The organism is Bacillus daqingensis (genome assembly GCF_042654445.1).
Taxonomy (GTDB): domain Bacteria; phylum Bacillota; class Bacilli; order Bacillales; family Salisediminibacteriaceae; genus Alkalicoccus; species Alkalicoccus luteus.
Window position 1 is genome coordinate 54416 of the sequence record NZ_JBHSGK010000003.1, and the last position, 220089, is coordinate 274504.

Annotated in this window: 251 protein-coding genes, 1 tRNA gene, 2 pseudogenes, 1 riboswitch and 1 other annotated feature (2 of these 256 only partly in view); of the genes and pseudogenes, 190 read left to right on the forward strand and 64 right to left on the reverse strand. The window is 47.4% G+C overall.

Annotated features, from left to right (window positions below; translation table 11 throughout):
• The 4 genes from ACFO4L_RS01370 to ACFO4L_RS01385 all read left to right on the forward strand — a co-directional run.
• Nucleotides 1-109: the final stretch of a hypothetical protein gene (locus ACFO4L_RS01370; RefSeq protein WP_377907849.1), read on the forward strand. It extends 242 nt beyond the left edge of the window; only the last 109 of its 351 coding nucleotides appear in the window; its start codon lies off the left edge, out of view; it ends in the stop codon at nt 107-109.
• Nucleotides 110-128: 19 nt separating this feature from the next.
• Nucleotides 129-515, forward strand: coding sequence for a hypothetical protein (locus ACFO4L_RS01375; RefSeq protein ID WP_377907850.1), 387 nt, complete (start codon nt 129-131; stop codon nt 513-515).
• Nucleotides 516-536: 21 nt separating this feature from the next.
• On the forward strand, nt 537-998 hold the full coding sequence (locus tag ACFO4L_RS01380; protein ID WP_377907851.1) for an ASCH domain-containing protein: 462 nt from the start codon (nt 537-539) through the stop codon (nt 996-998).
• A 184-nt stretch (nt 999-1182) separates the two neighbouring features.
• A complete protein-coding gene (locus ACFO4L_RS01385) occupies nt 1183-1365 on the forward strand; it encodes a DUF2207 domain-containing protein (RefSeq protein WP_168006107.1) in 183 nt (60 codons plus the stop codon).
• 44 nt (nt 1366-1409) lie between these two features.
• Here the strand turns inward: ACFO4L_RS01385 and ACFO4L_RS01390 are convergent, their stop codons facing one another.
• Entirely contained in the window at nt 1410-1625 is a 216-nt protein-coding gene (locus ACFO4L_RS01390; protein WP_377907852.1) for a hypothetical protein, read from the reverse strand.
• A gap of 75 nt (nt 1626-1700) precedes the next feature.
• Nucleotides 1701-3146 (reverse strand): N-acetylglucosamine-specific PTS transporter subunit IIBC, encoded by a 1446-nt coding sequence (nagE, locus tag ACFO4L_RS01395; RefSeq protein WP_377907853.1) that lies wholly within the window; start codon nt 3144-3146, stop codon nt 1701-1703.
• A 165-nt stretch (nt 3147-3311) separates the two neighbouring features.
• Here nagE and ACFO4L_RS01400 point away from each other — a divergent pair, with 165 nt between their 5' ends.
• From ACFO4L_RS01400 to ACFO4L_RS01430, 7 genes are all read left to right on the forward strand, one after another.
• A complete protein-coding gene (locus tag ACFO4L_RS01400; protein ID WP_377908550.1) occupies nt 3312-4148 on the forward strand; it encodes a MurR/RpiR family transcriptional regulator in 837 nt (278 codons plus the stop codon).
• Between the two features lie 13 nt (nt 4149-4161).
• Complete coding sequence (locus tag ACFO4L_RS01405; RefSeq protein WP_377907854.1) at nt 4162-5544, forward strand: YjiH family protein; 1383 nt, start codon at nt 4162-4164, stop codon at nt 5542-5544.
• 12 nt (nt 5545-5556) lie between these two features.
• Nucleotides 5557-6648 carry an amidohydrolase gene (locus ACFO4L_RS01410; RefSeq protein WP_377907855.1) on the forward strand — a complete coding sequence of 364 codons (1092 nt, stop codon included), beginning with the start codon at nt 5557-5559 and terminating at the stop codon, nt 6646-6648.
• A complete protein-coding gene (locus tag ACFO4L_RS01415; protein ID WP_377907856.1) occupies nt 6645-7424 on the forward strand; it encodes a GNAT family N-acetyltransferase in 780 nt (259 codons plus the stop codon). The genes ACFO4L_RS01410 and ACFO4L_RS01415 overlap by 4 nt, the downstream gene beginning before the upstream one ends.
• Before the next feature lies 1 nt (nt 7425).
• A complete protein-coding gene (gene menC, locus ACFO4L_RS01420) occupies nt 7426-8538 on the forward strand; it encodes an o-succinylbenzoate synthase (RefSeq protein WP_377907857.1) in 1113 nt (370 codons plus the stop codon).
• A 134-nt stretch (nt 8539-8672) separates the two neighbouring features.
• Nucleotides 8673-8975: a hypothetical protein gene (locus tag ACFO4L_RS01425; RefSeq protein WP_168006121.1), complete on the forward strand. Its 303-nt coding sequence runs from the start codon at nt 8673-8675 to the stop codon at nt 8973-8975.
• Between the two features lie 309 nt (nt 8976-9284).
• Nucleotides 9285-10787, forward strand: a complete 1503-nt coding sequence (locus ACFO4L_RS01430) for a UDP-N-acetylmuramoyl-L-alanyl-D-glutamate--2,6-diaminopimelate ligase (RefSeq protein WP_377907858.1) — start codon at nt 9285-9287, stop codon at nt 10785-10787.
• A gap of 91 nt (nt 10788-10878) precedes the next feature.
• Here ACFO4L_RS01430 and ACFO4L_RS01435 read toward each other — a convergent pair whose 3' ends face one another.
• The 4 genes from ACFO4L_RS01435 to ACFO4L_RS01450 form a co-directional block, all read right to left on the reverse strand.
• Nucleotides 10879-11757, reverse strand: a complete 879-nt coding sequence (locus ACFO4L_RS01435) for a hypothetical protein (RefSeq protein WP_377907859.1) — start codon at nt 11755-11757, stop codon at nt 10879-10881.
• A gap of 137 nt (nt 11758-11894) precedes the next feature.
• Nucleotides 11895-12188, reverse strand: a complete 294-nt coding sequence (locus ACFO4L_RS01440) for a hypothetical protein (RefSeq protein ID WP_377907860.1) — start codon at nt 12186-12188, stop codon at nt 11895-11897.
• Nucleotides 12185-12406, reverse strand: a complete 222-nt coding sequence (locus tag ACFO4L_RS01445) for a hypothetical protein (RefSeq protein ID WP_377907861.1) — start codon at nt 12404-12406, stop codon at nt 12185-12187. Before ACFO4L_RS01445 ends, ACFO4L_RS01440 begins: the two co-directional genes overlap by 4 nt.
• A 19-nt stretch (nt 12407-12425) precedes the next feature.
• The gene (locus ACFO4L_RS01450) at nt 12426-12881 is read right to left on the reverse strand and encodes a hypothetical protein (RefSeq protein WP_377907862.1); all 456 of its coding nucleotides are present in this window, start codon (nt 12879-12881) and stop codon (nt 12426-12428) included.
• A 104-nt stretch (nt 12882-12985) separates the two neighbouring features.
• Here ACFO4L_RS01450 and ACFO4L_RS01455 point away from each other — a divergent pair, with 104 nt between their 5' ends.
• Nucleotides 12986-13282 carry a hypothetical protein gene (locus ACFO4L_RS01455; RefSeq protein WP_377907863.1) on the forward strand — a complete coding sequence of 99 codons (297 nt, stop codon included), beginning with the start codon at nt 12986-12988 and terminating at the stop codon, nt 13280-13282.
• A 453-nt stretch (nt 13283-13735) separates the two neighbouring features.
• On the opposite strand, the gene ACFO4L_RS01460 is transcribed toward ACFO4L_RS01455, so the two are convergent.
• Both ACFO4L_RS01460 and ACFO4L_RS01465 read right to left on the reverse strand, forming a co-directional pair.
• The gene (locus tag ACFO4L_RS01460; RefSeq protein ID WP_377907864.1) at nt 13736-14248 is read right to left on the reverse strand and encodes a hypothetical protein; all 513 of its coding nucleotides are present in this window, start codon (nt 14246-14248) and stop codon (nt 13736-13738) included.
• A 101-nt stretch (nt 14249-14349) separates the two neighbouring features.
• Nucleotides 14350-14724, reverse strand: coding sequence for a hypothetical protein (locus ACFO4L_RS01465; RefSeq protein WP_377907865.1), 375 nt, complete (start codon nt 14722-14724; stop codon nt 14350-14352).
• A 157-nt stretch (nt 14725-14881) separates the two neighbouring features.
• On the opposite strand from ACFO4L_RS01465, the gene ACFO4L_RS01470 reads away from it, so the two are divergent.
• A complete protein-coding gene (locus ACFO4L_RS01470) occupies nt 14882-15976 on the forward strand; it encodes an MBL fold metallo-hydrolase (protein WP_377907866.1) in 1095 nt (364 codons plus the stop codon).
• Nucleotides 15977-15991: 15 nt separating this feature from the next.
• On the opposite strand, the gene ACFO4L_RS01475 is transcribed toward ACFO4L_RS01470, so the two are convergent.
• The gene (locus tag ACFO4L_RS01475) at nt 15992-16213 is read right to left on the reverse strand and encodes a hypothetical protein (RefSeq protein WP_168006135.1); all 222 of its coding nucleotides are present in this window, start codon (nt 16211-16213) and stop codon (nt 15992-15994) included.
• Between the two features lie 57 nt (nt 16214-16270).
• A complete protein-coding gene (locus tag ACFO4L_RS01480; protein WP_377907867.1) occupies nt 16271-16900 on the reverse strand; it encodes a hypothetical protein in 630 nt (209 codons plus the stop codon).
• A 229-nt stretch (nt 16901-17129) separates the two neighbouring features.
• Between ACFO4L_RS01480 and ACFO4L_RS01485 the strand changes: the two genes are divergently transcribed.
• The 8 genes from ACFO4L_RS01485 to ACFO4L_RS01520 all read left to right on the forward strand — a co-directional run bounded on the left by ACFO4L_RS01485 (nt 17130) and on the right by ACFO4L_RS01520 (nt 23149).
• A complete protein-coding gene (locus ACFO4L_RS01485) occupies nt 17130-17666 on the forward strand; it encodes a hypothetical protein (protein WP_377907868.1) in 537 nt (178 codons plus the stop codon).
• A gap of 240 nt (nt 17667-17906) precedes the next feature.
• A complete protein-coding gene (locus tag ACFO4L_RS01490) occupies nt 17907-18929 on the forward strand; it encodes an ArsR/SmtB family transcription factor (RefSeq protein WP_377907869.1) in 1023 nt (340 codons plus the stop codon).
• Between the two features lie 17 nt (nt 18930-18946).
• Nucleotides 18947-20164: an MFS transporter gene (locus ACFO4L_RS01495; protein WP_377907870.1), complete on the forward strand. Its 1218-nt coding sequence runs from the start codon at nt 18947-18949 to the stop codon at nt 20162-20164.
• Between the two features lie 183 nt (nt 20165-20347).
• On the forward strand, nt 20348-20587 hold the full coding sequence (locus ACFO4L_RS01500) for a hypothetical protein (protein ID WP_377907871.1): 240 nt from the start codon (nt 20348-20350) through the stop codon (nt 20585-20587).
• Nucleotides 20588-20632: 45 nt separating this feature from the next.
• The gene (locus tag ACFO4L_RS01505; protein WP_377907872.1) at nt 20633-20755 is read left to right on the forward strand and encodes a hypothetical protein; all 123 of its coding nucleotides are present in this window, start codon (nt 20633-20635) and stop codon (nt 20753-20755) included.
• A 15-nt stretch (nt 20756-20770) separates the two neighbouring features.
• Entirely contained in the window at nt 20771-21937 is a 1167-nt protein-coding gene (gene chrA / locus ACFO4L_RS01510; protein WP_377907873.1) for a chromate efflux transporter, read from the forward strand.
• 82 nt (nt 21938-22019) lie between these two features.
• Nucleotides 22020-22382, forward strand: coding sequence for a nuclear transport factor 2 family protein (locus tag ACFO4L_RS01515; RefSeq protein WP_377907874.1), 363 nt, complete (start codon nt 22020-22022; stop codon nt 22380-22382).
• 14 nt (nt 22383-22396) lie between these two features.
• Nucleotides 22397-23149, forward strand: coding sequence for a phosphotransferase (locus ACFO4L_RS01520; protein WP_377907875.1), 753 nt, complete (start codon nt 22397-22399; stop codon nt 23147-23149).
• Nucleotides 23150-23933: 784 nt separating this feature from the next.
• Here ACFO4L_RS01520 and ACFO4L_RS01525 read toward each other — a convergent pair.
• The 3 genes from ACFO4L_RS01525 to ACFO4L_RS01535 all read right to left on the reverse strand — a co-directional run bounded on the left by ACFO4L_RS01525 (nt 23934) and on the right by ACFO4L_RS01535 (nt 26686).
• Nucleotides 23934-25652 (reverse strand): ABC transporter ATP-binding protein, encoded by a 1719-nt coding sequence (locus ACFO4L_RS01525; protein WP_377907876.1) that lies wholly within the window; start codon nt 25650-25652, stop codon nt 23934-23936.
• Between the two features lie 95 nt (nt 25653-25747).
• Nucleotides 25748-26542: a class I SAM-dependent methyltransferase gene (locus tag ACFO4L_RS01530; protein WP_377907877.1), complete on the reverse strand. Its 795-nt coding sequence runs from the start codon at nt 26540-26542 to the stop codon at nt 25748-25750.
• A 12-nt stretch (nt 26543-26554) separates the two neighbouring features.
• The gene (locus tag ACFO4L_RS01535) at nt 26555-26686 is read right to left on the reverse strand and encodes a hypothetical protein (RefSeq protein WP_377907878.1); all 132 of its coding nucleotides are present in this window, start codon (nt 26684-26686) and stop codon (nt 26555-26557) included.
• 169 nt (nt 26687-26855) lie between these two features.
• Between ACFO4L_RS01535 and ACFO4L_RS01540 the strand changes: the two genes are divergently transcribed.
• From ACFO4L_RS01540 to ACFO4L_RS01555, 4 genes are read left to right on the forward strand one after another with little or no spacing between them, the layout of a single operon-like run.
• Nucleotides 26856-27284 (forward strand): MarR family winged helix-turn-helix transcriptional regulator, encoded by a 429-nt coding sequence (locus tag ACFO4L_RS01540; RefSeq protein WP_377907879.1) that lies wholly within the window; start codon nt 26856-26858, stop codon nt 27282-27284.
• Nucleotides 27285-27342: 58 nt separating this feature from the next.
• Nucleotides 27343-27912 carry an NADPH-dependent FMN reductase gene (locus ACFO4L_RS01545; RefSeq protein ID WP_377907880.1) on the forward strand — a complete coding sequence of 190 codons (570 nt, stop codon included), beginning with the start codon at nt 27343-27345 and terminating at the stop codon, nt 27910-27912.
• The gene (locus ACFO4L_RS01550) at nt 27909-28853 is read left to right on the forward strand and encodes a ring-cleaving dioxygenase (RefSeq protein WP_377907881.1); all 945 of its coding nucleotides are present in this window, start codon (nt 27909-27911) and stop codon (nt 28851-28853) included. The genes ACFO4L_RS01545 and ACFO4L_RS01550 overlap by 4 nt, the downstream gene beginning before the upstream one ends.
• The gene (locus ACFO4L_RS01555) at nt 28850-29452 is read left to right on the forward strand and encodes an alpha/beta hydrolase (RefSeq protein WP_377907882.1); all 603 of its coding nucleotides are present in this window, start codon (nt 28850-28852) and stop codon (nt 29450-29452) included. The genes ACFO4L_RS01550 and ACFO4L_RS01555 overlap by 4 nt, the downstream gene beginning before the upstream one ends.
• A 44-nt stretch (nt 29453-29496) precedes the next feature.
• On the opposite strand, the gene ACFO4L_RS01560 is transcribed toward ACFO4L_RS01555, so the two are convergent.
• Entirely contained in the window at nt 29497-31107 is a 1611-nt protein-coding gene (locus ACFO4L_RS01560; protein ID WP_377907883.1) for a glutathione ABC transporter substrate-binding protein, read from the reverse strand.
• Nucleotides 31108-31302: 195 nt separating this feature from the next.
• Here ACFO4L_RS01560 and ACFO4L_RS01565 point away from each other — a divergent pair, with 195 nt between their 5' ends.
• From ACFO4L_RS01565 to ACFO4L_RS01590, 6 genes are all read left to right on the forward strand, one after another.
• Nucleotides 31303-31725 carry a pyridoxamine 5'-phosphate oxidase family protein gene (locus ACFO4L_RS01565; protein ID WP_377907884.1) on the forward strand — a complete coding sequence of 141 codons (423 nt, stop codon included), beginning with the start codon at nt 31303-31305 and terminating at the stop codon, nt 31723-31725.
• 728 nt (nt 31726-32453) lie between these two features.
• A complete protein-coding gene (locus ACFO4L_RS01570) occupies nt 32454-32933 on the forward strand; it encodes a GNAT family N-acetyltransferase (RefSeq protein WP_377907885.1) in 480 nt (159 codons plus the stop codon).
• Nucleotides 32934-32992: 59 nt separating this feature from the next.
• Entirely contained in the window at nt 32993-33898 is a 906-nt protein-coding gene (locus ACFO4L_RS01575; RefSeq protein ID WP_377907886.1) for a phosphotransferase, read from the forward strand.
• A gap of 137 nt (nt 33899-34035) precedes the next feature.
• On the forward strand, nt 34036-34638 hold the full coding sequence (locus tag ACFO4L_RS01580) for a CHRD domain-containing protein (protein ID WP_377907887.1): 603 nt from the start codon (nt 34036-34038) through the stop codon (nt 34636-34638).
• A gap of 167 nt (nt 34639-34805) precedes the next feature.
• Complete coding sequence (locus tag ACFO4L_RS01585) at nt 34806-35372, forward strand: DUF4256 domain-containing protein (protein ID WP_377907888.1); 567 nt, start codon at nt 34806-34808, stop codon at nt 35370-35372.
• 319 nt (nt 35373-35691) lie between these two features.
• Nucleotides 35692-35823, forward strand: coding sequence for a hypothetical protein (locus ACFO4L_RS01590; RefSeq protein ID WP_377907889.1), 132 nt, complete (start codon nt 35692-35694; stop codon nt 35821-35823).
• Between the two features lie 31 nt (nt 35824-35854).
• On the opposite strand, the gene ACFO4L_RS01595 is transcribed toward ACFO4L_RS01590, so the two are convergent.
• The 3 genes from ACFO4L_RS01595 to ACFO4L_RS01605 are packed head-to-tail and all read right to left on the reverse strand — an operon-like array spanning nt 35855 to nt 38107.
• A complete protein-coding gene (locus ACFO4L_RS01595; protein WP_377907890.1) occupies nt 35855-37171 on the reverse strand; it encodes a hypothetical protein in 1317 nt (438 codons plus the stop codon).
• Nucleotides 37168-37575 (reverse strand): helix-turn-helix transcriptional regulator, encoded by a 408-nt coding sequence (locus ACFO4L_RS01600; RefSeq protein WP_377907891.1) that lies wholly within the window; start codon nt 37573-37575, stop codon nt 37168-37170. Before ACFO4L_RS01600 ends, ACFO4L_RS01595 begins: the two co-directional genes overlap by 4 nt.
• Entirely contained in the window at nt 37565-38107 is a 543-nt protein-coding gene (locus tag ACFO4L_RS01605) for a sigma-70 family RNA polymerase sigma factor (protein WP_377907892.1), read from the reverse strand. The genes ACFO4L_RS01600 and ACFO4L_RS01605 overlap by 11 nt, the downstream gene beginning before the upstream one ends.
• Nucleotides 38108-38325: 218 nt before the next feature.
• On the opposite strand from ACFO4L_RS01605, the gene ACFO4L_RS01610 reads away from it, so the two are divergent.
• From ACFO4L_RS01610 to modB, 11 genes are all read left to right on the forward strand, one after another.
• Nucleotides 38326-38703 (forward strand): GntR family transcriptional regulator, encoded by a 378-nt coding sequence (locus ACFO4L_RS01610; RefSeq protein ID WP_377907893.1) that lies wholly within the window; start codon nt 38326-38328, stop codon nt 38701-38703.
• Nucleotides 38700-39578, forward strand: coding sequence for an ATP-binding cassette domain-containing protein (locus ACFO4L_RS01615; RefSeq protein ID WP_377907894.1), 879 nt, complete (start codon nt 38700-38702; stop codon nt 39576-39578). Before ACFO4L_RS01610 ends, ACFO4L_RS01615 begins: the two co-directional genes overlap by 4 nt.
• Nucleotides 39575-40288, forward strand: coding sequence for a hypothetical protein (locus tag ACFO4L_RS01620; protein WP_377907895.1), 714 nt, complete (start codon nt 39575-39577; stop codon nt 40286-40288). The genes ACFO4L_RS01615 and ACFO4L_RS01620 overlap by 4 nt, the downstream gene beginning before the upstream one ends.
• Before the next feature lie 222 nt (nt 40289-40510).
• Entirely contained in the window at nt 40511-41326 is an 816-nt protein-coding gene (locus tag ACFO4L_RS01625; protein ID WP_377907896.1) for a GGDEF domain-containing protein, read from the forward strand.
• 171 nt (nt 41327-41497) lie between these two features.
• Nucleotides 41498-41725 (forward strand): hypothetical protein, encoded by a 228-nt coding sequence (locus ACFO4L_RS01630; RefSeq protein ID WP_377907897.1) that lies wholly within the window; start codon nt 41498-41500, stop codon nt 41723-41725.
• 13 nt (nt 41726-41738) lie between these two features.
• The gene (locus ACFO4L_RS01635; RefSeq protein ID WP_377907898.1) at nt 41739-42242 is read left to right on the forward strand and encodes a hypothetical protein; all 504 of its coding nucleotides are present in this window, start codon (nt 41739-41741) and stop codon (nt 42240-42242) included.
• A 128-nt stretch (nt 42243-42370) separates the two neighbouring features.
• Entirely contained in the window at nt 42371-42826 is a 456-nt protein-coding gene (locus tag ACFO4L_RS01640) for a MarR family winged helix-turn-helix transcriptional regulator (RefSeq protein ID WP_377907899.1), read from the forward strand.
• 324 nt (nt 42827-43150) lie between these two features.
• A complete protein-coding gene (wrbA, locus tag ACFO4L_RS01645) occupies nt 43151-43813 on the forward strand; it encodes an NAD(P)H:quinone oxidoreductase (protein ID WP_377907900.1) in 663 nt (220 codons plus the stop codon).
• Between the two features lie 511 nt (nt 43814-44324).
• The gene (locus ACFO4L_RS01650; RefSeq protein WP_377907901.1) at nt 44325-47387 is read left to right on the forward strand and encodes a YhgE/Pip family protein; all 3063 of its coding nucleotides are present in this window, start codon (nt 44325-44327) and stop codon (nt 47385-47387) included.
• 92 nt (nt 47388-47479) lie between these two features.
• Nucleotides 47480-48220 carry a molybdate ABC transporter substrate-binding protein gene (modA, locus tag ACFO4L_RS01655; RefSeq protein ID WP_377907902.1) on the forward strand — a complete coding sequence of 247 codons (741 nt, stop codon included), beginning with the start codon at nt 47480-47482 and terminating at the stop codon, nt 48218-48220.
• Nucleotides 48217-48870: a molybdate ABC transporter permease subunit gene (gene modB / locus ACFO4L_RS01660; protein WP_377907903.1), complete on the forward strand. Its 654-nt coding sequence runs from the start codon at nt 48217-48219 to the stop codon at nt 48868-48870. The genes modA and modB overlap by 4 nt, the downstream gene beginning before the upstream one ends.
• A 161-nt stretch (nt 48871-49031) precedes the next feature.
• Here modB and ACFO4L_RS01665 read toward each other — a convergent pair whose 3' ends face one another.
• Entirely contained in the window at nt 49032-49256 is a 225-nt protein-coding gene (locus tag ACFO4L_RS01665; RefSeq protein WP_377907904.1) for a hypothetical protein, read from the reverse strand.
• A 91-nt stretch (nt 49257-49347) separates the two neighbouring features.
• Between ACFO4L_RS01665 and ACFO4L_RS01670 the strand changes: the two genes are divergently transcribed.
• From ACFO4L_RS01670 to ACFO4L_RS01685, 4 genes are all read left to right on the forward strand, one after another.
• Complete coding sequence (locus ACFO4L_RS01670; protein WP_377907905.1) at nt 49348-49545, forward strand: hypothetical protein; 198 nt, start codon at nt 49348-49350, stop codon at nt 49543-49545.
• 3 nt (nt 49546-49548) lie between these two features.
• Nucleotides 49549-50577, forward strand: coding sequence for a CdaR family transcriptional regulator (locus ACFO4L_RS01675; protein WP_377907907.1), 1029 nt, complete (start codon nt 49549-49551; stop codon nt 50575-50577).
• 182 nt (nt 50578-50759) lie between these two features.
• A complete protein-coding gene (locus ACFO4L_RS01680; protein WP_377907909.1) occupies nt 50760-52019 on the forward strand; it encodes a GntP family permease in 1260 nt (419 codons plus the stop codon).
• Between the two features lie 26 nt (nt 52020-52045).
• Nucleotides 52046-53182 (forward strand): glycerate kinase, encoded by a 1137-nt coding sequence (locus ACFO4L_RS01685; RefSeq protein WP_377907910.1) that lies wholly within the window; start codon nt 52046-52048, stop codon nt 53180-53182.
• A 47-nt stretch (nt 53183-53229) separates the two neighbouring features.
• Here ACFO4L_RS01685 and ACFO4L_RS01690 read toward each other — a convergent pair whose 3' ends face one another.
• Nucleotides 53230-53505 carry a hypothetical protein gene (locus ACFO4L_RS01690; RefSeq protein ID WP_377907911.1) on the reverse strand — a complete coding sequence of 92 codons (276 nt, stop codon included), beginning with the start codon at nt 53503-53505 and terminating at the stop codon, nt 53230-53232.
• Between the two features lie 78 nt (nt 53506-53583).
• Nucleotides 53584-53862 (reverse strand): DUF4190 domain-containing protein, encoded by a 279-nt coding sequence (locus ACFO4L_RS01695; RefSeq protein ID WP_377907912.1) that lies wholly within the window; start codon nt 53860-53862, stop codon nt 53584-53586.
• Between the two features lie 155 nt (nt 53863-54017).
• Between ACFO4L_RS01695 and ACFO4L_RS01700 the strand changes: the two genes are divergently transcribed.
• The 3 genes from ACFO4L_RS01700 to ACFO4L_RS01710 all read left to right on the forward strand — a co-directional run bounded on the left by ACFO4L_RS01700 (nt 54018) and on the right by ACFO4L_RS01710 (nt 55689).
• Nucleotides 54018-54563: a cysteine hydrolase family protein gene (locus ACFO4L_RS01700; RefSeq protein ID WP_377907913.1), complete on the forward strand. Its 546-nt coding sequence runs from the start codon at nt 54018-54020 to the stop codon at nt 54561-54563.
• 80 nt (nt 54564-54643) lie between these two features.
• The gene (locus ACFO4L_RS01705) at nt 54644-55495 is read left to right on the forward strand and encodes an STAS domain-containing protein (RefSeq protein ID WP_377908551.1); all 852 of its coding nucleotides are present in this window, start codon (nt 54644-54646) and stop codon (nt 55493-55495) included.
• The gene (locus ACFO4L_RS01710; protein WP_377907915.1) at nt 55492-55689 is read left to right on the forward strand and encodes a hypothetical protein; all 198 of its coding nucleotides are present in this window, start codon (nt 55492-55494) and stop codon (nt 55687-55689) included. The genes ACFO4L_RS01705 and ACFO4L_RS01710 overlap by 4 nt, the downstream gene beginning before the upstream one ends.
• 701 nt (nt 55690-56390) lie before the next feature.
• Here ACFO4L_RS01710 and ACFO4L_RS01715 read toward each other — a convergent pair.
• Nucleotides 56391-57092 (reverse strand): C40 family peptidase, encoded by a 702-nt coding sequence (locus ACFO4L_RS01715; RefSeq protein ID WP_377907917.1) that lies wholly within the window; start codon nt 57090-57092, stop codon nt 56391-56393.
• 156 nt (nt 57093-57248) lie between these two features.
• Nucleotides 57249-57380, reverse strand: a complete 132-nt coding sequence (locus ACFO4L_RS01720) for a hypothetical protein (RefSeq protein ID WP_377907918.1) — start codon at nt 57378-57380, stop codon at nt 57249-57251.
• 142 nt (nt 57381-57522) lie between these two features.
• Between ACFO4L_RS01720 and ACFO4L_RS01725 the strand changes: the two genes are divergently transcribed.
• The gene (locus ACFO4L_RS01725; protein ID WP_377907919.1) at nt 57523-57897 is read left to right on the forward strand and encodes a DUF1801 domain-containing protein; all 375 of its coding nucleotides are present in this window, start codon (nt 57523-57525) and stop codon (nt 57895-57897) included.
• A 607-nt stretch (nt 57898-58504) separates the two neighbouring features.
• Here the strand turns inward: ACFO4L_RS01725 and ACFO4L_RS01730 are convergent.
• Nucleotides 58505-58792 carry a YggT family protein gene (locus tag ACFO4L_RS01730; RefSeq protein ID WP_377907920.1) on the reverse strand — a complete coding sequence of 96 codons (288 nt, stop codon included), beginning with the start codon at nt 58790-58792 and terminating at the stop codon, nt 58505-58507.
• A gap of 501 nt (nt 58793-59293) precedes the next feature.
• Between ACFO4L_RS01730 and ACFO4L_RS01735 the strand changes: the two genes are divergently transcribed.
• Nucleotides 59294-60487: an MFS transporter gene (locus ACFO4L_RS01735; RefSeq protein ID WP_377907921.1), complete on the forward strand. Its 1194-nt coding sequence runs from the start codon at nt 59294-59296 to the stop codon at nt 60485-60487.
• A 37-nt stretch (nt 60488-60524) separates the two neighbouring features.
• Here the strand turns inward: ACFO4L_RS01735 and ACFO4L_RS01740 are convergent, their stop codons facing one another.
• On the reverse strand, nt 60525-60821 hold the full coding sequence (locus ACFO4L_RS01740) for a hypothetical protein (protein WP_377907923.1): 297 nt from the start codon (nt 60819-60821) through the stop codon (nt 60525-60527).
• Between the two features lie 115 nt (nt 60822-60936).
• Nucleotides 60937-61176, reverse strand: coding sequence for a hypothetical protein (locus ACFO4L_RS01745; protein WP_377907924.1), 240 nt, complete (start codon nt 61174-61176; stop codon nt 60937-60939).
• 112 nt (nt 61177-61288) lie between these two features.
• On the opposite strand from ACFO4L_RS01745, the gene ACFO4L_RS01750 reads away from it, so the two are divergent.
• The 3 genes from ACFO4L_RS01750 to ACFO4L_RS01760 all read left to right on the forward strand — a co-directional run bounded on the left by ACFO4L_RS01750 (nt 61289) and on the right by ACFO4L_RS01760 (nt 62628).
• A complete protein-coding gene (locus ACFO4L_RS01750; protein ID WP_377907925.1) occupies nt 61289-61462 on the forward strand; it encodes a hypothetical protein in 174 nt (57 codons plus the stop codon).
• 75 nt (nt 61463-61537) lie between these two features.
• Complete coding sequence (locus tag ACFO4L_RS01755; protein ID WP_377907926.1) at nt 61538-62131, forward strand: CHRD domain-containing protein; 594 nt, start codon at nt 61538-61540, stop codon at nt 62129-62131.
• A gap of 134 nt (nt 62132-62265) precedes the next feature.
• Nucleotides 62266-62628 carry a hypothetical protein gene (locus tag ACFO4L_RS01760; protein WP_377907927.1) on the forward strand — a complete coding sequence of 121 codons (363 nt, stop codon included), beginning with the start codon at nt 62266-62268 and terminating at the stop codon, nt 62626-62628.
• Here ACFO4L_RS01760 and ACFO4L_RS01765 read toward each other — a convergent pair.
• A complete protein-coding gene (locus ACFO4L_RS01765) occupies nt 62625-62873 on the reverse strand; it encodes a hypothetical protein (RefSeq protein WP_377907928.1) in 249 nt (82 codons plus the stop codon). The two genes, ACFO4L_RS01760 and ACFO4L_RS01765, sit on opposite strands and share 4 nt — an antisense overlap.
• A gap of 125 nt (nt 62874-62998) precedes the next feature.
• Between ACFO4L_RS01765 and ACFO4L_RS01770 the strand changes: the two genes are divergently transcribed.
• The 3 genes from ACFO4L_RS01770 to ACFO4L_RS01780 are packed head-to-tail and all read left to right on the forward strand — an operon-like array spanning nt 62999 to nt 65376.
• Complete coding sequence (locus ACFO4L_RS01770; RefSeq protein ID WP_377907929.1) at nt 62999-63559, forward strand: RNA polymerase sigma factor; 561 nt, start codon at nt 62999-63001, stop codon at nt 63557-63559.
• Nucleotides 63549-64964 (forward strand): hypothetical protein, encoded by a 1416-nt coding sequence (locus tag ACFO4L_RS01775; protein ID WP_377907930.1) that lies wholly within the window; start codon nt 63549-63551, stop codon nt 64962-64964. The genes ACFO4L_RS01770 and ACFO4L_RS01775 overlap by 11 nt, the downstream gene beginning before the upstream one ends.
• Nucleotides 64965-64968: 4 nt before the next feature.
• Nucleotides 64969-65376, forward strand: coding sequence for a GNAT family N-acetyltransferase (locus ACFO4L_RS01780; RefSeq protein ID WP_377907931.1), 408 nt, complete (start codon nt 64969-64971; stop codon nt 65374-65376).
• A 55-nt stretch (nt 65377-65431) separates the two neighbouring features.
• Here ACFO4L_RS01780 and ACFO4L_RS01785 read toward each other — a convergent pair whose 3' ends face one another.
• A complete protein-coding gene (locus tag ACFO4L_RS01785; RefSeq protein WP_377907932.1) occupies nt 65432-65569 on the reverse strand; it encodes a hypothetical protein in 138 nt (45 codons plus the stop codon).
• A gap of 15 nt (nt 65570-65584) precedes the next feature.
• Nucleotides 65585-66859: a helix-turn-helix domain-containing protein gene (locus tag ACFO4L_RS01790; protein WP_377907933.1), complete on the reverse strand. Its 1275-nt coding sequence runs from the start codon at nt 66857-66859 to the stop codon at nt 65585-65587.
• Nucleotides 66860-67315: 456 nt separating this feature from the next.
• On the opposite strand from ACFO4L_RS01790, the gene ACFO4L_RS01795 reads away from it, so the two are divergent.
• Nucleotides 67316-67963, forward strand: coding sequence for a response regulator transcription factor (locus tag ACFO4L_RS01795; RefSeq protein ID WP_377907934.1), 648 nt, complete (start codon nt 67316-67318; stop codon nt 67961-67963).
• 172 nt (nt 67964-68135) lie between these two features.
• Entirely contained in the window at nt 68136-69674 is a 1539-nt protein-coding gene (locus tag ACFO4L_RS01800) for a S41 family peptidase (protein WP_377907935.1), read from the forward strand.
• 44 nt (nt 69675-69718) lie between these two features.
• On the opposite strand, the gene ACFO4L_RS01805 is transcribed toward ACFO4L_RS01800, so the two are convergent.
• Nucleotides 69719-70738, reverse strand: coding sequence for a GGDEF domain-containing protein (locus tag ACFO4L_RS01805; RefSeq protein WP_377907936.1), 1020 nt, complete (start codon nt 70736-70738; stop codon nt 69719-69721).
• Nucleotides 70739-70903: 165 nt separating this feature from the next.
• On the opposite strand from ACFO4L_RS01805, the gene ACFO4L_RS01810 reads away from it, so the two are divergent.
• Nucleotides 70904-71251: a DUF805 domain-containing protein gene (locus tag ACFO4L_RS01810; RefSeq protein WP_377907937.1), complete on the forward strand. Its 348-nt coding sequence runs from the start codon at nt 70904-70906 to the stop codon at nt 71249-71251.
• Here ACFO4L_RS01810 and ACFO4L_RS01815 read toward each other — a convergent pair.
• Nucleotides 71248-71607, reverse strand: coding sequence for a hypothetical protein (locus ACFO4L_RS01815; RefSeq protein ID WP_377907938.1), 360 nt, complete (start codon nt 71605-71607; stop codon nt 71248-71250). The two genes, ACFO4L_RS01810 and ACFO4L_RS01815, sit on opposite strands and share 4 nt — an antisense overlap.
• 111 nt (nt 71608-71718) lie before the next feature.
• Between ACFO4L_RS01815 and ACFO4L_RS01820 the strand changes: the two genes are divergently transcribed.
• The 4 genes from ACFO4L_RS01820 to ACFO4L_RS01835 all read left to right on the forward strand — a co-directional run bounded on the left by ACFO4L_RS01820 (nt 71719) and on the right by ACFO4L_RS01835 (nt 75165).
• Entirely contained in the window at nt 71719-72801 is a 1083-nt protein-coding gene (locus ACFO4L_RS01820) for an acetamidase/formamidase family protein (protein ID WP_377907939.1), read from the forward strand.
• A gap of 96 nt (nt 72802-72897) precedes the next feature.
• On the forward strand, nt 72898-73182 hold the full coding sequence (locus ACFO4L_RS01825) for a hypothetical protein (protein ID WP_377907940.1): 285 nt from the start codon (nt 72898-72900) through the stop codon (nt 73180-73182).
• Nucleotides 73183-73450: 268 nt separating this feature from the next.
• On the forward strand, nt 73451-74392 hold the full coding sequence (locus tag ACFO4L_RS01830; RefSeq protein WP_377907941.1) for an ATP-binding cassette domain-containing protein: 942 nt from the start codon (nt 73451-73453) through the stop codon (nt 74390-74392).
• On the forward strand, nt 74389-75165 hold the full coding sequence (locus ACFO4L_RS01835; protein ID WP_377907942.1) for an ABC transporter permease: 777 nt from the start codon (nt 74389-74391) through the stop codon (nt 75163-75165). Before ACFO4L_RS01830 ends, ACFO4L_RS01835 begins: the two co-directional genes overlap by 4 nt.
• 9 nt (nt 75166-75174) lie before the next feature.
• On the opposite strand, the gene ACFO4L_RS01840 is transcribed toward ACFO4L_RS01835, so the two are convergent.
• Nucleotides 75175-75792, reverse strand: a complete 618-nt coding sequence (locus tag ACFO4L_RS01840; RefSeq protein WP_377907943.1) for a hypothetical protein — start codon at nt 75790-75792, stop codon at nt 75175-75177.
• A gap of 63 nt (nt 75793-75855) precedes the next feature.
• Complete coding sequence (locus tag ACFO4L_RS01845; RefSeq protein ID WP_377907944.1) at nt 75856-76308, reverse strand: GNAT family N-acetyltransferase; 453 nt, start codon at nt 76306-76308, stop codon at nt 75856-75858.
• Nucleotides 76309-76461: 153 nt separating this feature from the next.
• Here ACFO4L_RS01845 and ctaG point away from each other — a divergent pair, with 153 nt between their 5' ends.
• The 16 genes from ctaG (at nt 76462) to ACFO4L_RS01925 (ending at nt 88213) form a co-directional block, all read left to right on the forward strand.
• Nucleotides 76462-77379, forward strand: a complete 918-nt coding sequence (ctaG, locus tag ACFO4L_RS01850; protein ID WP_377907945.1) for a cytochrome c oxidase assembly factor CtaG — start codon at nt 76462-76464, stop codon at nt 77377-77379.
• A gap of 13 nt (nt 77380-77392) precedes the next feature.
• Entirely contained in the window at nt 77393-78013 is a 621-nt protein-coding gene (locus tag ACFO4L_RS01855) for an SCO family protein (protein WP_377907946.1), read from the forward strand.
• A gap of 263 nt (nt 78014-78276) precedes the next feature.
• Nucleotides 78277-79551 (forward strand): molybdopterin molybdotransferase MoeA, encoded by a 1275-nt coding sequence (locus ACFO4L_RS01860; RefSeq protein ID WP_377907947.1) that lies wholly within the window; start codon nt 78277-78279, stop codon nt 79549-79551.
• Nucleotides 79548-80018 carry a molybdopterin-guanine dinucleotide biosynthesis protein B gene (gene mobB, locus ACFO4L_RS01865; protein WP_377907948.1) on the forward strand — a complete coding sequence of 157 codons (471 nt, stop codon included), beginning with the start codon at nt 79548-79550 and terminating at the stop codon, nt 80016-80018. The genes ACFO4L_RS01860 and mobB overlap by 4 nt, the downstream gene beginning before the upstream one ends.
• A complete protein-coding gene (locus tag ACFO4L_RS01870) occupies nt 79994-80461 on the forward strand; it encodes a molybdenum cofactor biosynthesis protein MoaE (RefSeq protein ID WP_377907949.1) in 468 nt (155 codons plus the stop codon). The genes mobB and ACFO4L_RS01870 overlap by 25 nt, the downstream gene beginning before the upstream one ends.
• Nucleotides 80458-80694, forward strand: a complete 237-nt coding sequence (gene moaD / locus ACFO4L_RS01875) for a molybdopterin converting factor subunit 1 (RefSeq protein WP_377907950.1) — start codon at nt 80458-80460, stop codon at nt 80692-80694. The genes ACFO4L_RS01870 and moaD overlap by 4 nt, the downstream gene beginning before the upstream one ends.
• Before the next feature lie 15 nt (nt 80695-80709).
• Nucleotides 80710-81006 (forward strand): HesB/YadR/YfhF family protein, encoded by a 297-nt coding sequence (locus tag ACFO4L_RS01880; protein ID WP_377907951.1) that lies wholly within the window; start codon nt 80710-80712, stop codon nt 81004-81006.
• Nucleotides 81003-81194 carry a hypothetical protein gene (locus ACFO4L_RS01885; protein WP_377907952.1) on the forward strand — a complete coding sequence of 64 codons (192 nt, stop codon included), beginning with the start codon at nt 81003-81005 and terminating at the stop codon, nt 81192-81194. Before ACFO4L_RS01880 ends, ACFO4L_RS01885 begins: the two co-directional genes overlap by 4 nt.
• Before the next feature lie 45 nt (nt 81195-81239).
• On the forward strand, nt 81240-82199 hold the full coding sequence (locus tag ACFO4L_RS01890) for a BMP family ABC transporter substrate-binding protein (protein WP_377907953.1): 960 nt from the start codon (nt 81240-81242) through the stop codon (nt 82197-82199).
• Nucleotides 82200-82202: 3 nt separating this feature from the next.
• Nucleotides 82203-82757 carry a DinB family protein gene (locus ACFO4L_RS01895; protein WP_377907954.1) on the forward strand — a complete coding sequence of 185 codons (555 nt, stop codon included), beginning with the start codon at nt 82203-82205 and terminating at the stop codon, nt 82755-82757.
• A gap of 69 nt (nt 82758-82826) precedes the next feature.
• The gene (locus ACFO4L_RS01900; RefSeq protein ID WP_377907955.1) at nt 82827-83159 is read left to right on the forward strand and encodes a hypothetical protein; all 333 of its coding nucleotides are present in this window, start codon (nt 82827-82829) and stop codon (nt 83157-83159) included.
• Between the two features lie 141 nt (nt 83160-83300).
• Entirely contained in the window at nt 83301-84233 is a 933-nt protein-coding gene (locus ACFO4L_RS01905; protein WP_377907956.1) for a beta-ketoacyl-ACP synthase III, read from the forward strand.
• 20 nt (nt 84234-84253) lie between these two features.
• Nucleotides 84254-85492, forward strand: coding sequence for a beta-ketoacyl-ACP synthase II (fabF, locus tag ACFO4L_RS01910; protein WP_377907957.1), 1239 nt, complete (start codon nt 84254-84256; stop codon nt 85490-85492).
• 204 nt (nt 85493-85696) lie between these two features.
• Nucleotides 85697-86530, forward strand: coding sequence for a cell wall-active antibiotics response protein LiaF (gene liaF, locus ACFO4L_RS01915; RefSeq protein ID WP_377907958.1), 834 nt, complete (start codon nt 85697-85699; stop codon nt 86528-86530).
• Nucleotides 86523-87563, forward strand: a complete 1041-nt coding sequence (locus ACFO4L_RS01920; protein WP_377907959.1) for a sensor histidine kinase — start codon at nt 86523-86525, stop codon at nt 87561-87563. Before liaF ends, ACFO4L_RS01920 begins: the two co-directional genes overlap by 8 nt.
• Nucleotides 87560-88213, forward strand: a complete 654-nt coding sequence (locus ACFO4L_RS01925; RefSeq protein WP_377907960.1) for a response regulator transcription factor — start codon at nt 87560-87562, stop codon at nt 88211-88213. Before ACFO4L_RS01920 ends, ACFO4L_RS01925 begins: the two co-directional genes overlap by 4 nt.
• A 189-nt stretch (nt 88214-88402) precedes the next feature.
• Here ACFO4L_RS01925 and trpS read toward each other — a convergent pair whose 3' ends face one another.
• Nucleotides 88403-89398 carry a tryptophan--tRNA ligase gene (gene trpS, locus ACFO4L_RS01930; RefSeq protein ID WP_377907961.1) on the reverse strand — a complete coding sequence of 332 codons (996 nt, stop codon included), beginning with the start codon at nt 89396-89398 and terminating at the stop codon, nt 88403-88405.
• Between the two features lie 59 nt (nt 89399-89457).
• Nucleotides 89458-89710, reverse strand: a binding site (T-box leader).
• Nucleotides 89711-89892: 182 nt separating this feature from the next.
• On the opposite strand from trpS, the gene ACFO4L_RS01935 reads away from it, so the two are divergent.
• Nucleotides 89893-91077 (forward strand): dicarboxylate/amino acid:cation symporter, encoded by a 1185-nt coding sequence (locus ACFO4L_RS01935; RefSeq protein WP_377907962.1) that lies wholly within the window; start codon nt 89893-89895, stop codon nt 91075-91077.
• Between the two features lie 60 nt (nt 91078-91137).
• On the opposite strand, the gene ACFO4L_RS01940 is transcribed toward ACFO4L_RS01935, so the two are convergent.
• On the reverse strand, nt 91138-92130 hold the full coding sequence (locus tag ACFO4L_RS01940; protein WP_377907963.1) for a sodium:calcium antiporter: 993 nt from the start codon (nt 92128-92130) through the stop codon (nt 91138-91140).
• A gap of 213 nt (nt 92131-92343) precedes the next feature.
• The gene (locus ACFO4L_RS01945; RefSeq protein WP_377907964.1) at nt 92344-92880 is read right to left on the reverse strand and encodes an HD domain-containing protein; all 537 of its coding nucleotides are present in this window, start codon (nt 92878-92880) and stop codon (nt 92344-92346) included.
• 206 nt (nt 92881-93086) lie between these two features.
• On the opposite strand from ACFO4L_RS01945, the gene ACFO4L_RS01950 reads away from it, so the two are divergent.
• The 7 genes from ACFO4L_RS01950 to pepF all read left to right on the forward strand — a co-directional run bounded on the left by ACFO4L_RS01950 (nt 93087) and on the right by pepF (nt 100389).
• Entirely contained in the window at nt 93087-94460 is a 1374-nt protein-coding gene (locus tag ACFO4L_RS01950) for a putative glycoside hydrolase (protein ID WP_377907965.1), read from the forward strand.
• A gap of 236 nt (nt 94461-94696) precedes the next feature.
• Complete coding sequence (locus ACFO4L_RS01955) at nt 94697-95278, forward strand: GNAT family N-acetyltransferase (protein WP_377907966.1); 582 nt, start codon at nt 94697-94699, stop codon at nt 95276-95278.
• A gap of 56 nt (nt 95279-95334) precedes the next feature.
• Entirely contained in the window at nt 95335-95469 is a 135-nt protein-coding gene (locus tag ACFO4L_RS01960; RefSeq protein WP_377907967.1) for a hypothetical protein, read from the forward strand.
• 478 nt (nt 95470-95947) lie between these two features.
• Nucleotides 95948-96349, forward strand: coding sequence for a transcriptional regulator SpxA (gene spxA, locus ACFO4L_RS01965; RefSeq protein ID WP_377907968.1), 402 nt, complete (start codon nt 95948-95950; stop codon nt 96347-96349).
• A 257-nt stretch (nt 96350-96606) separates the two neighbouring features.
• Nucleotides 96607-97254, forward strand: a complete 648-nt coding sequence (mecA, locus tag ACFO4L_RS01970) for an adaptor protein MecA (RefSeq protein WP_377907969.1) — start codon at nt 96607-96609, stop codon at nt 97252-97254.
• Nucleotides 97223-98515, forward strand: coding sequence for a competence protein CoiA (locus tag ACFO4L_RS01975; protein ID WP_377908552.1), 1293 nt, complete (start codon nt 97223-97225; stop codon nt 98513-98515). The genes mecA and ACFO4L_RS01975 overlap by 32 nt, the downstream gene beginning before the upstream one ends.
• A 65-nt stretch (nt 98516-98580) precedes the next feature.
• Complete coding sequence (gene pepF / locus ACFO4L_RS01980) at nt 98581-100389, forward strand: oligoendopeptidase F (protein ID WP_377907970.1); 1809 nt, start codon at nt 98581-98583, stop codon at nt 100387-100389.
• A 153-nt stretch (nt 100390-100542) separates the two neighbouring features.
• Here pepF and ACFO4L_RS01985 read toward each other — a convergent pair whose 3' ends face one another.
• The 4 genes from ACFO4L_RS01985 to ACFO4L_RS02000 all read right to left on the reverse strand — a co-directional run bounded on the left by ACFO4L_RS01985 (nt 100543) and on the right by ACFO4L_RS02000 (nt 103288).
• Nucleotides 100543-101475: a ClpXP adapter SpxH family protein gene (locus ACFO4L_RS01985; protein ID WP_377907971.1), complete on the reverse strand. Its 933-nt coding sequence runs from the start codon at nt 101473-101475 to the stop codon at nt 100543-100545.
• Complete coding sequence (locus tag ACFO4L_RS01990; RefSeq protein ID WP_377907972.1) at nt 101472-101873, reverse strand: globin domain-containing protein; 402 nt, start codon at nt 101871-101873, stop codon at nt 101472-101474. Before ACFO4L_RS01990 ends, ACFO4L_RS01985 begins: the two co-directional genes overlap by 4 nt.
• A gap of 201 nt (nt 101874-102074) precedes the next feature.
• A complete protein-coding gene (locus ACFO4L_RS01995) occupies nt 102075-102689 on the reverse strand; it encodes a lytic transglycosylase domain-containing protein (RefSeq protein WP_377907973.1) in 615 nt (204 codons plus the stop codon).
• A 23-nt stretch (nt 102690-102712) separates the two neighbouring features.
• Complete coding sequence (locus ACFO4L_RS02000) at nt 102713-103288, reverse strand: CYTH domain-containing protein (protein WP_377907974.1); 576 nt, start codon at nt 103286-103288, stop codon at nt 102713-102715.
• Nucleotides 103289-103450: 162 nt separating this feature from the next.
• Here ACFO4L_RS02000 and ACFO4L_RS02005 point away from each other — a divergent pair, with 162 nt between their 5' ends.
• The 4 genes from ACFO4L_RS02005 to ACFO4L_RS02020 are packed head-to-tail and all read left to right on the forward strand — an operon-like array spanning nt 103451 to nt 106149.
• Entirely contained in the window at nt 103451-103828 is a 378-nt protein-coding gene (locus ACFO4L_RS02005) for a UPF0738 family protein (protein ID WP_377907975.1), read from the forward strand.
• Nucleotides 103829-103833: 5 nt separating this feature from the next.
• A complete protein-coding gene (gene yjbM / locus ACFO4L_RS02010; RefSeq protein WP_377907976.1) occupies nt 103834-104472 on the forward strand; it encodes a GTP diphosphokinase in 639 nt (212 codons plus the stop codon).
• Between the two features lie 16 nt (nt 104473-104488).
• The gene (locus tag ACFO4L_RS02015; RefSeq protein ID WP_377907977.1) at nt 104489-105277 is read left to right on the forward strand and encodes an NAD kinase; all 789 of its coding nucleotides are present in this window, start codon (nt 104489-104491) and stop codon (nt 105275-105277) included.
• A complete protein-coding gene (locus ACFO4L_RS02020; protein ID WP_377907978.1) occupies nt 105277-106149 on the forward strand; it encodes an RluA family pseudouridine synthase in 873 nt (290 codons plus the stop codon). The genes ACFO4L_RS02015 and ACFO4L_RS02020 overlap by 1 nt, the downstream gene beginning before the upstream one ends.
• Here the strand turns inward: ACFO4L_RS02020 and prpE are convergent.
• Nucleotides 106142-106876, reverse strand: a complete 735-nt coding sequence (gene prpE, locus ACFO4L_RS02025) for a bis(5'-nucleosyl)-tetraphosphatase PrpE (protein ID WP_377907979.1) — start codon at nt 106874-106876, stop codon at nt 106142-106144. The two genes, ACFO4L_RS02020 and prpE, sit on opposite strands and share 8 nt — an antisense overlap.
• A 120-nt stretch (nt 106877-106996) precedes the next feature.
• Between prpE and fabI the strand changes: the two genes are divergently transcribed.
• A complete protein-coding gene (gene fabI / locus ACFO4L_RS02030; protein ID WP_377907980.1) occupies nt 106997-107773 on the forward strand; it encodes an enoyl-ACP reductase FabI in 777 nt (258 codons plus the stop codon).
• An 885-nt stretch (nt 107774-108658) separates the two neighbouring features.
• Nucleotides 108659-108976 (forward strand): hypothetical protein, encoded by a 318-nt coding sequence (locus tag ACFO4L_RS02035; RefSeq protein ID WP_377907981.1) that lies wholly within the window; start codon nt 108659-108661, stop codon nt 108974-108976.
• 64 nt (nt 108977-109040) lie between these two features.
• Here the strand turns inward: ACFO4L_RS02035 and ACFO4L_RS02040 are convergent, their stop codons facing one another.
• Entirely contained in the window at nt 109041-110417 is a 1377-nt protein-coding gene (locus ACFO4L_RS02040) for an MFS transporter (protein ID WP_377907982.1), read from the reverse strand.
• Between the two features lie 176 nt (nt 110418-110593).
• Here ACFO4L_RS02040 and ACFO4L_RS02045 point away from each other — a divergent pair, with 176 nt between their 5' ends.
• Together ACFO4L_RS02045 and ACFO4L_RS02050 are read left to right on the forward strand one after the other, a co-directional pair.
• On the forward strand, nt 110594-111145 hold the full coding sequence (locus ACFO4L_RS02045; protein ID WP_377907983.1) for an NADPH-dependent FMN reductase: 552 nt from the start codon (nt 110594-110596) through the stop codon (nt 111143-111145).
• Between the two features lie 77 nt (nt 111146-111222).
• Nucleotides 111223-111465, forward strand: coding sequence for a hypothetical protein (locus tag ACFO4L_RS02050; RefSeq protein WP_377907984.1), 243 nt, complete (start codon nt 111223-111225; stop codon nt 111463-111465).
• Here ACFO4L_RS02050 and ACFO4L_RS02055 read toward each other — a convergent pair.
• On the reverse strand, nt 111453-111578 hold the full coding sequence (locus ACFO4L_RS02055; RefSeq protein ID WP_377907985.1) for a hypothetical protein: 126 nt from the start codon (nt 111576-111578) through the stop codon (nt 111453-111455). The genes ACFO4L_RS02050 and ACFO4L_RS02055 overlap by 13 nt on opposite strands.
• A 208-nt stretch (nt 111579-111786) precedes the next feature.
• Between ACFO4L_RS02055 and ACFO4L_RS02060 the strand changes: the two genes are divergently transcribed.
• From ACFO4L_RS02060 to ACFO4L_RS02090, 7 genes are all read left to right on the forward strand, one after another.
• Nucleotides 111787-112095 carry a hypothetical protein gene (locus ACFO4L_RS02060; protein ID WP_377907986.1) on the forward strand — a complete coding sequence of 103 codons (309 nt, stop codon included), beginning with the start codon at nt 111787-111789 and terminating at the stop codon, nt 112093-112095.
• Entirely contained in the window at nt 112092-113054 is a 963-nt protein-coding gene (phnD, locus tag ACFO4L_RS02065; protein ID WP_377907987.1) for a phosphate/phosphite/phosphonate ABC transporter substrate-binding protein, read from the forward strand. Before ACFO4L_RS02060 ends, phnD begins: the two co-directional genes overlap by 4 nt.
• A 13-nt stretch (nt 113055-113067) precedes the next feature.
• Entirely contained in the window at nt 113068-113829 is a 762-nt protein-coding gene (gene phnE, locus ACFO4L_RS02070; RefSeq protein ID WP_377907988.1) for a phosphonate ABC transporter, permease protein PhnE, read from the forward strand.
• Nucleotides 113830-113843: 14 nt separating this feature from the next.
• Nucleotides 113844-114578: a phosphonate ABC transporter ATP-binding protein gene (phnC, locus tag ACFO4L_RS02075; RefSeq protein ID WP_377907989.1), complete on the forward strand. Its 735-nt coding sequence runs from the start codon at nt 113844-113846 to the stop codon at nt 114576-114578.
• A gap of 282 nt (nt 114579-114860) precedes the next feature.
• A complete protein-coding gene (locus ACFO4L_RS02080) occupies nt 114861-116375 on the forward strand; it encodes an HD domain-containing phosphohydrolase (RefSeq protein ID WP_377907990.1) in 1515 nt (504 codons plus the stop codon).
• Between the two features lie 62 nt (nt 116376-116437).
• Entirely contained in the window at nt 116438-118708 is a 2271-nt protein-coding gene (locus tag ACFO4L_RS02085) for a putative bifunctional diguanylate cyclase/phosphodiesterase (RefSeq protein WP_377907991.1), read from the forward strand.
• Nucleotides 118674-119174 (forward strand): GNAT family N-acetyltransferase, encoded by a 501-nt coding sequence (locus ACFO4L_RS02090; protein ID WP_377907992.1) that lies wholly within the window; start codon nt 118674-118676, stop codon nt 119172-119174. The genes ACFO4L_RS02085 and ACFO4L_RS02090 overlap by 35 nt, the downstream gene beginning before the upstream one ends.
• A 97-nt stretch (nt 119175-119271) precedes the next feature.
• On the opposite strand, the gene ACFO4L_RS02095 is transcribed toward ACFO4L_RS02090, so the two are convergent.
• Both ACFO4L_RS02095 and rarD read right to left on the reverse strand, forming a co-directional pair.
• The gene (locus ACFO4L_RS02095; RefSeq protein ID WP_377907993.1) at nt 119272-119613 is read right to left on the reverse strand and encodes a DUF4870 domain-containing protein; all 342 of its coding nucleotides are present in this window, start codon (nt 119611-119613) and stop codon (nt 119272-119274) included.
• A gap of 33 nt (nt 119614-119646) precedes the next feature.
• Entirely contained in the window at nt 119647-120543 is an 897-nt protein-coding gene (gene rarD / locus ACFO4L_RS02100) for an EamA family transporter RarD (RefSeq protein ID WP_377907994.1), read from the reverse strand.
• A gap of 171 nt (nt 120544-120714) precedes the next feature.
• Between rarD and ACFO4L_RS02105 the strand changes: the two genes are divergently transcribed.
• From ACFO4L_RS02105 to ACFO4L_RS02180, 16 genes are all read left to right on the forward strand, one after another.
• The gene (locus tag ACFO4L_RS02105; protein WP_377907995.1) at nt 120715-121692 is read left to right on the forward strand and encodes a zinc-binding dehydrogenase; all 978 of its coding nucleotides are present in this window, start codon (nt 120715-120717) and stop codon (nt 121690-121692) included.
• Between the two features lie 263 nt (nt 121693-121955).
• A complete protein-coding gene (locus tag ACFO4L_RS02110) occupies nt 121956-123653 on the forward strand; it encodes a SulP family inorganic anion transporter (protein ID WP_377907996.1) in 1698 nt (565 codons plus the stop codon).
• A gap of 60 nt (nt 123654-123713) precedes the next feature.
• Nucleotides 123714-124100, forward strand: a complete 387-nt coding sequence (locus tag ACFO4L_RS02115) for a DUF302 domain-containing protein (RefSeq protein WP_377907997.1) — start codon at nt 123714-123716, stop codon at nt 124098-124100.
• 17 nt (nt 124101-124117) lie between these two features.
• On the forward strand, nt 124118-124378 hold the full coding sequence (locus ACFO4L_RS02120; RefSeq protein ID WP_168008925.1) for a metal-sensitive transcriptional regulator: 261 nt from the start codon (nt 124118-124120) through the stop codon (nt 124376-124378).
• Nucleotides 124379-124547: 169 nt separating this feature from the next.
• On the forward strand, nt 124548-125027 hold the full coding sequence (locus tag ACFO4L_RS02125; protein ID WP_377907998.1) for a DsrE/DsrF/DrsH-like family protein: 480 nt from the start codon (nt 124548-124550) through the stop codon (nt 125025-125027).
• Between the two features lie 22 nt (nt 125028-125049).
• Entirely contained in the window at nt 125050-125352 is a 303-nt protein-coding gene (locus tag ACFO4L_RS02130) for a rhodanese-like domain-containing protein (protein ID WP_377907999.1), read from the forward strand.
• Nucleotides 125353-125364: 12 nt separating this feature from the next.
• Nucleotides 125365-125928 (forward strand): sulfurtransferase TusA family protein, encoded by a 564-nt coding sequence (locus ACFO4L_RS02135; protein ID WP_377908000.1) that lies wholly within the window; start codon nt 125365-125367, stop codon nt 125926-125928.
• A 23-nt stretch (nt 125929-125951) separates the two neighbouring features.
• Nucleotides 125952-127082, forward strand: coding sequence for an MBL fold metallo-hydrolase (locus ACFO4L_RS02140; protein ID WP_377908001.1), 1131 nt, complete (start codon nt 125952-125954; stop codon nt 127080-127082).
• Between the two features lie 18 nt (nt 127083-127100).
• Nucleotides 127101-127328 (forward strand): sulfurtransferase TusA family protein, encoded by a 228-nt coding sequence (locus ACFO4L_RS02145; RefSeq protein ID WP_377908553.1) that lies wholly within the window; start codon nt 127101-127103, stop codon nt 127326-127328.
• A 177-nt stretch (nt 127329-127505) separates the two neighbouring features.
• The gene (locus ACFO4L_RS02150) at nt 127506-128042 is read left to right on the forward strand and encodes a hypothetical protein (protein ID WP_377908002.1); all 537 of its coding nucleotides are present in this window, start codon (nt 127506-127508) and stop codon (nt 128040-128042) included.
• A gap of 12 nt (nt 128043-128054) precedes the next feature.
• Nucleotides 128055-128543 carry a metallophosphoesterase family protein gene (locus ACFO4L_RS02155; protein ID WP_377908003.1) on the forward strand — a complete coding sequence of 163 codons (489 nt, stop codon included), beginning with the start codon at nt 128055-128057 and terminating at the stop codon, nt 128541-128543.
• A gap of 60 nt (nt 128544-128603) precedes the next feature.
• A riboswitch (PreQ1 riboswitch) is annotated at nt 128604-128648 on the forward strand.
• 117 nt (nt 128649-128765) lie between these two features.
• A complete protein-coding gene (queC, locus tag ACFO4L_RS02160) occupies nt 128766-129422 on the forward strand; it encodes a 7-cyano-7-deazaguanine synthase QueC (RefSeq protein ID WP_377908004.1) in 657 nt (218 codons plus the stop codon).
• A gap of 4 nt (nt 129423-129426) precedes the next feature.
• Complete coding sequence (queD, locus tag ACFO4L_RS02165; RefSeq protein ID WP_377908005.1) at nt 129427-129900, forward strand: 6-carboxytetrahydropterin synthase QueD; 474 nt, start codon at nt 129427-129429, stop codon at nt 129898-129900.
• The gene (queE, locus tag ACFO4L_RS02170) at nt 129893-130633 is read left to right on the forward strand and encodes a 7-carboxy-7-deazaguanine synthase QueE (RefSeq protein ID WP_377908006.1); all 741 of its coding nucleotides are present in this window, start codon (nt 129893-129895) and stop codon (nt 130631-130633) included. The genes queD and queE overlap by 8 nt, the downstream gene beginning before the upstream one ends.
• Before the next feature lie 90 nt (nt 130634-130723).
• Nucleotides 130724-131695, forward strand: coding sequence for an oxygen-dependent tRNA uridine(34) hydroxylase TrhO (gene trhO, locus ACFO4L_RS02175; protein WP_377908007.1), 972 nt, complete (start codon nt 130724-130726; stop codon nt 131693-131695).
• A gap of 243 nt (nt 131696-131938) precedes the next feature.
• Entirely contained in the window at nt 131939-132496 is a 558-nt protein-coding gene (locus tag ACFO4L_RS02180) for a DUF2179 domain-containing protein (RefSeq protein ID WP_377908008.1), read from the forward strand.
• A gap of 530 nt (nt 132497-133026) precedes the next feature.
• Here ACFO4L_RS02180 and ACFO4L_RS02185 read toward each other — a convergent pair.
• Complete coding sequence (locus ACFO4L_RS02185) at nt 133027-134100, reverse strand: DUF3900 domain-containing protein (protein ID WP_377908009.1); 1074 nt, start codon at nt 134098-134100, stop codon at nt 133027-133029.
• A 310-nt stretch (nt 134101-134410) separates the two neighbouring features.
• Between ACFO4L_RS02185 and ACFO4L_RS02190 the strand changes: the two genes are divergently transcribed.
• The 3 genes and pseudogenes from ACFO4L_RS02190 (at nt 134411) to ACFO4L_RS02200 (ending at nt 139111) form a co-directional block, all read left to right on the forward strand.
• Nucleotides 134411-136063, forward strand: a complete 1653-nt coding sequence (locus ACFO4L_RS02190; RefSeq protein WP_377908010.1) for a glutathione ABC transporter substrate-binding protein — start codon at nt 134411-134413, stop codon at nt 136061-136063.
• A 246-nt stretch (nt 136064-136309) separates the two neighbouring features.
• Nucleotides 136310-136855 (forward strand): annotated as a pseudogene (locus tag ACFO4L_RS02195) (peptide-methionine (S)-S-oxide reductase); the annotation flags it as partial.
• Nucleotides 136856-136915: 60 nt separating this feature from the next.
• Nucleotides 136916-139111 carry a hypothetical protein gene (locus ACFO4L_RS02200; protein ID WP_377908011.1) on the forward strand — a complete coding sequence of 732 codons (2196 nt, stop codon included), beginning with the start codon at nt 136916-136918 and terminating at the stop codon, nt 139109-139111.
• Between the two features lie 221 nt (nt 139112-139332).
• On the opposite strand, the gene ACFO4L_RS02205 is transcribed toward ACFO4L_RS02200, so the two are convergent.
• From ACFO4L_RS02205 to ACFO4L_RS02215, 3 genes are read right to left on the reverse strand one after another with little or no spacing between them, the layout of a single operon-like run.
• Nucleotides 139333-140061, reverse strand: coding sequence for a hypothetical protein (locus ACFO4L_RS02205; protein ID WP_377908012.1), 729 nt, complete (start codon nt 140059-140061; stop codon nt 139333-139335).
• 30 nt (nt 140062-140091) lie between these two features.
• Nucleotides 140092-140580, reverse strand: a complete 489-nt coding sequence (locus tag ACFO4L_RS02210; RefSeq protein WP_377908013.1) for a DUF456 domain-containing protein — start codon at nt 140578-140580, stop codon at nt 140092-140094.
• 12 nt (nt 140581-140592) lie between these two features.
• Nucleotides 140593-140892, reverse strand: a complete 300-nt coding sequence (locus ACFO4L_RS02215) for a hypothetical protein (protein ID WP_377908014.1) — start codon at nt 140890-140892, stop codon at nt 140593-140595.
• A 111-nt stretch (nt 140893-141003) separates the two neighbouring features.
• On the opposite strand from ACFO4L_RS02215, the gene ACFO4L_RS02220 reads away from it, so the two are divergent.
• The 4 genes from ACFO4L_RS02220 to ACFO4L_RS02235 all read left to right on the forward strand — a co-directional run bounded on the left by ACFO4L_RS02220 (nt 141004) and on the right by ACFO4L_RS02235 (nt 145723).
• Nucleotides 141004-142008: a zinc-binding dehydrogenase gene (locus ACFO4L_RS02220; RefSeq protein WP_377908015.1), complete on the forward strand. Its 1005-nt coding sequence runs from the start codon at nt 141004-141006 to the stop codon at nt 142006-142008.
• On the forward strand, nt 142005-143786 hold the full coding sequence (locus ACFO4L_RS02225; protein ID WP_377908016.1) for a prolyl oligopeptidase family serine peptidase: 1782 nt from the start codon (nt 142005-142007) through the stop codon (nt 143784-143786). The genes ACFO4L_RS02220 and ACFO4L_RS02225 overlap by 4 nt, the downstream gene beginning before the upstream one ends.
• Before the next feature lie 1057 nt (nt 143787-144843).
• Nucleotides 144844-145551, forward strand: coding sequence for a tyrosine-protein kinase family protein (locus ACFO4L_RS02230; protein WP_377908017.1), 708 nt, complete (start codon nt 144844-144846; stop codon nt 145549-145551).
• A gap of 10 nt (nt 145552-145561) precedes the next feature.
• Entirely contained in the window at nt 145562-145723 is a 162-nt protein-coding gene (locus ACFO4L_RS02235) for a hypothetical protein (protein WP_377908018.1), read from the forward strand.
• A gap of 72 nt (nt 145724-145795) precedes the next feature.
• Here the strand turns inward: ACFO4L_RS02235 and ACFO4L_RS02240 are convergent, their stop codons facing one another.
• The 3 genes from ACFO4L_RS02240 to ACFO4L_RS02250 form a co-directional block, all read right to left on the reverse strand.
• The gene (locus ACFO4L_RS02240; RefSeq protein WP_377908019.1) at nt 145796-146758 is read right to left on the reverse strand and encodes an acetamidase/formamidase family protein; all 963 of its coding nucleotides are present in this window, start codon (nt 146756-146758) and stop codon (nt 145796-145798) included.
• Nucleotides 146759-146824: 66 nt separating this feature from the next.
• The gene (locus ACFO4L_RS02245) at nt 146825-147145 is read right to left on the reverse strand and encodes a YolD-like family protein (protein WP_377908020.1); all 321 of its coding nucleotides are present in this window, start codon (nt 147143-147145) and stop codon (nt 146825-146827) included.
• On the reverse strand, nt 147142-148368 hold the full coding sequence (locus tag ACFO4L_RS02250; protein ID WP_377908021.1) for a DNA polymerase IV: 1227 nt from the start codon (nt 148366-148368) through the stop codon (nt 147142-147144). The genes ACFO4L_RS02245 and ACFO4L_RS02250 overlap by 4 nt, the downstream gene beginning before the upstream one ends.
• A 365-nt stretch (nt 148369-148733) precedes the next feature.
• On the opposite strand from ACFO4L_RS02250, the gene ACFO4L_RS02255 reads away from it, so the two are divergent.
• Entirely contained in the window at nt 148734-150044 is a 1311-nt protein-coding gene (locus ACFO4L_RS02255; RefSeq protein WP_377908023.1) for an anaerobic C4-dicarboxylate transporter family protein, read from the forward strand.
• A 70-nt stretch (nt 150045-150114) separates the two neighbouring features.
• On the opposite strand, the gene ACFO4L_RS02260 is transcribed toward ACFO4L_RS02255, so the two are convergent.
• Nucleotides 150115-150423, reverse strand: coding sequence for a hypothetical protein (locus tag ACFO4L_RS02260; protein ID WP_168008866.1), 309 nt, complete (start codon nt 150421-150423; stop codon nt 150115-150117).
• 291 nt (nt 150424-150714) lie between these two features.
• On the opposite strand from ACFO4L_RS02260, the gene ACFO4L_RS02265 reads away from it, so the two are divergent.
• The 39 genes from ACFO4L_RS02265 (at nt 150715) to ACFO4L_RS02455 (ending at nt 187023) form a co-directional block, all read left to right on the forward strand.
• Nucleotides 150715-151632, forward strand: coding sequence for an aldo/keto reductase (locus ACFO4L_RS02265; RefSeq protein ID WP_377908024.1), 918 nt, complete (start codon nt 150715-150717; stop codon nt 151630-151632).
• Nucleotides 151633-151647: 15 nt separating this feature from the next.
• Nucleotides 151648-152535 carry a DMT family transporter gene (locus tag ACFO4L_RS02270; protein WP_377908554.1) on the forward strand — a complete coding sequence of 296 codons (888 nt, stop codon included), beginning with the start codon at nt 151648-151650 and terminating at the stop codon, nt 152533-152535.
• 169 nt (nt 152536-152704) lie between these two features.
• Nucleotides 152705-152905, forward strand: coding sequence for a cold-shock protein (locus ACFO4L_RS02275; RefSeq protein ID WP_377908025.1), 201 nt, complete (start codon nt 152705-152707; stop codon nt 152903-152905).
• Between the two features lie 169 nt (nt 152906-153074).
• On the forward strand, nt 153075-153275 hold the full coding sequence (locus ACFO4L_RS02280; RefSeq protein WP_168008858.1) for a cold-shock protein: 201 nt from the start codon (nt 153075-153077) through the stop codon (nt 153273-153275).
• Nucleotides 153276-153700: 425 nt separating this feature from the next.
• On the forward strand, nt 153701-154420 hold the full coding sequence (locus ACFO4L_RS02285; RefSeq protein WP_377908027.1) for a YveK family protein: 720 nt from the start codon (nt 153701-153703) through the stop codon (nt 154418-154420).
• On the forward strand, nt 154410-155069 hold the full coding sequence (locus ACFO4L_RS02290) for a CpsD/CapB family tyrosine-protein kinase (protein WP_377908028.1): 660 nt from the start codon (nt 154410-154412) through the stop codon (nt 155067-155069). Before ACFO4L_RS02285 ends, ACFO4L_RS02290 begins: the two co-directional genes overlap by 11 nt.
• A gap of 224 nt (nt 155070-155293) precedes the next feature.
• Entirely contained in the window at nt 155294-157096 is a 1803-nt protein-coding gene (locus tag ACFO4L_RS02295; protein ID WP_377908029.1) for a polysaccharide biosynthesis protein, read from the forward strand.
• A gap of 16 nt (nt 157097-157112) precedes the next feature.
• Nucleotides 157113-158000, forward strand: coding sequence for a UTP--glucose-1-phosphate uridylyltransferase GalU (gene galU, locus ACFO4L_RS02300; protein ID WP_377908030.1), 888 nt, complete (start codon nt 157113-157115; stop codon nt 157998-158000).
• Nucleotides 157997-159082, forward strand: a complete 1086-nt coding sequence (locus ACFO4L_RS02305) for a glycosyltransferase family 4 protein (RefSeq protein WP_377908031.1) — start codon at nt 157997-157999, stop codon at nt 159080-159082. The genes galU and ACFO4L_RS02305 overlap by 4 nt, the downstream gene beginning before the upstream one ends.
• Complete coding sequence (locus ACFO4L_RS02310) at nt 159079-160224, forward strand: glycosyltransferase family 1 protein (RefSeq protein WP_377908032.1); 1146 nt, start codon at nt 159079-159081, stop codon at nt 160222-160224. The genes ACFO4L_RS02305 and ACFO4L_RS02310 overlap by 4 nt, the downstream gene beginning before the upstream one ends.
• Complete coding sequence (locus tag ACFO4L_RS02315; RefSeq protein ID WP_377908033.1) at nt 160193-161062, forward strand: glycosyltransferase family A protein; 870 nt, start codon at nt 160193-160195, stop codon at nt 161060-161062. The genes ACFO4L_RS02310 and ACFO4L_RS02315 overlap by 32 nt, the downstream gene beginning before the upstream one ends.
• A gap of 15 nt (nt 161063-161077) precedes the next feature.
• On the forward strand, nt 161078-162169 hold the full coding sequence (locus ACFO4L_RS02320; protein WP_377908034.1) for an EpsG family protein: 1092 nt from the start codon (nt 161078-161080) through the stop codon (nt 162167-162169).
• 1 nt (nt 162170) lies between these two features.
• Complete coding sequence (locus ACFO4L_RS02325; RefSeq protein WP_377908035.1) at nt 162171-162830, forward strand: acetyltransferase; 660 nt, start codon at nt 162171-162173, stop codon at nt 162828-162830.
• Nucleotides 162811-163968, forward strand: coding sequence for an aminotransferase class I/II-fold pyridoxal phosphate-dependent enzyme (locus tag ACFO4L_RS02330; RefSeq protein WP_377908036.1), 1158 nt, complete (start codon nt 162811-162813; stop codon nt 163966-163968). The genes ACFO4L_RS02325 and ACFO4L_RS02330 overlap by 20 nt, the downstream gene beginning before the upstream one ends.
• Before the next feature lie 25 nt (nt 163969-163993).
• A complete protein-coding gene (locus ACFO4L_RS02335) occupies nt 163994-164344 on the forward strand; it encodes a helix-turn-helix domain-containing protein (protein ID WP_377908037.1) in 351 nt (116 codons plus the stop codon).
• The gene (locus ACFO4L_RS02340) at nt 164341-165474 is read left to right on the forward strand and encodes an SAF domain-containing protein (RefSeq protein ID WP_377908038.1); all 1134 of its coding nucleotides are present in this window, start codon (nt 164341-164343) and stop codon (nt 165472-165474) included. The genes ACFO4L_RS02335 and ACFO4L_RS02340 overlap by 4 nt, the downstream gene beginning before the upstream one ends.
• A gap of 60 nt (nt 165475-165534) precedes the next feature.
• The gene (locus ACFO4L_RS02345) at nt 165535-166581 is read left to right on the forward strand and encodes a glycosyltransferase (protein WP_377908039.1); all 1047 of its coding nucleotides are present in this window, start codon (nt 165535-165537) and stop codon (nt 166579-166581) included.
• Nucleotides 166550-167743, forward strand: a complete 1194-nt coding sequence (locus tag ACFO4L_RS02350; RefSeq protein ID WP_377908040.1) for a glycosyltransferase — start codon at nt 166550-166552, stop codon at nt 167741-167743. Before ACFO4L_RS02345 ends, ACFO4L_RS02350 begins: the two co-directional genes overlap by 32 nt.
• A 2-nt stretch (nt 167744-167745) precedes the next feature.
• On the forward strand, nt 167746-168768 hold the full coding sequence (locus ACFO4L_RS02355; protein ID WP_377908041.1) for a glycosyltransferase family 2 protein: 1023 nt from the start codon (nt 167746-167748) through the stop codon (nt 168766-168768).
• Nucleotides 168769-168784: 16 nt separating this feature from the next.
• Nucleotides 168785-170002 (forward strand): glycosyltransferase, encoded by a 1218-nt coding sequence (locus tag ACFO4L_RS02360; RefSeq protein ID WP_377908042.1) that lies wholly within the window; start codon nt 168785-168787, stop codon nt 170000-170002.
• On the forward strand, nt 169971-171107 hold the full coding sequence (locus ACFO4L_RS02365) for a glycosyltransferase (protein ID WP_377908043.1): 1137 nt from the start codon (nt 169971-169973) through the stop codon (nt 171105-171107). The genes ACFO4L_RS02360 and ACFO4L_RS02365 overlap by 32 nt, the downstream gene beginning before the upstream one ends.
• Nucleotides 171108-171129: 22 nt before the next feature.
• Nucleotides 171130-172881: an ABC transporter ATP-binding protein gene (locus tag ACFO4L_RS02370; RefSeq protein WP_377908044.1), complete on the forward strand. Its 1752-nt coding sequence runs from the start codon at nt 171130-171132 to the stop codon at nt 172879-172881.
• A 16-nt stretch (nt 172882-172897) separates the two neighbouring features.
• Nucleotides 172898-173875: a glycosyltransferase family 2 protein gene (locus tag ACFO4L_RS02375; RefSeq protein WP_377908045.1), complete on the forward strand. Its 978-nt coding sequence runs from the start codon at nt 172898-172900 to the stop codon at nt 173873-173875.
• Entirely contained in the window at nt 173872-174912 is a 1041-nt protein-coding gene (gene galE / locus ACFO4L_RS02380; protein ID WP_377908046.1) for a UDP-glucose 4-epimerase GalE, read from the forward strand. Before ACFO4L_RS02375 ends, galE begins: the two co-directional genes overlap by 4 nt.
• Complete coding sequence (gene rfbA / locus ACFO4L_RS02385) at nt 174909-175808, forward strand: glucose-1-phosphate thymidylyltransferase RfbA (protein ID WP_377908047.1); 900 nt, start codon at nt 174909-174911, stop codon at nt 175806-175808. The genes galE and rfbA overlap by 4 nt, the downstream gene beginning before the upstream one ends.
• Before the next feature lie 14 nt (nt 175809-175822).
• Nucleotides 175823-176794, forward strand: coding sequence for a dTDP-glucose 4,6-dehydratase (gene rfbB / locus ACFO4L_RS02390; RefSeq protein WP_377908048.1), 972 nt, complete (start codon nt 175823-175825; stop codon nt 176792-176794).
• A complete protein-coding gene (gene rfbC / locus ACFO4L_RS02395; RefSeq protein ID WP_377908049.1) occupies nt 176791-177372 on the forward strand; it encodes a dTDP-4-dehydrorhamnose 3,5-epimerase in 582 nt (193 codons plus the stop codon). Before rfbB ends, rfbC begins: the two co-directional genes overlap by 4 nt.
• On the forward strand, nt 177353-177946 hold the full coding sequence (locus tag ACFO4L_RS02400; RefSeq protein ID WP_377908050.1) for a sugar transferase: 594 nt from the start codon (nt 177353-177355) through the stop codon (nt 177944-177946). Before rfbC ends, ACFO4L_RS02400 begins: the two co-directional genes overlap by 20 nt.
• 21 nt (nt 177947-177967) lie before the next feature.
• Entirely contained in the window at nt 177968-178900 is a 933-nt protein-coding gene (locus tag ACFO4L_RS02405) for a metallophosphoesterase (RefSeq protein WP_377908051.1), read from the forward strand.
• A gap of 1 nt (nt 178901) precedes the next feature.
• Nucleotides 178902-179870 carry a glycosyltransferase family 2 protein gene (locus ACFO4L_RS02410; protein WP_377908052.1) on the forward strand — a complete coding sequence of 323 codons (969 nt, stop codon included), beginning with the start codon at nt 178902-178904 and terminating at the stop codon, nt 179868-179870.
• A gap of 128 nt (nt 179871-179998) precedes the next feature.
• Nucleotides 179999-180145, forward strand: a complete 147-nt coding sequence (locus ACFO4L_RS02415; protein WP_377908053.1) for a hypothetical protein — start codon at nt 179999-180001, stop codon at nt 180143-180145.
• A 133-nt stretch (nt 180146-180278) separates the two neighbouring features.
• Complete coding sequence (gene aldA / locus ACFO4L_RS02420) at nt 180279-181727, forward strand: aldehyde dehydrogenase (protein ID WP_377908054.1); 1449 nt, start codon at nt 180279-180281, stop codon at nt 181725-181727.
• Nucleotides 181728-181829: 102 nt separating this feature from the next.
• Entirely contained in the window at nt 181830-182963 is a 1134-nt protein-coding gene (locus ACFO4L_RS02425; RefSeq protein ID WP_377908055.1) for a DEAD/DEAH box helicase, read from the forward strand.
• 1 nt (nt 182964) lies between these two features.
• Entirely contained in the window at nt 182965-183498 is a 534-nt protein-coding gene (locus ACFO4L_RS02430; protein WP_377908056.1) for a GNAT family N-acetyltransferase, read from the forward strand.
• A 163-nt stretch (nt 183499-183661) separates the two neighbouring features.
• Entirely contained in the window at nt 183662-185203 is a 1542-nt protein-coding gene (locus ACFO4L_RS02435; protein ID WP_377908058.1) for a sensor domain-containing diguanylate cyclase, read from the forward strand.
• Between the two features lie 13 nt (nt 185204-185216).
• Nucleotides 185217-185549, forward strand: a complete 333-nt coding sequence (locus ACFO4L_RS02440) for a hypothetical protein (protein ID WP_377908059.1) — start codon at nt 185217-185219, stop codon at nt 185547-185549.
• Nucleotides 185550-185722: 173 nt separating this feature from the next.
• The gene (locus ACFO4L_RS02445; RefSeq protein ID WP_377908060.1) at nt 185723-185875 is read left to right on the forward strand and encodes a BH0509 family protein; all 153 of its coding nucleotides are present in this window, start codon (nt 185723-185725) and stop codon (nt 185873-185875) included.
• A gap of 117 nt (nt 185876-185992) precedes the next feature.
• Nucleotides 185993-186358, forward strand: a complete 366-nt coding sequence (locus ACFO4L_RS02450) for a CidA/LrgA family protein (RefSeq protein WP_377908061.1) — start codon at nt 185993-185995, stop codon at nt 186356-186358.
• On the forward strand, nt 186355-187023 hold the full coding sequence (locus tag ACFO4L_RS02455; RefSeq protein ID WP_377908062.1) for an LrgB family protein: 669 nt from the start codon (nt 186355-186357) through the stop codon (nt 187021-187023). The genes ACFO4L_RS02450 and ACFO4L_RS02455 overlap by 4 nt, the downstream gene beginning before the upstream one ends.
• A gap of 166 nt (nt 187024-187189) precedes the next feature.
• On the opposite strand, the gene ACFO4L_RS02460 is transcribed toward ACFO4L_RS02455, so the two are convergent.
• Together ACFO4L_RS02460 and ACFO4L_RS02465 are read right to left on the reverse strand one after the other, a co-directional pair.
• The gene (locus tag ACFO4L_RS02460) at nt 187190-187624 is read right to left on the reverse strand and encodes a GNAT family N-acetyltransferase (protein ID WP_377908063.1); all 435 of its coding nucleotides are present in this window, start codon (nt 187622-187624) and stop codon (nt 187190-187192) included.
• Entirely contained in the window at nt 187621-188136 is a 516-nt protein-coding gene (locus tag ACFO4L_RS02465) for a YjcG family protein (RefSeq protein WP_377908064.1), read from the reverse strand. Before ACFO4L_RS02465 ends, ACFO4L_RS02460 begins: the two co-directional genes overlap by 4 nt.
• A gap of 163 nt (nt 188137-188299) precedes the next feature.
• On the opposite strand from ACFO4L_RS02465, the gene ACFO4L_RS02470 reads away from it, so the two are divergent.
• The 3 genes from ACFO4L_RS02470 (at nt 188300) to ACFO4L_RS02480 (ending at nt 189333) form a co-directional block, all read left to right on the forward strand.
• Nucleotides 188300-188857 carry a phosphatidylglycerophosphatase A family protein gene (locus ACFO4L_RS02470; RefSeq protein ID WP_377908065.1) on the forward strand — a complete coding sequence of 186 codons (558 nt, stop codon included), beginning with the start codon at nt 188300-188302 and terminating at the stop codon, nt 188855-188857.
• 173 nt (nt 188858-189030) lie between these two features.
• Entirely contained in the window at nt 189031-189204 is a 174-nt protein-coding gene (locus tag ACFO4L_RS02475) for a hypothetical protein (protein ID WP_377908066.1), read from the forward strand.
• Nucleotides 189205-189258: 54 nt separating this feature from the next.
• Nucleotides 189259-189333 (forward strand) — tRNA-Val (locus tag ACFO4L_RS02480).
• 349 nt (nt 189334-189682) lie between these two features.
• Here the strand turns inward: ACFO4L_RS02480 and nfsA are convergent.
• The gene (gene nfsA / locus ACFO4L_RS02485) at nt 189683-190429 is read right to left on the reverse strand and encodes an oxygen-insensitive NADPH nitroreductase (protein WP_377908067.1); all 747 of its coding nucleotides are present in this window, start codon (nt 190427-190429) and stop codon (nt 189683-189685) included.
• Nucleotides 190430-190797: 368 nt separating this feature from the next.
• On the reverse strand, nt 190798-191457 hold the full coding sequence (locus tag ACFO4L_RS02490) for a potassium channel family protein (protein ID WP_377908068.1): 660 nt from the start codon (nt 191455-191457) through the stop codon (nt 190798-190800).
• Between the two features lie 150 nt (nt 191458-191607).
• Between ACFO4L_RS02490 and ACFO4L_RS02495 the strand changes: the two genes are divergently transcribed.
• The 4 genes from ACFO4L_RS02495 (at nt 191608) to ACFO4L_RS02510 (ending at nt 195692) form a co-directional block, all read left to right on the forward strand.
• Nucleotides 191608-192717, forward strand: a complete 1110-nt coding sequence (locus ACFO4L_RS02495; RefSeq protein WP_377908069.1) for a mechanosensitive ion channel family protein — start codon at nt 191608-191610, stop codon at nt 192715-192717.
• 28 nt (nt 192718-192745) lie between these two features.
• A complete protein-coding gene (locus ACFO4L_RS02500) occupies nt 192746-193774 on the forward strand; it encodes an HD-GYP domain-containing protein (RefSeq protein WP_377908070.1) in 1029 nt (342 codons plus the stop codon).
• Nucleotides 193775-193852: 78 nt separating this feature from the next.
• Nucleotides 193853-194566 (forward strand): 2,3,4,5-tetrahydropyridine-2,6-dicarboxylate N-acetyltransferase, encoded by a 714-nt coding sequence (gene dapD, locus ACFO4L_RS02505; protein ID WP_377908071.1) that lies wholly within the window; start codon nt 193853-193855, stop codon nt 194564-194566.
• A gap of 1 nt (nt 194567) precedes the next feature.
• Nucleotides 194568-195692 (forward strand): N-acetyldiaminopimelate deacetylase, encoded by a 1125-nt coding sequence (locus ACFO4L_RS02510; protein WP_377908072.1) that lies wholly within the window; start codon nt 194568-194570, stop codon nt 195690-195692.
• Nucleotides 195693-195753: 61 nt separating this feature from the next.
• Here the strand turns inward: ACFO4L_RS02510 and ACFO4L_RS02515 are convergent, their stop codons facing one another.
• Complete coding sequence (locus ACFO4L_RS02515; RefSeq protein ID WP_377908073.1) at nt 195754-196602, reverse strand: mechanosensitive ion channel family protein; 849 nt, start codon at nt 196600-196602, stop codon at nt 195754-195756.
• 261 nt (nt 196603-196863) lie between these two features.
• Between ACFO4L_RS02515 and ACFO4L_RS02520 the strand changes: the two genes are divergently transcribed.
• Nucleotides 196864-197535, forward strand: a complete 672-nt coding sequence (locus tag ACFO4L_RS02520; RefSeq protein ID WP_377908074.1) for a potassium channel family protein — start codon at nt 196864-196866, stop codon at nt 197533-197535.
• Here the strand turns inward: ACFO4L_RS02520 and ACFO4L_RS02525 are convergent.
• Together ACFO4L_RS02525 and ACFO4L_RS02530 are read right to left on the reverse strand one after the other, a co-directional pair.
• A pseudogene (locus tag ACFO4L_RS02525) lies at nt 197492-198008 on the reverse strand (transposase); the annotation flags it as partial. The gene ACFO4L_RS02520 and the pseudogene ACFO4L_RS02525 overlap by 44 nt on opposite strands.
• A 254-nt stretch (nt 198009-198262) precedes the next feature.
• Nucleotides 198263-198901: a recombinase family protein gene (locus ACFO4L_RS02530; protein ID WP_017186743.1), complete on the reverse strand. Its 639-nt coding sequence runs from the start codon at nt 198899-198901 to the stop codon at nt 198263-198265.
• A gap of 328 nt (nt 198902-199229) precedes the next feature.
• On the opposite strand from ACFO4L_RS02530, the gene ACFO4L_RS02535 reads away from it, so the two are divergent.
• The 4 genes from ACFO4L_RS02535 (at nt 199230) to ACFO4L_RS02550 (ending at nt 202946) form a co-directional block, all read left to right on the forward strand.
• Nucleotides 199230-199454, forward strand: a complete 225-nt coding sequence (locus ACFO4L_RS02535; RefSeq protein WP_017186742.1) for a TlpA family protein disulfide reductase — start codon at nt 199230-199232, stop codon at nt 199452-199454.
• A 243-nt stretch (nt 199455-199697) separates the two neighbouring features.
• Nucleotides 199698-200078 carry an ArsR/SmtB family transcription factor gene (locus ACFO4L_RS02540; RefSeq protein WP_377908075.1) on the forward strand — a complete coding sequence of 127 codons (381 nt, stop codon included), beginning with the start codon at nt 199698-199700 and terminating at the stop codon, nt 200076-200078.
• 2 nt (nt 200079-200080) lie between these two features.
• Nucleotides 200081-202246 (forward strand): heavy metal translocating P-type ATPase, encoded by a 2166-nt coding sequence (locus ACFO4L_RS02545; RefSeq protein ID WP_377908076.1) that lies wholly within the window; start codon nt 200081-200083, stop codon nt 202244-202246.
• A gap of 88 nt (nt 202247-202334) precedes the next feature.
• Nucleotides 202335-202946 (forward strand): CadD family cadmium resistance transporter, encoded by a 612-nt coding sequence (locus tag ACFO4L_RS02550; protein WP_377908077.1) that lies wholly within the window; start codon nt 202335-202337, stop codon nt 202944-202946.
• Between the two features lie 524 nt (nt 202947-203470).
• Here ACFO4L_RS02550 and rnjA read toward each other — a convergent pair.
• The 3 genes from rnjA to def all read right to left on the reverse strand — a co-directional run bounded on the left by rnjA (nt 203471) and on the right by def (nt 206252).
• Nucleotides 203471-205135: a ribonuclease J1 gene (gene rnjA, locus ACFO4L_RS02555; protein WP_377908078.1), complete on the reverse strand. Its 1665-nt coding sequence runs from the start codon at nt 205133-205135 to the stop codon at nt 203471-203473.
• Nucleotides 205132-205350, reverse strand: a complete 219-nt coding sequence (locus ACFO4L_RS02560; protein ID WP_377908079.1) for a DNA-dependent RNA polymerase subunit epsilon — start codon at nt 205348-205350, stop codon at nt 205132-205134. Before ACFO4L_RS02560 ends, rnjA begins: the two co-directional genes overlap by 4 nt.
• A 320-nt stretch (nt 205351-205670) precedes the next feature.
• Nucleotides 205671-206252, reverse strand: coding sequence for a peptide deformylase (gene def / locus ACFO4L_RS02565; protein WP_377908080.1), 582 nt, complete (start codon nt 206250-206252; stop codon nt 205671-205673).
• Between the two features lie 380 nt (nt 206253-206632).
• On the opposite strand from def, the gene ACFO4L_RS02570 reads away from it, so the two are divergent.
• The 9 genes from ACFO4L_RS02570 to ACFO4L_RS02610 all read left to right on the forward strand — a co-directional run bounded on the left by ACFO4L_RS02570 (nt 206633) and on the right by ACFO4L_RS02610 (nt 215908).
• On the forward strand, nt 206633-207283 hold the full coding sequence (locus ACFO4L_RS02570) for a YkyA family protein (protein WP_377908081.1): 651 nt from the start codon (nt 206633-206635) through the stop codon (nt 207281-207283).
• 384 nt (nt 207284-207667) lie between these two features.
• Entirely contained in the window at nt 207668-208759 is a 1092-nt protein-coding gene (pdhA, locus tag ACFO4L_RS02575; protein WP_377908082.1) for a pyruvate dehydrogenase (acetyl-transferring) E1 component subunit alpha, read from the forward strand.
• 3 nt (nt 208760-208762) lie between these two features.
• Nucleotides 208763-209740 carry an alpha-ketoacid dehydrogenase subunit beta gene (locus ACFO4L_RS02580; protein ID WP_377908083.1) on the forward strand — a complete coding sequence of 326 codons (978 nt, stop codon included), beginning with the start codon at nt 208763-208765 and terminating at the stop codon, nt 209738-209740.
• 105 nt (nt 209741-209845) lie between these two features.
• Nucleotides 209846-211159, forward strand: a complete 1314-nt coding sequence (locus tag ACFO4L_RS02585) for a dihydrolipoamide acetyltransferase family protein (RefSeq protein ID WP_377908084.1) — start codon at nt 209846-209848, stop codon at nt 211157-211159.
• Between the two features lie 3 nt (nt 211160-211162).
• Nucleotides 211163-212575: a dihydrolipoyl dehydrogenase gene (lpdA, locus tag ACFO4L_RS02590; RefSeq protein ID WP_168009377.1), complete on the forward strand. Its 1413-nt coding sequence runs from the start codon at nt 211163-211165 to the stop codon at nt 212573-212575.
• A gap of 230 nt (nt 212576-212805) precedes the next feature.
• Nucleotides 212806-213714 (forward strand): polysaccharide deacetylase family protein, encoded by a 909-nt coding sequence (locus tag ACFO4L_RS02595; RefSeq protein WP_377908085.1) that lies wholly within the window; start codon nt 212806-212808, stop codon nt 213712-213714.
• Between the two features lie 12 nt (nt 213715-213726).
• Nucleotides 213727-214848 (forward strand): M23 family metallopeptidase, encoded by a 1122-nt coding sequence (locus tag ACFO4L_RS02600; RefSeq protein ID WP_377908086.1) that lies wholly within the window; start codon nt 213727-213729, stop codon nt 214846-214848.
• Between the two features lie 195 nt (nt 214849-215043).
• A complete protein-coding gene (locus tag ACFO4L_RS02605; RefSeq protein ID WP_377908088.1) occupies nt 215044-215484 on the forward strand; it encodes a hypothetical protein in 441 nt (146 codons plus the stop codon).
• Nucleotides 215485-215599: 115 nt separating this feature from the next.
• Nucleotides 215600-215908 (forward strand): SAV0927 family protein, encoded by a 309-nt coding sequence (locus ACFO4L_RS02610; protein WP_377908089.1) that lies wholly within the window; start codon nt 215600-215602, stop codon nt 215906-215908.
• A gap of 55 nt (nt 215909-215963) precedes the next feature.
• Here ACFO4L_RS02610 and ACFO4L_RS02615 read toward each other — a convergent pair whose 3' ends face one another.
• On the reverse strand, nt 215964-217445 hold the full coding sequence (locus tag ACFO4L_RS02615) for an aminotransferase class I/II-fold pyridoxal phosphate-dependent enzyme (RefSeq protein WP_377908091.1): 1482 nt from the start codon (nt 217443-217445) through the stop codon (nt 215964-215966).
• Between the two features lie 96 nt (nt 217446-217541).
• Here ACFO4L_RS02615 and ACFO4L_RS02620 point away from each other — a divergent pair, with 96 nt between their 5' ends.
• Complete coding sequence (locus ACFO4L_RS02620) at nt 217542-217820, forward strand: UPF0223 family protein (protein WP_377908092.1); 279 nt, start codon at nt 217542-217544, stop codon at nt 217818-217820.
• A gap of 181 nt (nt 217821-218001) precedes the next feature.
• Here ACFO4L_RS02620 and ACFO4L_RS02625 read toward each other — a convergent pair whose 3' ends face one another.
• Entirely contained in the window at nt 218002-218646 is a 645-nt protein-coding gene (locus ACFO4L_RS02625) for a YktB family protein (protein WP_377908093.1), read from the reverse strand.
• Nucleotides 218647-218946: 300 nt separating this feature from the next.
• Here ACFO4L_RS02625 and ACFO4L_RS02630 point away from each other — a divergent pair, with 300 nt between their 5' ends.
• Nucleotides 218947-219135, forward strand: coding sequence for a hypothetical protein (locus ACFO4L_RS02630; RefSeq protein WP_168009393.1), 189 nt, complete (start codon nt 218947-218949; stop codon nt 219133-219135).
• 197 nt (nt 219136-219332) lie between these two features.
• A protein-coding gene (locus ACFO4L_RS02635) for an inositol monophosphatase family protein (protein WP_377908094.1) crosses the window boundary here: on the forward strand, nt 219333-220089 show its 5' portion. The gene runs 14 nt beyond the window's last position; the window shows 757 of its 771 coding nt (coding positions 1-757); it begins with the start codon at nt 219333-219335; its stop codon lies off the right edge, out of view.

Sequence of the window (220089 nt, forward strand, 5' to 3'; positions counted from 1 at the left end):
TTCTAAATTTGCTGAGAAGCCGGATGTGGTCTGGTATTCAAAACGAATAGCAGCTCTGGCGGTGGTGCTCGTGACAGGCTGGTTCCTGTTATTGGCTTTTATCTGGTGACGTTTGAGGAGGCTTACACATGATTTGGGTCATTTTTTTCATTGCGACTGCACTGTTGTTCATTTCGCTGTGGGGACTGCGCAAGTGGTTAGGGCTTGAGCGGCACGAGGTGAATCAGGATTGGGGAAGGGGCTTTAAGACACTCCGTGTTGGCATTACACTCGCTGGCATTGCGGCAATCCTGATCCGGGCTGGTTTAGGAGAGGTGCAGCTGATTGCAGGGCCAGCTGCCGAGATTTCACTGATAGCCGTCACCATGATCATGCTGCAGCAGCTCGTTCAGCTGGTCTATGACGTACGTTTTGCAGAAGACAAACGAGTGAAGCACTATTCGGCAGGAGTCAGTATGCTGCTCTTTCTGTATATACTAGGGATGGTAAGTGTGATAGTTCTGTTTACTACATAACTGATAAAGGATGTGTCGATCATGAAAGAAGCGTTAGTAGAGGCATTTTGGGAGCGGGCTAGACAAGCAAAGGGAATTAAGGCGGACAGTTATTACGAAGCCTTTTCGTTCGGAGGGGCCTCGGCGGATGAACTGGCGCGGCTCGTATTGGATCAGGAGAAAACTGCTACCTGTTCGGCGCTGCCGTTATACGAAATCGAGCAGCAGCCGCTTCCGGAGCCGGGGGCCTACAGCATCGTTCTCGCTGAAAACGGCTCTCCGCTCGCCGTCATTGAAACGACAAGAGTGTCGATTATGAAAATGGAGGACGTGCCGGAGGATTTTGCGCTTGCAGAAGGAGAAGGCGGGTACAAAAAATGGTGGGCTGATCACGAAGCCTTTTTCAAAGAGGAGCTTGGTAAGTACGGTCTGCGCTTTGATCCATCGTTAAAGCTCGTCTGTGAGCGGTTTCTGCTTGTTTACACAGAAGGACCGGCGCTGTAATGGACTGGCTTGGAAGCATTGCTGCCACGATGCTGTTTTTTCTAACAGGTACGACGCTCGTTGCGTTTATCACCGTGCAGATTCTGAAGCGAAAGAAGTAGCGCAGCAGCATAGAACAGGAGAAAGATGGGTATAGAATAGGGAAGCAACCCTATTCTGAAAAGAAGGTGATGAGATGCGGATCATGCAGCCAGTTAAACATCAGCTGATTGATATTATTCTGTTTTTTATCGCTGCCGTGCTCGTATTTGGCATTCTTTTTGATATGGCCGGTTTTGGAATCGGCACAGTCGGTCTGATTATCGTTTCCATTATCACCGCTGTCGTCATCGTGTATGGCAAGGCAGCATTAGGAAAAGAGGCATAACGTGAAGCAGCTTCGGTTTCGAACCGGAGCTGCTTTTTATTGTCTCATGTTGGAGCAGGATCTTCTTCGGTTCCGATTCTCTTTTCAACATGATCAAGTCGCCTTGATATTGCTTCCAGCTGCTCCGCGCGTTTTTGCTCCAGCTCCAGCCGCTTTTTTGTCTGCTTGTTCATGTTGTTGATGAACACAAGCAGAACGATGAGCATCGCTAGCGGAAGAATAAGAATGAACAGGGCTGAAAACTGATAAATCAGATCCATATCATCACCTCCTCAACGCCTCCAGTATAGCAGACATAGGGAAGAGGCTGGGAAGCCCCAGCCTCTTACAAGTATTTACTGTTCCTTTTCCACCTGCTTGCGGACTTCTTCTTCAGTAAATTGTACGCTTGGACCGATAATAACGTGAATGCTGTGCTTGCCGACGATATTCGTACCGGGAACCCCGGTGCGCCGAATCGCATCTTCATCAACAGCGTCCATATCGTGAACCTCCAGTCGCAGCCTGGTGGCGCAGCTGTCGATCGAAGCAATATTTGCAGCTCCGCCAAGACCGGCAATGATACGGGCGCTTTGAGCGGAAAGCTCGCTGTCTGCGTCTTCCTCTCCGGCGCTTGTCTCCTCCGTTCCGGTTTCCTCCTGGCGACCGGGTGTCTTCAAATCAAACTTAATAATTAAAAAGCGGAACAAAAAGTAGTAAATGGCTGCAAAAACGAGACCCTGAACGATCAGCATATACGGCTGCTGCGCAAGAGGCATAACGAAGCCGAGCACAAAGTCGACTAAGCCTGCGCTGAAACCGAAGCCTGCCATCCACTCAAACGATGCTGCAATAAAAAGGGACAGTCCGGTTAACGCAGCATGCACGACGAACAGAAGAGGAGCAAGAAACATAAACGAAAATTCAAGCGGCTCTGTGACACCGGTAAAGAAGGACGCGATTCCAGCTGCAAGGAGCAGGGCGGCTGCCTGTTTTCGCTGCGCTGTTTTAGCAGTGTGGTACATGGCGAGCGCAGCAGCTGGAAGTCCAAACATCATAATCGGGAAAAAGCCGGCCATGTAGCGTCCTGTCACCCCTGGTTCCCCTTCACTGGACCAGTAATTTCCGATATCATTGATCCCCGCGAGATCAAACCAGAACACCTGATTCAAGGCATGATGCAGTCCGGTTGGGATAAGCAGACGGTTGAAAAACCCGTAAAGACCGGCGCCTGCAGGACCAAGTCCGCTGATCGCCGTTCCGAACGTGACGAGCCCGTTGTAAACAACCGGCCACAGAAAGAAGAAAATACCTGCGAGCCCGACGGATGCAGCAGCTGTTAAAATCGGGACGAGCCGTTTGCCGCTGAAAAAGGCAAGTGCATCAGGCAGCTTCACGTGGCTGAAGCGGTTGTAAAGCGCTGCAGCGACAAGACCGACAATGATGCCGATAAAGACGTTGTCAATACCGGAATAGGCAAGCGGAGCATCATCTTCGGCTACTCCCATCATGCCAGCCACGTTTTCACTGCTTAAAAGCTGTGTAATAACGAGAAAACCAACGAGCCCGCTAAGTGCTGCAGCCCCATCTTTCTCTCGGGACATACCGATCGCAACACCGACCGCAAACAAGATCGCAATGTTATCGAGAATCGATGTGCCGGCGTTAATAATAAACTGGCCGATCACGCTGTCTTCGTTTACGGCCGTGATCCAGTTACCGATTCCGGCGAGGATCGCAGCCGCTGGCAGTACGGCAACAGGCAGCATGAGTGAACGCCCGATTGCTTGAATATACTTCATAAAGATGGTTCCTCCTCCTATACATAATGAAGCGATTTCATACAAACAGAATAGCATTTATTCATATAGATGTCTAGACCACTAGATAAATTAAATCTTCTAAATTTTTGTTGTTTTTGCAGGATATCCTGCATTATACTGTGAAGAAGCAGGAAAAACTTCGTGATGAAATGGGAGGTGGACGAGCTGTCCTTAAAGGATTTGCTGCATGAACGGTATAACAGCTTTTCACGCGGTCAAAAGAAGGTGGCCGGTTTTTTTCTGACGCACGCGTCTGAAGCAGCAATGCTCACGGCCGGGCAAATCGGTGAACGAACGGACGTTAGTGAAACAACCGTCATTCGCTTCTCGCATGCGCTCGGATACCGAGGCTTCAGTGAGCTTCAGGAAGCGTGGCGCGCAGAATGGCTTGGCGTGCAGGAACATGGACCGGTGTATGCGGCAGAAAGCATACCTGCCAAGGAAATCCGCATGCTGGAAGGTATCGATACAGAAGCGCTGGAACCGCTTCTCACAAAGTGGAGCCGCAGTCTGCTTCAGGCTGAGCGAGTTGTGATTGCAGGCTTCGATGGTACATATGCAGCGGCTTACTGGCTTGCTTTCTCGCTTCGCGGGTTTCGAAAGCGCATACATCTCATCGGACCGGAAACGATCCAGCCGGAGGATATTCTTGATATGGATAAGAGCACGTGCGTCGTGCTGCTATCCTTCCCGCGCTATCACTATCAGTCAAAAGCAGTCGCAGAAGCCGCCAGCGGTAGGGCAGGGGAGCTGCTCGTTATGACGGATCATGCATCGAGTCCGCCAGCCGCCTCAGCTGACAGCGTCTGGACAGCATCCGTTGCTGACGGCGGTGATTACCGCTCTGCCGCCTACACCATTACGCTTTTGGAAATGCTGCTGGAAAAAGTCGAGCACCATGCAGACGAACTCGGTCAAGCTGCACCGCGCCGAAAAGAATTAGAAAAACTGTACGCTGCAAGCAGACGTTATTTAGAATAGAGGAGGCCTTACAATGAGTTCACTGCCGAATATCAACCAGGAATTTTCACCAAAACCGAAGCCGACACGAAAAGACATCTTATCCTTTATCCTGCCGTCTATACTGGGTATCCTCCTGTTTATTGTGCCGATCCCGCAGGATGACAGCATAACGATCCCGATCGCGTTTATGGCAGGGTTCATTAACGGAGCGCTCGGCGATGCAATCCCATTTATCATCATTGCTGTTATGGCCGTTTCTGTAATCTTGACGATCGGCGCTCAGCTTCTGAAGCCAGCGTTTGTGCTGGAACGAGACAGCCTGCGTTCGCTGCTGCTCGTTAAACCAGTATGGACCGTCATCCGCGCAGCAGGGCTGCTGTTTGCGGTGATGGTCGTATTCGGATTCGGAGCGGAAGCAGTTTACTCAGAAGATACCGGCGGACTGCTCATGTACGACCTGCTGCCGATTTTACTGACAACGTTTTTACTTGCTGGCTTTTTACTGCCACTGCTATTAAACTTCGGGATGCTCGAATTTATCGGCGTGCTGCTCATGAAGGTCATGCAGCCGCTTTTCCGGGTGCCGGGTCGAAGCTCGCTCGACTGCCTGACGTCATGGGTTGGCGACGGAACAATCGGCGTGCTCCTGACAACGAAACAGTATGAGAGCGGCTACTATACAAAGCGGGAAGCTGCTGTAGTAGCGACAACGTTTTCGGTTGTCTCCATCACATTTACGATCGTCATCATCGATTACATGGAACTGATGCATATGTTCCCGCAGTATTACTTGACGATCACGATCGCGGGTCTGCTTGCTGCTGTCATTATGCCGCGTATCCCGCCGCTCTCGCGTAAAGCGGACACAGCATATGAAGGCCAGGAAATCAAAGGGGACGTCGAAGTTCCCGCTGGTACATCCCTAGTGAAAGCCGGGTTCAGCGAAGCAGTGGCGAAGGCGCGCTCCAGCCGCAGTCCAAAGCTGTTTGTCCGGACCGGACTGCAGAACGTGCTCGACATGTGGATCGGTGTGCTGCCGGTTGTGATGGCAATTGGAACAGTCGCGCTCATCACGGCTGAATTCACGCCTTTCTTTTCAATTCTCGGACGTCCGTTTGAACCATTGCTTGCGTTGATGCAGGTACCGGAAGCAGAAGCTGCTGCTCAAACGATGGTCGTAGGGTTTGCGGATATGTTCCTGCCGGCGATTATCGGAAGCGGCATTGAAAGTGACATGACCCGCTTTATCATCGCCTGTGTGTCCGTTACCCAGCTCGTATATCTGTCAGAGATGGGTGGACTGCTGCTCGGCTCCAAGCTGCCGGTTAAATTCCGTGATCTCGTGTTCATCTTTATTCTGCGCACGTTGATCACGCTTCCGATCGTCGTGCTGATGGCCCATCTGATTTTTTAGGAGGAATGTTTCATGGATACGATCCTGCAAACGTATGAGGAGCTGCACAGGCTTGCAGAGCCCTCCTGGCAGGAGGAAAAAACGTCACGCTACTTGCAGCAGCGTCTAAAGGAAGCCGGCTTTTCATTGACAACGTTTGAAGGACACCACGGATTTTTTGCGGAAATAAAAGGGGAGACAGAGGACGTGCTGATGCTGCGGGCCGATATGGATGCTCTACCATATGAAATTGAGGACGGTACGGTTTACCGGCACACGTGCGGGCACGATGCGCACAGCTCCATCGTGCTCCATACAGCACTGAACCTGAAAGATACGCTTCCAAAGCATACGCTCCGCTTTCTATTTCAGCCGGCTGAAGAAACGGCAGCAGGCGCACTGCAGATGATTCGGGATGGTGTGTTGGACCGAGTTGTTTTCCTGGCAGGGCTGCACGTCAGACCGTTGTCCGAGCTGGCAGCAGAAGAAGCGTCTGCCGGCATCCGGCACGGAGCGACAATCGCTGTTAAAGGTCGTGTCACCGGTGAAGCGGCCCATGCTGCTAGAGCCTCAACCGGGATCAATGCGCTTTACGCCGCCGGACGGCTCATGCGTAAACTGGAAACCTTTTCAATAGACGGTCAATCGGCAGTGATGACAAAGCTGAAAGCCGGAACGAGTGTCAATACGGTTCCGGATGAAGCGGTGTTTGAGCTTGATTTACGTGCACCCGACAATGAAGCAATGGAGCGTATATGGGAGAAGATGCAACAGGCAGCGGACGACGTAGAAGCAGAAACAGGCTCCCGCTTCGCTCTTGAGGCAGCGGAGCATGCACCGGCGGCTGTAATTGATTCACGAGCAGCAAACTGCGCCAGGCGGGCGATTGCCGGTGTTTGTCACGTGGCTGACGTGCTGAAAACGCCAGGGGCAGAAGATTTTCATCATTATACGAATGTGAAAGAAGCACCGGCTGCCGTTATGGTCGGACTTGGCTCAGGATTAACGCCGGGGCTGCACCATCCGGATATGACATTTGATCTCAGAGCACTGCCAAAAGGCGTGGAAATCATGACGGCGCTGCTCGCGGAAGCGGATCTGGTCGACTGGAGGGACGAAGCGTGAAGCACGTAACAATCAGAGAACTAACGACAACAGCCGAACTAGAAGAGGTGTTTGAGCTGGAAGCATTCATCTGGAACCGGGATGACGCCGTGCCGCCTAACCAGACGATCACATCCGTTAAAAACGGCGGTTTCGTGCTCGGTATGTTTGATGAACGCCGGCTGATCGGATTTCAGTACAGCTTTCCGGGCTTTAACGGCACAGAGGTGTATCTTTGCTCGCATACGCTCGTTGTTCATCCCGATTATCAGAAACAGGGTCTCGGTGAACAGTTAAAGCAGGCGCAGCGAACGCTTGCTGAAGCGAAAGGGTATCAAACGATCCAGTGGACGTACGATCCACTGGAGTCCGTCAACGCGAAACTGAACCTGCATAAACTCGACGCGACAAGCAGGGAGTATATCGTGAACGCATACGGAGAGCTGCACGACGCAATTAACACCGGCATGCCGACAGACCGGCTTGTCGTTTCCTGGTCATCCAGACCGGTAAAAAAGCAGCCAGTTTCGATCGAGGATGCTGAGACAGTGTATCCGATTGAAGAACGAAACGGCGTGCCTGTTCCGGGTACGGTCCGGTATACGGAGGCTGACGTCCTGCTTGTTCCTGTCCCGTCATCTATTCAACAAATCAAACAGCTCAGTCATGAGGCCGCATTAACGTGGCGGCTCGTTCAGCGTTCCGTGCTGCCGCCGTTATTTGCTAATGGATATTCTATTGTGGATTATCTGCCTTATGGGAGCCACTATGCGTACGTTGTAACAAAGGAGCGTTAAGATGAAGATTAAAGAAGTGATCATCAGAGAATTAGTCATGAAGCTGAAGCATCCATTTACGACCAGCGTCGGAACAGAAACCGAGAAAGCTTTTCTGCTTGCAGAAGTCCGAACGGATAAAGGTGTTTCCGGCTGGGGCGAAGGTGTATCCATTGCGGAACCAATTTATAACGAAGAAACAATTTCGACAAACTGGGCCGTATTACGCGAGCAGCTTTTGCCGACGCTGTTTCAGACGACCATTCGTCATCCTGATGATGCCGCTCGGGCCTTCCAGTATGTTCGCAGAAACTATAATGCGAAAGCGCTGTTGGACGGTGCGATTTGGGATGCCTATGCCAAAGAAGCCGAAAAGCCGCTTTATGAGGTGCTTGGCGGAGAAAAACGTCCGGTTGATGTCGGCATCAGCATTGGCATCAAGCCATCGATGGGGGATGTGCTTGATACAATTACAAAAGCAGTCGAGGAAGGCTATAAGCGGATAAAAGTGAAGGTCAAGCCAGGCTGGGACATTGAACTGCTGAAGCTGATCAGGGAGCAGTTTCCTGATATTTCGCTCATGGCCGATGCAAACTGCGCCTATGCGCTAGCTGACATCGATCATTTGCGACGCTTCGACGATTTTCAGCTGATGATGATCGAGCAGCCTCTCGCAGAGGATGACATCATTGACCATGCCCGGCTGCAACGGGAATTACATACGCCAATCTGTCTTGATGAAAGCCTCCACAGCGACGAGGATGTGCGAAAAGCGCTGGAACTCGACAGCTGCCGCATCGTTAATATGAAGATCGGACGTGTAGGGGGATTGTCCGAAGCACGACGAATTCATACCAGATGCAAGCAGGCAGACGTACCGCTTTGGTGCGGCGGCATGCTGGAGGCTGGCATCGGTCGTGCGCACAATGTAGCTCTGACGACGCTTCCCGGATTTACACTGCCAGGGGACACGGCCCCGTCGTCTCACTATTGGGAACAGGATATTATTCAGCCCGAGGTCAAGATGTTCGCGGGTCAGATTATGCTTCCAGAGGAGCCGGGCATTGGCTTCGAGCCGGATATGGACCGCATTCATGCGCTGACTGTTCGTTCTCAAACGTTTGTAAGTCGATAGCGGCCGGACCCTGAGACCGACAGCTGCACCAATCCCATGCAGACTTATCAAAAGCTGACTGGAAAAATGAGGATTGGATTTTTCCTCCCATTTTCTGCTAAGCTTATAGCAGAAGAAATGTGGGAGGGGATCGGATGAAGGGATTGCTGGAGCTGGTCCGAGTCATCTGCATCATGCTTGCAGCAGGTGCAGCTGCCTGGTGGATTGTGCTTGAACCGCTCTACAGCGTAAACAGCCAGGTGCAAAATTGGAGCTGGATCGGGGCAATGGCCGTTTTTGTATTTATTTTTGTGCTGTACCGGAACCGTTGGCAGTTTTCCGGCTGGTATACGGGACCCGGGAGAGAAAAGCTTTCACGCCCGATTACGACAGCACTCGTTGCTATTGCAGGAGTCATGATCATCATTCCATTTTTATCGTTGCTCGTCAGTAGTTGAAAGAGCCGCAGGGACACTGATCCCTGCGGCTCTTCATACATAGTACAACCAATCATTATATTAAGATAATGGGTTCATTTTCATGCATTCTGCCGCTCAATTGCGTATAATAAACAACACTATGCGTCCTGATAACCTTTACTTCTTACCTTTTCGGTATGATGTGCGTGCGAGGTCAGCGACTACATGCTTTTCAACGTTCGTGCGCTTATGAACGACCTGCAAAAGTGTTGACGATTGTCCCAGTTTTATGCGTAATTTAGCGGGGTAAAGGAATAGAGACTATTTTTATGTGATTGGAGCTGCATCATGAATCTTTACCCGATTTTACATCATCAGATTATTACACAAACGGGCCCTGAGCCGAATGGTATTACTCATATCTCCTATGATTCCCGAACAATCGGGAATCAGGGCTGTTTCATCTGCATTCGCGGAGAACAGTCGGATGGGCATCGTTTCATTGATATGGCTGTTAACCAGGGAGCTGTTCAGGTCATCGGGGACGATGAAGAAGCGCTGCATGAACACGCGCTTCGGCATCCTCATGTTCAGTTTATTCTCGTTCAAGAACCAAAAAAGGCAATGGCGTTGTATGCAGCCCATTTGGAAGAGGATCCGCACCATGAGCTGTCGCTTATCGGCGTCACTGGCACACAGGGCAAAACGACGATCACCGCCTACGTACGCTCCTTGTTAAATCGTTCTGGAATCAAAACCGGTTCCATCGGCACGGCAGGTGTATGGGATCACGAAAAACCACTTCCGCTGCCGAAAAGCACCCCTACCACACCGGAATCAGCCGATTTATTTGATTATTTGTCGAGGATGCGCCAGAAGCAGATTACGTCGGTTGTGATGGAGGCGACCTCAATCGGACTCGACCAGGACAGGCTTCATGGTCTCCATTTTGATGTTGCCGTCCATTCCAACCTGTCGCCGGAGCATCTGGATTATCATGAAACGTTCGAGGCCTATAAACAAGCAAAGCTGAGGCTGTTCGATCATGCGGAAACGGCCGTCGTAAACGTGGACGATGATGGTATGAGCCAGGATATACTGGATGCATTTACTGGCCCCGTCTGGACATACGGGATGAACCGTGAGGCGGATGTGAAGGCAGAAAACCTTCGCTACACGAAGCAGGGAAGCCACCTTGATTTAATTGTGGATGGCGTTTCTCACGATGTCTTTCTGCCGGTATTTGGTCTTCACAACGTATACAATGCGATAGCAGCTATTACAGTGTGTCTTGCTAAGGGGCTCGGGCTTCGACATTTACTTACACGACTCTCCAGCTTGGAAGGGCCGCCCGGCAGACTCCAGCTCATCCCGGAAGTATCAGACCGGCTGATGCTGTTTGACTTTGCCCATACCCCGCAGACGCTCACTAATTTATTTCACACGATTAAACCGCTTCGCTATAAACGTCTGATTGTGATGGTCACTGGCATCGGGATACGTGAAAAATCGCTGCGTGCTCCGATTGCGGAAGCAGTAGAGGGGAGAGCAGATGAGATCGTCGTTACAGCTGATCATCCCGGGAACGAAACAGCGGAAGCGGTAGTGGCCGATGTGATGGCGGGATTCCGATCGACGAAGAATGTCCATCCTGTCGCGTATCGCGGCGAGGCCATTCAAAAAGCGATGAGTCTTTCTTCAGAAGGCGACCTTGTTCTCATTACGGGAATTTGTATGGAGGATTTTCGGATCATTAACGGTGAGAAACAGCCGTATTACGATTATGATTACGTTCGTGACTTTCTCTGTAAGCATCCATGTTTGAAATCCAAAGTTGCTTCAGCAAACTGATCGATCATGAAGGCCTCAGCAATGTGTTGAGGCCTTTCGTATGCAGTAAACGATCGAAAAATGCCGTTCCGGTGAGCGGAACGGCAGATGTTTACTGATTCAGCATGTGAATGGTTGCAAGCAATTCTCCAATAATTTGCCCTTTGAATGGATCCGGCGCGCTGACGCCGTCCGGGTTGATCCACTCGTAGCGGTCCTTTTCGCTGCTGAAGCTGAAGCCGGCATCCTCTAGAAATGCTGCAAGTGCTTCTGGAAAAGCGTCGCTGCCAGTGAACGTACGGTAGTAATCCGTCAGCGAAACATAGAGTTCCACGTCGTCCGGACTGGAAGAGATGACGAGCAGATCATCCGGCTCCTGAATAATCCACTGGCCTTTGGAAAAAATACCAACCTGAGCTCCTTTGAGGCCGGAAATGCCGTCGAGGTTAATACCGAATACGTAATTAATCAGCTGGCGGATCTCAGCACCACTTAAGGAATCGTTGTAATGCCGAATCACCCGGTCCATGACGTGGTTTTTCTTCATATTCATAATCGCAGCATCCTGACTGACATCATCTGCCTGCAGGCCGAGCGACTGTCGAACCGCTTCCATCACGAATGGATCATAGCGGTCAAGCGTATTTCCATACCCGAGCCTGGATACGAGTGAAATATCCACATCAAAGACGAGCTGTACAGCTTCTCTGGCATCCTGACCTTTTATCCGATTGTTCGTCTGCCTCATATATCGATCCATCACTTCCACCTGAGACATGGTGCGGATCGACTCATCCTGACTCAGATCGTGTTTCGTTAACCCGAGTGACTCGCGCACAGCACGCATCACTTTTTTATCATACATTGGTTCTGCATCCTCCACTGAAGCGGTATCGAAATCTGCCTGATCTTCTGCAGCCGATGCCGGAACTAACCCGAGGAAACATAGTGCGGTAATAAAAACGATAACCATCATTAGACGTGCCTGCATAAAACCCCTCCTATGAATCGTGATCAACACTTCCTTAGTATACCGTATAAAGGAAATAAAAGGGGGAGAGATAAGAGGAAGCGCCTATAGCTTGAAATCCTGTTCCTTAAGGACCGGACTTTCGAGAATAAGCGCGGTCATCCCTTCGTCGGAGATCGTTTCATGACGCTCACCTGTGGTCCAAAACGCAGCATCGCCTGATTTACCGAAGAAAAGCGGGAGTTAGAGCCGCATACTTCAGCCGAGCCGGAGCATATGATCATCAGCTGAGGGACACGTGCTTCATGCATGGCGATCGTACCTTCAGGAGGAAGGTGAACCACTGAAACCGCCGCTTCCCCTTCGAAGCGGGTGACAAGCTGATTGACAAAGTCCGATCCATCATCGCTGATGCGCCGGCCATCTTTAGCTTGAAAGGAGAAGATCTTCATGCTTTTTCTCCATCCGTCCATTTGCCAACAACGAAGTAAATGAGCATGACGATCACGGGTATAAACGGCGCGAACAAAAAGAGATCAAGGGAGAGAAACAAAGCGAGAAACAGGGCGCTGCCGCCGCCTAACGCAAAGAACGGCCTGCTCTTACGCAGGCCGATTCCAAAATACCAGGCGCCGATGACAGCAGCGAGTGTTAAAAACAAGGTGTACATAGGCAGTCTCCTTTTTGGGTTAAGAACGGGAGCCGAAGGTCAGGCCATACCGTCTCGATTCAAGTTTGCGAAAGCTGGTGACGAGGAAGCAGCCAGCGAAAAGACCAGAAATCATGCCAACCTCAATCGACAGCAGCGTTGTCGTAAATGCTCCGGAAGTCGGCGTTAAAAACGTCGGACCGGCAAAATAAAGTGCCGGGAAAAAGATGATGTACAACAGCGGAAGACCGACAAACACGAATAAATCCCAGTCGAACTTCCAGCTGCCGGACTGACGGAACCGCCACAATAAAACAGGAAATCCCAGTACAAGCCCGAGCGGTATGTAGTAAAGCGGGAAAAAGAACGTTGGCGTCGGGTTACCAGTAACCGCCGCATTTTCGCGGATCGAGTATGTAAAATCAACCGTCAGAATAAACAAGCTGTAGAGCACGAAGGCATACGCAAGAAAACCGACGGAGCGCGAAACAGACATACAAATCGCCTCCTTTTCTGAAAAATCTGATCATGAATGGTACCATTGTAACATAGAGAAATCACGCTTGCCGTAAGACTTTTCTTTTAGAAGGAGGAGATACAGTGCTTGCACTCGGTGCCTTTTTCATCGTAGCAATGATAATGGCGGCCGCAGCAAACCTGGCTGCGACAAGAGTAGTAAAAAAGCGTGGGATCGATGAGGACGGGATTGCAGGAAAGCTCACCCTCTATTTTTTACTCGGGCTTCCGTTAGTATGGATGGAGTACTTTCCGCTGCCAATTGGCATGCTGATTTTCTTTATCATCAACCCGCAGCAAAACGCCAGCTTGAAACGGAGCTTTGCGCTGTCAGGCATGGTGCTGTCTCTTATCAGCGGCATCTTTGGATTCATTTTTTAGTCGGGACGGTTAGCAAATACGGGAAAACGAGCCTTTAGGGGCTCGTTTTTAATTGGTAAGGACGCAGCGGTCATCGTATGATGAGACCGCTTTTTTTACGCGTCTTTATGTTGCATGGAGTACGTATTACGACGTTTCATTCGTTACATTGACCTGTTGCGTGGCTTCAGTCCCATTTAGTCACGGCAAAGCTTTTAACCTGTGTAAAGGTAGAATGGTCCGGCGCTAAGCAGTATAAGGCCTTCGTTTAGCTATTGCTTGTCTGCACCGCTCCACGCTAAAAAAAAACGGGCACAGGCCCGTTTTACTCATGCGTACTGTAACTGCAAATGCATTTCCAGCTATTCGGAGCGCTTTTTTGCTTTGCGGTCTTTGTCAAAGAAATACAAAAAGCCTGCTGAAGCAGCCATTCCGAGAACGATGATAACGGCCTGCATCCTATCTCCCCTTTCCCTATCCGAGGTGAAACGCGGACCAAAAGGCCATGGCAAGGCCGGCGCACAGCCCGGGGTCCATATATTCCGGACACTCGGCTTCGATCGTATACGTGGGATTCAGTAAAAATCCGCTCCGCTTTGTTTCTCCAATTTTCTCGCCATTGTAGCAGATGTCACCGGATCCATTCCAGGCAGCAACGATAGAAACAGCGGGAAGATGTCTGCCGTGCAGCTCAACCCGGTATTTCTCTTTAGCGCTGTACACGCTCACGACTCTTGCAATGGCGCGCTTATCCTTCGAAATGCGCCATGAATGACCGCGTCGCACCGAAAACGACTCCTGAAAAAATTCATAGCTCGTATCCGTCGACTTCACGAGAAAATTAACATCGTATCGTGGGTTAACCGAAGGCCGTGTTTCGTTGCGGTGAAACCAACGATGAATGCGGGCGCGCTGGCCGTTTTCAAGTTCAACGGCGATCGGTTTTGTTGATGAGCCAATGAGCGGCCGGTCCATGACGATCCTCATCTCTTCCAGTCCTTTCTGTGTCTGCTGCTGTATCAAATTCTGGGAATTGTCAGTTTCTTCTACGGAAAGGAAGAAGAAGTGGTTTCACGATTTTGAAAAAATCATATTCTGGTGATGCTGAACAATAGCGCCGCGACGATAATCACCGTATCACAGAGTGTCAGCGCAGCAATCCTGGGGCGGCCGCTTTTGTTGATGTCCATGTACATTTGCACGGCTGCATCGATCATGACGGCAACGACGAGAGCGCCGAGTGCATAAACAAGAAAGGCTTCATTCCATATACCAGCAGCAAAAACGAAAGCCAAAAGGATGTATAAAGCTGCAGACACGTATTTCCATTTTTGATGCACGGAATCGTAAGGAGAGCTGAAAAAGCCGTTATCGGCGTCCTCAATCCGGAAGAGCTTCTTCACGATCTGACGGATCACGATCCAAATGCCGACGATCGCTGCAAGAATAAACAATAAGAACATAGTGATCCGCTCCTGTTTTTCTATTCCTTTCCCAGCAGGGTTTTTCGCTAAACGCGGAGGCTTTCCTTCAACGTGTGTAAATCCACTTCGCTTGCGGAAGTGATTGATTTCCAGCTAAGATAAGACTAATCCTGACTGCAGAAAGGAACATCCGCTTATGCTGAGAAAAACACTTACAGTAGGTTTAGCAGCTGCCACCGCTGCAGCAATTGCGATTAATATGCACCCTGGATTCGGCCAGGCTCCTGGAAAAGCACACCGCGATTCCTTTAAGGACGCTCCGAATCTTCATAACGGCAGGTTCCATAACAAGCGTGCGTCAGCCGTTTCCGTAAACCCTTGCGATCTGTACACGATGACACGAGACCTGTTTCGCGACCGGGATGTGCGAAGCCCGTTTGCACCGCTGGCGGTTCAGACGCCAGAATGGGATAAGGAGGAGAGCGTGACGTGGTTCGGTCATTCCTCCTACTACGTGCATATCGATGACATCCGCCTTCTGGTCGATCCGATGTTTGGTCCCGCTGCGGCACCGCTGCCGGGAACCGGAAGCAAGCGGTTTACAGGGGACTTGCTGTCGATGATTCCGTCGATGCCGGATATCGATGCCGTCCTGATTACACATGACCACTACGATCATCTGGACTATCCGACGATTCAGGCGCTGCTTCCAAGAGTGAAGCGGTTTATTGTGCCTCTCGGTGTTGCGTCACATCTTGTTCGCTGGGGCGTGAGCCAGGAACGGATTCAAGAACTGAACTGGTGGGAAGAAACCTATGTAAAGGACGTGCAGGTCGCCCTCACGCCTTCGCATCACTTTTCAGGCAGAACGATGGCTGCACGGGACCGCACGCTTTGGGGCGGCTGGGTGATCGCCGGCAGTGAGAGCCGACTTTATATCAGCGGAGACGGCGGCTACGGGAGTCATTTCAGAGAGATCGGGGATGTCTATGGCCCATTCGATTTGGCTGTCATGGAAGGAGGCCAGTACGACAGCCGCTGGGAAGGTGTGCATATGACACCGGAAGAAGCGGTTCAGGCGTTTGAAGACGTACGAGGCCGCAGCATGATGCTCTCCCATTGGGCTGGGTTTACGCTTTCCTTCCACAGCTGGGAAGAGCCGGCTGAACGGGCGCTGGCAGAAGCAGAGCGCAAGGATGTCAACCTGCTGACTCCGCATATCGGAGAGACCACGGCCTGGCACGCTCCCGCTCCGCAGACAAACTGGTGGAGACGGCCGGCTTATCAATAAGAACGAGAAAAGGCTTCAGGAGCTTTTATCCTGAAGCCTTTTTGATTCGTTTTTCATGTTAACATTGCGAATGATTCCATACACAATCAGCCCGGAAAACAAGAGCGCGAGAAGTGCAAAGACAATGCCGTAGCCGGTTTCCTGAGCTGAAAACTGCTCGACTGCCAAGCGCACCATCGCGATAACACTAATCCCGAGCGACACGAGAATCAATGGGTGAATGCTTGCTTTTTCCATCCTATCAGTCCTTTTCGTAAACGTGTGAATCAGGCGGGTACCGGTCATCTGTTTCAGTCACCCGTCTGTAGCACCGTAAGCAGCCTTCTCGCGAAGGTCATCCGGGCTCATCGTAAGAGACCATCCGTCGGCGACAAAAAAAGCCACTTCAATGTCCCCATAGAGAAAGTGGATCTTCCACCTGCCTTCATTCGAAAAAACGAGGTTTCCTTCTTCATCAATCATGGCAGCCCCGGTCATGGATTCCCATTCCTGAGCGGTGATGCCGGAGCTTTCAAATACAAGGTTTTGGATCACTGCGTTGTCGGGATCTATGTCTGCTTGATCATCTTCTATCCAAATATCAAAGGCGACGTTGGCTGCAACGGATTCGCTGTTGGAATCAGACTCGTCTCGTGAGCTGAACGTAATAGGCTCCGCTTCGACGAGAGCCTCTTCCTCGTGTGTTTCAGAAAACCGTTCCGTTCCTTGCAGGGAATCATGTTCCAGCGAGTTACCGATATCCTGAAACAGCTGTTCCACCTGGTCATGATTTAAGGAAGGAGGATCTTCGCGCTCCGGATCACGTTCGACCGTAAGGACCTCGAGACCATGCTCTTCTCCCATTTCAACGACGTCTTCCTCGGTTGGTTCTGAGCACGCAGCCAGGAAAAGGGAGGCCGGTATAAGTAAAATCCGTTTTTTCATGTGACGCTCCTTTCATCCACATTCCATTATTGTGAACGACCTGTCCGATGTGTAACAACGGGCGGTCAGCGGGTAAGAGAGTAGCACCGGCTCGATGATAAAACGTGCGGCCGTAAAGAAACTGTTCCTCCATTGTACATGAAATGGAAAGAGATTTCCTTTATTTTGTTTGACATATGATGGGAAGTTTGGAAAACTTAAAGCAGAGGAGCACAGAAAGGATGGCATCATGGGAAAGAAACTTATCACCGGGATCCTTCTGCTGATGATTGCAATTCTTGCTGTAGCAGCCGTCGTGAATATGCTGCCGGGAAGAGGAGCTTCTCCGGAAGAAGCGTTTTACGACTTTTCGGAGGAAGAGGGCTTTCAGTCACCGGATCTTGTGTACCAGGAATGGAAATTTGATGGGACGGCTATTTACGCCTATCGGAAAAACGACATGCCGAATCTTGCGGTCTTCACCGAGGGTCTGCTCGGCTGGAGGATCGAAGGAACGCGGGAAAATATTCCGTCACATACAGTCGCTGTCCCGATGCAGGTAGGAGACAGTGAGCTGCTGTACGGCCGGATTCCATTGGATACAGAGCCGGCGCCAGCGGCAGTCCATATTGGTTCGGACATCGTGCAGCTTGATGATCGTGCGCGGGAGACCGGCGTTTGGATTGCGGAGCGCCCGGAACGTCACGGCTTATTTATGGATCTGCAGGTAGTCGACACGGAAGAAGAGGTACTGATTGAAGAGGAAATACGATTAGATATGTTTTAATGGCTGCTGGATACGATAACTATCGCCCTCGACCTTTTTGCGGAGTAAAGCACTCGTTTTATGTTGGGTTAACACTGGTTCATAGTCCCCTTGCTAAAGCCGGCTTCGCGCAGCGGCTTTTTTAGTTGACCTTACATTCGATGCACATCGAAATGAACATTTGACATACGTGAATATTTGTAGTTTAATATGAATTAAATAATACATTCGATAAAAATCGAACAAGAGAGGTGAAGCCAAATGGAGCTGAAAGTACACGTGTCAGAAGCGGTTGATTTAACAGGCTTTATGTATGTCATTCATAATAGCGGCAGAAAAGAAGATGAAGAGCTGGTTGAAAGGATGCTCAAACATGATCCGGCAGAGCAAAAGCTGGATCAGATTCGGCAGCGGCTTTCAGCAGCGGAGCACGAGCGGCTGGAGGTGTTTATGAATGAAGACAGCGCGATTGTCCCGGCACTGCTGCCAATTTTGCTGGAGGGGGAGCCGGAGCTTTCGGCAAGTGCGTTCAGCGAAAAGCTGCGGAAGCTGGATAACAACGTCATCCGCAGCAGCATGTTCAGCCGTGCCTTCACGGACACCACGTATGATGGAACGGATATCGATCAGGGCAAACGGCTCGTCGAGCAGCTTGCTGTTCCGGCGAAAGAAAAATGGAAGCTGTTTTACTACCTGGACCGGCCTGAAGCCTTAAAAGACGAGCTTGCTGCGCTTATAGATGAAATGTACGCCACCTATTACGAGCCGATTCGTGAGGAAGCACTCGCTGCAGCGGCTGCGTACCGTGCGGAGCTGCTTGAGCAGCCGAACGATCCGGAGCACCCCGTTAGACGGCTCGTAGCTGACTATGTGGATGTAGATAACGTGGACGTCATCCACGTGTATCCATCCTTTTCGCTGAATATCGGCTTTATGCTGGCGGATGTGTCTAAAGAGCGCACGGTGCATTTCAGCATCGGCATTCAGCGGTTTTCTCTGATGGAATCGAAGCTGAACGAAGAGGAGCTGTTCGGTCTGCTGAAGGTGCTGACGGATGAGCGGCGGTTCCGGTTGCTGCGCCTGTTGAAAAAGCGCCCGCACTACGGCTATGAGCTGGCGGAAGCGCTCGGTGTGTCGAACTCGACGATTTCTCACCATCTGGCCATTTTACTAAGTCATCAGTTCGTCACATCAGACCGGGCAGAAAACAGGGTGTACTACAAAGTAAACGCTGATGAAATAAAGCGCGTCATGGCTCAGGTGGAACGTATGTTTGCTCAATAAAGAGGAGGAGAACGGCGATGGAACAGAAAAGCCTCTGGCGCAATCGTGCCTTTATCCTGTACTTTTTAACATTTCTGGCGTCTGGATTAAGCGTGTCGTTTTTTCTGTTTGCGGTGAACTGGTACGTCGTCGACTCACTCGGACTGGAAGCGATGCTCGGTCTCGTCTTTTTTGCAAGCTCCGTGCCGCGCCTGGTGTTTATGCTGATCGGCGGGGCGCTTGCAGACCGTGTGAATCGTGCGGTGATCATGCTCGTTTCAGACTTAACAAAGGCCATTCTGCTGATTGGCATCATTGTCCTGCTCGTCTTTCAGCTCGTGAACATCTGGGTGCTGATCGTGCTCGCTCTTTTGTTCGGATTGCTGGATGCGTTTTTCTGGCCCGCAAGTCAGACCGTGCTGCCTGGAATTGTTGGTAAAAAGCAGTTAACGCGAGCAAACTCCGTTGTTCAGCTGACGAACAACGCGACGTTAATAGCCGGTCCAATGCTCGCTGGCTTTCTGATCGGATTCGGCAGTTATGAGCTGATGTTTTTCGTTGTTTCCATTATGCTGTTTGCAGCAGCTGCGATCGATTGGAGACTGAAGCGGGACATCGATGTACCTGAGGAATCGAATCGAGAAGAATCTGTGCTGCATGCTATAAAAAGTGGATTCAGCTACATGCGAAGCCGGCCTTTTCTGCTGACGCTCATGATGACGTCCGTCTTCTTAAATCTGCTCTTAGTCGGACCGTTTGTGATGGGACTGCCAATTTACGCGAACCTGATTTTAGGTGGGGACGAGCTGACCTACAGCTACTTAAACGCCACGAGCGGAGCCGGTATGCTTGCTGGGGCGCTGCTCGTCGGGGTGCTGAACATTCAGCGAAAGCGCGGGTTGGTAGCACTGTCTGGTATCCTGCTGCTGGCACTTGCATTCTTAGGCTTAGGACTGGCTCCTGATCTGCTGTGGAGTCTTGTCTTTATTGCTTTCGTCGGCATGCTGATTTCGGTAATCGATATACCGCTCATCTCTGCCATTCAGGCGAATACGCCCGATGACTACCTTGGCCGTGTCATGAGCATGCTTACGTTTGCAGCACTGGGGCTGGTGCCGGTCAGTTATTTACTGACATCGCTGCTGCTTTCTGCAGGTCTGGCAATTGATACGATTATGATCGGCGGGGCCATTCTGATGGGCGTACAGGCTCTGGTCGTCATCACGTTCGCCAAATCGATTCACAGCATCGATTAATTCGTGCTCCAGCCCTGTAAAAGCTGTCTCCATTTACATTGGGAGGCAGCTTTTTTGGATTGACAACCTCCTGCAGGTAAAAAAAGCTTCCACATACCAAATTGTTAACCGTTTTTTACAAAAACGTTCATTCTCCCATGATAAACTGGATAAAGTACAACTATGCGTCAGGAGGCAGAAGGCATGAATGCAGAAGAACTTATGACCAGTTTAACGATGTGTGCTGCACCGGAAGCACCTAAGAAAATCGAGCAGTTGCGTCCGGAAGTCGTAATCGATTTGCGAGCGGAAGCCCCCGTAACGGAGGAATCCGTTTCGTTCTCACTTGCAAACGGTGGTCCGACTGATCCACAGGAGCTGAAGCGGGCTATTAAATATACCGCTGAAGTACTGCAAAATGGAAACCGCGCGGTGCTTCACTGACAGGGTGGAAAGAGCCGCACCGGGAGTGTAGCAGCGGGAGTACTAATGGAAACGGGAGCAGCAAATTCGGTGGATGAAGCGCAGCGGACTATCCTTCGCTATAGGCCTGAGGCGGTTATCCAGGAGGAAGCACTGGCTGTTCTCCGCAAACTGTATGAACCAACGTAGAAGGGATGTTACATAGTGAAAACGTGGCTTGAGATATTTCTCGTATCGCTGCGGCTCGGACTGACCTCCTTCGGGGGACCGGTCGCACACTTAGGTTATTTTAAAGAAGAATATGTGAACCGCAGAAAGTGGCTCACGGATAAACAATATGCCGATCTCGTCGCATTGTGCCAGTTCCTGCCCGGACCGGCCTCGAGCCAAGTAGGGATAGGCATCGGGATGGCACGAGGCGGAACGCTGGGGGGATTCATCTCCTTCATTGGGTTCACAACGCCATCCGTACTGCTGTTAATGGCGGTTGCCGTCGGCTTTCAGCAGCAGGGACTGATCGATCTTGGCATCATTGACGGCTTAAAAATCGTTGCCGTCGCCGTCGTCGCTCATGCCTTGTTAGGAATGGGCAGAAATCTGGCCCCCGACAGCCAGCGCGCCTCGATTGCGGTGCTTGGGTTTGTGGCTGTTCTGCTCGTTCCTGCTGTCTGGATTCAGGTGGCGGTGATTGTTGCTGCCGGTCTGATCGGCTGGTGGCTGTACCGCGATCAGGATTTACCAAAGGCTGAAACGCTGCCATTGAAGCTCTCGGGTAAATTTTCCGCGATCTGCCTGTCTTTATTTGCTGGTCTGCTGGCGCTGCTGCCGATTTTGCGCGCAGCAACGGACAGCCTGCACATTCAGCTCGCCGACAGCTTTTACCGGGCCGGAGCGCTCGTATTTGGCGGTGGACACGTTGTCCTTCCGCTGCTCGAGCGTGAAGTCGTACCGACCGGTTTAATTTCAGAAAGTGACTTTTTGGCAGGGTACGGCGCAGCTCAGGCCGTTCCCGGTCCATTGTTCACCTTTGCGAGTTATCTCGGCATGGTGATTGACGGAGCGCCGGGGGCTCTGACGGCAACGATCGCGATCTTCACTCCAGCTTTTCTGCTTCTGCTTGGCGTGCTGCCGCTTTGGCTGAAGGTGCAGCAGGCGCCCGGCATGCGTGCAGCTGCAGCCGGCATTAATGCAGCTGTCGTCGGTATCCTGGCTGCAGCCCTTTACAGCCCGGTCTTCACATCAGCGATCGAAAACGGAAGCGATCTCGCATTTGCAGCCGTGTTGTTCATGCTGCTCGTCTACTGGAAGCGGCCGGCCTGGCTGATTGTCATCATCGGGATCTTCGGCGGTTTGTTGTTTTACGGAGTATAAGCTACATCTGAACAACTATGACATAGGCTATACGGGCTTAAGAGGAAGAACCTCAGCCAGCACCTGATTGGAGGAGTCTGTAATGAGTGATCAGTTAAGCGCACACATTCGCGAGCTCGAGGAAACCCATATCCGGCCTGACGTCAGGCGTGATATAAAACAGCTTGGCGAGCTGCTTGCCGATTCCTTTATCGAAATAGGCAGCTCTGGCCGAAAGTACGGAAAACGAGAGGTATTGGAAAGCGGGGTGCACGTAACCGAGATGACGATGCATGACTATCAGGTGCGAACGCTTGCGGAGAATACCGTACTCGCCGTTTATTACCTCGTGGATCATACCCAGCAAAAACAGACGTACCGAAGTTCGATTTGGAGTAAAATCGATGGACGCTGGCAGCTCGCCTTTCATCAGGGTACGCCGTCAGCCAGCCATAAAGCTGATTGAAGGAGGAGGGCGACATGGATTCTCACAGAGAAGAACCGTTAACTGGCGGTAATGTGTCGGCCGTCGTCCGGATCGGGCACACGGTGCGCAGAAGCCTTCGCAGCGGAAGCCGTGATGTGCACCGGCTCCTGCTGCACCTGGAACGGAAGCAGGTGCCGTTTACACCTCGCTTTTTAGGAATCGACGATCAGAACAGGGAAATGCTGACCTACATAGAAGGTGTTGCGGCGGACTATCCGGGAGCTTCGTGGATGTGGCGGGATGAGGCGCTTATCCGGATCGCCGGCATGCTCCGCCAGTATCATGATGCTGTGAGCGACTTTCCGCTTGAAGGCAATTGGGAAACGATGCCGCTGTCACCAGATGAGCCGGATATCATTTGTCACCGTGATTTTGCCTTCTACAACCTGATTTTTCAGGATCAGCAGCCGGCAGGCGTGATTGATTTTGATATGGCGGGTCCTGGTACAGCGATGTGGGATGCTTCGTATACGGCCTATACGTGCGTGCCGCTCGGCAGCAGAAGCAGGACACATAATAATGATGAACGAATCCGGAGGCTCGACCTCTTTTTTGAAGGCTACGGTGCTCCTAAACCGGCTGATGTTACCGATATCCTTGTGCGGCGTCTGGAAAGTCTGTGTGCGACCATCGAAGCAAAGGCAGCTGCCGGTGAAACTGCGTTCCAGCGCATGAAGAAAGAAGGCCATATCGATTATTATCAACAGGAAATACGTATCGTGCGAGCCCAATTGCAGCGCGCGTAGGCAATGCGGAAGCACACAGCATTCTGGAACGTATGCAGCTATCCCTGTAAAATCGCTCGTGAAATCATGAATATTCGCTTCCTTAACGAGAGCCATGAGCGGGAAACGTTTAAGCCGACCGGACTGAAACAGCTGTAACGAAAACACGATCTTTTATGCAGCCAATGTTCGCCGCAGTAGGATCAATCGCAGGCGAAGCATATCAACCTGAAAAAGTCTTTCAACTTACATGTTTATTCGTTTGATTGTATTTTCCTTCTGCTTACCTAGCCTGCCGTGGGCTGGCCTTCAGCTATTTCTCGGGGTGACTCCTGTATGAAGGGAAGAAAGGCACGGGATGATGGCGTAGTAGGATGGCGCGGCTTCCAAGGGCATGCCGGACACATCGGGGAAACGGCTCTGATTCATGGAGAACTACGTCACGACAGAGGCGACTGCTTTTTTTCCATTTATCATGAATTCGATGAAGGATTGGCATCCCCACTTAACATCGAAACGTTTCATGGAGAAGTTCTATCTTGTATGGAACCTGATCGTGCGTTCATAACCAGCACATGAAACGCACTGCCAGCTGCCGGCATCGAAGGATCTCGACTCCGGGAGGATCAGAACGAGGCGAAGATCCAGCGCTTCCGACAGCAGGAGGGAAAGCCGAGCCCGTTCCCTCCGGAAAGCGAGTGTCCGCAGATATAGGCAGATGCCATCTTATTCACCTAAAATGACTTTATCAACACGCTGAAAAAGACAGCAGTCCCGAAGCGGGATGCTGTCTTTTTTCTCATGCTTATACAAACACCGTCTGTACGTCATGCAGGCGTGCGTAGTGACCGCCGCGCTTGAGCAGCTCACTGTGGCTGCCTTCTTCTTCAATCCCGTTTTCTGTAACAACAACGATGCGGTCGGCGTGGCGGATCGTTGCCAGCCGGTGCGCAATGATCAGCGTCGTCCGTCCTTCTGCAAGTTCGGTGAGTGAGCGTTGAATCGATGCCTCTGTTTCTGTATCCAGAGCAGACGTCGCCTCATCCAAAATGAGAATCGGCGGATTTTTCAAAAACATGCGTGCAATGGAGAGGCGCTGCTTTTGACCGCCTGAGAGCTTCACGCCCCGTTCACCGACGACCGTATCAAGACCGTCTGGAAGTTCGGTGATAAAGCTTTCCAGCTCGGCACGACGCGCCGCCTCTAAAATCGCTGCATCGTCAGCTTCCAAGTTTCCGTAGCGGATGTTTTCCCGGAGCGTGCCGGAGAACATAAAGACATCCTGCTGGACGATGCCGATCTGCCGGCGCAGAGAAGCGAGCTTCATGTCACGGATATCGATGCCGTCAACGGTGATGCTGCCATCCTGAATTTCATAGAAGCGCGGCAGTAGGCTGCACAGTGTCGTTTTACCGGCGCCGGAGGGCCCGACAAAGGCTACGGTTTCCCCGGCCCGAATGGAGAGATCGATGCCGTCCAGCACCGGTAGGGCTTCGGTATAGCCGAAGCGGACTCCTTCATAGGCAATATCGCCGTGAACGACCTCCACCGTTTTCGCGTCGGGCTTATCTGCTATATCCGGGGTCGTATCAAGGATGGCGAGAAAGCGCTTGAATCCGGAATAGCCCTTCGGATAACTCTCGATAATCGCATTGATTTTTTCGATCGGGCGGAAAAAGACGTTCGTCAGCAGGATGAAAGCCATGAAGTCGCCGATCGATAATGTGCCTTGAACGATAAAATAAGCGCCGCAGAGCAGAACAAACAGCGTCATCACCCGCATCATCATGTAGCTGAGCGAGTTGTTGATCCCCATAATACGGTACGACCAGATTTTTGCTTCTTTAAACTTCAGGTTGTCCTTTTGGAACAGACGCCGTTCATGCTTTTCGTTGGCAAACGCCTGCACGAGGCGAATTCCGCCGATCGTATCCTCCACGCGCGCGTTAAAATCAGCCATGCGCACAAACATAGACTTCATCGCCTGTGCCATCTTCCGGTTGCAGTATACGACGATAAAGACGAGCAGCGGCACGACGAAGAATGTGAGCAGCGCGAGCTCTACATTAATATAGAGCATGACCGCAAAGGAGCCGATCAGCGTCATGAACGCAATGAATAAATCCTCCGGACCGTGGTGCGCAACTTCGCCAATTTCAAACAGATCGTTCGTCAGATTGGAGAGCAGGTGTCCGGTCTTATTGTTGTCGTGATAGGTAAACGACAGCCTCTGTACGTGCTCAAACAGCTCGGCACGCATGTCGGTTTCAATATTAATCCCGAGCCGGTGCCCCCAATAGGTGACGACGTAATGGGCGCCTGAGTTGAATATGTAAATGACGAACAGCGCAGCGCTTGCCCAGATAATAAGCGTCAGGTTGCCGGTCGGCAGGAGTGAGTCCACTACGTAGTTGACAATCAATGGAAACGCAAGCTCGAGCAGTGCCACAAATACAGCACAGATAAATGTCACCGTAAACAGCTTTCGGTACGGTTTATAATAACGGATAAACCGTTTTAACATAAAAGATCCCTCCAGTCATCGGTCTTTATCATACCAGATAAGTGAAGGGAATCCTATACTAATTGAAAATGATTATCATTTAAAGTGCCGGGCTGCTAGGTCGCTTGCTTGCGCAGAATGGCAATGCTGCACGTATGTGGGATACTGTGTACCGCTGCAGGATGCTCGCTCACGAGCATTTCAGCAAGCTCCTCCATCACTTTTCTGCGAACCTCTTCCTCCTGAGACACGAGCCAGGAGATGGAACTGAGTCGTCCGCACCACTCGGTGTTTGTAAACGAAACGCTGTAGTCAAGAGAATAAAGCTCTTTTAGCGCTAGCTGATGCGACTGCCATTCTTCAAACCATTCAACCGGGAAGCCAAGAATCCGCTGTGCGGATTCTGCTTTGGCACCAGCGGGGACGACAGAGCCTTCTGGAAGACGCTCTTTTAAAAACGTAATCGTCTTGTCGACAATGTCAGTTCCTGTCTGAAAGCCAGCGTCCATGACGAGCAGGTGACCATTCGGTTGGAGCACACGGCTGATTTCCTGCAGTGCTTTTTCGCGATCAAACCAGTGCCAGGCCCGCATAACTGTAATCATATCTGCATAGTCATCTGCAGCAGGCAGCTCTTCTGCAGATCCGGAAGCATAAAAGAGGCTCGTTCCGGATTGACGCTGCATCTTTTCCGCTTCATTCAGGAGCTCCGCTGAAGGCTCAACGCCTGTTACGACCGCCCCTTCCCGGGCAAGGGCCCGGCTGAGCACACCCGTTCCGGCTCCGATGTCCACCGTTACGGCGTTGTGAAAGGAAACGCCTCGCTGTTTTAAACTGGAAAAAAGGTCACTTGGCAGATCGTTGCGGTATTTCCCGTAGGCGGATGCTTCTTTTCCAAAGTGCATATACATTACGATACCCTCCTAATTCTCCAAAAGCTTTCCGGCGATAAGACCCAGCAGAAAGTTCGTGACGAGATAAACTCCGGCCCCTCCAAGAAGGAAGGTAACAATCGCTGCTGTGATTCCAAACGACACGGCCTGTGAAGACATCATGAATACCCTCCATCGCTGTCTAGCATTGCTACCAGTATAACCCAATCTGCTTCATTTTCATACGAACTAAAAACTTACATAAAGTAAGTTGACAACAAATAATAAGCGTGATAAGATTATCTCATATTCAAGATAATTTAATTCGAGATAAAAGACTGGAGGGATGGCGATGGAGCCTGCTGCCTGTTTGAAAGCAGTTGCTGTGCTTATCAAAGCACATGATTCGGTACACTCGTGTATTAAGCGCGATGCAGCGAAGGCCGGACTGAATCCAACAGAGTTTTCGGTGATGGAACTACTGCTGCATAAAGGCGCACTGCCAACGCAGGAGATTGGCAGGCGAGTGCTCATTTCAAGCGGAAGTATCACGTACGTTGTCGATAAGCTGGAAGCAAAACAGCTCGTCAGGCGCTCCCCATGCCCGACAGACAGGCGGATCACGTACACCGAGCTGACAGAAAACGGACGTGCATTAATCGATAAAGCGTTCTCCCGGCATCGAGAAAACGTGGAAAGCTTATTTGCTGAAGTGGAGTCCGAGCAGCTGGAGTCGATGATCAGCACATTAAAGCAAATTGGTCGAAAAGCAGAAGAGTAGTATTTTTTTAACCAATTATCTCGAATTCGAGACAAAACCCTTGAGGAGGAATATAATTATGGAAAAGCGTAAAATCGGCATTATTTTAGGATCAACGAGAGAGGGACGTGTCAGCCCGCAAGTAGGGGAATGGGTAAAGGCAATTGGAGACGAAAGAGGCGATGCAGAATACACGATTCTGGATCTTGCTGACTATAAGCTTCCGCTGCTTGGCGAACCGGGCGGAGATGCATCCGGAGCGGCAAACTGGGCAGCAGACGTGGCGGCTCAGGACGGATTCGTATTTATCGTGCAGGAGTACAATCACTCTATCAGCGGCGCATTAAAGAACGCCATGGATTATTTGAAATCAGAGTGGAACAACAAAGCAGCTGGCATCGTTTCGTATGGTGCGGCAGGAGGTGCAAGAGCTGCGGAGCATTTGCGCGGGATTCTCGGAGAGCTGATGGTTGCAGACGTAAGAGCTCATCCGACGCTGTCATTGTTCACTGATTTTGAAAACGGCTCTGTATTTAAGCCGGCAGACGTGCAGCGGAAAACGGTCGGCCAAATGCTCGATCAGGTAAACGACTGGTCAGAAGCAATGCGCTCTGTCCGAAACAAAAAGGAAGAGGTGAAGCAGACATGAGAACACAGGGAATCCATCATATTACGGCTATTGTGGGGCACCCGCAGGAGAACGCAGACTTTTATGCCGGCGTTCTCGGGCTCAGGCTCGTTAAAAAAACGGTTAACTTTGATGATCCAGGTACCTACCACCTGTATTTCGGCAATAAGACAGGAGAACCGGGTACGATCATCACCTTTTTTCCTTGGGCGAATGCCTTCCCTGGTAAAATCGGGAGCGGACAGGTCGGGGTCACCACTTACGTCGTACCGGAAGGCGCTCTTGCTTTTTGGGAAAACAGACTGACGAATCTGAACGTACACGTACAAAAAGAAGTACGGTTTGGCGAGACGTTTCTTGCGTTTGAAGATCCGCATGGTCTTCAGCTGGAAATCGTGGCAAGAGACCGAGGCAGCAAAAGCGACTGGGAGACGGAAAATATTTCGTCCAATGAAGCGATCAAAGGCTTTGGTGGTGCGATTCTGCTTTCCTCCCGGCCTGAGCAAACAGGAAAGCTGCTGACAGAAGGCATGGGTCTGCAGCTCATCGGACAGGACGGCGACTATATTCGCTACGAAGCGCCAGCTGAGCTCGGAAATATCATTGATATTAAACAAACGCCGGTCGGAAGCGGCGAAATGGGCGTCGGCATGGTCCATCATATCGCCTGGCGTGCTGCGGACGACGCCGAGCAGATCGAATGGCAGGAGCACATCCGCAACCTCGGCTACGGTGTAACCGACGTGCGCGACCGTCAGTACTTTAACGCAATTTACTTCCGGGAGCGTGGACATCTCTTGTTTGAGATTGCAACCGATCCACCAGGATTTATGCGAGATGAGCCAATCGAAGCGCTCGGGGAAGAGCTGAAGCTGCCGGAGCAGTTCGAAGCGCAGCGTAAAAAAATTGAGCAGCATGTGCTGCCGTTTACAGTACCTATTCAGAAGAGAGAAAAAGCATGAAGCATATCTATCAGCAAGGTCATGAGGACAAGCCGGTTTTATTAATGCTGCACGGAACAGGAGGGACAGAGCACGATTTACTCTCGGTTGCCTCCATGATTGATAAAGAAGCTTCCGTGTTAAGCGTCCGCGGCAACGTATCAGAAAACGGGATGACACGGTATTTCAAACGTCACGCACCGGGCATTCTTGACCAGGAGGACCTCGCCTACCGCACCGATGAACTTTTTGAATTCATTAAGCAGGCAGCGGACGATTATGGATTCGATCCTTCCCGCGTGGTCGCCGTCGGGTACTCAAACGGAGCGAATATTGCCGCTAATCTGCTTCTGAAAATCAAAGGCAGCCTCGCTGGTGCGATCCTGTACCATCCGATGATTCCAAACAAGGATGCTGTGGTGCCTGATCTCTCCAACGTGCCCGTTTTTATCGGCGCCGGGATCAACGATCAGATGGTGCCGATGGATGAAACGGAAAAGCTACGGGATATATTGCAGGAAAACGGTGCCGAGGTCTCCATGAAGGTGGAAACGAACGGCCATCAGCTGACCGGCACGGAAATTGACGCTTCGAGAGAGTGGTACGAGCAATCATTTTAACGAAAAACGACGCCCGGGGGAACATGCCCCAGGGCGTCGTTTTTTTATTCAGATCGTGTAACGGGGAACATATCGTACAGACTGCTTGGATGAATCACAACGTTTTCCACGTCTTCCTGCAGGCCGGCGAGGTGTTCGATGTGATAAAGCGGCACGAGCGGCAGGTCATCCATAATGAGCTCCTGTGCGTCGAAATAAAGCTGCTCGCGCTCCGTTTCATCGCTTTCCTGACGGGCAGCTTCCAACAGGTCATCGACTTCGCTGTTCTCATAAAACGTACGGTTTCCGGAAACGCCGCGGCTCTCCGAATGGAATACCGGATACAATCCATAATCGGCATCACCGGTCACGGTGCCCCAGGAGCTGATAAACATCGGTGCGTCTCCATCATTCAGGTGATCGCGGTGAACGCCTGATTCCATCGAGATGATGTCTACAGTGATTCCAATCGGAGCGAGCTGTGCCTGAATTATTTCCGCAGCGTCCTGCCAGGCACGGGAGTCATCGACCCACAGCTCTGTCTCAAAGCCTTCGTCAAATCCGGCTTCTGCCAGCAGATCCTGAGCTGTTTCCATGTCCTGTTCAATTTGTTCCAGCTGATCGGATGCTCCAAATACTATAGGGGCAAGCGGTCCTTTAGCGGGCTGGGCTGTTCCGTTCATCACCGAATTGACAATGTCCTCTTTATTCACTGCAAGCGCGATTGCTTCACGTACAAGCGGATCGTCGAACGGCTCTTCCTCGGTCTGAAATCCTAAGTAGGCAAGTGATGCACTCTCATAGCGGGCGACCTTTGTATCTTCATTGTCTTCGACTCGCTGCACATCGTTTGGATTTAAGTGTCCGATGATCTGTGCAGAGTCCGTTTCCAGCTGACCAACGCGGGTTAAATCCTCCGGTACAATTTCAAACGTCAGCGTTTCTGCCCCGGGTTTCCCGTTCCAATAGTTCTCATTTTGGACCAGTTCATACGAAGAACCAGGCTCCTGCTCTGCCAGAACATAAAAACCGGTCCCGATTGGATTTTCGTTCACAACGCTTCCAGGATCCGCGCCTTCTTCTATGGCAGCGTAGTCTTCTTCAATGACAAGCGGACTGATCTGCTGGCCGGCAGGATGAGCGAAGTGGGTACGGAGCGGCGCAAATGGATACTCCGTATGAATAAGCAGGGAATAGTCATCAACGAGCTCTACTTCTTCGATCATGTCAAACATGAATGCAACGGGGGAGGCTAGGTCCGGATCTAGCATCCGCTCAATGTTCAGCTTTACCGATTCTGCGTTCAGTTCGGAACCGTCATGAAATTCAATTCCCTCCTGAAGCACCACTTCCCACGTCGTATCATCCACCTGTTCAAACGATTCTGCGAGACTCATCTCCAGCTCCAGGTTTTCATCTGTCGATACCAACGTATCGTAAATCGTCCGTTTCACGTTCAGCGACGGATGATCATTTCCGAAATGCGGATCAAGCGAGCTTACGTCCGAGGCCATATTAATCACAAGCGCGTCCGGATCGGCTTGCTCCTCATTCGAAGCATCAGCTCCGCTCGCTTCGGTATTCTCAGAAGTCTCGTCCGTATTGTTAACAGGCTCTCCTTCACCTGCGCACGCCCCAAGCAGCACCAGCGCGCTAAGTCCAATTACCTTTTTCATCATCATCTCTCCTCTCATCTGTTTACTAGAATATCGCTTAATCTATATAAAGTAAATAGATTTTGTCGGGATTAAAAAAGTCAGAAAATTGAAGGTGCTTTACTTGGATAATATGAAGTTTGGATGGTTTACCTTAATTGAAAAACAGGAATGAGTGCTTTAGCAGGTAAACTATTGGAAAAGGGGTTTTTGCACATGAACCAGGATCAGCTTAAACAACGCATAGCAGAAATTATGGATGAGAATAAAACAGGCGTTTTGTCCACGGTGGAAAATCACCAGCCGTACGCTCGCTACATGACGTTTGTATATAAGGATATGACGCTTTACACGCCGACAAACAAAGAAACGTATAAAACCGAGGAAATTGAGAAGAACAAAAACGTGCACGTCCTGCTTGGCTATCAGGGAGAAGGCTTCGGTGATGAGTACGTCGAGGTCACCGGGAATGCGGAGATTCGCGATGATAAAAACCTGATTGAAGAGCTGTGGTTTGAAGATCTTGATAACTGGTTTGAAGGGAAAGATGATCCGAAGCTGATTTTCCTCGAAATAAAGCCGGAGCGCGTCCGTCTGATGAACGGCAAGGGAGACCCTCCGCAAACGCTGGACCTGTAAATTGCATATGAATCAAAATCTGTACGGAGAAAGGGGTATGCCCCTTTCTCCGTTCAGGCTGTTGAAAAAGTCTTTCAACTTACATATTTGTTCGTTTGATTGTATTTCCCCTCCGCTTACCGAGCCTGCCGTGGGCTGGCCTTCAGCTATTTCTCAGGGCGACCCCTGAGAAAGGATCTTCAGACTGCGCTGATCCCACGGGCGTCCCCGCCGGACACATCGGGGAAACGGCTCTGATTCATGGAGAACAACGTCACGACAGGCAGGTGCGACCGCTTTTTTTAACCTTTTATACGGAATTGTAGGAAGAATTGGCATCCCTATTCAACATCGAAACGTCGTATAGGGAAGGTTCTATCCGTATGGAAGCCGATCGTGCAGGCCTAACCACACATATGAACCGTACTGCCAGCTGCCGACGTCGAAGGAGCTCGACTCCTGGAGGATCAGAACGAGGCGAAGATCCGGCGGACGGAAGAAGGAAGCGGTTAGCTGAGCCCGTTCCCTCCGGAAAGCGAGTGTCCGCAGATACAGGCAGATGCAACGTTATTCACTTAAAATGACTTTATGAACACTCTGTATGGAGAAAGGGGAATGCCCCTTTCTCCGTTTTTTATCATGCCGGCTGCAATTACCTTCCTCTGCAGCTGTTTTCATGAGTTCGGTCTCATTTGATCGGGCTTTTTTGATAGGATAAAGACAGGCATTCAGCATGAAGGAGGGTTTCGATGAACGGTGAACTTGTATTAAAACGATTGACGCCGGACTCAGAAAGCGTGGCCAGTCTCCGTGCGCTGAACCGGCTCTACGCAGAAGCATTTGACGAGCATGACATGTATTTGGCTAAGCCGCCGTCAGAAGCTTATTTGCTGCGGCAGCTTCGTAAGGAAGACACGCTCGTATGCGCAGCGTGTATAGAAGAAAAAGTTGTAGCGGGTTTAACAGCATATGTGATGCACAAGCTGGAGCGTGAAACGTGTGAAGTGTACATTTATGATCTGGCCGTTGATGCAGCTTACCGCAGGAGAAAGATCGCAACAAAGCTTCTGCAATATGTGGTCGAGGAGGCAAAACAACTCGGGGCTTCCGCCGTATTTATCCAGGCTGACGAAGGCGATGCGCCGGCAGTGGCGCTTTACGACAAGCTGGGGGAACGGGAAGTGGCGTATCACTATGATATTTTCGTAAAGCAGGAACCAGGTTCCTGACAACAATAGTCATGCTTATCCCTCATACAGGAAAGAAACAGCAGAGCAGGAGGAACAAAATGACGATACCGGAAACAGTGAAAGCAGTATTTGGGAACGATTACCTCGTTACATCAGTCACGCCGGTGAGAGGCGGCACGCAAAAAACCGTTCACCGTATCACCTGTTCAAATGGGTTTATGTTTTTACACTATGCGTGGGATGACGACAAGAATCTGTTTCAGGAAGAAATGGAAACAAGTAAGCACCTCTTCAGCATCGATAGCTTTTTGGACAATGGTAAACAGATTCGCTCTGCCGGTATAGCTGTGCCAGACATTTACTATGCTTCAAACGAAACACGAACGGCGTTTGTCGAATGTATAACAGGACCGGATTTTCAGAGAGAACTGGAACGTGGCACGGAAGCGGATAAAAAGAAAGTTTCGGCGGAAGCCGTTGACGTAGCAATGGCCCTGCACGAACTGACCCGGAAATCGTGGGGAACTGTTCGCTCTCCCGAAGCTGGAAGCTGTATCGAGCCTCATGAAAAAGAAGCATACACTAACCTGCAGTTTATCTCTTCAAAAAGGAAGCTTCCTCTTAGCGCGCTGCACTCTCGTCTCAGCCTGCTGGCTGCGGATATCGAACCTCGGAATAACTATGCGTTTGTACACGGAGAGCTCGGTCCGAATCATTTGCTTCGCTCTTCATCAGGCGAGCCCGTGCTGATTGATATCGAAGGAGCCCGCTATTACGACAGGGAATACGAGCTGTCCTTCATGTCTTTTCGATACCCGTATTGGGAAACACCAGCTACCTGCGATCAAAACAGATTTCACTATTATTTGTTCGGACATCACTTGTCTCTGGCTGCTGGTGCGATTAAGCTTCAGGAGCGTGGATATGAGGACCAGAACTTCGCTCGCACACTCGAAGCGTTTCATCTGAAGCGCCTGCAGCACTTTCCACTTCTTCCACAATGACAGGCTGAAAAGGAAAGATATTGGTAAATAAAGCGTAATATGGATACCTCTTCCTCTGAAAGCGTTTCATTTTTCTGAAAATGGAAATAGAAGAAGCAGCCGGCTTTATGCGGCAAATTGGAAGAGGAGTGAAGAAAATGAAAAAAGCATTGATCGTCTCTACTGCTTCAGTTGTCGCGTTTGTCGGGTTTACCGGAGCTGTTTCGGCAGCGCATGAAGGCCAGTCGTTCATGGGGGAGCTGACTCCTGAGCAGGAAGTTCAGGACGTAGACAGTGATGCTAGCGGCCACATCCATGTTGATGTCAGCGAGGACGGAGACTCTCTCTACTTTGAAGTAGAAGCGTCCGGATTAACAGACACACTGGCGGGGCATTTACATAGCGGCCCGGCTGGAGAAGATGGTCCAGTAGAATTGTTCCTCTTTGAAAACGATGAGCCGATGGATTACGATGGTGAAATCGCTTCAGGTACACTTACTGAAGATGATCTTGTCGGCGATCTCAGCTGGGAAGAATTTTCGATGGAGCTGGTAGCCGGAAATATTTATGCAAACCTTCATACGGAAACATTCCCGGATGGTGAAATCCGCGGTCAGCTGGAAATGGCCGAGGAAGGCGACGAAATGCCGGATACAGCGACTAACGGTCTGCTTTACACCATGCTCGGGCTGTCAGCAGCTGCCGGAGGCGGTATGCTTCTTGCAGGGCGCAGAAAAAAAGCGGGAAGTGAAAAAGCCTGACAGGTTGCAGAAGATAAAACCCTCGAGATGCGTCTCGGGGTTTTTCCACGTCAAAAGGCGTATGACTTTCATCGTCGTGTAAGAGAAGCAATCTAGGGTATACGCCTTTTTATGAAAACAGTGTATACTAAATGTGACACATATCGACACGACTGGAGGAAATGCAAATGGCTGATTACACGTCGAAGCTAACAGAAGAGGCACGCTCTGTACTGTTGGAAAAACTGAAGCAGCGGTTTGAAGAAAACATGCATCGGCATGAAGGATTGAAATGGGAAGGTATTCAACAGAAGCTCGAACTGGATCCGCAGAAATGCTTTGCGCTTTCGGAAATGGAGCGAACCGGCGGAGAGCCGGACGTTCTTTGCTACGTACCGGAACGCAGCACGTATTTATTCATGGACTTTGTCGCGGAAAGCCCGAAAGGACGCCGCAGCGTCTGCTATGACAGGGAAGCCTTGGAGTCCAGAAAAAAATACAAGCCGGAAACCAGTGCCGTCGATCTTGTCCGCGAAATGGGCGTGACGCTGCTGACGGAAAATCAGTACCGGCAGCTGCAGGAAAAAGAGCACGTCGATCAGAAAACATCCAGCTGGCTGGACACGCCGGCAGATATCCGCAGCAGAGGCGGAGCGCTTTTTGGGGACCGCCGTTACGGCCATGTGTTCACCTACCACAATGGGGCAGACTCTTACTACGCTGCACGAGGCTTCCGCACTGCATTAGAAGTGTAGAATTGTTTGTCATTATTTTCTAAAGGGTACATGAAGAAAAACCACACCCAAGCAGATCCTTCCCATACTGCCGCGTCCCCAACAACTGTCTGCTGGAGAGGAGAGGTGCAGCATGAAAGGGAAGCCCGTGTTCTTTTACGTAGTCGTCTTTTTTATCGGTCTCATCGTCGGCCTGCTTCTCATCGGCCCGCTGATTCCCTGGTAGCCTTCACAATGTTACACAGGAAATAGGTCCTCAGCGTCTGTTTATAACAGGCGCTTTGTTGTTTACTAGACGAAACAGCACTTTCCCATTTTAACGGGAGAGGAGGAGAAAATCGTGGGTAAAAAACGAACGGAAGAGGAAGAAACGGTCAGAGAAGCATTTGCTGGTCTTTTTGGCGGCTTCGGCCTCATGATCGTGGTCTTTCTTATCGTCCATTTTGTCATCGGTTTTCCAGCGTTTCAATAAGCAGCGAAAGAAGAAGCTTTGGAGTAATTATTTACTCGGAAGCTTCTTTTAATTGCCTCTCATTGAATAGAACAAACCGCTGCCGATGTATATTAATGACAATGCCGAACAGTGCAGCATAATAGATTTGCATGGAGGAACCTGGAGTAATAAAAGGCATTGGTAGAAAAGTGGCTGCGACTAGACCTGAACTTGTTAAAAGGTTCCAAAGAATAGGGAAAACAAGCAGAAAGACAGCACCCCAGCCAATTATTCTCAAAGGATAGTATGTAACAGCGTTAATATTCCAAAGTAGTTTACTCACAATCAACAGCAAGAGCATGCAAGTAAATAGTGCAAATAGAATTCCGCCATAATGTATAACAAATAAAAATGTATAGTCAAAGGGAAGTAAATAAAATGTATCACTGTTGATTCCTGCGTGCGAATTACCAGCTATCCATTTCGCTTGAGATAAAATGGTCGGGATATATTGAGCGTGATACGTATCACTCCCCCAAGTAAAAATCCCATTCAAACGTTCTGCTGCATAGCCATAGTTAGAAGAAAAATAGAATACGATTATCATCACTGGCAGCCAAGTAGTTGAAAACAAGGTTAATCGATAACGGATATTTTTTAGGGTGAACATAGTTCCTGCAGTTGTAAGCAATAAAAATAGTCCTGCTAAAATCAAATTAGGCAGAATTAAAAAAGAACTAATAGTCATCCACACCATTGTTATATATAGGAAAAGAGTTCGTTTACTAGCGTGTCTTATACTGGAAAGCAGGCCAGACCAACCTAATAGAAATAAAAGTGATAGTGCAGCAGGCACGTTTAGATAAAAAATATCAAAGACAGATAAGAAGACAAGAGAACCGGAATTTGAAATACCTTTTACAGTTGCAAACATGCCTATGATCAGTGCAGCTAGGATAAAGAGAGACCAGTATCGTAGCAATTTTTGGATGGGAACTAAGATCGTTACTATTATTGTCAACAAAACTAGTCCGTACAAGTCTGCCTGCATTACCAGCATGTAATAGGCAGGATATGCAGAGTCCCATGACTCGACAAAATAAGCAATTACAAGTCCAATTCCTAATAATATGACAATTAAACTGATAAGCAACCAATCCGTTTTTGGGCGATGAATCTTATTTAAGCTTTTTCCAGTGCGGACCGGACTGCCCATTTGACATACTGCCTTTTCAATAGATGCGGATTCGGAAAACCCGCGCAGCTTGTATGTCTTGATAAGCGCATGTAAATGAGCTTCCAATTCAGCACGAATACCAACATGCGCATCTTTAAAATCAATATGATTTAACACAGAGTCAATGTAGGTGCGAATCTGATCATTCATAGATGTATCCTTACTAATTGTTTGACCTGATTGTGTACACTTCGGCTTTTTTCTTTTAACTTAGCTGCCGTTCTTCTGCCTCTAAAAGTTAATTGATAACGTCGTGTTTCTTCGTCCCATTGCCCCTCAATCCATCCTTTTTCTTCGAGTAAATGAAGAAGTGTGTAAATATCTGCTTCGTTATGATGAAAATGACTGTGAGAATCGCTTAATAAGGCAGAAGAGATCGTGAAGCCATCCTTTGCTTCCTGTTCAAGCGAATAAAGAATTGCAGTGATACTGGATGTTTGAAAATCCGCCCATTCCATCGCCTGTTTTTCCTTAATAGCTGATTGTACAGAACGTTTTCTCTCAGTCGAAAAAGAAAGTCGGTTAAGATACGATTGCTGCAGCTTATTTTTCATAATAATATCCCCCTGTTAATCCTCTTAATCGTTCCCTTGCCTTTTTTAATCGAGACTTAATTGTATTTGCGTTTCCATTCGTTAACTCAGCAATTTGCTTTACCGTTAATTCCTCATAATAGTGAAAGTAAACGGCCTCCCTTAATGGTATAGGCAGCTTCATAACAGCTGATGCCAGCGCATTTGATTCTTCTCTGCTAATGATATCGTCTTCTAAAGGCTTAGTCTGGCCAGGAAGAAGCTTATCAAACAAGGCAACTTTTCTGAAGTGCCAGCTCCGCACGTGATCTTTGCAATGATTTATGGCAATTTTAAATAACCACGTTTTGAGCGAAGCTTGCTGATTGAATGTCGGTAGCTTTTCATAACATTTTATGAATATTTCCTGCGTTAAGTCTTCTGCAGCTGCAGCATTATTTGTATATGTAAAGCTCAGACGCACGATGGCATCCCCATATTCATTCATCAGCTCCTCAATGATTAATGAGCGGTCTACCGGTAAGGTTATATCAATTGCATCCGAAGATTCCATTTTTTTTCACCTCCTCTATAGTGTAGACGAAGCCAGCTCAAATTTGGTTGATAGATGGAACTTATTTGTTGGAGATAAACCAGTAATCATTCCAAGAGTGTTCGGGTAGTCAATCATGTTCCTCAGCATGAAAGCTCTTATAGACAGCGCAGCAGCTTTGATATATACTTATATACATAACTATATAACCTTATAGGTTAACAGAGGCGGTGGCATGTATGAGTGGATCGCTGGATGATTCCAGGCCGATTTTTTTGCAAATTAAGGAACGGCTCGCGGATCAAATTGTAAATCAACAGCTTAAGGAGCATGACCAGGTTCCATCGACGAATAAGCTGGTCCAGTTTTATCGAGTGAACCATTTGACGGTCGCAAAAGGAGTCAATCAGCTGGTAGAAGAAGGCATACTTTATAAGAAAAGAGGGGTTGGCATGTTTGTCGAGGAAGGGGCAAGAAGCAGGCTGCTGCAGCAGCGAAAGCAGGCATTTCAGGATGCGTTCATTGAACCGATGATCAAAGAAGCAGATATGCTCGGTTTATCGGAGCAGGAATTGCTCGAACTGATTCGACAGGGATGGGGAGGTGGTGCACGATGACCCTCCTGCAAGCAGAAAATCTTCACGTGTCATTTAAAAACGAGGAAGTGCTGCATGATATTAGCTTTACCATGAAGCAGGGAAACATTTACGGCCTGATCGGCCGGAACGGTGCTGGGAAAACGACGCTGCTGTCTGTGCTTGCGTCCTATCGTCAAGCTGACAGCGGCAAGGTTCTCATTAACGGCAGGGAACCGTTTGAAAACGAAGCGCTGATGCCGAAAGTAGCCTTTCTTTATGAAACGGATTATTCGGATGAAACGGAAACCGGACTCGTCCTGCTGAAGCTGGCGGCCAGGTATCAAGAACAGTTCGACTTGGAGTATGCAACAAAGCTCGCTGCGAAATTGGAGCTGCCGCTTGATAAACCGGTACACAAGCTCTCAACTGGTAAGCAGGCAGCTCTGAACGTGACGCTAGGACTCGCTTCAAGAGCGCCGGTGACAATTTTTGATGAAGTATACAGCGGTATGGATGCCCCGACGCGGGATACGTTTTATAAAGAACTGCTTGATGAGCAGGAGCGGCATCCGCGGATTATCATTCTGTCGACGCACCTCGTGTCAGAGATGGATTACTTGTTCGATCACGTGCTGATGATCCACGAAGGCAGAATGCTGTTGGATGAACCGGTAGATGCCCTATTGGAGCGCGGGTTTTCCGTGACTGGTGATCATCAGCGGGTGGAGGCGTTTGCTGCAGGCCGCAATGTGATCAGCGAACAGCGGCTCGGCGGAACCAAATCGGTGATGATTTTTGAAGAGCTGACTGCAGCGGATACAGCGAGAGCCTATGAGGACAGCCTGGATATCGGACAGGTGGCGCTGCAGGATCTGTTTATTCAGTTGACCGGCAAAGGAGGACAAGCATCATGAAAGCACAGTGGAAGAAAGCAGCCCGTGATCTAAGCATCATGCAGGGAACGTGGGCGGCCTGGCTTTTAGGAGTCGTTTTGATTGGATATATCGGAGCACACATCATGCTGAGGATACCGGCGTTTGCAGGCTTTATTAATGAAACGGGATTGATCACGTTCGGCTTTCATGAACTTGTCTGGAATGCCATGAATATCTTCATGCTCGTCATTGGAATCATGTCCTGCTACGCCTTTCTCGAGATGTTTGTCGGCTTCGGGGTGACGAGAAGGAGCTATTACAAAGCGTCGATTACGTCCGCGCTGCTCCTGGTCGCATTCGTGAATACAGCTGGCTTTGCAGTAAGTCCGCTTCTGTCCGTCCTGCTTGGTTTTGGAGGACCGTTCAGCTGGGGAATGGAAGCAGCGCTGCTTCCCGCATACATGCTGACGGCGTTTATTTACTATTTAGCCGGATGGATCATCAGCGTCGGATTTTACCGCTGGCAGCTGAGTGGCGGGTTTGCCTCTATCGCCATAGCTCTCGTAATTCTGACCGTAACGGACCGGTTTTGGAACTTGGACAAGCCAGTGCCATTTCTATCCGCCTTTTTCGATTTGAATCTGGCGCAGGGGGCATGGCTTGCAGCAGCAGTCAGTCTGCTTTTTGGGGCAGCCGCACTAACAGGCATCCGAAAAGCAGTCTATAATATACCGGTAAAGGTAAAGTGAAACGACATGTAAAAGCGTCCTGCTGGCAGGACGCTTTTTATTTATAGGAAAAAAGACTTAATATAGACGAAGTATTTCTGCCAATAATTAGTTTAACAATTACGATAGCGGGTAAAACTAGTACATAAGCGTTATAAAAAGATGATACAAAAGTTTTGCGGTCGTGTATATGGTACGTTATACTAATGACATCAGCGAATAGAGAGACGGCTGGAAAGGAACATGCATATGCGATTCCAAAGCTATGTTACAAAACTGTTTACTGCTTATATGCTGCTTGGTGTTGCAGTTGGTATTGTGTTTTCCATCGTCGTACCGGCGATCATTCCCATTCCAACGGAGTCACGAACGTTTTTTACCGGATTTGCTGTTTCAGCAGGTGTGCTGCTCGGACTGCTGAACTTTCTCGTAGCACGGCAGTTTATCATCGGATGCACCTCGATGTTTCAACAAGTACTGGACCGTGTGCGAAATGGTGATTATCAAGCACGTTCCCAGTACTCAGGAACGGATGTCGTCCGCACGATGTCCGACGCGCTGAACCGGACGATTGCCTCACTCGAACAAAAAGATTACAGTATGCTGCACGACAGGCTTACAGGACTGCCGAACCGGGAAGCGCTCGACAGAATGTTCGCAGAAAAAGCAGAAAAAAGGAAACTGTTTTTTATTGATCTCGATCAGTTCAAAAAAGTGAACGATACTTACGGACATGCGGCCGGCGATCAGCTGCTGCAGGAGATTGGCAGACGGCTGCAGCAGCTGGACCGGTCCATCGCCACTAGATCCTTCCGGTACGGCGGTGACGAATTCATCTTAATCTCAGATGAGCAGATGAGCGAAGAAAGGCTGAACGAGCAGCTGACACAGACGTTATCTGCACCGTTCTTTATCGGTGAACATCCGTATCAGCTCAGCTGGAGCTTAGGCTCCCATTCCTTTAACGGAAGTTTAAGCAGCTATTCCTCGATACTGGAAATAGCAGATCAGCGGATGTACGAAGCAAAGCAGGCACGTGCAGAATCTACCATCAGCTGACCGACCTGTCTTTAACGACAGGTTTTTTGATGTGGTAAACAGCGGTGCTGCATACGTCATTCTGCGGTATACTGAAGCTGATTCGTCCGCACAGCTGCTTAGAAAAATACCACATTTTCTCACGATGGAAGATGACTTCCATATGTTACGCTTAAGTCAGGAGGGGCATGGATGCAGTTTCGTACAATAATTTCAATTGCAACAGGCTTGTTTCTGCTGATCTATATTGTTATGGACGTTCCATTTACGGCAGGATACTTTGTGCTTGCCTTATTGTTTACTTTACTAGCCGCAGCACCTGCTCAGGAGGGAGGCCGGCAGCTTCCTTACGTTCGCTGGCTCTTCGGATTTTTTGCTGCCGTCTGGCTGATGCTCGGGATCTTGAACGTCATGGGATAGAGGAGGAAAAAACATGAAAACAGCTGCTGGAGCTATCGGCATTGTCTTGCTGGCAGGGTGTGCGCTTCAGGAAGAAAACCAGATGCAGGCTTACGCAGAAGACACAGGAGAAAGCGTTTACGTGCTCGAATCCGACTTATTTGAGAAGGCTTCGATGGAAGTCCACCCCGGAAGCATATCAGAGACATACGAAGAGGTGGACGGGGAGCGGAAGTTGGATCTGCAGCACGGGTACGGCGACTTGATGGCTGATCATTTCCGCATGTACCTGGAAGACGGCATAGACGTGTATGCCGATTCACCAGAACTCTCGATCGTAGAAAAAGGATCGCTGATCGGCCGCTATTATGTTAATCATGCTGATGGGCATCATTCGTATCATTTCATCGATAAACAGATGATGGCTGACTTGACGGAGGAAAACAAAGGGACACGTATAGCGGTATCCCATATGGAGGAAGACGAATTCTGGGAGCTTGTGTCAAGCCTGGAGCAAGCAGATTGGACGACGGAGTAGCAGCTGCTGCGGATCATCGCATGCAGCTGTTTTTATCGAACATAATGCCAGCAGCTGGGGCAGGTCGTTGACGAGAGGTCGGCAACAGGATATACTTACCTCGAATTCGAGATAAAGGAATGATCACCATGACGAAGCAGAATGACCGAATTGAGGAAGAACTGTCGCTCAAGCTGTTTGTCGTCCTGACAAGAGCGAATCAGTCTCTAAAAAAGAAAGTAGAGGAAGATATTAAGCGCCACGGGCTCAACACGACAGAGTTTGCCGTTCTGGAACTGCTGTATAACAAAGGCGAGCAGCCGATTCAGAAAATCGGAGACAAAGTCCTGATTGCAAGCAGCAGCATCACGTACGTTGTGGATAAGCTCGAACAAAAAAAGCTCCTGCTGCGCAAGCCGTGTCCAACAGACCGGCGGGTCACCTTTGCTGTTCTTACCGAAACAGGTACAGAATTGATGGGCCGCATCTTTCCAAAGCATCGGGAAGCTATTGATGATATTTGCAGCAGCCTGGAGCGGCAGGAGAAAGAACAGCTGATTGACCTGCTAAAGAAGATTGGCCACAGTGCAGAAGCATACAGTTGAACCGGCAGCGGAGCATTTTTGTTCCCGCTGCTTTTTTTAGGTTTAACAATCTGTTTCCAGTGGTAGAAGTAATAGTGTTGCTATAAAAACACCCCTCGCTATATTTTTTAAAGTTATTTAAAAATTTTTAGAGAAATATCTTGAATTCGGAATATATCTGATGATATGATAAAACTCGTAAGCAGACATGTACATCACGCAAGGGAGGGGTCAGCTGAAAGCCGGCCTGCAGCAACAGTGACTGCCGGCGGATCTTTTGCACGTTACATCTCGAATTAGAGAAGTATGAAAGTGAAGCATCAGGCGTCAGGAAGGATGAAGAGCATGGGGTTAATGGATAAACTATTTGGAAAATCAAAGGAGATGGATGACATGGAAAACGTAAAAGTAGCAGTTGTTTATTATAGTATGGGTGGTACGAACTACCAGCTTGCACAGTGGGCAAAAGAAGGAGCAGAAAGTGCAGGAGCAGAAGTAAAGCTGCTTAAAGTAAAGGAGCTGGCTCCGGAAGAAGTTATTAAGCAGAACGAAGGCTGGCAGCAGCACGTTGATGAAACCCAGCACGTTCCGGAAGCGTCTAACGACGATCTCGAGTGGGCAGATGCCATCATTTTCAGTGCACCGACCCGTTTCGGTAACGTTCCTTCACAGATGAAGCAGTTTCTCGATACAACTGGTCCGCTTTGGGGACAGGGCAAGCTCGTCAACAAAGTAGTCAGTGCAATGACTTCTGCACAAAATCCGCACGGCGGACAAGAGTCCACACTGCTTAACTTGTACACTACTATGCACCACTGGGGAGCGATTATCGCATCACCAGGGTATTCCGATCCTGTACAGTTCGCATCCGGCGGTAACCCATACGGTATCAGCGTGACAGTCGGCCAGGACGGCAAGATGGCTGACGACGTAGCAGACGGCGTCAAATACCAGGCAAAGCGTACGGTCCAAGTTGCAGGCTGGGTAAAAGCAGGCATGAACAGCTAAGCAATAGTACCAATAAAAACCCCTTCCGCTTTTTATCATGCGGAAGGGGTTTTTACTGCTTCCAGAGAAAAGCATTTTTATGCCGAATGCTTGTAGATCATTGCCATGTAATAATGATGAAGCAGTTGGCAGCTTCTAAGCGTCGATTACAGCTCTGATCTGTCGCATCTTCACGTTACATAACAGATTATTAACCGTCCAGGTTAAGTAAAAAAACAAGTGTACCTAAGTATCCGAGTCCGCTTAAAATGTATACGGCAGTCATGCGAGACTCCTCCTTTCGTGCTGAGTTTCTGAGAGAACTATTCCCGGAAGTTATTTTCATAAAACGTTTTACGAGGTTACAAGCTGATTACATCCTTGTTTCTGAACGATAAACGCAGCAAATTAATACTGTGAAAAAACAAAGAGCGTGATAAAGTTCACAAATTCGTCACGTCAAAACTGAATCACATCGCACGCAACTTCCGTATAATGAATCATCATTCATTTAAAAACGGGAGGATCAGCCATGCAGCATGCGAAGCAAATTATCAAACAAGATTTAAAAAACATTAAACGAGTGCCCCTGGTCGGCATCTTGCTAGTCGGACTGGCAGTGCTGCCGGCTCTATACGCCTGGTTTAATTTAGGCGCTGCCTGGGACCCTTATTCGAATACTAGTGAAGTGTCGATCGCCGTCGTGAACGAGGATGAGGGGGCAGAGTTTGAAGGTGAGTCTGTACATATTGGAGATGAACTAGTTGAGGAACTGCAAACGAACGACGAACTGGACTGGCAGTTCATGTCCCGGCAGGAGGCACATGATCAGGTGCGCCGGGGTGACGTTTATGCGAGTGTTTATTTGGATCCGCCTTTCTCAGAAGAAACCATCCGCTTAGTGGAGGAAGGGGATACGAATGCGGCGGTGCGCTATGAGGTGAACGAGAAGATCAATGCGATTGCCCCGACTATGACGGAAACGGGGGCCACAACCATTACCCAGCAGATTAACGACAGCTTTGTCGAGGCTTCTTCTGCAGCGCTGTTAGAGGAGTTTGATCGTCTCGGCCTCAGACTGGAAGATGAGCTTCCGACGATGAGAACGATGGCAGACACCGTCTATGAGATGGAAGCAGCACTGCCCGAGCTTCAAGAGCTGACCGATCTTCTCGTCCAGATTGACGATGGCTGGGAGGATATTGACGGAATGGCAGAGAGGTTTCTCGAGCTTGAACACAGGGGGAGTGACGTAGAGCAGGCATTCTCACAGCTTTATCACTTGGAGGACCAGCTTCCGCGCATGTATGAGGCTGCTGATACGGCAGAAGAAGTGGAAGAGATGCTCCCGCAGCTGGAGCGCGTCATTCACTCGATGGAACGAATCAATGACAGGTTTCCACAGGCAGAAGCAGAGCTGCAAGGCATATCAGATAATCTGAGCGGTGTGGAGGCGGTGATTGCAAGCGGAAACGCAGTCGTGCCGGAGATTGAAGCGGAGCTTGCTTCTGCAGAGGCAGCGCTTGGAGAGCTGGAGGAACGGGCGCACCTGCTGGAGCAGCAGGCAGAGCTGGGGCGTCAAACCTCGGTGACAATTCTTTCGGGCGTGAGCGAGCTGCTGGAACAGTCGTTGGAATCGGCCGCGGCTGCAGAGGAGCAGCTTGATGCCCTGCAGGCAATCGAACTGGACGTGCTTCCGGATGAAGCTGCCGCTTTAGCCAAAGAAGCAGTGGAGCTGCTTGAAGAGGTGCAGGCGGCTGGGGAGTGGACAGAGGAGAAACTGGAGCAGGCGGACAGTCTGCTGGCAGACATAGATGACGCTTCCCTGCCGAAACCGGAGCTGGATTCTGACCTTTCGGGTAATACACTCACGGAGAGTCTTAATGAACTAGAAGCAGCAATGGAGCAGGCAGCTGAAAGCCTGCGAACCGTCGAAGCAGATCGTGAAAATGCTGTACTGACTGCGCTGGCCGAAGAAGCAGAGCAAGCGCTGGCTTCGTTTCAGGAGAAACGAGCAGCGCTGCCTCCTGAGGCAGCGCTGGAAGAAGCCGTCATGGGAGCGGTTGATGCGCTGGAGCAGCAGGCACTAGAGCTTATACACGTGCCGCAGCAAGCGCTTCGTGACTTTGTGCAGTCAGTCGAGACGGCTTCGGCTGCTGAGATTGTGCAGCTAGCCGATGAAGTAGAATTCATTCTGACAGACTCGATACGCTGGATAGAAGAAACCGATGCCGCATCAGTCGAGCCGCTAGAAAAGGCGCAGGCTTCGTTGGGGAACATTCAGCAGGCAGGTGATGATGCGGCAGAGCGGGCAAATGACGAACTGGACCGGATTCAGCAAGCAGAGCGCTATGTAGCAGAAGAGGCGCCTGACCAAATCGCCGCTGCTTTTGCGTCTGTTCGGGAAACGCTTGATCAGGAAGACCGTTTTCGTGAAGCAGAAACGTATTTAGATCAGGCAGTGGTCGGACTGGCTACAGCTGAGGACGTAGTCGAAACGGCAAGGATCGCAGTAAACACGGGTAAGGATGAGCTTCCTGCTGTTGCTGACAGCTGGGCTGAAGCGACGGAATCTGCCGGTGAGGCATATCCGGATATCGAACAGGCAGTCAGCTCCTTTTCCTCCTTTTTATCGGTGCAGCTTCCGGTTGCCGAAGAACGGATTGATCGGATGATCCGGTTTGCAGAAGAAGACTGGCCGAAGGTGGAGGATGGATATGCCCATGCAGCTGCTCTTTTAGAGACAAACATGCCAAAGGTTGAAGAAACGATCGGCGAAGCGGCCTCGATGGCAAAAGAAGATTTTCCTGAGGCAGAGGCAGGACTGGTGGAAGCAGCGGACCGTATGCGGGCGTTAGAAGATAACGAAACCGTACAGGAGATGATTGACGCTCTCCGAAATGATCTGTATGAACAGGCAGAGCTTTTGGCAAATCCAGTAGCGATGGAGGAAGAGAGCCTTTTTCCGATTCCGAATTATGGATCCGCAAATGCACCGTTCTACACAGCACTAAGCCTCTGGGTAGGAGCGCTGCTGCTCGTGAATCTGGTCAGCACGAATTTGCACGGACCTGACCGCCGACCTGAATATACGGAGCGTGATATTTATTTGGGGCGCATGGGAATCTTCCTTATAATAGCGGTCATGCAAGGGCTCGTCGTCAGCATCGGCAACATGGCGATCCTTGGTATGTACAGCGCACACAGCCTCTGGTTCACGGTGTTTTCCGTCGTCATCGCTGTGATTTTCATGCTAATGGTTTATACACTGGCCTCCATTCTCGGAAACATCGGGAAAGCGTTGGCCATCGTCCTGCTCGTGCTCCAGCTTTCCGGGGGAGGCGGCACCTTTCCTATTGAAGTCACGCCTTCCTTCTTTCAGACGATCCATCCATTTCTGCCGTTCACGTATGCGATTGATCTGCTGCGGGAGGCAGTGGGAGGCATTGTCTGGTCCGCAGCAGGGTTCAGCCTGACGATTCTCGCTGGCTGCGGTATGGTCACGATTGTCATTGGTCTGCTGCTGAAGCCTAAGCTTGCAGCGAGGATCCAGGCAACCGCAGATAAATCGAAAGCGAGCAGACTGATCGAATAATGACGCTGGTGTTGCGCCAGCGGGCGAACAGTTCCACTGACGGGTATTTTCCGGTAGAATAACGGGAGATAAGAAAATTGGAAGGTGGAGCTATGAGACATACTTTGGCATGGGGAGCGGTTCTGCTGCTTGCCGGCTGCGGGGAGGAGCAGGAGGAAATTCACGTAGCGGCAGCCTCCGGGCTGTATCACGTACTGACTGACATCGGAGCTTCCTATGAAGCGGAAACGGGCACTGCTGTCGTTTTCAGTTTTGGAGCGACCGGCCAGCTGACGCAGCAGATCGAGCAGGGAGCAGCTTTTGAGCTGTTTCTTGCAGGTGAGGAGGAATACGTAACGAGACTGGAGCAGGGGGGCTTTGTTTCAGAGGGGACGGGCATCGCCGAAGGGGTGGTGACACTCGTGTCTGGGACCGAATCAGCACCCTACGAATCGGTACATACGCTTTTAGAGGAAGATCTGCGCACGGCGATTCCGAATCCTGAGCATGCGCCCTATGGCAGAGCAGCGCATGATGTGCTGCAGGCTGAAGGGATCTGGGAAGAGCTGAGCGATTCCTTTATTTACGCCAACGATGTGCGCACCTCGCTCCAATACGTGGAAAGCGGAGAAGTCGATGCTGGATTTGCGGCGCTCAGCCTGATGCAGGACAGCGAGCTGCCGTATATCGAGCTTGATACAGCGCTGCATGAGCCAATTATCCAGACGGCAGCCATTCCCGTGCAATCCGGGAAGCAGGAGGAAGCCGGCCAGTTTCTCGACTACCTGCAGTCGGCTGAGGTGCAAGCCGTCTTTCAAGCTTACGGATTTAAGCCTGGAGAGAATGCTTCATGACGGGGCCGCTGCTCTTATCGCTCCAAGTCGCAGCGGCAGCCACCGCTTTGGCTTTTGCAGCCGGAGTACTGCTCGCCTGGTGGTTCGCTGTCCGTCAGACGAAGCTGACCGAGCTTGTTTCGCTGTTGATCACGCTGCCGCTCGTGCTTCCGCCGACGGTGTTAGGCTACTATTTGCTCGTACTGCTCGGCCGCAACAGCTGGATTGGACAAACGTTTGAAGCCTTGGTCGGTTCGCCGATCGTGTTCACGTGGTATGCAGCTGTCGCAGCTGCAGCCGTTGCGGCACTGCCGCTGATTGTCCGCCCGATGCAGCAGGCATTTGAATCGGTGAACCGGAACAGTCTGGAAGCCGCGATGCTTGATGGAGCAGGACGGTGGCAGCTGTTTCGTCATATTATGGTCCCGCTTTCCTACCGCGGCATGCTGGCAGGGCTCGTGCTTGGCTTCGCACGAGCGATGGGAGAATTCGGTGCAACGCTGATGGTTGCCGGCAATATTCCCGGCAGAACACAGACGCTGTCGATAGCTGTATATGACGCGGTGCAGGCCAACCGCATGCAGGAAGCCCACCTGATGGTACTCGTGCTGAGCGCTGTAACAATTGCGGTCCTGTTTATGACGACCGTCGTGCTCAAAAAGCGGGTGTAGCAACGATCGAAAAAAGCCGGCATCAGCCGGCTTCTGGCGCTTTAACGTCGGCGCCGGACGAGATAAATACTGAGAATAATAAGTCCGATGAATCCCGCGATAATGAGGGGACCGCTTAATACAAACGTAGACAATCAGCGTCTCCTCCTTTCAGGCAAAAGCTAATCCTGTTTGTTTTTCGTGCCGGGGAATAAGTGCCAAAACTTAACGATCATAAATAAACATGCACCGATCACGGAAAAACCGATATTTTGCACGACGTTAACCGGCTGGTTAAAAATGAGCAAGTCAAGCACCACAAGTGCTGTAAAGAATAGTACGGATAAATAAACGAAATACGCTGCAGGCTGACTGGATAGCCGCTTCATCATCATCGCTCCATTCATTAAAGATGGTACTGCTTCTATGATAAGCATTTCAATCGTAAAGGTAAAGATTTATTCCGTAATGATTCCGATTGTAGAAAGGGGAACCGCAATGACAGACATAGTGATGATTATCGCTGCAAGTGCCGGAGGCCTGCTGCTTTTTTATAAAACAATCGAGCTTGCTGTAAAAAAAGGGATTGAGCGCTCCAACATCGGTCGCTACATACAAAAGGGTAAAGGTTTTGAGCCGATTGAAAGCAAAGGTACCGATTTTGCAGAGGAAGAAAATCAGCATAGGGGAGACTAAGCGATGATTACATCGGAAACGGCACAGCAGATCGTGGCACGGACGATGGAAATTCTGCCTTACAATATTAATGTTATCAGGCCGGATGGAACCATTATCGGCTCTGGAAATGCCTCCCGGATCGGGACGGTGCACGAGGCGGCGAGAGTAGTCCGCGAAAAAGGAACGGTAGTCGAGATTACGAAGGAAGAGGAAGGGCTTTGGGAAGGAGCGGTGCAGGGAATCAATCTGCCGGCTTTTCAAAATGGAGCGCTTGCTGCTGTGATCGGGATCACCGGTCCGCCGGACGATGTCCGCAGCTTCGGCAGGCTTGTCGTCATGACAGCAGAAATGATGATGGAGCAGGCTGTGCTGCTGCGTGAGATCCAGGTCGACGAACGCATGCGTGAAGAAGCGGCTTTGCAGCTGCTTGATGCTGAACAATCATCCGAACGTCTGGCTGAGAGACTGCAGCGGCTGAATATCTCAATGGACGGCCCGCGCACCGTCATCTGCTTCACCGATCCGGAGCCTGAGCACGTGAAGCAGACGGTTCAGCCAATTCTCTATAAAGATGAGCTGTTCTGTGTTCGTCAGGGCAGGCTCCTCGTTATCGCGAGGGCCGGTTCAGAACGGGAAATTCATGTTCGATTCCGCTCGGTTTCCGGCTTTCAGGCAGCGGCTGGACCTCCTGTTTCCGTGCACGATCTGCCGCAGGCTGCCGAGCTTGCCTTGGCTGCAGCCTCACTGCCGAACCAGCACGAATCGTTTTTACTTTACCGAGACGTAGATTTGGAAGTGCTGTTATACAAAAGCGGTAAAATGGACAAAGGGGTCCCGCCGTGGCCGCTTGACGAAGAGCTTACAGAAACACTTTCGGCTTATGTGGCGCAAAACGGCCGTCTCCAGGATACGGCAGCTGTCCTGCACATCCACCGCAATACGCTTCAATACCGGCTCGGACGCATCCGGGAAAAAAGCGGGCGTGATCCCAGGAAGTTAAAAGAGCTGTTATATTTGTACGCTGATATGCTGCGGACTCGCAGCAATTAAATCGGTTTATCCCCCGACCAACGGATGGCGGGGGTATTTTTAATAACCTTTTGTAGACAAATATACTAAAAGACCAATAAAGTTTCTTTATTTCTCATTTATTTTAGTCAAATGAACAATGACAGCGTTTTCGCAACCGCTTACAATTAGTCGTAGACTGATAACGAAGGAGTGGAAGCGCGATGCCAGTTACTGCATTAGGAGCAATAATCGGATTGGTGCTTGCGATCGTTTTAATACTTAGGAAGGTTCCGCCCGTTTACGCACTCGTAGCCGGAGCGCTCGTCGGGGGACTGACTGGCGGAGCAGGATTGGGACAGACGGTTGATTTAATGATATCTGGTGCAGAAGGCATCATACCAGCTGTGCTGCGCATACTTGCAGCCGGGATTCTTGCAGGTGTTCTGATCGAGTCAGGGGCAGCGGCATCGATCGCAAAAGCGGTCGTTCAAAAGCTTGGTGAGAAAAAAGCGCTGCTTGCGCTGATTTTAGCGACAATGGCACTCACAGCTGTCGGCGTCTTTGTCGACATCGCAGTCATTACAGTAGCCTCTATTGCACTCGTCATTGCACATAAAGCTCAGCTCTCCAAAACGGCTGTTCTTCTCGCAATGGTCGGCGGTGGTAAGGCAGGGAATATTATGTCGCCGAACCCGAACACGATCGCCGTATCAGAGGCGTTCGATGTACCACTGACGTCCGTGATGGCAGCAGGAATTATTCCAGCCATCTTCGGTGTGTTTGTGACGTATTTAATTGCTAAACGATTGAAACATAAGGGCACGTATGTAAACTTTGAAGACATCAAAGAGGGCGAAGACAAAGTGCTTCCGCCTGTGGGGCTAGCAGTTGTTGCACCGGCAGTCGCGATCCTTCTGCTCGTGCTGCGTCCAGTTGCAGGAATTGAAATTGACCCGATGCTTGCACTGCCTGCCGGCGGTCTGGCTGGTGCCATTGCGATGGGGAAAGCACGTGAGATTAACTCCTTTATCGTAACCGGCCTCAGCAAAATGTCGGCAGTTGCGGTTCTGCTGCTCGGTACCGGCGCGATCGCCGGGATCATATCAAACTCCGGTCTTCAGTACGTATTGATCTCCGGTATTGAGACACTTGGTCTGCCAAGCTATGCGCTTGCGCCGGTATCCGGCATTTTCATGTCCGGTGCTACGGCCTCAACGACAGCGGGATCTGTTGTCGCTGCGGAAGTATTCAGCGGAACGCTATTGGAGCTTGGAGTCTCGGGTCTGGCTGCAGCCGCCATGCTGCACGCCGGTGCGACCGTACTGGACCATATGCCGCACGGAAGCTTTTTCCATGCGACGGCAGGAAGTGTGCTGATGTCGATTCAGGAACGCTTAAAGCTGATCCCGTATGAGTCTCTTGTCGGTCTTACGCTCGCCGCTGTATCGACATTAATTTTCGGGGTGTTCTCCCTGTTTTAAACTGATGATTGGAAGGAGCATGGTTCATGAATATTGTCATAGCATCTGATTCATATAAAGGCTCGCTCAGCTCCCTGGAAGCTGGTGAAGCTTGCAAAGAGGGCATTCTGCGCGTTATGCCGGACGCAAACGTTACAGTGAAACCGATGGCAGATGGAGGGGAAGGGACGGTAACTGCGTTAGTTGATGCAGTTGGCGGAAGCTGGATGCAGCAGACCGTTCACAATCCCTTTGGGGAAAAAACCGACGCCTCCTATGCCGTTTCTGCTGACGGAAAAACAGCTGTTATGGAAATGGCGGAAGCATCCGGAATTCATTACTCAGCCTGCGGTCCCCAAGACGTGCTGCACGCCTCAACGTATGGCACAGGTGAACTGATTCTCGATGCGCTTGATCTCGGAGTACGGGAATTTATTATCGGCATCGGCGGAAGTGCGACAAATGACGCAGGCACCGGCATGCTGCGCGCACTCGGCGCCTCTTTTCGTAATCAGGAAGGTGAAGAGCTTCCTGAAGGCGGAGCGGCACTAGCCGATCTCGCCGCGATTGAACTGGAAGGCTTGGATGACAGGCTGAAGGAGTGCCGTTTCCGCATCGCCTGCGACGTGGAGAATCCATTGACAGGACCAGATGGCGCCTCCGCCATATACGGCCCGCAAAAAGGGGCCGGGGAAGAGGAAGTAGCGGTGCTGGATCGAGCGTTGAAGCAGTTTGCCGAAGTCGCACAAAAAACGCTCGGGATGGATTTGGATCGTCCTGCAGGAGCAGGGGCAGCAGGCGGACTAGGGGCAGCCTTTCTTGGATTTTTACCTAGCAGCCTGGAAAAAGGAGCCGTCATCGTAGCAGACGTTACGGATCTTGCAGAGAGCCTGCAGCAAGCTGATCTCGTCATTACCGGAGAAGGCGGTATTAATCATCAAACCGTCTACGGTAAAACGCCCATTCACGTCGCGAAGCTGGCGAAAGAACAGCGTACCGACGTGCCGGTCATCGCGCTCTGCGGATGCGTCGAGCCTGGCTATGAAACGGTTTTTAACGCCGGCATCGATGCTGTCTTCAGTACCGTGGATAAAGCTGCTGAGCTGGAGGAGCTGCAGGAGCATGCTGCCGAAAATGTAGCCCGTACAGCCGAAAACATCGCACGGCTTATGAAATTTTGTTAACATAAAAAAGCTCCGCTGCAGCACTGCCGCAGCGGAGTTTATCATGATTAATAAGTGATGGAGCTTGACATAACAGCTCCGAGCAGCATAACGGTCAGTACGATGGCAGATGCACCGCAGACAACTCCTGCAACGGCTGTTCCGGCTCCTTTTTGTGTAAGGTCCCGGGCTTCTTTGCGTCCGGTTAATCCTAGAAAAATAGACAATGTCCCTAATGTCAGCGCGACGACCGGCATAAAAAACATCAACAGGGAGAAGACACCGAGATAAATCGACATCAGCGCTTTGCTGTTCATTGATTGACGAAGTTCGATTGTATTCATATGAGACCTCCTCTTTCAACCGGGACGTTTCCCTTATTATACATGAGGCATCTTTGCCGATAAACGAATCTGCTCTGCTTAAACCGGGAGCTGTCCGCTGAAGAAAAAGAAAGCAAGAACAGCCATCGCTGCAGGAATGAGAAGACCAATGATCCCGCAGATGATCCCCGCTAGCGCAAGACCGCTGCCTTTCTCCAAGTTTGCCCGTGTTTCCCGTCTGCCGATAAAACCGAGGACAATTCCCAGCAGCGCAAAAGTAATGCCGCCGATCGGTAGCAGAAACAAAACGATCGATAAAATGCCGAAAATCAGTGCCATCAGTGCGCGGCTGTTCGTCTGCTGCTCTTCCAACTCCATATAAACTTCCCCCGTATCTGTAGCAACTGCTAAACATACAATGGTTTATTCAGCAGCCGCTTCTCTTTATCCACCTTATTCCCGCAAGCTTCAGGTGTGAAACAGACAGAAAAGAGGAAAAGGCGTTTTACAGCAGAAATCAAGGAGGGATCAACATGCAGGCATTGATGCTAGTTGACGTTCAGCGTGCGTTTCATGACGAATCCTGGGGAAAGCGGAATAATGAGCACGCCGAGGATAATATGCGTACCTTGCTCGCCGTATGGAGAGAGGCATCTCGACCGGTGATTCATATCCATCATACTTCTGAAAACCCGGACTCGCTATTTTACTCAGAGGGTGAAGGGGTAAAGGTGCAGGAAGGGCTGGAGCCGCAGGTAAATGAAGCCGTATTTCGAAAAACAGTCAACAGCGCCTTTATCGGTACAGAGCTGGAAGAATGGCTGCGCTCTAAAGGCATTTCCACTATCGTTGTTGCCGGTTTGACGACTCAGCACTGCATTTCCACAACAGTCAGAATGAGCGGCAATCTCGGGTTTCACACGTATGTCGTAGCGGATGCAACCGCGGCATTTGAGCTCCGCGGTGCGGACGGGACACTGATAGACCCTCATACGATCCATACCGTGTCACTTGCAACGCTGCACAATGAGTTTGGGCGCGTCGTGACAACGGAAGAATTGCTGACGACAGCCTTCTAAATGGATGATTTGCCTTTTCTTTCTTATAGACTCTATAATGGGTAAAGACCAGGAAGAGATGAGGGATCAGCGTGACCGTAATGAACAATTTGACGCAGGGGGAGTTTTCTTCTCTTCATGTTGTCTCACAGCGTGTGTTCAAGCTGATAGCACAGGAGCTGGACATGAACTCTGTCTATATCGTAAAGAAAAACGGCGATCAGATGCATGTATTCAGCGTCTATAATCGGGATGTTGAGATCGTTCCGGAGGGATTCCAAGTTCCTTACCAGGAAGCATACTGCTCGCACGTTCTTTCAAGCGGCAGCGGAGATTTTCAAGCAGGTGATTTGAGGGGCAACGAGTCAACTAGAGAAATGGATATAACAGAAGAGCTCGACGCACGAGGATTTCTCGGCGTCCCGCTTTGTAATCGCTCGGGAGAGGTGTTCGGCACTCTATGTGCGTTAGATAAAGAAGAAAAGTATTTTTCAAATAAAGATATTTCGTACTTAAAAGCGATGGCTGAGCTGCTATCCCATATCATTGAACTCGATGAAACAAAGGTGAACCTGTCATACTTGAACCTGCCTGTTATACCGATCACAGAAGGCGTCGCGGTTTTACCTGTCCAGGGCATTATTGATGAAAAACGCGCAGAAAAGCTCATGGAGGAAATGCTTAAGGAAACCGCAGAACGGCAGCTTGATTACGTGATTCTTGATTTGTCAGGATTAGTAACGATAAACGAGCAGTTCCCGGATGTCCTGATTCGCTTAATTCAGGCTGTTAATCTGATGGGCGCAGGTACGGTCCTAACTGGCATCAGTCCGCAGACGGCGATGCATCAACGGGATAATGACATGCTGAAGGATACGCAAGCTGCTCCCAATTTAGAGGCTGCTTTAAAGATGGCGGGCTTATATATTTCGAAAGAGGCGGATCAAGCGTGACGGATTCAGCGAAATACAAAAGCTGGTGTGCACTGATGACAGCGTCGATTCCCATTGCTATCCTTGCCGGACTGGACAGCTGGATTCACATGGTTTTCCGCGGCGGTGAAGCTGACTGGCAGCTTGGCGTTTTGCCAGTCTTTTTCGGCGTAGGAGCTTTCAGCTGCTTACAGGCGATGCTCATTAAACGGTAATGTCTGCAATAAAGAGGCCTGCGATCACAAGGATCGCAGGCTCAGAGTGTCGGTAACGTATTTTTAAGTGAATAACCTTACACCTGCCTGTATCTGCGGACCCTCGCTTTCAGGAGGGAACGGGCTCAGCTAACCGCTTCCTTCTTCCGTCGGAAGCGCTGGATCTTCGCCTCGTTCTGATCCTCTCGGAGTCGAGGTCCTCCGATGTCGGCAGCTGATAGCATGTTTCACGTGCTTGAAACTGCACGATCGGCTTCCGTACAGATAGAACCTTCCCGATGAGACGTTTCGATATCAAATAGAGATGTACGTCCTTCATCGATTTCATAATAAACGTAAAAAAGCCGTCGCTTCTGCCTATTATGACGTTGTTCTCCAACCAGCAGAGCCACTTTTCCGATGTGTCCGGCGGAGGCGCAACAAGCAGTTTGAAGATACCGTGCCGTTCAGATCTGTGAACGGCATTAACGATCGAGCGGAGCCGGACTGGCTCTTGAAGGCTTCTCGTGAGAAGCCTGTTTCCGAGTGAAGCCGCGCCATTCTAATGCGCCAGCCTCCTGTGCCGTTCTTCCGTTCGTACGGGAAATAGCTGAAGGCCAGCCCACGGCAGACTCAGCAAGCAGAAGGGAAAAAGTTGAAAGACTTTTTCAACAGCCTGGGCCTGCGATCACAAGGATCGCAGGCCTCTTTATCGTGATGGACTACATGCTTTTGGCACCTAGATACCGCTGCTTCCAATAGCTGTTATCCATGCTCGTGACGGTTACGCCGGTGGAGGCGCCGGAATGCAGAAATTTATTATTCCCGAGATAAATGCCTGCATGGGAAGGCCCGGTGCGGGTTTCAAAAAAGACAAGATCGCCTTTTTGCGGCTTATCAACGCGCGTTCCGGCATCCCACATTTGAGCGACTGTACGTGGAAGGTTTTTTCCGTTTTCTTTGAAGGCGTATTGGATAAATCCGCTGCAGTCAAATCCGGAAGGTGTATCACCGCCCCAGACGTAGCGTGTGCCCATATGTGATTTGCCTGAAGCGATTACCCGCTCAGCAAAGCTTCCGTCCGCGCTCTCCCGAACAGATGCTGTCTCTGTTTGAGGGGCAGAGGCCGTTGATTTAGAGCTCGATCCCGCTTGAAACAATCCGAGGGAGCCAAGTGTTTTAGGACCTGCTGTGCCGAAGAAATTTCCATTTGCATGCGAGATGCCTGCAGACTGCTGATATTTCTGGACGGCTCGCTTTGTAATCGGACCAAAAATACCGTCCACATTGGAGCGCTTGTTGTAACCTTTATCCGCCAAGAGCTGCTGCAGTTCCTTAACGAAATCACTGCGGTCACCGTAGGAAGTGGAACGAATCGCTGTCTGAGGCGGAGTCATTGGTCCGCCGGAGGAAATAATCGTCATGCTCGTACGCCCTTTCATCCGCTGCAAAACGGTCTTTTCCATTTTATCGGCATGACTGCCGTATCTATGCAGCCAAAACGAAAAAATGAGCCGTATAGACTAGTAAAGCAACGAAACCGACTGGATCGTCCAGTCGGTGTGGTGAGCCAGTAATCGCTATTGATGAAGAACAGAGATGAGCGCCTTTATAAATTCAATTCCCTGGAAAAATAAAATGCTTATTCCTGCAGCGCCTGCCAGTGCGATCATCGCCTGTCTGACTAACATCATAACGTGAACGGTTGCCATCTTCACCATCTCCTTTTTTTTGATCTTACTCCTTTTACAAAGAAAAACCAGCGGAAAATTGTGAGAGACAATGGATAATATTGGGGGAAGCGCTTACGACTGTGATAGAATGAAAGAACCTACAAAAAGGGGGCCTCCCGATATGAAATTGGAAGCAGAAAGCCCGGAAGAATATGTGAATAAGCTGCCTGATGACTGGAGACGGGATCAGCTTCTGGCAGTCAGGGAAAAAATGCTGGCCCACAAAGCAGTTAAAGAAGAAATCGAGCACGGTATGCTCATGTACCGTATTGGCATGACGCGCCTGTTCCATGTTGGTGTTCAGAAGGCATATGTGAGCGTTTATGCTGGATGTATCGAAAAAGTTGATCCTGAGAAAAAGTTGTTGGAGGACTTCTCGGTAGGCAAGAGCTGTATTCGAATCAGCCGCGCCATAGACCTCGAGGATACAGGATTGCCACAATTTATAGCCGCTGCCGTAGCAAAAGCCAGACGCGGAGAAGACGTCGGCTGTTAATAAAACACGCTGCTTCCAATGTGGAAGCAGCGTGTCAGGCTGTTGAAAAAGTCTTTCAACTTACATATTTGTTCGTTTGATTGTATTTCCCCTCCGCTTACCAGCGGAAGCTTGCCATGGGCTGGCCTTCAGCTATTTCTCAGGGCGACCCCTGAGAAAGGATCTTCAGACTGCGCTGATCCCACGGGCGTCCCCGCCGGACACATCGGGGAAACGGCTCTGGTTCGTGGAGAACAACGTCACGACAGGCAGGTGCGACCGCTTTTTTTACCTTTTATACGGAATTGTAGGAAGAATTGGCATCCCTGTTCAACATCGAAACGTCGCATAGGGAAGGTTCAATCTGTATGGAAGCCTATCGTGCAGGCCTAACCACACATATGAACCGTACTGCCAGCTGCCGACGTCGAAGGAACTCGACTCCTGGAGGATCAGAACGAGGCGAAGATCCAGCGCTTCGGACAGCAGGAGGGAGCGGTTAGCTGAGCCCGTTCCCTCCGGAAAGCGAGTGTCCGCAGATGCAGGCAGGTGCAACGTTATTCACTTAAAATGACTTTATCCACACTTTGAAACACGCTGCTTCCAATGTGGAAGCAGCGTGTTTTCCTTAAATACCAAGCGTATTCAAAATCGTTGCAAGTCCGCTGAGCGCCAGCATTTGTATAAAGCGGAAAGCAATCAGGGCGAAAATGACGCTGATGTCAATCATGCCAAGTGGCGGAATGATTTTTCGGAACACTTCCACGTACGGATTAACGATCTTATGCACGAATTCCCCTACAACATTCTCTCCGAGCGCCGGTACCCAGGACATAATAACGTAATAGAAAATAGCGATATAATAGGCAGTAAACGCATATTGGAAAATATCATAGATGGTTTGACCTATTCCCATGGTGTTCATCCTCTCATCTGTTTTTCTTTCTTCCTCAGAAAGGAAGGTTTCTCCCCACTCCTATGGTATCAGAACATCGCTTAAAATGCTTCCGCAGCGTTCGAAATATCAATGAACTTTTTTCGTTATGAACCAGCACAGAAGGCCCGACACAAGCACGTAGAGAAAAAACTAAAAACTACTTTACAAATCCTTCCTGTTATCGTAAGATCTTCTGTACATGCTGAGAACGGATCAACAGGCGGCCCCCATTTTTACAGAGAGCTTTCCATTTGCTGAGAGGAAAGAAAACAGGACCGTTGAATCAACTCCGGGAGCAGCGCACAGGATTCTAAAAGGGATGATTGTGCGCCGGCAGCCGCCGTTATCAGGCTACGGTATATCCGGGAGAAAACCGGCGTACTGGATAAGGTTTTTCAGGCGACTGAAAAATAAAAAATTGAGGTGGCACCGCGGAGAAGATCCGCCCTCTGTTCCGTAAAGGAAGGGAGGGCTTTTTTTATGTCTGTTCAAGCAAAGCTATTAACCGTAACAAGTCTTTCATCAGTTGGAAGCTGGACCTCGTTTATTGCCGTTAATCTGTATGTACTGATGGAAACATCCTCCGCCTTTGCGGTCGCACTGCTGTATATTGTCCGGCCGATTGCGGGCATGGCGGCGAGTCTGCCGGCAGGAGCTCTGGCGGACAGGATGCCGTCGCGTAGCCTGCTTGCCAAATTAGATATGTTTCAGGTTGTCGCTCTAATCCTGCTTTTTGCAGGTATCATGCAGGGAACTGCACTGTATGTGATTTATCTGCTCGTCTTTCTCTCCAGTGCGATTCAGGCCGCGTATGATCCGGTTGGCGCTTCTGCCGTGGTGCGTTATGTACCGGTCTCAGAACTTCAGCGTTATCATGCGATTCGTGCGGTTTTTGATTCAGGTGCCTTTGTGATTGGGCCCGCGGCTGCAGGAGGGTTTGCCGCAGCAGGATGGACCGAAGGAGCGATTCTCGCACACTCTCTACTTATGGCCGTCTCTTTTCTGCTGACATGCCTCTTGCCGGCTGGAAATGTTCCCGGTGCTGCTGAAAGAACGCAATCGTCCGCAAAAGCCAGAGCACTTAGGTTCACAGTGGTCATCAGTCTTTTTTATACGCTGTTTATCGTGATGCAGACAGTGACCGATTCGCTCGAAGCTGCTTTTTCTATTGCCGTTATTGGGTTAAGTGAAGCAGAGTACGGCGTTCTCGTAGGCTCTGCGGGGATCGGTCTCTTCGCCGGGTCCGTCTGCAATAAAATCTGGGGTATCCGCCTCACGCCGCTTCAGCAGTTTTTAAGCGGTGCGCTTGGTGTATCAGCAGGATATCTCCTGTATGCCGTTCCGGCGGCCCCAGCGTCGTCATTGGCTGGATTCATCGTCATCGGTTTTTTTACAGCTCCTGCAGGCTCCGGTTATCACGCCTTTTACCAAGCTCGCATCGATGCGGCCTGGACAGGTCGTTTCCGTGCAAAGTGGAAGGCGGTTGAGTCAATATCCGCGCTCACATTAACTGCTGCAGCTGGACTTTCAGCTGATTTGTGGTCGGTGCATGCAGCTGTAATGCTGCCAGTGGCTCTGATGGTCCTCTTTATGATGGCAGCGTGCGCCTTTACGTATTTGTGCAAAGATACCGATCAGGATAGCCGCCCACTATCAAAACAGTCTTCCGCATAAAAAAGCCGCCACAATTGGGCGGCTTCGTACATAACGGTTACGCGGTCCTGACAAACCGGGAATACGCATAGGAGGCGGATGCTGCAACCAGGTAAACTCCTGTGACCAGTGCTGCAATCGAAACGAGTGCAAGCGGAAACGTCGTAAATGAGTAAATCACAACGTCAACTGCATACACCTCATTGCAGGCAGCGGTATCCGGTGTAAACACAAAATGATTCCTGCAGTCCGGCATGACAGCCAGCTGATTTGCAAAGAAAAAGCTGAAGAATGCTGTCGGCAGAAACAGCAGAAAAGCAGAGAGAAATAGTGGGAAGCTCCGCAGGAAAAACATAGCAGCACCTCATTTCATTAAAGTAGGTTCTACTATCTTCATTCCCCAAGCCTTTCCAAAAAAACATGCAAGTTTACTGAAAATAGAAAAAAAGCAGAGGCAGGGATAATTGAATTTAAAACGGCAGCAAAATGCGGACCAGTACGGCGAACGAAACTAGTGCCAGCACCGTGAGCAGCCATCCGAAAAAGGAGGCGCGGTCCCGCTTCAGTTTCGTGTACGCATACAGTCCGCTAAATAAGAAGAGAATAAAAAAGTAGACGCTGTCCGGTAAGTAAAACGGTGTCAGCATGCTGAGCAGCACTAGTATAATCATGATTCCTGCCAGTATCGTTACGATGCGATCCAGTGTCATCACCTGCTTTACTGATCTGAGTTGAGTCCCTGTTTCCGATCATATCACAACGTTGAAGCCAGGTGTTTCTGATAATTAAAAAATGATAGTATATGGAATTGGAGGTGGGTAGATGGAATGGATTAACGCGCTTTATCAGCTGGCCGCTTTTTTGGTAGTAGCATTGCTCCTGATCGTGCCCGTGGTTGCGCTCATTCAGTTGGTTACATGGCGAAAGAAATTTGCCGCTCAGCTGGATCGCATCGAACAGGAGCTGGCACAAATAAAAAAAAGTGGAAAAAAGTGATCCAAATGGAAAACGCCTTCGTTTACTTAAGCAGGGAAGCTTGCTTCTCAACTTTTAAACAGGAGGCGTTATAGAATGAAAAAAGGATTACTTATGTCGACAGCCGCATTGTTTGCTTTTGGTGCTGCAGCAGGTTCAGCATCGGCTGCGCACGAGGGACGCACGTTTACAGCAGATTTGACACCTGAAGCAGAGACGATGGAGGTTGACAGCAATGCGGAAGGATCGGCTGTAGTCAATGTCAGTGAAGACGGGGAATCACTTGACTTCAGCCTGAGCGCTTATGAGCTGGAAGGTGCAGTCGCAGGGCACTTGCACAGCGGACCTGAAGGAGAAGACGGTCCGGTGGAATTATTCCTGTTTGAAAATGACGAGGCAATGGATTACGATGGAGAGATCGCTTCCGGAACGCTTACTGAGGATGATCTTGTCGGTGACTTGTCTTGGGAAGAGTTTTCGATGGCGCTTGTAGCAGGAGATATTTACGTGAACGTGCACACCGAAGCATTTCCGGATGGTGAAATTCGCGGACAGCTGATGGATGAGGAAGAAGGAGATATGATGGCTGATACTGCAGGCTCCGGCCCTCTTTATGCCATGATCGGTCTCCTGACCGCTGCAGCTGGCGGCGGCCTGATGCTCAGCCGTCGTAAAAAAGCAGAAGCGTAATGACAGACAGCTCCGGCTATTTCAGCCGGAGCTTTTTTTATTTCTTCTGATGCACAAGCAGCGAAAACGTGCGAAAATAGGAGGAGAATGAGGGGAGAGTATGAACCGATTTTCACCTGAAGGAGGAACGTAAGATGGGAACCATTCTGCTTCTGTTTGTTGTTTATATGCTGCTGAGCTTCGTCGTTATCTATCCATTCATCCTGCTCAGGAAGCGCTGGTATCTTTTTATTCCAAGCTTTATGGCTGTCATTGCCGCCTCCATTTTTTACATCACGGGCCGAACGAGACGGCTGGCATTGGAAGCGGACCGGGAAGCGGCGAGCTCTGTCGCAGATGCTGCTCCTCTCAGCAACGTCTACATGGTGACAGAGGAAATGTATGCGCTGCTTATCCTGCCTTTTATCGTCACGACTGCTGTAGCGGCAGGGCTCGTACTGGTGTTCAGCAAACGGCGGCCTCCAGAAGCACCGCCGGAAAAGCACCCGCAGTTTTAAGGAGCAGGAAGCATGCCAATCAGCGTTACCGCGGACACGAATCCGATCACGGCCAGGGTAAGCCAGGCTAAATCCCGCATAAGCTGTGAGCGGGACCATTTCGTATAGCAGAACAGGCCCGCTGCTGCTGTGGCAAGCGTAAGCAGGACACGCTCATGCTGAATGGCACTGCCCGCCTGTTCCAGAATCAGCGTGAGGACGAAAGCGGCTGAAAGCCACGTGCCAAGTATCCAAAGCAGTCGCACGTAAACCACCGCCTTTACTATTTGCTGAACGCATCATACCATATTCAACTAATTTGCGCCCGGAGCGGACCTGTCTGCCTCCGGGTTTCGTCTGTATACATAAAGAAACTTTAGGGGGAGAAGCGATGACAGATGAGGAACTGGTCCAGCGGATTTTGCAGGGGGAACAGGATGCGCTGGAGAACCTGCATGAACGACATGCCGATGGATTATATCGATACATATATGCAAAAACAACTAACCGCATGGACGCAGAGGAGCTGCTCCAGGACGTCTTTTTCAAAGCAGCGAAGCACTTGCCGTCGTTTCAGGGAAAAGCATCGTTTAAAACATGGCTGTACCGGATTGCCCGCAACGCACTGACAGATTACTACAGGTCGCGTACCGTAAAGCATCGTGCGGTACCGACAGAAGCGCAAGTGCTGGAAGCGGCCTCCGGGTTTGCTGACAGTCCGGAGGAAACAGTCGTTCAGCAAAGCACTGTTGCTGACATCGCCGAGCTGATAAACGGACTGCCAGCAGACTATCAGGAAGTCCTGCATCTGCGGCTGATGGAAGATTTCTCAACGAAAGAGACTGCCGCGGTCATGGGAAAATCAATGCTCTCTGTGAAAGCATTGTACCGTCGAGCCAAAAAGAAGCTTGCAGCAGAGCTAAAAGAAGGAGGAGAAGCGCATGGATCATAAACTGCGACAGGCAATGAAAGAGCGCCAGCCAGACCTTCGTGATGAAGCAAAAAAGCAAAGTCTGCAGGCATTTAAAGCAGGTACCGTAGAAGCGGAAGCCACTGCCAAACCGTCCCGTTTTCTTACCGGTGCGGTCTTCACAGGAGCGGTTGCCGCTGTAAGCATAACGGCTGTATTACTGCTTCCGGTCATCGACCTTCAGCCCGCTCCCGTTGATACGAATGACGAGCAGGAAATGCCCGTACCGGATGAAAATTCAGAAACAAAGGATGATGATCAGGAGCCATTGCCGTATGATGGACCGCCGGTGGATCTATCCTTAATTGGAGAAAATGACGCGATGCTCGGGAGCATATTTAATCGCGGGATTGATCGAAGAGATACGGAAAGCTATTCAGTAGACATGGAGGGAGGGAATGATCTTTTATTCTCCCTGCCAGACGAAGAGCCTTTTCAGGTCGAGAAGGCAGGACCGCTTACCAAGCTTACGCATGAAGTAGACGGCGGCAAACTGGAATTACTCGTGATTCATCCCGACGCGGATCAAGCGGAAGCAGAAGAGCAGAAGCAGGAGATGCTCTCCTTTCGCTACTCCGAGTCAACTTCCTATACCCTTTCTCAAGTGTTAAGAAAGCTTCATGATGAAGATGTCCGCTCGCCTCATGCAGGTATTATCCCGATTGAAGAGGAAGAGGCATCGTTTTACAGCTTTATCAGCGAAACAGACAACGAATTTATCGATATTGTGGAGACAGAGCTCTATGGACATGACATTTTTCTTAAGGCGGTGTATGAACTAGACCAGCCGGAACTCAGAAAAAATACCTGGTACACGCTCATGTTTTTTGGTTTTAATGATGTGGGATTCGTGATTCCAGGATCAGAAGGAGCAGTTCATCCTGATATAGACAGGCCTGAATCGGTGGACATGGCTAGGCGGTCAGGGGCATCCGACTATCAGGAGCAGACTTTTCGTTTAATGGCCAGTGAAGAACTTGGTATTTCCACTTATATTCCGGAAGATGCTGAGTATGAACTGTTCTCGCATGAATCGATGACGGAAAAGAGAATCACGTTACCTGCTCAATCCGAATACAGCTTCCTCTCGCTGATAAAACTGAATGAGAATTTTCCTGAGAACGATCCCACTGCCATTCTGGAAGAAACGTTTCCAGTAGAAGAAGAACATCGTGAAGCGTTGGAGGTGGATGATGGCAAAAGTTTTTCTTATTATAGTGAAGCTTCTGAAGGGAACTATCACGCATACTTTTTACTGCACGAATTGGACGGAGAAAAATATATGACGCTGTCTTATTCTGACTACGAAGATTACAACGGAGGAATTTTTTTCAGTCTTGCCGAAATAATCACAGACCAGTCAGAATTAATTCCCGAGCAGGAGTGATGAAATGGAACAGCAGATGATCAGCTACGAAACGAATGGAAGCATTCACCCGGAAGAAATGGCGGACGTGTTCCGCTCTTCCGGCATTCGCCGTCCGGTAAACGATTTAGAGAGAATAAAGCGGATGCTGGAAGAAGCACAGCTTACGGTAACCGCAAGAGCCGAGGGAGAATTGGTGGGGATTGCGAGGTGCTTAACCGATTTTTCCTATGCCTGCTACTTGTCTGACCTCGCCGTAAAGAAGGAGCATCAAAGCAACGGAATAGGGAAAGAACTGATCGAACACGTCAAACAAGCCATTGGTCCCCAAACCGCATTGATCCTCTTATCCGCTCCCGAAGCCATGGACTATTATCCAAAAGCAGGATTTGAGAAGGTAGAAAACGGATTTATTGTGAAGAGGGAATTTTGATTCAAACTAATTAAAAAAGCCAAGCCCTTTTTAATGGACTTGGCTAAAATATATTTTAGAAATTAGGGTGTTGAACCATCGTAGAAAATTCATCTTGATTTTGATTTAATTCAATAGCAGATGCAGGCATTGCGGTGAAAATTAGAGCGAATGAAACCACCAAACCTAGGATTAGTTTATTCCCTTTTCTCATAACGTGTTCACCTCCTTAAAATAATTCAATATCAGAATACAAGTCTAGAGCTTTTTTATAATATTGGCTGCTCATTTTATATTTAAACATTTTTTCGTGAGCTTCCCCAACTTGCAGATAGCAATCGATTAAAGATTTAGTGTTATTTTTTTCTTTAAAGAATGGAATGGCGGTTTGTTCAATATACTCAATGATTTGTGATGGATCTTCTCCTAGCTTTCTTCTTAGCATTTCCATTTGAATTTTCACGCCAGTTAAGGGAGGTGATAATCTTTCTAAGTCTTGATCGATAACTTCAATTGCTTTTACATTATTCTCGAGTTTTAAGTATTCTTTTGCAATAAATAATATTGTATTGAAGTAACGATCTGTTTTGTCGTAATAGTGCTCAAAGCTTTTATTATAGTATTTTATAGCGATATTAGAATCGCCCTTTACCGAGTATAAATATCCTATATTATGATAAGTAATGAAAGAAATTTCTTCTAATTGCATCTCGGTGGATAGTTCTAAAACTTTCTCATATATAGTTAAAGCTTGTGAAAATTGCTTTAATCGCGTGTAACTAATACCTAAAAGAAGGAAACTATCAATGACACGTTCTTGCTCTAAATTTTCCTGGAAAATACTGAGTGCTTCTTTAGCATAATAAAGGGTGAGAGATGAAGATCCTAATAAACTATATGAAAGAGCAATATGATAAAACAAGAATTCGTCTACCATTTTCATAGATTTAGCGTGTGATAAAGCATGTTCCATTAACTTAATACCTTCTACTAACTTGTAATTCATGGATTCAAATAATCCGGAGAAATAGAGATAATAAAAATACTGAATATCACTCAACGTTTTGCTTAGTTCATCTAGTTTTTCTTTGGTTTTAGCGGCTTCATCCATTTTCCATACATACATTTCATAACGAAATTGAATCAATAAAAAATCGGCATTAACACTTAATAAAGGATGCTCATTGGCATAAGTAGATATAGTATCCCACTGTTTCTCAGCCGTTTTCATTCGTTTGTTATTGATGCTCTTGTAAAGCTTCTGGATCGTGCGGACAGAGTCTGCCTGGACGCGCCGGAAGTAATCATAATCGACATCCAGGCGTTCCAGCAGCAGCTCTACTGTTTCAGGATTAGGGTTAGTCAGCTTATTATTCTCCAGCTTGCTTAAATAAGGAATGGAACAAATACCAGATGCAAGTTCTTCCTGAGTCACCGATGTTTGAATCCGGCGTGAGGCTACCATGCGTCCAATATCCTGGTCCATATTTATGTCTATTCTCATTTTAGTATAATCCTCCCCCATACTCCATTGAGAAAATAGGTCCTTAAGCTTCGATCATACACGCTTTATTTCCTCAAAGTTGAGAAATATACCTGTGAAGACGGCATATGCTCTTCTACTATACTACGTTACTCTAAATGTTCGTTCGAGTCGACTGCTTTTCTGCCGGATTTTTCTGCCTTTTTTATAGATAATACCAGTATTTTTCTGGGATTATCAGGGATTATCACGCTATGACATTCATTTTACTGAACAAAACTCCGTATATGTTCAATTTAATGGATATTGCTGGCGTTTCATTTCCTGTTTCTCAAAAAGGTTGAAAAAGGGTGCTTTAAAAAGACCTATCTGAATGAAATCTTCCCGTGACTTTCTCAATACCGGAAACCCGCAGGATACGGTACATTTAAACATACAGACAGGCGTTTCTATTTCGCCGCAGGAGGAGGATGTATCATGATTGAAACGGTTTCCCCAATAAAGGTGACGTATTTGCAGTCCGTTCACGAAGACAGACAGGTTCATGTATGCCAGCAAGTGGTAACGCCAGTACTTGAACAGCTCGCAAGACCGGTTCACGTTATTTATCTGCTTCATCCATCCGGCTTAACGGAAGAGGAACGTGACGTGCTCAAGGCGGGCTACCCAGGCGAACAAAAAATGATTATCTTGACCTCTCCGGTTAGTCCGGATCAGATTTTAGATATGCAGACGTACGCACCGATTGTGGTTTCGGCAAAATATGCCATGTCGTTTCCGTCAGCTATGCGTGAAGCGGTAAAGAATCATCTTCCTCACGTTGAGCCGGATATTTCCTCGCTGCTTGCGGTGCGGATCAGTAATCTGAAAGAAAAGAAAAAGCGCCTCAGCCGGATTGAGCTGAACGGTGCGGATATCCGCGATAGCTTTAAACCACAGGAGATTGAAGTGCTGCAGGCGATTTTAGATGGAAGTGATACGAAGCAGATCAGCGAAGATTTGTATAAAGCGCATTCCACCGTGAATACCACGCTCAGCAAGATCTACCGAAAAATGAATGTTACCTGCCGAACGGCAGTTATAACAGAGTGCATCAAACGCGGATGGGTTCTTTCCGTCCGCTGAATATGCACAGCACGGCCTGCCCCCCGGCCGTGCTTTTTTGATGTTCAATATAAATTTCTGTACATGCTTCTAATTAGCAATTTTTTACAGATGAACTTACATAGAAAGTGCTGGGCGGATGCTTTCACAGAATGGTAAACTTATGTCAGGGTAAAGAGGAGGTGGGGGCGACGTGATAAAAAGGATTACAGGGGTGCTGGTGCTGCTTTTGGCTGGCTGTGCTGATGAAGCGGAGCCGCTGCCAGAGCCGGAAAATGTCCAGACTAAGCTTCCCTTTCTAAAAGAAGCTGAGAGCCCTCTCCTTGATTCGTTAAAGCCGTCCGGGTCATTCAATGAAACGGATGCAGAGAAGATCGAACGGTTTCATTCTGAAAGGCCGGAACAGCCCGATCCAGATATCAGTACATATGCTCCCGGATTTTCATCTTCTGCTATTGAAGAACTGGATGAAGACGGCCGGGAAGCGCTCATTCCGACGTTCGAGTATCTGGTGCAAATGACGCCGGATGAAATGGAAGCGGATGCTGAAGCGTTTTTGCAGGCGTTCCGTTATGGATATGCGCCATTTGATTTTTACGGAGAGGAAGTGTTTCTCGATTCCCATGATCAGCTGCTTGAATGGATTTCCGAGGCAGATGAGGAAACTCCGCGGCAGGAATTCGCGCAGGAGCTGCGGGAGAGCTATGCGTTTATAACGGATCAGCACGTGATGGTGGACGGTCGAAATCTTCAAGGGAGGCCCTACGTATTTCATTACGCGGACATGCTCGTTTATGAGGAGAACGGTCGGTACCTGACAGAGGATGGAGAGAGACTGCTTCGCATTAATGGGGAAAATCCGAGCAACTATTTGGTTCCCTCCTTAGATTCTGATGGAGAGATTGTTTATATACCTGGCGATTATGGAGAAGAAGAGGCGAGGTGGATGTTTGAATCTACTGAGCGGACGTGGTCTGAAGAATTAAAGACCCCGTCTGATGCAGAAATTGTCAATCGGGACGGATACATCACGGAATGGCGTGAGGCAACCTGGCTAGCTCGAATTGACACGCTGTTCGTAGCAGAAAATGATCCCGTTTCCTTTGACGACAGACTGGACCGGATTATCGATTTAGACGAAGCAGAGGCCGCAGTAATCGATATCCGTTCCAATCGAGGCGGGCATACCCGCTTCGCGGTAGAGTGGGCGCAGGAGCTGCTCGGGGGCTACCTGCACAGTATCGACTCCTTTCACCTTGTCACGAATACACTCTACAGTTTAGTTGGACCGCAGCGACAGTTTTGGGCAGATCAGGGCTATGACTGGGAAGGGTTGTACCGGGCATTCGATCACTATGAGTTTCCAAGAGACCCAACCGTACATATGGACAGCGGGAGCTTTGAAAAACCAGACAGTGATACGCCGGTCTATGTGCTGATCGATGAACGTACCGGTTCCGCAGCGGAATGGATGTTGTCGGTGATGACCGATGCAGATAACGTGACGTTGGTTGGCACCCCTTCACACGGTAATTTTATGAGCGAAGCAGGAATGCAGGCGGAGCTGCCTCATTCGCGTATCCAATTTAATCTGCCGTCTTCCATGAACGTGCACCCGGCTCTGTTCGGAAGGGAAGGTATAGGAATTGAACCGGACATCTGGGTGCTGCCGGGCGATGAACTTGATTTTACGCTCGCGTTGACGGATCGTCTGCACGGAACTACCGAATAAAAAGAGCGCCTGCATCGCATGCGGCGCTCGTCAACCAAATCAAGTCAGCTGGAGGATTTTTCAGATGCATAGTTTTCGAGGCGCTCTTTTCCAAGTGCTTTGCCGTGATACAGCGCACGGTCGCTTGCTCTCAGTGTTTCGTATACACTGGTCAATAAAGGAGATGCTCCGCCTGTAAAGGAAAGCGGCAGGTCAGGTGATTTACTGCGGAACTGAACGAGCAGCTTCTGAAATAAGGGCTCAACTTCTTCTTTTTCTGTATCAGGCAGGTAAATCAAAAATTCTTCACCGCCCCAGCGGGCAGCCTTTGCGCCGGCGGGCAGGCCAGAGCGGAATACGCCTGCTGCCATAATGAGAACTTTATCGCCGACATCATGACCGTACGTATCATTTATCCGCTTAAAGTCATCCATATCAAGCAGTAGCACCATGCCGTTCCGTCCCCGCTCTACCTCGTCCTCGAGCACCGCCGTCATTTTGCGGCGGTTCAGGAGGCCGGTCAGCTCATCGTGGATGGACTGATCGTGCAGCTCATCCAAAATGTCATCGTTCGTTGCTTTAAACAGGTAGAAAACGAACGTCACGATGATCAGGACCCCGAACAGATTAATAGCGCCAAGCACCCGCTGGGAGAGCTCAGGAAGCAGAGCGGTATACTCAGGCGTGATAAAATAAACGAATAAAAACTGAAGCATGATAACACTGATTAACAGCACCATCTGAGATTTTTTTAAGATAAGCAGAGCGAGAATCGGAAAAATAAACAAATAATAGAAAAAACCGACCGACCATCCGAGTAAAAAAGAACCATACAAAACGTGCAGGGACGTCTGAGAAAACATGATCAAAAACGTGGTCAGCGGACGTTTCATCATATTGAAAAAAAACATCGTCGTCAGAAGCGCCAGGCTTAGTGCGTTCAGAACAATCAAGGACGGAACGGTGTAAATAATAAATACGAATATCATAATAAAATGTGTGACCCATGCGCTGAAGATAATTTGGGTGAAATCGTGCTGGATCAGCAGCTGATGATGTTTAGGAGCTTCTTTTACAAAAGGCACAAGACCCCTCCTGACGGATAAGGAATGGAAACCAGCTGAATCATTCTTCGGTTTATATCATACTATAGAATGAATTTAGGTACAATGGGTTCAGGACTTTTATTAATTTATTGCCAGTTGAACCATAAAATTAGGCTTAAAGACTTACGTTACAGGAGGTTAAAAATGTACTGGTATGCACACGTTTTATCCCGTTACGCGGATTTCAGGGGCCGTGCCCGCCGCAAAGAGTACTGGATGTTTACGCTCATTAATATCTTGATCATGCTCGCGCTCGTTATTGTACAGGAAGCAGCTGATATCGCGCCGCTGCTTACCGGACTGTACTCGATTGCGGTCGTGGTACCGGCTTTGGCAGTAGGAGTCAGAAGAATGCATGATACAGGAAGAAGCGGCTGGTTTGTGCTCGTCAGCTTTGTCCCGGTACTAGGCGTTTTCTTATTTGCAATCTTCGCAGCACTTGACTCAGAAGCGGGTCCAAACGATTATGGGTCAAATCCAAAGTCAGCTTAAAAGCCGGAAATGTCGCTGAAAAACGTCGTTTCGTCCGCCTCCAAAAGCTCGATTGCATGAATGTTATCCATGGAAATCCGGTAAACAGAAGATATTTTCCCATCATCGGCTGGTGTTAAATGCAGAAGGAGAAGATCGTCTTCAAGAGTTGTCTCCATTTGCACGGGGACCGGTCGATCTTTTGTGATCACATAGCCGGCTTCCTCCGTGTGGTACAAATAGATTCCAGGCTCCTGAAGCGTTTGTATGTATGCATGCACCGCTTCAGGCTCCGAGCCTGCGGTCACTTCTTCAGCTTCGGCCTGCGGACTGCAGGCGGCCAGCAGGAGCAAACTTATCAGTAAACGGTTCCTCATTTGATAGCATACTCCTCTTTTTCTCTTATCATAGCACGTCTTCCCGGGTTTACCGAATCCTTTTTACAGGAAAAAGAGACATATCGTACCTAAAAAGGAGTGTGACTCATATTGCGTTATTCCCCATTCAAATCATCGTTAGCCTCATCTATAAAAGACGCTTCGATCCATTCGCTCGAAGCAACACCCGACACGGTGCACTGGGGGCACTGGGATCGATCGCTTCGCCCGTCGCTTACTGTTAAATCTGGTGACTTTGTCTATGTAGAGACTGTCACGCATCATGCGGGAGATGCCCCGGACGTGATGATGGATGACGGCATCCGGGCGATCTATGAAGCGATCCCGGAAGCAGAACGGGAGCCGGGTCCCCATTTGCTGACGGGCCCCATTTATGTAAAAGGCGCTGAACCGGGAGACATTCTGGAAGTGCAGATTCTCGATATGGAGCCGCGTAATCCATATGGCTCTAATTTATCTGCACCGTGGGGCTATCTTTTTAATGAAGTGGAAATGCATGAGCAGGAACGGGTAACCATTTACAAAATGGATGACAAAGGCCAATGGCTGACGCCGGCGTTCGGGTATCAGTATCCAGGCTCTTATAACGTCAACGGCCGTATCCTGCAGCCGAATGAAGTGACGCGGGAAGAAACGATGACGCATATGCAGGTCCCGGCCAGAATTCATATGGGCACGATGGGCACTGCTCCTGCGCAGGATGGTAAGTTCAGTACGATTCCACCTGGCCATTTTGGCGGTAACGTGGACAATTGGCGGATTGGAGCTGATACGACGATGTATTACCCGGTCTTTAATGACGGTGCACTGCTTTCTCTCGGGGATGCCCACCTAGCTCAGGGAGACAGTGAGCTGGACGGAACGGGAGTGGAAGCTTCCGTTAATGCTCTGCTCCGCGTTACGGTTCGCAAGGACTTTTCATTTACGCAGCCAATTTTGGAGACGGACGAACACTGGATCATTCACGCGTTCCATGAAAATTTGGAAGAAGCGGCCAGACAGGCATCGCTTGCGGCCATTGATTTTCTTGAAAAATACTATAACAAAAGCAGGCGCGAAGCCTATTCGTTCCTTGCTGTGGCCGGCGATCTCCAAATTACACAAGTCGTTAACGAAAATAAAGGCATGCATATGTCGATTCCGAAAGAGGCGTTTCTTCCGGAAAAAAGTTAGTTTCCATATGCAGGAAGAATAAGCAGAAAGTCACGTGTGCAGGTTACCGGCATATGCTATTCTTATGTAAACGCATACATAAGGAGGCTGACCGCTGTGCTGCCGTATTTAACGCTGATTCTGTTTGTTGCTGCTGCTGTCTGGTTCGTGATTGGTGGAGCCAAGGAAAATCGACGAACCCGTGCGTTTCGAGCCGGAATGTTTATCATTCTCGTGTACGCTGCGCAGGGAGGTATGTATTACGTCGTTCACGGAACGCTTGCTTCCTACCAGGTCGTTGGGACAGCCGCCGGTCTTGTAACTGCATCGCTATCGCTGATGCTGCCAAAAGCCGGAGCTCGTCCAGTATCCACTCATTTTCCACCAGGACGAATGAAGTAAAAAAGGAACCGTTTCCTCTGCTGGAGGAGCGGTTCTTTTTTGTGCTTTTAAAGCAGAAAGGACTTGGCATAAGAATCACTTCAGTACCAGACGGCTTGACGAAGGCAGGAATGGCGAGCTTGCACGTATCGCTATTTAAGGCATTATCCAGTTTGAAGCCCGCAAAAGACTTTAGTAAATCGCCAGCTCATATTTTCAAGGACTTTCCAGCCTCCATTCGGGGTATAGACTGGCAAGTACGAATCAAGAGAGAAAGGCGGAGCTGCAGATGACGAAAGGAACGATTGTAGTCGACCAACTGGTCAAAACGTATAAAGATAAATTTACAGCAGTAGATAATGTATCGTTTACTGTTAACAAGGGAGAATGCTTTGCTTTTCTCGGCCCGAATGGCGCCGGAAAATCGACAACGGTTAAAATCTTAACGACTCTCTCCAGGCTCAGTTCAGGAATCGTTACGATCAGTGGTATTGATGTCGATCGGGAACCGGAAAAGGTGCGCTGGGAAATCGGTGTGGTACTTCAGGATACCGGGCTTGATTCCAACCTGACTGCAAGAGAGCTTCTGGAGCTTCAGGGGAGAATCTTTCACTTAAGCCGAAAAGAAGCAGCTGCCAGAGCCGAAGAGCTGCTCGCTGTCGTCGGACTGACGGAAGAAGCAGACCGCACATCCAAAAAGTTTTCCGGGGGCATGAAAAGAAGACTCGATTTGGCGATGACGCTCGTGCATCGGCCGGGGATCTTATTTTTGGACGAGCCGACAACCGGACTCGATCCGCTTAACAGAAAAAGCATTTGGGAGGAAATACGGCGGCTTAATCAGGAAGAGGGGACGACCGTTTTTTTAACCACTCAATATTTAGAAGAGGCAGATGAACTTGCAGATCAAATTCAAATCATCAGCGGAGGGAAAATTGTCGCGGGAGGGACCCCGGCAGAATTGAAGCAGTCTATTGGAAAAGACGTCATTTCCATGCAGTTTGCCACGTCGGAGGAAGCGGTAAAGGCACGGGATATACTAAATGGGCGTGATGTTTTTGTGAAGGAAAATGACATTCGTGTCACAGAAGAAAAAGCCTCTGCTGCACTGCCCGGAATTCTGCGGCAGCTGCAGAAGCACGGTTTGGAACCGGCAGGCTTGTCTGTCGCAGAGCCTACGCTTGATGATGTCTTTATTCAGGTCACCGGCAGCGTGGAGGGATCGGCATGAAGGCGTTTGTTATCCATACTTATGAGCTGACAAAACGAAGCATTATCGTGCTGCTCCGCAATCCGCTGACGATTTTACCAAACTTGTTTATTTCCGTTTTCTTTCTGTTTGTTTATACAGGAGGCTTGAGCGGGATCGCACAGCTTCCTCAGTTTGAAGGAGCCGACTATCTGTCCTTTATTTTACCGGTATCGATCGTGTCCGCGGCAATAGGCGGAGCGGGCGGTGCCGGACAGGAGCTCGTTCGAGATCTCGAATCCGGCTATTTCGCCAGGCTGCTGCAGACTCCAGTAACCCGCCTGGCGATAGTGCTCGGACCGATTATAGCCGGCATGCTCCAGCTGCTCGTTCAGACGAGTTTGATCCTCGGGCTTGCGTTTCTGCTCGGGCTTCGGGTTGAAGCGGGGGCTGCAGGTGTCCTCGTTCTGCTGCTGTTTGCCGTTGGCTGGGGTCTGGCCTTCGCCGGCTACTCCGTTACTGTTGCACTGAAAGCGAAAAACGCTCAGGCTGCTCAAGCCGGAACGTTGATCTTTTTTCCGCTGTTGTTTTTAAGTACGACATTTGTACCGCTTGAGCTTATTGAAGCCAGCTGGCTGCGGACGGCTGCAGTAATCAACCCGACAACTTATCTGCTTGAAGGTATGCGGTCGGTTCTCATAGACGGCTGGGTGTGGCAGCCGCTTGTCACCGGCTTCCTCGTTGTCGGGGCTGCGTGCGTATTGACGATCAGTCTATCTGTTATCAGCGCGAAACGGGCGTTCAGCAGAGAATAAGCAGCACGGTCAATCGCTTGTACCGCGGTTGACCGTTTCTGTTTCAAATGTCTTTTTATGATAATAAAGGCCATCCTTAATTTTTACGAGCTGCAGATCAGGCTTCTCATTAAAAAATTCCAGGTTTTCCTTAGTAATAATAACGCCATGTTTCGGTGTTGAGCTTTCTGATTTCTCGAAATCATCGATCCGTGCTTCAAACGCCTGGTACTTAAACATAATCAGCAGCAGCGGATTAAAATAATACATATTCGTCTGCAGGGAGAGAATGAACAACAGGGCGAAGATTGTTAAAAAGGTAACAGTATCGGTGATGGAAGCGAATGATACATCGATGATCGGAAGGAAAAACGACACCAGATAAGCGGTGAAAAGAGAGTTTTTCAGCGGCTGGACGCTCGAAACCCGGCTCGTCGCCTCAGGACGGGTCGTATTATCATCGTGCTTGTATAACCCGTGGTACGCATGGGTAATCGAGGAAACGGCAATGACCGTGACGACGCCAAAAAGGATCAGAAGCGTCGTTACCGACAAATTCTGATCCTCATAGAGGCGCAGGGAGGCGATATAAAATATAGGGGAGTACGAGCTTAAGAAGATGGTCAGTTTCAAGAGCTGCTGGTTCATTGGCATCTGCATCCTTTCAGGTGTATCTGCCTCAGCTATTCCCGCTTTCAGGTTTGGTATAACCTAAAGTGTCCGGCCGTACCTTTTACTGACGATATCATAGAAGCCGAGAGAGTTATAAAGGCGCTTCGTCGCTTCATTGTTCATGCCCGTTTCCAGTTCAATCCCTTTGAAATTTTCTGCTTCGGCCCACTGCAGCACCCGCAGCAGCAGCTTTCGAGCGATCCCCTGCTGCCGGTCTGCTTTGCGGACGTATAAATCGTTCAACCATATGTAATAACCGCCTTTGTCGAGACCCACTCCTTTATTTAAAAAGGCACAGCCGACAAACTCATCCTTGCGAACGGCGACGAAAAATTCCGAGGCACACTCCTGCCGGAGCGCGGTGCGAACCGTTTGTTCAAGATCTTCTAATGCAGGAGGATCGCTTAATTGCTCCATCTGCTCCATCATTAACGCGGAAATTCGTGAAATCTCATCATCGGTCCCTGGCTTTTGGACGTGGTAAATCTTCATAGGCTGTCTGCTCCTTTTTAATGAAAGATCTGTTCATGCAATCGTCAATAAACGTGCAGGAAGGTGGTAGGATTTGCATGGAAATCGTGTTATAACTATACTATGCGCAAAACGCGCGCGACTACGAGCTACATCATGAGGAGACTGGATTTTATGGAACAATTCTTTTCAACCTTTACCTTCCGGACAATCTGGACACCGGAGCTGATCGTGGTGCTCGGCCTCATCAGCGCAGTCTACTTCCTTATCATAACAAAATACAGGCACCGCTTTCCAGATGCTGCGCCGGTTTCCAGAAAGCGCATTGCCTACTTCCATCTCGGCTTGTTCGGCATTTACTTAGGATTTGGCGGTCCGCTGTACGTGCTCGGTCACATTATGCTCAGCATGCACATGATTTCCATGGCTATCGTATATTTGATAGCACCGCCGCTTTTGCTGCTCGGCATCCCGGATTGGTTTTTCGAGCGTTTCCGGCAGATGAAGCCGGTGCGAAACATCTTTTTTATTATTGGGTTTCCACTGCTTGGATTGCTGCTCTTCAATGCTGCGTTTTCGATCTACCATATTCCGGCCGTGTTTGACTTTTTACTGACGAACGAAGGAGCGCATAACAGTTATCAGCTCGGAATGCTCGCTCTGGCAGTGCTGATGTGGTGGCACATTATTCCACGTATCACGACTGCGTACAATTTGTCAGAGTTAAAACGAATCGGCTACATGTTTGTATCCGGCGTATTGTTCACTCCGGCGTGCGCGCTCATCATTTTTGCCGGCCAGCCGCTTTATGCTACATACACTGACCCTGCGGTATGGTCTACTGCCATTGCCTACTGTCTGCCTCCAGGCGCAGATATTCCGTTTGAAGTGATGAGCGGTGAACAGTCGCTTACGTTCCTGTCTCCGACCAACGATCAGCAGTTCGGCGGTGCGATGATGAAAATCATCCAGGAGCTCGTTTATGGCGTAGCCATCGGCTATTCGTTCCGGCTCTGGCAGAAGCGGGACAAAGAAGAAACGTCTCAAGAACAGTTCGAAGAGTATGAAATGTACCAGCCAAATGCAAACTAAAGGACGGATCGATGTGATCAAACAATTATCAATGCTCCTCGGTATCACCCTGCTTGCCGGCTGCAGCTTTCTCTATGAAGATGCAAGCGAATCAGCACAGGGGGAAGCGGTGATCGATACAACGGCTGCTGATGAGCCGTGGATGACCGGGGATTTCGAAGCAGTAAATCAGCACGGAGACGAGGTATCTTCTGCGGATCTTGAAGGAGAATGGTGGCTTGCTAAAACGATTTTCACCCGCTGTCCAACCGTCTGTAATGTGATGAGTCCTAACATGGCAGAGCTGCAGCAGGAAATGGAAGAAGCCGGGGTGGATGCGCGGATTGTTTCCTTTACCGTTGATCCGGAGTTTGACACGCCTGAACAGCTTGAGTCATACGGGGAGTCCTATGGTGCCGATTTTGATAACTGGGATTTTGTAACGGGCTACGAACGGGAGGATATTCAAACCTTCGCGCTTGATTCCTTTAAAGCTCAAGTACAGGAAATTCCGGAGCAAAATGATATTATGCACCCAACCCGTTTTTTCTTCGTTAATCCGGAAGGACAGGTTGTGCGGATGTACGCAGGTGAAGACAGCTTCGATGCGGAGGTAACGGTAGAAGATATGCAAACGGTGATGAACGAAAATTAACCGGTTTGCTGCCCTTGATCCAGCAGGTTTAAAGGCTTCAGCCAATTACATGAGGTCGTCTCAACCGAGGCGGCCTCTTTTTGATCTTTTGAGAAAGAAAAGGCTTTTTTATCTGGCTGGGGTGATGAGACCGGCTGCTTTGAGTCGCTTTATCAGGACTCTCCTGTAATAAATGCCGGTTATTTTGGGTCTATCTTCAGATTTAGTGCTGAGCCATACAGCACCGTGCATTTTCTGCTAAACTAGTAACAGGAGGGATACATATGGTGCAACCACGTAAACCAATATCCGTTTCAGAGGCTGTCAGCCGTGTGATGCAGCTGCCGGTTCATACATATACAGAGACCGTCCCGCTTGAGCAGGCAGGCGGTCGTATTTTAGCTGCAGACGTTCACGCTGATGCAGACGTGCCGCCATTTGATCGGTCGCCGCTCGACGGATTTGCCGTCCGGGCAGCCGATACAAAAGAAGCCTCCCGCGAGAATCCGGTTCATCTCCGGGTACTGGAGACGGTCGGCGCCGGACATACGGCAACAGTTAAGCCGGAAGCCGGGGAGTGCATCCGGGTTATGACAGGAACGATGATGCCCGAGGGAACCGACGCGATCATCATGTTCGAGCTCACGAAAGAATTAGAAAACGGAGCACTCATTGAAATCACCCGAGCGTTTCACCCTCAGGATAATGTCGTTATTCAAGGAGAGGAAATGAAGCGTGACAGCGTGGTGCTCGAAAAAGGGGAACGGATCCATGCAGGTGCGGTTGCCGGACTGGCGACCTTTGGCTGTGCGGAAGTCGAAACAGCAAGGCCGGTAAAAGTAGGCGTTTACGCTACCGGCACGGAGCTACTGGAGCCCGGTGAAGCCCTTGAGCCAGGGAAGATCCGCAACAGCAATGCGCCGATGGTCCTTCAGCAGCTGCGCGAAGCAGGTGCAGAGCCGGTTTATTACGGTCAGCTGCCGGATGAGTTTGAGCTTTGCTATGAGAAAGTAGCCGATGCGCTTCAACACGTCGATGCGCTGATTACAACGGGCGGTGTTTCCGTAGGTGACTTTGATTTCCTCCCGGCCATTTATGAAAAGCTCGGAGCCGAAGTGCTGTTTAACAAAATTGCGATGCGGCCAGGCAGTGTCACTACAGTTGCCGCGATTGACGGCAAACCGCTTTTCGGGTTGTCCGGTAATCCGTCTGCGTGCTTCGTCGGATTTGAACTGTACGCAGGTCCATGGATTCGCCAGGCGCATGGCGATACGCATCCTTACCTGCAGCCGGCACCTGCTGTGCTTGGCAGCGACTTCCCGAAACCAAATCCATTTACGAGGTTTGTACGCGGCATTGTCCGATTTAACGAGTCCGGGATGGTGGCAGTACCTGCCGGGCTTGATAAATCACAGGTTGTCACATCACTTGCCCGCTCGAATGCTCTCATTGTTCTGCCGGGAGGAACGCGGGGCTATCAGAAAGGCGATGCTGTTGATGTGCTGATGCTGCGCGGCGATGGCAGTGACACCTTTTCGGAGCCGGTGAAGGAGCGATGAGAGTCGTTCAGGTGATCGGTTTCTCCAATAGTGGAAAAACGACGCTGACGAAGGCGCTTACGGAACACTTTTCCGTGCAGGGGATAGCAGTTGCGGCAGTGAAACACCACGGAACCGGCGGCAGGCTGGTCCCGGATGATACGTCGGACACTGGCCTTTTTCGACAAGCCGGAGCAAAAGCCGACATGCTCGTTTCCCAGGAAGAAACCATCTGGAACATCCGGCAGGCTCTATCCATCGAACAAATTGTGCACGTGCACAAAGTGATTGGAACCGAGCTGCTAATAATAGAAGGGTTTAAACAAGGCCCTTATCCCAAACTGGTGCTGCATGCAGAGGAAGCACTGCCTGCACTCGAGAATGCGGTCCTACACGTCGGTAAACAGGGAAGCCGGACGCTTGAGGAGGCACTTCGTGAAATAGATCAGATAGGAGAGATCTTATGGAGCAAAAGCGCTATCGTGTAACAGAAGAGCCGCTTGACAGTACTGCGATTATCCAGCGCGTGACCGATAAAAATGCCGGAGCGGTTACCGTCTTTATAGGCACGGTGCGGGAGATGACGAAAGGAAAACGGACTCTGTCATTAACCTACGAAGCCTACGTTCCGATGGCAGAGAAAAAGCTCGCGCAAATCGGAGCTGAAATTGAAGAAAAATGGCCGCGTACGATCATTGCGATAGAGCATCGGATTGGAGCGCTAGCCATAAGCGACGCTGCTGTTGTCATTGCCGTTTCCTCGCCGCACCGGGATGCTTCGTTTAAAGGAAGCCGCTATGCGATTGAACGAATCAAGGAAATAGTGCCAATTTGGAAAAAAGAACACTGGGATGATGGGTCATCCTGGATCGGCGATCAGCTGGAAACGACCGCTTACGATGAGGGTGCACCGAAGGAGGGAGAGACATGATTACTATACTGCTGTTTGCCGGTATGAAAGAAGCCGCAGGAACAGATAAATTGACAATGGACAGAGAGCAAGTCTCGGTAGCAGAGGTCCGGCAGTTTGTTAAGGAAACCTATCCAGCTATTCCCGGCACCGAGCGGGCGATGGCGGCCGTGAATGAAGAATTTGTTCCGGATCAGGAACTGATTCGCGATGGGGATACCATAGCATTTATTCCACCGGTTTCAGGTGGATAAAGGAGGAATCAAGAGATGAACATGTACATCTCGAACGAAGCAGCTGCTTACATGAAGGAGGATCTGCAGGCCGAGTCAGGTGAGAGCGTGCGCTTTTTTGTCAGGTATGGGGGCTGCGGAAATATTCAGACAGGCTTCTCTTTAGGGGTTGCGAAAGAAGACCCAGTGGAGCCTGCCACATTCATTGAGTCAGCAGGAGTCCGCTTTTACGTAGAAGAGCAGGACAACTGGTATTTTGACGGACTTCCGTTTTATATCGAATGGAGCCGTTCCCGTCAGGAAATCACATTTCGCCATGGAGAAACCGTATGAAGCGAAAGCTGATCATTGGGGTGGCCGTCTTCTCCATTTCGGCACTTGTGATATATTTAATATTGGATATTTTAACAGAAGTTCCAGTTGAAGTAGCAGTGATGACTGCACTTGCAGGCGGATTTTTGCTGGAATGGAGCTATTTTCAACTGAAAGGCTCCGCCTCTGCCGATGAGCAGAACCGATAGGCAGCCCACGGCTGCCGCTGAATACGTATGGGGGAGATGGCACGTGTGAAACAATTAGTCTTTGTCACGCTGCTTCTCATCACGACCGCCTGTGCATCGGCGGAAGAGCGGGACAGAATGGAAGTCGGCCTGCTCCTGACCCACCCGATTGAGGAGCAGGAGTGGAACCGGCAGGGATATGAAGGTGTTCTGCAGCTTCAAAGCGACTATGATGCTGAGGTTCATGTGATGGAAGGCATTACGAATTTTGAAGAAACCGCGGAGGCGGTCGAACAGCTGGCGGATGAAGGAGTAAATCTGTTATTTGGACATGGCTCCATTTACTCGGACATGTTTTTGCAGCTAAATAACGACTATGAGGATATTCATTTCATCAGCTTTAACGAAAGCGCCTCTGCAGAAAATGTTTCAAGTATGCACTTCGAAGGGTATGCTATGGGATACTTCGCCGGAATGCTGGCCGCTGAACAGTCCGTAAGCGGACATATTGCTGTTATCGGTGCGTTTCCCTATCAGCCGGAGGTTCAGGCCTTCGCGGAAGGTGCCCGCTGGCATGATCCGGATATTCAAGTGTCTGCACGTATGACAGAGAGCTGGATCGATGATCATGCTGCGGTGCACTATTTAGATGAGCTGGCTGATGAGCATGCAGATGTGTTTTATACAGCGGGTGACGGCTTTTCCGAAGCAGCAATTGAACGCGCCGCTGACCGAGGGGTGCATGTCATTGGCTATGTCACCGACCAGTCATCTGTAAGTCAGGAGACGGTGTTAACAAGTACGCTGCAGCACGTGGAAGAGCTTTACCTGACAGCAGCAGACCGGTTTTTAAACGGCACTTTGGAGCCGGGACGGCATTCGTTTGATTTCGCCGATGGAGCTATTTCCTTCGCCCCGTTTGGACCGGCAGTAGAAGAGGAAACGAAAGAGTGGATCAACGAAATGGTTCAAAGTTATGCAGAGGATGGAAAGCTCCCGCATGAGAGCGAACAAGAGGAGGAATAGTCTATGAAGGAATACACGCTTGCCCCTGTTTCAGCCAGAGAATCGATGCATCTGCTTGGAGGCGTCATCCAAACGCGTGAAAAACTGTTAGAGTTAATCGCAGAGCTGAATGAAGAAGATATGCACCATCATGTATCTGACTTTCCAAGTATCGCAGGCTATGCCCTTCACCTTGCACAAATCGAGTGGTGGTGGAATCAGGCCGTGCTGCGTGGAACAGGCGTAACAGACGAAGACCGCGAACGGTTCCTTTTTAAAGAAGAACAGACTATTCACTGCCCGGATCATATTGAGAAGAGCTTTCTGCTTGCAAGACTTGGTGAAGCTCGTATTCAAACGCGTGAGTATTATTATGCGCTGTCTGACCAGGAGTTCAGGCGTGCAGACAAGCAGCCTGCCGGAGGAAAAACAGATGAGGCGTACTCACCTGAGTGGGTGCTCTGGCACCTGCTGCACCATGAAAGCTACCACATTGGTCAAATGTATATGCTGCGCCGCTGGATTAACGGCCAACGGGAAAAGTGGGATCATTTTAACACGCCGTACCTGTCTTTATAATCAAGGCTGAAGGCCTTGAGGAAAGAGCAGCACCGGCTTTACATGAATTGCGTGAAAGGATGAGCTACGTTGGCAGAGAACAGACAAGCGATGGAAAAACTGGCCCGCCGTGTCACCGATGGCTATGAGGCGGTCCATGAGAAGAATTATGCAAGAGCGAGACAGCTGCTGGAGCCGCTCGTCCCGATGCTGCACAATGAATCGAAACCGAACGTGAAGCTGCTTGCCTACACGGCCATTGCTCAAATTGGGGATCGCCAGGTTGAAGCCTTTTTGGAAACCTACGAACAGCTCAAGGCACAGACTCCCGGCGATGAACGTGAACAAGCTCTCGTCACACGGGTGGATGACATGTTTACCGTGCTAATGGAGTCAGTCGCTGAGGAAGAAAACAACAATTAACTAACGAATCTTTTTTTTGAATCAGCCCTGTGACGGCTGATTCTTTTTTTGGACGTCCGCCTGGTTTGAAATCAGCTTGCATTTTTCTTAGTACTAGGTCATAATTATAGATATAACAACCAGCATAGAGGAGGAAGCGGCATGCGCGTAGGAATATGGGGTATGGGTACGTACGTCCCCGAGCATGTGATTACAAATAAAGAGCTTGAACAGCGGATCGACACATCAGATGAATGGATCCGCACACGAACCGGTATTAAGGAACGCCGCATCGCGTCAGATGATGTAGATACCTCCCATATGAGCATGTATGCAGCTCAAGAAGCGTTAGATAACGCAGGAATTACAGGTGCTGATCTGGATATGATTATCGTTGCGACCGTCACGCCGGATCGCTCGTTCCCTTCCGTATCGAGCATGCTGCAGCATCAGCTCGGAGCAAATCGAGCGGCAGCAATGGACGTCAGTGCTGCATGCGCCGGTTACATTTACGGGCTCGTGACGGGCAAGCAGTTTATCGAAACCGGCACCTACAAGCACGTTCTGGTGATCGGAACAGAAAAACTGTCTAAAGTTGTGGACTGGACAGACCGCAACACGGCCGTGCTTTTCGGTGATGGCTCTGGAGCCACTGTGCTTGGACCTGTGTCAGAAGATAAAGGCATTTTATCATTTGAACTCGGTTCTGACGGATCAGGAGGCGAGCACATCAGCATGCAGGATCATCTGTTCATGAACGGCAGAGAAGTGTTTAAATTCGCTGTCCGGCAAATGGGAGAGTCCTGCATTCAAGCGGTCGAATCGGCCGGGCTTACGAAGGAGGATGTTGATTTTCTCGTGCCTCATCAGGCGAATATCCGCATCATGGAATCGGCTCGTCAGCGACTCGATCTACCGGAGGAGAAAATGTCTAAAACGGTGGACCGGTATGGCAATACCTCTTCCGCATCCGTTCCACTTTCGTTAAAATATGAACTGGACCAGGGCAATATAAAAGATGGAGACCTCGTCGTACTAGTCGGTTTTGGGGCCGGCCTTGTATGGGGTTCCGTCGCAATCAGATGGGGAAAATAAGGTAAAGGAGCGACACAGCTATGTCGAAACAACGAGTAGTTATTACAGGAATTGGTGCTTTGACACCGCTTGGAAACAGCGCTGCAGAATCGTGGGACGGCATTCGTAACGGCCGTTCAGGTATTGATACATTTAACCGTTATGAAGAAGCAAACTTTCCAGCTAAAGTGGCAGGAGAAGTAAAGGACTTCGATCCAGGTTCGTTTATGGATCCAAAAGGCGCCCGCAAAATGGATCGGTTTACGCAGTTTGCTGTAGCGGGAGCACGCATGGCCGTCGAAGATGCAGGCCTTGCTATTCACGAAGGCAACGCCGGCCGGATCGGCGTATGGATTGGTTCAGGCATCGGCGGGATGGAAACGTATGAGAAACAGTTCCGTCTCTATGAAAAGCGCGGATACCGGCGGGTTTCCCCGTTCTTTGTACCAATGCTTATCCCGGATATGGCATCCGGACAAGTGTCCATTGAACTTGGAGCAAAAGGTATTAATTCCTGCTCGGTCACTGCATGTGCGTCCGGCGCCAATTCGATTGGAGACGCTTACCGGGTGATTGAGCGTGGCGATGCTGATGCTATGATCACCGGCGGAGCAGAAGCACCGCTTACGGAAATGTCCTTCGCAGGATTTTCGTCGGCACGTGCGCTCTCGACGAACCCGGACCCAGGCTCGGCCAGCCGTCCATTTGACAAGGACCGGGATGGATTTGTCATGGCGGAAGGGACAGGTATTCTCATTTTGGAATCACTGGAATCCGCGCAGGCACGCGGTGCTCATATTTATGCAGAAATTATTGGGTATGGTGCAACGGGGGATGCGTATCACGTAACAGCTCCAGCTCCGCAGGGGGAAGGGGCCGGCCGCGCGATGCAGCAGGCGCTCGACCAGGCCGGCGTAAAACCGGAGCAGATTGATTATATCAATGCGCACGGAACGAGCACAGAGTATAACGATAAATATGAAACCGAAGCGGTCAAAGGTGTATTTGGCGACCATGCCTATAAACTTGCGATGAGCTCCACCAAATCGATGACAGGCCATCTGCTCGGGGCAGCCGGAGCTGTAGAAGCGATCTTTTCGGTGAAAGCGATCGAAGAAAGCATTCTGCCGCCTACGATCAACTGTGAAAATCAGGATGAAGCGTGCGACCTTGACATCGTTTCAGGCGCTGCCAGAAGCGGCGAGCTGGAGTACGTTATGAGTAACTCGCTCGGCTTCGGGGGACACAACGTTTCACTATTGTTCAAAAAATACAGCTGATGTTAACAAGGGAAGTCTCTGATATAGAGGCTTCTTTTTTTCTGCTTTGGAGCGCTTTCTAGATTAAAAGCTGCAAGGAAACGGGAGCGAACAAGGTTTCTCGGTCTGAAGACGGAGAAAGAAACCGCCGTCAGGTGATAGGCATGACGCCTGCTGTCGCTTATAATGTAAGTATTAGGAAATCATTGATAGGGGATGAAGACGATGAGAAAAACGGTCGGACTGCTCCTGCTTGCGGCAGGTGCCGTATTTTTAGCGGTTAACAGCGGATGGATCACGCTTGGTGTGGATCGAATTTTCTTTTTCGGCGCAGCGGTGGTCCTTGCGCTGCTCGGGCTGAAATGGACGGGAGAGGGCTTTTTCGCGATGATCCGCTCTTTTAAAAGGGACAGGCGTCATATCGGACTGCTTCTTTTTGGTCTGTGGACCATTTCTGCAGCAGCTGCAGTCGGATACAACCAGTATGCACCAGGCAGCTACAGCATTCAGGATGTGTGGAATTGGACGTGGCCGCTGTTCTTATTTTATGCCGGATTTAAATTGTTTTTTGACCGGGACACGACGCCAGTTGTAAAGTGGGAGCCCGGACAAGAACCAGGAGAAAAGCCTAAGAAGAAAAAGAAGAAAAAAGCAGAAGGGCCCTTCGGTTCGTTCGATGGATTTTCAGGTGGCGCTGAGAAAACCGCGCTTGGTGATATGTCGATCGGTCGTCAGCCGTGGGAGCCCGCGGACAGACGGCTGCAAATGGGAGTAGGCAGTGTGGAAATAGATTTCTCCAAAGCCATTTTGCATGAAGGCGATAACGTGATGCACATCAGCTGCGGTGTTGGAAGTGTGGAAATTCAAGTGCCAGAAGGGATGGCCATTTCCGTGCGCGGAGCCGTAAAGTTGGGGGAGATAACGATTTTCCATGATTCTCAAGCAGGGTCCGGTCGGACAGTCTCATTCGTAAGCGAAGGCTTTCAAGAGGCAGAGAGGCGGCTTATGCTCCACGTTGCAGTCGGACTTGGTGATCTGGAGGTGATTCAGGTTGGCTGAAGTCGAACAGAAACGAAAGCCATCCGGACTGCTTTGGTCCGCTCTCCAGGTACAGCTTAAGGCGGCTGCGGCCGGCACACTGCTATTTACGAGCATGATGCTGCTGATTGGCATTGAGATGGACCTGCTGCCGATCGTCCTCGCTGCAGGAATGGCCTTTATTCTGCCGGCAGCATTTTTTCACTATCAGCAGGTTCGAACGGAGAAAAGAAGAATGCTTCAGTATTTAGCAGCGGTAAAGCAGCGACGACGAGGAGCGAAAAATACCTTTCCTGAAACAGAGGGCGATGAACTTGGCAGACTGATGCAGGAGGTAACAGATATGATTGAGGATGATGAGCAGCAGGTAGCCTCGTTAAAAAGGGTGCTGGATGAAAATGCATCGCTTCTCGAAGAGCGGGAACGGGGAGCCGGCCAGGAAGAAAGGCGCCGGCTCGCGAGAGAGCTTCATGATTCGGTCAGTCAGCAGCTGTTCGCTGTTTCGATGTCAATGAGTGCAATGCCGAAGCTTATCGAACAGGCGCCGAAAAAAGCCGCTTACGTGGCCAGACAGGTCACAGCGATGGTTCAGGAATCCCAGCAGGAGCTAAGAGCGCTGATCATGCAGCTCCGACCGGTCACACTGGACGGAAAGCCGTTAAAAGAGGCGGTTGATCAGCTGTTTCAGGAGCTTGATGCCAAACATGAACGAATTACCTTTCAGGCCGATACGTCTGGGATTCCAGAGTGCTCAAAAGGAGTGGAAGAACACATTTTCCGCGTGCTCCAGGAAGGGATATCCAACGCGTTAAGACACGGGAAACCAGAACACGTGAAGCTTAGTGCAGCTGCTGGTTCAGCGAAAACGATGATTGTATTAACCGACGATGGCAGCGGGTTCGACCCGGAAGCTGTAAAATCAACCAGCTACGGGCTGATGACGATGAAGGAACGTATGGTGGAGTTGGGAGGCCATATGACAATTATATCAAGGCCGGGTAAAGGAACGCGTTTGGAATTCCGCCTGCCGGTTGAGAGGAGTGCAGTGATGTGACGATTCGATTATTGCTTGTAGATGACCATGATATGGTGAGGCTCGGTCTTTCCACATACTTATCGATGGAAGAGGGTCTTGAGGTTGCAGGGGAAGCGAGAAACGGAAAAGAAGCACTTGCACAGGTAAAGGCACTTGAGCCTGACGTCGTTCTCATGGATCTGCAAATGGAAACGATGAACGGGATTGAGGCTACTGCTGAACTGCAAAAGCTTCATCGCCCGCCTAAAGTAATCGTTTTGACGAGCTTTTTAGACGATGAGATGCTTTACCCGGTGCTCGAAGCAGGAGCGTTCAGCTATTTATTGAAAACGTCAACGGCAGAGGAAATAGCAGCAGCAGTCCGCAGTGCAGGAAAGGGGGAAGCCGTTTTTACGTCATCCGTGACATCACGGATGGTGGAAGGGATGCGGCGCCGTTCAAAGGCGAAGCACAATGAGCTGACGAAGAGGGAGATGGAAGTGCTGCTTGAGCTCGGACGCGGCAAAACGAATCAGGAGATGTCTCAATCGCTTTTTATAGGCATCAAAACAGTAAAAACCCACGTCAGTCATATTTTACAGAAGCTGGAGCTGGAAGACCGCACACAGGCCGCAATCTACGTGCATGAGCAGCGCCTGCTCGACCACGCAGAGAAAGCCGGAAACTAGCAGTATAGGAAACAGGCCAGCTGAATTACTCAGCTGGCCTGTTTCAACTTCCTGATGAAAAGGCTGAAGAGCAGGATTTTTCGAGCCTGCCTTCCTTGCTATTTCAGGTAAAACACAGCTTGTTACGGCATGGCTCTGCTCGGAACCCTGTGAGGTCTCGTTCTGTTAAGAAGCATCGTGAGGGATTATTCAGGATCTGCGGCCTCGGCCCAGTCCCATAGCGCGCTCTGCTTTTGCAAGCATCTTCTTTGCAGCACGATCAGCCTGATCGGCTCCTTGATCTAAAATGGCATCCAGTTCCTCGGAAGCCATCAGCTCCTCATACCGTTTTTGAATCGGTTCCAGCACGGATACAACAGCCTCCGCTACATCTTCCTTGAATGGCCCGTACTCTGAATCACGGTAGCGTTCCGTCAATGATTCGACCGATTCTCCTGAGCATAGCGAGTAAATTGTCAGCAGGTTGGTCACCCCAGGTTTGTTTTCCGCATCGGCGTAAACTCCTCCCTCAGAATCGGTAACCGCGCTGCGCATTTTCTTGCGGATGGTTTCCGGATCATCCAGCATTGAAATATAGCTTTTCGGCTTAGGGTTCGACTTGCTCATTTTTTTTGTCGGATCGTTCAGGCTCATAATGCGGGCGCCAACCTTCGGGATGCGCACTTCCGGAATCGTAAAAATATCATTATAGCGCGTGTTGAAACGGTGAGCCAGATCACGGGTCAGTTCCAAGTGCTGCTTTTGATCTTCACCGACAGGGACGATGTCCGTGCCGTAAAGTAATATATCTGCGGCCATCAGCGGTGGATACGTCAAAAGTGCAGAAGAAACGGCCTCTTTCCCATCAGATTTATCTTTGAACTGCGTCATTCGTTCCAGCTCGCCGATATAGGCAATGCATTGCATCATCCAGCCCAGTTGAGCATGCGCCGGCACCTCTGACTGAATAAAGAGCGTCGACTTGTCTTGAGAAATTCCAGAAGCTAAGTAGAGGGCAGCCAGGCTGCGAATATTCCTTTTAAGTTCATTTTTCTTTTGAGGTACGGTAATGGCATGCTGGTCCACGATGCAGAAATAGCAGTGGTAGTCATCCTGCATATCCACAAAATTTTTCATCGCGCCTAAATAATTCCCCAGTGTTAAGGTGCCACTTGGCTGAATACCTGAAAAAATCGTTTTTGTCATCGAATCTTCCTTCCCTGTTTCGTTTAGTAAGACACCAAAAAGGCCCACTCATCCCTAAAAACAGGGACGAATGGACCGCGATACCACCCTTATGATCAGCTACTTCACAGGAGCTGTCTCTCAAGCCTTCTTCGCATCAAGCGGAAAAGGTTCTCCTTGATATCGGGGGAGAAGCCCGGGAGCGCCTACTGGGGTAGCGTTCAGCGTCCGGCTCGAAAGTCCATTCACATCAGCTTCGTCTCCTGCTTTCACCATACGCAGGCTCTCTGGGCACGAAGGGCCGATGCTACTTCTCTTTCTCATCGCCTTTTGGTTATCTGTTATTCAGTATATAAAAGCATACGACGCGTTGCAAGGCTTTATATGCCGATTATAAACCGAACATTCCGACTATTAAGCAAACCGTTGCAATCGTGATCGGTTATTGGCACTATAGAACCTGTGAGAGATACATTTGTTTATGACACAGAGACAGTACGGGGGAGGAAAACAGTATGAAGCTGATTTTGAAACTGCTTATCGGTATCGCAGCGGGGGTAGTGGTCGGTCTGTCCGGAATCGACTGGCTCATCCGGTCACTTGTGACGTTCACTGGTATGTTTGGAGAGTGGATTAACTTTGTTATCCCGCTGATCATTCTCTTCTTTATCGGATCCGGGATTGCAAGCATTGGAAAAGGTTCTTCTAAGCTCGTTGGCGCAACCGTAGGAACGGCTTATCTATCTACGATTACGGCAGGGATCATGGCATTTTTTGTCGCTGTAGCCATCATGCCGTTTGTAACGAGCGAGCGGCAGCCGCCGGAGGAGGGGGCTGCGCCTGAAGCATTTTTCAGCTTTGAGCTTACACCGTTCATGGATATCCTGACAGCGCTGGTGCTCGCCTTTATTTTTGGTATTGCGATAGCGGCGCTTAAACTGGATGGTTTGAAGACGGTTTTTGACGAAGGAAAATCGGTTATTGAGAAAGTGATTTACATCGCAATTATTCCGGTTCTTCCGTTTTACATTGCCGGGATATTTGCAGATATGGCAGCAGAGGGCACGGTGCTTGAAACACTGCAAGTGTTTGGAATCGTGCTTGCGGTTGCGATTGCGACACACTGGATTTGGATTACCCTTCAGTATACCGCCGCCGGGGTGGCAACAGGCCAGAATCCCTTTACTCTTATCAAAACCATGCTGCCGGCATACGTGACAGCGCTTGGTACAATGAGCTCCGCGGCGACCATTCCGGTGACACTCCGGCAGACGAAGCAGAATCGCGTTAGTGAAGCGGTGGCAAACTTCAGCATTCCGCTCAGCGCCACGATTCATCTTTCCGGCAGTGTGATCACGATCGTCAGCTGTGCGGTCGCAGTCATGGCTGTCCTGGATGGTTATACGGTTCCAGGCTTTCTGACCATGCTGCCAGTCATCCTCGCACTTGGTGTTATTATGGTGGCAGCCCCGGGTGTCCCTGGAGGTGCGATCTTTGCAGCGCTCGGTGTATTGACTACCATGCTCGGCTTCTCAGAAGCAGCGATGGGAATGATGATCGCCCTGTATTTTGCGCAGGACAGCTTTGGAACTGGAGCAAACGTTACAGGTGACGGGGCTATTGCTGTATTAATGGATAAAGTAGCAGAAAGGCAGTCTCCCGAAGCTCCTCAAATGGAGGCTCAGCGAAAAGCAGAATAGCGTCATAAACTTTAAAAAGCCGCCGGTCCTCTCTTAGGCCGGCGGCTTTACGCTGATTCGTTAACTAAAGCTGAATATCGCGTAGCTGCTTAGAAAATAAACTAAGATGACGAGCATGGAAGGCAGGCTGTAAACAGCAGCCGGTTTTTTCCTGTTAACCATCATTACCGCACCGATGACGACTGCGTTCAAGATCAGAACACCCGCAGCAGCTGCGAGAACGGCGGGAGAGACGATGCTCAAAACCGGGCCGCCGCGGTAAACGGCATCAATGATAATTAAAATCAGCATATTAAAGACGTTAGACCCTAGTATGTTTCCAAGCGCCATGCTGTGATTGGCAAGCTGTATCGCAACGATCACGGTGACAAGCTCCGGCAGTGACGTAGCGCCTGCAATGAGAAAAGCACCGACAAAGCTCGAACTGATGCCGGTAGCCTGTGCGATCAAATCGCCGGTTACGGACAGTGCGGATCCAGCGGCTAATATGATGACTGCCGCAACAGCAAAGCCGCGCTTCGCATGACGAAGGGAAATAGCATTATGCTGCGGCTCCGGTTCGTCTGCTGACAGCGGTGTTAAGTTGCTTCCTGCCCGTGAAATAACAATCATTCCGCCGGCATATAAAAAGGCGAGCAGCAGCATTTCAACGCCAATGCCTAAAACACTGAATCCTATTGGGAAGACCATCACTGCAGCCATCGAAGCGGTCATGACAATACTTAGAACGGCAGTTGACAAATGAGAGGAATCCGCTGCCTGCAGAATTCGCTTTCGCCGGTAAACTAAATCGACGGCTGCGAGGATAAACAAATTAAATAAATTAGAGCCGAAAACGTTGCTGACAGCAATATCCGGATTGTTGACAACAATTGCTGTAATACTGGTGGTCACTTCAGGAAGGGAAGTAGCTCCGGCAAGAAGGAGCACCCCAGCCATCATTCCTCCCAATTTCGTTCGTTCCCCAATGACATCTGCATACGTGGAGAGCTTCACGGCTGTGATGACCGTGATAATGGCAGCTGCGATAAACAGGATATAGATCATGAACATTCCCTCGCTTTCTAAAATGAGAGCGGGTGGGCATAAAAAAAGAGACCTTTTTACACAGCACACCCGCTGTATAAAAAGGTCTCGCGTACGCCGTTTGAGCGCTCTGCAGACCGAGTGCCGCGGCACTGTCATGACGATCTGCAGACCTGTTGGTCGCTACTCCCCTTCTTAATTAAAGGAATCATAGCACGAAAAGAAAAAAACCGCAACGGATTAATTCGCTGCAGTTGCCTGTTCCGATAAGGAAGAAGATTGAAGCAGTATATCGAGCTGCCGCAGCCGGTGCGAAGCTTCGCGGTCACTGATGTGGCGGTAATGGTGAAGCCCACCGGGTTCTTCATCAGCTTCATCAGCAGCAGCAACTACTTCCTGAAGCGGCTCCCTGCGGATCGATTGCTCCGGTAAAAACGAATCCGTGTGTAATAGAACGGCAAGTGAAATCCGCTTTGCGTCACCAGGGTCTTCGCCAAGCTCAATTAAAATACGGTGCGCGCGCTCAGCACCTTTAATCGCGTGAATATCATTGCGGCGGTATAGCTCGTAATCCCATTCGCCGTCCCGGTACCACGTATAATGGCCGATATCATGGAGAAAAGCAGCCTTTACAGCAAGCGCTGTATTAGTTCCGTATTCCGGTGCCAGACGGTATGCATGATAAGCACATGCCACCGCATGAGCGAGTCCGGAACGTTTCACGTATTTTTGAACATCGGGATGAGAGAATAAATCTAGCAGTGTTACACGGCTCATCTTACATCGCCTCCTTTAAAAGGGTATTTTTACAATAGTACGGAATACGCACAGAAAAGTCAATAAGTCTGTTTATACATTTGCGGAATGGTTCCATCAGCATGAATTTTCAGGAATTGCAGATAAATCATTGGTTGAAGCGGGAATTCATAGTATAATTTACCAAGCACATACAAATATAATGGAAGAAAGCGGGTTTTACATATATGAAACACTGGAAATTGTACGCGGCCGGAGCCGCCCTTGCAGCAGGCGGATTCTCAGGACAGGCTTTGGCAGAAGAAGAAAACAGTGAAATGCTCACAGCGCATGCGCATAATGGTAAAACGATCGTACTAGCAGAACGGCAATGGCCTGACCGTGTGGCGCGATATACATTTGATTCAGGCTACCACTTCGATTATCCGGATGCCGTACGCGGTATTTTTGTTACAGGTCACATTGCAGGCCACCCAACGAGGTTCGACGAGCTGATAGAGCTCGTAAATGAAACAGATTTAAACTCAATGGTCATCGACGTGAAGGAGGACGACGGCTACATTACCTTCGAGCCCGAGGAAGGCAATCCCTACGTCGATATCTCTCAGCCAATGATCGGTGATCCGGAAGAAATGATGGAGAAGCTCGAGGAGAACGAGATTTATCCGATTGCGAGAATCGTTGTCTTTAAGGATTCCCAGCTGGCTGATGCCCAGCCGGAGCTGTCCTTTATCGAAAACGGGAACGTGTGGGCCAATCCCCGCGGAGATAAATTTGTAAATCCTTTCTTGGAGGAAGTGTGGGACTATAACTTGGAAGTAGCGCGCATGGCCGCTGAAATGGGCTTCCAGGAAATTCAATTTGACTACGTCCGTTTCCCTGAAGGGTTTGAAACAAGAGATGAGAACCTCGAATATGATACTGGCAACTACACAGATCGTCCAGAAGATGATAATATCGGCGCCCGTGTCGATGCCGTCTCTGACTTCGTCGAGTATGCCTATGAAGAGCTGCAGGAGTACGATGTAGACGTTTCTGTCGATATTTTCGGCTACACGGTAACAGTTGAAAATGCACCTGGCATCGGTCAGAACTTCTCCCGAATTGCAGAAAACGTTGATATTATTTCTTCTATGCCGTATCCAAGCCATTGGCAGCAGGGGGATTTTGGGTTTGATGAAGGCCACCCGGATCTGTACCCGTACGAGCTGATGAACCGATATTCTCAGGCAGAAAATGAAGTGATGTCCAACCTGGAAGATCCGCCCGTATCCCGTCCGTGGCTGCAGGATTTCACCGCCTCTTATTTAGGGTCCGGGAACTATCTGAATTACGGCAAAGATGAAGTTGAAGCGCAGATTCAGGCGATTTATGATAATGAAATTTACGAGTTCCTGCTCTGGAACGCAGGCAACCGCTATTCAGAAGGGGTGGATTATCTGCTCGGACTTGATCCAGAGGATTTAAACCAAGGTGAGTTAGATGAAGAAGCTCAAGAGGACTACGAAGAAGACAGTGAAGCACCTGATGAAGGAGTCGATGAGGAAGACGATGACTGGGATGTAGAGGAAGATGAAGATCTCGGTGATGAAAACGAATAACGTTCACTAGTTTGCCCGCCGCTCAGTTTATTTGCTGAGCGGCTTTTTTATGAAGCATAAATGCGCGTTCGTTTGAACGGAATCGAGGCAGGAATCCGAGGCTCAGAATAGAAAGCTGTACGAAACAGCCTGTCAAAGCGAATTGTGAGGGGAGAATCCGCTTATCTGCCCTTTCCGTTCAAGGAAAACCGTTATATAATAAGATGAGAAAGTGAAACAGCCGAAGGAGGGGTTTCATGCACTGGTACGAAAAACTGAACAAATACTTTCCCGACGAAGAAATGAAATCTAGAGAACACATGGAACTGCTTCTGAAAGAGAAACAAGATATTTATAAGAAAAGTGAAGATGAGTATCACGTCATGATGTATGTAGAAATGGAAGATTTTACGTTCATCGATTATTTGTTTGTGTCTAAAAAGGCAAGAGGAAAAGGGATTGGCAAGAAGCTGCTCGACGATTTAAAACAACGCAGCAAGCCAATCATTTTAGAAGTTGAGCCTGTTGACTATGACGATACGGATACTGAAAAGCGTCAGCGGTTTTACCGGCGCGAAGGCTTTCAGCATGCGAAATCAATCGGTTATTCAAGGCGCTCGCTCGCGACCGGTGAAGTGAATACAATGGAAATCCTGTATTGGACGCCGGAAAATGAATCTGAAGAAAGCATCTACAACAAAATGAAGCATACGTATGAAAACATTCATACGTATAAGGATGTCGAGCTGTATGGAGAACCTTACGAAGAAGTAGACAAGGCACTCGTCTACCGGGAAATAAATAAGGAAGAAGGAAGCGGTGAAGAACCGGCCTCCTGATTTCTGAAGCATATAGCACACTGACCGCTGTCATAACACGGGAAGGAGTGTGGATCATGAAGGGAAACAAATCCCGTCGCAAAAGCAGGAAAAAGCTTCTTTGGAGAGATCTTCTTAAACGTAAACTGGAAGAAGTAAATAAAATTCCAAAGAAGCAGCCTGTCTCCCAATCCAGGCCGCTTGCTTCCTGATTGGGGACCGAGAAGAACCGGCAAATGCCGGTTCTTTTTCTATTGAATGAGGGTAGTGAAACTTTTCTATGCTTTAATCGTATTCTAATGAAGAGAATCCTGTTTTGATCATTTTTGACATTTATCTAATTGATAACGTTTTTTCGTAACTGAAAATGTGATAGAATGAGCGTAATGATTGATTGTACAATCATGTATGAGCTTAACCTTCTGGGACCGCCAGCTAGTAATAGCTCGCTCTGCTCCTGCTGTGAGGCAGAGCGCCATTCACATAAATTTGTTTATAAAAAGTAGTTTAACCATTGAACAAAAAGGTTATTAGACATATGTGAGCTTATAATCAAGCTTTTGTAAGGATTTTGTACAAGTTTTTTAGAAGGCATTGATAATTTGTAAGCAATGTTGTATAATAATAATTATAATTAAGCGATCGATGGTAGTGGTATACATTATTTCTTGTGAAAGGGGATTCAGCCGTATGGTCACGCTATTTACATCACCGAGCTGCACGTCCTGCCGAAAGGCTAAAGCATGGTTGGAAGAGCACGATATCCCATTTGAAGAAAGAAATATATTCTCAGAGCCTCTGTCGGTTGAAGAGGTGAAACAGGTTGTTCGAATGACGGAGGACGGCACTGATGAAATAATCTCGACACGTTCTAAAGTTTTTCAAGAGCTTGATGTTGAAATGGATGCTATGCCGCTTCAAGAACTGTTCCAGCTGATCAGCGATCATCCTGGCTTACTTCGACGACCGATTATCCTTGATGAAAAACGAATTCAAGTTGGGTATAACGAAGCGGAAATTCGACGCTTTCTTCCTAGAAAGGTTCGTACATTCCAGCTTCAAGAAGCAACGAAGCGCCTCGTAAACGAATAACTTTCAGAGAGTGATGCTGCTGATGCGCATCACTTTTTTCCTTATTTACGCAACGACAGCCGGAAAACGGGATAAGTTGGAATTTTCTGATAAATAGTTTGAAAAAAACGAGCAGAGTTATTTCATTTCCCGTCTTTATCATCTAGAATAGGAGTAAGCAGATCATGATTGACACTTGCAGGATTCGGGAATAGAATGTTAAGTTAATATAACCCAAAGACATCGTCAGCGTATTCTCGCGAAAGGGTGAGACTTTTATGGAAATAGAACGCATTAATGATACGACTATTAAGTTTTATATTACGTATCACGATATTGAGCGTCGTGGATTCGATAAAGAGGAGATCTGGTATAGCCGTGAACGCGGCGAAGAGCTTTTCTTTGAAATGATGAACGAAGTAAGCGATCAGGAGAAATTTGAAATGAACGGCCCGCTATGGGTTCAGGTTCATGCATTAGATAAAGGACTTGAAGTAATTGTAACACGCGGCCAAATTAATGATGGAAACGTAAAGCTCGAAATTCCGGTTGAAGATGAAGGGGAGGACAGCGTGGATAAAAATATTGTCGATATGCTTGATCAGCAGTTTGCTAATGATGAAGCCAATGAAATTGCCAAAGACCATTCGCTTAACGTCGTCGTCGGCTTCAGAGATTTCGAGGATGTTATTTCGTTAAGTAAAGTATTTGATGATGACATTTCAACAAGTCTTTATCATTTTGAGAATACGTACTTCATTTATGTATCAATCGACGAATCGTATTCGGACGATGAACAGGACAACATGCTTAGCCGCATTCTCGAGTACGGTTATGAATCAGACACAACGATCCACCGCATTCATGAATACGGAAATCGTATTGCTGATCAAAATGCGCTCAGCGTCATTCGCGGCCAATTTTAATTTTAATCAAAAGGCAGAGGACATTGTTCCTCTGCTTTTTTGTTTCCGTGATTTGAACGTACGTTCCCCATTGTGGTATACTTACAAAAATTGGAGAGAGGTGAACGTTCTGTATACTGCCAGGTGCTCAGATCGCTCTTTAATACACAGTCTGACCGCATCAAAGCTTACGAATAAAAGTGCCTATCGGTGCCCGGACTGTGATCAACCTGTCCTCTTAAAGACTGGCTCAAAGGTCCGTCCTCATTTCGCTCATATCCGCAGCTGCCGCGCAAGCGGGGAGAGCCGCTGGCACCGTGCTGCAAAAACAAAGCTGTTTGAGCTGTTCTCAGATCAGCAGCTGTTTGTTGCTTTGGAGTATTATCTGCCGTCAGCGGGCAGAAGGGCAGATGTGTATGTGGCATCTGCGGGAAAAACCTACGTGTTTGAATGTCAGTCTTCTGCCATTTCACAGAAAGAGATGACAGAAAGGAAGCTTGACTACGAACGAGCTGGAGCAGAGTTAATTTGGATTCTCATGCCGGAAAACGTGAAAACAGGCGTGCAGCGGCAGGCCGTATCTGTGGTAAAACGCGGCGCGTTGTGTCATGCAGCATCCTTTCATTACTGGACGCTCTGTCCGCAAACCGGTCAACTGTTCTGCTATGGAGGCTGTGCGTCGATCAGCCGTGCCCGATGGACTGTGGATGTTACGTCGTTTCGTATCTATAACCAGTCTCCAGAATGGTTTTTAATGACTCGAGCCACCACCGATAACGGGGAATTTAACAGAGCTTTACGAAGCAGCTGGAGCAAAAACGCTATTTCCCATCGCATGACACGATTTAAGCAGACCGATCCGCCCGCCGTTCTGCTCCGCGAACTGATGGCTGTCTTTCAGCTTCCACCTCACGCCTATCCAGCACTGGCGAGAGTTCCTTTCCCGGGGAGTGGTGCGTTATCGATTCCGCCTGAAGTCTGGCAGTCGCTGCTGCACGTAAAGCTGCTGCGAAACGAGGGAGTATCGGTAAGGCTGACAGGTGCTTGTGAGCTTATACTGCTGAAGTGTCACAGCTTTTTGCAGCCGATGGATCGATTTCATATTCGGTCGATTGTCCTTGTTTACTTCAGCTATTTGGCCGATTGGGGTGTTTTGACGCAGCGATATCCAGGGGTTTTTACGGTCAAGCATCCGATTACCTTTAACAAAACAACCGAACAGCTTTTTATGGATGACAGCTACGTCGCCCAGCAAAGTTCTTTCGTGTACAAAAATAATTGATAATTAGTACTATTCATATTACGATGGAAGAAGTACACAGATTGATAATTGGAGGGTACATATTCATGAGTAAAACGGAATTGCCGGTACGCAGTGAAATACCGAAAGAACGCACGTGGGATCTGGAAGACATTTTTGCAAGTGATGACGAATGGGAAGCAGAGTTTGAGCAGTTGAAGCAGGAGCTGCCTCAAGTAGCCTCTTATCAAGGAAAACTCGCCGAATCCGGCAGCCTGCTGTACGAGGCACTGCAGACAGAGGATACGCTTTCCATCAGACTAGGAAAGCTCTTTGTATATGCGCGGATGCGCTACGATGAAGACACGACGAATGCGCATTATCAGGGACTGAATGAAAAAGCACGTCAGCTGCTCGTGCAGTTTGGACAGCAGTCTTCGTATGTGACGCCTGAGATTCTCGCAATGCCAGAGGAAAAACTGAAGCAGTTCCTGCAGGAAGAGCCGGAACTGCAGCTTTATGAACACGCGTTGGAGCGGCTTAACAAAAAGCGGCCGCACGTCCTTTCTGAGAAGGAAGAAGCATTGATGGCACGGTTCAGTGATGTATCTGGTGCATCTTCCAATACGTTCAGCATGCTGAACAATGCGGATCTGCGTTTTCCAGAGGTAGAAGACGAGGATGGCAACATGGTTGAAGTAACGCAGGGGCGTTTTGTCGGAATGCTGCAGAGCCAGGACCGCAGAGTGAGACGGGATGCGTTTCAGGCGATGTACAGCACCTATAAAAAGTTTCATCATACATTTGCCAGTACGCTCAGCGGAGAAGTAAAGAAGCACCTGCTTTCCGCCGATGTGCGAAACTATGAGAGTGCAAGACAGGCTGCTCTGTCAGCGAACCACATTCCGGAAGTCGTATATGATCAGCTTGTAGATACGATCAATAAAAACCTTCCGCTGCTACACCGTTATGTAGCAGTCAGAAAGAAAGTGCTGAAGCTTGAAGAAATGCATATGTACGACCTTTATACGCCAATGATTCAGGATGTTGATTTCTCTGTTTCCTATGACGAAGCCAAAGAGCTGATGGTTAACGGACTTGGAGCAATGGGTGAGGAGTATCAGGAAATAGTAAAAGATGGACTTTCAAATCGCTGGGTCGATGTGGAAGAGAATAAAGGCAAGCGGAGCGGTGCTTATTCCTCAGGCACGTTTGGCACAAAGCCATATATTCTCATGAACTGGCAAAACGACATTAACAACTTGTTTACTCTCGCACACGAATTTGGTCATTCTGTGCACAGCTACTATACGAGGGAGCACCAGCCTTATCCGTATGCTAATTATTCGATTTTCGTTGCAGAGGTTGCTTCTACAACGAATGAAGCACTGCTGAATCGATATTTGCTTGATCGAGAAACGGATACTCGTCGCAGGCTTTACTTGTTGAATAACTTTTTAGAAGGGTTCCGAGCAACCGTATTCCGTCAGACGATGTTTGCAGAATTTGAACAGCTGATTCACGAAAAAGCAGAAGCAGGGACGCCGCTTACAGCAGATCTTTTAAACACGTTGTATTATGACTTGAACATAAAGTATTTCGGCGATGAGCTCGTGATTGATGAAGATATCGCATTTGAATGGCAGCGTATTCCTCATTTCTACATGAATTTCTACGTCTATCAGTATGCGACCGGGTATAGTGCTGCAACAGCACTCGCTCAGCAGATTCTCGATGAAGGAGAGCCTGCAGTGAAGCGATTTACCGATTTCCTGAAAGCTGGTAATTCAGATTATCCGATCGAGGTGCTGAAGCATGCTGGAGTAGATATGACCTCCGCAGAACCGATCCAGCAGGCACTGAACGTATTTGAATCAGTTCTCGATGAATTTGAAGAGCAACTGAAGTCGCTTTAATGAGTGGCTAGTTATACGGACACCCCAGCCGCCTTGAGACTATGCAGGGCGGCCGCTCCGTCTCAAAAATATGGAGAAGAATACAGGCATGCAATGAAGAAGAGAGCGGTTCCTCGCGCAGGAACCGCTCTCTTTTTCAAACAGTTGAATCCGTCACGTTGATGACGCCAATGAACGCCAGATGGATCCGTGTTTTGTTGGAATTTCTTCTACTATTTGCTGCAGCTGCAGTTTTTTCATTTCGCGGTGTGCTTCTTCCAGTTTCATATCATAGACAACCGCAATTTCTTTAGTCGCAACCAGCGAGTAAAAGGATACAAATTCTTCAAGCGGAATCGGCGGGCATTTCTCAAGTTTCTGTGCGGACATTTCCCGGAGCAGTTCTTCATAAATCTCGTACCGGTACGCACCTTCAACCTTCAGGCCGGGCTCATCGACATCTTCATTAAAAAAGACGATCGTAGGAGTAGAACGGATATCCATTTCTTCCGCCGTCTTCCGGTCATTGTCGAGTGCTTTCTTGGTCGTGTCGGAATGAAGGTCACGAACAAATTCGTCTACGTCCATTCCGGAAACACGCATCGCGCAATTAATGAGTACTTGCTGATCAGCGATGTTTTCTTTATGAAGAAACAATGCTTCACGGACTCTCCTTAAATACTTGGCACCAATTACTTTTCCCTGCAGGCCGGCAGCCTTAATGGCAGCCATAGCATCATATGGAGCAGGTGCGGGATTCTCATACCACACGTCTCCGTCACACGGCATGCCGGTGCGGCAGCCTGTTTCATTATAAGCCTGCGCCATTTCTTTCATAAGAGACCGGTGCTTGGACCCGCAGGACGAGTGAAGCGGCTCCAGATTATTGGCAAGCACCAGATTAAGCTTTAAATACCTGCCGTATTCCATTTTCAGCTTTTTTATAGCCGGCTCAAGCGCCCAGCATTCCGGGCAGAGCGGATCGATAAATACATACACTTCCATGTCGGCAGCTGCACTGCCGTTTTCATAAATGGAGGAAAGCTCCTGTGGGCAGCATTGTCCCGATTCTTCCTCACATACGTAAGTCCGGTTCTTTGTTGTCATGAATGATCCCCCCTGGATGAAGCATCCACTGTGTTCACCATATGGCGGGCGGTCTGCTGGAGCCGTTCAAATAGATAAGAGCGCAGAGGCTCTTCGACGTCAGCTTCAACCAGCGCCTGTCCCATGCAGGAAAGCCAAGCATCTGCACGCTCAGGTGTAATGACAAATGGCATGTGTCTGGCTCTCAGCATCGGATGTCCATGCTCTTCTGTATAAAGAGCGGGACCGCCAAAAAACTGTGTCAGAAACTGCTTTTGCTTCCGGCGTGTTTCTGTGAGGTCATCCGGAAAAATATCTTTCAAATCCGGATGCTCAGCAACATGACCATAAAATATATCGATAAGGCGGTGAAGGCGTTCTTCGCCGATTGCCTCAAAGGCACTGTTAGCTTGATTCATGGTAAAAACCCTCTTTATCGAACGTATCGTTATTGTAGCAGGGCTTCCGAATTCCAGCAACAAATGTGAACTATTTATGACAATTGCGGAAAGAAGCGCTGCCCCGACTGCTTATGTTAACGTCCTATCGACAGCGGTGCAAGCAATAAGGCGTAAAAAACCAGCATCTTCTGCCGAAGCGGACAGAAATGCTGGTCTCTATTATGCGTAGCTGCTGCCTGAACGGTAGCTGGCCATCACTTTTGGTACGTAAGCCTGTGTTTCTCGAAACGGCGGAATGCCACCGTATTTATCCACGTTGCCGGGCCCTGCGTTATAAGCAGCAAGCGCGAGGGACTCATTGCCGTCATAGCGGCGGAGCATGTCACGCAGATAGCGTGTGCCTCCCTCGATATTTTGCTCTGGATCAAAGCTGTCAGCTACTCCAAGAGAGCGGGCGGTTGCCGGCATCAGCTGCATCAAACCGCGGGCGCCTGCGTGGCTTACAGCATCCGTTTTGTAATTGGACTCGTGCTTTATTACCGCATGGATCAGCGCCGGATTGACTCCATGTTTATCAGCAGCCTGCTGAATGAGCGTGTTGATAGAGCTGTCCTGGGAACGGGGTGTTGATGAAGGTGCCTGCTGAACCGGAATGACGGGAGCGGCGGCAGCAAGCTGCTGCATAGCCCCTGAGCGCTCGCGTGCCAGCTCTTCAAAAGATTTAAACATCTCTTGCTCCAGCATCGATTGAAATTGTCCGGAAGCAGCAGTTGATTCATTTGGCGGGAAAATACGGCGGGAAAATATATCGTTCATAATTGGCGGCAGGAACATCGTGCAGTCATCTCCTTTTCACTTTAGGACTGCTCGTAGGCGGCCCGGTAAAACCTTCTTATTTTATTATCGGGTGTATTCCAGGAAAGTTTCCATTCTGACAGAAGATTTTCGAAAAAAACTTTACCTTCCTCGTAGCTGGCTGATTCGAATTCCAGCTCGTAATCAGTTACCCCGGCATAGGTGGATTTATCGAACACAAGGAGTCCCTCGGGCACCTTTTTTTCCATTCGCTCTGTTACTAAACTTCCGAGCCAGTTGAGCGAGGGTTCATATCCGAGAAACGACCTGAGCTGATCAGCGGTTTCACCTTTTGGAAGCCTTCCGTCAGCCTTGAATGCTTCAAACGCGTCATATGTTATAGACTGATTGGTTTCAAGCAATCCTTCTCCGGAAGGCTGCTTCAGCGTAAACTCCAGGCTGTTGTCTTTTACTCGCACTCGCAGAGCGGCTCCTTTCTCCCGCAATGCCATGTCCTCAGTCTCGAAATAATGATTTTCCTGACGAAATGGCGTGGGCATTTCATAGTGACGGATCATCTTTTCAAAAAGGCTGTTCGTCAGCAGCTGTTTAAATTCAATTTCCATTTCCTGAGGCATTGTATGTCTCCTTTATATGCATCTGTTTTCTCTATTGTTCCATAGAGAAAGAGCTGTGGCAATGAGCCAAAGGACGATGCAGCAGACCGTTTCTTCGTTTACAAATAAGGGAATAACAGATAATATGGAAAGCGGAAAAGCATTGGTAGAAGGAGCGGACGCATGATTATTGTAAAGACCATTCACGAAGAAGAAGCAAACTTGTTAGCAAAAGGAGATGTGACGCTTCCGTTTCAGGGACTGGAGCCGGAAGGACGCATGCTTGTAGATTCAGACGGAGCTGCATTTGTTTATTTGCTCGCTCACGGAGATGAATTTATCCATCTGCGCTTTGAAGAATCCGCCTGGCAGCAGCTGCATACATACCGGGCCTCCGCAAAGCCTATGTTCGTGCAGACAGTGCTGAAACCTGTTGAACTGACGGCCTTCTGGGAAGAGCTTGATTTTCTGCTGGACAATATTAAAGGCAATCAGAACTACGGGAAGGAATTCGTCGATAAAGCAGACGAAATCTTTGAGCTGAACAGCGGGGAGGACTGATCGCAATGATGGATTGGGATGTGCTGCTCACGCCCTATAAACAGGCGGTCGAGGAGTTAAAGATCAAGCTGAAAGGTATCCGGGATCAGTATCAGCTGACATCTAAACATACGCCAATTGAATTTGTAACCGGGCGCGTTAAACCGGTATCCAGCATTCTGGAAAAAGCGAAACGTAAAAACATCCCGTTAAATCGACTGGAAGAGGATATGCAGGATCTCGGTGGCGTGCGCATCATGTGCCAGTTTGTCGGCGATATCGATACGATTGTGGAACTGATTAAAGCACGAACGGACTTTTCTATTGTGGAGCAGCGCGATTACATTAAAAACAAAAAGCGGAGCGGCTATCGTTCGTATCACATGATATTAAAATATCCGGTGCAGACGATTGAGGGCGGCGAAAAGAATACATTGGTAGAACTGCAGATCCGCACGCTTGCCATGAACTTCTGGGCTACCATTGAACATTCCCTGCAGTATAAATATTCCGGAAAAATACCGGACGAGATTGAACAGCGGCTCGTAAAAGCAGCAGAAGCCGCCTTCCAGCTAGATGAAGAAATGTCGAAAATCCGCGGTGAGGTACAAGAAGCACAAAAGATTATGACGAAGCAGCAGGAAGCCTCACGCCGGAAACCATAGGGAAAGGCGGTACGCTATGAATTTTAACGTTCGCTCACGCGGCGATCATTCATCCAACGTGCTAACGCAGCAAGTGAAAACGTATTTGGAGGAATTCGGACTCGTTTACCATGAGGACGAGCCGGAAATTGTGATATCGATCGGCGGGGACGGCACACTGCTGGAAGCCTTCCACCAGTATGCCCACCGGCTCGATTCTACGAGCTTTGTAGGGGTACATACCGGTCATCTTGGCTTCTATGCGGACTGGCAGCCCGATGAAATCGAGAAGCTCGTCATTCATATTGCGAAAACGCCGTTTAAAATTGTGGAGTATCCGCTGCTGGAAGTGTTAATCCGACATACGAACGATCTGGAAAATGAACGCTATCTGGCTTTAAATGAATGTACGGTGAAAAGTATGGAGGGCTCGCTCGTTATGGATATTGAGATCAAAGGGGATCATTTCGAAACCTTTCGCGGCGACGGGCTGTGCATGTCGACGCCTTCTGGAAGCACCGCGTATAACAAAGCGCTCGGTGGAGCGATTCTTCATCCATCCCTTGCATCAATCCAGCTTTCCGAGATGGCATCAATTAACAATCGCGTTTACCGGACGATCGGTTCACCGGTTGTCCTGCCAGAGCATCACACCTGTCTGCTTAAGCCTAAAAATGACGTTGATTTTCAAGTGACCGTTGACCATTTAACGCTTGTCCAGAAAAAAGTGAAATCAATCCAAGTTCGCGTAGCGGATGAAAAAGTCCGGTTTGCGCGCTTCCGGCCATTCCCATTTTGGAAAAGAGTTAAGGAGTCGTTTATTTAATGGTCCATACCATTCACATCGCGTGGCGTGTATCCCGGTCGCAGGCAGGGATGACGCTGCGCGATTTTCTTCGTGTCGAAAAGCAAGTGTCAAGAAAACTGCTGGCTGAAGTGAAATATGAGGGGGGAGGGCTGCGTGTTAACAGTAAAGCAGTGGATGTTCGCGCGAGGATCGCAGAAGCGGATTTAGTCGAGGTAACATTTCCGCCGGAGGAAGCAAGCTCCAACATTGTGCCGGTAATGGCACCTCTTGAAGTCATTTATGAAGATGAGCATGTACTTTTAATTGAGAAACCAGCAGGTCTTGCAGTGCTCCCAATGTCCGACAGACAGAAACCGTCACTTGCAGGGGCTGTGCTGGCATATTACCAGGAAAGCGGCTGGCCGGGGACAGTTCATATTGTGACAAGACTGGACCGAGATACGACGGGTCTGGTGTTGATCGCGAAGCACCGCTACGCGCACAGTATCTTGACCGCTGCTCAACAGAGCGGAAGCATTCACCGCATGTATGAAGCGGTCGTGCGTGGCAGCTTTTCATGGGAATCCGTATCTGTTTATGCGCCGATTGGGCGGAGAGCTGGAAGCATCGTTGAACAGGAGGTTTCTTCTTCCGGAAAATGTGCTGTGACGCACGTGACCTGCCTGTCACGGTCGCCTTTCGAAAGCCGTTTAGCTGTGCAGCTGGAAACCGGCCGTACGCATCAAATTCGCGTGCATCTCGCCTGGCTCGGATTTCCACTGTCCGGTGAGTCGCTCTACGCTTCAGCAGACAGAAGGCCAGTTCACGCGCTGCAGGCCAGAATGATTGCGTTTCCTCATCCTTACACGAATCAGATGCTCACCTTCGAAGCGAAAAGAAAGCTCATTTGAACGTGCGGAACTTTTCGTCAACACGCGGCATAGAAGAAGCGACGGAAACCGTCTCGATTTCCGGATAGCGAAAAGCGGTGAGCCTGCCTCCAAAAACACAGCCGGTATCAATATTAACCGTGTGTCCCACGAAGCGAGGAGCCTCCACAGGCGTATGACCGTATACGATCCAGGCTTTGCCTTGAGGATAAATGGTTGCCCAGTCCCGGCGTTCGGGCTTGCCATCTGCATCCACTTTTCCCGTAGTGTCTCCGTAAAGCACGAATGATTTAATCCGCTTATTATTCAGACCGATATCATCATAGCGAATGCCGGCGTGAGCCGCGACAAGACCTCCTTGGTCCAGCACCTCATAAAGCGGTGCTTCTTCGTAAAGCTTCATAAAAGCAGCGCGGATGGCTTTCTGCTGCGCTTTTGAAAGCGCAGCAACCTCGGCAGTAGTCGTTTCCAACCCGTGCAGCACTTTCACGTTTCGACCTAAAAACCAGCGGTACAGCTTGTCACAGTGGTTGCCTGGAACATATACGTGTCCTTGTGACACGAATGAAGCAACGTCTTCAATAACACCTGTTGAATCAGGGCCGCGGTCCGTCAGATCTCCAATGAAAACGAGCCGCCGCCCGTCCGGATGGACTGCCTTTCCATTATATAAGCTGTAGCCAAGCCGTCGAATCAGCTGATGCATTTCCAGCCGGCAGCCATGAATGTCACCTATTAGATCGTACATTGAACCGTCAGCTCCTTTCCAGCTGTAATTATAGCATGAAAGAATTGACGGGAGGAAAGCAGTACGCTAAAATTAGGACCAGATACTAACAGTTGTGCAAATAAGGGAGGAACCATCATCATGCAAATCGATCTTTCAAATAGAACCTACGTCGTAATGGGCGTGGCGAATAAACGAAGCATTGCTTGGGGAATCGCACGGGCATTGGATCAGGCTGGAGCATCTCTCGTATTTACATACGTCGGAGAACGATTTGAGAAAACAGTTCAAGGGTTGGCGGATACGCTTGAGGGGGACCACTATGTCCTGCCATGCGACGTGACCAGCGATGAAGATTTAGAAAAAGCATTCCATCAAATCGGGGAAAAATCAGGTGCGATTCATGGGATCGCGCACTGTGTGGCGTTTGCCAACAAAGAAGAACTGGAAGGCGAATATTTAAACACGACGCGGGACGGCTTTCTTCTGGCGCAGAATATCAGCGCATATTCCCTCACGGCTGCTGTAAAAGCCGCGAGACCATTTTTGGCCGAGGATGCAAGTATCGTAACGCTGACGTATCTCGGTGGAGAGCGCTACGTGAAAAACTACAACGTCATGGGTGTAGCAAAAGCGAGTCTGGATGCGAGTGTAAAATACCTGGCTCACGATCTGGGCAAGGACGGCGTTCGTGTCAATGCAATCTCGGCAGGACCAATCCGTACACTCTCTGCGAAAGGAATCGGCGGCTTTAACGAAGTACTAAAGGAGATGGAAGACCATGCCCCTCTTAAGCGCACGGTATCCCAAGAGGAAGTGGGCAGTACAGCTCTGTTTCTAATGAGCGGGCTGGCCTCCGGAATTACAGGAGAAATGCTGCACGTCGACGGAGGTTACCACACGATCGGACTAACGTAACAGCAGACAGATCGTTAAGCAAATAGAACCGCTCTGATTATAGATCAGGGCGGTCAGGGTGTCGATAAAGTGTTTTTAGGTGAATAACGTTGCATCTGCCTGTATCTGCAGACGCTCGCTCTCCGGAGGGAGCGGGCTCGGCTTTCCCTTCTTCCGTCGGAAGCGCTGGATCTTCACCTCGTTCTGATCCTCCTGGAGTTGAGGCCCTCCGATGCCGGCAGCTGATAGCATGTTTCACGTGCCTGGTTATGACTGCAAGATATAGTTCTATACGGATAGAACCTTCCCGATGAAACGTTTCGATGTTGCATAGAGATGCCACTACGTCATCGAATTCACGATAAACGTATGATAAGCAGTCGCGTTAGCCTGTCGTGACGTTGTTCTCTAAGAAGCATAGCCGTTTCCCAGATGTGTCCGACGGAGGCGCAACTAGCAGTCTGAAGATGCCGTGCCGTTCAGTTCTGCGAACGGCATCAACGCACGAGCGGAGTCTGACTGGCTTTTGAAAGCATCTCGTGAGAAGCCTGAGTCCGAGTGAAGCCTCATTGCCGTTCGAACTTGAACGGCATGACAAGCGCGAGCGGAGCCGGACCGGCTCTTGAAGGCTTCTTGTTAGAAGCCTGTGTACGAGTGAAGCCGCGCCATCCTCCCGCGTCATTCTCCCTGCAAAAAGGGATCACGCTGAAAAATAGCTGAAGGCAAGTCCACGGCAGGCTCGGTAAGCGGAAGGGAAATACCACCAAATGAATCAACATATAAGCTAATTGACTTTGTCTACAGTCTCACCGCTCTGAGTATACATCAGGGCGGTTTTTTGACGTGCACATAGGTTTCTTTTTAGAGAATGCTGGGAATACGTAAGTAAGGAGAAGGGGTGATATCATGGGTTATATTCCACTTGTACGGGATGAACAGCCGATGAATTACGCAGCAAGACAGGTTCTCCAGAAGCCGCAGCAGCTGACGGTGGACGGCATCCCGCGAGTCGCATTTCAAGACGTAATGGAACATCGCAATCCGTATGGCAGCTATTTTCAAAGGTATGAACGAATTGCCGCGCACAAACTGCGTGCCGGTGCCGGCAATCGCACGCCTTCCGCGACAGCGGAGCGGTCGATTAAAGAACGGAAATTGGAAGCTGCCAAACGGCACGAGGCAGAGCTGCTTCGTAAAGGTACGACATTCGATGCCTCTGTCTGACAGCTGGTTATATAAGTGCGAAGAGGATTCAGGTGGCATCCATGATGCACGCTGAATCCTCTTTCTATAGAGCGGGTCGCTCTCGTTTACGAAACTGCCTCGTGAACAACAGCAGGGCACCGACTGCTGTAAGACTGATTGCTAAAAACAAATTGGAGTAAAGTGCCAGCCCATCATATATTGCAATAGGGTTCAGCTGCAAAGAGGTTTCCTGTAAATCGAGAAACGCCCCGAATATAGCACTGGAGACAGCCCCTGAAAGAAAGTTCATCAAGTTGAACATCCCGATCCCGACACCGGTCTTTTCTTTCGGTACAAGCTCTGTTAACAAATTCGCAGTGGAGCTTTGAATAAGCGGAAATGCGACATACTGAACAAGAATACATAGCGCCAGCAGAAACGGCGGAATACCGATAAAGATCGAAATCAGCAGGCTGCCTGCAACAGCCAGCAGGAAGGCAAGCTGCAAGACTGGAAAACTTCCTCTTGACTCAACAAGCCTTCCGCCCCGCTGACCAATGACAGCTGCCCCGAGAGCGCCAGGGAAAAGCAGAAGACCAATCTCGATTGTCGAAAGCCCGTAAACAGCTCTTGCCATAATCGGAACGATAAAAATCATGCCGAACATTACGCTCGTACCTAGAAAACTTGTCATTACGGCCGTCGTGTAATACTTATCCTTCAGCATCGACGGATCAATAAAAGGAGCAGGATGCCTCCTAATGTGCAGAATAAATAACAACATTGCCAAGGCAAAAAAGGCGAGCCCTGTCAGGCTGAAAGCCGTAATAAAAAAGAGAAGTCCCGCTACAGCTGACGCAATCAGCAGTGCACCGATGAAATCAATACGGCCCGAACGGGTTTCTTCATCCGGGATCCACTTTCTTAAAAAAGGCAGCGTCAAAAGCGAAAGAATGGACAAGATGAATAAATAGCGCCAGTCAAAAGCTCCGCCAATCAAGCCTCCGGTGATTGGTCCAAGACCGGAAGCAAATGCTACCGTAGCGGACACGGTTCCAAAAACGCGGCCGCGTTCCTTCGGCATAAATCGAGCAGGGATAATAAACGCGAGGGCGGGAATCGTAGCACCGCCAGTTGCCTGAATGATTCGAGCGGCAAGCAGCATGGCATAGTTCTGAGAAAATAAACCGAGTGTAGCACCGGCAGCAAATAAAATAATACCGACTGTTAAAATTCGTTTAATTGGAAACATATCCGCAAGCTTTCCGTACATCAGTGCGCCAACTGCAAAGACCAGAATGTACCCGGTCATGACCCAGGTCACCTGAGAGGGGAGCAGCTGGAAATCTTCGGCAATATCAGGGATCGCGACGTTAAACATCGTTCCATTCATAACGGTGAATGTTAAAATGACACAGAGCATGACAACGAGCCGGTTTTTCTGGCTGCGCGTCAGCTCTGCAGGGGTTTGATCAGTCATAGTGGTTCCTCCAACAGCTCTTTTCCAGGAATGCTGTGTAATTAATGCGTAAGGTTTGTATAAAGAGGGTATAGAAATTCGAGCAAGGTTATTATTTCGAGACCAAAAACAATTACGTTCATATCTTACGTCTGAAGGATGAACCTGTCAATCAATCAAATGAGGGAGTGTCGATTATGACAAAGAAAATCGCCGCGTTCTGCGGTAGTCTGCGTAAAGAGTCATTCAACAAGCAAGTACTGGAAACCATGGTGGAGCGAGCGCCGTCTCACTTTGACGTATCGGTCCTATCAATTGAGGAGATACCGCTGTACAATGCGGATATCGAATCGGAGGGAGTGCCGGACCCGGTACAATCATTTAAGGATCAGTTGAAGCAGGCAGACGGTATCTGGATTGTGACGCCTGAGTATTCAGCCAGCATGCCTGGTGTGTTGAAAAATGTACTCGATTGGGCCGGCAGCATGACAGTTGAAAACGCATTGGACCAGAAGCCGGTCCTGATTGCTGGAGCATCACCAACACAGCAGGGAACAGCCTTTGCCCAGGCACATCTGCGCCAGACGCTTGCAGCCTGTAACGCATATCCAATGCAGCAGCCGCAGCTTTACATCGGCGGTGTTCCAAATAAGCTGAGCGGTGGAAAGGTGGACGACGAAAAAACGAATGAATTTCTCGAAAAGGCGATGAAGGCCTTCGACAACTGGATGGACACCTTTCAGAAATAAGAAGAGGGTTGCAGAACGAACGTTCGTGAGGTAAGCTAATCAGGGAAAGAAACTGAGAAAGAGGTGGCTGGTCCGTCATGAAGCTGCTTGACTGGAGCTACGGCCGCAGATATCAGATAAAGGCCGTTTTCTCCAAGTTTCCGAAATCAACCGTTATTTTTCGCTCTTTCCCTGCCTATTATTTCATTTATACGGTACGATGGTCAGAAGATGATCCCGTGGTAACGAGAGAAGATCTCGTTGAAATGGAGAAAATATTGAATGACATGCTCGGTCTTCTCGATAATTATGAGAATCGCCGGGCGATTCAATTAAGATAAAACGTACCGATCAAAAAACCGATTAGAAATGTTACAAAAAACATCGTCACACCTGCAGCGACGACAACGAGCGTTTTCTGTTTGGTAGTCAATTCCGCAAATTTATTCAGCAATAAACGTTACCTGCCTTTCTGTCTTTTGCAGGGCAGCGCGTCTGCCGATCAGCAGACGCGCTTTTTTTATCCCTGCTTTCATAATCAGTTTACCGGCCTGGCGCATTGTCGCGCAAGTCTCTTTCAAAGTGAATAAAGTGTTATCCTTTGTTTTCCACTTCTGTTTCGGCTAAGATAGAGACCGGATGCTAATTTTGGAGGTGGAACCATGTCCTCTTACTCAGATAAGGAAAAACACATTATTGAATCTTTTCAGCAGGATGAGCTGATGATGGCCCATGTTTTTGCCCAGTGGTGCGTCAACAATGAGCTGGATCCTGCTCACGTCTATAAAGAAGCATATGGCACAGCTGACAGTGACGTACTTAAACAGGCAATAGCTCTCACGGTATCTAAAGAAGAAGCTGGAGAGATTGCCACATCGACATTATTAAACGTGTTAAGTCTTTACAACAACGACGCACTCGCAGAACGAGTCGTCCATTATGATAAGGAGAAAGGACCAAAAAAAACATGAAAAAAACATTATTTATGGTGACTGCTTCTGCATTAGTGCTGGCTGCATGCGGGGCAGATGAAAATGACAACGCGACCGGCGGGAGTGAAGCAGGGGATGAAGACGTCTTTGAAGTAGCCGTCATCCCATCCCAGTCTATCGGCGAAATGGAAGAAGGGTTGAACCTGCTGGAGGAACACCTGGCAGAAACATTGGATGAAGAAGTGGAAGTTACGCACTATCCAAGCTATAACGCCGTAGTGGAAGCAATCAACTTTGGACATGTCGATCTGGCTTACTTCGGTCCTGTTACGTACCTGATTGCGTTCGAGCAAAGCGGTGCAGAAGCGATCCTGACGCAGACGATCGATGGAGACCCGTATTACTATTCCTATATGATTACGCAGCCGGATGCGCCGTGGGACAGCTTGGATGACCTTCTCGCAGATGTGGAAGATATTCAGTTTGCATTTGGCAGCCAGTCCTCCACGTCCGGATTTGCTATTCCTGCATATGAGCTTTTGCAGCAAGGAGTGTATGAGAGCGAAAGCACATACGAATTTGAAAGCGTGCAGTTTACCGGCTCTCATGACATTACAGCTGACGCAGTAGCGAGCGGTTCTGTCGATGCAGGTGCTATTGACAGTGCAATTTTCCAGGCATTGATCAACGATGGGTTGATCGATGAAGATGACTACAAAATTATTTGGGAATCAGAGCAGCTCTATCAGTATCCTTGGGCCGTTCCAGATGGTACAAGCGATGAACGCATCAGTGAAATACAGGAAGCATTCATGGCTGTGGACGATGAGCAGATTCTGCAGATTTTTGGAGGGGCGGATGCTTTTGTAGAAGCTTCTCCAGATGAATACGAAGTTGTTTTAGAAGCAGCACGTGCGTTTGATCTGCTGGAACCTGAGGAAGAAGATGAGGAAGACGAAGAAGAAAACAACGGCGCTGACGAGGCTGAAAACGAATAAAGGAAGGTAGCCGATGGTTTGGTTTCGTAAACGCATGCTCATTTATGCGGGGATTATCCTCGTACTTTTAATACTAAGCGGGAGGGGCTCGGATTTTTCTATTACCGGGCTCTTTCAGCTTGGAAACACATGGGAAATGCTCTCAGACCGGTTTTTTCCGCCGCGCTGGGATCTTGTTCCTTACTTGCTGCAGCAATCTCTGATTACGCTCTCCATTGCGTTTTTCGGGACGCTGACTGCCTTGTTAGTAGCGCTGCCGATCAGCTTTCTGGCTGCTGAGAATACGTCTGGCTCTGCTCCCGGCTTTTACCTTGTGCGCTCCCTGCTCAGCGTATTCCGTTCCGTACCAGAAATCGTTTTTGGCCTGATTTTTGTTGTTTCATTGGGGTTGGGTCCATTTGCCGCCCTTCTGGCAATTTTTCTGCACAACGTTTCTGTACTTGGCAAGTTGATTGCAGAGCTTGTCGAGTCTTCCGATAAAGGGCCGCAGGAGGCGATGAGCTCCGTTGGTGCCGGCAGAAGAACCGGCCAGCTGTTCTCGATCATTCCTCAGATTTGGCCAAACGTGCTGTCTCATTATTTTTACCGGTTTGAAGTGGCAATCCGGACGTCTCTCGTACTCGGGATGATCGGCGGGGGCGGACTCGGTCAAAGTCTCATGAACTATTACAACAGCCTGGCCTATACGTCGATGGCGACCGCGATTATCATTATTATGGTGCTCGTTATTATCGTGGATGTCAGCGGCGGAATTGTTCGCAAGCGGGTGATTTGAGGAGATGAACGACTATGCTGGATTTTAACAACGTAACCGTCCGCTATGACGAAGCAGATGATCCTGCCGTCGATGGACTGACGATGCAAATTGCAAAAGGGGAGTTCGTCTGCGTGCTCGGTCGAAGCGGCGCCGGTAAGTCGACATTCATCCGTACGATAAACGGCCTGCAGTCCCTTACAGATGGATCTGTTACGGCGCTTGGGTATGAACTGATGGGACTGGATCAAAAAAAACTGCGCCAGCTCCGCTCGGAGATTGGCATGATTTTTCAGCACTTTCACCTCATTCCAAGAATGACGGTTCGTCAAAACGTGTATACAGGCAGGTTCGGCAAACGAAGCGCTTACCGTAATTACTTGGGATTGTTTTCAGATGAAGAAAAGCAGCTGACGGAGTATTTTTTAAATGAGGTCGGATTGCTTCCATATGCAGACCGCAGGGTAGAGCGATTAAGCGGAGGTCAGAAGCAGCGGGTAGGCATCGCCCGTGCGATGGTACAGGAGCCGTCGATTTTACTTGGAGATGAACCGGTGGCGAGTCTGGACCCAACGACATCAGATCATATTTTTCAGCTGCTGCGGCAGCTGCATGATGAAAAAGAGCTGACGACTGTCATTAATGTGCATGACGTGGAGCTTGCAAAAAAATATGCCTCACGGATCATAGGACTGAAGCAGGGGAGACTCGTATTTGATGGATCGCCAGCTGATATGTCCAACGCTGATCTCGATGATATTTATGAGTAGTCAAAAAGCCCGAGCAGCAGTGTCGCCTAATGAAACGCCTCTCAAATAACATAGCAAAGCTGATCAGGAGGCTTGCGATACCTGCTTCATGAAAAAAGATCCCTTTCACCAGGGGTCTTTTTTGTATTTGTTGATCGTCATATATGAAGCATACTGCTTTTACCTTGAAGCCTGTTTAGCCCGTTCCACTCAATCAAGCCGATGAAATTATAGTTCCGATCGGTTTTGAATTGGCGTATACTGAATAGTAGCACAATTAGGTAAGAGGAAGGGGGCGAAACGATGGAGGAAATGAGAAAACTTTTTATCAAACAAGCATGGAGAAGCTATGTCATCGGTTCAACGGCAGCTCTTTTTTGCGCCGTGAGCCTGATTGTCTTCCACACGTCCCGACTGAGTGCGGGCGAGCTGTATATCGTGCTGCTCATTCTTTCCGTTTCGATCCCTGTCATGCTTCTTGCTGAATGGTACGCATTTAAGCGGGACACGACTTCGCTGCGCAAACTGACGTTTGAATCAACTCCGGAGGCATGGCAGGCAGCAGCGAAAGAAACATTGTATTTTCCGATTGCCTGCGTTAAACGCGTCATGCTCCCGCACTTTATAGGCATAAGTCTGCCGGCTGCTTCACTGACGTGGATGGCGATTCTCATGGATTTGCTTACGTTTTCACCGCTCTATATCCTCCTTGCAGTGATTGCAGGGCTCTTAATTGCTGGATTGCATGCGATGATAGAGTTTTTTTTAGTTTATCCGCTGAGCGTTAAACTGGCTGCGGTTTTACATGAACAGGCTCCAGTTCCTTCATCGATTGTTCACGATCGCTCTTTATTTGTCACCTCCTTCCGCCGTAAACTGATTGCCAGTCTGGTATTTACATCTGCCTTTCCGGTATTAATGCTGCTGCTATCGCTTCAGGTCAGACGCATGAGCGGTGTGACTGAATCAATAATCGAGTTTTGGACGTGGGCCTCTGTTCTCGTTCTCATCACTGCAGGTACAGCCTGGGCTGGAGCCTGGCTGCTCTACCGCCATCTCCTGACTCCGCTCTCAAAGCTCCATGAAGGGTTTCGTCGGGTAAAAGAAGGGGACTGGGCGCCGGTGCAATCATTGTTCGGGGATGAATTTGATGAACTCTCCAATGGATTCAATGCGATGATCAGCGGGCTGGAGCGCCGGGAGAAACGAAACCGTGAACTGCTGCAAAACGTGTTTTCGTTCTTTGCGGCAGCGCTTGATGCTAGAGATGAATACACGGCAGGCCATTCAAGGAGAGTAGCCTCTTATGCAGTTTCCATTGCGAAGGAAGCGGGATTTTCAGAGAGTGAGCAGGATCTGGTTTACAAAGCCGGACTGCTGCATGACGTGGGAAAGATCGGTGTTCCGGATGCTATATTGCTGAAAAAAGGCAAGCTGACAGAGGCCGAATTTGCTGCGATGAAGAAGCATCCTGAAATCGGGGAGCAAATGCTCATTGAAGCGAATCTGCCTGCTGAATGGATTGGCGTTCTGCCAGGCGTCAGGCATCATCACGAGCGCATGGATGGAACCGGCTATCCTGATGGACTGCAGGGAATGGAAATACCGATACTCGGCAGACTGCTCGCCGTTGCGGATTCGTTTGATGCAATGACATCAGACCGGCCTTATGTGAAAGGGATATCCGTTCAGCAGGCCCTCCTTGCCATTGAAGAGGGGAAGGGGCGTCAGTTTGATCCGAGGTTTGCAGACGCATTTCTGCACGTGATGAAATCCGCAAGCAAAGATAAAGGAATCCCGCTTGAGGCTGTCGAATAAATCAGAAATAGGAGGGGATTGGTCTGCGGTATTCAGAAGACATCCAGCATACGCTGACTTCCATGAAGCAGCGCGTATTGACTATCACCTCTTTAACCATTGCCGGACTTGGTATGTTATTTCTTGCAGCCAATTTCTTAAACGAACAATCATTAGGAAATATCAGTGTCACCTTGCTTGTCATTCCGGTATACGGTGCCGTAGTGGCTGCGCTTTTAGCCCGCAACCGGATAAACAGCAGTCTTCACAGCTATATTAATATTGGCGCTGTTTATGTGACGGGCATGTTAAGTGCTCATTTTTACGGCATGATTGGACCTGGGATGATGTTTTTTCTGGCATCCGGTTTTATGGCGACTATTCTGTTATCGAGGCGTCATGCCTATGTGCTGATCGGACTCAATCTTGTTACAGCTGCAGGTTATTACTATGTATGGACAACCGGATTTTTGACGTTTGGATTTGATGTAGCCGAATACGCGTCATCAACAGAAACGTTTATTTCCCGTGTCATGATGCTGGCATTTTTTGCAGGGCTGCTTTTTATTAACCAGCATCAGATCGTCGACTATTTGATGGGAACGCTGAAGGAAGTCGGGCAGACGCACCGCAAACTGGATGACCAATACAGGGAGACGGAATCAGCGCGCAAAAAACTGGAGCTCAGCGAGCAGAAATATCGTCTGCTTATTGATCATACAGATGATTTCATTTACAGTTTAACGCCTGAAGGAGACATCATTTCCATCAATCCGCTAATGGAAAAAGCGATGAATCTGGTGGAGACTGATATAGCCGGCACCTCAATGTTTCATTATTTGCCAAATAAGGAACATTCTCTGAAACTGGAAAAAGCGCTGTCGGATATTCGCGAGGGCAAGCCTTCTTCTGTCTATGTTGTTATGACAGAACAAGCTGGTGCGAGGCATGTTACGCTTACGCCGGTAACAGACACGGATGGAACAATCAGTCTGGTAACAGGGCGGGCCAATGATGTTACGAAACTACTCGAAAAAGAGCGGGAGATTAAGCGACTTGCCTTTTCGGATCCATTAACAGGGCTCGGCAACCGCACGACAATGGAATACGAGGTCAAGCAGCGGCTGAAGCGAAACGAACATTTTGCTTTGTTGTACTTTGATCTCGACCGGTTTAAAAAGGTGAATGATACACTCGGGCACACAGCTGGAGATGATTTGTTGAAGCAGATAGCCAGACGCGTGGAAACAGTGCTGAAGAAAGGAGCGCATGCAGCCAGAGTAGGCGGCGATGAATTTGCAGTCATTATAGAAGGAAATGGGCTTAACAAAGCCGAAACAATAAGGAGCATTCTTCTGGAACCGGTGATCGTAAATGACATCGCGTTTTATACAGGAGCCAGCATCGGCCTCGTCTGTTCTCCTGATCATGGCACTGAGCTTGAACAGCTGCTGCAAAAGGCAGATGAAGCGATGTATCGCTCAAAAGCAGCTGGCGGCGGCAAGGTCAGCGTATACGATGATTCAATGAGGGAGGAAACAATGCTGCTCGTCAAGCGGGAACACGAGCTGCGCCAAGCGCTGCAGCGTAGTGAGCTGAAGCTGCATTATCAGCTGGTTATCCATGCTGCAACGGGGAAAGTGCGCGGGATGGAGGCTCTGCTCCGCTGGGAAAATGAATTGTTCCCGGGTACAGGACCTCAGGAGTTTATCCCAATATTAGAAGCGAATGGGCTTATCACAGAATTTGGTGAATGGGTGCTGGAGCATGCGTGCGTTTTTGCAGAATCGTGCACGACGGCCGATTGGCGGCCTGTCGTATCAGTGAATGTTTCACCTGTTCAAATGAAGCAGCCCGAATTTGTGGAAACCGTGCGGAGTATCTTGGGACGAAGCTGTTTGGCACCTGAGCAGCTGGAGCTTGAAATTACAGAAGGCACGATGATGGATACGTCCAGTAAAACGATTCAGACGCTGGAGCAGCTGCGCGACGCAAGAATCCGTACAGCCCTCGATGATTTCGGAACAGGCTACAGCTCCCTCAGCTACTTGCGCAAGCTTCCGATTGATACACTGAAGCTGGACAAATCGTTTTTAAAGGAAGAATCGACGAGTCGGGTTGGCAAGCACGTAACAGATGCGGTTATTTCCATGGCACATGCACTGCGCCTTGATGTAGTTGCAGAAGGTGTCGAAACAGCGTCTCAGGCAGCGGATTTGCAAAAGCGCGGTTGTGATTTCATGCAGGGCTACTGCTTTTCAGAGCCGCTTGATTCAGAGTCATTTAAAACGTGGGTTAAATTAGAAAGGAGTGCAGCTGATGTTTTGCAGAAGAGCAGTGAAAGAGGACATTAATGACATTCAGGATATCGCCGTTCAATCCTGGCACGATACGTACGAAGGACTCATTCCAAGAGAGATCCAGGATGCTTTTTTAAATAAAGCCTATTCCTATGAACGAATGGAGGAAAGGCTGGAGAAAAACAACGTGTTTGTTTGTGAGAAAGCCGGTCATGTCATTGGCTTTACGTCTTTTTTTCATGAATCTGATACGTCTGCCGAGGTTTCTGCTATTTATGTGCTGCCGGGAGCGCAGCGCGAAGGAGTCGGGTCAGCTCTGATGAAACACATATGGGCTCACATGCAAAACGTGGAAGAGCTTTACGTTGACGTAGAAGCAGGGAACGAAAAAGCCGAAAACTTTTATGCAATGCTCGGATTTACGCTGCAGCAGGAATTTGATGAGGTATTTGAAGGTCATACGATGCGAACAAAACGCCTTCGCCTTACGGCAGCAGAAGCCTGTCAGCAAGCAATTTGACGGCGCAACAAATCAGATATTCATCAAAAAGCCGGCCCTCCCCATGACGGAGAGCCGGCTTTACCCATGTTTCTGATACGTGACGGCCTTCGCTTACTTACATCTTCACGGATGGGATCAGGCGAAAAATAAGCGGAAAACGATATGTCTCTCCAGTAATTGCTTTGACGGCACCTATAATAGTAAGAATGATCAATGCGATTCCTAATACCGACAGAATGATCCATCCTATTAAAATAAGTGTAAGAATGCCGGCAATCACTGAATAAACGAAATAAGAGATAAATAAATTAAAATATTCCCGTCCATGATAATCAACAAACACAGAATCATTTTTTCGGATAATCCAGATTACGAGCGGGGCAATGATCGGAAAAAAGAAGCTCGTAATGTATATGAGTCCGGCTAAAAGCTTATCCTCCGATTTAACTTGATGCATACAGCATCCCTCCTTTCTGCTCTTATCCCCTAATCAAGCAGATTGTACACGTTTTACACGCGGCCGGATCGAATAGAGAAGCAGGGCCGTCCATATTAAGATAAATGCGGCTGCATCGATGAACGTGAATGGCTCTCCGTAAAAGAATACGCCGAGCAGAAGCATCGAAGTCGGAGCAATATACTGGAGAAACCCTAATAAAGAGAGGGGGATTTTTCTGGCGGCTGTTCCAAACAAAAGCAGCGGAACAGCTGTCGCAATCCCGGTTCCGGCTAAAAGCAGAAAGGCGTCTGAATCAGAGATATGAAAGGCTGACGCAATCGATTCATGAACGTACAGCAGATAAATCAGTGCAGCTGGCACAAGAAACAGCGTTTCAATGATCAGCCCGGTCATTGCACCAATCTGCGTTTGTTTTTTAACTAACCCGTACATGCCGAAACTCATCGCTAGAGCGAGCGCCACGTATGGGATCTGTCCGGCGCCAATTGTCACGATGAGCACACCGGTAAACGCGAGCGCAACGGCAGTTTGCTGTCTGGCAGAAAGGTTCTCTTTAAAAAACAAAACACCGAGAAGCACGTTAATCAGCGGATTTATGTAGTAGCCCAGGCTGACTTCAATGATTCTGTCCGCAGCAACCGCCCAGATAAAGAGGACCCAGTTGACGCTGATGAAGAAAGCACTCGTCAAAATGCCGACTGCAATTTTAGGGTGGGACACAATATACCGGATATCCTCTTTCAATAGAGATGTTTTTTTAAGAACGATAAATAACATGATCATAAACAACAATGACCAAATGATCCGGTGGGCAAGCACTTCTACGGCTGGAATTACTTCTAGCCATTTCCAATAGATGGGCAGCAGTCCCCACAGGGAGTAAGCGGCGATACCGGCAGAGACGCCAGACCGATGTTCGTTTGACATAACGACAACCTTCTCTCGACAATGCATTTAATCAGCTGACAAAACAATACTACGTTTCTAATGTACGCTTTTATACGAGAAAACTCAATCTGCGTGTGCTTATTGGTTGCAGGGGAGTGATCCTGCTACGTATACTGAAAAAGTATCAGCTCAAGACAGGAGGGATCATGCGTGAAAGCATTAGTACTGGAAGAAGCAGGCAAATGGGAAAGCATGAAGGTAGAAGAGCTGGATCGGCCGGTTCCTCAAGAGGGAGAGCTGCTTGTCCGCGTGAAGGCAGCAGGCTTGAATCCAGTGGACTACAAAACTGGAGAAAACGGATATCCGGGATGGACCTATCCGCACGTTCTCGGATTGGATACAGCTGGAGAAGTGGAAGAAACGGGACCTGGCACTGAAGGTTTCACAGCAGGAGATCCGGTGGTTGGTCTGAACAACATGGCCGAACGCGGCTCATTTGCAGAATTTACAATTTTAAAAGCTCATACTGCTGCGAAGCTCCCGTATAACGTAACGTATACAGACGCAGCTGCCCTGCCGGTAGCGGGATACACGGCATATCAGGCTCTGTTTGAAAAGCTTCGCGTACGTGAAGGAGAATCTATTTTAATTCATGCTGGTGCGGGCGGAGTTGGTTCCTTTGCGATCCAGCTCGCAAAGGACGCAGGTCTGACTGTTTATACCACGGCGAGAAGTGTCAACCATGACTACGTGAAAGAGCTGGGAGCAGATGCTGCTGTCGACTATTCCGAAGAGTCGTTTGTTGACCGAATTTTACAGGAGACAGGCGGTCTCGGTGTAGATCATGTATTCGATACTGTAGGCACAGAAAATGCAGATGCTTCACTTAACGCGCTGGCGTATAACGGCCATGTCGTATTTATTGCCGGCGCACCGCATATGGATGATGCAGTTGATTTCCAGCATCCTAAATCATTTCACCAGGTTGCGCTCGGAAGCGTCTATCAGGCGGGAAGCATACGTGATGAGAAAAAAATTGCAGCGATGGGGAGTACGATGCTGTCGATGTTAAGTAATGGCCGTCTGAAAATACCGGCTGTTGAAAAGGTACCGATGGTAGATGTTCCTAAAGCGCTGCAGCGCATGAAGGAGCGCCACGTACGAGGTAAACTGATCGCTGAATGGTAGGAAACGAATGTAGAGACTGCAAACGTGAAGCCTGACAGGTGTTGGCTGCAGGATGAAAGCTTGATTCGAATGAAAAACCCGTCCGGGGAGAACCCCGGGCGGGTTTTTGTAGCGAGCAGAAAGCCGGAAATAGGGAACATATGACTGCTGCCGTTCAGCGTCCCTCTGCTGCTTAGGAGTATTATACAAAATATTTCGACAAATTTCTGTGTAAAACTGTGTATATTTATAACTGGTTGACAATACATGTAGGGGTATGTAAAATGAAAGTACACACTAAATACCCTTATGGGTATATGAAAGAAGGGATTCCAGTTATGAAATCGTCCTGGCTTGATTGGATGAGACCTTATCATAAAGAGTATTTACAAGGAGATATCAGCTCCGGACTGATTGTGGCGGTTATGCTGATTCCTCAGGGAATGGCATATGCGATGCTTGCCGGCATGCCGCCCGTAACCGGTCTTTATGCTGCTGCGATTCCTATATTCATATACGCTATGATAGGCAGTTCCCGGCAGCTTGCAGTCGGTCCGGTAGCGGTTGTCTCGCTGCTCGTATTTGCCGGAGTGTCACCGCTCGCAGAGCCTGGCAGTTCCGAATACATGACACTTGCGGTGTTATTAATGCTGATGGTAGGAGTTATTCAGCTGCTGATGGGAGTTTTGCGGCTCGGCTTTATTACCAAGTTTTTCTCACATGCTGTTATCAGCGGCTTTACGTCTGCGGCAGCAATCGTGATAGCGTTCAGTCAGCTGAAACACATTGTAGGTCTTCCGCTTGAAAACAGCCAGCCAGCTGGTGCCGCAGCAGAGGCAGCGATGCAGCTATCGGCGTGGAATTGGACAGCCGTCGGTCTGGCAGCTGCCGGAGTAATCGTTATTCTCGCATCGAAACGATTTATCCCGCTCATTCCGGGTCCGCTGGCGGCTGTTCTTCTTGGAATTGGCACCGTGATTTGGTTTAATTTGGATGCTGCAGGGGTATCCATCATTGGAGAGGTACCCGGCGGACTGCCGGCATTTTCATTGCCTGCTGTAACAGGAGATGCCGTAATGGCACTGTTGCCAACGGCGCTCACGATCTCCTTTATCGGTTTTATGGAATCGTTCGCCATGGCAAAAGTGATCGCGGCTAAAGAAAAACAGTATGTTTCAGCTGACAGGGAGCTTTCCGGCCTGGGAGCTGCCAATATCGGAGGTTCGTTCTTTGGGGGCTTTCCGGTAACGGGAGGATTTTCACGATCCGCGGTCAATTACGATGCGGGTGCTAAAACCCCGCTTGCTTCCATTATTACAGCGGTGCTGCTGCTGCTGACACTGCAATTTTTCACTGGTGCATTTTACTATCTGCCAAATGCAATTCTCGCTTCTGTCATTATCGTAGCTGTTTATAAGCTGATTGATTGGAAGGAAGCAGTATCTCTTTTTAAGCTGCGCAAGGCAGATGGTGCAGTTTGGATGATCACCTTCGGAGCAACCTTGCTGATCGGTGTCGAGCAGGGGATCTTTATTGGTATTGGTATCTCCCTGCTGGTGTTTATTTGGAGCAGTGCTTATCCGCACACGGCAGCGCTAGGATGGCTGGAGGAGAGCAGGACTTACCGCAACGTGAAACGCTATCCGCACGCAGAGGAAAGAGAAGGAATCTTTATGCTCCGCATCGATGCACCTCTTTATTTTGCGAATGCGGCTTTTGTAGAAAGCAGAATCGAGGAGGGGCTCGTTGCAAGGCCGGAAACGACGGAAGTTATCCTGGATTTTTCCGGGGTGAATTCGATGGATGCTGTAGCCGTTCATGAACTCGAGCAGTGGGAGAAAATGCTGCAGGATCGGGGCATTACCTTGACGATCGTCGATATAAAAGGACCGGTTCGCGATATTCTTCGTAAAGCAGAATGGGAAGAAGATCGTCTGCAGATGACGCTTCAAAATAGGTACCGCACAACTCATATACGTTGACCAGATGCAGCCCGTCATGTACGATATACCCATAGATGTATAATCAAAGGAGGCAGACGCATGTTTCATACAACCTATTCATCCCCATATTCCGTCGATGAGACAGTTGAAAAGTTAACCGCTTCGTTTCAAGACGTACAATTTGGTGTGCTTTGGGATTTTGATGTTAAAGCAAAGCTCGACGAAAAAGAAGTCGGTCTTGATCACGAATTCCGCATTATGGAAGTCTGCAATCCAAAAATCGCCAAAAACGTATTAACAGAAACGATGCTGGCAGGTTATTTTCTTCCATGCAAAGTCGTTGTATATGATGATCATGGACAAACGAAAGTCGGCATGCCGAATCCGACTGCATTAATGGAGCTTGTTGGAGAGCCGCAGGTACTTGAAACAGCGAAAGACGTAGAACAACGCATGAGTGATGCGATGGAAGCCGCTGTAAAATAAAGAAAGAAGGGATTACGATGGAATACACTCCACAAATGAAAAATCGAATGAAACGGGTGGAAGGACAGGTCAAGGCTGTGCTTCGAATGATGGAAGAGGGGAAAGACTGCCGCGAGCTTGTTGGACAAATGTCTGCTGCCCGAAACGCAATGGACCGTGCAATCGGGGTTGTTGTCAGTTCTAATCTTGAACAGTGTGTACGCCAGCAGATTGAGAATGGCGAAGATTCTGAAGAGATGATTCAGGAAGCGGTTAATATGCTCGTGAAAACGAGATAGGTTTGCTTGTGAGCCCGCTTTAAAGGCGGGCTTCATAAAAAATGCTTAAAGGGTTGACTTGTAATACCTATAGGGGTATAATAGGAATCAAGCAGCCGGTTACCGGCTAAAAAATTTTGTAACTTAATATACCCATACAGGTATTAGTATTATGAAGGAGGAAATTTTTATGACAGAGAAAAAGTCTACGAACATTATTTTATTCAGCGGTGATTACGACAAAGCAATGGCCGCCTTCATTATCGCCAACGGTGCTGCGGCATACGATCATGATGTGACGATCTTCGCAACATTCTGGGGGCTGAATGCATTCCGCAAAGAAGAAAACATCGATGTAGATAAAGGGAAAATGGAGAAGATGTTTGAGAAAATGATGCCGCGCGGAGCTGAAAAAATGGGTCTCTCAAACATGAACTTTGGCGGCATGGGTCAAAAAATGATTAAAAAAGTAATGAAGAAGCATCAGGCGATGCCGCTGTCAGATTTAATCGAAATGGCCCAGGAGCAGGAAGTGAAGCTCGTAGCCTGCACGATGACGATGGATCTGCTCGGTCTGCAAAAAGAAGAACTGCTGGATGGTGTAGAATACGGCGGCGTTGCAGCTTATCTTGCAGATGCGGAAGACGGAAACGTCAATCTGTTTATCTAATAAACTCTCAGGAGGAAAACAAATGAAGGAAATTCAAGCAACACAGGTAACCACGTATCTAAATGACTATCAGCTGATTGATGTAAGAGAATCGTTTGAAACAGAAAAAGGTATGATTCCTGGAGCGCTGCATATTCCTCTCGGTGAGTTGCCTGGTAAACTATCGACCCTTGGTAAAGGAAAGCCGTTACTGTTCATATGCCGCTCCGGAGCAAGAAGCGAACGAGCAGCATTATTCTCAGAAGCGCAAGGGTATCAAACAGCTAACATGACTGGTGGAATGATTCAGTATTCATGCAGGACGATCCTGCCCGCACACACTTGAGGAGGTTTTACTATGACAATTAAAGCAGATCAAACGCTGGATGCAAAAGGGCTTGCCTGTCCGATGCCGATTGTAAAAACGAAAAAAGCAATTGGAACGATGGAACCAGGTCGTGTCCTTGAAATTCAGGCGACAGATGAAGGATCACTGGCTGACTTAAAAGCCTGGTCTGAAAAGGGCGGCCACCAATATATCGGTACGAAGCGTGATGGAGATGTTTTGATTCATTACGTAAGAAAATCTACCGGCGAAGAAAAAGAAGATATGACATTTCCTCATACAGTAAGCAATGAAGAACTTGAGGAAAAGCTCGGTGCAGATGCACAAATCGTCGATGTAAGAGAAGCAGCTGAATACTCATTCAGTCATATACCTGGGTCTGTATCGATTCCTCTAGGTGAACTGGACTCTCGTTTATCAGAGCTGGACAAAACAAAGGAAACATTTGTTGTTTGCCGAACAGGAAATCGAAGCGATTTAGCTGCGCAAAAGCTGGAAGCGAATGATTTTAATCAAGTAAAAAACGTTGTTCCAGGGATGAGCAAGTGGAATGGTCCTGTAGAAGAAAACGAATAGTTCGTAATTAGGAGGTTTGAAACATGACAGTAACAGCATGGAAAGCAAGCGAGGTAGCAGAACGTGTTATTCAAAAAAAGGACGTTTTCGTTCTGGATGTCCGGAACGAAGACGCATTCGCAGACTGGAAGATTGAATCAGAATCCTTCACGTATAAAAACGTGCCGTACTTCGATCTGCTGGATGGAGTAGAAGAGCTCGTACCAGAGCTTCCCCAAGATAAAGAAATCCTGGTCGTCTGTGCAAAGGTCGGGTCTTCCCAGATGGTAGCTGAGATGCTTTCAGATGAAGGTTTGGATGTTGCCTATTTAGAAGGAGGAATGAAAGCATGGAGCGAGCATCTCGAACCTGTAAAGGTCGGGGATATGCCTGGCGGGGAGCTGTATCAATTCGTACGATTAGGAAAAGGCTGTCTCTCCTATATGGTGATTTCTAATGGAGAAGCAGCAATTATCGATGCAACACGTATGACAGACACCTTTATTTCATTTGCTGAAGAAAAGCAGGCTGTGATCAAGCACGTATTTGATACGCACCTGCATGCCGACCATATTTCAGGCGGCCGTGAGATTGCAGAGAAAACCGGTGCGAGCTATTGGCTTCCGCCAGCGGACGCAGAAGAAGTGGTTTTCTCTTATGAAAAGGTAACAGATGGAACGAATGTGCAGATTGGGGATACAACCATCGACATCAATGCGCTGTATTCACCAGGGCATACGATTGGCTCCACTTCCTTTGTCATTGACAACCGTTTTCTGCTCTCTGGAGACATTCTGTTTATCGATTCAATTGGACGGCCAGACCTAGCTGGAAAAGCAGAGGACTGGGTAGGGGATCTTCGGGAAACACTTTATACCCGGTATCGCAGCCTGACGGAAGAGTTGATTGTACTGCCGGCGCACTTCATGATCATGGATGAAGTCCAGGATGATGGAAGCGTTCAGGAAAAACTGGGCGTATTGTTTAACGAAAATCACGGGCTGAATATTGAAAGTGAAGAAGACTTCCGTGCACTCGTTACAGAAAACCTGCCGCCGCAGCCGAATTCTCATCAGGAAATCAGACAGACGAACATGGGGCGTCTTAATCCAGATGATGAAAAGAAACGCGAAATGGAAATCGGACCAAACCGCTGTGCGGTAAAAGCACAATAACTCAGGAGGATGATGATGATGAACGCAGATAAAGTACTCGATGCAAAAGGAATGGCATGCCCAATGCCGATTGTAAAAACGAAAAAGGCAATGACAGATCTTGAATCCGGTCAGGTGCTGGAAGTTGTCGCCACGGACCAGGGAGCAAAAGCAGATATCGCAGCTTGGTCGAAATCAGGGGGGCACAAACTCCTTGAAACTGCGGAAGAAGAGGGCGTCCTGACATTCTGGATTCAAAAAGGATAATCAGATCATGAGAAACCGGTCGGCAGCCTGCCGGCCGGTTTTACCTTATTCCTGTCAATCAGCTACATAAAATAGTTTCTAATCTTTATACCTGAATCTAAAGTTGTAGTAAAGCGTTTCTTTTCCTGTTAAACTGGGTATACTAGTACTTAGTATGCAGGTAAAGGAGTCGAGCCTATGGCTGAAATAATTCTAATGTCTCATCTTCCTTCTGTTGTGCAGGAAGCTGGCATGCACGTCGATGCCGAACTGGCTCCAGGCTCAAGGGAGCTGACAGTCCGCTATGAACCGGATATGGTGCATGTGTCGACATTCTTAAGCAGCAGCTACCGTTCCGCAATTGAAACAACCTATTCGCTTGCAGCGGCACTAGGCGTTCGATGGCGTCCGCTGCTCCGTCACGAACCCTTTTTTGCGTCGTTTGATGATCACGGGCAGTGGGAAAAGAGCGTTGACCGGTTTTTAAGGGGGGAGCTGTCTGAAGATGAATCAGGTGCCACTTTGCAGGCGGTGCAAGAAGGTATCTGTTTCAGCGTTGAAACAACGTTGAAGGCACTTCCGGACGAACAGTATCTGGCGCTGGTCGGATCTCCCGTTCAGCTTGCGCTGCTAGCTGAAGCATCTGGAGAGGTAAAAGCGGCAGATGCCTTTCATATGCTGCAGACAGGTATGATTGTCAACGTGTCCTGTCTGAAGGATCGGATTCGCCGTTAGGAGGAAACGGGTGTGGAAATTATCATCTTTGGCGACACACATACCGATTCGTATGCACACCTTCCCGAACAGCTGAGGAAGCTGATGGTGCAGGCGGACGTATTAATACATACAGGGGACTGGGACACCCTGTCGCTTTTTGAAGCGGTTTCTCATCTCGGTATCCCGCTTTATAGTGCGGCGGGGAACACGGACCCTCCGGAGCTTCACGCTAGGCTGGGGAGCTCTCAGCGCTTCCAGGCAGCCGGCAGAAGTTTTGGCGTGGTTCACGGACACGAAGGACACGGTAAAACGACAGAGGAACGGGCGAAGCGTTGGTTTAACGACATGATGCCTGACTTTGTCTGTTTCGGACACTCTCACATTCCTTACCTCCGGTATCATGGTCAAACCCTGCTTTTAAATCCGGGGTCAGCAATGTATCGCCGAAAGATGCCATACCGGTCAGCGATCCAGCTGCGCCTGAAGCCGTCACTGGAAGTAAGGCACGTTTTCTTATAATTGACAGCTGTGTGACCCTGTGCTATTCTTTTCAAGGCTTACTATACGTACACCTGCGGAGCAGGAGAGGTTCTAGCTAAACCCTCTATAAAAAACTAGGTCTCTTCACGTTCCTGAATGTGGAGATGGCTTCGTTTTTTGGAGGAAATCCAGAGGACGAGGCCTTTTTTTGATTTCAATCAAATGCTCATAAGCAGGCAGACAGTAAAAGGACGGGATAACATGCTCTCAGAAGAAAAGGCAGTTGTCGTATTCAGCGGCGGCCAGGACAGCACGACATGCCTTGCCTGGGCAGAGAAACGCTTTGCTTCAGTGGAGGCTGTCACGTTTGATTACGGACAGCGGCATCGGCTTGAAATTGAAACTGCTGCAGCTATCTGCAGCGAGAGGGGAATTCCGCATACGGTGCTCGACATGAGTTTGCTGAATCAGCTGGCCCCAAACGCCCTCACCCGGAAAGATATTGAAATTGAACAGCACGAAGGAGAACTTCCTACCACGTTTGTCGATGGCCGGAATCAGCTGTTCTTAACGTTTGCTGCGATAAAAGGAAAACAAAATGGAGCAAGGCATATCGTAACAGGAGTTTGTGAAACTGACTTCAGCGGTTATCCGGACTGCCGCGACGTATTTATCAAATCTTTAAACGTGACGCTGAATCTGGCAATGGACTACGAGTTTGTCCTGCATACGCCTTTGATGTGGCTCGATAAAGCTGAGACATGGGAGCTGGCAGATGAACTTGATGTGTTCGACTATGTGCGTGAGAAGACATTGACCTGCTACAACGGAGTGGTTGGAGACGGATGCGGAGCTTGTCCGGCTTGTGAACTTCGCAGACAAGGCCTCGAAACGTATTTACAACGAAAGGAAGCATGATGATATGTTTGGTTTCCGGATCGTCGATAAGCTGGAACAGCTTGGCGAGGACATTCAAAAAAGCGAACTGAAATACCATCAAAAACGTGTTATGGTCTCAAAAGAATTCACGTTTGACGCCGCACATCACCTTCACGCATATGAAGGGAAATGTAAAAACCTGCACGGGCATACCTACCGGGTCGTGTTTGGGATCAGCGGCTATGTAGATGAGATCGGGATTATGATGGATTTCGGCGACATAAAAGAAATTTGGAAAGAGCAGATTGAACCTTACTTGGACCACCGCTATTTAAATGAAATGCTCCCTCCAATGAACACTACTGCTGAGAATATGGTCGTATGGATTTTTGAGCGCATGGATGAGGCCCTGAAGGAACAGCGGAGCGGGCAGCAGTGCCGCACGGAATTTGTACGTCTGTTTGAGACACCGACGAGCTATGCAGAAATGAAGCGGGAGTGGATGCTCGATGACTAAACAGCCGTCACTTCCCGTACTCGAGATTTTTGGGCCGACGTTTCAAGGTGAAGGAATGGTAATCGGCCGGAAAACGATGTTTGTCCGTACCGCAGGCTGTGATTATTCGTGCAGCTGGTGTGATTCAGCATTCACATGGGACGGAAGTGCGAAGGACGATATTCGTATGCTGACGCCGGAACAAATCGTAGCAGAATTGGATGAGACAGCTCCGGATAATTTTTCGCATGTGACGATCTCCGGCGGGAATCCAGCTCTCCTGAAGCATGTGGGTTCGCTCATCGAACAGCTCCATGCACGAGGGGTGCAGGCAGCGCTCGAAACGCAGGGCAGCCGATGGCAGGACTGGTTTGTCGATGTTGACGATTTAACGATTTCGCCAAAGCCGCCCAGTTCTGGCATGAGAACAGATTTCACCGTGCTGGATGATATTCTTGATCGCCTTCGAGTTGAAAACAGGCTTTCGCATACAAGTCTAAAAGTAGTCATCTTTGACGAAGCGGATTTTGTCTATGCGAAAAGCATTCATACCCGTTATCCAGACGTGGCGTTTTATTTGCAGACCGGGAATGATGAAACCGGGGAAGAGGCGGATACGTCGAATCTTGCGTCACATCTGCTCAACCGCTACGAAAAGCTGGTCGACTGGACGATGGCCGATAAAACGATGAACAATGCGCGCGTGCTCCCGCAGCTTCACACGCTCGTATGGGGCAACCAGCGTGGTGTTTAGGACACTGCGCAGTTGTCTCTTTCTTTTTTGAACAGATTTGGTATAATATCCGAGGATACGAACATAGCAGGAGAAAGGGGTTTAAAACCGATGGAAAAAGCAGCATATCGCGTTTTGCTCTATTATTTGTATACGGACATTGAGAATCCGGAAGAAGCTGCCCAGCAGCATTTGGAGTATTGTAAAAGTATTGGTCTGAAAGGACGGATTTTAATCGCGAAGGAAGGCATAAATGGAACGGTTTCCGGAACGATTGAACAAACAGAACAGTATATGAATGATATGAAGGCAGACAGGCGCTTTAAAGATATTATCTTTAAGATAGATGAAGCCGAAGGTCATGCATTTAAAAAAATGCACGTGCGCCCGCGTCCGGAGCTCGTTACTCTGCGCCTGCATGAGGAAGATGTAGACCCGCGTGTGACAACGGGCCGCTATTTGAAGCCGATGGAATGGCTCGAGAAGCTGAAAGATCCGAATACGATCGTTCTCGATGCCCGAAATAAATACGAATATGATCTCGGACACTTCGATGGTGCAATCCGGCCGGATATCGATTACTTTCGTGAGCTCCCGGAGTGGGTGGATGAGAACCGAGAGATGCTTGAAGGCAAAGAGATCCTGACCTACTGCACCGGCGGCATCCGCTGTGAGAAATTCTCAGGGTGGCTGAAGGAGAAAGGCTACGATAATGTGAATCATCTCGAAGGCGGTATCGTAACGTATGGAAAAGACGAAGAAGCGCGAGGACGAGGCTGGAAAGGTCAGTGCTATGTATTTGATGAGCGGATCAGCGTGCCGATCAATCAGGAAGAGCATATTGTCGTCGGCCGTGATCATTTCGACGGCGAGCCATGCGAGCGCTATATTAACTGTGCAGACCCATCCTGTAATAAGCAAATTCTAGCTTCTGAGGAAAACGAAGCATTCTTTCTCGGCGCCTGTACACACCAGTGCAGAATATCGCCGCGTAACCGCTACGTGATCCGGGAAGGGCTGACTGATTCACAGGTTGAAGAGCAGCTCCAGAAAATTGATGAACGGCTGAAAGTGACGAAATAACGGCATCACGAAGAAGCCAGGATAACAAGGACGCTTCACGTTCGCGTGGAGGCGTCCTTTTTTTGTGTGAAATGAGTGAAACATCAAAGAGAACGGGGCGGAAGAACACCCTGAAAAGACGTTACATTCACCGGAAATAGTTTTGTCGTAATTTGTCGAATGAATTTTCTTTCCTTTTTAAAATTACCTGCTAAACTTAAGCAGAATTCGATTTTATACAGAGAGAAAGGGGAGCGATCTCCAATGCTTGAAGCCGTTATTATTTTCTTCGCGCAGCTGTTATTTGTCCCGATTTTGACCCTTCGTACGATTATGATGGTTAAATCTCAAAAAGGTAAAGCAGCCGGTCTCGGTGTGCTAGAAGGTGTTATATATGTCGTTGCTGTCGGTCTCGTATTAAGTGATTTATCAAACTACTACAATATGGCTGCCTATGCATTAGGATTTGGAGTCGGTCTCTATATTGGTGCAATGGTGGAAGAAAAGCTTGCGATCGGCTATGTCACGATTGAAGCGAACATTCCTCAGCCAAATGATGAGCTGGTCGCCCGGCTTCGAGAAGTAGGTTTTTCTGTATCCACTTCTTCCGTTCAGGGAATTGAAACGGAGCGATATATGCTTTTCTGCACGGCTCGCCGGGACCGGGAAAAAGAATTTTACCGGATCATTGAATCCTTTGAAGAAAGAGCCTTTGTAGCATCTTATGAACCGCGGAGCTTTAAAGGTGGATACATTACGAAGGGCATGCGCCGGCGCCGCGAATTGTTTAATAAAAAGCGAGCTGCTAAAAAGTCTGCTTAAGCGTCAAAAGAACCGCCGGAGATCCGTCTCCGGCGGTTTCAGAGTGTTGATAAAGTCATTTCAGGTGAATGACTTTGCATCTGCCTGCATCTGCGGACCCTCGCTTTCCGGAGGGAACGGCCTCAGCTAACCGCTTCCTTCTTCCGTCGGAAGCGCTGGATCTTCGCCTCGTTCTGATCCTCTCGGAGTCGAGTTTCCTCCGATTTAGCAGCTGGCTGTCCGGTTGAAATCCTGGTGATGATTCACACGAGCTTGTTCCATCTAGAGGGAACCTTTCGTTAGGCAGCGCTTCGATGTCGAATCGGGATGAACGTCAACGTACCCACCAAAAAAAGCCGCAGCGTCCAGCGATTGGGACGTTTTTCTCCATCAAACAAATCCATTTCCCCTTTGTGTCCGGCGTGCCCGTGGAATTAGCGCAGCCTGAAGATCCTTACTCAGGGTGCCCCATGTATAACGGGAATAGCTCGGCTGCACTCGCGCTTTTCATGCCATTCGCAGATCTGTACAGCACGGCATCTTCAGCCTGCTTACTGACCTGAATCGAAAGGCGCCTTAGCTAAAATCCGTTCGAAGACAGCTGCCATATCGTCCGGCTGCAGAAACTCTACCGGAGATGCTTCTTTATCAAATGAAAAAGCTTCTCCTTCCAGAACAATCACATAGCGGTCGTCTTTTCTCGCAATATGAAGGCGTTCGCCAAAGTCTTCAAGCAGGCCTTCTATTTTCATGTGATCCAGCTTCAGCTTTAGTTTAACCTCAGGATTGCGATCGAGAATCGGGCGGCTGACTTCTCTTACCTGCTCTTCATCCCAGCGGTTTTGCAGCGTTCGCTCTTCCGTATTTGCCCATGCCTCCAATACTTCCTCCTCGGCAATCCGTTCTTCACTGTCATCTTCAAATTCGCTCAATACGGCTTCGCGGGCGCTCTCTATAACTGCTACTGCGGCTGCCTCCCGCTTCGTCTCCGGATATCCGACATAAGGCAGAAAATCCTCAAAATAGCTGGCATGGGAAGCCTGGTGTATTTTTACTTCCCACGGTTCAATCATGCCTTCCTGCGGCATGTGCGGGAATTGAACGGCTTTCATCCCTTTTGTGGAAATCGCTCGATTCACCTGCCGCAGCAGTTCTCCCTCTGATGAGCCTACCGTTACAATGTGGTCCTCAAAGTCACATTTAGCAGCGAGGACAAATGGTTGGGAGGACCATTCTGTCACCGTAAGCTGCACGAGCATGAGAATGCCTCCTCTTGCTGAATTGGTTCCGGCGTAAGCGTCGGCTAGGCGGACGGCTGCTTTCTCAAGCGCTTCTGCGGAGGCTGCCTGCCGGAGATTTTCCAGCATGGCGTAATTTGGATTAGAGCCGAGTTCATATCCGTCTTCGACAATAAACTGCCCTACCTTTGTCGCTGATTTATGGCTTGTCGGATTCCGGTCCGCCTTTCGCTTCAGCATTTTACGGAATTCTTCATGCAAAAAGGACTCAAGCGCGCTGCCGGCATACTCAGAAGCTGTCACGGTTTGTTCAAGCCGTGCCTGACGAACGCTTCCTTCTCCTGACTGAACCGTAAAAAATGATACAAACTGTACGTGCATATCCATCGTCATTCCTCCATTAATCGCAGTTCCAACTGGCGGTAATGTCACTTTGTTCAGTGTAGCATAACTATATAGATATATAATTTAACAACACAGAAAAAATCGGGACAAATTTGTTCCCATATTATGACATCGTGAATCCCATAAGGACAGGGGTTGAGAGCGTCTTAACAAGTCTATAAACGTAGACTGAAAGAAAGGAATAAATATAATTTTCAAAAAACAATCTTTACATTGTTCGACAAATTTAGTACATTTGTCATCACAGTAGTTTTTCGGACTGCTAACTATTTATTTTTAGGGGGAACAATCTGTGAAGAAAAGTACATATTTAACGTCAGGTCTGCTGGCTTCTTTCGTGGTGCTGGCCGCATGTGCCAGCGAGCCGGATAACGATGGAGCGGGTAACGATGGTGCACCGCCTGATAACACAAACAATACAAATGAGGAAGCTGCAGACAACAATAACGGCGACGGTGAAGTGGAAGAACTTCAGGAAGGAAATGATTTAATTATTGCCACGCTTTCTGACATCACGTCACTCGATCCGCATACGACAAGTGACGTACCGTCCGGTAATGTGCAGATTAATATTTTTGAAACTCTCACAAAGTCAGATGAAAACTTCGAAATTCAGCCGCATCTCGCAGAGAGCTGGGAGGATGTGGAGGAAGATATATGGGAATTCCAGCTTCGTGACGATGTTACCTTCACCGATGGCGAGGAGTTCAATGCAGAAGTAGTGCAGCAGAACCTTGAGCGTCTTCTGGACCCAGATGTCGGCTCTCCGCGGGCAGGGCTTTTTGAGGTCATTGAAGAGATAGAGATCGTCGATGACTACACGATTCGACTGCATACAGAAATGCCGTTTTCTGCACTGCCGGCTCACTTGTCAACGTATCCGTCCAGCATGGTCTCGCCAGCTCTGATTGAAGCAGACTACGAGAATATGGAAGATGAGGGGCAGCCAGGGGATATTGTTAATGAAGAACCGGCAGGAAGCGGTATGTTCACACTTAACGACTGGGACCCGGGTAATCAGGTTGTCCTGGACGCTAACGAAGAGTACTGGGATGGACGTGTAAACGTTGATTCCGCTACGTTCCGAGTTGTTTCTGAGGATCTCACAAGACTCGGTGAACTTGAAACTGGTTCTGCTCACGTGATTGATCCAGTTACGCCGAGTGATATGTCCCGTGTAGAAGGAACAGATGGAGTAAACATCTTCCAGACTGAAGCGGCGAGCATTACCTATATGGGCTTCAACGCAGATGTAGAACCATTTAACGATCCCGAAGTGCGGCGAGCGCTTGATATGGCCGTGAACAAAGATAATATGCTGGAAGGTGTGCTCGAAGGAAATGGTACGCCAGCAGTCGGTCCAATTAACGAAACGCAGTTCGGCTTCTCGGATGAAGTAGAAGCAAATGAATATGACCCGGAGCAGGCACAGCAGATTTTGGCTGATGCAGGCTATGAAGACGGATTCGAAACAACGCTTTGGACGAACGACAGTCAGGAGCGAATGGACATTGCAGAGCTGATTCAGGCGGATCTGTCCATGATCGGCGTGGACGTATCCATTGAAGTACTTGAATGGGGAGCCTATCTGGATGCTACTGCAGAGGGAGAGCATGACATGTTCATTCTTGGCCTAAGCTTGCCGACGATGGATGCAGACTATCCGCTGCACGAGCTTTTCCACTCTGATTCTGTTGGAGAAGGAAATCGCTTCTTCTTTGATGATGCGGAGTTTGATGCCTTGATTGCAGATGCTAGGGAAGAGACAGATGAACAGGCCCGTGAAGACCTGTACGTGGAAGCAGTAGACTACCTGAATGAAATGGCTCCGGCCTCCTTCCTCTATCATCCGGACCACATTATGGGCTACCGGGATGAAGTGAGCGGTTTCTGGGCAGATGGCTCAGGGCTGTACCAGCTTAGAGACGTAGAAATCGAACAGTAAATTGAAAGAATCAGTCCGTCCTCCGGGTTAGGTAATTCCTTTTGGAGAGCCCGGAGCAGGCTTGTACTGAAGTTAAAGCTCGAGTAGGCAAGGCATTGACCGTAGTCGTTACGGTCAATGCCTTTTGCTGTTTCTTTCAGAAGAGGACAGAAAATGGTAAAATAAATTGACTTCACGCACAGACTGGAGGCGTTTGATATGCAAGAGGAAAAAATCGTGCTCGGACTCGGTTGATTCTGGGGACCAGACGGCCGGTTCGGTCGTTTACAAGGAGTTACGTCGATTCGCTGCGGCTACGCAGGCGGAAATGAGCCCGGTCCAACCTACCGGAATATGGGCTCCCATAGTGAAACGATTGAAATCACGTATGACAGTGAGATTCTCTCGACTCGTACCCTGCTGGAGGAATTTTGGGATCAGCATTCTGGTAAAAATCATGGATATGGCGGCAGACAGTACATGTCTATTTTATTGTATACTACAGAAAAACAGTATCAGGAGGCAGAGCTTCTGCTGAGCGAGTTCAGAGCGGAGGGCCGTCAGGTGGATACAGAACTAGCTCCCTTAGAACAATTTACGGAAGCTGAAGCATACCATCAAAAGTACGTGCTCCGCCGGTTTCCGCGCGCGGTTGATGCATTAACCGCTGCTTATAACAGCAGCTGGTACCGCTCGACTGCTGCGGCAAAGCTGAACGCATGTGCAGCAGGCGAACTTTCTTCTGTTGACGTCCAGCGTCAGCTGTCTGAAGATCAAGCAGCAGCGGATCTTGCTGCTTCTGTAAAATGGTAGTTTTTTGGAGGAATGGTCATGCGGCAGTCTGATTTAACGAACAGTTTCAAGGAGGGAAGGATGAGAAGCTGGCTTTTCTGGTTCCGAACCCGTCTGCAACGTACTCTACAGTGGGACAGAGGACTGGAGGGTGCTGTTGCTGCCATGTTTCTTGCGGCAGCTGCAGCCGGTTTGATCGGAGCGCTCTCTACGCCTACCGGAATAGGTGTCTGGTTCGATGTTCCGGCTTTCACAATCGCAGCGGTCGCAGCCTGTGCGCTGACAGCAGCGGTCTTGGCACCGCTGCTTTCTCTGTTTTACATTCCACTGCCGAGAGTGTTGTTGAGTGCTTCCGTTTTCACAGCAGGCTTAGTTTATTACATACAGGATGAAGCGAGTCTTGGCACGGTTTTTACGGCGATCATGACAGGGATTTACATACTGAGTGCCTATTTGCTTGGTTTTTTGTTTCAAATTTGGGGCGGTGCTGCTTCCAGCAAGAAAAAAACACTGCTTTCGCTCGTTCCGGTGACCTGGTTTTTGTTTCTGCTGTTTTTTCACCCGACGATTGATCAGCACGAGTCGGAAAGTACGTTTGAAGGCAACCAGTACATCACTCCTCTGTCAGTAGATCACCCTGGTGAACCCGGGGCTTTTGAGACGAAGCAGCTGTTTTACGCAAGTGGAGGAGACAGGCACCGCGATCACTTTGACGAAGGAATGGATTTTGTCACGAGAACGGTTGATGCGACCAGGTATGTGGAAGAAGGAGAATGGCCGGGTTGGCGGAGCCGCTTTTGGGGATTCGATGAGAGTGCGTTCCCGCTGAACGGGGAAATGTGGCTTCCGGAAGGGGAAGGGCCCTTTCCGATTGTCCTTATCGCGCACGGCAATCATCGAATGGAAAATTTTTCAGACGAGGGATATTCTTATCTTGGGGAACATTTAGCGAGTCAAGGCTATGCTGTAGCTTCTATCGACCAGAACTTCGTGAATTTCTCCAACTGGACAGGAATACCTGATGAAAACATGCGGCTTCGAGCCTGGCTGTTTATGCAGCATATGCTCGAACTGAACAGGCTGCAAAATGAGGAGGATCATGTGCTTTCCGGAAGGCTGAATATGGAACAAATTACGTTGATCGGCCATTCCAGGGGCGGACAGGCGGCGGCTATGGTACCGGATTATGAACGATTTTTTGAAGGGGATTTTACACTTTCCGGTATAGAGGATCTGCCGGTCGCCTCGGTGATCGGTCTTGCTCCTACAGATCAGACGGTTGATGACGAAAGGGCCGCTCCCTCAGGAGTGAACTATTTAACGCTGCACGGAGCCCGGGACGGAGATGTGCATAATTTCCGCGGTGACAGACAGTATGGGCGCACCACTGTGGAAGGGGAAGAACTGAAAGCAGCTATTTATATAGCGGATGCTAATCACAGCCAGTTTAATACGGCCTGGGGGCGGGCGGATATGCGCCTCCCTGGGGGCATGTTTTTGAGCAGAAAGCAAATGATGGAGCCGGAAGATCAGCGTGCGGTTGCGAAAACATTCATCACGGCGTTTCTGCATGCCACGATTCGAAACCAAACCCAGTATGAGCTGCTATTCCGGGACGTACGCTACGGTGCAGACTGGCTTCCGGACACCAGCTACGTATCGCGCTTTCAGACTGGGCATTATGAGCCTCTCGTCACGTTTAATCGAAATAATGACCGCAGCGAATTTCCGGAAGGGGTCGCAGCCGAGGCCGAAGGGTTTACAGAGTGGGCGAAAACATCAACAGAGGATCGCGCTGGGAATCGGAAAGCAGCTGATGGTGTGATCTTGGAGTGGGGAGACAGCGGAACCTACCGGCTTTTGCTTCCTGAAGAGTATCGGAATGACTATTTTAGTGGAGATGAAGATGCTCTCACGTTTTCGATGTCGCAAATGGACCGCGAGCTGGGAGGGGAGCTTAGAGGTTCTACCGATCCTTCTCTGGAAATCGGTCTGCTGTTTGAAGATGGAGAAACCGTTGATATTCCCCTTCAGGCCTACTACGATATCCCATCAGCCATCTGGACTCAGTATTCCCGATATCCATTTTTGGAAGATCAGTTCCGGGACGGCAAGTATGAAGAAGCGATCGAACCTGTCTTTCAAACGTATGTGATCCCTGCCGCTTTATTTGATGGGTATGCACCGAGTGAGCTTGCTGCGCTGGAATTCCGGTTCGGTGAAGGTCCCGGACGGATGATTATCGATGACATCGGTTTCGAGCAGCTTAATGACTAAATGTCTGCTTCTGATAGAAAAACCAGGCACTTGAAAGGTCCTGCCAGCTGCTGAATTCGGAGGGCCGCGGCTCAAAACGAGGCGAAGCTCCGGCATACAGCGGAAGGAGAGCCGAGCCCGGTCTATCCGGAAAACGAGTGACCTCAGAGAGAGCGTTATTCATCCTTAAAGACGTTATCGACACACTGCCAGGCTGGAAGTCCATGCTTCCAGCCTGGTTTTTAACGTGGATGAGTAACTTGCTCATTCGGATCAGGTTCATACCTAGTGGCTGCTTCATGCAGCTGCTGGAGAAACGCTTCGTTATAAGCAGCGGTTTGATAAGGCCGTGCACGGCTTAAATCGAACGTTCTCTCGCACGATCGATGTGCGCAGGTGACCTGCTCTGCTTCTGGTGCCAGTACATACGGCCGCCGCTTTTTGCAAGCTGGACAGGTTGCCCGGACCATAACAGCCACTGGATCCTTCCGGTAAGCGCCGTCCGTTTCATCCCGGGAAAGCTTCGTCTCCTGCTGAAACAAAAAAGCGTTGGTTGCTGCGCGGCCGGTTCGCTTTATTAAAGTTTCCAGCTTCAGCTTTGGCGCTTTATTTTTCGTCGGGCGCTTAGTGACGGTAATCCTGTCGTATTCATCGATTTCAAGCAGTCCGTACCGGTTTGGCACTTCCTCCTTCGAAAGCAGTCCTGATGGAGTCAGGAGGTAAGCGTATGTCGCTACCGCCTCGTAACCCAGCTCATCCTGCAGAATATGATCACGCAAAAAATCACTTCGTGTTGCTTTTACTTCAATGATCCGGGATTCCTTTCGTTTCATGTTAATCCCGACGGCATCAGCGGTCCGCTTTCGCCGCTTTACAACAAACTTTACTTCTGTTGCACATAAATCGGTCATTTTATCCTTCAGCCATAGAAGCGCCTGGTGTTTAAGATGCTTATGAACAGTACTTTCCATAATGAATGTGGCTCTCCTTTATCGTGTGAATTACGTCAGCAAGAAAACATCAATCAGGAAGATACCAATTAACGCTGCCTGGATCAGTGCTTTTGCAAATGTGCTCGTCAAAAAGCCGAGCAGTGTTCCAACGGCGGTTTTGGCCGCCTGAGCCAATGTCCGTTTCTGCACAAGCTCCGTTGCCATTACAAGCAGAAAGGGTACGAACAGGATGCCAAATGGCGGTACAACAAAAGTGCCGATAATCAAGCCAATGGTAGCCGCCGTCATTCCGTGTTTAGTTGACCCGTATTTTTTTACGAAGTACATACTGGCTGCATAATCTGCTACGAAAATGATAATCGTTAACAGCACGAGCGACAGCCATGTATACCAGCTGACTCCTGCTCCGTCGATGAAGAACGCATACAGGATAACGCCTGCCCAAATGACAAGCACAGAAGGGATGATAGGGTAGAGCAGGCCAACGAAGCTCAAAAGAAACAGAGCGGCAATGACCACCCAAATAAGCAGTTCCACGTAATTCCTCCTCTAAAAAGCTTTTTCCTGCCTGATAGCAGCAGTTTGCAGTTTTTTCATGAGATGCGGCGTCCTCCGCAGCACGTAATAGCTGGTGCCGTTTCTGCTTTGATAAGCGGGGTTGCGCTGAATCAGTCCCTGCTCTTCAAGTTCGTTGACGGCTGGTGTAACGTTTTGCACGATGCAGAGGTGATCCTTGGACGAATGCTGAATCAGCCGCCAGAGAATCTGTTTTTCCCGCCGCTCAAGCTGTTGAAGCTTTCGCCATACCGGCCGTTCGCTTTCCGGGAGCTGTTCTTCTGTCAGTTTCATCGTCCGCCTCCTCCCCGCTGGGAATCATGCATTTACTTATAGTATAATGGAAAACGGAACCAATCAACACTATCAGCCTTTATCAGATAGTGTCAAAGGAGGACCTTCATTATGAAAGCGTTTGTACATGCTGGAGAACCTGGACTGAAGGGGACTGCGGTAAAGGATATACCGAAACCGGAGCCAGGTGCAGGAGAGGTCAGGCTGAAAGTCGTTACAGCCGGCTTGAATCATCGGGATTTGTTCGTGCTTCATCGACATACGGAAGATAATCCGCTCGTGATCGGTTCTGATTGTGCCGGGATCGTGGATAAGCTGGGGGAAGATGTAGAAGGACTGGAGGAAGGAGAGGCAGTTGTTGTGAACCCCGGGCTGCACTGGGAGGAAGAAAGTCCGGCACCACCGGAGGGCTTTGAAATTCTCGGGTTTCCGGGTGACGGCACTTTCGCGGAATACGCTGTAGTACCGGCTTCTTCACTGGAGCCGAAGCCCCCTCACTTATCATGGGAGGAGGCAGGAGTCTTTTCGCTTGCTGCGTTAACTGCTTACCGTGCGCTGTTTACTCGCGGAGGCCTGCAAAGCTCGCATACGGTCCTACTTCCCGGCGTAGGCGGAGGAGCTGTAACACTGATGCTCTTGTTTGCCAAAAAAACTGGTGCGAGGGTGATAGTCACGTCCCGCTCTGAAGCAAAGAGACGTATGGCGCTTGAAGCTGGTGCCGATGCAGCGATCGACAGCTCTGGAAACTGGGAAGAGCAGCTTGAAGGAGAAAAGGTGGATCTCGTAGTTGAAACCGTTGGAGCAGCAACGTTTCAGAAATCTCTGGATCAGCTAAAAAAAGGCGGCACGATGGTGATGTTTGGAGCTTCTGCGGGTGATGAAGTAAAGCTGAATCTGCGTGAATTCTTTTATGGGCAGTACAATTTACTCGGGTCTACTATGGGGAGTCATGAAGAATATCGGGATATGCTTGCCTTTATCAGTAAGCACAATATTCACCCGCTCATGGACAAGACCTTTTCGCTGAAGGATGCTAATGAAGCATTTCAGCGCATGGAGAAATCCGGGCAGTTTGGAAAAATAGCCTTTCGCATTTCCGGGGAGGTGGAAGAATGAAATTCCGCCCGGCTCGCGTCGAGCAGTTTTTCCGGACGTATGTGATTCAGCATTTTTCCATTTCGCCGGATGAGAAGCGCATGCTTTTTTCAACGAATCTCAATGGGAAAATGAATGTATGGGCGATGGATTTACCGGATGGCTTTCCATATCTGTTCGCGCAGACCAGTCAATCAGCCCAATTTTTAAAAGAGGATAAACGTGGTTCCTGTGTGATTGCCGCATTCGATAAAGACGGAGACGAGAACTATCAGCTGCATGCACTGCCGCCGGCAGGCGGGCTTCCGGAACAGCTTTTTGAAGCACGTCCAGGAGAAAAGCACTTTTTTCATGATCTCCGCGAAGACGGCAGTCTTTATTTTTCATCGAGCAGAGGCAACCCATCTTTTTTAACTGGATGGCGCTACGACTTGGAGAGCCACTCGCTTGAACAGCTGTTTGAAGGAAAACGAGGTGCCGCGTTTTTTAAAGCGGTAAGTCCGGATGGAACCCTTGCGGTTGTAAGCGAAATGCGTGCTAATACGCACGTTCCTGCTTATGCGGTTTATGAGGGAGAATGGCAGGCCTTAAGCCGTACACCTGATGAGCCTCATGTAACGGGAGATGCTGTTTTTACAGATGACCATACGCTGTTTATGGTAACAAATGAGGAAGCGGAGTTTTCTTTTTTAACAAAGGTTGATTTGAGAGACGGAAGCCAGCAGCCTGTGCTTTCTCTTCCGAATGAGAGCATTACGTCGCTTAAGCGTCATGAAGAAAGTGGAGATTTGATTTTCACAACGGAAAAAGGAGTCGCAGATAAGCTTTACCGATGGCGCAGCGGCGCTGCTGATCCGGAGGAGCTGCAAGCCCCTTTCTCTATTATTCAGCAGTTTTCTATGACCGCCAGTGGCGATATTTACGTGCTGGGAATGGAAGCGGACACGCCTCTTAACATCTTCCGATACCGGGGAGACAGCTGGACGATGTTAACGAAAAACCTGGTCCCGGGCGTTCCTTCCGAAGAGTTGATTCAGCCGTCAACGGTGAGCTACACGTCGTTTGACGGTACTGACATAGAAGCTCTTCTGTTTCGTCCAAAGCCGGAAAAGGATAACGGACACATGATTTTTTGGCCGCATGGCGGTCCCCAAGCTGCGGAAAGACGACAGTACCGGGCTATGTTTCAGTCGTTTCTGCACGAAGGATATGCAGTTTTCGCTCCTAATTTCCGCGGCAGCACCGGTTATGGATCTTCCTTTGTGAAGCTGGTTGAACAGGATTGGGGGGAAGGGCCCCGTCTGGATTGTACAGCCGGAATTGAATGGCTCTTTAAAGAAGGATACTGCAGCCCGGATCGGCTGTTTCTGATTGGGGGCAGCTACGGTGGCTATATGGCGCTGCTGCTGCACGGCCGTCACAGCGATTATTTCCGCGCTGTGGTCGATATTTTCGGGGTATCCAATTTGTTCACATTCATTAAATCGGTGCCGGATCACTGGAAGCCAATTATGGATCGCTGGCTCGGAGATCCGGTTAAAGATAAAAAGCGACTGGAAAAGGACTCCCCGATTACGTATCTTCACGGCATGAAAAAGCCGATGCTGGTCATTCAAGGGGCGAACGACCCTCGCGTCGTGAAAGAAGAATCTGATCAAATCGTAGAAGCTTTAAAACGTCAGGGCACTGAAGTAGATTATCTCGTCCTGGACGATGAGGGACACGGTTTCTCGAAAAAAGAAAATGAGATTCGAGTCTACCGCCGTATGCTCGATTTTTTGGCCGAGCATCAGCAGTAAGCAGCTGTTTTTGGCTTTGCCAGGCTGGCATACAGAACGACCCGCTCCGTTTAACTGGAGCGGGTCGTTCTGGCTGTTGAAAAAAGTCTTTCAACTTATATGTTTATTCGTTTGATTGTATTTTTCTCTGCTTACATAGTCTTCCGTGGGCTGGCCTTCAGCTATTTCTCAGAGTGACCCCTATATGAAGGGAAGAAAGGCAAGGGAGGATGGCGCGGCTTCCACGGGCATGCCGGACGCATCGGGAAAACGGCTCTGTTTGTTGGAGAACAACGTCACGACAGGCAGACGCGACTGTTTTTTTACGTTTATCATGCGTTCGATGAAGGACTGGTATCTCTATTTAACATCAAAACGCCTCATCGGAAGGTTCTATCCGTATGGAAGCCGATCGTGCCTTTATAAATAGACACATGAAACGCACTGCCAGCTGCCTGCATCGAAGGAGCTCGACTCCGGGAGGATCAGAACGAGGCGAAGATCCAGCGCTTCCGATGGAAGAAGGGAAAGCCGAGCCCGTTCCCTCCGGAAAGCGAGTGTCCGCAGATACAGGCAGGTGTAAGGATATTTACTATAAAATACTTTATCAACACTCTGGACGACCCGCTCTGTTTAACTGGAGCGGGTCTTTGTTTACCGGTGCAGGTAACGAGCAGTGGTGAGAAAAAGATAGTCAGACGATTTTGAGGCGATTCATCAGGTTGACACGCCGGCTGATTAGTGGTTAAATAGAACGTGCGTTCCCGTTTTGCTGGTGTTTAAGGTCTGCCAATTCGGGTAAAGAACTTCACTGTTCGTTCTTCATTTTTGTCCGTATATCACTGCGCGGCTCCCAGCATGAAAACTGATAGGACGGTTTTGTTACATATCCAAGGCGTACACACGTGTACGTCATCCCGTCTGCTGTTTTCGCTGCAGAAAAATGCTGGCACGTAGCGCAGCAATGATAGCGTGACGTCATAATGAAGGACCTCCTCAATCAAGCATGATGCTTTTTATTGTAGCAGAGGAGAACCGTCCGTGGAAGGTATTCATTTTTATAAGGAGGCGTTATGCAATGATTCCATTTGTCAGTGTTACCAGTGGTGAGTCAGGATCAGGTGCAACGACGACTGCGGTTAACCTCGCTGTATCGCTCGCATTAAGCGGCAGGCGCGTACTGTTAATTGACTGTTCGGAAAAGGCTGATTGCCTGATTGGTGCGGCAGGCACTGCAGATGGAAGCGTTCCGTATACTCCGCTGCTGAAAATCATGCAGGCCCGCTCAGAAGAGCTGCCGAGGCTGAAGGATGAAGCGGAAAATGGGACGTTCGAATGGATCATTGCAGATGTCCCGCAAGCGGCTTATGAGATCTGGGGAAATCTTAGCTCTCAAACGGTTCTGGTGACTACGATGGAGGAAAGCTCCATCCCTTGTGCAGACGGTGTTGTAGGAAAGCTGGAGTCCATCGGTGTTTCGCCCGCTGTCGTGCTGAATCGGTACGACCCTGAGAAAGACAGAACGATGGCAGCCTGCCTGTCCTATACATTAACGGATAATGTGATCGGCTGGATTACAAATATGGATTCCTCTGCCTCACGATTTCCTGTTGCGCTTTACCCGGACCAAGATACGGCTCAGCGCTTCCGGCACGCAGCCCGTAATCTAAAAGATGGCACAAACCGGCCATACCGAACGCTTCGTCCCCTGTCCCCTTACGGACGCGGATGGGAAAAACTGACTTCATTCCTGCAGCTGGATGCAGGAGATCGTCGTATTAAATAAGGAGTCTGCTATGTGGATGTTGATTTTACTGGCAGCTGCGGCTGCAGCTGCCGCCATCGGCGGATGGATATCCTTTGAACGCCGTCGTCGCCGTGTTAAAGCGAAATTGTATGACCGGGCTTATTATACGGTAGCCAGGTTTTCAAACCGGACCCGTAAACCTGGAGCCTGAGCATCATCGATACGAAAAAACGCTTCCGCAAAGCCAGCAGGCTTCGGAAGCGTTTTTTTAATACGTTGATTTTCAACTGGAGTCGCTCGCGAGTCCGGCAACGTGCAGCCGATCTTCAGGAAGAACCGCATGCACGCCTTTTACACCATTAACGACCTGGGTGATGCGGAGATCTACGACAGCGCCGGCAAGTGCGGCGGCCTGCTCTTCTGTGATTTGAAATGCAGCAGCCATCCGCCGGTTCATGTCCCGCAGCGCATTGGCGCATGCAATGTTCAGATCCGTATCAAAACCAAAGGTAACGAGTCCGGCAGGAGTTTTTGCGTAGGGCTGGGTGAGCGTCATGTCCGGATGCAGGATGATTTGAATGCTTGCTTTATCCATCGGACACTCGATTGCTGTACCGCTTACTTCTCCATCACCCTGGGCTGCATGGCCGTCGCCGGCGTATAGCATTGCTCCCTCCGTTTCTACGGGGAGAAAAAGGCTGCTGCCTGCTGTCAGCTCCCGGCAGTCAATGTTTCCGCCGGTATAGTAAGGAGGAGGGGTCGGATAGACGTCTCTTCCTCGCGGCTGCAGGGCAATCAATCCAAGAAAAGGCTGCATCGGAACCGTGTAGGAGACGTCTCCTATGTCAGCAGTAGCCGTCGAGGTCTCTCGGTCAAGACGCCAGTCGATCGCCGTCCGATCACCCGTCAGCTGCATGGCCTCGCTCTGCCAAGTGCCGGCTCCGCCACCCCAGCTCCGTCCATACCAGCCGGTTTCAAGCTTTTGGATACGTACTTCGACCGTCATGCCGGGGGATGCTCCTTGAATCTCGATCGGACCGATAACCGGATGCTTTGGATCGGCTTCTTCTGCAGCCGGTCGAAGCGTTCGTACTGCTTTTCCCGGTTCAGGGCTGTATCCCCATTCGATATCTGGTGTTTGAAATGTAATGGTGTCCTCTGAGGCAGCTGTCAGAACAGGATCGTAGTCCCGGCTGAACGAGCCGCGCAGCACACTTTGACTCAAAGGAATCGTATGATGCATCATGCAGGTCAACTCCTTTTGTGAAATGTTCTCTGTGAGCATGACACAGCCGTTCGCATTTGCAAAGTATTATGCATACGTTACCCGAATCAGTTGTTCCGGCTTTAACTCGGTTCCTTCTATATAAATACGTTTTTCGCTAAGGACGGGAACACCGACTGCACTGTAGACGGCGCCATCTTCCCAAAAAAGAAGCTCGACTTCGAACCCTTGAAAAGAAGCGGTATGAAGCCGTTCTCCGAAAAGGGCCCAGTCTTCAGAGGTGAGGGAGGGCGGCGGTGTGCGTTTCTGCAGTTCCGCCCGCTTTTTCAAGGCAGCCGTATGCTCGTGCAGCATCATACGGCTGCCTTCCCACATTAAATTTCCTCGCTTTAAATAACGATCTTTCATTTAAAGTGACCTCCAATTCGCTGCGCTCTCTCTTGAAACTGGGAAGCAGGCAGCTTGGAGGAAGCCCGCCTGACGGCATGTTTGCCGAACCGGTCGTGGAGCCGGTCAGTCATGTAGCCGAGCTCCCGGGAAGCAAGCTGTTTGCCGGGATCCCGAAATAGATTCAGCTGGATACAGCCATCGGGCGAAAGTCCGGAAAGAGACACATGAATCCGGCGGACGGGAAAGCCGGACCAGAAGCGGCGGAGCAGGGAAGCGGCAGCTGCGAAGACGGCCGAAGCGGCGCTGGAAGGTTCCTGCATGGAGATGCTGCGGTGAAAGCCGCCGGCTGGACCGGAAGCCCCGCAGGAAACAGTTATTCCTGCTTTCAACTCCCGACGGGCCCTGCTGCAGACTTCATCGCACAGCTCGAGCAGCACGAGTTCAATGTCTTCCAGACGAACGTACTCAGCCGGCAGTGTCATCCCGTTGCCGATCGCTTTCTGACCGGAAAAGGTCTCGGTGGTAACCGGAGAATGATCAACGCCCTGTGCATTCATCCACAGCACCTGACCGTGAATGCCCCATCTTGAGCGGACTTCTTCAGGTTTCAGTGCGGCAAAGTCGCCAATGGTCTGAAGACCGCGCATTCGGAGGTGGCGGCTCATTTTCGCGCCGGCCCGGAACAGCTTTTCGACCGGAAGAGGCCAGAGCCTGGATTCTACATCGTCTGACGTGAGCCGGGCCTGGCCGCTGCTGCTCTTCTTTGCAAACAAATCACACGCCATCTTAGCAAGCACTTTATTGTCGCCGATCCCGACACGTGCATAGACTCCCGTTTCCTGATAAACAGCTTCCTGAACGGCAGCAGCCGTCTTCTCCGGCGAACCGAAGAGGCGAATGGATCCGGATACATCCATAAACTGCTCGTCAATACTGTAAGGTTCCACTTGATCAGTAAACGTTTCAAAAATATCGGTGATTCGCAGGGACCAGTCGAGATAGTCCTGCATGTGCGGGGGGACAATGCGCACGTTCGGGCACTTCAGCCTTGCGTCACGGAGGCGCTCTCCATTTGTAATACCAGCCTGCTTGGCTTCCGGACTTGCAGCAAGAATAACGCCGGAGGGGCGCGAAGGAGCACCTGACACAACAAGCGGCGTCCCGAGGGCAAGTCCATACTTCTGCTGTTCCACTGAGGCGAAAAACGATTGCATATCGATAAGAAAAATAGTCTGGTTCATGTGACAGCCCTCCTGATGGAATCACTATGTTTATCTTACTCTGAACGGAAAAGCAGGTCAAGAACACATGTTCGCTTATTTATTTCCGCTTTTTGGTGATTATCAAACCTGATTTGATTCAAAAAAACAGGTATGGGAGCAAATAACAGATGTAATCGATTTCATGAGCTTATTGATGTGCATATGCGATAATACTCTTTAAAATAGGAGGAGCAGAAAGCTCAGAGCGTTTTGAGAAAGCAGAGCCGGCAAAAATGCAAAGAAGCCGGCTACAGCTGACTCGTCTTCTCTGCAGTGTACTGCTATGATAAAGAGCGTTAAAACAGACTGGACGTCTGCATAAATGAATCAGGAGGAACAGAACTATGTTTTGGATTCAGTTCGCGGTCGTTCTGGCCGCTATCGTAATAGGAGCACGAATCGGGGGTATCGGCCTCGGCGTCATGGGCGGGGTCGGCCTTGCCATTTTGACGTTTGGTTTCGGTCTGGAGCCGACGTCGCCGCCGATTGATGTCATGCTGATGATTGTGGCGGTTATCACAGCGGCCGGTGCCCTGCAGGCCTCTGGCGGTATGGATTATCTGATCGGGCTTGCGGAGAAAATCCTGCGCAAAAACCCGCAGCGCATCACATTTATGGCTCCGGTAGTCACCTATTTCTTCACCTTTTTTGCTGGAACCGGGCACGTCGCCTACACGCTGCTTCCCGTTATTTCTGAAGTTGCACAGGAATCGAAAGTACGGCCGGAGCGACCGATGTCCATCGCTGTCATTGCTTCGCAGCAGGCGATCACAGCCAGCCCGATTTCAGCTGCAACCGTTGCCTTAGTAGCTCTGCTGGCGCCGTTCGACATTACGCTCTTTCAAATTCTTGCCGTAACCATTCCGGCAACCTTTACAGCGATTATGATTTCTGCTTTCGTGATTCGGAAGCGGGGAGCTGAGCTGGAGGACGACCCGGAATATCAAAAGCGCGTGAAAGAAGGGCTGCGTCCTGCCGCAGTGAGAGAAAATACCGCAGAGGTAACAACCGTATCAAAGCTTTCGGTCTGGCTGTTTCTGGCTGCTGCGATGCTGATCGTTCTGCTTGGAAGTATTCCGGAGCTTAGACCTTCCTTTGCGGTAGACGGCGAAATGGAGCCGCTGTCGATGCCGTATACGATTCAAATCATTATGCTGACAGTTGCTGCAATCATCATTCTGGCAGGGAAAGTTAATGTGAATAAACTGGCAGAGGGAAGCGTGTTTCGTGCAGGAATTGTAGCTGTCGTTGCGATATTCGGGATTGCCTGGATGGGGGATACGTTCTTCCAGGCGAATATGGATCAAATTGAACCAGCGGTGCAGGGAATGGTGGAAACGGCCCCGTGGATCTTTGCATTTGCTCTGTTCTTCATGTCGATATTCCTGAACAGCCAGGCGGCTACAGTCAGCGCGCTGATGCCGCTTGCAGTAGGATTAGGCATCAACCCGCTGTTTCTGATTGCCATGTTCCCGGCAGTAAATGGCTATTTCTTTATTCCGAACTACGGTCCGCTTATTGCCGCAATCAACTTTGACCGCACCGGAACAACCAAAATCGGAAATTATGTATTTAACCACAGCTTTATGATTCCGGGACTGGTTGCGATTATTAGTGCCGTTGCATTAGGGTTTGCCTTTACGGCATTGTTCTAAAGCAAGTAAAACAAAAGAAGCCGTCCAGGCCGAGAGGCTGGGCGGCTTCTGTTTTAGCGGTAGAAAAGGTCTACCACGTATTTTCAGTAAAAAGACGGCGTACGCCGCTCACCTGCATCTGCTCAAACGGTGCACGTCCTCCGACAGAAAAAGTGACAGCGTGCTTCATCGTGAGGCTACGGTGGAGATAAACCGTAATTCCATCGACATCAAACTGGTGATAAGCTTCCTTGTTCTCCGGCTCCGCGTGGGAAATATCATGATCAATCAGAATCCGTTTGTTTTTAATCAATCCCGGAAATACAAACGGATCAACCGTGACGACACCGCCCTGTTTCAGCAGCCATTGACGCGTACGCGTATTCATACGAACATCCATACAGTACAACCCTCCATAAACAAATATTTCTGGCGGCGGGAACCGGAGAACCCGCCTGATGCCAACAGAAAATCATGACGCATCACGTTTTTCCTGACCCAAATATAAACCGTATGAAGAGGGTAGGTAAATAAACCTGAATACTCAGATTTGGGAACAGTCAATCGTTAATAGACTCTTTTTAAATCCTTTTATTGTAAATTAGAAGAAAACGGTTTCCGCGCTGTCAGAAACGCCTTTGTGCTACAATAAAACAGGTCTCAGATAAGAGGATATAAAGGAGTGATTAGGATGAAAGTCATAAATATCGGAAGCAGCCCGCTTCAGGCAGGGGAAGTAGCCCTGGGATGTATGCGGATGGCAGGGTTGAGCACAAAGGACGCAGACGCCGTCATTCGTACAAGTCTCGAAGAGGGAGTTACGCTGTTTGACCACGCGGACATCTACGGAGGGGGAGCCTCTGAGGAAGTGTTCGGCAGAGCAGTGGATTTGAAAGGCGCGGATCGGGATAAACTGATTCTTCAATCAAAATGCGGAATCCGCAGCGGCTTTTATGATTTTTCCAAAGAGCACATCGTGACATCCGTTGAAAAGATTTTAAAACGGCTTGGAGCAGAGAACCTCGATATTCTCGTCCTGCATCGGCCGGACGTGCTGATGGAGCCTGAAGAGGTGGCTTCCGCATTTTCTGAACTGAAGAAAAGCGGAAAGGTCCATTATTTTGGCGTAAGCAATCATCATCCTGGACAGATCGAGCTGCTCAAGCAATATGTAGATGTGCCCTTGATTATCAACCAGATTCAGCTCAGTCTCATGCATACGCCAGTCATTGATGCTGGTCTGCAGGTAAATATGCACAGAGAAGGTGCTGTTCAGCGGGACGGTATGCTGCTTGAATACTGCAGAAAAGAATCAATGACAATTCAAGCCTGGTCTCCGTTTCAGCATGGCATGATTGAAGGGCCGTTTATTGATAACAGCGACTTTCCGGAAGTAAATAAAAAGCTGGAAGAAATTGCGGAACAAAAGGGTATATCGAAAACCACTGCAGCGGCAGCCTGGCTGCTCCGTATCCCGGCCTCTATCCAGCCGATAATAGGTTCGATGACTCCGGACCGAATCCGTCAAGCAGCAGCCGCATCCAATGTAAACCTGAGCCGTGAGCAGTGGTATGAACTTTATACAGCTGCAGGCAACGACCTGCCGTAAAGGGGGCAGCCCGTCATTTTACGCGGATCGCTCTTCATGATTCTGGTCGTCTTGTTTTATTCCGGCAATATTCTTACTGGAAAGGCGATCAACGATTTGCCGCCTTTCACGATTGCATTTATGCGCCTCCTGTTTGCTTTTTTACTGCTGGCTCCATTCGCCTGGAGAACAGCCTGGGAGTACCGGGCGCTGTTTATAGAAAAGCGGCGTCCTTTCTTCTGGATGACGATCACAGGCGTAACGTTCTTTAATACGTTCATCTATGCGTCGCTGCAGTTTACGACGGCCTCGAATGTTGCAGTGCTTGAGACAGCGATTCCGGCAGTTACCATTTTGCTTGCCGCGCTTCTTTTAAGAGAAAAACTGGGCTGGCGCCAGTGGACCGGAGCCGCAGTGTCAGGTGCAGGAGCACTGGTGGTCGTTACTGAGGGCGCGATCGTGACAGGGAGCGGTATGGGATGGAATCCAGGGGATGTCTTAATGATAGGAGCTGTGCTGTGCTGGTCTGCCTACTCGCTGCTCGTGAAAACGTATATGAGCCACTTTCCTGCATTTGCGGCAGTACTGGTAATGAACGGCCTCTCGGTCGTTATTCTGCTGCCTTTTATTGCTGCTGAATGGTTCCTGCTTGGTATCCCTGAGCCCGGGGTGCCAGAAGCAGTCGGTATAGCCTACCTCGCCATTTTTCCATCAATCATTGCGCTTCTTCTATTTAATAAAGCGGTCGGGGAGATGGGAGCAGCAAAAGCATCCGTTTTTCTTAATTTACTTCCTGTCTTTACGATGGCAGGAGCAGCAGCCTGGCTTAATGAGATTGTACGGCTGCCGCACGTTGCCGGAGCATTGATCGTCATGATGGGAGTATGGATGACAGCTTCCAGCAAAGGCAAAGATAAGAAATAATGAAAAAAGGGTTTCCTTTTTAGGTTTCATGTACTATACTAGGAAATAGCTTATTGAGGTTCGGCTATGAAAGTAAGTGAAGAACTGGAAAGTTCCTCTTGCACGAATAAAAGAACTGCTCAATCAAGTAATATTATGCGGTTAATATAGCCGCGCAGGAGGATTATGCATGACTCAAGGTACAGTAAAATGGTTTAACGCAGAAAAAGGTTTCGGTTTCATCGAGGTAGAAGGACAGGACGACGTATTCGTACACTTCTCCGCGATCCAGGAAGAAGGATTCAAGTCTTTGGAAGAAGGTCAGACTGTTTCTTTCGAAATCGAGCAGGGTCAGCGTGGACCACAGGCTGCTAACGTAACAAAGAACTAATACAGGCAGCATCTACTGTTCAAAGCAACACCATTTCAACATTTTTGATCGCTTATTGAGATTTCAAACGTCACGTAAGATGAAGAACTAGTCAGTTCCTCTTGCACGATAAAACGAGAGCTCAATTAAGTAATAAATATGCGGCATAGACCGCGCAGGAGGATTATCCATGACTACAGGTACAGTAAAATGGTTTAACGCAGAAAAAGGTTTCGGTTTCATCGAGGTAGAAGGACAGGACGACGTATTCGTACACTTCTCCGCTATTCAGGAAGAAGGCTTCAAGACTCTTGAAGAAGGTCAAACTGTTTCTTTCGAAATCGAGCAGGGTCAGCGTGGACCACAAGCTGCTAACGTAACAAAAGCATAATATCCTTTTCTAAGGATACAGAACTTCCGGGGGGTTGCCCCCGGAAGTTTTTTAGTTTAGAAAGCAAAAAACGTTTACAGTTCTCTGCACGCCTCATCATCAAAAAGACTCTGTAAATTTTCGCTATTAACGAAGCGGTAGATTGTATCATCTCCTCCCTACTCTTCCACAGGATAAGTTACACTGTTCAGTCTAATGAATAATGCAAATGGTTTTATAAGGTGAAATGACTGAGTTAAAAAGATTTTTCCTTATAAGTGAAAAAGACGTTCTTAAAAACGAATATTCACACAATAAAAGAGAAAATATTCAAAAAAATCGGTTGACTTGTTCGTTATTACGAATTAAGCTTGTATAAAGAATTAAATAAAGAACAAATCAATCAATCCGTTCGTTATTAAGAATTGGTGGATAGGAGGTTCCAAATGAACGAAAGCGGTCAGGAAATCCAGCTTCGAAAAATCTTTCAATCGCTATTCCGAAAATGGTGGATTATAGTGATGATTACAGCTCTAATCGGAGGAGGTGGAGCTTACCTGCTGGGCGGAAACACTGGTGAACCCATTTCAACTGCCAAAGCCTCAGTCATCGTAAATGAAGGTGAAGATGTTAACTTTAATATGAAAACATTAACAGCCATGATGAATGAGCCAGCGGTATTAGAGCAAGTAGCTTCAAAGCTTCCATGGGAAACGTCTGTAACCATATTAAATCAAAATATTGCTGCAGAAGAAATTGAAGGCTCTCAAATTATTCGTGTGACCGCAAATGGCCGAAGCCCTGAGGAAGCTACGGAACTTGTAAATACGGTAGTAGAGACCTTCCCGGAGATTGCAGGCGAAAAAGCGAATACTCCTACCGTGACAGTCCTGTCTGAGGCGAAAGTTGAGGAGGCAGGAATATACGTGACGGACAACAGTCAAACAATGAAGCTGATCTCGATAGCGGCAGGCTTGGCAGCCGGAATCGGTGCTGCTTTGTTAATAGATGGAATGGATCGCCGGATTCGTACCGAACGGGAAGTGGAATTAATTCTCGAATCACCAGTTATGGGAGCTACATCAAAAATAAACAGACTTGCAATGCGCCCCAAAAAGGTAAAAAAGAAAGCCGCAGTCGTAAAAGAGGGTGAAAATGTTGTTTAAAACGAGGAAAGATATGCAGATTTTTTATGAAGCAGCGGGCACTAAGTTAGATCAGGAATATGGAAGAATTAAAGCAAATATAGTATTTGGCGCAAAGAAACGTCATTCACAAGTTTTCAGTGTATTATCTCAAAATAAATATGAAGGTAAAACAACATTAATATCTTATCTAGGTATCTCTTTTAGCAAAGAAGAAAAGCGTGTATTACTGATAGATGGTAATTTTGACAGTCCCAGGCTGCATAAAATATTCGGGATTGAAAACGATGAGGGATTTAGCAACCTTTTAGCTGACGGAGGTGTTTTACAGGATGCAGTAATAAAAAGTGAGTTTCCAGGATTATCTATACTTCCTTCGGGAACAATATCGAAGCAGCTGGAATCTGTTATTCAAACTAATGCAATGGATGACATCTTGTATCAGGCAAAACGTATGTACGATTATGTGTTTATTGATACAGGATCATTGCAAACAAATGTAACTGCAAAATTACTTGCTGCTAAAAGCGACAGCAGCTTGGTAGTAGTAAGAAGAATGAAGACAAGTACTCATGATCTTCACGAATTGAAAACTTCCCTTGAAAGTTATGAAATACATGTAACAGGAGCATTGTTTAACACAAGAAAATTAGCTTGGCTGAAACGATAATTTTTTTAACATAACGTTCGTTATTAAGCACGATAGTTTTTTATAAGAGGAGGTTCTGCAAGCTCCTTTATCAAACGCAGAACTCGTTCATGCTGTGGGGGAAGCCCTTAGACGCTGGTCGTCAATGGTGTGGAGTGAGGATGGGTTGAAGGCCCACTTTTTTATTAAGCGAGAAGCCAGTACATTCTGGCTTCTCGCTTAATAAAAAGGAAAGGAGGATAATAATGCGCAAAAAACTGTTTCTGATATTGGATACATCTGTAATAGCAACTGCCTTTACATCCAGCTATGTCATCGTAGATGTAACGGATGTAGCCTTTAACAACATATATTGGCTGTCCCTGTTAATCATCTTATTTAGCTACTATGTTTCTTCGGCCTACTTTCGAATGAATAAAAAAGTTTGGCAGTATGCGAGCATAGGGGAGATGAAATTAATTGTAAAGACATTAACGGCTGCCGTCATATTAAACGGGATCATTCAGCTAGCCGTGTTCAGCTATATACAATATCGAGTTTTGTTTGTCACGTGGGCTTTAATGCTGTTAGGAGTCGGAGGTGTGCGGTTTTTCCTAAGGCTTAGACAAGATCAACTGCGAAATGATTCTGTTGAGAGAAAACGAACCATGATCGTAGGAGCAGGGTCAGCTGGAACAATGTTGGCAAGGCAGCTTATTCAAAATTCAGAATGCGATTTAAAGCCAGTATTATTTGTAGATGATGATCCGAACAAACAGCATTTAGATATATTATCGCTTCCTGTAAAAGGTCCTACCGAAACCATACCTGAAATTGCCGCAAAATATGAAATTGAACGTATCATTATTGCAATTCCTTCGTTAAAAAAGAGTCAAATACATGGTATTTACGAAGCAGCATTAAAATCAGCTGTTAAAACACAGGTCTTGCCGATGATAGAAGATCTCGTTACAGGTAAGTTATCCGTGAAGGAATTACGAGATGTTTCACCTGAGGATTTACTTGGTCGTGAACAAGTGAAGCTGCAAGAAAAAGTCATTTCGAATGGCATGAAAGGAAAAACGATATTAGTAACCGGTGCGGGGGGCTCAATTGGATCAGAGCTTTGCCGGCAAATATCCGGATTCGCACCTGCAAAACTATTGCTGACAGGACATGGCGAGAACAGTATCTATCATATTTACATGGAGCTTAAACAACTGTACCCATCAATCGAATTAGTACCATTAATCGCAGATGTGCAAGATTACGAGCGAATGCTGGATATTATGACAACATACAGACCTAATCACGTTTATCATGCAGCTGCACACAAACACGTGCCTTTAATGGAAATCAGTCCGCATGAAGCAGTAAAAAATAATACATTAGGTTCCTATCAAACAGCACTTGCCTCATCTGAGGCAGGAGTAGAAACGTTTGTGATGGTTTCAACGGATAAAGCGGTAAATCCAACAAGTGTAATGGGAGCGACTAAAAGACTCGCAGAAATGCTTGTACATCATGTCAACAAAGAGAGCAATACAAAGTTCAGTGTTGTACGATTTGGTAACGTATTAGGAAGTAATGGAAGTGTGATTCCTTTATTTAAGAAGCAAATTGAAGCAGGCGGCCCTGTTACGGTCACGCATCCTGATATGATTCGTTATTTCATGACTATACCTGAAGCTTCAAGATTGGTGCTGCAGGCAGGCGCATTAGCTGAGGGAGGAGAAACATTCGTACTGGACATGGGTGAACCGGTAAAAATCACGGATCTAGCAAAGAATTTGATTGCTCTCAGCGGATATACAACTGATGAAATTCCAATAGTATACACAGGTGTACGACAGGGAGAAAAATTATATGAAGAGCTGCTAAACCCAGAAGAAATTCACGAAGATCAGATTTATCCAAAAATATATCTTGGAAAGGCTACGTCTATCCCGCTGGATGAACTTGAACAGGTCCTGCATACATTTGATACAGAGTCAAGAGAAGAGCTGCGCCTCCATTTGCTTGAAAAGGCCAATAGGAGAACGCTTCCTGCAGAAACAACAACCGCTTAGGAGAGGAGGGGTAGAAATGAAAGTAAAAAAAGCAATTATTCCCGCTGCTGGATTAGGAACACGATTTTTGCCGGCGACAAAAGCGATGCCGAAGGAAATGCTGCCGATTATTGATAAACCGACTATTCAATATATTGTAGAAGAAGCGGTCGCAAGCGGAATCGAGGATATCATTATTGTGACCGGAAAAGGAAAGCGGGCCATTGAAGATCATTTTGACCATGCATTTGAACTAGAAGAGTCACTTTGGAAAAAAGATAAGCATGATCTGCTTGAAAAAGTAAGGGTCTCCTCCACGCTGGTGGACATTCATTATATTCGCCAGAAAGAACCGAAAGGTCTCGGTCATGCAGTATGGTGTGCACGAAAATTTATCGGTGATGAGCCATTCGCCGTGCTGCTCGGAGATGATATCGTTCATTCAGATAAGCCTTGCCTTCAGCAATTAATAGAGGAGTTTGAAACACACCAGGCTTCAATACTAGGGGTTCAGAAGGTACCACGTGACGAAACTGGACGCTATGGTATTGTAGATGCAGAAAAGGTAAAGGGGCGCTTGTACAGAGCTCGCTCATTAGTAGAAAAACCTCTTCCCGCTGCGGCACCTTCAGAGCTTGCTGTTTTAGGCAGATACATTCTAACACCTGAGATTTTTGAGCGGCTTGAACACGCAGAACCAGGTTCCGGAGGAGAAATTCAGCTGACAGATGCGATCAGAGATATTGCATTGGATAAGCAGGTATACGCGTATGATTTCGAAGGGATCCGGTATGATGTGGGAGAAAAGCTAGGGTTTATACAAACGACGATATCGTATGCGATGCGGGATAAAAAGCTGAGGGACGCTCTAATCCCATTTTTGAAGAAGGAAATCAGCCAGGCGCTCCAGGAAGAGCCGACATGAAGAAGATACTTTTAGTAGCAACTGTTTCCTATCATTTTAACGTATTTCATCTGCCTTTCATACGATGGCTGAAACAGCATGGATGGGAAGTGCACGCTGCGGCTGGAGGCAGAGATCAGATTGAGGAAGTTGACCGGCAAATCACGCTTCCGATTTCAAGAAGTCCCATCGACAGGAATAATGCTGCAGCTTATCAGGAGTTGAAAAGCCTTCTGGAAGCAGAACGTTATGACATTGTACATGCTCATACTCCGGTAGGCGGCGTCCTTGGTAGACTCGCTGCGAGAAACGTACCAGAAACAAAGGTCTATTACACAGCTCACGGCTTTCATTTCTGCGATGGATCTCCGCTCAGCAGCTGGCTGATGTATTACCCTGTAGAGCGGCTTTGTGCACGCTGGACGGATACACTGATAACGATCAATGAAGAAGATTACAAGCGTGCCGTCAGTCACCGGTTTCCTGCCGGGCGAATCGTCCACATTCATGGAGTAGGACTTGCAGAAGAAAAGGAAGATAAACAGGATATTCGTCAAGAACTCGGTCTCCCTCGGGATACCGACATTTTATTTTATGCCGCGGAACTGAATAAGAATAAGAATCAACGGCTATTGGCAGAAGTTATCTCCTATATGAGAAAACCGGTTCATCTCGTCTTGGCGGGAATCGGTGATCCGGAACCCGTTAGACAAGCCGCAATTGAACACGGCACGGCCGACCGTATTCACTTTCTTGGGAACAGAAGGGATGTTCGCAGCCTTTACAGACAAGCTACTGTTGCAGTTGCTTCTAGTCTTCGGGAAGGGCTTCCGGTAAACGTGATGGAGGCGATGTCAGTAAAAACACCGGTAGTCGCTGTAGCAAATCGCGGTCACAGAGAACTCCTTTCAGGGTGCGGGCTGCTTGTAGGCAAAGATAAACCGAAAGAATTTGCTGCAGCACTGGATACACTGCTGATGAACCCGGAATTGGCGAAGGGACTCGCAGATAAAGCTCACCAGAAAATCGAAAGCGTGTATACAAGTCGGAAAGTAGTGAATGAGTTAGCTGGACTCTACGGAGAGGAGGCGGAGAGTGGATGAGAGAACCGGTAAGAATCCTGCATGCTGTTGTCAACATGAATCGGGGGGGAGCCGAAACCCTGTTAATGAATTTATATCGAAGCATTGACAGAAACCGAATTCAGTTTGACTTTCTAACGAGTTTCGAAGGTGTTTATGATGATGAAATTCGTCGACTGGGAGGGCGTATTTACCGAATTCCCTCCATTCGAAGCGGGCCGAAAAAATACGTGAAAGGGTTAGACCAGTTTTTCCATGAACATCCGGAAACGATCATTATTCATGCTCACATGGATAAGCTCAGCGGCATCGTACTGGAAAGGGCACACAAAGCAGGGGTGCCAATTCGAATTGCACACAGCCATAACACGTCAAGTGAGGGAAGCAGCCTGATCAAGATGTATAAATGGGGGGCGGGGAAGAAGATTAAATTCAGCGCTACGCATTTTATTGCCTGCTCAAAAGAAGCAGGCAGGTGGCTGTTTCCGGACCAGAATGATTATCTTGTTTTAACGAATACGATCCGTACAGAAAGTTTCTTATTTAACAAAATGAACCGTCGCCGGATCAGGGTTCAGCTTGGACTCGATGAAACTCATACGCTTTTTGGTCATGTGGGTCGATTTCAAACACAAAAAAATCACGTCTTTTTACTGAAGCGGTTTGCGGCTGTCCATGCATCGGAACCAGCAGCAAGGCTGATTCTGATCGGAGCTGGTCCATTGGAAACAGAGCTTAGAAAGCTTGCTTCACGTCTGGGAATAAGTAATTATGTCCTGTTCGCTGGTATTCAGGAGGACATAGAAGGTTTCCTGCATGCCATGGATGTTTTCGTATTTCCGTCATTGCATGAAGGATTGCCCGTATCTGTAATTGAAGCCCAAGCAGCTGGCTTGCCTTGTCTGCTTGCAAATACGATTACACCAGACATTGATATACAAGCCGGATTGTGCCGTTTTTTACCTTTATCTGAACCAGAGCGATGGGAGAAAATGATGAGAGGACTGGCACTAAGACGCAACGAAAGGTGCTCCAGACTGATTGAGAAGAAAGCAGGACGCTTTGACAGCCTCCAGGCTGCGAAGGATCTGCAATCCTTCTATGAAAGCCGGGTGCGGGAGGCAGAACGGTATGGAACTGACTATCTTTACACCAACGTTTAACAGAGCCCATACGCTTTCAAGAGTTTATGGAAGTTTGCTCCAGCAGACGGATAAACGTTTTATATGGATGATCATTGATGATGGATCCAGCGATCAAACAGCTGAATTGGTCAATGAGTGGCAGAAGCAGAAAATGATACCGATCACTTACTGTTTTCAGGATAATCAAGGAATGCACGGAGCTCATAATACCGCGTACAGCATAATGAATACGAAATGGAACACTTGCCTGGATTCGGACGATATGTTTCTGCCGGAAGCTGTTGCCCATATTCATAAAGCTATTGAGGAGTGTCCAGCAAGCTGCACGGGTATCGCATTTCACAACTGCGATATGCAGGAAAACAGGATCGGTACAGATTTTCCAAATGTACAGACGTCAACATTGTACGATCTGTATCGGCGCTATCGAGTACGAGGGGATAAGAAACTCGTATACAAAAGTAAATGGACAAGTGAGTGGCCATATCCACTTTTTGAAAAAGAAAAATACGTCGGTCTCGATTATAAGTATTTAAAAATTGACGCTAAAGGACCGCTCTATCTGTACGATCAGGAAATATGCCAGGTGGATTACCAGGAAGACGGCTCAAGCAGAAACATGTTGAAACAGTATAAACGAAATCCGGCAGGCTTTTCGTTTTACAGAAAAGAAATGATGATGCTGCCGCAAGCTGGTATCGGGTTTCAGTATCGAAACGCCGTTCATTATGTATCCAGTTCTTGGATGAACCGCAATCACCGATTCTTCACAGAAGCACCGAAAAAGTGGCTTACGGCAGCAGCGGTCCCACCGGGTACGTTGCTCGCAGGATATATTTGGTTGAAAAACAAGTAGAAAGGGGGGGCGCTTGTGGAAATGCTATGGCTGAACTTAGGGGCAGTATTCGGCTTTGCAGTATCTGCCAGGTACTTTTCGAGGCCGCTATCAGATTCACTGTCGTTCCCTTCAAAAGTAAAACCAAATGCTGCGCTAGCCTTTCTGGCATTAACTGTTATGGTTGCGGTATCCGGACTGCGCAGTGGAATTGGCGACACGTACGTATACCGCGAAGAATATGATAATACATTATGGACGCTGCAAGCAGCTCTTGAGGGAGATGAACCGGGTTTCGGAGTGCTTCAGTGGCTACTGCAGTCCATTTCCTATGATGGCCAAATTCTTATTTTCACATGTGCACTCATTACGCTGACCATTATTACGGCAGTTACTTATCATTACTCGAGGTTGTTTGAGCTAAGTCTCTACGTTTTTATTACTTCTGGAATGTTTCTCGTCACAATGAATGGAATGAGGCAGTATTTAGCCGCTGCAATTGTGTTTGCAGGCGCTTCTTTTCTATTTAACGGCAGATTTATTCCTTATGCAGCGCTGGTGCTATTGGCGTCCACCTTCCATCAAAGCGCTTTAATCATGCTGCCGATTTACTTTATCGTTAGGAGAAAAGCATGGACAAAGCAAACGTTGTTATTGCTATTTGCTGGTGTCGTTCTTGCTTTTGGATATGAACAATTCTCATCGATTATCTTTGGAGCACTCGAGGAAACCAAATACGGGGCTTATTCAGAATTTAACGAAGGTGGAGCAAATATCATCCGTGTAGCGGTTGCAGCAGCTCCCCTTATTGTCGCATATATGGGAAGACACAAACTTGAGAAGATTTTCCCGCAAGCAGATGTGGTCGTCAATTTGTCGCTGATGGGTGTCCTGTTTATGATGTTATCGACACAGCTGTGGATCTTTGCCAGAATGGCAATCTACTTCGATCTGTTCTCACTGATATTGGTTTCCTGGATTGTGAAAGCTTTCTATGAAAAAGATCAGCCATTTGTGTACTTTACAATTGTCTGCTGTTATTTAATTTATTTCGTCTTTGAATACTCAGTGACGTTAAATATCCAATATGACAGTCAGTACATTCCATTGTTCAGGGGAGGTGAATGACGTGAAAGAGCTGATTATGGTGGGATCAGGAGGACACAGCAAGGTAGTGAACGAGACAATTGCGCGGGAAGGAAACTATGCTGTTAAAGCTGTAGTGGATGATAAGTTCGAAGAAGTTGTGATGCGTAACGGACGGCTCTATATGCCTCTTATGACAGCAGCTTCCCTTCTGCAGCTGTTTCCAGAAGCCCGCTGGATCATTGCAGTCGGATCAAATGAAGCAAGAAGACGACTGAAAGAGAGGCTGCCGGTGCCTCAGACGAAATACGCTGTGATCATTGATCCTGCAGCTGTTGTAAGTCCGAGTGCAGTCATTGGCTTCGGGACCGTTGTATTTGCCAATGCCGTTATTCAGGCCTCCGCCAAAATCGGTGAGCATGTCATTATCAATACTTCCAGCATCATTGAGCATGATGCTTTTGTTGGAAGCTATGCCCATATTTCTCCGCAGGCAGTGCTGACAGGGGCAGCGACAGTGCTGGAGGGGGCCCATATCGGAGCAAACGCCAGTATTATTCCAGGTAAGACAGTTGGACAATGGTCCATTATAGGTGCAGGGTCGACCGTCATCAGATCGATACCTGGTTATATCACCGCAGCAGGATCACCTGCACAACGGATTCACAAAGGGGGGAAAGAAATTGAAGAACATACGGGCTGAACCCATTTATTTATCGCCTCCGCATCTCGGGGGTACGGAAGCAGATTATGTCGGGGAAGCATTTCGGGATAATTGGATCGCACCGGTTGGCCCTCATATCAAATCATTTGAGGAAGAAATGGCTGCATACTGCGGTATTAAAAGGGCAGTAGCACTCTCATCCGGAACCGCAGCTATTCATCTGGCGCTGCACGTACTCGGTATCGGTAAGGGAGACAGGGTTTACTGCTCGACGCTTACGTTCGTCGCAAGCGCAAACCCCATTTTATATCAGCAGGCCGAGCCGGTTTTCATCGATTCAGATTCGAAAACGTGGAACATGTCTCCGGAGGTGCTTGAACGGGCATTGAAATTTGATGCAGCAAGAGGAAAGCTCCCGAAAGCCTGTATAGTCGTTAACCTCTATGGGCAAAGCGCTGATATGAAGCCGATCATTCAGCTTTGCAGAAAATACGGCGTATATATCATTGAAGATGCAGCTGAATCACTTGGAGCTGTTTATCAATCATCATTTTCAGGGACACTCGGAGATATCGGAGTATTTTCATTTAATGGAAACAAAATTATTACGACGTCTGGAGGCGGGATGCTTGTTACGGAGCGAACAGACTGGGCAGATCAGGCAGTCTATCTTGCCACACAGGCCAAAGAAGCGGCCGAGCATTATGAACATACCCAATATGGCTATAACTATCGAATGAGTAACATCAGTGCAGGCATCGGAAGGGGACAGCTGAGAGTGCTGAACCGGAGAGTTAACGAAAAACGCACGGTATATCAGCGTTATGCTGAATCAGGCCTTCCGTTTTCCTATATGCCGGAAGCATCATATGGAAAAGCAACACGGTGGCTGACAGCGGCTCTGCTGCCAGAAAACGTGCTGCCTGTACCGTTTATACAAAAGCTTCGCGGCGAACGGATCGAGGCAAGACGTGTTTGGAAGCCGTTGCATATGCAGCCGCTCTTTAAGCATGCGGATTCTTTTTTACACGAAAGCAGCATCGCTGAAAAGCTGTTTCATAGAGGCATTTGTCTTCCGTCAGGGACGGCAATGACTGCTTCCATCCAACAGGAAGTGATCAGCATTATGGAGGAATATTTCCAGCAGTCCAATCCGCAGGAGGCGGTGGTTTTCTAAATCCAACCATAAAGAGGGTATGAACATGATTGGACAAAACATAACAAGGCTCCGTAAAACAAAGGGGATGACATTGACGGAGTTAGCAGAACAGGCAAATATATCAAAATCAAATCTTAGCAACATTGAAAGAGGCATTAATGAAAATCCATCGATTAAAGTACTTGAAAAGCTTGCAGAAGTTCTGGAAACGGATTTAATTACCCTTCTTGGCATTCAGCCGGAAAGCGGAAGAACAGATTTGCAGGAAAATCTGCTGGAAAGGATCCGGGATTTAAATGTGAGCGAAGACGATCTAAAAGAGTATGAGAAGGTATTGGAATTTATTATTTGGCAAAAAAAAAAGGACGGTCTTGAAGGGGGGATGACAGGATGACAAACATTGGCATTTCCGGAACAGGGTTTATAGCGACCGGACTATATAAAAGACTGCAGCAGGATGAAGAATTCACTGTTTCTGGAGTGTTAACCCGCCGCAGGACAGAGAATGTCACTCATATGAGTTCAGCAGTGCTCACAAACGACATCGCAGCGCTGACAGCTTCAGCAGACATCATTGTTGAATGCAGCGGAGATGTCCACCACGGGACGGAAGTAATTGAAGAAGCTCATCGTATGGGCCTTCCAGTAGTAACAATGAATGCAGAGCTTCAGGTTACAACAGGTTCACATTTTGCGAAAACGGGATACATCACAGAGGCAGAGGGTGACCAGCCTGGTAGTCTGGCTGCTTTACGAGAAAATGTTCTTGCCATGGGATTCAGACCGCTCGTATATGGAAATATAAAAGGATTTTTAAATATAAATCCTTCGAAGCAGGACATGCTTTACTGGGCAGACAAAAAGGGATTAAGGCTGTCAAAGGTCACATCCTTTACAGATGGAACAAAAGTGCAGATCGAGCAGGTGTTGACCGCCAATGGGCTGCAGGCAGACATTTTGCGGCAAGGGTTGACAGGTGAGACAGTGGAAGATGTAGAAACAGGCGGACAGTATTTGGCAGAACAAGTTACAGGAAGGCCGATCAGTGATTATGTTATCTGTGCGTCAGGTCCCCCTGGTGTCTTTATCACTGCTTCTCACGACAGTAACCAGACGGCGGCTTTGGACTATTTCAAGCTGGGGCCAGGGCCTAATTACACGCTGACGACCCCTTTTCACTTATGCCATCTTGAGATCGTGAAGACGCTTCGGCGTGTAAAGAATGGAGAGCCGCCGCTGCTGACAAACAGCACTGATCCTAAAATCAGTGCTGCGGCAATTGCAAAACGGCAGTTAGAGCCCGGAGAGATGATAGCGGAAGGATGCGGCAGCTTTGCTGTAAGAGGTGAAGCTGTAAAAACCAATCTTCACCCTGATCATATACCAATTGGGCTGATTAAAGACGCAGTTATTAAAAAGTCGGTAGCAGCTGGTGAGATTATCAGAATAACGGATTTGGAACTCCCTTCTTCCAGAGCGCTCTCTATTTGGAAGTCTATTCATGCTGCTTTAGAGGTGAGATAAATGAACAGGCAGGCAATCATTCATGTCACAGGCAGAATGAACATGGGTGGAACGGAAAAAATGCTGATGACGCTTCTCAGGATGCAGCCGCCGTGGAAAAGTATTTTTTTATCCTACGATAGAGCTGCCGGTGGGTTCGATCAGGAAATTCGTAGGCTTGGGGCGGAAGTCATGTCACTTAGCCATCCAAGGTCGTTTGCTGCACACTATCAGTTGTTTCGTAAAGTAAAGCCAGCAGCCGTTCATGCACACACGCTTTTTCAAAGCGGTGTTCCACTAGCTGCGGCAAAAGCAGCGGGGGTTCCCATTCGAATTGTACACGCTCACACGACAGCTGATCCTTCCGACAAAAAAGGAAGAAAAATCTACGAAAGACTGATGCGAGCATGTATTACAGCTTCTGCTACAGATTTTCTAGCCTGCAGCCAGTCAGCAGGAAACTATTTATTCGCTGGGAAGTCTTTTCACATCATGCCAAATCTGTTTAACCCGGAGCCATTTAAACGCCCTTCTGAAGCAGCAATACATGAACTTAAGCAAAGACATGGTTGGGACGATAAGCTGGTGATAGGAAGTGTAGGCAGATTGACGAAGGTGAAAAACCACAGTTTCATGCTGGATATATTAGCTGCTTTACTTCAACGGGGTGTCAATGCCGGTCTACTGATAGTAGGGGACGGGGATCAGCTTGAAATTTTGAAGCAGCGCGCTGAAGAAATGTCGCTTACACATGCGGTGACGTTTACTGGCGCAGTTGAAGAGCCATCCATCTATTATCATATGATGGATGTTTTTTTGATGCCATCTATCTTTGAGGGCTTGGGAATTGCGGCACTTGAGGCTCAGACTTCTTTCACGCCGGTACTGGGCTCACAGGCTCTTCAGCCGGAAGCTGATCTGGGAGGCGGCCTGCTTCACAGACTCCCGTTGAGTGAAGGGTCTGCTATTTGGGCAGAAAAAATATGTGAGTTGGCTAACCAAGAATATCTGCCAATTAGCAGGGCATTAACTTACTGGAATCAATCCGACATACTAGAAATGTATCAGGAGTTATACCAGTGGAAAGGAGATACTAGTGACAAAAGAGCTGCTCATCATATCATTTGATCTTGAGATAGGCGGAGTAGAAAAAAGCTTGTTATCGCTGCTGGATCACTTAAAAGAATCGCCATATAATATTTCTCTTTTTTTAATGAGTCATAGTGGTGATTTGGCAAATAAGGTGCCTGAACATGTTACTCTGCTCCAGGAAATACCTGAATACAAAACATTTAGACAGTCAATTAAGTCGGTATTGAAATCTAAACACTATCGACTGGCATCAGCAAGGATTTCTGCTAAATGGAAAGCTGGAATAGTAGGCAAGGTAAAAAAACTTGAAGAGCCTGGGTATCAACAGATGCAATTAATGTGGAAAAAATCAATAAGGTATTTACCAGATATACCTGGATCATATGATATGGTAATCAGCTATTTATGGCCGCATTTCGCTGCAAGTAAAGTTAAGGCCGGGAAAAGTGCTGCTTGGATACACACAGACTTTTCATCAGTTGAAGTAAATAAAAAAATAGATTTAGCAATGTGGAAGCAATTTAACTCCATAATAGCAATTTCAGATTCTGTTGCGAAAGCTTTTATAACTAATTACCCTGAGTTGGAAGATAGAACTGAAACAATAGAAAATGTGTTATCGCCTGAACGAATAAAAGATCTTGGCGGTGAAAGAAGCGAGGAAAAATCACAGGTTACCAAAATCGTAACGATCTCAAGATTGTCACATGCAAAAGGTATTGATACAGCAGTAAAGACAGCCGCTGAGTTAAAAAAACGGGGAACGATAACTTTTGAATGGACGGTAATTGGCTATGGCGGAGAAGAGTCAGCACTAAAATCGTTGATCACCGAATTTAATGTAGGGGATTGTTTTAAACTGGTAGGAAAGAAAATAAACCCTTATCCTGATTTGGCTAAAGCAGACATATATGTACAGCCATCTAGATATGAAGGTAAAGCTGTCACTGTTTTAGAGGCCCAAATAATGGAACTTCCAGTCATTATAACAAATTATCCAACAGCTTCGACTCAGGTGAAAGATGGGGTTGATGGCATTATTTCAGGTACGACCTGCATTGAACTTGCAAATGATATTGAAAAAATGGCGGGAGACACAGAGTTACAGGAAAAATTGCGTATAGGATGTCAAAATATTGATTTTTCAGCCACAAAACAAATGACACAGTTTCACAACTTAATCGGGGAGGAGGCGTGAATATGCTCGTTTCAGTCATTATTCCGGTTTATAACGTAGAGAAATATATAGCAGAATGTCTGAATTCAGTTATCAAACAAACGCATAAGGAACTTCAAATTATTATCGTAAATGATGGTTCGACAGACAACAGTAAAAAAATAGTTGATACATTTATTGATTCTCGCATCGTACTGATAGACCAAGTGAACGGCGGGCTATCTCACGCTAGAAACAGTGGCATTGAAAAAATAGAAGGAGTTTATGTCGTATTCGTTGATAGCGATGATTACCTTCATCCTGATTGTATAAAAAAAATGGTGCAAGCAGCTGAAACGAATCTCGCAGATATTGTTCAAACAAATTATTACTATATGTGGTCTTCAGGTCAAAAAGTTTTGGCAACTGGCTTAAAAGAAAATCAGAGCTGTTTAATGGGTAATCATCAAATGATAAAAGAATTAATTCACAATCAGTACATTAAAAATTTCGCATGGGGAAAGTTATACCGAGCTGATTTGATAAAAAACATAACATTTCCTGCAGGTAAATTATTTGAGGATGTGTTTTGGCAGCATCAAGTAATGCATCGCGCAAATCTGCTGCTTTATTTAAACGACCCATTATATTATTATCGCCAGCGAACAGGAAGCATTGTGAATACCTATACATTGAAACACCTTGATTATTTAGAAGGCCTGGAAGAACGAAGTAAATTTATGTACGAACATTATAACGAATTGTATCCGCTTCAGGCAGAAGAGACTGTAAAAATGCACCTTATTCATTATAAATTGGTTATAAAGAAAGTGTATCGAAAAGACTGGCGTATAGCGGCAAGGAAAATAAGAGCAACACTGAATTCTGAAAAACTTAAGTCAGTTCAAATTAATAATCAAGAGACGTTAAGCAGCAGACAGCTTTTCGATATCCATCCTAGTATCTATATAAGCGATCAAGCTTTAAAAGCCCTATTTAGAAGAATTGGCAAGCGGAATAATAATAGCTCACGTTCTGACGTGATAAATAGTGTGACCAGTAGATGAAGAAGGGGGGAGTAAAGTGAAACATAGACTGTTAGTCGTGATTGAAACATTAGAGTGCGCAGGTGCTGAAAAAAGTTTAATTTCATTTCTAAGCAATCTGGATTTTGATTACTACTCGGTGGACCTGCAATTATTTCGGCATGGAGGTGCTCTTCAACAATATGTTCCGAAACAAGTGAACATTCTGTCGGAATTCGATTATATCAAAGCTTGTAAGAAGAGCTTTAGCTGGAGACCAGATTACGCTGCAAGCAGAATGATATATTCTCTTCTAATAAGAAAACGGGGAGGATCAAATAAACGCAATGCCAGATATCATTGGCTGACAAGTAAAAATAGATTTCCGGTTTCAGAAAACGTTTATGATACCGCAGTTGCTTATTCGCACGGTCTTCCGACCTTTTATGTAGCTGAAAAAGTAGTGGCTAATAAGAAAATTGCTTGGGTTAACGCAATATTTAATGTAGATGAAAGTGAGCAGCTTTTCTTACAGCCTATTTACAAAAAGTTCGATCAGGTCGTGGGAGTTTCAGAGGAAGTTAAAAAGTCTTTTTTACAAAATCAATTATTTCAATGTATAAATGTCAACGTATTTCAAGACATTGTTGATGTCGAAATGGTTAGAAAACTGGCTCAAGCTTCCGCTGCCTTTCAACGGCATGAAGATTTACAGCTTATTACGTTAGGTCGTTTAGCTAAACATAAAGGGTTCGACAGACTGCTGCAGACAGCTGCAATTTTGAAGGACCGAGGCGTACGGTTTCACTGGCTAGTATTAGGCGACGGTCCGTTACGTAACGAGCTTGTACACCAATTAACTCAACTGAAGTTACACAATCTTGTTGAATTTGCAGGAGTTAAAGTGAACCCTTACCCTTATCTAATACAAAGCGATATATATGTACAAACATCCGATGTCGAAGGATACGGGTTAGCGATTGCAGAAGCTAGAACACTAGGGGTTCCGCTTGTCACAACTCCTTTTTCAGCCGTCGGCCAGCAAATTATTCATCAAAAAAACGGAATAGTATCGACATTCGAACCTGAGCAACTAGCGGAAGATATATTGTTTCTTTATAAAAATCAATCGCTCTACAAAAAGATTAGCGCCTATCAGCGGGCTGAGCTGATAGGTAAATCGAAACGTTATTCCGATACAAAGAAGATATTGTTAGCCCCCACTGAAACGGAGGAAAGTTCTCATGAAAAAAAGAATCCTCTTTGTGTTAATTAGTATGAATATGGGAGGCACAGAAAAGTCATTGCTTCATTTAATGAAAAAAAATCAGATGGAAGGACATTATGTTTCTGTCCTGCTTTTAAAGAAAGAAGGGGCGTTATTATCAGAAATTCCTAAAGGAGTGACAGTCATCACGTTCAATGATGCAGCATTGGCAGAAGCGATTCTTGATGGCTTTGATGTGCATAAAATGAAACAGCATTTTATTAATCGTCATTTCGCTAAAGCGTTTCGAACTGCATGGATGACAATTCTGCAGAAAATGAAGCTTTATTCTCTCATGTATGTGTTGCTTACACGAAAAATAAAATCGTTACCGACAGTATACGATGAAGCTCATGCATACGCTGGTCCTATGTATTTTATAAGCTGGTTTGTACAGCATAAAACAATCGCAAGCAATAAATTCCAATGGAATCATTTTGATGTTCGTCAACTCCATTTACATGTAGCTTCGTTTGAGCGTATTTTTAACAAGTTCGACTTTGTATATTCTGTTTCCAGTGAAGCAGGAGCATCCTTACAAGAGGTTATGCCATCTCTTAAAAATCATAAAGTCAACGTTAACGAGATCAATAAAGCAGAAATAAACTCTCTGTCTTTGCAGCGACCTGTCTTTAAATCGCCTTTTCAATTAACACTAGTAACTACTGGGCGGCTCACACCGGAAAAGGGAGCTGATCTCGCGATTGATACATTGAAGATCTTAAAAATGAATAACGTAAAGGCAGGCTGGATTTGGGTGGGAGACGGTGTATTAAAACCTCAAATTATGAAGAGAATTAAGGCAGAGGGACTTGAACAAGAATTTATTCTTACTGGTGAACTCATAAACCCTTACTCCATAATGATACAAGCGGATATATACATCCAACCTTCTGTACATGAAGGTTTTTGCTTAACTATCGCAGAAGCCAAGGCATTGAATCTGCCAATTATCGCTGTAGAAAACAATGGAAGCAGATCGCAATTGACTAACAAAATCGGTGAAAGATTAGTTTCATTCTCAAGTAAGGAGCTGGCTGAAGCCGTTATAGAACATACTAGATGTACTAAAGAGTTGCCTCCTTATAACGAATTCACGAACGTATTGACATAGATAAGCTAGAAAGGAGCTTCTCATGCGAGATTCTTTTTCAAAGTTAGCATTCATTCTTGATCAACGAGCAAAGAAAAAAATGGCTTTATTGCTTTTATTGATGGTTGGGGCAGCTGTACTGGAAACAGTTGGTGTAGGTCTGATGCTACCATTTGTAACAATCATTACAGACCCGCAAATCATTGAGTCAAATTCCATATTAAATAATCTCTATGAGACACTCGGCTTTACAGCTCACAGTCAATTCATTATCGCTGCATCAATTGCTTTAGTATCAGTTTTTATGTTAAAAAACCTATATTTGACTGGTTATAATTATGTGCAATTTCGCATAATCTTAAATCAGCAAGTCAATATTTCACAAAAGCTGCTAAGATCTTATTTGGAAAAACCATATCAATTTCATATTGATAAAAATAGTTCAGAGCTTCTTCGTAATATAAACAGCGAAGTACCAAAGCTATTTCAAGGCGTTGTATTGGCTTCCATGCAGCTGATCACTGAATTAATGGTCATCTTTTTTATTCTTTGTCTCCTTCTTTATACATCTTCAGCTGCCACTATTACGGCAGGAGCAGTATTAGGTCTAAGTATTTTTACTTTCTTTAAAGTGTTCCGAAATAAGATAGGAAGTTTGGGGATCGAGAACCAACATGTCTTCGGCAACATGATTAAAGCAGTAAATGAGAGTCTCGGAGCGGCTAAGATGATTAAGTTAATGGGAAAGGAAACTCATTTTGTGAACAGATTTACAGGATTCAGCCAACGTAATGCGAAGAACGATACGTATTTAAAAATGCTGGAAAACACACCAAGGTTTTTCATCGAAACTTTATTAGTAATTACTATTATTATTACAATGCTATTGTTGATTGCACAGGGTGTATCTACCAGTGAATTAATTGCCACAATGGCATTATTTGCAATGGCTGCATTCAGACTAATGCCTTCTATTACAAGGGTAATGGCACTAACAACACAAATCCGTTATAACAGACCGGCATTAAACGTAGTAGCGCATGATTTAACTATGCTTCATAGTGATGCAGATTTTGTTGCAAAAAAGGAGATAAAGCCCTTTAGTTTAACAGGGGCAATTGATGTTCAGAATATTACATTTAGTTATCCTGAGCAATCGACGCCAGCGCTGAAAAATGTAAGTTTAACGATTCCAGCAAGATCATCAATTGCTTTAATAGGGCATTCAGGATCAGGGAAATCTACTTTAATGGATTGCTTGTTAGGTTTATTAGAACCAAACAGCGGAAAAATAATGGTCGACGGGAACGATATTAATAAAAACAAGCAAGCCTGGCAAACATCTATTGGGTATATTCCACAAACAATTTATTTAATGGACGATACGATCACAAATAATATTGCATTGGGTGAAACTGACAGCCCTGAAGTAAAAAGAAAAGCAATGCTGGCACTTAATAAGGCTAGATTATTGGATTTTGTGAATGCGCTACCTAACGGCATGGAAACCAATATTGGAGAAGGAGGAGCGAAACTATCAGGGGGACAAAGGCAGCGTTTAGGGATTGCGAGAGCCTTGTACCATGACCCTGACATAATCTTTATGGATGAAGCAACTTCCGCCCTTGATAATCAAACAGAAGCAGAGATCATGCAAAGTATTAACGAATTGAAATTGGAGAAAACGATCATTATCATCGCACACCGTTTATCGACAATCGAGCAATGTGATGAAGTCTACAAGTTAAATAACGGTGTTCTTGAATCAATAAACAACAGTGCAGGTACAGGTTAGCAGAAAGGAGGCAATTGTGAATCCATTAGTATCAGTAGGCGTAGCAGTATACAATGCAGAGGCTACAATTGTGGAATGTTTAAAGTCTATTCTGAATCAATCATATTATAACTTAGAGATCATTATAATTGATGATGGATCTACGGATCGATCGCTTGATTTAATTACTGAGATGGCCAGATGTGACAACAGAATATTCACTAAGTCTCAATCTAACCAAGGATTGTCAAAGGTGAGACAGCTTTTGATTCAAGAAGCTACCGGCTCCTATATTACCTTTGTTGATCACGATGACATTGTGTCTTGTACATTTGTCGAAACATTAGTTTCTCAGACTATTGAACATGATGCTGATTTGGCTGTTTGTGAAACAAAACCTTTTTACAAATCTATTGAAATGAATGAATTATATCAGATAGCTGATTCTCCAAGATGTCTTGAAAGTGGAGAAGCATTAAAACAATATATGTCTGGAGAATTAGGTGGATATGTGCTGTATGGGAAGTTATTTAAGACCACCATTCTATCAAAAATTGCTTTCCCCGCAGGAGATTATCAAGATGCGATCACTATGCCTGAAATCCTTCATCGTGCTAATAAAATAATCTATATCCCAAAAGTGCTGCACTATAATAGGGTACATGAAAATAGCGTAACGGCAAACATAGAAGCAAATTTAATTAAACGATTACAGATAAAAAATATTTACTTTCATAACGTAGAACTATTTAAACAATATTATCCCTATTTGCTTGATGAATTGGAACTACACTACTTTAATTCATTATTTGGAATTGTTAATGAAGCTATCATGAAAGATAGAAATTCCGTTTTGGAAAAAGAGTTGAGGTTTTTATTGAAAAACAGTTTACCAATAATCATCCGTCATCCTTCATTTGCACTAAAAAGGAAACTGTTGATAGTAGCGTATTGTGTGAAGCCGAAGTTGGCCACCTCCATTGGAAGTCCATTTTTTAGGGGGAAATTAACATGAAGGTGCTCATAACTGGAGGAGCAGGTTATATCGGGAGTCACACGGCAGTTGAGCTTATTGAAGCAGGCTGTCGTATTGTTATTGCGGATAACTTTAGTAACAGTAGTCTGGTAGCAGTAAAGCGAATCCGTTCAATCACTGAAACGGAGGTTCCCTGCTATTTTGCGGATCTTCGCAGAGAAGAAACCGTCACGAGAATATTTCGCAATGAGCGTCCAGACGCAGTTATTCATTTTGCTGGATTAAAGGCTGTGGGAGAATCCAACGAGCATCCAGTTGCCTATTATGATCATAATCTTGGATCCATGATTCAAATACTGAAAGCAATGCGCACCTATAACTGCCGTAATCTCGTTTATTCTTCATCTGCGACCGTTTACGGAGGTGAGGCAGAAATGCCGGTAATGGAAGACGCAGCGCTTCAGACCACAAACCCGTATGGACGAACTAAAAAAATGATCGAAGAAATGCTGATGGATACGTCCGGTGCATATCCGGAAATGTGCATCACAGCCCTTCGCTACTTCAATCCAATCGGTGCCCATAGAAGTGGATTAATCGGAGAAGATCCGCTGGGAATACCGAATAATATAGCTCCATTTATTACTCAAGTTGCTGCAGGGAGACGCGGATATTTGCAGATTTTCGGGAACGACTACGAGACTGCAGATGGAACCGGTATCCGGGATTATGTTCATGTAACGGATTTAGCGAAAGGACACATTGCAGCAATTAACAAAGGGGCAGGACGGAACGGCTATCATGTTTACAATCTTGGCACCGGTTATGGTACGAGTGTGTTGGAACTTGTTCATATGTTCCGCCTCGTATCGGGCAAAAGAATACCATATGTAATAACACCTCGTCGTCCAGGGGACGCAGCAGTCAGTTTCGCCGATACGAGTAAAGCAGAGCGAGAGCTTGGATGGAAAGCGGAACTAAGCTTGGAGGATATGTGCCGTGATAGCTGGAACTGGCAGCAGAAAAACCCTGCAGGTTATCGAAGCGAAATGATTATGGAGGTGGAAACATTATGAAAGGAATTATACTCGCAGGCGGGAAAGGAACCCGGCTTTATCCGCTGACAAAGTCAATGTCCAAGCAGCTGCTTCCGGTTTATGATAAGCCAATGATTTACTACCCGCTTTCTGTTTTAATGCTGGCAGGTATTAAAGAAATCCTAATTATATCAACAGAAGAAGATACGCCGAGATTCTCACAGCTTTTAGGAAGCGGTGAAGATCTCGGCATTTCTATTTCTTACGCAGTTCAGAAGGAAGCAAAGGGATTAGCAGACGCCTTTTTGGTCGGGGAAGATTTCATAGGTTCAGAAGATGTTGCGCTGATTCTTGGAGACAACATTTTCTACGGTCACGAGTTTACCCAGCATTTAATAAAAGTCAGAAAGTCAAATCGTGGAGCTACAGTGTTCGGATACAATGTTAAAGATCCTGAACGATTTGGTGTAGTGGAGTTCAACGATTATGGTGATGTACTGTCGGTAGAAGAAAAGCCGCAGCAGCCTAAATCCAGCTATGCAATCACGGGCCTCTACTTTTTTGACAGCAGAGTGGTTCAATTTGCAAAAAAGGTCGCTCCATCGGCAAGAGGCGAAGTTGAAATTACAGACGTGCTGGATCAGTATCTAAAAGCAGGTGACCTACGAGTTGAACTGCTTGGGCGGGGGTTTGCATGGCTTGATACTGGCACGCACGAATCACTTCTGGAAGCCTCTCAATTTATCGAAATTATCGAAAAAAGGCAAAGTTTGAAAGTTGCTTGCCTAGAAGAAATTGCCTATATCAAAGGATATATAACGAAAACGGAACTGCTGGAATTGGCGGTGCCCCTTCGTAAAACAGATTATGGAAAGTACTTGCAACGAATCGCCGAAATAGATTCACCACATATGCCTAAGCTTACCGTTATTTAAGAGAGGAGATAACTATGAACATTCTAGTCACCGGGGGAGCCGGATTTATCGGCAGACATCTTGTAAAGCGATTAGAACGAAATCATACAGTCGTAAATTTGGATAAGCTGACGTATGCAGGAGATATTCAGGCATTTGCTTATCAGCAGCATCCTGTTAAAGCAGACATCTGCGACGCAAAATCCGTCCGCTTTATACTTCATCAATATCAGATCGAAGCTGTTGTTCATGCAGCAGCAGAGAGCCATGTGGATCGCAGCATAGCAGGCCCACTTGCATTTACGGAAACAAACGTAACGGGCACTCATATTTTACTTGAAGAAGCCCGGAAAGCCGGGATTACGAGATTTGTGCAAGTATCTACGGATGAAGTATACGGAAGTCTCGGACCATCTGGAACTTTCAATGAACAGTCTCCTGTCCAGCCAAGCAGTCCTTATTCAGCCAGTAAAGCAGCTTCTGATATGTTGGCGCTGGCTTACGAGAATACGTATGGAATGAACGTCATGGTGACTCGCTGTTCCAATAACTACGGACCTTATCAGTTTCCAGAAAAACTGATACCAAGAATGATCAGCTGTGCGCTTTATAATCAATCTCTTCCTGTTTACGGTGATGGATTAAATATCCGTGACTGGCTGCATGTTAATGATCACTGTCGCGCTATAGAGCTTGTTCTCATAAATGGTATTTCCGGGAACGTTTACAACATTGGGGGATCTTCCGAAATGACAAATCTGGAAATCGTTTCGGCGATCTTAAGAGAGCTTGACAAACCAGAATCTCTTATTTCATTCGTGCCAGACAGATTAGGTCATGACAGGCGTTATGCAGTTGACGCTTCGAAAATAAAGAGAGAGCTTGGGTGGCAGCCGTCCCATACTATCAGCAGCGGACTTAAAGAAACAATTACCTGGTACAAAAATAATCGCAGCTGGTGGGAACCAAAACGCCAGGACCGACTTAGAAAGGTGGGTACTGCATGAAAAAGACAGCGTTGTGTGTAGAAGGGAGCTTCATGCTTGAACCTGCTTGCTATGCAGACCACCGAGGGTATTTCATGGAAACATTCAGACAGTCTCACTTTATAGAATCGGGCATTACGAAGCCATTTGTACAGGAGAATCAATCGTTTTCCGCGTCCCCCGGCACACTGAGAGGAATTCATTATCAACTGCCTCCCTATGAACAAGCAAAATTAGTCCGCTGTATTCAAGGGGGAATTTATGATGTCGTAGTGGATCTCCGTAAAGATTCGCCGACATTTTTGCAGCATGCAGCTGTTGAACTGTCTTCTGCAAATCGAAGACAGCTTTACGTTCCAGCCGGGTGCGGCCACGCCTTCATGACACTTGTACCCGATACGGAAGTATTATACAAAACGGACGCCTATTACGCACCAGAATGCGAAGCCGGCGTGCATTGGGCGGATAATCAGATTCAGATCAGCTGGCCGGAGCTGCACCCTGTCCTATCTGAAAAGGATAAACGGCTGCCCGTCTTTCAATTTGCGAAGCTCCCTGGAATCAAAGGAGGGGTTAACTATGGGGAAAAGGTTCGTTGACGTCACCGTTGCTCTTTTTTTACTCGTGATATTAAGTCCGGTCTTAGGTGTTACGGCTTTTATGATCAAAAAATCAATGGGAGGACCAGTGTTTTTTAAGCAGCTTCGGCCGGGTTTACACGAAGAATTATTTTTTCTCTACAAATTTCGTACGATGACTGATGAAACCGACGCCCTTGGAAGACTGCTGCCGGATGACAGGCGTCTGACGAAGGTGGGGGCCTTGATCAGGCGGTGGAGCCTGGATGAGCTCCCACAGCTTTGGAATGTGCTGAAAGGAGAGCTGAGCCTTGTTGGCCCAAGACCCCTGCTCGTTGAGTATCTGAATGAATATACAGATGAGCAGCGTCTCCGTCATACAGTAAAACCAGGTATTACCGGACTAGCACAAATTAATGGACGCAATAATTTGTCATGGGAAGATAAGTTCAGATTTGATGTAACGTATGCCTCAACGCATTCATTGGTATTAGATCTAAAAATATTATGGCTGACGTTAATTAAGGTACTGAAACGTGAAGGGATTGATCAAGAAGGAGGGGTTCAAAAATTTAAACGTGCAAAAGAGGCGTAAGCAGGACGGTAGGTGAATTGCATGAAAATAGCCGTAATAGCAGCGGCTGCTGCAGGTATTATGATTGGAATCAGCCTGTATTGGCACAGTAATGTAAGTATTCAGGTAGCGAGTAAAACAGTTTATATAGAAGACTTGCCTGAAGCGTTTGAAGGATTTACCATTCTTCAAATCACTGATTTACATGAGCAGACATTTGGAGCAAGGCAGGAAAAGCTTTTGGACGTGATTAACAAGCTAAATTATGATATGCCGGTATTTACTGGCGATCTTCTCGATCATGAATTCAGCACCAATACACAGCCGGTATATGACATGATTGATGGGATGAATAACCTGGATGATGCTTTGTTTGTAGGGGGAAATACAGATCCGGATGCATTTTTACCTGTTTATGAACGTGATGGCACGAAAAATATGCTGGTGGAGGGACTGGCTGATCGGGGTGTTCGTTTGCTTGATTCTGTTTATACAATTGAACGGGAAGGCGAAACCATAATCGCTGCGGATTTCGATATGCTGCTTCGCAATGGAACATCGAATCGAACGGGGCCGCAAAGTGATTATGTAGCTGCTCTTGATCAAAAAACGAGCGAAGCACCGTTAAATGAATCAGTTGTATTGTCCATTTATCACTATCCGCTTCCAGATATAAGACTTGATATGTACGAAGAAGATCCATCAATTCAACTGCCGCAGATAGATTTACACATTGCCGGTCACTATCACGGAGGGGAAATACGAGTTCCGTTTTACGGAGCGTTGTTAGTTCCGGAAGCATACTATAGCCGTTTCGGATTATTTCCGCCACAGGATAGAGTAAAAGGACTTTGGGAATACAACAATATACAGCAGTATGTCAGCACTGGTCTGGGCTCCAGCGGCTTTTTGAATACGAGACTTTTTAATCCACCTGAAATAAACCTTATCACGCTTCAAAAGGAGCACGATTAATATGAAAGAAGACTTAGTTTCCGTTATTTTGCCTGTTTATAATGGGAGTAAATATATAAAACAGGCAGTAAATAGTGTGTTAAATCAATCTTATCAGCATATAGAACTCATTGTTGTTAATGATGGGTCCACAGACTGCACACTTGAAATAATAAACAGTTTAAAAATAAAAGATAATAGAATTCGAGTTTTTACACGAGAAAACGCAGGTGTATCAGCATCCAGAAACTTTGGAGTTTCGCAGGCAAAAGGAGATTATATAGCATTTTTAGACCATGATGATAAAATGCACACAAAAATGATTGAGCAACTTTTGTATACTGTTATACACTACAACCATCCAATCGCTGCTTGCAATATTACGAAAGTAAATAATTTAGAAACGATTGATATCGATAACTTCGCATTAGCCCCGGTTTTATTCCTATCAAAAGCAGAAGCGCTCTATAAGCTGTATAGTGATGATCCGCTCCCAATTGCCGTGTGCTGGAACAAAATATACAAGCTGAATCTTATTGAAAAAATAAAATTCCCGGAAGGTTTGAAGTTTGAAGATGAGTACATTGCTCATAAAGTAGTTGATGAAGCGGAAGGCATTTATTTTATTGATTTACCACTAGTTTATTATAATCAGCATGAAGAAAGCTTTATGAAACAAGAATTTAGTGAAAAGAAATTGGATATTTTCAAAGCTTATGAAGATCGTTTAGCTTATTTTCAAAATAACGATTTCCCAAAACTTGCCCGGATACACAGTGCGCTTATGCTTTATATGCATATTTTATATTTTCAACAGGCCGATGCATGCAACAAAAGATCGATTCATCGTAACTTCAAGGATGTCTATAAACGAACGAATAACTATTTGTCGATAAGACAAAAGTTAGAACTGAAAAGTTTCTATGTAAACCCGCTCTTGCATCAAACTTATGGAAAAGCCACTTCTTTTCTATCAAAATTAAAGAATTGATCAGAAGTTTATTTTCAAGTGTTTTATCCAGATTTGAACAACACGTAATTATCAACGAAAATCTAATTTCCAGTTTAAAGCATAATATTCAAGGGAATAATGTTAAAAAAGGGTTGGAGGTGAGCTGGATGAAGCGACGAATTCCTCTCATTCTCGAAACAGACAAGACAGCATATGAAGCTGCAGTGGATAACATGATCAGCGAAGGCGGTCCAGTGTATGTCATAGATGACATGGAGGAACAGGACATAGAGCAGGAGCAGCCGATACACTAAAGCCGCCGGTACGTAATGGTGCCGGCAGCTTATTTTTCTGCGTCCTGGTGCTTACGTTTTGAAAGGTAACGGTTTATCGTTACCTCTAATTCGGGTACATACAGACTATCACCTACTAGGAGGTAGTCTTTTCATGAATACACATAAATTGTATATTAACGGTTCGTATACGGAATCATCAACAAAAGAAACCATCGATGTGATCAACCCCGCTACAGAGGAAGTGATTTCCTCCATTTATAACGGAACAGAAGAAGACGTGGAAAAAGCAGTTCAGGCAGCGGCCGATGCCCAGAAGAGCTGGGGGGCTGTTCCAACGAACGAACGCGGTCGAATCGTACGGGAAATCGGTCAGAAAATGACGGAGCACCGTGACGACTTCATTCGGCTACTCATAGAAGAGCAGGGTAAAAGCGATGAAATGGCTTCAGGGGAAGTCGATTTGGCACTTGATTATTTTCAGTACATGTCGGAATGGTCGAGACGGATTGAGGGAGAAATTGTTCCGAGCGACCGTCCAAATGAAAACATTTTTATTCACCGCCGACCGATTGGAGTAGTAGCTGGAATCGTGCCTTGGAATTTTCCGGTATTTATCCTTGCTCGTAAGGTGGCAACTGCACTGATGGCAGGATGTACAATTGTGCTGAAACCAAGCCAGCAGACGCCGAACACAGCTGCTTTTTTCACCGAACTGGTGCACAACATGGATATACTCCCTAAAGGAGTATATAACTTCATTACGGGTAAAGGTTCCACAATTGGTAATGCTCTGGCTTCCCACAAAAAAGTGGAGATGGTTACGATGACTGGAAGCGTTCCTGCAGGTGTTAAAGTAATGGAAGCAGCTGCTCAAAACATCACCAAAGTGAATCTGGAACTTGGTGGAAAAGCGCCTGCCATCGTGACAAAGCATGCTGATTTGGACACGGCAGTTAAAAATATAACGAAAAGCCGAATCATTAATGCTGGTCAGGCATGTACAAACGCAGAAAGAGTTTATGTGCATGAGGACGTAGCGGAGGAATTTACGAATAAAATTACAGAAGAAATGAAGCAGGTTACTTTTGGAGATCCGCTGCAGGATAAGTCGCTTGACATGGGGCCTCTCGTCAGTGAAGACAGGCTGAAAGAGGTGGACGAAATGGTTCAGGGCGCTGTAAAAGCCGGAGCCAGCATCCTAACCGGTGGAAAAAGAGCCGATACGGAGAAAGGGTTCTTTTATGAGCCTACTGTTATCTCAAACGCAACGCAGGACATGGAGATCATTCAGGAAGAGATATTCGGACCGGTTCTCCCGATCGTTACGTTTACAGAAATCGAAGAAGTAATCGATAAAGCTAACGACTCTGATTACGGACTGTCGTCCTCCATTTTCACAGAAAACTATAACGAAGCGATGCAGCTTACAAACGGTCTTCGATTCGGTGAAACGTTCGTAAACCGTGAAAACTTCGAAGCGGTTCAGGGCTATCATGCAGGCTTTAGAAAGTCCGGTATAGGCGGGACAGACGGAAAACATGGTCTCGGTGACTTTCTCAGCACGCAGGTCGTTTACATGCAATACAAGCAAACTAACTAGTAACAAGAAAAGCCGGCAGCCGCCGGCTTTTTTGTGCATTGCGGCAAAGGTCTTGTCTCCTGTACAATAGATGAGATAGATATGCAGAAATGAGGACCTACTATGACAGAACAATTAAATGAATTACGTCCTTTTCTTCAGGAAAACTGGGAAAAGGCTGCTTATGAGAAATTCACTCCAGTACAGGAGAAAATGATTCCAGCTGCGCTTCAGCAGCAGAACATCATATGCGAAGCACCAACCGGCTCCGGTAAGACGCTTGCCTACCTGCTGCCGGCACTTCATCATATGGATGCGCAGGAAAAACAACCTCAGACTGTTATTGTAGTTTCGTCAAGAGAGCTTGCAATGCAGGTTCATGAGGAGGCACAGGCTTGGACGTCGGGCTCATCCTTCACTTGCGCGCCGTTGATTGGCGGAGCCAACGTGAAACGACAGTTGGAAAAACTGAAAAAAAAGCCCGCTGTCATCACCGGTACACCCGGTCGTCTGCTTGAGCTGATTCAGCAGAAGAAATTAAAAATGCACGCTGTTAAAACGCTTGTTTTTGATGAGGCAGATCAGCTTTTTTCCAAAGAACATAAGGAGGCAGCTGGCCGTATTGCCGGAGCTGTTCAGCGGGAGTGCCGCAAATATATTGTCTCTGCTACCCTTCCTAAACGTACGGTTGAACAAGCTAAAGAGTGGACCGGCAAAGCCGAAGTGATTCGCATCAATCGTTCCGCAAAAGCAGATGGAAACGTGGAGCATCTTGTTTTAAAGGGAGCTTTACGCGATAAAATGAAGCACTTGCAGAAACTGAGCTCTATGAATGACGTGTATGCGATTGTGTTCTGTAATGACCGTTATCAGCTTGAACAAGCTGCTGGAAAGCTGGAGTTTAAAGGCCGCAAGCCAGCTGTTCTGCATGGGGAAACGTCCAAACAGGAAAGAGAAAAAGCGCTGAAAGGTTTTCGAGAGGGAGAATCCAGACTGTTAATGACGACAGATGTAGCATCACGGGGAATGGACATCGAGCAGGTTACTCATGTTATTCAGCTTGACCTACCAAATGATGTGAATCAATATGTACATCGCTCCGGGCGAACGGGCCGGGCCGGAAGAAGTGGTACATCGGTTTCTCTGTTAACCCCTAGCGAAACAGATCGAATGAAGGAAATTGCTGCTGTTTTGAAAATTTCCCTGTATGAAGCAGAAATCGAATATGGAGTATTGAAGAAGAAAAGGAGCGTATAATATGCTGATTCGGAAAGCGGATGTGTCCGATGCAGAAAGCATTGCTGCGATTCATGTAAATACATGGCTTCATACGTATCGTGATATTCTGCACGAAGATGCATTAAAAAGCTGGACGATGAAAGAGCGAGTCAAGCGGTGGGAAAACAGTCTTCCGTCAGCCATCAGCGGCGGAAACGCGATGTATGTAGCAGCTGATCAAGGGACGCTGTGCGGATTTGTTTTATCGGGAACAATGCGGGATGCGAAGCTGCGTATGCGCTACAGCGGTGAAATTTATGGGTTGTTTGTCCATCCTTCCTATCAGCGCAAGGGCTTTGGCACCGGATTGCTTCATACGGCACTTGAGCACCTGCATGGACTTGGCCATAAACGGGCTGCCCTATGGCATTTGGAGAACACATCCGATCGCTCCTTTTTTAAAACAGAGGGAGCAGAGCTTGTTTATGAGAGCGAGGTAACGATTGCGGGTAAGGTATACACCCAATCCGCATTTGGTTTTGAATCAACGAAAAGATCGCATGTTAAAAGCTGAATGTCCGAGCCGTCCGTTGTTGCGGACGGTTTTTTAATGAGCTTCAGAACCAGGCGCATCGTTTACGGGACTATTGGACAAAGTACTGAAATCAAGCAGGAGGCTTCGACTGTACAGCGAATGTTTAAATGAAGATGACAGAACAACACTGGAGGAATTGATTATGCGTGAGCTTGCCTTATATGCAGCTGTCTATTTGATTCCTGCCTTTTTACTTGGCATGATGTCAGTCGATGTGCTTCGAAGAAACTTGAGCAGCCGAATGCATCAGCTGCTGAGCCTGTATATGTTCTGTTATATGATGCTGTTTCTGGCAGAGTATTTTCGCCATATGCTGCCTATAACCTACAGTGCAGATCTTGTAATGTATTGGTTTGGAAACGCGGGTATTTTAATACCCGGCTTTTTCTTTCACTTTTACTTCATTTTTTCCGGACTTTCAGAGAAGATGCCGAACGTGATTTACCCATGGATTTTTTATTTGCCGGTTGGCTTTGTAGCAGCAACGTACCTGACAGGTACAAATATTATTAACAATGAAGAATTTGTTCAAACCGGATATTGGATTTACCCTGTGTTCAATGACTCCTATCTCATGACATTGACGGCAGCCAACGTTGTCAGTGTACTTATTGTTTTCTTACTGGTTTACTCGCTTCTGAAATCAAGAACAAAAGCTGAAGCGAAACTTTACAAGGTGCTTTTATTTGTAGCTTCCTTAGCATTTCTGTGGGATGTGGTCTTTGGGTATTGGGAATTTAGAGGCGTGCTGCCTCCGCATCCGTATATATTTGCAGGTCTTTTTTGGGCAGGTGCCCTGTTTTATGCGATGAACCGGCTCGATTTTATGGAACGTTATGACAGGCGGTATGAACTGTTGTATCAACGAAATCCCACAGCTATTCTATTTGTAAAGCGGGATGGTGTTATTCACAGTGCCAACCCTTCTGCCGAACAATTGCTGGAAAAAAAGGGACTGGAAGGCTCTTTTTTTACTTCCTTTTTAGCATGGGATGCGGGAGTGTGGCAGGGCTTGGATACTGATGCAGCTTCTCAAAGCAAGCGTTTAACGCTCAAAGTGGGAGACGGCTTGAATAAGCATGTGATTGCAGATGCAGAGCAGCTGTTTATCGACCACATGCCTTTGCAGGTTTTACTTCTTAGAGACGTTACAGAAGAAACGAAAGCTAAAACGATGATTGAGCATCTCGCTTATCACGATCCATTAACGGATAGCTGGAACAGACGTGCTTTTTATGAGAAGGCTGAAGAGGCGGTTGAAGCATGGGGAAAAGGGGCCCTGTTTGTGATCGATCTGGATGGGTTTAAGCAAGTGAATGATCAGCACGGCCATCAAACCGGAGACGACTTTCTTATTTATACGGCTGACATCCTGCATTATGCGGCAGGGCCGGATAGTATGACAGCCAGAGTAGGCGGGGATGAATTTTATGTGATAAAAAAGCTGAAGCGGGAGGAGTCAGTGGAAGCGGCAGCTCAACAAATGATGAACGTCATTCGTTCAGCTCGCTTTAAACTGACGGAGACCACGTATCTTCCTGTTAAAGCGAGTGTGGGCATCAGTGTGTTTCCGGATCAGTCAAAAGAGTTAGACTACTTGATACATTTAGCGGATACAGCAATGTACAAGATGAAACAGAACGGTAAACAGAATTACGCCATAGCAAGATTAACGGCGGATTAAAGGCGGAATTAAAATGTGGATAAATGATTTAATACTGGTGCTGATCGGATTCGCTCTGGGAATTGTTTCAGCGGGACCATTGAAAAACATATGGACGGGAAAATGGAAAGAGGATGCTCGACAGAATAAAAGAGTGAAGCTGCTGTCAGCATTGCAGCAGGAAGCAGGTTATGGATTTACTGCTGAAGAGCTCAATCAACGAGTGTTTAACAGAAAGCTGGATGAAGCAGATGTCATCGAACTTCTGAAGGAAATTGCAGAGAGCAATCTAATCTATTATAAAGCGAATAAATGGTATTTTTCCGAGCATACACATCGCAAACATCAACGGCACTATCGTCATTAAACAACCTATCAAGCTCTATCAGACCCGTTGCTGACATTAAGTCGGCAACGGGTGTTTAATTTGTTGAAGAAGTCGTTTAAAAAAATCAGAAAAAAAGCTTGCGTAAAAAATAGAACTGTTATACAATAACTTTACATTATAAAAACTGTATTAATACAGAGGAGGCGGTTTACATGAAACGTACAGAAAGAGAAAACATGATTACATTTATCCAGAAAGTAAAGCATGTTTCTGCAGAGCAAATGATGCGAATGAGCGACGAGGATGTGGACCACCTTTATACGAGAGCATATGAAACATACGAAATGTACGAAGAACTGGTTTGACAGGTAAAAAAGCGGTATTATTGGAGAATACGGAACAGAAGAAAGAGCATCCGGTTTATCATACGGATGCTCTTATTCTATGAACATACATACATGTACCTGCTTGGAGGAAATAAAATGCTGCAGTATGCTGGCAGGCTTGTCCTGCAGATTGGATTTTTATTTATCATTTACCAGTCAGCTGTCTGGCTTGTTCAGCTGACTGCTCTGCCCATTCCCGCAAACGTAGCAGGAATGGTGATTCTGATGCTGCTGCTTTTTTCAGGGCTGCTTCCAGAAGCATATGTGCAGCTTGGAGCATCAGCTATGCTCCGATACTTAGGGCTGTTATTCGTACCCTTTTGTGTAGCGGCGGTTCTTGGTCCGGCAGCGAACGGGCTCGTTTCGCTAGACCAGCTGATTATCCTTACTGTTACAACTGTAGCAGGTATTGCTGCGGGCGGCCTGGTTTTTCAGTACTTGGAAAGGGGGAGCCAAAAGTGAGCTACTTGCTGTTATTTGTTACGGTCATGTTTTTCACGATTGCCGTCAGGCTGTATAAAAAGCGGCCTGCCATTTACTTGAACCCAGTTATCGTAACGACGGCAGCAGTTCTCGCTGCTGCAGGGGTTTTTGGGGCTGATTCCGGTGATTATCGTTTTACCCTTGCTGTAGCAGCTTTTATGCTTGGGCCCGCAACAACGGCACTCGCTGTACCAGTTTATCAGCACCGGCACCGGATAAAAGAAATTGTTTGGCCAATGCTTGCTGGGATTACAGCAGGTACAGCTGCTGCGCTGTTTTTGACACTTTCGGCAGCGTTGATTGTACAGGCAGGATCTGTACTTTCTGCCACATATGCAGCTCGGACGGTGACCGTTCCGATCGCGCTCGAACTTGTTGCTATCTATGGCGGCGATCCGGAGCTTGTTATCTTACATGTTATGTTTACCGGCATTATTGGAGCGGCTGCAGGACCAGCACTTCTCACAAAATTGAACGTCACCTCGCTGTATGCTCGAGGGACTGCGGTGGGGGCTGTAGCACACGGTATCGGCACCGCACAGATGGTTCAGGAAAGCAGCGAAGAGGGAGCCTCATCAGCCGTTGCAATGGCACTGGCTGGTATCGTACTCAGTTTATTGCTCTCGGCAATGCCGCTCATGTAAGCACTTGATAAGCATGGCCTCATCAGTAGTTGAACGAGCGGCATTCCAACGCTTAACGTATAAAACATATTATCGTTCTCTATTTGTAAATGTCAGGATTTACGCTGCAAGAGCTTTTCTTCTTAATAAAAGCCGGCTCCAACTAAGGAGACGGCTTTTTAATCAATCATTTAACTACTGTTTTTTCCATTTTAACATGAGGAATGCCAGCATCCATAAAGGGTTCTGCAGATACTGTCTTATAACCGAGCTGTTCATAGAAGCTTTGTGCATGTGTCTGCGAATGAAGCAGCAGCTTTCCATAAGACTTTTCGGCAGCCGTCTTTTCCATTTCTTTCATGATAGCTGCCCCCAGTCCCTTTCCGCGTAAATGCCGCAGTACGCAGACACGTTCCACTTTAACGCCTTCTGTAACAGGCCGCAGCCTTCCTGCGCCAGCAGGTTTATGGTCCTCGTAGAGGATAAAGTGAATCGACGCTTCTTCATGCTCATCAATCTCTCTTTCTGAAGGCACGCCCTGTTCCACAACGAAGACGCTGTGGCGGATCAGTCTAGTATCAGCCAGCTCTTCATCTGACACAGCAAGTTTCACTGTGATCATGAACGTCCGCCAAGAAGAAATGTCTCATGAACGGTCCATGTTCCGTTATCCAGCTGATACAGCAGGGAAAAACGATCGACCATTTCCTCATGCTGGATGGACTCCAGTTTCAGGCGGCCGAAAACATCTGATAGTTCATCGTAATTCATTTCCTGCCCGATGGTAATGTGGGGGACGAAAGGATGCTCACGCTCGCGCTCCAGCGGACCTTCATTTAATTTCTGCTGAAGGTCGCGAAGCTCTTCCGTTTCCGCTATTTTCATGTAAAGTGTGTTCGTGACAGGGTAGAAGCTGCTGTATCGAAGCACCTCGAGCTTAAAAGGTTCTGAACGCTCTGCAACCTTGCGGACTTCCTTTACAAAATCACCAAGCTCGGACTCCTTCATGTCGAATGGGTCCTTCAGTGTCAGGTGAGGGGGGACCATTGAATATTTTGTATCATAGCGCTTGCGGTAGGAATTAGCTATATCCTGTAGTTTTTTGGATGGAAAGACAGCAATACCGTATCTCATCGTCATCAGCCTCCTCAAATGCGTCATTTGCTGTATTCATCATAATATATTTTGGGTATATTTACAAAAGTCGTTTGTATGAAAGAAGCATTTTCTTTTGAAGCAGGAATTTCGGCTCATCATGCGGAATATGTTAAGATCAGCAGTATGAGGAGTGATGCAGATGAAGAAACAACCAATTAAATCGCACGTCGTTGAAAAAGCAGCACGGGAGCTGTTAAAAGAGCGAGGCGTATCAATAGAGGAAATTGCGGATATCGTGTTTGAGATGCAATCCAAATACAGCGAGTCGCTGACAAGAGAGGACTGTATTGAAAGCGTTGACGCTGTGCTTGAAAAACGTGAAATTCAGCATGCGGTACTGGTAGGAATTGAACTGGACAAGCTGGCTGAAGAAAATAAGCTGTCAGAGCCGCTGCAGTCGATCGTTGAATCTGACGAAGGGTTGTTCGGTGTAGATGAAACGATTGCGATCGGATCGGTCTTCGGATACGGGAGTATTGCCGTTACTACATTCGGTTATTTGGATAAAGAAAAAATCGGGATCATCAAAAAGCTGGATTCGAAATCGGGAGGTCACGTGCACACCTTTCTTGATGACCTTGTATGCAGCATAGCAGCAAATGCGTCAAGCAGGCTCGCACACCGGATCAGAGACAGGGAAGAACATCTTGATCAAAAAGAAATTGAACACCGCGATCAGGAAGAAAGAATGGCATAACTAGTAATTTTTCCGCCTTTGATTTTGTCTTAGGCGGTTTTTTAACGGACTGAATTCCAGTTTCAGTGGCGTATGGAAGTATATTTGCAGCATGATGTGCAGCGTGCAAGTTGAAGGAACGGCAGGAGACATGCTATTATTTAACAGAAGCTAACAGCAGAGGTGAAAAAACGATGGCTCCACGCTGGATTTACTTTAAGCAGATATTTCCTACTAAATTTCAAGCCAGCTGTACGAAGGCGAAGATTGAGGACAATTGGATGAATGGATACGAAGTCGGGCCGTCTGTAGAAATACGCCGATTAAAAGATGATCGGTATATTGTACGTTATACGTATGACGAATAAACAGGTTGACTAAATAATCTTCCTGCGGTATAATATTAATTGTCGCCGAAACGAGTTCCGTTAGCTCAGCGGGAGAGCACTTGCTTGACAGGCAAGGGGTCACTGGTTCAAATCCAGTACGGAACACCATTTATATACATTCAAACTGTCAGTCCATCAAGTGGACTGACAGTTTTTTATTGATTATTTCAATTCCTGCTAATTAAAAGAAGCGGCCGAAAAGTCGTCCGCTTCACTAGATCGATTCGAATACTTTAGAAGATTCAATATAAGAGAAAGCCTGTTCAGCTAAGCAAGCACGTTAAAGCATGTACTTTCAGATCTGCTCTCGGCACAGAAAGAACCGTGCAGCTTTTAGGGAAGGGCTGCTTGTACCTCTGGATAACATTGTTATCATTTTATAGCGGGATTGACAGAAGCCAAGCCATTATCGTGCTGAAACAGGCTTTGGCTGCAACCAGCGAACGTATTTGAAGGTTCAGTGTCGATTATAGCCTTTATCTTCAAGAAATTGCTTCATGTGCGGTCGTTTAACGTCCTTTAACAATCCACTGACCTGCTCTGTCCAGCGGTCTGATCTGCTGCCACCTGTCCGTTCTTTATAGTAGGCAGATATGGTATCGTTGTATGCTTTAAGCTGTTCAGCGTGCACTTCAGCATCTGGATAAACATTTTCAAAGTAAACGCCCTCAACTGGAAGACGGGGCTTCCGATCAGGATCTGCCTCGGGAACGCCCACTGCCAGTCCAAAGAGAGGGATAACATAATTTGGTAATTGCAAGAGGTTGGAAACTTCTGCAATATTGTTTCGAAGCCCTCCTATATAACAGATACCAAGCCCCATCGATTCAGCTGCAATGGAGCAATTTTGTGCAGCCAAAGCAGCGTCTGTAACGGCGACGATCATTTTTTCGGCAGATTCAACTGCAGGTTTCACCTCTGTCTGTTCCATTTCACCGGCTTGAATATGACGATGAAAATCCGCACAAAATACAAAAAAATGACCATTCTCAGCAACGTAAGGCTGATTACCGGCAAGCTTAGCCAGGGCCTCTTTCTTCGGGCGGTCCGTTATACCCATAATGGAATAAGCTTGCACAAAGCTGGATGTGGATGCCATTTGAGCGGCTTCTACAAGCGTGCGAATAACGTCCGGCGATAACGGTTCATCTTTCAGTTTTCTGACGGAGCGGTGGTTCAAAAGCAGTTGCACGGTTTCATTCATGTTCATCAGTCCTTTACTTTTCAGTCGTTCATATTGTAGCATTTATGTGAACGTTAAACGAGAACGACGCAGTCAGCTGGAAAATATGTCATAATCGGTATAGCATCAGCCAAAGAGGTGTAGAAGATGGAAATTGTTAAGAAAGTGATCATTTTAATTTTGCTGGCAGCATCAGGCGGTCTTGCGATAACATTTGCCGTGCTGTCTGTACTCGCTGTACTGGAAGCGCTTTGATAAAAGAAACTAGTTCTGCAGTTAAAAAACGAGTGCCGGAGGTCATATGACGATCTCCGGCACTCGTTTTTGAATAGACACAGTCTTCGGACAGCAAATGGTGAATATGGATGAACGCCGGATCCGCGGGGAAATCAGCTCAGTTCACCTTCACGGAACCGCCGGAGATCGCGCTTATCGCCGATTAAAATTAAAATATCTCCTTCTTTTATCGGCTCGGCGGGATCTGGCGTAACGTCGACCTGATGTTTCTGTTTTACGGCCATCACTGTACAGCCGTAGCGCTTTCGAGGATCCAGTTCAATCAACGTTTTACCAGCCACCTTTTTTGTTGCAAGCATTTCAATAATAGAATAATCAGCAGATAAATCGATATAATCCAGCACTGTATCTGATGTGAGGTATGCAGCGATTCTGCTTCCCATTTCTTTTTCCGGATGGAAGATCCGGTCTGCGCCAATTTTATCCAGTACTTTATGGTGATAGTCATTTTGTGCTTTTACCCATACGTTTGGAACCTGCTGATCTTTAACGTGCAGCGTCGTCAAAATGCTTGCCTGGATATCATCGCCTATTGCGACAATTACATGATCAAAGTTGCGTATGCCTATTTTCTCTAGAAAAGCCTCATCTGTACCGTTACCGACAAACGTTTCTGTAGTAAAAGATCTCGCTGTTGAAAGCTTTTTTTCATCTGTATCAATCGCAATGACTTCGTGACCCATGTGATAAAGCTCACGGCAGATACTGGATCCAAATCGGCCCATTCCAATAATGGCAAATTGTTTTTTCATAGTTGCATTCCTTCTTTATTAGTTGATGGAGGAGCTATATGTCAGTCCCGTTACAATCTATTAACGAAAAGAGTATAGCATTTACAGCTTCATTGGAACAAGGTAGACTGATATAGATTAAAGGCACATGCCCATTTGAGGTGAAATGAAATGGAAGAAAACTTTCAGGAAATGCTGCCTGACGTTGTGGAAGATATTCAACAAGCCTTTACGTGGCAGGAATTTGCTGTCGGTATAGGTATATTTTTGTTGTTTCTTATATTTCGAAAGGTATTCACTACGTATATATTTAAATTTATTATTGCGGTTTCAAGGAAAGCCCCAATTGAAACATTAACGAATGTGCTTCTCGCATTTGAGCGGCCGGTGCGTTCTTTCTTTGTGTTTATTGGGATATATGCAGCGTTTGTTTATTATCCAATCGAGGCAGGAACAGAGGATTTTATTAATCAGCTGTTTCGCACGCTGATTATTTTTCACGTAGCCTGGGGGTTGTTTAACCTTACAGCACCCGGTTCGTCCACATTCAACCAAATTGGCAAACGGTTTAAAATTCAGTATGACGATATTTTACTTCCGTTTTTATCTAAGCTGATCCGATTCGCTATTGTCGTCATGGCATTAAGCATTATTGCATCGGAATGGAATTACAACGTGAGCGGATTTGTAGCGGGTCTCGGATTAGGTGGACTGGCGTTTGCTCTTGCGGCTCAGGAGTCCTTATCGAATTTCTTTGGCGGGGTCGTAATCATTACAGAGAAGCCTTTCAAGATGGGTGACTGGATTAAGACGCCATCGGTGGAAGGGTTTGTTGAGGACATTTCCTTCCGTTCAACGAAAGTCAGAACGTTTGAAGATTCGTTAATTACGGTACCCAATTCGACGCTTGCCAATGAGCCGATTGAGAACTGGACAGAAATGGGGAAAAGGCAGATTACGTTTGATATCGGTGTTCATTACGATACTCCTTCTGCTAAAGTCCGGGCCGCAGTTTCTGATATCGATGCGTACTTAAACCGGCATACTGATATTGATGATGAATTGATCATCGTTAAGTTTAACAGCTTTGGCGACAGCAGTTTAAACCTGTTCCTTTATTTCTTTACTAAACCTACGGGATGGGTGGATCACATGAATATTCGTGAAGAAGTGAATTTTGGCGTTTTGGATATTTTGGAGGAGCATGGCGTGCGAATTGCGTATCCGACCCAGACTGTTCATCTTCAACATTCAGCTGAAAAAGCCGATATACACTCCTAGAGGATAAGCAGACAGGAGTGAGAGAAGATTGAGGTATACACCCCTTGAACACGCAGGATCAGGAGAAAAGCTGGCCCGCGACATATTCGCGGTGGATGGCAGAGTGCTTTTGAGTAAAGGAGTTACGCTTACAATCGGCCTCATTTCCAAGCTGCGAGATATGGGAGTGACGGGTGTTTACATGGAGGACAGCCGCTTTGCAGATATTCCTCAGGAAGAGCTGGTATCTGAAACGACGAAACGAAACGTGATGGAGATTCTAGCTGCTTCAGGACCTCTTCTTTCGGGCAGCACCATTCAGGAGTTCCGCGGTCTTTCAGAAACCGTGGAAAATCTGATTGACGAGATTACTGCGAATAAAGATGTGCTCGCTTCCATTACAGATATTCGGTCTGCTGATAATGAACTGTTTTTGCACATGCTGAACGTCGCCATGATATCTGTTCTTATCGGGATCCATATGAAACTGGAAAGAGAAAAGCTAAAGGAGCTGGCAGTTGGGGCTCTGCTGCACGATGTAGGAAAGGTTGAGCCCTCCTGTCTAGCTGCTGAACGTGATAAGGATACAGCGGGTAAGCAAACGCATCACGCGTGGAAGGGGTTTCATCTATTGCGCAAAGCTGCCGGAGTTAGCACATTATCTGCTCACGTTGCACTTGCTCATCATGAGCATCCCGACGGCTCCGGGATGCCTAGAGGACTGTTCAGTAAAGATATCCACCTGCTGGCTAAAATCGTTGCATGTGCAAATATGTTTGACCGGCTTCATACCAGCGGAGTTCTTCCGCATACGGCCTGTGAACAGATGATGGCACTCAGCGGTTCGCATCTTGATCATGCGGTCGTCTGGCGTTTTATGAGAGCTGTTGCCTTTTATCCTAACGGAACACAAGTGAGACTGTCTACAGGCGCAACAGGAATTATCATCAGACAGCATGCTGGTCTGCCTCAGCGCCCGGTAATTCGCCTGCTTGAAAAAAGCGGAAGTGATTTCAGCTATAGTGAAATTGACTTGGCCGAAGAGACAACATTGTTTATCGAAAAAGTATTTGCATAAACACTAACGATTGCAATCAACGCTATTTCTTACTATGATAGTAAGGTGTGAACTATAGTCTGAAGGAGGAAATACCCCATGAAACAAATGGATGCAAATGAAATTATTCAGTATATTTCCGATGCTGAGAAATCAACACCGGTAAAAGTACATATCAAAGGAGACCTCGATGGTATCGATTTTGGAAACAATACAAAATCGTTTCTCACAAACGGCACAGGTGTGCTGTTTGGCGAGTGGGCGGAAATCCAGGAAGTCCTGAAAAAGCATGACGACAAAATCGAAGATGCAGTGGTAGAAAATGACCGCCGTAATTCGGCTATCCCGCTTTTGGACATGAAAAATATTCATGCACGAATTGAGCCCGGCGCGTTAATTCGTGAACAGGTCGAAATTGGCGATTCTGCTGTCATCATGATGGGCGCTTCGATTAATATCGGTTCTGTTGTAGGTGAAGGTACGATGATCGACATGAATGCGGTGCTCGGAGGTCGTGCAACAGTTGGGAAAAACTGCCATATCGGTGCAGGAGCAGTGCTTGCAGGTGTAATTGAACCTCCTTCTGCAAAGCCTGTAACCGTTGAAGACGGTGTTGTCATCGGTGCTAATGCGGTCGTGCTTGAAGGAGTAACAGTTGGTGAAGGTGCAGTTGTAGCAGCTGGTGCTATCGTTACAGAAGATGTACCTGCAAACACGGTTGTAGCTGGTACGCCTGCAAAAGTGATTAAAGAAATTGATGATAAAACGAAAGGGAAAACGGAAATTAAACAGGAACTGAGGAAGCTGAAGTAGGATGGATAAGCTTCATTTATCAAAGCGCCTGGCGGACCGTCGCCGGGCGCTTCATCAAATTCCGGAACCTGGCTTTCAGGAAGTTAAGACGCAGCGGTATCTGCTCAACATCTTTGAACAACTGTCACTTGCAGAGGTGCACACTTGGGAAACCGGCATCGTCGTGTTTATTCCAGGTACAGAAGGAACGCGTACGATAGGCTGGCGCTCTGATATGGATGGACTGCCAATCACGGAGGAAACGGGATTATCATACGCTTCTATCCATAAAGGCATGATGCATGCCTGCGGACATGACGTGCACATGACAATCGGCAGTACACTCGTCGAGCATTTTGCTGAAAATCAACCGGTTTCGAATCTTGTTTTCTTTTTTCAGCCGGCTGAGGAAGGTCCCGGCGGAGCAGAGCCGATGCTGAAGTCGGAACTCTTCGAGCGGTTTCGTCCGGATGAAATGTATGCCCTGCACATAGCACCTGAATACGAAGCTGGAACAGTCGCCGTAAAACCAGGCATTCTTTTTGCGAATACTAGTGAACTTTTCATAGATTTGTGGGGAAAGGGCGGTCATGCAGCATTCCCTGATCAGACGGAGGATATGGTAGTAGCCGCCGGTCATCTTGTAACACAGCTCCAGACTGTAGTGTCCAGAAACGTGGACCCGCTTGATGCAGCAGTTGTAACGATTGGTAAATTGGAAGCTGGAACGAAGCAGAACATTATTGCGGGTCATGCAAGGCTTGAAGGAACGATTCGTACGCTGTCTCAAGCAGCCATGCAGGAGGTAAAAGGCAGAATCGAAAGCCTCACTTCAGGAGTTGAAGCGGCATTCCGATGCAGATCGACCATTGATTATGGAGCAAACTATATGCAGGTCTATAATGATGAAAAATTGACAGCTGAATTTATGCGTGCGGCCGAAGCGCATGAATCGATTTTGCTTGTCGAGTGCGGAAAAGCAATGACAGGTGAGGATTTCGGATATTTCCTGGAGGAAGTCCCTGGTGTCATGTTCTGGCTCGGCGTTGACAGCGAGCATGGGCTTCATTCGAGTATGCTCGATCCTGATGAGGCTGCGATGGAACCAGCTGTAAAATGGCTGATCAGCTGGCTCGGATCACGTTAATCAAAAAACAGGTGGTTAAAACCCCCGCGTCATAGCTGATGCGGGGGTTTTGTTAAAGATTTCAGCCAGAAGGCTGATCACCTTTATACAGGTTAACTTGGTGTGGAAATGGAATTTCAATGCCATTCTTATCGAGTGCCTCTTTGAGAGCTTTTCGCAGCTTTCGTTCCACAGCCCATTGCTCCATATTAACCGTTTTTCCTAGAATTCGGATGACTACATCGCTGTCACCCAGATTTTGTACACCGAGAACATCAGGACCTTCGACAATTGCTTCTTCTTCAGCAGCAATCCTGTCGCATACGGCTTGCATGACGCGGACTGCTTCATCGATGTTATCATCGTAGCTGATGCTGATATCAACGATTGCCTGCATGTTCGAACGGGAATGATTACTAAGACTTCCGATTTCCCTATTTGGAATAAAGTGCACCGTTCCATCAAATCCGCGAACCTTTGTTGTACGCAGTCCAACTTCCTCAACTACACCGTCCATACCAGCGATCGTCACATATTCTCCGACGTCAATCTGGCGTTCAAGCAAAATGAAAAAGCCTGTCACAATATCCGACACCAGACCCTGAGCACCAAAACCAATCGCAAGACCGACAATACCGGCACCTGCAATTAAGGCAGTAACATCGTATTCAAAGATGCCGACGATCAAGGTAATTAAAATAAAAATTAAAATGTAGGAAAAAACATTCAGAGCAAGCTTTTCTAACGTCTGCGTCCGGGCTTCTGAAATATTGCGCTGCGTGCTCATTTTCGCAAAGCCGGATGAGATAAGCCTTCTTCCTATTGCTCTGGCAATAAAGAAAACGATTAAAATGCCGATAAGCTGCATGCCAACAGTCAGCGCTTTGGTCATAATCGCTTCCAAGTCAATTGCAGTAATAAACTCTGGCATAAAACAAAACTCCTTTTCAACAATGAAATGAATACCTTTATGAGTTTACCATAACTGAGAAGCCGGTCAAACCAGTCTGCAGAAGTTTTCATTTCCCCTTCAAAGAATGACCAGCAGAAACAGAGTTCTCCTACTTGCAGTCACTGAAAAGGGGGGATCTTCTTCTGAAGAAGAATTCGACATGCTCTTACGATCAGCGATTGAACTGTGATTTTCAGTCAGGTATGATAAAAACGTAATAGAGAGGAGCCAATGGATAAGATGAGGAAACAATTTGCTGTAATCGGTCTGGGACGCTTCGGAGGGAGCATCGTTAAGGAGCTGGTTGACCAGGGGATGCAAGTTCTGGCCGTTGATATAAACGAGGACAAGGTGAATGAGTTTGCCGGTATAGCGACTCACGCTGCAATCGCAGACACGACAGATGAAAGTACGTTACGAAGTTTAGGCATACGTAATTTCGATCACGTCATTGTAGCGATTGGAGATAACATTCAATCAAGCATCTTAACTACACTCATGCTAGTTGAGATAGGTGTCGCTCACATAACGGTTAAAGCGCAGAACGACTATCATGAAAAAGTACTTAATAAGATCGGCGCTGATAAAGTCGTACATCCAGAACGTGATATGGGGATACGAATCGCTCACAACGTTGTTTCGAAAAATGTTCTCGACTATCTGGAGCTGTCAGATGAATACTCTATTGTAGAGCTTCAGGCAGGCCCTCAGGTGCATGGGAGAACATTGATTGAACTGGATGTCCGCGCAGCATACGGGTGCAATGTGATGGCTGTGAAGCGCGGAGAGGAGATACATGTTTCTCCAGCAGCTGATGAGGCGCTTTATAACGGCGATGTGATTATCGTTATTGGAGCCGATCGGGACATTACGAGGATGGAGCTTGATTTATTTGATGATGATACGGCCTGATTATGCTTGTGTCTGGAATAAGCAAATTCGAAAGGGAGGGGCGAAGATCGGAATAAGGACTTCGGCTTGAAGAGGCTGGGACAAAATACTTCTCCAGCACGTAAAAAACGCTTTCGATGACCCAGGCGGGTCGTCGAGAGCGTTTTATTTGGGAGAAGCAATAACGAATCTGTCTCATGGCCGTGAACTTTCTCATGTTCACGGCCATGAGCGCGAATTTTAGTTCTTGTTTTCCCTTGGCTTTGCCACTCACCGAGATCCTGGTGAAACGCAAATTCGCCTTCAGAAATCCAAAAACGGCTTCCACGTCGGTTTTGCGCCGACAATAGATAGCTCCAGTTTTCTTTTCCGAAAGCAGTTGGCGGATATGTGCTTGTTGCGTTTCCCATCTTTCATTGTAATAAATCTTTTTGATTCGTCCCTTCCTTCGCCCTGGAACAATCGACGAGGAAAAGACAACTTGTACAATCTTCATGTCGACTTGGTAATCACGTCCTGGTGATAGCGTTAAACAGATTTTTTTCACACGAAGCTGAATTTCGTTGCGTTCGGTTCGATCTTCGTCCCGTCGATGAAAATCGCTTCGTTAATATCCGGGTGAACACGGAATCGATTCAGGCTTCGGTAAGTCGGCGTATATGGGGTAAAGGTAGCATCCGCTGATTTTGCCGCCATTTACCCTTAAATCAGACATAAGTGGTGGTAGCACCAAAATTAAAGCATTGAGCTAGGTAATCTTTGCTTCTTTAAATTCCCTCATGATTTTATAAAACGTGTTTTTCTTTAGTTCTAACATATCCATAAACATGACGCCTGTTATGTCTCCATTTCTCCATTTTAGATGGTTGTCTTCTATGATCTGTAGCTGTTTCTTGCTCAAATTGGAAAGGTTCATTTGCGGTCGCCCTAAATGTTTCCCTTGAGACCTAGCCACTTCGATCCCTTCAGCTTGTCTCTGGCGAATTTTCTTTCGTTCTTGATCCGCAACATACGAAAGCAAAGATAAAAATTGATCTTCCATTAACTGTCCCATCTCACCCATCTCACGGAACTTACGGCTGTCAAATAAAGATTCATTCTCTAATACGACAATATCTGCTTTTAATTCTCTTGTTATGTATTTCCATTCTGAAATCACTTCATCATAGTTACGTCCCAAACGATCAAGCGCATCCATATAGATGATGTCTTTTTCATTAAGAACCTTGCGCAGTAATTGATATTGGGGTCGCTCAAAATTTTTCCCACTTGCTTTGTCGACAAAAATGCGACGTGCCTCAACGCCCCTTTCTAACATTTTGTGCAACTGGCGCTGTTCATTCTGATCTTTAGAACTTACCCGTATGTATCCATAGGTAGCAACCATTTTTATCCCCCTAGAGTTTTTGTTACCACTCATTATAAGTTTTCTGTTTATAAAGGTAAACGGTAAAAATAAACGTTTATAAAAAATTTTATACCACATTTATAAACTTGATATGACGCATTTTTATCACTGCGTTCTTCCTCTCCATAAAGGTATACCTTTATAAACTTACAGTATATGATGAATTGCTGCACTCGACTGAGTAGCAGTTGCTCTCGGTAGGTGGTACTTTAGCCTTCTAAATTACTAATTTTTATAAACTGCTTGATCAAGTCCATGAACAGTATAACGATCAAGACATTGAAGTTATTGCTGTAAACATGGACATATGGCTACATTTGAACGAACACTTGACGAGGCGACAAAATTCTTAGAGGAAAACCCGGTAAGCATGCCCATTATTTTCGATGATGAAGGAGAGATGGCAGAGATCTATCTTAACGAAGGACTGCCAACGACTTTCTTTATAAATGAGGATGGGATTGTTGTTGATAAGGTCGTCGGTGAAGTGACGAAAGAAATGATTGAAGAGAGGATTGAATATTTCTTATAATTCTGTTCCGATATATAACGTATTTAGTTTGTACGATCAGCGTAAGTGAAAAACTATTAGTGTTAATAGAAAGCGAATTAACTCCGATGAAGGATCTTTAAATTAAGGGATGCCTAAAACAGGTCTCCCTTTAATTTCGCACACACATTATGATGATCATTTAAATATATGATTGACAAAAGAGTTGCGGTGATCATAAAATAAAAATATAATCAAATGATCGTTTGAATGTGAGGGGAGAACATGGAAACAAAACAAAGGAAAGACAATCATGATCAATGTGAAATTTTTTGTTATGACGAAGAGAAAGTGAACAGGTTATCGAAAAAAATCGAAAAGGAAAAAGAAGAATTTACGTCAGTCGCAGATATGTTTAAAGCGTTGGCTGATGAAACAAGGCTCAAAATTGCTTATACCTTAACGCAGGAAAATGAATTATGCGTGTGTGATGTAGCTAATATTATTGGCACGACGAATGCTACAGCTTCCCATCATTTACGTCATTTACGAAACTTGCGTATTGCTAAAAGTCGAAAAGAAGGTAAGCTCGTATTTTATTCTCTTGATGATCCACATGTTACAAGCTTAATTGTAAATGCGATGGTTCATAGTCAGGAGGATTAGCGATGTCTAGCCAAGTGCAAGAAAGAGAAAAAAATGTATATCGTGTTCAAGGATTTACCTGTGCGAATTGTGCAGGGAAATTTGAGAAAAATGTTAAGGATTTACCTGGGGTCCAGGATGCAAAAGTGAACTTTGGAGCATCTAAAATTTCCGTTTATGGTGAGGCGACTAAAGATGAGCTAGAGAAAGCAGGGGCTTTTGAAAGTCTTAAAGTGACTGCTGAACATGGAAGGAAAGATCCAAAAAGTGCAGAGCCTGATAAGGAGGGAAAAATTCCATTTTATAAAAAACATAGTACATTACTGTACTCGACCTTATTTATGGCTCTCGGTTTCCTTTCTATGTTTGTAAACGGAAATGAGAATATCGTTACAGCATTATTATTTATAACATCTATGTTAGTGGGCGGGTTATCGCTGTTTAGAGTGGGTTTGCAAAACTTAGTTCGATTACAGTTTGACATGAGAACCCTCATGACAGTTGCTGTCATCGGTGGTGTCATTATAGGAGAATGGGCGGAAGTCGCGATTGTCGTCATCCTCTTTGCCATTAGTGAGGCTCTTGAGCGCTTCTCTATGGACAGGGCAAGACAGTCGATTAGTTCATTAATGGATATTGCACCAAAAGAAGCTCTGGTTAGACGTAACGGCCAAGAAATGACGGTCCACGTTAATGATATTGCAATCGGAGATGTCATGGTTGTAAAACCTGGTCAAAAGATTGCGATGGATGGTGTCATAGTAAATGGATATTCTGCTATTAACCAAGCAGCAATTACAGGTGAGTCGGTTCCGGTTGAGAAAACTGTAGATGATGAAGTATTTGCAGGGACACTAAACGAAGAAGGTTTTCTCGAGGTGGAAATAACCAAACTCGTTGAAGATACAACGATTTCCAAAATTATTCATCTCGTAGAGGAAGCTCAAGGAGAGCGAGCGCCATCCCAAGCCTTCGTTGATAAGTTTGCGAGATATTATACACCCATCATCATGGTTGTTGCTGCACTCGTTGCTATAGTACCACCTTTGTTCTTTAATGGTAGCTGGGAAACATGGGTATATCAAGGTCTAGCTGTTCTTGTTGTTGGTTGTCCTTGTGCGTTGGTTATTTCTACCCCAATTTCGATTGTCTCAGCGATTGGAAATTCAGCGAAGAAAGGTGTTCTTATCAAAGGAGGAGTTTACCTTGAGGAAATCGGTGGATTAAAGGCTATTGCATTTGATAAAACGGGAACTTTGACAAAAGGAATACCTGTTGTAACTAACTATAGTGTATTGAATGATCAAATTAATGAACGAGAAATGCTATCAATTATCACCGCCTTAGAGTATCGTTCTCAGCACCCTCTGGCGTCTGCCATCATGAAAAAGGCTGATGATGAAGGGGTTTCGTATACGGATGTTTTAGTCGAGGAGTTCTCATCGATTACAGGTAAAGGGATAAAAGGTAAGGTCAATGGCGTGATGTACTATGTCGGAAGCCCGAATTTATTTAAAGAGTTATTGTCGGCGTCCACTTTCAATAATGAATTACAGCAAGATGTGATAACACTTCAAGAGCAGGGAAAAACAGCTATGTTGATTGGGACAGAGGCAAAAATACTTGCTGTTATTGCCGTTGCAGATGAAGTAAGAGAGTCGAGTAAGGACGTTATTCAAAAGTTACACAAAGCTGGAATTAAAAAGACCGTTATGCTTACAGGGGATAACAAAAGCACTGCAAATGCGATTGGTGGTCATGTCGGCGTAACAGACGTTCAATCAGAGTTATTGCCACAAGACAAACTAGACGTGATTAAACAATTAAGGTCCGAGTACGGTAATGTCGCTATGGTAGGTGATGGTGTGAATGATGCCCCAGCTCTAGCAGCCTCTACAGTTGGAATAGCAATGGGTGGGGCTGGAACTGATACAGCACTTGAAACGGCAGATGTTGCTTTAATGGGTGATGATTTGAAAAAGCTCCCGTTTACTGTAAAACTCAGCCGTAAAACACTAAATATAATTAAAGCTAATATTGCCTTTGCAATTGGAATTAAAATTATCGCATTGCTGTTGGTTATTCCGGGTTGGCTCACACTTTGGATAGCGATTCTATCGGATATGGGAGCCACACTTTTAGTAGCTTTAAATAGTTTACGATTAATGCGAGTCGAGGAAGATGAATAGAGTTTAAAGGGTTTTCCGTTTTGATTGGAAAACCCTTTTCTGAGATAAAGTAACAAGAAATTCTTGCATGTGATTGGAGTTGAAGAAGTTGGCTGCAACAATACTAACGGCTATTGCGGTTTATATAGCTACAGGTATTGATTACCTGATTATATTAATTCTCCTATTTTCGCAAATAAAAAAAGGACAAATGAAACATATTTGGATTGGGCAATATTTAGGCACTGTAATCATTGTATCGGTGAGTCTGTTAGCAGCTTATGGTGTCAATTTCATTCCTCAACAATGGATTGTAGGCTTACTTGGACTTTTACCCATTTATTTAGGCGTTAAAGTGTGGATTAAGGGGGAGGAAGAGGAACAGGAAAGTAATATCCTATCTCTTTTATCTTCCGATCGTTTTAATCAACTATACTTAACGGTTACCTTTATTGTGTTGGCTTCTAGTGCAGATGATTTTTCCATTTATGTACCATATTTTACAACGTTAAATGCGATTGAAATACCCATTGTAATGCTAGTCTTTTTTATTATGGTAGGGGTATTATGCTATGTCAGTTACCGATTGGCTTCAGTGAATTATATCTCGGAAAAAATCGAGGAGTATGAACGATGGATTGTACCGATCGTGTTCATAGGATTAGGGTTATATATTATGTATGAGAATGGTACGATCAACGCTCTAATTTCCCTTTTATAAATAATATAATCCTTTATGAATTGGAGGTTTTCTATGCAATACGATGTCATTATAGTAGGCGGAGGGCAAGCTGGGTTAGCAATGGGTTACGCAATGAGATCATTTACCGCAAAGGCCACATCATGTTTTGGTAATGGAGAGGATAAATCCATCGGCAGAACGAGCTGATCCATGTTAAACTCTTTAAACAAAAGGATACCTCCGGTTTTGTTATGACTTGGTCGTTCTAACTTAACCTGAAGGTATCCTTTTTTTTTTCGGGAAATCAAGACCGTACGATCTTGATCATGGGTTGATCGTGAAAAGACAAGAGACGCCTGCGGGAAAAGCAAGGGCTGAAGATCCACCGCCGCTGTTTTTGCGGCGGTAAGCTGAAGCCTTGCCCGCGGCAAGCGATTGGCATTGGAAGGATCAACCCCCTCATACAGAAAGCCCTCACCAAAAATGGTAAGGGCTTCTGTTGATGCTGGTTTTATCCCAGTCTCTTTAATCGTAAGCGATTTAAAACGGATGCTGCGGACTAATTAAACTTCCATAATAATTGGCAGAATCATCGGTTTACGCTTCGTTCGTTCATATAGAAAAGGACCGAGTGTATCAGAAATAGAATTTTTAATTTCAGACCACTGCGTAGTCTTTGAACTCATCATATGCTGCAGATGACCATGCAGCTTACGCTGCGCCTCGTTTATGAGATCGCCGGATTCTCGCATATAGACAAAACCGCGTGAAATAATATCCGGACCTGACGCAATCTTATGGTTTTTCATGTTCAGGCTGACAACAACGACAACAAGTCCTTCTTCGGAAAGAATGCGGCGGTCCCGCAAAACGATATTGCCTATATCGCCGATGCCATTTCCATCTACATAAACTGCACCAGCCGGTACTTTGCCAGCAAGACCAGCTTCCTCTTTATCAAGAGCGAGCACATCACCGATATCCATTACAAAGCAGTTCTGCTCAGGCACCCCGCAATCCTGGGCCATCTCGGCATGCTTCTTCAGCATACGGTATTCCCCGTGAATCGGCATGAAGTACTTTGGCTTCATTAGTCTGAGCATCAGCTTCTGTTCTTCCTGGCTGCCGTGACCAGACGTATGAATGTCATTCAGCGGTCCGTGAATAACTTCTGCTCCAGCACGGAAAAGCTGGTCAATAATTTTACTGACGCTCAGCGTGTTTCCGGGAATTGGAGAAGATGAAAATACGACGGTGTCGCCAGGGATAACTTGAATCTGCCGATGTGTACCGTGAGCAATTCTGGAGAGCGCCGCCATCGGCTCTCCCTGGCTTCCGGTACAGAGAATTAATACTTGGTCAGCAGGTATTTTATTCAGCTGGGAAGAATCAATAAACGTGCTTTCCGGAGCCTTAATGTATCCGAGCTCACGTCCTACCCGTATAGCGTTTTCCATACTCCGCCCAAATACGGCTACTTTCCGTCTGTATTTAACTGCTGATTCAACAGCCTGCTGAAGCCGGTAAATGTTAGACGCAAACGTAGCGAAAATAATTCGGCCGTCTACTTTTCTGAAAATCGATTCAATGCTTTCACCGACTTTTCGCTCCGACATTGTAAAACCGGGAACTTCTGCGTTGGTGCTGTCAGAAAGGAGGCATAATACGCCTTCTTCACCGATTTTTGCCATTTTTGATAAGTTAGCCGGTTCACCAACAGGAGTGAAATCAAACTTAAAATCTCCCGTTTGTACGATGTTGCCGGATGGTGTTTTTACGACAACACCGTAAGCATCGGGAATACTGTGTGTCGTTTGAAAAAACGATACGGACGTTTTCTGGAATTTCACCACAGTGTCTTCGTTGATCTCATGAAGTTCAGCTGTTCGAAGAAGCCGGTGCTCTTCAAGTTTGTTGCGAATAAGTGCTAAAGCAAGTTTCCCTCCGTAAATCGGAACATTGACTGCTTTTAACAGGTAGGGAACACTGCCGATGTGATCTTCATGACCATGGGTAATAAAAACCCCTTTGATTTTATCTGCATTTTTGACTAAATACGTGTAGTCAGGAATGACGTAGTCAATACCGAGCAGTTCGTCTTCAGGAAACATAATGCCGGAATCAATTACAATAATCTCATCCTGAAATTGAACTGCATACATATTTTTGCCGATTTCACCCAGACCCCCCAGGGAAAAGACAGCAACTTGATGATTTTTTACTTTCATTTGGACAATGACTCCACAGTGAAGTCTTCATTGGATTCTTTCTCATATGCCAGGGCTTTTTCGGATAACGGGGTCACAAATTCAATGTTATATCCTCGATCTTTCAAGCCTTTTCGGACTTCTTCCTCCGTTTCGGCTTCCGCATAAAGCGAGCTGGTTCGTTCACGCACTGGTACTTCTGCGAGCGTATCTTGGTAAAATACTTTGAAAATCATGCTATTCTCTCCTTTAGTTTGAATGATCTACTGAGTAGTTGAACAGGTTGTAAAAGTCCGTCTGAGTTCCAATCCGAAATCTGTTCATAAAAGATGTGCAAAGACACATATTTCATGTGCTTCCGGCTGATTTGCACATCCTGAAACAGAATCAGTATTGAAAACCGTTCTCTCCACCTTTTTCATATTTTATACGTAAATACCGTGTTATTCAAGGTTGACGTTCATTTTCTACTGTGCCTCGCGTGGATTAACAGCAGCGTTTCCAAAAAAAACTCCGCCTGGGGCGGGGAGCCCGGCGGAGTGAAGTGATGAAAAGCTTAAAGAACGAGCTCTTCTTCGCTGCGATGTACAATTGATTTAGAAGGAAGCGGCCGCTTATAATCACCTGCATACTCCTCAATCCGGTCATAAAACATAATGCCATCCAGATGATCAAGCTCATGCTGGACGACTATAGCCTCGTATCCTCGAAAACGAAGCTTCAATTTATCTCCGTTTCGATCAAACGCATCTACCTTAATGCGGGCATAGCGCGGGACAATACCCTCCACATTACGGTCTACAGACAAGCACCCTTCACCAGACTCCAGATAGGCTGTCTCTGCAGAATGGCTGACAATCTTTGGATTAAATAAAGCAAACTCTCTTGGTTCATCATTTTCATTGGCTGTTCGTACGGCAATGATCCGTTTCGATACATTAATTTGAGGTGCGGCTAAACCGACTCCAGCACGCAGTTCATATTTTTCAGCCGTTTCAGGATCCTGGCTGTTACGTAAAAATGTCATCATGGCATCCATCATTTCCTGGTCTTCTTTTGAAGGCGGCATAGCAACTTCAGCAGCTTTTTCTCTCAACACGGAATGCCCTTCGCGGATAATATCCTTCATCGTTATCATCAATCCTGCTCCTCCCTCTCCATCCTCTCTATTTAATATAGAACGTATAAAGTATCTTTTCAATAGATGGTGTCTGTCTTTTATTAGGAAGAATCATACTAATGCGGCCTGCCGGTCAAGAATCTGCTTCAGTTAACTGACTATAGGGATTCAGTAACCAGAATCTGTACCAGAACCAGCGCTGCTTTAGATGATAGGGCGTTTATAAGCAGGGTGCTTGGTACGTGACGCATGAATCCATTATGAACGGCAAAGTGAAAATCTCTTTTTTCATCTAATCAGCAGGAAAAGGGGAGCTCATGTTAAGAAATAGACACTTGTAATCTATTGGCAACTAAGGTAATTTTGATAGGAATGATTTATTTTTAGGAGGGCTTCGTTTGACAGGATATAAATTAACTGGGTTAGCATGTGTGCTAGCTGTAACAGCAGCATGTTCAGGAGAAAATGCCGCAGAACAGGTATTTGAGGAATGGGAAGCAGCCGTGCAGATTGAGCAGGATATCGCTGAGGTGCAGGACCCGCTTGCAGAGAGAGAAGAACAGGAAAATGAGCTGTATGAAGAAATGCTCAGTTTAAGTGAGACGGATGAAATAGAGCCGTTGTCTGAAGAAGCAATTGGTTCTGCGGAGGAACGCCGTGAACTAATGGAAGAGGAACGGTCCATCATTGATGAAGCTTATGAGCAGTTTCAGGAAGGTTCCGATCACATAGGGAATCTCGAAGAAGAAGAACAGGAAGCTGCCAATGAAGTCACAGAATTAATGGATGAACGATATGGGGCATATACGGATCTTTACGATACATACATGCAGTCCATTGATGAGGATATAGAACTGTTCAGCATGATTTCCAACGAAGAAATTGAAATGGAAGAATTGCAGCAGCAGCATGAAACGGTTAATGAGCTGTACGGGGAAATCGCAGAACGGAACGAATCATTTAATCGTGCAACCGAGCAATTTAATGATGCCAAAATGGATTTCTATGAAATTAGTGAACTCCAGGTCGAAGCCGGCCAGGCTTCTTAATTTCCATCCACTTCTACTTTCCGGAATATTCATTTCCGGAAAGTTTTTTTGTGCACAGGAAACGGTTAATACGAATGGGGAGCGGGTATAGTTTTCAGGTGAAGCCAAAACAGGCTACCTGGTGAGAATATAACAGGCAAAAGATTAGAATAATACAGTATGGGATGGCATTGTGAAGTGTTTTACAGAAGAAGATGATTCTTTAACGTTACACAGCAAGGGTTAAAGTCGTTGACGAATCTATTTTCATTCGTGTAAACTATGAGGTGTGAAAGCAAGTTGTACTACTTTTCATTTGAAGATGGTTGTTACAGAGCCGCGACAGACGCTGAGTTCATCAGAGGCTGCAGCAGGCTAAATAATAAAAATGAGGTGAACCTTTTCATGAAGAAAACGAAAGAGCTTCAGAAAGTTGAAGATCAGTTTGAAATGTTTCAGATTCTCGACGAAAAAGGGAAGGTAGTTAATAAGGACGCCATGCCTGAACTGTCTGACGAAGAACTGAAGGAAATGATGACTCGCATGGTGTACACGCGTATTTGGGACCAGCGTGCTATTTCGTTAAACCGTCAGGGACGCCTGGGCTTCTACGCTCCTGTTGCTGGTCAAGAAGCTTCCATGATCGGCTCTCAGTTTGCGCTGGATAAGAAAGACTGGATCCTCCCTGGATACCGTGATATTCCGCAGATTTATTACCACGGGCTTCCGCTGCACCAGGCTTTTCTATGGTCTCGCGGGCACTTTAAAGGTGGACAAGTTCCGGAAGGCGTTCGCATTATGCTTCCGCAAATCATCATTGGTGCTCAGATCACTCAGACTGCCGGTGTCGCAATGGGGCTTCAAAAAGACGGTGAAAAACAGATCGCTATCACGTATACCGGTGACGGCGGTGCTTCTCAGGGTGACTTTTATGAAGGCATGAACTTCGCGGGTGCTTACAACCTCCCGGCTGTATTTATTGTACAAAATAACCGCTTTGCTATTTCCGTGCCTGTTGAAAAACAATCAGCAGCGAAGACTATTGCCCAGAAGGCAGTAGCAGCGGGAATCCACGGCGAACAGGTAGATGGAATGGATATTCTCGCCGTTTACGCAGCTACACAAAAAGCACGTGAGCGCGGAGTTGAAGGAGAAGGTCCAACACTTCTGGAATTCTTAACGTACCGTTACGGGCCGCATACGATGGCCGGAGATGACCCGACTCGATACCGTACTTCCGAGGAAGACGATGAGTGGGAGAAGAAAGATCCGCTTGTACGTTTCCGTAAGTTTCTTGAAGATAAGAAACTGTGGAGCGAAGATGAAGAAGAGAAAATCGTAGAGCAGGCGAAGGAAGACATTAAAGCTGCTATTAAAGAAGCAGACGGTACAGCGAAGCAGAAGGTGACTGACCTGATCGACATCACGTTCTCCGATGAAGAGCCGACTAACCTGCAGGAGCAGCGCGAATACTACGAGAAAAAGGAGTCGAAGTAAGCTATGGCGCAGATGACGATGATCCAGGCCATTACTGATGCAATGCGTAATGAGCTGAAAAACGATGAAAAAGTACTAGTGTATGGAGAAGACGTAGGAAACAACGGAGGCGTATTCCGTGCGACGGATGGTCTTCAAAAGGAATTTGGCGAGGAGCGGGTGTTTGACACGCCATTAGCGGAGTCTGCAATCGGCGGGCTTGCTCACGGTTTGAGCCTGACTGGATACCGTTCAGTTATGGAACTTCAATTTTTTGGGTTTGTCTTTGAAGCTTTCGATTCCATTGCAGGACAGATGGCACGACTGCACTACCGTTCAGGTGGCGTTTACAATGCACCGGTAACAATCCGTTCACCATTTGGCGGAGGTGTAAAAACGCCTGAAATGCACGCCGACAGCCTTGAAGGTTTAATGGCTCAGACGCCGGGTCTGAAAGTGGTCATTCCTTCCAATCCATATGATGCAAAGGGACTGCTGATTTCTGCCATCCGCGATAACGACCCTGTTGTTTTTCTGGAGCACATGAAGCTTTACCGTTCATTCCGTGATGAAGTTCCTGAAGAAGAGTACACTATTCCGCTTGGGAAAGCGGATGTAAAGCGTGAAGGAACAGATGTATCTATCATCACGTATGGTGCAATGGTACAGGCTTCCTTAAAGGCTGCCGAGCAATTGGAAAAAGACGGCATCTCTGCCGAGGTAATTGATCTGCGAACGGTAAGCCCGCTCGATATTGATGCGATTATTGAATCAGTGGAGAAAACAAATCATGCTGTAGTCGTGCAGGAAGCGCAAAAGCAGGCAGGTATTGCAGCGAATGTGGTTGCTGAAATTAATGATCGTGCGATTTTGAGCCTGGAAGCTCCTGTAGGTCGTGTAACCGCAGCTGACACGGTATTCCCGTTTGCAGCTGCAGAGGATACTTGGCTGCCAAATGATAAAGATATTGCTGAGAAAGTGAAAGAAACACTGAACTTCTAAATCTGCATGAAATAACCCGCAGGAGGAGAGGCTGTTATCAGAATCTCCTCTTTGCGGCACTTTCAATCAATTTAAGCAAACATTACTTGAAATGGAGGCATTTCCATGGCATATGAATTTAAGCTCCCGGACATTGGGGAAGGAATCCATGAAGGCGAAATCGTCAAATGGGAAGTAAAAGAGGGCGACGAAGTAAAAGAGGATGACATTCTCTGTGAAGTGCAAAACGACAAAGCAGTTGTTGAAATTCCTTCTCCGGTAGAGGGGACAGTAAAGCAGCTTCACGTTGAAGAGGGAACAGTCACAACTGTCGGTGAAGTAATCATTACCTTTGAAACAGATGCAGAGCCTCCGGCTGATGAAGACGGGGAAGATGCAGCGGAAGAATCAGAGGAAGAAAGCAAAGAAGAGCCTAAAGAAGACAGCAAGGATGCTCAAAAGGATGAAGGTCCTGCTGCAGACTCAACGTCTGAAAGTGCTTCAAAAGAAGATGACGGCAGCCGTGTGATTGCAATGCCTTCTGTACGTAAATACGCTCGTGATAAAGATGTCAACATCCGTCAGGTTCGCGGCAGCGGAAAGAACAGCCGTGTACTGAAAGAAGATGTCGATGCATACCTTTCCGGGGATCAGCCAGCTGCAGAGACTGCTTCGGCTCCTTCAGATGAAGCAAAGGAAGAAAAGCAGCCGGTAGCTTCCTATGAGCCAGCCGAAGGCCAGGCTGAAACTCGTGAGAAAATGTCTGGCATTCGTAAGGCAATTTCAAAAGCAATGGTTAATTCCAAGCATACAGCTCCTCACGTAACGTTAATGGATGAAATTGAAGTGTCTGCATTGGTTGAACACCGCAAACAGTTTAAGCCAGTTGCTCAGGAAAAAGGAATTAAACTGACGTACCTTCCGTATGTCGTTAAAGCATTAACAAGTGCTGTACGTGAATTCCCAATGCTGAATACTTCGCTCGATGATTCAACGGAAGAGATTGTTCATAAGCACTATTACAACATTGGAATTGCAGCTGACACCGAAAAAGGTCTGCTCGTTCCAGTAGTGAAAAACACAGACCGCAAATCTATTTTCACCATTTCTGATGAGATTAATGACCTAGCAGGTAAAGCCCGCGATGGAAAGCTTGCCTCTGACGAAATGAAAGGTGCTTCTATCACTATTACGAATATTGGTTCTGCCGGCGGTCAGTGGTTTACACCAGTTATCAACCATCCGGAAGTAGCGATTCTTGGGCTGGGCCGCATTGCGGAAAAAGCTGTTGTAAAAGATGGGGAAGTAACAGTCGCACCTGTTTTAGCCTTGTCTTTAAGCTTTGATCATCGTATCATTGATGGTGCGACTGCACAGCACGCCATGAATCACATTAAGCGCCTGCTGAACGATCCACAACTATTGGTAATGGAGGGATAGTGCATGGTAGTAGGAGATTTTCCTGAAGAGGTAGACACGCTGATAATTGGGTCCGGTCCCGGTGGCTATGTAGCCGCCATCCGTGCTGCCCAGCTTGGTCAAACCGTTACAATCGTAGAGAAAGGTAACATGGGCGGTGTTTGTTTAAACGTCGGATGTATTCCTTCAAAAGCGCTGATTGAAGCGGGACACCGTTTTCATAACGCAGGTAATTCCGATGACATGGGAATTTCCGTCGGCGATGTAAAGCTCGACTTCTCTAAAGTGCAGAAGTGGAAAGGCTCTGTCGTTGACAAGCTTACCGGCGGAGTTGAAGGACTCCTAAAAGGTAATAAAGTAAATATCGTTCGCGGAGAAGCTTACTTTGTAGATGATGAGACGTGTAAGATTATGGACGACAAAAACTCGCAGACGTACAAGTTTAAAAACTGTATTGTAGCTACGGGCTCCCGTCCTATTGAGCTGCCTGCCTTTAAATTTAAGGAAGGCAAAGTCGTTTCTTCAACTGGTGCTCTGGCACTGGAGGAAGTCCCTGAAAAGCTTCTCGTAATCGGCGGAGGCTACATTGGGGTAGAACTTGGATCTGCATACGCGAATCTTGGATCTGAAGTAACGATCCTCGAGGGTACTAAACAGATTCTGCCTAGCTTCGAAAAGCAAATGAGTCAGCTTGTTTCCAAGCGTCTTAAAAACATGGGTGTCACGATTAAAACAGAAGCATTTGCACAGGAAATGGAAGAAACGAAAAACGGTGTGAAGGTAAAAGCGGAAGTTAAAGGTAAAGAAGAAGAGTTTGAAGGAAACGTTCTTCTTGTTACTGTCGGCCGCCGTCCAAATACCGATGAACTGGGTCTTGAACAGGCTGGAGTTGAGCTTGACGATAAAGGCTTTGTGAAGATAGACAAGCAGTGCCGTACGTCAGCCTCAAACATTTATGCAATTGGAGATATCGTAGCTGGACCAGCTCTTGCGCATAAGGCATCTTATGAAGCAAAAGTTGCTGCAGAAGTGATTTCCGGTGAAAAATCGGAAATAGATTACACTGCTATTCCAGAAGTCGTGTTCTCAGGTCCAGAGCTGGCGCAAGTTGGCCTTACAGAAGCGCAGGCTAAAGAAGAAGGCTATGACGTTACCGCAGCGAAGTTCCCGTTCCAGGCTAATGGACGTGCCCTCTCGCTGAATGAATCTGAAGGGTTCATGAAGATGGTAACTCGTAAAGAAGATGGACTCGTACTCGGTGTTCAAATTGCTGGTCATAATGCATCTGATATGATCTCAGAGGCTTGTGTAGCAATTGAAGCTGGTATGACAGCTGAAGACATTGCGCTTACGATTCATGCGCATCCATCATTAGGCGAAATTACGATGGAAACAGCTGAAGTTGCTCTCGGCATGCCAGTTCATATTACAAAATAAAGGCTGCCGGACCTCATTCTTTACAACGCAGGATATCAAAGCGCTCCTTTTCCAGGGGCGCTTTTTCAATTGTTGTCTGAGCGTACTTCTCATAAAAGAAGCATGGAATCTGGATAAGCCAGATTTTGTAAGAAATATTCTGGAATTTACCCGGTTTACGTTTGGAGCGGTGAATACGGATGTGTTAAAATCAGGGAGGTACACAGACAATTCAAGGGGGCGGCTTATCTATGAAACGAACGGGAATACTTGCCGGTGTCATGCTGGTTTTTGCTGCAGGATGTGCAGATAATAATGGGAATGGGAATGAAGCCGCGGAAACAGAAGTACATAACGAGAACAATGATCAGGAGAATGACGATAACGCTGAAAATGAAGAAGCAGCCAATACAGATGAAAATGATTATACAGAAAACGAAATGAACAATGATGAACATACGGATGAGGCAGATATGAATGAAACAGACGACAACACGAACAGTGAACAAAACGAGGAGGAGAATGAAGAAGCAGCCGAGCCGGCTTACTATGTAGCAGGGGATGCTTCCATTCAACCGCTGGAAGATGCCGAAGAAGAAATTGTGCTGATGACGATTGATGACGCACCTGACAATCATGGAGTACAAATGGCTGAAGCTCTGGCTGAAATGGATACACCAGCTATCTTTTTTGTAAATGGCCATTTCATCACTTCCGATGAAGGGAAAGAACAACTGGAAGAGATTTATGAGCTAGGATTTGAAATCGGAAATCATACGATGAGTCATCCAAATTTAAGTGATGTTTCTGCTGAAGAAACGGAAGCGGAAATTGTTGAACTAAATGATATGATTGAAGAGATTACAGGAGAACGTCCTAGATTTTTCAGAGCTCCATTTGGTGTGAATACCGATGCTTCTGAAGAGATCGTAGAGGCAGAAGGCATGCAGAGTATGAACTGGACATACGGCTATGATTGGGAAGCTGATTACATGGAGGCAGGTCCGCTCGCAGAAATAATGGTTGAGACTGAAAATCTGCGCAGCGGAGCTAATCTTCTCATGCATGATCGTGAACACTCGCTTGAAGCACTGGAAGATATAGTGGAAGGATTGAGAGGCAAAGGTTACGATTTTGTTGATCCTGATGAAATTGAATAGGGGTATAAAAAAATGAAAAAATGGTATTTGATTTCTGCTGGTATTCTGCTTGCAGGCTGTGCAGATATGAATGACGATACGAATTCAAACAACAATAATTCGGCTGCAGAGCAGCAGGACAATGAGTTAACGGCTGATGAGAAAAATGCAGAAGACGTTGAGAATGAAAATGATCCGGAAGAGCAGGAACCAGAGCCTTCTTATGATGCTGAGCTTACGCTGGACGGCGATTATGTTTCTGCTGAAGAAGCTGCTGAAGAACTCGGTCTGTCCTACATGTATGATGACGTCAATCGCTCCGTAGAGATCACGTGGGAAGATCTTGATATCTATTTAGTTGAGCGGATACCTGTCATGGAGATCAACGGACAATATCTACCTTATGAAGCAGCTTTTCTTGAAACAAATGAAGGAGAAGAAGCGTTGCTTCACAGAGATTTGTTTGAGTACGGATTTGAAACCGAGCTTGAAGAAGAAGAAGGAGAGCTCTTCATCACGCTGCCTGACGATCCGCCTTCCATCGAAGCAGAAGCCGAGATTGAGTCGATGACACCAGAAGATATGGTTGCCTATTTAGAGTTTTTAGAGCGCCCGATTGAAGATGCCTCTGTTAGTACCGTGGAGAGCCATCTGCCAGGTGCACCGAGAGATTACCGAAACGGTGAGCACGAAGGAATTGATTATTATGACTATGCCTCCGGTGTTGAAATAACGACGGACACGCCGATCTATGCCATGGCTGAAGGCACTGTCGTTAGATCTGATTTGGATTACGAAGATTATCCTTCTGAAGAGGAGCGGGACGCAGAACTGGAAGTAGCAGCAGAGGCAGGGTTTACACCTGAATATATTCTAGATCGGCTTCGAGGACAACAGGTTTGGGTTCAATATGACTACGGAGTGATGATCCGCTTTGCACATTTGGACGATATCCCGGAGGATGTAGAGGTTGGTGATACAGTTGATGCAGAAACGGTCATCGGATATGTTGGTAATTCTGGTACCAGCTATGCCTTAATCGGGGATGACGGTGGTCTGCATCTGCATAAAGATTTACTGATTGACGGCCAGCTTTTCTGGGAACCATTTACACTTGAAGAGACAGCGGATATTTTGCGTGAATTGTGGCCGTAACATAATCGAAAATTATGGAAGAGGCGTGGGCTGAAAGGGAGCTCACGTCTCTTTCTGTTTACTATACTTTAGACTCATTTTTTCGAATAATTTAAATATCCGTCTTTTATAGACAAAAGACGACATGATTTTAAAATTGACTATGTTATGATGGGCAGAACAGTGGATATGGGGCACAAAAGGTGGTGGAGCAGAATGAACAAATCAGATTTTTTGGATGAAATGCGGCTTGAAGTAGGTCTTGCTTATGACTACGCAGTCAGTCAGGAAGACTTTATGGTGCGGATTTTAAAAACGATTCATGCAGCTGGAAGGAAACAAGCCGTTTTAACGATTCATCAGTACTCAGATGATGGCATGAAGCTAAAATATGCGCTCGGCATCCGTGGTCTATCAAAGGAACAGGAAACCCTTGGGCAGGGCTTCTTATTTCCTGAACGTCTTCAAATGACTTCTTACGTAAAAAAGGGAAGGGATCAAGCTCTCTATCTTCCCGTCTATGCAGGAAATCAGCTCACATATATGATCAGCGTAAAGCTGATCGATTCTGACTATCGTATTTCAAATCAAGATTTAATATTTGCTCAAGAGCTGGTTCAGTTTATTCAAGCAAAACAGTCCACTTTCCATTCGTAGAAAGTGGGCTGTTTCATTTAATCATTCATCGTTTTACTGGAAGTCCTTTTCGACGAAAGCGCCTATTTGAATTATTGACTGAATTTTCTTATAATAAAAGGGAGGAGGGATTTTGATGGAGTTCTGCAGGGAGCTTTATAATGTTCATGAAAAAGCGGATGTTCAGTTTATAGGTGTTGATATTGCTGGGGACCGGTATGACTACGCTATCATCTACTCCACCATGTTCTTCGGTAAAACTCTTGTTATTTGTCTCCATACGGGCCGCCAGCTGCTATTAGACTATAACACGCTCGACGATAACAAAACCCTCATGGAAATGTTTCATATGGTAGACGAAACAGATACTTCCATTCTTGCTTCCTATTTCAAAAAGGCGATGAAGCCATATGCAGCTATGCCACCATCTGTTGCAGGTCAATAATTACGATTACAAAAACGTGCGCCAGCATCCGAAGCTGAAGCACGTTTTTTGCTGATTAAATGATCGGCTTGCTTTCGCGAATCACTTTAATAGAAGAAAGGGACTTATCTTCCAGTCCCTGAACGGGAAGACCGGATTCCATATTTTTTTTAATGTAACGAAGATTTTCTTCTTCAATGATTTCTCCAGGGATGAAGACCGGAATTCCAGGCGGATAAATCATCAGAAATTCAGCACTGATCCTTCCGGCAGAGGCATGCAGGGGAACTTCTTCTGTATCCGCATAAAACGCATCCCGCGGAGAATAGGCAAGAACGGGAATGGATGGTACCTCCACCTCTGCGCCGTTGTCGACCCATGTTCTGGAAGGGAGCATTTTTTTGCTTAAATGTTCTAGAGCACTGGCAAGCTTGCTGATTGTTTCTTGTGAATCTGCCGGTGTAACAATCACGAGAATGTTGTATAAATCAGATAACTCCACTTCAATATTTTCGTTTTCTCTCAGCCAGACTTCTGCGTCATAACCGGTAATTCGAAGTTCCTTCACGCTGATCATCACTTTTGTTGTATCCATATCAAACCGGGATTTATGGTTCAGCATCTCTTTACCGGGAGCAGAAAGACCGGGTATTTTATTAATTTGATCGCGAAGAGCTGTCGAAAGGTTCAATGCTTTTTCGATCTCCTGCCACCCGTTTATCGCCAAATGTCTTCTCGCCGTGTCGAGAGAGGCTAAAAGAATATAAGAGGTGGAAGTTGTAGTCAGCATGCTGATCACAGCCTGTACTCTTGCAGGCTGTACGAGGCTTCCTTGAATATTTAACACGGAACTTTGAGTGAGTGATCCCCCCAGCTTATGCACGCTTGTGGCTGACATATCCGCTCCTGCCTGCATGGCAGACAGCGGAAGCCTATTATGAAAATGCGTGTGGACGCCGTGAGCCTCATCGACGAGGACAGGAATGCCATACCGATGAGCTGCTTCTGCAATGCGTTTTAAGTCTGCAGCTATACCAAAATAGGTGGGATTAATAACGAGAAATGCTTTTGCATCGGGGTGTGCTTCAAGGGCCCGCTCTGCAGCCTCCAGTGAAATTCCATGCGAGATACCGAATGCTTCATCTATTTCCGGATGCACAAACACCGGTCTCGCTCCTGCAAAAATAACGGCAGACATAATGGACTTATGCACGTTTCTTGGAACAATTATTTTATCGCCCGGCCCGCATACAGACATGATCATTGTCATAATTGCCCCGCTTGTGCCTTGAACGGAAAAAAACGTATGATCAGCCCCAAAAGCCTTGGCTGCAAGTCGCTGAGCCTCATCAATTATTTTTTTTGGATGATGCAAATCGTCGAGCGGCGCTATGTTTATAAGATCCATTTTTAATACATTGTCACCTACAAAACGACGGAAGTCAGGATCCATTCCGGCCCCTTTTTTATGTCCGGGTATATGAAACTGCAGCGGATCTTTGTTAATATGTTCTAGCAGGCCCTCGTATAATGGAGCCTTTTCCTGGACTCTGTTCATGATTCATCCTCCCATTTATATGAATGCCTCATAAGAAGCAAACAAAAAAAGTATAGCAGAAGCAGCCTTTAAAATATAGAAGAAAAGAGGGATACTATGAGTGATCAAGTTTATTTTCCCATTTCGCAAAATTGGACTACAGAGGAAGTAATCAATGTTGTCCAATTTTTTGAAGTGGTGCATAAAGCGTACACAACAGGAGCGAAGCGTGAAGATATTATGAATGCTTATCGTACATTTCAGCAAGTCGTACCGTCAAAATCAGAAGAAAAGCAGCACTTTAAGGAATACGAGAAGCAGTCGGGAGAAGTACCGTTTTATGTTGTAAGAGACGCGAAAAAGGCAAAAACAGGAACTGTGATTCAGATGAACTGAGAAAGAAGGAGCCATCCATTGAGGATAGCTCCTTTTTAATACCTGTTAAAGGCGATTCGTCTAGTAACGGCGGAAGACCGACGTTTATAAATCGTGCAGCAATCGTATAGAATCTGCCGGTACAAAACTGTTTATCGTATTCGTTTACAAGCGGCAGCGGCCATATGCATTAAACCATCAGCTATACTTTTTGCTCGTACAGTTCCATACTGTCCTCGTAAAGCGGAAGCAGTGTTTGAAACACTTCTTTAATTTCCTGTTTTAAAGCATCCGGATTACGCAATACAGGATCGTCTGCATCAATCGTGCGGCCGCAAAGGAGCTCCGCTTTTTTCACGGATTCCAGGCGGTCCAGCATCGAGTCCAGATCATCTTTGGTCAAGGAGTCATGTGCAATGGTTGCAGGCTTAGTATGATCAACGCTCCATTCGAAAGAAGCCGGCACAGATTCCATTAGGGTTTCCGATGTTTTTTTCCATTCGTACCCGAGTTCCTGCTTAACAGGAGATTCATAAATCACAGCAAACCAGATAAATAAATGACTTCCAAACATGCCTATTTGAAAGTGAGGTAGTTTTTTATATCCGCGTTTATTACTGCAAAAAGCAACCCACGTATCGTCAGGCGGATTGACTTTTCTCCGGGCGTGTTTAGCAACATGATAATACATGTCGGTTCCCGTTAAATCTGTCAGCTCCTGAGCGAATTCTGCACCAAGCTCCTCAAGCTTTGGACGTATGCGTTCTTTCAGCACATGCATCCTCTCATCCAGTCCGTCTACTGCAAATACATCAAAATCATCCTGAGTAAATCCATTAAATCCCATTGTCTCACCATCCTGTAAGAAATGCACACAGACTGCATACAATAGAGGCTGTGCGGGTAAATGTCCTAGTAATCAGTTTATCAAATAATAAGCAGATACGAAACGATGACGGTTCATGCTGACAGGCGGACGATAAACAGGTTTAAATTATCAATAATTAAGGAATTAAAAAAATAAGAAATATTATTGTTGCAAAATTCGGATAAATGAACTACCCTAGGTATAACCCATTTATCATTGTCGGAATCTTCTTTCAAATTAAAAAATCCGATTCCATCGGATACAAAAGGGGTGCGAATCATGGAGAAGGTCATTCAAACGTTAAAGAGAAAAGATGGGGAGCGTCGTATCCCTGTACTCAAATTAGAAATTGATTATGAGCTGCAGACGCTGTACGATGCCATGCAGGCCAGTGAAATTGAGCAGATTGAGCTCAGCAAGGGCCGCCTTGAGGAACTCCGCAGCGAGTGGCTCCGTCTGGAAGCCTAGGCTGTCGAATGAATCTGAACCTATTTCTGGCATTGTAAATTCACATTGCCCTTCATGAAAAACCTCATGAAGGGATTTTTACGGGCTTCTCCTGGTCTCCCCCCGGCCTTATCCCACCCCTTGAAAGTTGCTTCCCTTCTTACCGGTATGATATAAGTGAATACATCACCCAACTCTATTAAAGGACGTGTCGGTTTATGGATCACGGATATTTAAAGCAAAAAGCGCTTAGCTATGTGGAAGAAGCTGCGGCGTTTATTAAGGATGCGATGACGCATACATATGGAATTGATACGAAAGCGAATAAGGATGACCTCGTCACCGATGTCGATCGAAATGTGGAGAAGCTGTTTCTGGATAAAGTTGCGAAAGACTTCCCAGACCACCGGTTGATGGGGGAAGAGGGAAGCTACAAGCAAATTGATGATTTATCCGGCTACGTCTGGATATTGGATCCAATCGATGGCACGGTGAATTTTGTTCATATGGGAACATATTTTGCCGTTTCATTAGGGATTTTTAAAGACGGGGAACCTGTCATCGGAATTATCCTGGATGTCATGAACGATGAATGGTTCGTATCTGAGGCTGGAAAAGGAGCTGAACTCAATGGGAAAAAGCTTCCTCAGCTGCCTGAGGTTCCTCTGGATGAAGCGCTGGTGTCATTTAATACGGGCTGGGTGCTGAAAGATTCAAGGCTTCAGGAAATCGTAAAAAAAGCCCGAGGTACGCGCTCTTACGGTTCAGCTGCGCTTGAGATGGCCTATGTAGCTTCGGGCCGCATTGACGCATATATCAGTATGAACTTAGCTCCATGGGATGTAGCTGGAGGGTGGGCCGTATTAAAAGAAGTCGGCGGAATAGCTACAACGTATGAAGGAAATGAATTGACGTTCCTGCAAAAGGATACGTTATTTGCGGCAAGTCCCGCTATCTACCAGCAAATTACTGCTT

Excerpts from the sequence above, each read along its gene's own strand:
- ACFO4L_RS01375 (WP_377907850.1), top strand. The coding sequence starts at position 129 with ATGATTTGGGTCATTTTTTTCATTGCGACTGCACTGTTGTTCATTTCG.
- ACFO4L_RS01380 (WP_377907851.1), top strand. The coding sequence starts at position 537 with ATGAAAGAAGCGTTAGTAGAGGCATTTTGGGAGCGGGCTAGACAAGCA.
- ACFO4L_RS01385 (WP_168006107.1), top strand. The coding sequence starts at position 1,183 with ATGCAGCCAGTTAAACATCAGCTGATTGATATTATTCTGTTTTTTATC.
- ACFO4L_RS01390 (WP_377907852.1), bottom strand. The coding sequence starts at position 1,625 with ATGGATCTGATTTATCAGTTTTCAGCCCTGTTCATTCTTATTCTTCCG.
- nagE (WP_377907853.1), bottom strand. The coding sequence starts at position 3,146 with ATGAAGTATATTCAAGCAATCGGGCGTTCACTCATGCTGCCTGTTGCC.
- ACFO4L_RS01400 (WP_377908550.1), top strand. The coding sequence starts at position 3,312 with ATGAAATGGGAGGTGGACGAGCTGTCCTTAAAGGATTTGCTGCATGAA.
- ACFO4L_RS01405 (WP_377907854.1), top strand. The coding sequence starts at position 4,162 with ATGAGTTCACTGCCGAATATCAACCAGGAATTTTCACCAAAACCGAAG.
- ACFO4L_RS01410 (WP_377907855.1), top strand. The coding sequence starts at position 5,557 with ATGGATACGATCCTGCAAACGTATGAGGAGCTGCACAGGCTTGCAGAG.
- menC (WP_377907857.1), top strand. The coding sequence starts at position 7,426 with ATGAAGATTAAAGAAGTGATCATCAGAGAATTAGTCATGAAGCTGAAG.
- ACFO4L_RS01425 (WP_168006121.1), top strand. The coding sequence starts at position 8,673 with ATGAAGGGATTGCTGGAGCTGGTCCGAGTCATCTGCATCATGCTTGCA.
- ACFO4L_RS01430 (WP_377907858.1), top strand. The coding sequence starts at position 9,285 with ATGAATCTTTACCCGATTTTACATCATCAGATTATTACACAAACGGGC.
- ACFO4L_RS01435 (WP_377907859.1), bottom strand. The coding sequence starts at position 11,757 with ATGCAGGCACGTCTAATGATGGTTATCGTTTTTATTACCGCACTATGT.
- ACFO4L_RS01440 (WP_377907860.1), bottom strand. The coding sequence starts at position 12,188 with ATGAAGATCTTCTCCTTTCAAGCTAAAGATGGCCGGCGCATCAGCGAT.
- ACFO4L_RS01445 (WP_377907861.1), bottom strand. The coding sequence starts at position 12,406 with ATGTACACCTTGTTTTTAACACTCGCTGCTGTCATCGGCGCCTGGTAT.
- ACFO4L_RS01450 (WP_377907862.1), bottom strand. The coding sequence starts at position 12,881 with ATGTCTGTTTCGCGCTCCGTCGGTTTTCTTGCGTATGCCTTCGTGCTC.
- ACFO4L_RS01460 (WP_377907864.1), bottom strand. The coding sequence starts at position 14,248 with ATGAGGATCGTCATGGACCGGCCGCTCATTGGCTCATCAACAAAACCG.
- ACFO4L_RS01465 (WP_377907865.1), bottom strand. The coding sequence starts at position 14,724 with ATGTTCTTATTGTTTATTCTTGCAGCGATCGTCGGCATTTGGATCGTG.
- ACFO4L_RS01470 (WP_377907866.1), top strand. The coding sequence starts at position 14,882 with ATGCTGAGAAAAACACTTACAGTAGGTTTAGCAGCTGCCACCGCTGCA.
- ACFO4L_RS01475 (WP_168006135.1), bottom strand. The coding sequence starts at position 16,213 with ATGGAAAAAGCAAGCATTCACCCATTGATTCTCGTGTCGCTCGGGATT.
- ACFO4L_RS01480 (WP_377907867.1), bottom strand. The coding sequence starts at position 16,900 with ATGAAAAAACGGATTTTACTTATACCGGCCTCCCTTTTCCTGGCTGCG.
- ACFO4L_RS01485 (WP_377907868.1), top strand. The coding sequence starts at position 17,130 with ATGGGAAAGAAACTTATCACCGGGATCCTTCTGCTGATGATTGCAATT.
- ACFO4L_RS01490 (WP_377907869.1), top strand. The coding sequence starts at position 17,907 with ATGGAGCTGAAAGTACACGTGTCAGAAGCGGTTGATTTAACAGGCTTT.
- ACFO4L_RS01495 (WP_377907870.1), top strand. The coding sequence starts at position 18,947 with ATGGAACAGAAAAGCCTCTGGCGCAATCGTGCCTTTATCCTGTACTTT.
- ACFO4L_RS01500 (WP_377907871.1), top strand. The coding sequence starts at position 20,348 with ATGAATGCAGAAGAACTTATGACCAGTTTAACGATGTGTGCTGCACCG.
- ACFO4L_RS01505 (WP_377907872.1), top strand. The coding sequence starts at position 20,633 with ATGGAAACGGGAGCAGCAAATTCGGTGGATGAAGCGCAGCGGACTATC.
- ACFO4L_RS01515 (WP_377907874.1), top strand. The coding sequence starts at position 22,020 with ATGAGTGATCAGTTAAGCGCACACATTCGCGAGCTCGAGGAAACCCAT.
- ACFO4L_RS01520 (WP_377907875.1), top strand. The coding sequence starts at position 22,397 with ATGGATTCTCACAGAGAAGAACCGTTAACTGGCGGTAATGTGTCGGCC.
- ACFO4L_RS01525 (WP_377907876.1), bottom strand. The coding sequence starts at position 25,652 with ATGTTAAAACGGTTTATCCGTTATTATAAACCGTACCGAAAGCTGTTT.
- ACFO4L_RS01530 (WP_377907877.1), bottom strand. The coding sequence starts at position 26,542 with ATGTATATGCACTTTGGAAAAGAAGCATCCGCCTACGGGAAATACCGC.
- ACFO4L_RS01535 (WP_377907878.1), bottom strand. The coding sequence starts at position 26,686 with ATGATGTCTTCACAGGCCGTGTCGTTTGGAATCACAGCAGCGATTGTT.
- ACFO4L_RS01540 (WP_377907879.1), top strand. The coding sequence starts at position 26,856 with ATGGAGCCTGCTGCCTGTTTGAAAGCAGTTGCTGTGCTTATCAAAGCA.
- ACFO4L_RS01545 (WP_377907880.1), top strand. The coding sequence starts at position 27,343 with ATGGAAAAGCGTAAAATCGGCATTATTTTAGGATCAACGAGAGAGGGA.
- ACFO4L_RS01550 (WP_377907881.1), top strand. The coding sequence starts at position 27,909 with ATGAGAACACAGGGAATCCATCATATTACGGCTATTGTGGGGCACCCG.
- ACFO4L_RS01555 (WP_377907882.1), top strand. The coding sequence starts at position 28,850 with ATGAAGCATATCTATCAGCAAGGTCATGAGGACAAGCCGGTTTTATTA.
- ACFO4L_RS01560 (WP_377907883.1), bottom strand. The coding sequence starts at position 31,107 with ATGAAAAAGGTAATTGGACTTAGCGCGCTGGTGCTGCTTGGGGCGTGC.
- ACFO4L_RS01565 (WP_377907884.1), top strand. The coding sequence starts at position 31,303 with ATGAACCAGGATCAGCTTAAACAACGCATAGCAGAAATTATGGATGAG.
- ACFO4L_RS01570 (WP_377907885.1), top strand. The coding sequence starts at position 32,454 with ATGAACGGTGAACTTGTATTAAAACGATTGACGCCGGACTCAGAAAGC.
- ACFO4L_RS01575 (WP_377907886.1), top strand. The coding sequence starts at position 32,993 with ATGACGATACCGGAAACAGTGAAAGCAGTATTTGGGAACGATTACCTC.
- ACFO4L_RS01580 (WP_377907887.1), top strand. The coding sequence starts at position 34,036 with ATGAAAAAAGCATTGATCGTCTCTACTGCTTCAGTTGTCGCGTTTGTC.
- ACFO4L_RS01585 (WP_377907888.1), top strand. The coding sequence starts at position 34,806 with ATGGCTGATTACACGTCGAAGCTAACAGAAGAGGCACGCTCTGTACTG.
- ACFO4L_RS01595 (WP_377907890.1), bottom strand. The coding sequence starts at position 37,171 with ATGAATGATCAGATTCGCACCTACATTGACTCTGTGTTAAATCATATT.
- ACFO4L_RS01600 (WP_377907891.1), bottom strand. The coding sequence starts at position 37,575 with ATGAAAAATAAGCTGCAGCAATCGTATCTTAACCGACTTTCTTTTTCG.
- ACFO4L_RS01605 (WP_377907892.1), bottom strand. The coding sequence starts at position 38,107 with ATGGAATCTTCGGATGCAATTGATATAACCTTACCGGTAGACCGCTCA.
- ACFO4L_RS01610 (WP_377907893.1), top strand. The coding sequence starts at position 38,326 with ATGAGTGGATCGCTGGATGATTCCAGGCCGATTTTTTTGCAAATTAAG.
- ACFO4L_RS01615 (WP_377907894.1), top strand. The coding sequence starts at position 38,700 with ATGACCCTCCTGCAAGCAGAAAATCTTCACGTGTCATTTAAAAACGAG.
- ACFO4L_RS01620 (WP_377907895.1), top strand. The coding sequence starts at position 39,575 with ATGAAAGCACAGTGGAAGAAAGCAGCCCGTGATCTAAGCATCATGCAG.
- ACFO4L_RS01625 (WP_377907896.1), top strand. The coding sequence starts at position 40,511 with ATGCATATGCGATTCCAAAGCTATGTTACAAAACTGTTTACTGCTTAT.
- ACFO4L_RS01630 (WP_377907897.1), top strand. The coding sequence starts at position 41,498 with ATGCAGTTTCGTACAATAATTTCAATTGCAACAGGCTTGTTTCTGCTG.
- ACFO4L_RS01635 (WP_377907898.1), top strand. The coding sequence starts at position 41,739 with ATGAAAACAGCTGCTGGAGCTATCGGCATTGTCTTGCTGGCAGGGTGT.
- ACFO4L_RS01640 (WP_377907899.1), top strand. The coding sequence starts at position 42,371 with ATGACGAAGCAGAATGACCGAATTGAGGAAGAACTGTCGCTCAAGCTG.
- wrbA (WP_377907900.1), top strand. The coding sequence starts at position 43,151 with ATGGGGTTAATGGATAAACTATTTGGAAAATCAAAGGAGATGGATGAC.
- ACFO4L_RS01650 (WP_377907901.1), top strand. The coding sequence starts at position 44,325 with ATGCAGCATGCGAAGCAAATTATCAAACAAGATTTAAAAAACATTAAA.
- modA (WP_377907902.1), top strand. The coding sequence starts at position 47,480 with ATGAGACATACTTTGGCATGGGGAGCGGTTCTGCTGCTTGCCGGCTGC.
- modB (WP_377907903.1), top strand. The coding sequence starts at position 48,217 with ATGACGGGGCCGCTGCTCTTATCGCTCCAAGTCGCAGCGGCAGCCACC.
- ACFO4L_RS01665 (WP_377907904.1), bottom strand. The coding sequence starts at position 49,256 with ATGAATGGAGCGATGATGATGAAGCGGCTATCCAGTCAGCCTGCAGCG.
- ACFO4L_RS01670 (WP_377907905.1), top strand. The coding sequence starts at position 49,348 with ATGACAGACATAGTGATGATTATCGCTGCAAGTGCCGGAGGCCTGCTG.
- ACFO4L_RS01675 (WP_377907907.1), top strand. The coding sequence starts at position 49,549 with ATGATTACATCGGAAACGGCACAGCAGATCGTGGCACGGACGATGGAA.
- ACFO4L_RS01680 (WP_377907909.1), top strand. The coding sequence starts at position 50,760 with ATGCCAGTTACTGCATTAGGAGCAATAATCGGATTGGTGCTTGCGATC.
- ACFO4L_RS01685 (WP_377907910.1), top strand. The coding sequence starts at position 52,046 with ATGAATATTGTCATAGCATCTGATTCATATAAAGGCTCGCTCAGCTCC.
- ACFO4L_RS01690 (WP_377907911.1), bottom strand. The coding sequence starts at position 53,505 with ATGAATACAATCGAACTTCGTCAATCAATGAACAGCAAAGCGCTGATG.
- ACFO4L_RS01695 (WP_377907912.1), bottom strand. The coding sequence starts at position 53,862 with ATGGAGTTGGAAGAGCAGCAGACGAACAGCCGCGCACTGATGGCACTG.
- ACFO4L_RS01700 (WP_377907913.1), top strand. The coding sequence starts at position 54,018 with ATGCAGGCATTGATGCTAGTTGACGTTCAGCGTGCGTTTCATGACGAA.
- ACFO4L_RS01705 (WP_377908551.1), top strand. The coding sequence starts at position 54,644 with ATGAACAATTTGACGCAGGGGGAGTTTTCTTCTCTTCATGTTGTCTCA.
- ACFO4L_RS01715 (WP_377907917.1), bottom strand. The coding sequence starts at position 57,092 with ATGACGATTATTTCCTCCGGCGGACCAATGACTCCGCCTCAGACAGCG.
- ACFO4L_RS01720 (WP_377907918.1), bottom strand. The coding sequence starts at position 57,380 with ATGGCAACCGTTCACGTTATGATGTTAGTCAGACAGGCGATGATCGCA.
- ACFO4L_RS01725 (WP_377907919.1), top strand. The coding sequence starts at position 57,523 with ATGAAATTGGAAGCAGAAAGCCCGGAAGAATATGTGAATAAGCTGCCT.
- ACFO4L_RS01730 (WP_377907920.1), bottom strand. The coding sequence starts at position 58,792 with ATGGGAATAGGTCAAACCATCTATGATATTTTCCAATATGCGTTTACT.
- ACFO4L_RS01735 (WP_377907921.1), top strand. The coding sequence starts at position 59,294 with ATGTCTGTTCAAGCAAAGCTATTAACCGTAACAAGTCTTTCATCAGTT.
- ACFO4L_RS01740 (WP_377907923.1), bottom strand. The coding sequence starts at position 60,821 with ATGTTTTTCCTGCGGAGCTTCCCACTATTTCTCTCTGCTTTTCTGCTG.
- ACFO4L_RS01745 (WP_377907924.1), bottom strand. The coding sequence starts at position 61,176 with ATGACACTGGATCGCATCGTAACGATACTGGCAGGAATCATGATTATA.
- ACFO4L_RS01750 (WP_377907925.1), top strand. The coding sequence starts at position 61,289 with ATGGAATGGATTAACGCGCTTTATCAGCTGGCCGCTTTTTTGGTAGTA.
- ACFO4L_RS01755 (WP_377907926.1), top strand. The coding sequence starts at position 61,538 with ATGAAAAAAGGATTACTTATGTCGACAGCCGCATTGTTTGCTTTTGGT.
- ACFO4L_RS01760 (WP_377907927.1), top strand. The coding sequence starts at position 62,266 with ATGGGAACCATTCTGCTTCTGTTTGTTGTTTATATGCTGCTGAGCTTC.
- ACFO4L_RS01770 (WP_377907929.1), top strand. The coding sequence starts at position 62,999 with ATGACAGATGAGGAACTGGTCCAGCGGATTTTGCAGGGGGAACAGGAT.
- ACFO4L_RS01775 (WP_377907930.1), top strand. The coding sequence starts at position 63,549 with ATGGATCATAAACTGCGACAGGCAATGAAAGAGCGCCAGCCAGACCTT.
- ACFO4L_RS01780 (WP_377907931.1), top strand. The coding sequence starts at position 64,969 with ATGGAACAGCAGATGATCAGCTACGAAACGAATGGAAGCATTCACCCG.
- ACFO4L_RS01785 (WP_377907932.1), bottom strand. The coding sequence starts at position 65,569 with ATGAGAAAAGGGAATAAACTAATCCTAGGTTTGGTGGTTTCATTCGCT.
- ACFO4L_RS01790 (WP_377907933.1), bottom strand. The coding sequence starts at position 66,859 with ATGAGAATAGACATAAATATGGACCAGGATATTGGACGCATGGTAGCC.
- ACFO4L_RS01795 (WP_377907934.1), top strand. The coding sequence starts at position 67,316 with ATGATTGAAACGGTTTCCCCAATAAAGGTGACGTATTTGCAGTCCGTT.
- ACFO4L_RS01810 (WP_377907937.1), top strand. The coding sequence starts at position 70,904 with ATGTACTGGTATGCACACGTTTTATCCCGTTACGCGGATTTCAGGGGC.
- ACFO4L_RS01815 (WP_377907938.1), bottom strand. The coding sequence starts at position 71,607 with ATGAGGAACCGTTTACTGATAAGTTTGCTCCTGCTGGCCGCCTGCAGT.
- ACFO4L_RS01830 (WP_377907941.1), top strand. The coding sequence starts at position 73,451 with ATGACGAAAGGAACGATTGTAGTCGACCAACTGGTCAAAACGTATAAA.
- ACFO4L_RS01835 (WP_377907942.1), top strand. The coding sequence starts at position 74,389 with ATGAAGGCGTTTGTTATCCATACTTATGAGCTGACAAAACGAAGCATT.
- ACFO4L_RS01840 (WP_377907943.1), bottom strand. The coding sequence starts at position 75,792 with ATGAACCAGCAGCTCTTGAAACTGACCATCTTCTTAAGCTCGTACTCC.
- ACFO4L_RS01845 (WP_377907944.1), bottom strand. The coding sequence starts at position 76,308 with ATGAAGATTTACCACGTCCAAAAGCCAGGGACCGATGATGAGATTTCA.
- ctaG (WP_377907945.1), top strand. The coding sequence starts at position 76,462 with ATGGAACAATTCTTTTCAACCTTTACCTTCCGGACAATCTGGACACCG.
- ACFO4L_RS01860 (WP_377907947.1), top strand. The coding sequence starts at position 78,277 with ATGGTGCAACCACGTAAACCAATATCCGTTTCAGAGGCTGTCAGCCGT.
- mobB (WP_377907948.1), top strand. The coding sequence starts at position 79,548 with ATGAGAGTCGTTCAGGTGATCGGTTTCTCCAATAGTGGAAAAACGACG.
- ACFO4L_RS01870 (WP_377907949.1), top strand. The coding sequence starts at position 79,994 with ATGGAGCAAAAGCGCTATCGTGTAACAGAAGAGCCGCTTGACAGTACT.
- moaD (WP_377907950.1), top strand. The coding sequence starts at position 80,458 with ATGATTACTATACTGCTGTTTGCCGGTATGAAAGAAGCCGCAGGAACA.
- ACFO4L_RS01880 (WP_377907951.1), top strand. The coding sequence starts at position 80,710 with ATGAACATGTACATCTCGAACGAAGCAGCTGCTTACATGAAGGAGGAT.
- ACFO4L_RS01885 (WP_377907952.1), top strand. The coding sequence starts at position 81,003 with ATGAAGCGAAAGCTGATCATTGGGGTGGCCGTCTTCTCCATTTCGGCA.
- ACFO4L_RS01895 (WP_377907954.1), top strand. The coding sequence starts at position 82,203 with ATGAAGGAATACACGCTTGCCCCTGTTTCAGCCAGAGAATCGATGCAT.
- ACFO4L_RS01905 (WP_377907956.1), top strand. The coding sequence starts at position 83,301 with ATGCGCGTAGGAATATGGGGTATGGGTACGTACGTCCCCGAGCATGTG.
- fabF (WP_377907957.1), top strand. The coding sequence starts at position 84,254 with ATGTCGAAACAACGAGTAGTTATTACAGGAATTGGTGCTTTGACACCG.
- liaF (WP_377907958.1), top strand. The coding sequence starts at position 85,697 with ATGAGAAAAACGGTCGGACTGCTCCTGCTTGCGGCAGGTGCCGTATTT.
- trpS (WP_377907961.1), bottom strand. The coding sequence starts at position 89,398 with ATGACAAAAACGATTTTTTCAGGTATTCAGCCAAGTGGCACCTTAACA.
- ACFO4L_RS01935 (WP_377907962.1), top strand. The coding sequence starts at position 89,893 with ATGAAGCTGATTTTGAAACTGCTTATCGGTATCGCAGCGGGGGTAGTG.
- ACFO4L_RS01940 (WP_377907963.1), bottom strand. The coding sequence starts at position 92,130 with ATGTTCATGATCTATATCCTGTTTATCGCAGCTGCCATTATCACGGTC.
- ACFO4L_RS01945 (WP_377907964.1), bottom strand. The coding sequence starts at position 92,880 with ATGAGCCGTGTAACACTGCTAGATTTATTCTCTCATCCCGATGTTCAA.
- ACFO4L_RS01950 (WP_377907965.1), top strand. The coding sequence starts at position 93,087 with ATGAAACACTGGAAATTGTACGCGGCCGGAGCCGCCCTTGCAGCAGGC.
- ACFO4L_RS01955 (WP_377907966.1), top strand. The coding sequence starts at position 94,697 with ATGCACTGGTACGAAAAACTGAACAAATACTTTCCCGACGAAGAAATG.
- ACFO4L_RS01960 (WP_377907967.1), top strand. The coding sequence starts at position 95,335 with ATGAAGGGAAACAAATCCCGTCGCAAAAGCAGGAAAAAGCTTCTTTGG.
- spxA (WP_377907968.1), top strand. The coding sequence starts at position 95,948 with ATGGTCACGCTATTTACATCACCGAGCTGCACGTCCTGCCGAAAGGCT.
- mecA (WP_377907969.1), top strand. The coding sequence starts at position 96,607 with ATGGAAATAGAACGCATTAATGATACGACTATTAAGTTTTATATTACG.
- ACFO4L_RS01975 (WP_377908552.1), top strand. The coding sequence starts at position 97,223 with ATGCGCTCAGCGTCATTCGCGGCCAATTTTAATTTTAATCAAAAGGCA.
- pepF (WP_377907970.1), top strand. The coding sequence starts at position 98,581 with ATGAGTAAAACGGAATTGCCGGTACGCAGTGAAATACCGAAAGAACGC.
- ACFO4L_RS01985 (WP_377907971.1), bottom strand. The coding sequence starts at position 101,475 with ATGACAACAAAGAACCGGACTTACGTATGTGAGGAAGAATCGGGACAA.
- ACFO4L_RS01990 (WP_377907972.1), bottom strand. The coding sequence starts at position 101,873 with ATGAATCAAGCTAACAGTGCCTTTGAGGCAATCGGCGAAGAACGCCTT.
- ACFO4L_RS01995 (WP_377907973.1), bottom strand. The coding sequence starts at position 102,689 with ATGTTCCTGCCGCCAATTATGAACGATATATTTTCCCGCCGTATTTTC.
- ACFO4L_RS02000 (WP_377907974.1), bottom strand. The coding sequence starts at position 103,288 with ATGCCTCAGGAAATGGAAATTGAATTTAAACAGCTGCTGACGAACAGC.
- ACFO4L_RS02005 (WP_377907975.1), top strand. The coding sequence starts at position 103,451 with ATGATTATTGTAAAGACCATTCACGAAGAAGAAGCAAACTTGTTAGCA.
- yjbM (WP_377907976.1), top strand. The coding sequence starts at position 103,834 with ATGATGGATTGGGATGTGCTGCTCACGCCCTATAAACAGGCGGTCGAG.
- ACFO4L_RS02015 (WP_377907977.1), top strand. The coding sequence starts at position 104,489 with ATGAATTTTAACGTTCGCTCACGCGGCGATCATTCATCCAACGTGCTA.
- ACFO4L_RS02020 (WP_377907978.1), top strand. The coding sequence starts at position 105,277 with ATGGTCCATACCATTCACATCGCGTGGCGTGTATCCCGGTCGCAGGCA.
- prpE (WP_377907979.1), bottom strand. The coding sequence starts at position 106,876 with ATGTACGATCTAATAGGTGACATTCATGGCTGCCGGCTGGAAATGCAT.
- fabI (WP_377907980.1), top strand. The coding sequence starts at position 106,997 with ATGCAAATCGATCTTTCAAATAGAACCTACGTCGTAATGGGCGTGGCG.
- ACFO4L_RS02035 (WP_377907981.1), top strand. The coding sequence starts at position 108,659 with ATGGGTTATATTCCACTTGTACGGGATGAACAGCCGATGAATTACGCA.
- ACFO4L_RS02040 (WP_377907982.1), bottom strand. The coding sequence starts at position 110,417 with ATGACTGATCAAACCCCTGCAGAGCTGACGCGCAGCCAGAAAAACCGG.
- ACFO4L_RS02045 (WP_377907983.1), top strand. The coding sequence starts at position 110,594 with ATGACAAAGAAAATCGCCGCGTTCTGCGGTAGTCTGCGTAAAGAGTCA.
- ACFO4L_RS02050 (WP_377907984.1), top strand. The coding sequence starts at position 111,223 with ATGAAGCTGCTTGACTGGAGCTACGGCCGCAGATATCAGATAAAGGCC.
- ACFO4L_RS02060 (WP_377907986.1), top strand. The coding sequence starts at position 111,787 with ATGTCCTCTTACTCAGATAAGGAAAAACACATTATTGAATCTTTTCAG.
- phnD (WP_377907987.1), top strand. The coding sequence starts at position 112,092 with ATGAAAAAAACATTATTTATGGTGACTGCTTCTGCATTAGTGCTGGCT.
- phnE (WP_377907988.1), top strand. The coding sequence starts at position 113,068 with ATGGTTTGGTTTCGTAAACGCATGCTCATTTATGCGGGGATTATCCTC.
- phnC (WP_377907989.1), top strand. The coding sequence starts at position 113,844 with ATGCTGGATTTTAACAACGTAACCGTCCGCTATGACGAAGCAGATGAT.
- ACFO4L_RS02080 (WP_377907990.1), top strand. The coding sequence starts at position 114,861 with ATGGAGGAAATGAGAAAACTTTTTATCAAACAAGCATGGAGAAGCTAT.
- ACFO4L_RS02085 (WP_377907991.1), top strand. The coding sequence starts at position 116,438 with ATGAAGCAGCGCGTATTGACTATCACCTCTTTAACCATTGCCGGACTT.
- ACFO4L_RS02090 (WP_377907992.1), top strand. The coding sequence starts at position 118,674 with ATGTTTTGCAGAAGAGCAGTGAAAGAGGACATTAATGACATTCAGGAT.
- ACFO4L_RS02095 (WP_377907993.1), bottom strand. The coding sequence starts at position 119,613 with ATGCATCAAGTTAAATCGGAGGATAAGCTTTTAGCCGGACTCATATAC.
- rarD (WP_377907994.1), bottom strand. The coding sequence starts at position 120,543 with ATGTCAAACGAACATCGGTCTGGCGTCTCTGCCGGTATCGCCGCTTAC.
- ACFO4L_RS02110 (WP_377907996.1), top strand. The coding sequence starts at position 121,956 with ATGAAAGTACACACTAAATACCCTTATGGGTATATGAAAGAAGGGATT.
- ACFO4L_RS02115 (WP_377907997.1), top strand. The coding sequence starts at position 123,714 with ATGTTTCATACAACCTATTCATCCCCATATTCCGTCGATGAGACAGTT.
- ACFO4L_RS02120 (WP_168008925.1), top strand. The coding sequence starts at position 124,118 with ATGGAATACACTCCACAAATGAAAAATCGAATGAAACGGGTGGAAGGA.
- ACFO4L_RS02125 (WP_377907998.1), top strand. The coding sequence starts at position 124,548 with ATGACAGAGAAAAAGTCTACGAACATTATTTTATTCAGCGGTGATTAC.
- ACFO4L_RS02130 (WP_377907999.1), top strand. The coding sequence starts at position 125,050 with ATGAAGGAAATTCAAGCAACACAGGTAACCACGTATCTAAATGACTAT.
- ACFO4L_RS02135 (WP_377908000.1), top strand. The coding sequence starts at position 125,365 with ATGACAATTAAAGCAGATCAAACGCTGGATGCAAAAGGGCTTGCCTGT.
- ACFO4L_RS02140 (WP_377908001.1), top strand. The coding sequence starts at position 125,952 with ATGACAGTAACAGCATGGAAAGCAAGCGAGGTAGCAGAACGTGTTATT.
- ACFO4L_RS02145 (WP_377908553.1), top strand. The coding sequence starts at position 127,101 with ATGAACGCAGATAAAGTACTCGATGCAAAAGGAATGGCATGCCCAATG.
- ACFO4L_RS02150 (WP_377908002.1), top strand. The coding sequence starts at position 127,506 with ATGGCTGAAATAATTCTAATGTCTCATCTTCCTTCTGTTGTGCAGGAA.
- queC (WP_377908004.1), top strand. The coding sequence starts at position 128,766 with ATGCTCTCAGAAGAAAAGGCAGTTGTCGTATTCAGCGGCGGCCAGGAC.
- queD (WP_377908005.1), top strand. The coding sequence starts at position 129,427 with ATGTTTGGTTTCCGGATCGTCGATAAGCTGGAACAGCTTGGCGAGGAC.
- queE (WP_377908006.1), top strand. The coding sequence starts at position 129,893 with ATGACTAAACAGCCGTCACTTCCCGTACTCGAGATTTTTGGGCCGACG.
- trhO (WP_377908007.1), top strand. The coding sequence starts at position 130,724 with ATGGAAAAAGCAGCATATCGCGTTTTGCTCTATTATTTGTATACGGAC.
- ACFO4L_RS02180 (WP_377908008.1), top strand. The coding sequence starts at position 131,939 with ATGCTTGAAGCCGTTATTATTTTCTTCGCGCAGCTGTTATTTGTCCCG.
- ACFO4L_RS02185 (WP_377908009.1), bottom strand. The coding sequence starts at position 134,100 with ATGGATATGCACGTACAGTTTGTATCATTTTTTACGGTTCAGTCAGGA.
- ACFO4L_RS02200 (WP_377908011.1), top strand. The coding sequence starts at position 136,916 with ATGAGAAGCTGGCTTTTCTGGTTCCGAACCCGTCTGCAACGTACTCTA.
- ACFO4L_RS02205 (WP_377908012.1), bottom strand. The coding sequence starts at position 140,061 with ATGGAAAGTACTGTTCATAAGCATCTTAAACACCAGGCGCTTCTATGG.
- ACFO4L_RS02215 (WP_377908014.1), bottom strand. The coding sequence starts at position 140,892 with ATGAAACTGACAGAAGAACAGCTCCCGGAAAGCGAACGGCCGGTATGG.
- ACFO4L_RS02220 (WP_377908015.1), top strand. The coding sequence starts at position 141,004 with ATGAAAGCGTTTGTACATGCTGGAGAACCTGGACTGAAGGGGACTGCG.
- ACFO4L_RS02225 (WP_377908016.1), top strand. The coding sequence starts at position 142,005 with ATGAAATTCCGCCCGGCTCGCGTCGAGCAGTTTTTCCGGACGTATGTG.
- ACFO4L_RS02230 (WP_377908017.1), top strand. The coding sequence starts at position 144,844 with ATGATTCCATTTGTCAGTGTTACCAGTGGTGAGTCAGGATCAGGTGCA.
- ACFO4L_RS02235 (WP_377908018.1), top strand. The coding sequence starts at position 145,562 with ATGTGGATGTTGATTTTACTGGCAGCTGCGGCTGCAGCTGCCGCCATC.
- ACFO4L_RS02240 (WP_377908019.1), bottom strand. The coding sequence starts at position 146,758 with ATGATGCATCATACGATTCCTTTGAGTCAAAGTGTGCTGCGCGGCTCG.
- ACFO4L_RS02245 (WP_377908020.1), bottom strand. The coding sequence starts at position 147,145 with ATGAAAGATCGTTATTTAAAGCGAGGAAATTTAATGTGGGAAGGCAGC.
- ACFO4L_RS02250 (WP_377908021.1), bottom strand. The coding sequence starts at position 148,368 with ATGAACCAGACTATTTTTCTTATCGATATGCAATCGTTTTTCGCCTCA.
- ACFO4L_RS02255 (WP_377908023.1), top strand. The coding sequence starts at position 148,734 with ATGTTTTGGATTCAGTTCGCGGTCGTTCTGGCCGCTATCGTAATAGGA.
- ACFO4L_RS02260 (WP_168008866.1), bottom strand. The coding sequence starts at position 150,423 with ATGGATGTTCGTATGAATACGCGTACGCGTCAATGGCTGCTGAAACAG.
- ACFO4L_RS02265 (WP_377908024.1), top strand. The coding sequence starts at position 150,715 with ATGAAAGTCATAAATATCGGAAGCAGCCCGCTTCAGGCAGGGGAAGTA.
- ACFO4L_RS02275 (WP_377908025.1), top strand. The coding sequence starts at position 152,705 with ATGACTCAAGGTACAGTAAAATGGTTTAACGCAGAAAAAGGTTTCGGT.
- ACFO4L_RS02280 (WP_168008858.1), top strand. The coding sequence starts at position 153,075 with ATGACTACAGGTACAGTAAAATGGTTTAACGCAGAAAAAGGTTTCGGT.
- ACFO4L_RS02285 (WP_377908027.1), top strand. The coding sequence starts at position 153,701 with ATGAACGAAAGCGGTCAGGAAATCCAGCTTCGAAAAATCTTTCAATCG.
- ACFO4L_RS02290 (WP_377908028.1), top strand. The coding sequence starts at position 154,410 with ATGTTGTTTAAAACGAGGAAAGATATGCAGATTTTTTATGAAGCAGCG.
- ACFO4L_RS02295 (WP_377908029.1), top strand. The coding sequence starts at position 155,294 with ATGCGCAAAAAACTGTTTCTGATATTGGATACATCTGTAATAGCAACT.
- galU (WP_377908030.1), top strand. The coding sequence starts at position 157,113 with ATGAAAGTAAAAAAAGCAATTATTCCCGCTGCTGGATTAGGAACACGA.
- ACFO4L_RS02305 (WP_377908031.1), top strand. The coding sequence starts at position 157,997 with ATGAAGAAGATACTTTTAGTAGCAACTGTTTCCTATCATTTTAACGTA.
- ACFO4L_RS02310 (WP_377908032.1), top strand. The coding sequence starts at position 159,079 with ATGAGAGAACCGGTAAGAATCCTGCATGCTGTTGTCAACATGAATCGG.
- ACFO4L_RS02315 (WP_377908033.1), top strand. The coding sequence starts at position 160,193 with ATGGAACTGACTATCTTTACACCAACGTTTAACAGAGCCCATACGCTT.
- ACFO4L_RS02335 (WP_377908037.1), top strand. The coding sequence starts at position 163,994 with ATGATTGGACAAAACATAACAAGGCTCCGTAAAACAAAGGGGATGACA.
- ACFO4L_RS02340 (WP_377908038.1), top strand. The coding sequence starts at position 164,341 with ATGACAAACATTGGCATTTCCGGAACAGGGTTTATAGCGACCGGACTA.
- ACFO4L_RS02345 (WP_377908039.1), top strand. The coding sequence starts at position 165,535 with ATGCTGATGACGCTTCTCAGGATGCAGCCGCCGTGGAAAAGTATTTTT.
- ACFO4L_RS02355 (WP_377908041.1), top strand. The coding sequence starts at position 167,746 with ATGCTCGTTTCAGTCATTATTCCGGTTTATAACGTAGAGAAATATATA.
- ACFO4L_RS02365 (WP_377908043.1), top strand. The coding sequence starts at position 169,971 with ATGAAAAAAAGAATCCTCTTTGTGTTAATTAGTATGAATATGGGAGGC.
- ACFO4L_RS02370 (WP_377908044.1), top strand. The coding sequence starts at position 171,130 with ATGCGAGATTCTTTTTCAAAGTTAGCATTCATTCTTGATCAACGAGCA.
- galE (WP_377908046.1), top strand. The coding sequence starts at position 173,872 with ATGAAGGTGCTCATAACTGGAGGAGCAGGTTATATCGGGAGTCACACG.
- rfbA (WP_377908047.1), top strand. The coding sequence starts at position 174,909 with ATGAAAGGAATTATACTCGCAGGCGGGAAAGGAACCCGGCTTTATCCG.
- rfbB (WP_377908048.1), top strand. The coding sequence starts at position 175,823 with ATGAACATTCTAGTCACCGGGGGAGCCGGATTTATCGGCAGACATCTT.
- rfbC (WP_377908049.1), top strand. The coding sequence starts at position 176,791 with ATGAAAAAGACAGCGTTGTGTGTAGAAGGGAGCTTCATGCTTGAACCT.
- ACFO4L_RS02400 (WP_377908050.1), top strand. The coding sequence starts at position 177,353 with ATGGGGAAAAGGTTCGTTGACGTCACCGTTGCTCTTTTTTTACTCGTG.
- ACFO4L_RS02405 (WP_377908051.1), top strand. The coding sequence starts at position 177,968 with ATGAAAATAGCCGTAATAGCAGCGGCTGCTGCAGGTATTATGATTGGA.
- ACFO4L_RS02410 (WP_377908052.1), top strand. The coding sequence starts at position 178,902 with ATGAAAGAAGACTTAGTTTCCGTTATTTTGCCTGTTTATAATGGGAGT.
- ACFO4L_RS02415 (WP_377908053.1), top strand. The coding sequence starts at position 179,999 with ATGAAGCGACGAATTCCTCTCATTCTCGAAACAGACAAGACAGCATAT.
- aldA (WP_377908054.1), top strand. The coding sequence starts at position 180,279 with ATGAATACACATAAATTGTATATTAACGGTTCGTATACGGAATCATCA.
- ACFO4L_RS02425 (WP_377908055.1), top strand. The coding sequence starts at position 181,830 with ATGACAGAACAATTAAATGAATTACGTCCTTTTCTTCAGGAAAACTGG.
- ACFO4L_RS02430 (WP_377908056.1), top strand. The coding sequence starts at position 182,965 with ATGCTGATTCGGAAAGCGGATGTGTCCGATGCAGAAAGCATTGCTGCG.
- ACFO4L_RS02435 (WP_377908058.1), top strand. The coding sequence starts at position 183,662 with ATGCGTGAGCTTGCCTTATATGCAGCTGTCTATTTGATTCCTGCCTTT.
- ACFO4L_RS02440 (WP_377908059.1), top strand. The coding sequence starts at position 185,217 with ATGTGGATAAATGATTTAATACTGGTGCTGATCGGATTCGCTCTGGGA.
- ACFO4L_RS02445 (WP_377908060.1), top strand. The coding sequence starts at position 185,723 with ATGAAACGTACAGAAAGAGAAAACATGATTACATTTATCCAGAAAGTA.
- ACFO4L_RS02450 (WP_377908061.1), top strand. The coding sequence starts at position 185,993 with ATGCTGCAGTATGCTGGCAGGCTTGTCCTGCAGATTGGATTTTTATTT.
- ACFO4L_RS02460 (WP_377908063.1), bottom strand. The coding sequence starts at position 187,624 with ATGATCACAGTGAAACTTGCTGTGTCAGATGAAGAGCTGGCTGATACT.
- ACFO4L_RS02465 (WP_377908064.1), bottom strand. The coding sequence starts at position 188,136 with ATGAGATACGGTATTGCTGTCTTTCCATCCAAAAAACTACAGGATATA.
- ACFO4L_RS02470 (WP_377908065.1), top strand. The coding sequence starts at position 188,300 with ATGAAGAAACAACCAATTAAATCGCACGTCGTTGAAAAAGCAGCACGG.
- ACFO4L_RS02475 (WP_377908066.1), top strand. The coding sequence starts at position 189,031 with ATGGCTCCACGCTGGATTTACTTTAAGCAGATATTTCCTACTAAATTT.
- nfsA (WP_377908067.1), bottom strand. The coding sequence starts at position 190,429 with ATGAATGAAACCGTGCAACTGCTTTTGAACCACCGCTCCGTCAGAAAA.
- ACFO4L_RS02490 (WP_377908068.1), bottom strand. The coding sequence starts at position 191,457 with ATGAAAAAACAATTTGCCATTATTGGAATGGGCCGATTTGGATCCAGT.
- ACFO4L_RS02495 (WP_377908069.1), top strand. The coding sequence starts at position 191,608 with ATGGAAGAAAACTTTCAGGAAATGCTGCCTGACGTTGTGGAAGATATT.
- dapD (WP_377908071.1), top strand. The coding sequence starts at position 193,853 with ATGAAACAAATGGATGCAAATGAAATTATTCAGTATATTTCCGATGCT.
- ACFO4L_RS02510 (WP_377908072.1), top strand. The coding sequence starts at position 194,568 with ATGGATAAGCTTCATTTATCAAAGCGCCTGGCGGACCGTCGCCGGGCG.
- ACFO4L_RS02515 (WP_377908073.1), bottom strand. The coding sequence starts at position 196,602 with ATGCCAGAGTTTATTACTGCAATTGACTTGGAAGCGATTATGACCAAA.
- ACFO4L_RS02520 (WP_377908074.1), top strand. The coding sequence starts at position 196,864 with ATGAGGAAACAATTTGCTGTAATCGGTCTGGGACGCTTCGGAGGGAGC.
- ACFO4L_RS02530 (WP_017186743.1), bottom strand. The coding sequence starts at position 198,901 with ATGGTTGCTACCTATGGATACATACGGGTAAGTTCTAAAGATCAGAAT.
- ACFO4L_RS02535 (WP_017186742.1), top strand. The coding sequence starts at position 199,230 with ATGGCTACATTTGAACGAACACTTGACGAGGCGACAAAATTCTTAGAG.
- ACFO4L_RS02540 (WP_377908075.1), top strand. The coding sequence starts at position 199,698 with ATGGAAACAAAACAAAGGAAAGACAATCATGATCAATGTGAAATTTTT.
- ACFO4L_RS02545 (WP_377908076.1), top strand. The coding sequence starts at position 200,081 with ATGTCTAGCCAAGTGCAAGAAAGAGAAAAAAATGTATATCGTGTTCAA.
- rnjA (WP_377908078.1), bottom strand. The coding sequence starts at position 205,135 with ATGAAAGTAAAAAATCATCAAGTTGCTGTCTTTTCCCTGGGGGGTCTG.
- ACFO4L_RS02560 (WP_377908079.1), bottom strand. The coding sequence starts at position 205,350 with ATGATTTTCAAAGTATTTTACCAAGATACGCTCGCAGAAGTACCAGTG.
- def (WP_377908080.1), bottom strand. The coding sequence starts at position 206,252 with ATGATAACGATGAAGGATATTATCCGCGAAGGGCATTCCGTGTTGAGA.
- pdhA (WP_377908082.1), top strand. The coding sequence starts at position 207,668 with ATGAAGAAAACGAAAGAGCTTCAGAAAGTTGAAGATCAGTTTGAAATG.
- ACFO4L_RS02580 (WP_377908083.1), top strand. The coding sequence starts at position 208,763 with ATGGCGCAGATGACGATGATCCAGGCCATTACTGATGCAATGCGTAAT.
- ACFO4L_RS02585 (WP_377908084.1), top strand. The coding sequence starts at position 209,846 with ATGGCATATGAATTTAAGCTCCCGGACATTGGGGAAGGAATCCATGAA.
- lpdA (WP_168009377.1), top strand. The coding sequence starts at position 211,163 with ATGGTAGTAGGAGATTTTCCTGAAGAGGTAGACACGCTGATAATTGGG.
- ACFO4L_RS02595 (WP_377908085.1), top strand. The coding sequence starts at position 212,806 with ATGAAACGAACGGGAATACTTGCCGGTGTCATGCTGGTTTTTGCTGCA.
- ACFO4L_RS02600 (WP_377908086.1), top strand. The coding sequence starts at position 213,727 with ATGAAAAAATGGTATTTGATTTCTGCTGGTATTCTGCTTGCAGGCTGT.
- ACFO4L_RS02605 (WP_377908088.1), top strand. The coding sequence starts at position 215,044 with ATGAACAAATCAGATTTTTTGGATGAAATGCGGCTTGAAGTAGGTCTT.
- ACFO4L_RS02610 (WP_377908089.1), top strand. The coding sequence starts at position 215,600 with ATGGAGTTCTGCAGGGAGCTTTATAATGTTCATGAAAAAGCGGATGTT.
- ACFO4L_RS02615 (WP_377908091.1), bottom strand. The coding sequence starts at position 217,445 with ATGAACAGAGTCCAGGAAAAGGCTCCATTATACGAGGGCCTGCTAGAA.
- ACFO4L_RS02620 (WP_377908092.1), top strand. The coding sequence starts at position 217,542 with ATGAGTGATCAAGTTTATTTTCCCATTTCGCAAAATTGGACTACAGAG.
- ACFO4L_RS02625 (WP_377908093.1), bottom strand. The coding sequence starts at position 218,646 with ATGGGATTTAATGGATTTACTCAGGATGATTTTGATGTATTTGCAGTA.
- ACFO4L_RS02630 (WP_168009393.1), top strand. The coding sequence starts at position 218,947 with ATGGAGAAGGTCATTCAAACGTTAAAGAGAAAAGATGGGGAGCGTCGT.